This is a genomic window from Sphingosinicella sp. SM1-17, assembly GCF_056821765.1.
Map to the genome: position 1 here is coordinate 438446 of NZ_JBPDIO010000001.1, position 222656 is coordinate 661101.

Consider the following 222656-nt stretch of genomic DNA (forward strand, 5'->3'; position numbering starts at 1 on the left):
GCCGCGGCGGGCCTGTTCCTTTCCGTCCCGGCCTCGGCCGAACTGCGCGTTGGCGCGACCGTTACCGATCCGCAGGGCGGGCAGGTCGGCACCATCACCGCGATCCAGGGCGAACATCTCGTTCTGCGTACCGACAAGCACGAGGTCCGGCTGCCCGTGTCTTCCTTCACCGCCACTGACAGCGCCATTCTGTTTGCGCTTACCCGCGATCAGCTCAACGCTCAGGTCGATCAGGCCCTCGCCCAGGCACAGCAAGCGATTGCGGTCGGCGTCGTTCTTCACGATCGCAATGGCGCCGTCGTTGGGCCGGTCGAAGCCGCTGACGCCGAGACGATCACGGTCCGCCTCGGCGAACAGCAGATCCGGCTGCCGCGTACCGCCGTCGCCCCCGCTCCGAACGGTATCGTCGTTGGCGCGACCCTGGCCGAGCTCCAGGCCAGTCTCAACACTGCCGAAGGCAGCGGCAACTAAGGCTAGGATCCGAAGAAGGAGGCACGGGCATCGCTCGCGCCTCCTTCTTCACCATCCCGTCCGCCTGCCGAATCGCAACGGTCGAGCGCGATCAGACCTGTTCTGGGCCATTGACGGCCGCTCTTCAGTCAGCCCATCGGCACCAGCCAAATTGCTCCGATCAGCGCGAGAGTGCCGGCTGCCATGGCGGCGGTGATCAGCTTGAGGTTCATCGCCCGAGCGCTTTCCACGACATGAGGACTCAGCCGGTCGCGGACTGTGCAGGCGCGCCGCTCGGCGGCGACGACGACCGCAAGCCCGATGACGAGGAACAAGGTTGCGATGGCCTTCGGCACCCACGAAGGCTCCATTCGCAGAAACAGAGCATGAAAGCCGACCCCGATCCCGACCGTCGCCAGACCCGTCCGCATCCATCCGGCAAAGGTCCGCTCGTTGGCGAGCAGGGTCCGATCCTCGGCAAGCTCGACCCGACTGTTTCCGCTCTCGCCGTCCACATCCGACACCTTCGCCTCCTGACCGCGGCGGCTCAACCGGCCTGCTCCGATCCGGGATAAGGCCGCTCCTTGAGAAGCCGTGCCAGGTGCGCCGCATTGCTGGCAGCCATGGCAACCGTCTGCTCGATCGTGTCAGGCACCTTTGCCAGCGCCTTGAAATCGGTCTTCTGCATCGCCTTGCCAACCCAATAGCAAGCCGGGGAGGCAGGCAGGGTCCAACCGGGTGTCGAGCAGAGCCTGGGCAAGGTGGGCGGTGACTCCGTGCGCCCCATCCTCATTGCCGACGATTGCCAGCAGGGCCACCTTGCCGAAACTCGGCATCCGACCTGCTGAGTCGATTTCCGAGAGAAAGCCATCCATTCGCTCGACCACTCGCTTTGCGACGCTCGACATCTGCCCCAGCCATATCGGTGTCCCGAAGACGAGAAGGTCGCAGGCGAGGATTCGGCGGCGAAGATCGGGCCAAGCGTCGGTCTCTCCTTCATCGGAGGTAACCCCCGGACGGACATCATGATCCGCGACCCGAATCGTCCCGGCGAAAGCGACTCCATGCCGGTCGAGCGCGGCTGCGATCATGCTGATCATTCTGTCGGTGGAGCTGTCCTCCTCGACGCTTCGCCTGAGGCTGCAATTGAGCGCGATCGCGGTCAGCGCCATCCGTCTCTCCCGCACCGATAGGTCCAGGTTCAGGACTCCTCACCGCACCTCATGTTCCAGCGCCCGGCGGTTCCCGCAGGCCGGCAACGCGTCCAGCCCGAATTCGGCCGGAGTCGCTTGGTCGCGGCTAGCCGATCACCGACTGCTTTGCCCGCTCGATCGATTCCCGAACGACCCGCCGGGCGTCGTCGGCACCGCCCCAATGGCCGACCCGGACCCACTTCTGAGCTTCCAAGTCCTTGTAATGGGTGAAGAAGTGCTCAATCTGCTGCATGACGATCGATGGCAGGTCGGCCCGTTCGGAAACATCGGAATAATAAGGAAAGGTGGTGTCGACCGGCACCGTCAGCAGCTTTTCGTCGCCGCCCGCTTCGTCTTCAAGAAACAATACCCCAATCGGGCGCGCGCGAACGACCGATCCCGGAATGAAAGGTGAACGGGAGATCACGAGCGCGTCCAGCGGATCGCCATCCGGCGAAAGCGTGTGCGGAATGAAGCCGTAATTGGCGGGATAACGCATAGGCGTGTGGAGGATCCGGTCCACGAACAAGGCGCCCGACTTCTTGTCGAACTCATATTTGACGGGTTCCCCGCCCACCGGCACTTCGATGATGACGTTGAGGCTTTCGGGCGGATTGTCGCCGACGGAGATCAGGTCGATATTCATGGAAAAGACTACACCGCTTGAAGTTGGATAGGTGACGAACGGGCCGAGGCTGAGGCCGTTGCGCCTCCCTTAGCGAGAGCATGGCACAGGGCAAGGCGGATCGAAGCGCCTATCAAGAGGGCTCTGAATAGGATAGTCTCGGCGACCTGACATTCCGATGGGGGGGCAGTCCGGAATGAGTGCAGCGACCGAGGCTCAACCGCGCATCGTCACTCTCGACGTGGTCCGAGGCATCGCGGTGATGGGCATCCTGGCGATGAACATCATCGCCTTCACCATGCCGTTCCAGGCCTATATGAACCCTGCGGTCTACGGGCTGGAAACGAGCGCAGACTTCGTTTCCTGGCTTTTCAGCTTCGTCTTCATCGACGGACGGATGCGCGGCCTTTTCTCCTTCCTTTTCGGCGCAAGCATGCTTCTGGTGATCCAGCGCGCCCAGGCAAAAGGGGAACCAGCGGGCAAGGTTCATTTCAGCCGGATGTTCTGGCTGCTGCTGTTCGGACTGTTCCACCTTTACTTCATCTGGTTCGGCGACATCCTCAGCCTCTATGCCCCGATCGGGATGATCGCCTGGTTCTATCGCGACCAGGGACCGCGCACTCTGATCAGGTGGGGAATCGGGCTGGTCATCTTTCAGACGCTCCTCTTCGGACTGATGACGGCGGGCTTTTTTGCGGTGGCCGCTCAGGCAAGCCAGCCGAATGCCGATCCGGCCGCAATCCAGCAGTGGCAGGAAATGGCCGCCGAATTCGCCGCTACGCCGCAACAGGTCGCGGCCGATATCGCCATCTTCCGGGGCGACTATGGGGGGATCGTTTCCCATCGGCTGAACGAGATGGCCTTCGCGCCGATCTTCAACCTGTTCATGTTCGGCTGGGAGACGCTCGGCTACATGCTGTTCGGAATGGCGGCCCTGAAAACCGGTTTCCTGACCGGCGAATGGGACGATCGGCGTTATCGTCGGGCCTTGCTGATCGGCTTTGGCATCGGCGTTCCTCTCTATCTCCTGCTGGCGTGGGTGCTGGTCCGCGACGACTATTCGGTGCCGATGGTGCTGGCGGCGATGACTGGGACCACTCTTGTTCGACCGTTGATGATCCTTGCCACCGCGGCCCTGATCATCCTGCTGACCCGATCCGGCGGTGCACTGGTGGCCCGGATCGCTGCGGCAGGTCGGGCCGCGTTCACCAACTATCTCGGAACCAGCCTGATCATGACCACCTTGTTCTACGGCTATGGCGGCGGTCTCTACGGTTCCATGGGACGGGCCGAAGTGTGGCTTCCAGTCGTGGCGATGTGGGTTCTGATGCTGCTCTGGTCCAAGCCCTGGCTTGATCGCTTCCTTTATGGCCCCTTCGAGTGGCTGTGGCGCAGTCTCTCCCGCGGGAAGCTCCAGCCGATGCGTCGCCCCTCGGGTCCGACGGCCGCAGTCGCCGCGGAATAGGCTCAGCCTGACGGCGGCTCCGGTCTGTCGACCGGCGGCGGCACCAGCAGTCGATCCAGCGGAGCGGCCGGAACGATCAGGGTGATCCCCTCATCATTGAGTTCCGGAAGCTCCGTTCCGTCGGGCAGGAAGAGGCGACTGCGATAGCCGCTCGTGCCGTCCCCTTCCGAACGTACACAAATTTCCTGTCCCTCCATGGCCAGGTTGATCAGCCGGAACATCACCGGGATGGTTTCGTCATTCGGGCTCGCTGGGGCGTCGGGCACTTCGTAGAGCAAGGCGCTGCTGGTGCCAGACGTGCAATCGACATCCGACCGACGCGTGAACTGCGTTCGAGTCGCGATCACGTATCGCGCCGACACCGCAATGAAGTCGAGCTGCGGGCTGGGCAATTCTTCGCGCGACGAGCCATAACTGTCGACGATCCGCCAGTGTCGAGGCGCAAAATCGGAGAAAGGCCGGTCGGTGATGATGCCGACGCTGGTGCCTCCCTCGCTTTGGTTCAGGAAGTAGAAGCGGTCGGCTCCGCGGGCGCGAAGCTCGGCGTCAGGGTCGTCGCCGCCGCGATCCCAGTCCGGAACGCGTTCGCCCGGACGCAAGAGATTGGCCCGAATCTCGGCTACTGCGCGCCGAAGAACGTCGACATCTGCAATCTGCAGATCCTGCTCGACGCCCGGCTGCGCGTTCAGAGCCGCTGGGACCGCCGCCAGGATCAGGCCTGCAGCCAGGAGCTTCAGTTGCTTCATTGCCGTGCCTCCATGTCCGGAAGCTAGGCCTGCCAGCTTGATCGGCGCAAACGAAATCAGGGGCTGTTCAGAGCCGCCCGAACTCTTGGTTGCTTGGCGCTCGATCGTTCTGCCGGCGGGAAACGAGCGGATTGGCTTCGCGTTCGAGCAGATCGATGGTTTTGGCGTAGAGCGGCCGCAGTCGAGCCACTTCGGGGATCATGTGATCCGGGAAGATGCGCGACTCGACCGCTCGTCGACCCGCCGTTTCGATCTCCTCGGCCAAGTCGGCGAGGACGAACGCACCGAACTGGCGCGCCTCCGACTTCATCGTGTGCGCGGGAATGACGAGATCTGCGGAGACTCGACGGTGCATGGCGTCCTCGATCCTGGCAACGGCTTTCTCTCCATCCTCGCGGAAATAGCCAAGGATTCGGACGAAGCTCGCGCCAAGCTGGGCGCGCATATCCGAGAATAGCGCCCAATCAACCAGATTGTCGGAGTTGCCGTCCATGACCTCCTCTCGCCGCACCTCTCATTCCGCAAGGTATCCGTTCTGGGTAAACGGCAAGTTGACGATCGATTTGGGGTGCGACTTAAGCGCCTTTATTGTCGAAGGGATTGCCGCGTCCACGAAGCGCAAGCCGCACCGGAACCGCACCGAAGCCGAGCTCGCGGCGAAGCCCGTTCACCAGATAGCGCCGATAGCTCTCCGGAAGCATCTCCGTCCGATTGCCGAATACGACGAAGCTTGGCGGTCGAGCGCCGACCTGAGTGATATAGCGCAGCTTGATCCTCTTGCCGCCCGGCGCCGGCGGCGGATTCTTCTCGATCGCTTCCTCGAACCAGCGGTTGAGCTGACCTGTCGGCACCCGGCGCGACCAATCCTCGCGAAGCTCGAAGGCAGCCGCAAGCAAGGTATCGATGCCCTTCCCTGTCCTTCCGGAGACGGTCAGCAAGGGAAGTCCCCGCACCTGTGAGAGCCCTTCATCAAGCGCGGCCTTGATGCCGTTGAACAATTGACTCTGGTTTTCGGCCACGTCCCATTTGTTGATCGCGGCAATCAGCGCCCGTCCCTCCTCCAGGACGTTGTCGGCAATGCGCAGGTCCTGCGCCTCCAATCCCCGCGTTCCGTCGAGCAGAAGAACGACCACTTCCGCAAAATCGACGGCCCTGCGCGCATCGGCAACGGACAGCCTCTCGAGCTTGTCCTCCACCTTCGCCTTTTTGCGCATTCCGGCCGTGTCGATCAGCCGCACCGGCCGCCCATTCCAGGTCCAGTCGATGGCAATGGAGTCGCGCGTTATTCCGGCTTCGGGCCCGGTGATCAGTCGCTCCTGCTCGATTATCCGGTTGATCAAGGTCGACTTGCCGGCATTGGGACGGCCTACGATTGCCAGTTTGAGCGGGGCTTCGGCGTCGGGATCGCCTTCTTCCTCCTCGCCCTGGCCGCCTTCGATGATCGGTCGAAGATGCTCGAACAGATCCACGATCCCCTCGGCATGTTCGGCGCTCATCGCGATCGGCTCCCCCAGCCCGAGACCGAAGGCTTCCAGGATTCCTGCTTCGCCGGCTCGACCCTCGGCCTTGTTGGCGGCGAGGATCACCGGAGTGCTTTCCGATCTGAGCCAGCGGGCGATTTCCTCATCGAGCGGAGTGACGCCCGCCCTTGCGTCGATCAGGAACAGGGCCGCGTCGGCTTCCCGAACGGCCGCCATGGTCTGAGCCCGCATTCGCCCGGGCAGCGTTTCGGGATCCTCATCCTCGTAGCCGGCCGTGTCGATCACTCGGAAGTCGAGCCCGAGCAGGCTCGCATCACCCTCGCGGCGATCTCGAGTGACTCCGGGACGATCATCGACCAGCGCCAGCTTCTTGCCAACCAAGCGGTTGAACAGAGTAGACTTGCCGACGTTCGGGCGGCCGACGATTGCGACGGTAGGCAGGTTCGGCATGGCGCCGCTGCCCTGCCCTCTTACCTCCAGGCGGTCAACCGGCCCTCGTCCGTCAGGACATAGAGGGTGTTGTTTGCGACGACCGGCGGAAGCGAGATCGGCGTTCGCGTCTGGATCGTCGAAAGGACACTGCCGTCAGTCGGCGAAACGAAGACGATGTCACCCCTGGAACTGGTCAGGACGAGCCGGTTGCCGGCCAGGACCGGACCGCGCCAGAACACCTGTCCCTTCCGATCCTCCTCGTCCCGATAGCGGGCGAGCTGGGAAATCCAGCGGATTCGGCCCGAAGCGCGGGCGATCGCCAGCAGCTGGGCCCGATCCGTCACCACGAACAGCCAGTCCCCAGCCACCCAAGGAGTAGAAATGCCGGCGATGTTGACTTCCCAGGCCCGCTGGCCGGTGATGAGTTCGACCGCGACCATTCGCCCGCCCTGACCCACGGCGAAGACTCGGCCGTTGTCGATGACCGGATCGGCATCGATATCCGAGATATTGCCGACGACTGTGCTGATCCCGGTGCGGGTCAGAGCATCCTGCCAGACCACCTGGCCGTTCTCGTAGCGATAGGCGGTGAGTTCGCCCGACGAAAAGCCGGCAACGACTGTGCTCTGGGCGAAAGCCGGCGAAGCCGTCCCGAAAACGCCCGCCAGTTCGAAAGTGCCCGCGCCGGTCCAGCGTGTTTCGCCATTGGCCTGGTTCAGGGCGTAAAGCTGATTGTCCTGGCTGACCACATAGACATTTTCGTTGCCGATGGTCGGGGCTCCGCGGAGCGGCCCGCCCGGCTTGACCTGCCAGACGATGGCACCCGTCGCGGCGTCCAGCGCAGCGGCGTCTCCGGCGCCATTCGTGGCATAGACACGACCAGCGTCGAAGCTGACGCCGCCGCCGAACAGAGTCGCACTGGGCGAGTTCTCGCCGCGCAGCTGGGTCGACCAGATCTGGGCGCCCGTATTGGCGTCGAACGCCCGCACATTGGCCCGGGTGTCGATCGTATAGACGCGCCCGGCGGCGACGACCGGCTCCGACGCCAATCGCGCTCTCGTGCTGCTTCCGGTTCCGATGCTGACGCTCCAGGCCTGCGCCGGAGCGTCGCCAAGAGCGACATGCCCCATGGACTTGGAGGCATTGCCGCCCGACTGTGCCCACTCGGTGTTCACGAAGGGAGCCGGCACAGTGACCGGAATGTCGGCAAGCGCCGGGTCCACCTCGACCTGAGTCTCGCGCCCCAGCACCGGGATCCGTTCGCCGACTGTGGGCGTAGTCGGACGGCTCGAGCCGCGAAGCATGTCGCAGCCGCCTAGCAGGGTGACGATCGCGATCGCTACGACAACACGCTTCATTCGGCTTTTTCCCTCGCTTCTGCCGGCGCGGCCGAGTTGGTGGCTGCAGCACCGCCGCCCTCCGGCTCATCCATGGCATTGACTCCTAGAGAGCCTGCCATCTGAATGGCCCTTGTACGGATGGACGGCGGAACGTTTTCATCGCGACCGATCTGACCAAAAAGTGGCCCGGCGAGGTCGGGCCGGCGCATCTTCAGATGGGCAACGCCGACCATCTCGCCAGCTGTCCCGAACCAAGGTTGGCCGGGACGGGCGAGCGGCGCAAGCCGCTGGATCACCTGCTGGGGTTGAAGCCGGTCGAACTCCAATGCCGTCTGCCGCACCAGAGCGGCATGACGATAGGGCTCCGCCACCTCTTCGTTGGCAGCGATTTCCCGGAGCGTCGTGATCGCCGCGGCTTCGTCGCCGGCGGCAATCTGCGCATTGGCCCGTGAGAACAGAGCCGCCAGCCGATAACCCTCGATTTCGCTGCCCGCAAGTTCATCGATTTTCGGCATTGCGGCGTTCCGATTGCCGCTTTCGAGATTCTCCAGCGCCTCGAGGAGCTGCTCGCCCTGCGCAGCCGCCTTCTCCTGCTGGCGATTTTGCCACCAGATGAAGCCGCCAATGGCGCCGAGGACGAGCACGATGGCGGCGATGATCGCCCAGCCGTAGCGTTTGACGAACCGGTCAAGGCGCTCCTTGCGCAGCTCCTCGTCTACTTCCCGAAGGAAAGTCTCGCCGTCATTCGGCTTGATCGCCACTTAACTCTCCACGTTCAGGGGAACTGCGCCCGCGCCGCCCCACAATGACATTGTCGGCGCCGGCCTGACGCGCTCGAGCGAGGCACGCCTCACGCGCTCCTTAACCGGCCACCTGCGCAAGGGAAAGACCCTCACGTCTTGGCGTGGTAGGTCTGGTCCGGAGTGGGAAACTTCCGGCTCTTCACATCGGCCGCATATGTCTCGGCGGCGGCGGCGATCTCTCCGGCAAGATTGCCGAAGCGCTTCACGAAGCGCGGAGTTCGCTCGAACAGGCCCATCATGTCCTCGGTCACGAGTATCTGGCCGTCACATTGTGCCGAAGCGCCAATGCCGATCGTCGGACAGGGAACGAGACGCGTCGCTTCGATGGCGATCTCCTCCATCACGCCTTCCAGCACCAGGGCGAAACAGCCAGCCTGGGCCACAGCCTTCGAATCGGCCAGGATCTTGCCGGCTTCGGCGTCGTCGCGGCCGCGGGCGCGATAGCCGCCGAGCGCGTTGACGGCCTGGGGGGTGAGGCCGACATGACCAATCACCGGAATGCCGCGCCCGACGAGAAACGCCACGGTCTCGGCCATCGCTTCGCCGCCTTCCAGTTTGACCGCCGCGGCGCCCGTCTCCTTGAGAACGCGCGCAGCGTTGCGAAACGCCTGCTGCGGACTCTCCTCATAGGATCCGAACGGCATGTCGACGGCGACCAGCGCATGCCAGGAGCCACGAACGACGGCTGCGCCATGAGCGCACATCATGTCCAGGCTGACCGGGATGGTGGAAGGGAGCCCGTAGATGACCTGGCCGAGGCTGTCGCCCACCAGCAGCAGGTCGCAATGCGGATCGAGGAGCTGCGCCATCCGCATTGTGTAGGCAGTCAGGGCGACGATCGGTTCGCCGCCCTTCCGAGCCATGACGGCGGGTGCCGTCAGCCTCTTCATCGGAGCGGGCGTTGGAGTCGCGCGGCTCGTCGCGGTGTCGATCGTGTAGGTGGACATGCCGAATGCTTAATCGAACACGTCGCGGTGGCAAAGCCCGGTCCCGGCTCCAAGCCGCTGAAGCCGCTTCGCCGGCGCGGGGGCGGGTTGATCGTCCGCGTGCTAGCGATGCCTCGGTTCCGCGACCTCGCTCGCCATCGTTGCCTCCTTCATGCGGCTCACGAACCGGGCCACTTCCTGGGCGTCTCCAGTCGCCGCGAGCGACACGATCGCCGATCCGCAAATCACACCCGACGCACCTGCCGAAATCGCCGCCGCCACATGATCCGGTCGCGAAATGCCGAAGCCGAAGACGGGCGGCGGAGCACCGGCTGCGGCGAGAGCCTCGATCATGGCCGAATGGTCGAAGCGGACTTGATCCCCCGCTCCGGTTACTCCGGCCCTGGTAACGCAATAAGTATATCCCGAGCCCAGCTCCGCAATGCGGCGCAGACGATGAGCCGGCGTGTTGGCGGCGGCGATGAGCACTGCGGCGACTCCGCTTTTCCGCGCGGACTGCAGGAACGGTTCGGATTCGATGACCGGAACATCGGCCACCAGCACGCTGTCGACACCGGCGAGCGCGGCGGTCCGATAGAATTCGTCCCGTCCGCGGGCGACGACGAGGTTCGCATAAGTGAGGATTCCGAGCGGCACTTCCGGGTGCCGCGAGCGAAACTCCGCCAGCAGGTCGAAACAGTCGGACGATTGAACGCCAGCGGCAAGCGCGCGCGACGCTGAAGCCTGGATCACCGGGCCGTCGGCCACCGGGTCGGAAAACGGGATGCCGACTTCCAGCATGTCGGCGCCGCTCGTTGCAATCAGGTCGAGAAGCCGCGCACTCGTCGCGAGATCCGGATCTCCGAGAGTGAGAAAGGCACCAAATGCCCCTTCGCGGCGAGCCGAGAGCCGCTCGAACATGTCCCGATAGCGATCCATCAGACGAGCTCCAGTAGGTCGCGCGCCTGCGCCATGTCCTTGTCGCCGCGCCCGGAGATGTTGACGACGATCACGCTCTCCCGATCGAGGGTCTCAGCAAGCTTCAAGGCCTCTGCAAGTGCGTGCGCCGATTCGAACGCGCAGACGATCCCCTCCGATCGCGCCAGAGCGGCAAAGGCGGAAAGTGCCTCCGAATCCGTCACCCCGACATATTCCGCCCGACCCGTTTCCTTGAGATGGGCATGCTCCGGACCAACCGCGGGATAATCCAGGCCGGCCGAGACCGACCAACTGTTGCTGACCTGCCCGTCTTCGTCCTGAAGCACATAGGTCTCGGCTCCGTGAAGAATCCCGGGACGTCCGCGAAGCAGCGTGGCTCCATGTTCGCGCCCGTCTAGCCCCTTGCCCGCCGGTTCGACACCGATCAGCCTGACTTCGGAATCGTCGAGAAAATCGGCAAAGATCCCGATGGCGTTGGAGCCGCCGCCGACGCAGGCGACCACCGCATCGGGCAGCCGTCCCTCCTCCTCCAGAATCTGGGCGCGCGCTTCGCGTCCGATCACCCGCTGGAATTCGCGAACCATCGTCGGGAAGGGGTGAGGTCCGGCCGCGGTTCCGAGCAGATAATGGGTGTCTTCGAAGCTCGCCGACCAGTCGCGCAGCGCTTCGTTGATCGCATCCTTGAGGCCGCGCCCGCCGCTTTCCACCGGCACGACCTCGGCTCCCATCAATTGCATCCTGAAGACGTTGAGCTGTTGCCGCTCGACATCGTGCGCGCCCATGTAGATTCGGGTCTGAAGGCCGAACAGCGCCCCCGCCATCGCGGTGGCGACTCCGTGCTGGCCGGCACCGGTCTCGGCGATCAGCCGGGTCTTGCCCATTCGCCGCGCGAGCAGCCCCTGCCCCAGCACCTGATTGGTCTTGTGGGCGCCGCCATGGAGGAGGTCCTCGCGTTTGAGATAGATTCTTGGTCCGTCCGGCGCGAGATTCCGGCATCGGGTCAGTGGCGTCGGCCTCCCGGCATATCGGGTCAGCAAGCTCGCGAGCTCGGAATTGAAGCCTTCATCCTCGGTTGCCCTCAGGAACGCCGCTTCGAGTTGTTCGAGCGCGGGAACGAGGATTTCCGGCACATAGCAGCCACCGAAGGCGCCGAAGCGTCCAGGGCTCAGCATGAGGAAATCTCGGCGCGAACCGGCGTTCGCAATGCTTCGAAGAAATTCCTCATCTTCTCCCGATCCTTGACTCCCGGCGCCGCCTCCACGCCGGAGCCGACGTCCAGTGCCCAGGCTCCGACTGCTGCGGCGGCGCGCGCATTTCCCGGACCAAGGCCGCCCGCGAGCAGGCCCTGGAGGAGGTCGCCGCGCCCGCGCAGACGGCTCCAGTCGAACGCCTGGCCGGTGCCGCCGGATCGGCCCGCGACCTTGCTGTCGAACAAGGTACGATCGACGCCCGGACGAGGCGCCGGCACTTCCACGTCGACCGCGGCGGCGGCCCAGATTTCGACCTCTTCGGGCAGAGAGCGGCGGAGTGCGTGAATATAATCCGCTCCTTCCTCGCCATGCAGTTGAACCGCATCGAGGCCAAGACGTCGCGCCCTCAGCGCCACCTGCGCCAGTTCCTCGTTGCGAAAAACGCCGACCAGACCCATTCCGCTCCGCCGCGCTTCCTCCGCAACTGCCGCTGCGATGGGCGGCGAGGCGGCACGGGGCGTGTTCGGCACCATCACCACACCGGCATAGCTGGCCCCGATCCCGCCGGCGGTGGCGGCATCCGACGGCCGGGTGAGGCCGCAGACCTTGACTCGGCCGAACGCCAGCGCGCGCGCTGCCCGGGCAGGCTGGGACGATCGCATCAAGGCGGAACCGATCAGGAAAGCGTCGGCATGAGGCGCAAGCCGCTCCACGTCGCCGCGCCCCGCCAAACCCGACTCGGAAACGACGAGCCGGTCCGGCGGAACGAGAGGTGAAAGCCTCTCGGTCGTTGCAAGATCGACGGCGAGGGTTCGAAGGTCGCGATTGTTGATCCCGATGATTTCGGCGCCAAGCGCCACCGCGCGGCGCACTTCTTCGGGATCGTGCGTTTCGACGAGCACGTCCATGCCGAACCGGTCAGCCTCGCGGATCACCTCGGCGGCCTCGCTATCGTCGAGCAGGGCAAGGATGACGAGCACGGCGTCGGCGCCCGCCAGGCGCGCTTCGATCACCTGTCGAACGTCGACAATGAAATCCTTCGCCAGGATCGGCACATCGGTGACCGCTCTGACCTGCCTCAGATCCTCCAGCGAGCCGCCGAAGAAGGGCTGGTCGGTCAGGACGCTGATCGCCGAAGCGGCACCGGCATAAGCCCGTGCCTGCGAAACCGGATCCGCGTCCGCCCGGATCACTCCGCCGGAAGGAGACGCCTTCTTCACCTCCAGGATGAAGCGGGCCCCGGGCTGGCGCAGGACGGCGAGTAGGCTGCGCCGGGTCGACCTCGCCCGGTTTCGAAGATCGGACAGGCTGGTCCCCTCCAGTCGCGCGGCAACGTCCACGCGCTTGCGCTTGGCGATTTCGCCGAGAATGCCGCCCGCTTCACGCATGGCTGATCTCGACCAGAGCCTGAAGAAGGCGATAGGACCGGCCCGACGCCAGCGTGTCGAGCGCCAGGTCAGCACCTTCCTTGAGGCTGGTCGCCTTACCGGCGGTGAGAAGCAGCGCTGCGGCGTTCAGCGCGACGGCGTTGCGCTCCGCACTCGTGCCGTGACCGAGCAGCAGCGCCTTGAGCCGCTCGGCATTCTCTTCCGGGCCGCCGCCCCGCAACACGGCGAGGGGCGCCCGCTCCAGACCCGCATCTTCGGGAGTCAGAACCAGCTGCTGGAAGCTAGCCCCTTCGATGCGCACTGCAATGGTCTCTCCGTGAAGCGCGACCTCGTCGAGACCGCCGCCGTGAACGACCATGGCTCGCCGGACCCCGAGTGCCGCCAGTGTCCGGGCGATCGGCTCGACCAGACGCGGCTCGGCTACGCCAAGCAGCTGGACCGGAGGCTCAGCCGGATTGAGGCAAGGTCCAAGCAAGTTCATGATCGTTCGAACCTTGAGTGCCCGACGAACCGGGCCGGCATGTCGAAGACCGGGATGGTAAGCGGGCGCAAACAGGAAACAGAGCCCGATCTCATCCAGCGCGCGGCGCGCGAGAGCCGCGGGAACTTCGATCCGGACGCCGAGCTGCTCGAGAACGTCCGCCGAGCCGCAACGAGAGGTGACCGAGCGGTTGCCGTGCTTGGCGACCGGAAGGCCCGCCGCCGCCGCAACAAAGGCAACCGCCGTCGAGAGGTTGATGGTCCCCGAAGCATCGCCACCCGTGCCGCAGCTGTCGGCGAACAGATAATCGGGCCGCTCGAACGGCAAGTCGGCCGCTCGCAACGCCTGAGCGGCGCCCGTCAGCTCGTCGACCGTCTCGCCCTTGATCTTCAGAGCGATCAGAATGGCGGCAAGGGTCGGTTCGTCGAGGCGCCCGTCGACGAGGTCGCCGAACAACTCCCGTGCTTCGAGTCGCGAAAGCGAGCGACCGGCGAACAGCTGGGTCAGTGCGCCTTCATGCTGCGGAGCGGACAGCCGGTCGCGAGTCGTCGAGTGGTCGAACTGTGAGGTCATGTACATGATGAGGTCCTGGAAGGTGCGGCAAAGAAAAAGCCCGCCGAAATCGGCGGGCTTGCGATCGTCGGATTTGGGCTATTCTGCCGTCACCATCGATGCTCGCGCGCCGCATCCTGCGGGTTCACCCACCACCAATGCCAGGCCGGCGCAGCGACGCACGCCACCCGATCCGTCGAAAGGACGGCCAGGTCACAGGTCGGGGCTGCGCTCGGAATCATTGCGATCCAAGTGTCAGATCTGTTGCCCGCCCGTCAAGCCCGTGTTTTCCCTCGCGCCGCTCAACTGATCGAGGCTCTCGTCGCGCCGACGGCGCGTTGGATCGCCGCAATGTCGATCTTGCGCATTCCGAGCATGGCTTCCATCGCGCGTTTCGCCGACTGCCGGTCGGCGCCGTTCACCGCAGCGAGCAGCGCGCGCGGCGTGATCTGCCAGGAAAAGCCCCAACGATCCCTGCACCAACCGCATTGACTTTCACTGCCACCATTGCCGACGATCGCCTCCCAATAGCGGTCCGCTTCGACCTGGTCCTCGGTAAGGACCTGGAAGCTCACCGATTCGTTCGGTTTGAAATCAGGTCCTCCGTTCAGGCCCAGGAAGGAACGGCCGAGAACCGTGAATTCGACCGTCAGTTCCTGGCCTTGGCTTCCCCCGGGGAAATCCGCGGCAGCTTCTTGGACTGCGCCGACATGACTGTCGGGAAAGGTGGCGGCGTAGAATTCCGCCGCCGCACGGGCCTGCCCATGGTCGAACCACAAGCAGGTGACGAGCTTGTTTCCGGTCATCCGCTTGCTCCTCAGCGCCGTTGCGACACGAGCGCGAAATGGGCGCCCTGAGGATCCTTTGCCTGCACGATCCAGCTGCCTCCCGGCACTTCGATCGGACCCATCAGCACCTCGCCGTCATTCGCCTTGATTCGAACGATCGCAGAGTCGATCCCATCGACGGTAAAGTAGAAGGCCCAGGCCGACACCGGCATCTGTTCAGGCCGGTCCATCATTCCCCCGATGGCGCGGCCATCCTTGCTGAACAGCCGGTACTTGCCCATCGCGCCCATGTCCATTTCGCCATCGGTCGCCCAGCCGAACTGGTCGGAGTAGAAGGCAAAGGCCGAATCCTGCCCCTGGCCGGCATAGAGCTCGTGCCAGCCGATGCCGCCTGGCGCCTGCGGGTCAAGCGGTGTTGGCTCATCGCCCCTCGGCGCCGGGGTCATCAGTTCGAAAACGGCCCCGCCGGGATCGGCAACGATGGCAAACCGGCCGACATTGGGAACATCATCGGGCGCCCTGAGCTGGGTCCCACCCGCGGCCACCAGGCGATTTACCGCTTCGTCCGTGTCCGCGACGCCGATGATTCCGAGCCAGCCGGCTTGAGCACCCAACTGGCACATTTCCGGCGTGAGCTGCATAAGCCCAGCCACCGGCCGTCCGGCGATCGACAGAAGCGTATAGCGAAAGTCGCCGAGGTCGGCGATCGTCTGATCCGCGGCCTCCCAGCCAACCACCGCTTTGTAGAAGTCGATTGCGGCGTCCTGGTCGCTGGTCATCAGTTCGTACCAGATGAAGCTGCCGTGCCAGGATGGCAGGGGCCTGGGCCCGGCGGTCGTCACAGTGGAGGAAAGTTCGGACATCGGAGAACTCCTGTTCAGGGGCGATGGGTTCGTGACTGCCGGGATCAGGCGGGCACCCTCTGCAGGTTCGCGGGGCCCGTCTCGGCAGTGTCCACGATCGGCGCAAATCCGCCCCAGAACATGCGCATGCCGTCGAACGGCATGTTGGCATGGTCGGGCTGCATTTCCGGATCCTTCATCATCTTCTCCCAGGCGGCATCCCGGACCGCCTTGTCCGGCCATTCGATCCAGGAAAAGACGATCGCCTCCCCCGGCTCCGCCTTCACCGCCCGGCGGTAATCGGTGACCTTGCCCTCCCGGACATCGTCACCCCAGGCTTCCACGACGCGCAGCGCTCCATATTGTCGAAACTTGGCCGCCGCCTTGGACGCCATGTCGTGATAAGCCTGCCGGTTGGCTTCGGGCACCGGAAGGATGAAGCCGTCGATATAGCCGGAGCGGCCATCGGCACGTTCGTCGACGAAACTTTCGAAGCCGCTGAAGATCATCCGCATTCCGTCGAACGGCATCTGGCCGCCCATCTCCTCCATGCGCGGATCGTTCATCATCTTCTCGTTGGCGGAGTCCCGGGTGGCCCGGTCCGGATATTCGAACCAGGAAAAGACGACCGTCTCGTCTTCCTTGGCGTGAACTGCGCCATAAAAGTCCGTCACCTTTCCACGCTGAACGTCGTCGCCCCAGGCTTCCACCATCCGAAGAGCGCCATATTCCCGGAACAGGGGTGCGGCATCGGCCGCATGGCGCCGATAGGCCTCCTTGTTGGCGGTCGGAACGGGTACCACGAATCCTTCAACATAGGTCATTTCGTCTCTCCCTTTTGAAGTCGGCGCGGCCGTTTCAGGCCGCCTGTTTCTCCCGAAAATCTGCAAGCTGGGCACTGAGGGCACGCTCGAAGGCCGGCCGGGCCTCGCAGCGGGCGACATAGGCTGCGAGCCCTGCCTGCTCCGCGACAAGATCGGTGTGCCGGAGGATTCGGAGCACCGTCGTCATCATCAGGTCGCCGGCGGTGAACCGCCCTTCCAGATACTCCCGATCGCCGAGACGGGCGGCGAGCTGCGCCAGACGCTGGCGTACCGCTTGTTCCACCTGGGGCCGGCGCTGCTCCGTCCAGTCCTCACCCGCATGGAAGAGGTCGATGGCCGCGAGCTCCTGAACAGCAGGCTCGATGCTGTTGAGTGCAGCAATCAGCCAGCTGATGGCCCGAGCACGGGAAGCCCCGTCGCTCGGAAGCAGGTTCTCGCAGCCCTCGCCGATGTGGAGCACGATCGCGCCCGTTTCGAACAGGGAGAGGGCCCCTTCGGTGTACACCGGCACCTGGCCGAATGGCTGCTCGAAGAAGTAGCTCTCGGGCCGGGGCATCCTCCCGTCGAGGAGGCGCACGCGGTAGTCAAACCCCGCCTCCTCGAGCGCCCAGCGAACACGCAGGTCGCGGACTAGGCCCCTGGCAAAATCGGGTACCCAGTTGAAGGCCGTGATCTCGACTTCGGCTGCAGATGGTGAAGCCATGGTCCCGCTCCTTGCCGTCAGCCGTTCAGGAAGGGTTGATTGCCGCCTGGGCGCACATCCCCGATCGAGCGGCCTGGCGAAGCTCGTCCTCTCCCATCACGGCATCGCTTAGACGGTGGGCGATGGACCATGAATGGCCGAACGGGTCGCGTATCTGGCCGTAGCGATCGCCCCAGAAGGCGTCGTGAGCCGCCAGGGTGACGGTTGCGCCGGCCGCGGCGGCGCGTTCGATCGCGGCATCGGCATCGGCAACGTTCAGGTGCAGGGTCACCGGCGATCCGCCAAGGGTCTCGGGCGAAAGAGCGCCATGTTCCTTCATCTCGTCGACGAGCATCAGCATGTTGCCGTCGATCGCGATCGCCGCATGCATCAGCCGCCCATCGCGTCCGGGAAGACGAACCAGTTCCTCCGCGCCGAATGCCTTTTTGTAGAACTCGATGGCATCGGCGGCGCCAGCGCAGACGAGGTGGGGAACGAGGGTTCGGGCGGAAGTCGATTGTTCGGTCATCGTCTATCTCCTCGAAGGCGGCAATTCAGGCGGAGAGGGTTTCGGTCCGGGCTTCCGGGCCCGCAGCCAGCGCCGCCTGTGGATCCATCCAGAACGGTTCCCAGATATGACCGTCCAGGTCCTCGAAGCTCCGCGAGTACATGAAGCCATGATCCTGCTTCTCCCGAGGCTCCCGGCCTCCCGCCGCGAGGGCTCTTCGGGTCATGTCGTCGACGGCTTCCCTGCTTTGCTCGGAGATAGCGATCAGGATCTCGCTCGTTTGGCGAGCATCGGCAATTCGCTTCGGAGTGAATTGAGCGAACTTGTCGTGAGTCAGCAGCATCACGTGGATGGTGTCGGAAAAGACCATGCAGGCCGCGGTGTCGTCGGTGAACTGCGGATTGTTGACCGCTCCGATCGCCTCGTAGAAGGCCTTGGCAGTGGCGAGGTTGGCCACCGGCAAATTCACGAAAATGAGCTTCGACATCTTCCCCTCCTCGATCTGGATCAGCGAATCGACGTTTGACCGTGATGCGCCCATAAGTTAGAAAATGCAACTGTGACGTTAGAAAAAGTAACTACGAAAGAACACGGCTCGTCGCGGCGGCGCTACGACGATGCCTGCGCAGCCACCCACGGAATGGACATCATCGGCGAACGATGGGCGCTTCCCGTCATGCGCGAGCTGATGCTCGGGCCGCGCCGCTTCGGCGAACTCAGGGCGAGCCTGCCCGGGATCAGCGCCAACGTTCTGACGCAGCGGCTCGAAGGTCTCGAGGCGGCAGGCGTTCTGAAGCGGACGCGATTGCCCCCGCCGGCATCGGTGCAAGTGTACGAGCTTACTCGCTGGGGCTATGAGGCGGGACCGATCTTCCAGGCGATAGGTCGATGGGCCGTGAAATCCCCTGCCCATGATCCCACTCGCCCTTTCAGTGCCGTTTCGCTGATGCTGTCCTTCCGGACCATGATGGACATGAGCAGGGCACAGGGAATCGAGGCCCGCATCGGGTTCCGGATCGGCGAGGATCGTTTCGTTCTTGGGCTTTCCGGCGGACAGGTCGACCTGGGGCGCGGAGACCCGGAAGGATGCGACCTGCTCTTTTCCGGAACGACTTCCGCGCTCGCCGCAGCGACTTATGGTGGAGTCCCGCTCGAAAGCCTGGAAGCGGAAGGCAGGCTTTCGATCGTCGGTGACCGGGAACTCGCCCGCCGGTTCACAACGCTCTTCCCGCTCCCGCCGAAGGCCAACCAGGTCTAGGCCGCCGAGGGGTGCAACTCTCCCATCCTGCGGCTAAGAGGATGCGAACTCGCCTCGGCAGGAAAGGTCCGGAATGATTCGTCTCGCTTTGCCCCTCGCTTTGGTCTTGCTCGCCGGTTGCGCCCGTTCCGAGGATGCGAGCAATGCGCCGGTCGACACCAATGCGCTGGCGGTGGAGCGGGTGCGCTCGCTGGACCAGAATGACGAAGAGGTGGCAATCGGCGAATGGCGGGATTCGCTTCAGGACGAATTCGCTGCGCTTGAATTCGGGCCGGCCGGTGCCCCACCCATTTTCAGCCTTCGCTGCGACGAACGGCGCGGAGTGCTTCTCCAGCGTCACGGCACGGCCCCGGTCGGCGACCTGCCGATGATGCTGGTCACGATCGGAAGCGAAACCCGCCGACTGGCCGTCGCCAGCACTGGCGGGACCATCCCAATGCTGCGTGCGTCGCTGCCGCCGCAGGATCCGATGCTCGAGCGTCTCGCGGACATCGCCACTCCGATGATCATCCGGATCGGCGACGCCCCGCCTCTGGTGCTTCCGCCCAGCCCGGCAATCGGCACCTTCATCGGCCGTTGCGCCTCCGCCGAGCGGCGGCGATCCCAGGCTGAAGCCGACAATGTCGTCGAAGCCAATGCAACCGAGCCGGTCACCAACGGTTCGGCCAACGAATAGAACAGCCGGGACGAGTATATGCGCGTGCGGACTTTCATAGCGACCGGAGCGGCCTTGTCGCTGATGGCGCTGGCAGGCTGTGTACCTCGGCCGACCACGCCCCCGCCGACACCGCCACCGGCGCCCGCCGCCCCGGCTCCAACGCCCGCTCCGCCTCCACCGCCAGCGGCGGTTGCCTGGGAAGATGCACCAGTCACACCCGGCGACTGGTCCTATCGCGACGATGGCCGTGGAAGCGTCGCCAGCTACGGCAATGTCTTCACCATCCGCTGCGAACCGAGCCGTCAGCTGTCGCTGGCCCATCAGGGCGGCAGCGGCAACGCCTTGATCGTCCGGACGACGTTCGGTGACCGGAGCTTGCCGGCAGGCCGCTCGCAAAACGCTCTTGTCGCCAGCCTCGCCCCGTCCGACCCGCTGCTCGACCAGATCGCGTTCAGTCGCGGTCGGTTCGCCGTCGAGGCACCAGGCGCAGCGCGCCTGATCCTCCCGGCCTGGCCGGAGGTCGCGCGCGTCGTCGAGGATTGCCGCGGATAAGAAAGGCGGCCGGGAGGGCCGCCGCGCGAAGCATGGAATCCTATCCAGAAAAAAGTTCAGTTCAAGTCTTGATCGCGGATTCTCGCCGACTCATACAGGTGTCAACTTCAACAAGCGAAAGGAGGTGATCCGATGTCTCATGGTTCAGCAGAGAGGTCGGTCAAGTCCGTTCGGGAGCTGAAAGCCTAGGCTTTCCAAAGGCTTCCGGGCTGGAGACTTCCGGCCGCTGACCATGTCGAAGAGGCCGTCGGGCAGGTCCCGGCGGCCTTTCGCCTGTTCGGGCCAAGGAACGGCCCGCCACCCCGGTTCGTTGGCTCGGACAGCAGCGAAAGGGAAGGCGATGGACCGCCAGCAAGGCAATGAAGAAGACACCGAACGCGGCAAGCCGGCCAGTTTCGATCCGCGCACCGGTGAAGTTCATGGCAGTGGCTCTGGAGCGGGCGGATCGGGCAATCCCGACGAGGATTACGACTCCGATCCGATGGGCGGCGGCGGCGCCGAGCCGATGACAGGCCCGCGCCCGTTTGAGGAGGCCGAGCAAGGGCCGCGGGACCGGCTCGACGGAATCCACTCATGAACGGCGAAGGACACCCGCTTCCCGGCAGCGAGGAAGCTCGTCACAACGAGATCCCCGAACGCACCGAAAAGGCCAAAGGACATGGCGACGATCCGCCGGCCGTCCTTCAGCCGGACGGCGCCGTCGCGCCGGATGGCGGGTCCTATCGCTACGATGATCTGGGGCGCGGCCCCGTTTCCGAAGAGGAGAGTTCGAGATGACCGACGGAATTGGGCGGGACGAGCTGAACAAGGATGCCAATGATCAGCAGCGGGTCGAAGGTGGCCGCCAGCTCGGCGGTGGTCCAAACTCCAGCGACATGGCTCCACCCGGTGGCAGCAGCGGCACGGGCGGCTATGGCAACGCCCAGAACCAGCAATTCCACCAAGGTCAACAGCGTGACGGAGCGACCGTCCGCCACGAGGAAGGACAATCCCGGGGCGAACGCTTCGACGAGGCTCAGGGCGGGGGGCGGGACTTCGGCTCGGTCAGCCTGACCGCGGAGGATCTGCGCGACGACCAGGAAGCGCACCAGGATCGCGGTCAGAGCGTCGCAGCGGAAGAATCGGACCGCGACTGAAGCTGGCGCGCCTCAGTCCCAAGCCCCGTTGGGAACTGTTCGCCTCCTCATGTGTCTGTTACGCAGGAGATACGAACAGCAGGAGCCTGGTTTATGCCGAGCAAGGGATCTTCGGACGGCAACGGCAATGCGAAGCGGCAAGGCCGCACCGAGAGCGACGCACTTCCCGACGCGCTCAAGGAAGCGGGGCGACGAGCCGCAGAGCTTGCCCAGAATCCGGTCGCGCGCAGTCTGCTTGCAGCCGGACTGGTAACAGCGGCAGCCGCGCTCGCGGCCAACAAGTCGGTTCGCGACAGCGCCCGGCGCGGAGCGCGTGAGGCGCAACAGGCTGCGGAAGCCGCCGCCGACGCTGCTGCCGAAAGCGCGAGCAAGATTGGCGCGGCGATGATCAATGCCGCGACCGACGCGGTACGCCGGATGATGTCGATTGGCGAAATGTCCGGTGACGCATCGAGCGCAAGCGGCAGCGATGACGCCGCAAAGCCCAGCGGCCAACCCTCGAGCAGCGGGCGCAAGGCGCGGTCGGGGTCGACTTCGGCTTCCAGCCGCTCCTCCGGATCGGGGAAAGGCGCTGCGCGCAGCAAATCCTCGGCGAGCGGCAAAGCAAGCGCGACGAAGTCGAGCGGCACTACTTCCCGTTCCAGCCGGTCGGGGTCGGGAACCGGTGGGTCGAAGAGTGGCAACAGCCGAAAGTCCGGGTCTGGGGCCAAGTCGTCGGCTTCGACCGGCGGCGGTCGCGGCCGCAAGGGGACCGGTTCGTCGACCAGCTCCGCCTCGACGGACGGAAACTCCACTGGTGGTAACGAAGGCGCCGGCAGCTGACGGGCGATCAGGCTGACCCAACCGGATATCGTCATTGCTTCAACGGAAAGGGCGTCGCGAAGCGACGCCCTTTCTTTTGATCGATGATTGACTGCGCTGATCAGCGGCAGCGTCGGCGGCTGCCCCGGTCTATTTCACGGCCAATCAGCGCACCCGCGGCAGCGCCGATGATCGTCCCGGCAGTGCGATCGCGACCGCCGTCTATCTCGCGGCCGATCAGCGCGCCCGCCGCGCCGCCGATGAGCAATCCGGTCGTGCCGTTCGGACGGCGGCAATAGGTACGACCATCGCGCCCACGCCAGGTCGGTCCGTAATAATAGCCGTCGCGATAGTAGCGACTTTGCGCCTCCGCCGATTCAACCGGCAGCGCCATCGACACGGGGACGGCCATCGCCGTCGCCGAGACCGCCAGAATGAGCTTACGCATGACTTCTCCCTCCTTTGCGAGACTTGGCCTACCAACGCCGACCTTGTCGGATCAGTTTCATTAACCCTGCACAACGAACTGGCCGATCAGCCTTGTGCCGTGCCTGACGCACGGTCGGTCGCATAAGGGGAACTCCGGACGGACGTCTGCACAACTCGGCCGCCATTGCGGGCGTGGCGCTCACGTCCTAGAGCCGGCTCCTCTCAATCGGGGAAAAAGCGTGGCAAACGTCACCGTCATCGGCGGTCAGTGGGGGGATGAAGGCAAGGGCAAGATCGTCGACTGGCTGGCAAGCCGGGCGAACCTCGTCGTGCGCTTCCAGGGCGGGCACAATGCGGGCCATACGCTCGTTATCGGTGATCAGACCTACAAGCTTTCACTGCTTCCGTCGGGAATCGTTCGAGGCACCCTTTCGGTCATCGGCAATGGCGTTGTCCTGGACCCGTGGGCGCTCAAGGCCGAAGTGGAGAAGCTGATCGCCCAGGGAGTGGCGGTCACTCCGGAAACGCTTCGGATCGCCGATACCTGCCCGCTGATCCTTCCCTTTCACCGCGACCTCGATGCGCTGCGCGAAGATGCCAGCGGTCAGGGCAAGATTGGAACGACCCGGCGCGGCATCGGTCCGGCCTATGAGGACAAGGTGGGGCGCCGGGCGATCCGGGTGTGCGACCTCGCCCATCTGGGCGAACTTGGCCCCCTGCTCGATCGGCTTTGCGCCCATCATGACGCGCTCCGGGCCGGCTTCAACGAGCCGCCGATCGATCGGGCGCGGCTCGAGCGAGATCTTGGTGAGATCGCCGAATTCGTCCTTCAATTCGCTGGGCCGGTCTGGAAGACGCTCAATGAAGCTCGGCTGCGCGGCGATCGCATCCTTTTCGAGGGCGCTCAGGGCGTCCTTCTCGACGTCGATCATGGCACCTATCCGTTCGTGACATCTTCCAACACCGTCGCCGGCACGGCCGCAGGTGGTACCGGGCTCGGCCCTTCTGCCGCCGGTTTCGTCCTCGGCATCGTCAAGGCTTATACGACCCGGGTCGGGTCGGGCCCGTTTCCGACCGAACTCGACGATGAAATCGGTCAGCGTCTCGGCGAGCGCGGTCGGGAGTTCGGAACCGTAACCGGCCGGAAGCGCCGCTGCGGCTGGTTCGACGCCGTCCTGGTGCGCCAATCCATGGCGGTTTCGGGCGTCACCGGAATTGCCCTGACCAAGCTCGACGTGCTCGACGGGCTGGACCAAATACGCATCTGCACCGCCTACCGGCTCGATGGCGAGCTCCTCGATCATCTCCCTGCCCATGCCCGGGATCAGGCACGAGTCGAACCCGTCTACGAGACGATCGACGGCTGGCCGGAATCGACTGCCGGCGCGCGCAGCTGGGCACAGCTCCCCGCCCAGGCCATCAAGTACATCCGCCGGATAGAGGAACTGATCGCCTGTCCCGTCGCTTTGGTGTCGACGAGCCCGGAACGGGAGGACACCATCCTGGTTCGCGACCCGTTTGCAGATTGACCCATTGGTAGCGTACGAGAGGGCCATGACAACGCGCGAAGCTACCAGTCTCCTGCCCCGGTCCGGCGACGACGCGGCGATCATCGGCGATTACGCGCGATCCGCTTCCGACCGGCTGGCGGTGATGATTTTCGGCGCGATCCAGTGGCCCTGGCTGCTGCGGAGCCTTCACGGCGGCCGTTTGAAGGACAAGCACGCGCTGCTCGACAAGCTGGGGCTTCCCTATGATGCGCTTCCCTATCTGGGCAGCTGGAAGGCGGATACCGGGCTACTCACGCTGCTCGTCGATCATATTCTGGAGCGCAAGCCACAGCTCGTGGTCGAATTCGGCACGGGGGCCTCGACGCTGGTGCTGGCCCGGGCCCTCCGGCTGGCGGGGGGCGGAGCCCTGATCAGCTTCGATCAGCATGGCGACTTCGTTGACGCGACTCGCCAATGGTTGGCCGATTATGGTCTGGAAGCGGATCTTCGTTCGGCGCCGCTGAAGCCCTCGCCTGACGGATGGCCGGGCCTGTGGTACGACCATGGCCCGCTGCCGCACGGGATCGACCTCATGCTGATCGATGGCCCCCCCTGGTCCGTTCATCCGCTGACCCGCGGCGCCGCGGCGTCCCTGTTCGACCACATCTCGCCGGGCGGTACGGTGATGCTCGACGACGCCGCCCGCCCTGGGGAGCGGCTGGTCGCCCGGCGCTGGCGCAAGATGCACCCGGAGTTCAGCTTCCGTCTGGACAAGAGTGGCACCAAGGGGACCCTGATCGGCCGGAAGCGGGACTAGACGGTAGGCCGCGTTTCGAATCCCGCCGGGGCTTCCTCCTCCGTCGCTTCGATATCGATCCTGTCCACCCGGGCGGCGGGCGGGCCCTGACGACAAGACTCGACCATGTTCTGAACAGAGACGGGCGCACCGCGCAGGAGCATCTCGACACTGCCGTCCGCCCGGTTGCGAACCCACCCCTTCAATCCGAGCGACTGCGCCGTCTCGACGCACCAGGCACGATAGAACACGCCCTGTACCCGGCCGTGGATCCGGAGCTTGTTGGAAATCTCGCTCATCTCATTCCGCACTGCGCTCGATGGAGCAGCTTGTGGTCGGCAAGGAGGAGGGCCACCATTGTCTCGACGACGGACGCGCCGCGGATCCCGACGCACGGATCGTGACGACCGGTCACGCCGGAGCTGGCAAGGGCTGCGGTCGGAACCGCGCGATGGCTTTCGCTCAAAGGGGTGCACGGAAAAAGGAAACCGAAGCTGGTGAGGCTCATGGTTCAATCCAGTCCGGCAAAGGCTGGCGCATATTCGGCGCGCCCTTCCTGAGGCAGTTCGAGGCTGCCGAGCGCCCGGGCCATGAGGTGCGGTCCGGCATAAGGCGAGACGAAGGGCGCCGCGGCCTCCGCGGAGAAGCCGAACCGGCGATAATATTCGGGGTCGCCAAGGACGAAGACCAGTTCCTCGCCCCGCTGGCGCGCCGCCGACAGCGCATGGTCGATGAGCGCACTGCCGATCCCCTGTCGCTGCCGGCTGGGGACCACGGCCACCGGACCCAGTCCAAGAGCTCGATAGATGCGGTCCGCACCTTCGACCGCCATCCGGCTCATCATCAGGTGACCGAGGACTTCGCCATCCTGGTCGGCCACAAGCGAGATTTCGGCGTCGGAGTCCAGACGCAGGCGCTCGACCAGGCTGGCCTCCACCTCCGATGGAAAGGCGGCGAGCAGGACCTGCCGGATCGCGCTCCGATCCTCAGCCCGCTCCGCCCTGATCAGCAAACTCATACGACGCTGATGTCGGGCGCGTCCTCCGCCTTCATGCCGATCACGTTGTAGCCCGCGTCGACGTGGTGGATCTCTCCGGTCACGCCGGACGCCAGATCCGAAAGCAGATAAAGGGCGGCACCGCCGACATCCTCGATCGTCACGTTGCGACGAAGCGGCGAATTATACTCGTTCCACTTCATGATGTAGCGAAAGTCGCCGATGCCGCTGGCCGCCAGCGTCTTGATCGGTCCGGCCGAGACCGCATTGACGCGGATTTTCTCCGGACCAAGATCCATCGCCAGATATTTCACGCTGGTCTCCAGCGCGGCCTTGGCGACGCCCATCACATTGTAATGGGGAATGACCTTCTCGGCGCCATAATAAGATAGAGTCAGAAGCGATCCGCCGTGCGGCATCATCGCCCGGGCGCGTTGGGCCACCGCGACGAAGCTGTAGGCCGAGATGTTCATGGTGAGCAGGAAATTGTCGAGGCTGGTGTCGACAAACTTGCCGCGAAGCTCGTTCTTGTCGGAGAAGCCGATGGCGTGAACGAGGAAGTCGATCGTTTCCCACCGTTCCCTGAGAGCGGCAAAGGTGCGGTCGAGATTGGCCATGTCGGCGACGTCGCACTCAACCAGGAAATCCGAGCCGAGCTGGCCGGCGAGCGGCCGGACCCGCCGCTCCAGGGCCTCGCCCTGGTAGGAGAAAGCCAGCTCCGCCCCGTGGGCGGCAAGCGCCTGCGAGATCCCCCAGGCGAGCGAGCGGTCGTTGGCGAGGCCCATGATCAGCCCGCGCTTTCCTTCCATCAAGCCCGTCATCATTCCTCCTGTCCGGCCTTCTGAACCGCCTTTTCGACCGACTGCTGCTCGGCCTCTTCGGCGGCCTCCTCATGCAGCACGGCCTCGACGTCCTCTTGGCTGGGCGCCGGCGTCTCCGCAAGGGCGGCGTTGAGTTCGGCGCCGATCACCAGGCCCAGGCCAATGATGAAAAAGAAGATCAGGGCAATGATCACTCCGGCCAGGCTGCCATAGGTCAGGTCGTAACCGCCCAGGGTGGACAAGGCGACGGGCAGAAGCGCCGTCGTCAGCACCCACCAAGCCGCGACAAAAGCGGCGCCGGGCCATTTCGGACAGTCGCTCGACCGATACCGCTTCGGCGTCAGCATGTAGAAAAGGAGATAGAGGGCGGCGAACAGCATCAGGCCCGGCGCCGCACGGAGCAGCGTCAGAAGCCCGACCAGTTCGTCCGCTCCGGGAATGAGGTCGACCAGGAATGCCTGGAGGCTCGACAGAAAGATGGACAGGCCGAAAGCGATCATCGCCAGGAGCACGGCGCCGATGATCATCCCTGCCGAGCCGAGCCGATATTCCCAAAAGGGGCGGCTGAACGTGACTCCATAAGCGCGACGGATGATGTCGCGGATCGTCTCGATGAAGCTGCCCGTAGTCCAGAGGCCGACGATCGCTCCGAGCCAGAGCAAGCTCCCCGACCTCGCCTCGATCACGTCCTGGATCGGACGTCGAAGCACGGATGCGACGTCGGGCGGCATGGTCTGGAGGAGCCCGCTGACGGCCGCCATTCCCTCTTCGGTTTGGCCGAACAATCGGGCGATCGCCGCCGCGACAATGACGAAGGGGAAGATCGACAGAAGCGCCAGATAAGCGAGGTTGCCGGCGTGGATGAACCCATCCGAATAGACCCCGATCGCCACTCGCTTGGTCACTTCCCAGGTCCGAGCGCCCTTGCCGAAATTTCCCCGGACGTGGCCGAAGCGAGCCTTGACCCGGGCGAGCCGCTTGCGCCTGGCCTCGGGGGACTCGGGGGAAATGTCACGCACGGAAGTTCAGACGCCCAACGAGGTCCTCGGGTTTCCTTGGCCCCTGCGGCTCCAGCCTTCGAGGAAGCGAACCAGGTCGGGATCGTCGGGAACGTCGACCTGCAAAGTAACCAGCTGATCGCCCCGGACGCCGTTCCGACCCGTGAAGCCCTTGCCCTTGAGGCGCAATGTCTTGCCCGAGCTCGAACCCTTCGGGATGTTCAGCATGACGGGTCCATCGACCGTTGGCACCCGGACCTTGCCGCCGAGCACGGCTTCGTCGAGGGTAACCGGAAGATCGAGCCGAATATTGTCGCCATCGCGGCGATAGAAGCGATGGGGCATCACACAGATGGTGACGATCGCATCGCCATTCCCGCCCGGCCCCTTCTGACCCTGGCCGGCCAGCCGGATCTTGGCTCCGTCCTCCACTCCGGCCGGAAGTTTGATGTCGATCGTCTTGCCGCTGCCGAGCGTCACCCGCTGGTCCTTCAGAGTTGCCGCATCCTCGAAGGGAACCTCCAATCGGTAGGAGACATCGGCGCCGCGCTGCGGCGGAGCGCTCCGACGGCCGAATCCCGAAAAGGGACCGCCCCCGCGCCGGGTGGAACCGCCGAACAGACCCTCGAACAAGTCGGACAGGTCGGCCGCTTCCCCCCCGAACTCAAATTCCTGGCCATTGCCGCCGCGCCGGAATCCGCCTCTGCCCATGTCCGGGCCGCCACCGCCAAAACCGAAAGGCGCTCGGGGATTGCCATCCTCGTCTATCTCGCCCCGGTCATACTGGGCGCGCTTGTCCTTGTCCGTCAGGATGTCATAGGCCTGAGTGACCTTCGAGAAACGCTCTGCGGCTGCGGGATTGTCCTTGTTGCGATCCGGGTGGAGCTCCTTGGCAAGCTTGCGATAGGCCTTCTTGATATCGGCTTCGCTCGCTCCTCGAGCCACTCCCAGGGTCGAATAGAGATCGGCCATTCCGCTTTGATCCTGTCCCCTGTCGCACTGAACACGTTGCAACCCTGCAACAGGTGGAGAAATGGGCCGCTTCGGCGGCAGGCGCAAGGGGCTCGTCCCCCTCTTGTCCCATCCGGGCGACGCGGCGTAGAGCCCAGCATGATGGAAGCCGCCCCGACAGACCCGCACGCCTTGTTCGAGCAATGGTTGGCAGAAGCGCGCATCAGCGAGCCGAACGATCCGGAAGCGATGGTCTTGGCGACGGCCGATGCCCAGGGCAGGCCCTCGGCCCGCATGGTATTGCTGAAAGGCCATGACGAACGCGGGTTCGTCTTCTACACCAACAGCCGAAGCCGCAAAGGCAGCGAACTCTCGGCCAATCCAAGCGCGGCCTTGCTCTTCCACTGGAAGTCGCTTCGCCGACAGGTTCGAGCCGAGGGGGCGGTGGAGGCTGTGACCGAGGCCGAAGCGGACGTCTATTTCGCAACTCGAGCGCGCGAATCCCAGCTCGGAGCCTGGGCGTCGGATCAGTCGCAGCCGCTCGCAAGCCGCGCCGGGTTCGAGAGCCGATTTCGGGCTCTGAGCGCCGAATATGCGGGGCGCGACGTGCCGCGGCCGCCACATTGGCGCGGTTTCCGGATCCTGGCGCAGCGGATCGAGTTCTGGAGCGATCGCCCCTATCGACTCCATGATCGGCGCCTCTTCGAACGGTGCGGCGACCGCTGGTCGGAAACCCTGCTCTATCCATGAGCGCGATCGCTACCGATCAGCGCGGATCGCTGACGAAGAAGGCGGCCGTTGCGAGCCTCGCAACAGCGCTTCTGCTGTTGGCCTTGAAGACCTATGCGGCGGCACAAACCGGATCGGTGGCGATGCTCGCGTCGCTGGCGGATACAGCGCTGGACGCCATTGCCTCGCTGGTCACGTTGGTAGGAGTTCGGCTTGCGGCAATGCCGGCCGACTATGACCATCGCTTCGGCCACGGCAAGGCTGAGTCGCTTGCAGCCCTGATCCAGGTTGGGATCATCGGCGTTTCGGCACTCGGGATCGGTTGGCGCGCGGTCGAACGGCTGATTGAAGGCGAAAGCACCGCCCGGGCTGAATATGGAATTGCGGTCTCGGCGATTGCGATCGCCGCCACCTTTGCCCTTCTCTCCTACCAGCGTTTCGTCATTCGCCGGACCGGATCGGTAGCCATCCGCACCGACAGCGTTCACTACCAGAGCGACCTGCTGCTCAACCTATCGGTCATCCTCGCGCTCGCGCTCGATCAATATGCCGGATTGACCGGTGCCGATCCCCTGTTCGGGATCGCCATCGCCGGCTGGCTGCTCTACGGTGCCTGGCGCGCGTCGGGCCAGGCCGTCGACCAGTTGATGGACAAGGAGTGGCCGCAGGAGCGGCGCAGGCACTTTCTTGCCGTGACCGCCCGCCATCCGGCAAATCGCGGCACCCACGATCTCCGGACCCGGAGCAGCGGCACGCAGGATTTCGCCCAGTTCCACATCTGGGTTGATCCCACGATGACGGTAGCCGCTGCTCATCAGGTGGTGGAAGAGATCGAAGCCGAGATCGCCGGCGAATTCCCGGAGGTCCAGGTGCTGATCCATGTCGATCCGGAGGGTCAGGTCGACGAGCCAGACAACCCGCTCGCCGAGACCGACGAAATGAAGGAGCTGAAATGACCGAGTTGCGCCTCGTCCAGGTAGACGCTTTCGCTGACCGCCCCTTCAGCGGAAACCCTGCCGCCGTGATCCCACTGAAGGAATGGCTTCCCGACGAGCTGCTCCAGGCGATCGCCATGGAGAACAACCTCAGCGAAACCGCCTTCACCGTGGAGGATCCGACCGGCGAGGCCGACTTCGAACTTCGCTGGTTCACTCCAACGACGGAGGTGGTGCTTTGCGGTCACGCCACGCTCGCCAGCGGTCATGTTCTCATGAGCGGCGATCGGGTCCGCTTCCGTACCCGCCGAGCAGGAGTTCTGGAGGTCTCTCGAGCGGACAGCGGTTACGCCATGTCGCTCCCGGCGTGGAAGCCCGAACCCAAGGGGCTGCCGCGAATCGTCGAGGCGCTCGGCTGCATTGCGGCCGAGACGTTGTGGCACCCGCAGCGTTATGCCGTCGTCGTCGTCGAGAGCGAGGAGGAAGTCCGGTCTGTCCGACCGGACTTCCGCAAGCTCGCCGAAGAAGGCGACGTGCTCACCATCGTCACGGCTCCCGGAAATTCGACCGACATCGTCAGCCGGGTTTTTGCGACCGGCGCCGGGATTGACGAGGATCCGGTGACGGGCTCCGCCCATGCGGTGCTCGTGCCCTATTGGACCGAGCGGCTGTCCCGGGACACGATCACGGCCTATCAGGCCAGCCGGCGCGGCGGGCATCTCGCCGGCCGTCAGCAGGGCGATCGGGTCATCCTTCAGGGTGAATGCGTGACGGTCATCGAAGGCGTGATGCGGATCTGATCGTTTCGCCGCTGCCACGGAATCGCTGGTCGCAAATTTCGCGGCCGGGGCTTTTCTTCTCGCTTGTTTCGGCAAAGACTTCGCCGGTTCGGAGGGGTCGATGTTCAACATCCTCATCGTCGAGGACGAGCCGCTGTTCGCGCAGACGCTGCGGCACCTGATCGAACTCAATCCCTGCTATCTCGTCACCGACATCGCCGACGATTGCGCCAGTGCCGTTTCGACGGTCGCGCGTCGAAGGCCGGATCTCGCACTGGTGGACCTGCAGCTGGCGCGCGGCTCGACCGGCTTTTCGGTCGCAGCGAAATTCACCGAAATGCGCGTCCCCTGCTTGTTCGTGAGCGGAAAGGCTCCAGCCTTCCCGATCGCCGATCTGGCGCTGGGCTGCCTGATCAAGCCTTTCACCGAGGAGGATCTGGTGCGAGCGCTGAAAACCGCGGAGGACATCGTCCGGGGCCGAGAACGGCTTCGGCCGAGCCGGCCGGATAATCTTCGGCTTTATGCCGAAGAGGAGATGAACGGCTCCGAGCCAAAGCGAGCGCGCGGAAGGCAGGTGCCGGTCGACGGCCCGCTGGTCAGGTGGCTGAGCTCCAGATGGGGCAACAGCTTCGGCTGAGCGATCTCAGTCGCCTCGCCGGCTGCCGCTGCGCTCCTGCTCCCACTCGGCTCGTGTCTTGCAGGTTCTGATCGTCCGGTGGCGTTGACCGATGCGTTCGGACGGCACGATTCGCCGACGGCAGATAAGCTCTTCCTGCGGATCCTCGGCCTGAGCTTCCTGGTTCTCCGCCGGCGGTTCGGCGGGCGCGGCCACAAGCATCAGGGCAAGCACAGAAGCGATCATCGACAATCTCCGGTACCGTGAAAACCGCAGGAAAGCGCAATGCCGACAAGAGCGCAAGTGCGAAGAATTCACGCTGGTGTCGAGAACCACGCGCGCTGGTCGGCCGGCAAGCCCTCAAGATCTTCGCTGCTCGGACCTCGGCAAAGCGAGTGGAACGGGACCCCGCAATTGCCGTTCCTTAGGCAAGGAGGAGCGGATGAGCGACAATATCTACAAGGTCGTCGAAGTCGTCGGCAGTTCGGCAAGCAGCGTCGAGGATGCCATCCAGGGCGCGATCGGTCGCGCGGCTCAGACCCTGAGGGAAATACGCTGGTTCGAGGTGGTCAGCACCCGCGGGCACGTCGAGGACGGCCGAATTGCTCACTATCAAGTGACGCTTCGGATCGGCTTCACCCTGGAATAGTTCCGGTCGGTCAGCGAGTTGCTGGGGCCTGCTGGATCAGCGGGCGTCGTGGAAAATGAGTCCGAGCGTGAACCTGTGTCCGGACCGGACTCGGCTGACTCCGTGACGAACCGCCCTGCGATGCCAGCCGCGACTCCCTCGAACCGGTCGTTCGACAACCGGAAAGATCACCGCGTCGCCACGGCGAAGGGGCACGACTTGCGCTCGCGACTGCATGCGCGGGCGCTGCTCGGTGAGGATGAACTCGCCGCCGGTGAAGGCGCGTTCCGGCTCCGTGAGAAGAATTGCCACCTGCAGCGGGAAGACCTGGTCGCCGTACCGGTCCTGATGGAGGGCGTTCCAATCGCCTGTCCCGTAGCGGAGGAGCAGAGGCGTCGGCCGCGTCTGCCCAGCTCTGTGGCAACGCTCGAGGAACTCGTCATGATCGGCGGGGTAGCGGAGACCGGTTCCAAGCGCGTCCGCCCAGCGATTGGCGATGCCGGCTAGGGGAGCGTAGAATCGCGTCCTCAGATCCTGGACCAGAGTCGGCAGCGGATAGGCGAAGTAGCGGTAAGCGCCCGCCCCATAGCCATGCCTTGCCATGACCACTTCGGAACGGAATGTTCCGGCTTCCGACCAGCTTCCCATCAGGGTCTCGCAGGCAAGTGGATCGACGAGCCGAGGCAGCAGCGCGTAGCCAAGTTCATCGAGTTCGGTTTCGGCGGCAGTCCAGTCGATTGACATCATCAGCCGTTCTTAGCCGAACCAGGCTCGAGGCCTTCCCGCGGCTTGCGCTTGAACCTCTATCGCCCTCTTGCCCGGCGTCCCATTCGAATCGACTGCTGCTTGCCAAAACGGGTCTTGCGAGTGCCAGGCTTGCCTTCGGTGGAATTTCCCAGCAGCGGCGCCTTCCTTTGCGCGTCCGGAAGGCCGAGTTCGTCATTCTCCAATCGTCGGATCTCGTCGCGCAAGCGAGCGGCTTCCTCGAACTCGAGATCGGCTGCAGCCTTCCGCATCCGCGCTTCCAGATCCTCGACATAGGCCCGAAGGTTGTGGCCGACGAGGTGCGGCGCCTCTTCGTCGCCTGTATCGACGAGCACCGCATCGCGCTGGGACACGTCGGCAAGGATGTCAGAGATGTTCCGCTTGATCGTGGTCGGTGTGATGCCGTGCTGAGCATTGTAGGCCAGCTGCTTTTCGCGGCGGCGATCGGTTTCGTTGAGTGCGCGCTCGATCGATCCGGTGATCGTGTCGGCATAGAGAATCACCTTGCCCTCGACGTTGCGCGCGGCACGGCCGATCGTCTGGATCAGTGAAGTCTCGGAGCGCAGGAACCCTTCCTTGTCGGCGTCGAGAATGGCGACCAGGCCGCACTCGGGAATATCCAGGCCCTCGCGCAGCAGGTTGATCCCGACCAGCACGTCGTAGACTCCAAGCCGGAGGTCGCGGATCAGTTCAATCCGCTCCAGAGTCTCCACGTCGGAATGCATGTAGCGGACCCTGAGGCCGGCCTCGTGCAGGAATTCGGTGAGATCCTCCGCCATTCGCTTGGTGAGGGTGGTGACGAGAGTCCGATAGCCCTTGCGTGCCGTCTCCTTGGCCTCCGCAATCAGATCGTCCACCTGGTCTTCGACCGGCTTGATCTCGACCGGCGGGTCGATCAGTCCTGTTGGCCGGATCACCTGCTCGACGAACACTCCGCCGGACTGTTCCATCTCCCACGACCCCGGTGTCGCCGAGACGCAGACCGTCTGCGGACGCATCGCGTCCCACTCGTTGAAGCGAAGCGGCCGGTTGTCGATGCAGCTCGGAAGCCGGAAGCCATATTCGGCAAGAGTGATCTTCCGACGATGATCGCCCCGCGCCATGGCGCCGATCTGGGGCACCGTCTGATGGCTCTCGTCGACGAACAACAAGGCGTTTTCGGGGAGGAACTCGAACAAGGTGGGGGGCGGCTCGCCGGGAAGCCGGCCGGTCAGAAAGCGACTGTAATTCTCGATCCCAGCGCACGAGCCGGTGGCTGCGATCATCTCCAGATCGAAATTGGTCCGCTGCTCAAGCCGCTGGGCTTCGAGCAGCTTGCCCTCGGCCTGAAGCTCCTTCAGCCGTTCATCCAGCTCGTGGCGGATCGCCTCCATCGCCTGCTTCAGAGTCGGCCCCGGAGTCACGTAGTGCGAATTGGGATAGACCTTCACATAGTCGAGACTCGCAATCTTCTTGCCGGTCAGCGGGTCGAACTCGACGATCTCCTCAATCTCGTCTCCGAAAAAGCCGATCCGCCAGGCCATGTCCTCATAGTGGGACGGGAAGATTTCGAGATTGTCGCCCCGGACCCGGAAATTGCCGCGGGCGAACGCCTGGTCGTTGCGCTTGTACTGGAGCGCGACGAGCTTGCGCACGATCTCCCGCTGGTCGACCGACTGTCCCTTCTTGAGGCTGAAGGTCATGGCCGAGTAGGTCTCGACCGAGCCAATGCCGTAAAGGCACGAAACGGAAGCGACGATGATGACATCGTCCCGTTCAAGCAGCGACCGGGTGGCCGAATGGCGCATCCTATCGATCGCCTCGTTCACGCTCGACTCCTTCTCGATATAGGTGTCGGAGCGCGGCACATAGGCCTCGGGCTGGTAATAATCGTAATAGCTGACGAAATATTCCACGGCATTGTCGGGGAAGAAGCTCTTGAACTCCCCGTAAAGCTGGGCGGCAAGGATCTTGTTCGGGGCAAGCACCAGAGCCGGGCGCTGAAGCGCTTCGATGACCTTCGCCATGGTGAAGGTTTTGCCCGAGCCGGTGACTCCGAGCAGGACCTGGGTGCGCTCGTCCTGTCGGATCTGCTCGACCAGTTCGGCGATCGCCTGAGGCTGGTCGCCCGCCGGTTCATAGTCGGACTCGATCCTTAACCTCTTGCCCCCTTCGGCCTTTTCCGGGCGCTGCGGGCGGTGAGGGACGAAAAGCTCGCCGCCGTCGGGTTCTGCGAGGCTGGTGCGGATGGCGATACCCATGGTTTGCATATGGTCATTGGCGCGGCGGAACGCTAGCGTTGGATGGGCGGGTGCCGGTTGCCGCCGTCGCGGTGCGCCTTCCATTGCCACGCAGAAAGGGAGGAATGGGATGAGGCAAGCAATAGCTGCGACAGCGGCTCTGCTGCTGGCCGCCTGCGGTAGCCAGAATGGCAACGAACAAGCTGGCGGCGGAGGAGGAGGAGGCTCGGTCGCGCTCCAGCCGGGCCAGTGGGAAACGACGATCCAGTTCAGCGAGATCGACGTTCCCGGAATGCCACCGGAAGTCGCCAATCAGATGCAGCAGATGATGGGGCAGCCGCAGACAAACCGTTCGTGCATGACGCCGGAGGACGCCGCCAATCCCGCCCGGGACATGGTCAGCGGCGAAGGCAATCAGAATTGCGAGTTCAGCGAGAACACCTTCTCCGGCGGAACCATCCGCTTGAGGGGCACCTGCAGCGGACCCGGTGGAGCGACCTCTCAGATGACGATGGAAGGAAGCTACACGTCGAATTCGATGCAGGCCCGGATCAGCACGGAGCAGCAGGGTGGTCCCGGAGCCGCTGGAAATCAGGCAATGCGGATGACCGGCAACCTGACCGCTCGCCGGGTGGGGGACTGCCCCGCCGGCGGTTGATCGTTCCCGCCTGAAGAAAGAGGCGTCGGGGCGGTCCCGGCGCCTTTTCTTTGCTGTAGAGATTCCCGACCGGCCGAGTTACGCTCGCTGGATAACAGCAGAGGGGGTGTCGATATGCGAATTCTTGGCTTGATCCCGTTGCTCCTTGTGACAGCCTGCGGTGGGGCAGGCGGCGGCGAGAAGAACGAGGCGATGACGAGCACTGCCGCTCCGGAACCGGGCCAGTGGGATCTTGCCACCGAGGTGACTGCATTCCGATCAGTCGACGAGGGCGAGCCCAGGATCAGCGCCGCGGTCGGAGACCGAGCCACCGAGAGCCTTTGCGTCGGCCCGGGCGACCGGCTCCCGCCGGCCTTTTTCGCAGGCGAAGGCTATGACTGCGACTATGGCACCTATTATGTGCGAAATGGGCGAGTGAACGTCACTCTCGACTGCAGGCGCGAGGGGCTGGACGGAATGATCGCCATCGCCACCGAAGGTCAGTCGCAAGGTTCGACGGCAGAGTTCACTCGAAACGTTCGAACGGCCCTGTCAGCCGATGGAGATGTGGAGATTGCTTCCCGCGTAACGGCAAGGCGCACGGGCGAATGTTCGCCCGCAGGCGAAGGCGCCAACCAGAGCGAAACACCGGTCGGCTAGTGCGCCTGGTCGGTGCCTTCGCTGCCGCCGCAGCCTTGGTCTCGGGTTGTGGCGGCGGCGAGGAGCCGCGCAACATGTCCGTCGAAGAAGTGGCCGCCGAACTCGGCGGACTGCAGATCGAGCCAGGCCTCTGGGAGGTGAGGAGCGAAGTTCTGGACGTGAGCGCGCCAAACCTGCCGATCGAGGTCAGGAATCGAATGGTCGGGCCCCGAACCTCGATGCGCCACTGCATTTCACCCGAGCAAGCGGAGCGGCCGAGCGCCAACTTCCTGGCCGCACAGCAGAGCAGCGAATGCCAGTATCGCGATTTCCAGATGCTCGAGGGCCGGCTGACCGGGACGATGATCTGCCCGAACGCCACCGCAAACATGATCGGCCGCTACGGCCCGGCCAGCTACGAGATGCGCATGAACATGCGCAGCCCCATGCCCGACGGGGCTACGATGACGCTCCAGCTCCGCTCGAGCGGCCGCAAGGTGGGCGAATGTGAGGGAGGGGAAGAATGATCGGCTATGCGACTCTGGGCACCAACGACATCGAGAAGGCGCGCGAATATTATGATGCCCTGCTCGGCTCGATCGGGGCTCGGCGGCTGATGGAATTCGGCGAGGAAGCCGGAGGCTTCACCTTGTGGGGCACGGATTGGGGCCGTCCCGGTCTGGCGCTCACTCGCCCCTATGATCGCGAGCCTGCCGTCGCCGGCAATGGCAACATGATCGCCCTCGTCATGGACAGCCGCGAAAAGGTCGATGCCCTTCACGCCAGGGCGCTGGAGCTGGGCGGAACCGACGAAGGGGCGCCGGGTCTCCGCTCGCCGGAGGGGCCGCGGGCCTTTTACGGCGCCTATTTCCGCGACCTTGAAGGCAACAAGATCTGCGCCTTTCGGGTCGGGCCGGCCTAGCGGCCGAGCGGCGGAACCGCGAAGGTCTGCCCGGCCTCCGTGGCGATGAAGCGGTCGGGCGCGATCCCGCGCTCGAGTCGGAGCGCGGCCAGTCTCTGGCGCGGCTCGTCGATCGGCTCGAAGGTCAGCTGAAACGTGCCCCAATGCATTCCAAGCGCGCGCACGGGATCGAGGATCCGGAAGACTTCGACGGCTTCCTCAGGGTTGATATGGTGGCTGCGCATGAAGTCCCGCGGCTCGTAGGCGCCGATCGGAATGATCGCGAGCCGGAACGGACCATTGCGCGCCGCCTCATGGACCCAGGAGCCGTCGCCCCAGCCGGTGTCCCCGGCGAAAAAGATGTTGCCGCCGGACAGACGCACGGTGAAGGCCGACCACAGCGCTCGGTTGCGATCGGTGAACCAGCGTGAGCCCCAATGGTGGTTGCGCTCGACGATCACTTCGGTACGCGCGCCGCAATCGGCTGTCCCGGATCGAGGATCGCAGGGTCGCGGGACGGCAACGGTTTCGCCCCAGTCGGCTGCCCGGGCTTCGATCCCGGCGTTGCGCAGGATAGTGTCGTTGCCGAGGCTGGTGACGACCAGCGGCCGATCGCGTTCCCAGAGCCGGCGGAGGGTCGGCAGGTCCAGATGGTCGTAATGGTTGTGACTGACCAGGACGAGGTCGATCTTCGGGAGGTCGTCGAAGCGAACGCCCGGCGCTCGAACCCGGTTCGGGCCGATCGGCGGAAAGGGGGAAGCGATCTCGCTCCAGATCGGGTCGGTAAGGATGTTGAGACCGGCCGTCTGCACCAGCACGGTCGCGTGGCCGATCCAGGTGACGCGCATCTCCTCGCCCTCGACCCGCCGGGGCGGGACGCTGGGCGTGACCGGCACATGATCCGGCCAGACGGCACGTTCCTGCGACGTGGACCAGCGGCTGAAGAAGTTGCGGCGGCCCCGGCTCGTCGGCGGCGCCGGGCCGTCCGGATTGAAGAAGCGCTCGCCATCGAAATGGTCGCTCGCCGGGCCTTCATAATAGATTCGGTCGAGGAAAGGCGGAACCACGGTCGGCGCGAAGCAGAGCGCTGCCGCGAGGAACAACATGCCTGTACCAAGCCATCGCAGCGCCGCCCACATCGGGCCTGTCATAGCGGCGGGCCGAAGCGGGACAAGCGCTCAGCGCACGACGGTGAAACCCGCAGGCGCTCGAGTCTCGACATATTCTTCCTGGTACATGTCGAAGACGATCCGGCCCGACCGGCCGGCGCAGGCGACCTCATAGGCAGCGACCACCGAACCGAAAGCCCCGATTCCGGCCGAGCTTCGCGTCCCGATCCGGACGGGCGAGCCGTCGGCGCAACGCAGCCGCGCGAGATAGGCGCGTTCGCCTTCGGGGCCGGCGACCCGGACGGGATTCTCGGTGGTTCCGAGCGGATGCGCTTCCGCTGCGGCGATCAGCTGCCGCATTTCCTCCTCCGGCGAGCTGTTGCGCATCTGCGCCGCCATGTCGGCTGGGGATGTCGTGCGCTCGCCCAGACGCTGGGCGCCAGCGGGAGCGGCGAGGGCGACGATGATCAGGAACAGGACGGGGGAACGCATTTCACTCTCCAGGATCTTCGGGGCGACACTGCCCGCTTATCAATGAACGGATTCGCCGTCAGATGGAAGCTCTTGGGGTATCAATGAAAATCACGGGATTTCAGGCGCATGCCGCCATCCCGACTCGGCAGGGCCGGGGGCGCAGGACTATTCCGATGGCGCGGGTCGAAGCCGTTGCGAGCTCCGTCGCCGCGGCCGGTGCGGTGCGGAAATGGACGCTCGCCGACCTGGCGAAGAAGCCCGGATAGATCCTCGATCCTGTCGGCGACGATATGCGTCACCTGTCCCTCGCGCTGCAAGGTGCCGAACACCGCGATCATCGGCGAGGCCAGGATGATCCGGCGGTGGCGCTCGAAAATGCGCTGCCAGACGATCGCATTGGCAATTCCCGATTCGTCCTCGATCGTCAGGAAAGTAACGTTGCCTTCGCCCGGCCGCTGGCGAATCAGCACGATCCCGGCAACGGCGACTTTCGCCCCGTCCTTCAGTTCCTGGAACCGGGCGGCCGGGACGACGCCCTGCCGCTCCAGTTCGACACGAACGAAAGCGACCGGGTGATTGCGCAGCGAGAGCTGTACGGCGCGATAGTCCTCGATCACCTCGCGTCCCTCGGTCAGGGGATTGAGAGCCACCGCCGGTTCGTTGTCCCGCGCCTCGGCCGCCGCGAACAGAGGCAGCGGCGCCTGTCCCAATCCCCGCACCCGCCATAGCGCCTGGCGTCGATCGAGTCCGAGCGAATGAAAGGCATCGGCGTCGGCCAGCTTCTCGAGCGCCGCCACCGGCACGCCAGATCGACGCCACACGTCCTCGACCGACTGGAAAGGCGAGTCCATGGCGGCGGCGGCAATCCTCGCACCATGATCGTTGGACAGTCCCCTGACCATTCGGAGACCGAGGCGAAGCGGAAGATATTTTCCTTCGCCTCGTTCGAGCGTGCAGTCCCAGCGGCTGGAACTCACGCAGACCGGACGCACCTCGACGCCATGATCGAGGGCGTCGCGGACGAGCTGGGCCGGGGCGTAAAAGCCCATTGGCTGGGCATTGAGCAGTGCGGCACAGAAGATTTCCGGATGGTAATGCTTCATCCAGGACGAAGCGTAGGCGATCTTGGCGAAGCTGGCGGCATGGCTTTCCGGGAAACCGTAGCTGCCGAAGCCTTCGATCTGCTTGAACGTTCGCTCGGCGAAGTCTCGGTCATAGCCGTTCCGGACCATTCCTTCGACCATCTCGTCGTGAAAATGACTGACTCCGCCGGTCGTCTTGAACGTGGCCATCGAGCGGCGCAGCGCGTCGGCCTTGGCCGGTGAAAAGCCGGCTCCGACGATCGCCACCTTCATCGCCTGCTCCTGAAAAAGCGGCACGCCTTTGGTCCTGTGGAGGACCTCGTACAATTGCCTTGAAGGATATTCCTCGGCCTCCTTTCCCTCCCGGCGGCGGAGATAGGGATGAACCATGTTGCCCTGGATCGGCCCGGGCCGGACGATCGCCACCTGAATGACGATGTCGTAAAATTCCTTGGGCCTGAGGCGCGGCAGCATCGCTATCTGCGCCCGGCTCTCGATCTGGAAGACGCCGATCGTGTCGGCGTTGGAGATCATTTCGAAGACAGCCGGATCGTCCTTCTGCATCTCGGGCGAAGCGAGGGTCAGGCGCTGCCCCTTATGCTCGGCGAGCAGATCGAAGGCGCGCCGCATGCAGCCGAGCATGCCCAATCCAAGAACGTCGAGCTTCATGATCTTCAATTCTTCGAGATCGTCCTTCTCCCATTCGACGACCTGGCGGTCTTCCATCGCCGCCGGTTCGATCGGGACGAGCTCGTCGAGCCGGTCGCGAGTCAGAACGAATCCCCCGGGATGCTGGGAAAGATGCCTGGGCGTGCCGATCAGCTGCCGACTGAGTTCGAGCGTCAAGGCGAGCCGCGGATCGTCCCTGTCGAGGCCAAGTTCGGCGACATGCCGTTCAGCGATCCCTTCATTGGACCAGCCCCAGACCTGCCCCGACAATGAAGCCGTCAGATCTTCGGACAGGCCCAGGACCTTGCCGACCTCGCGAACCGCGCCGCGGGTGCGGTAGCGGCTCACCACCGCGGCCAGGGCGGCATGATTGTGGCCGTAGGTTTCGTAGATCCACTGGATCACTTCCTCGCGTCGTTCATGCTCGAAATCGACGTCGATGTCCGGCGGCTCGTCGCGGTCGTCGGACAGGAAGCGCTCGAACAACAGCTTGTGATCGACGGGGTCGATCGAGGTGATTCCGAGGACGTAGCAGATGACCGAGTTGGCGGCCGAACCCCGGCCCTGGCAAAGTATCTTCTGGCTGCGCGCATATTGAACGACCGAATGAACGGTCAGGAAGTAAGGCGCATAGCGCCAGCGCTCGACCAGCTTCAGCTCATGGGTCAGGAGCTTGCGATAGGCTTGCGGCGGCCTGCCTTCGAACAGGCCGTTCAGCGCCATCCAGGACAGCCGTTCGAGCGCCTTCTGCGGCGAGCGGTGAGTCATCACGATCTCGTCGGGATATTGGTAGCTCAACTCCCTCAGCGAGAAGGTGCACCGTTCGGCGATCTCGGCGGTGGCCCGGATCGCGTCGGGAAAGTCTCTGAACCGGCGCTCCATCTCCTTCGGGCTCTTGAGATGGCGGTCGGCGAAGCGTTCGCGTCGGAAGCCGAGCTCGTCGATCGTGACATGCTCCCGGATTGCGGTGACGACGTCCTGGAGCATGCGCTTGGCGGGACTGTCGTAAAGGACGTCACCGGTTGCGAGGCCGCGCAGTCCGTAGCGACGGGCGAGCCGGTCCAGCGCGTGCAGGCGCTTCACCTCACCCGGGCGGCGCCGATGGGTGAGTGCGAGATGGCCGCGAGGTCCGAAAATGTCGGCCATCTGGGCGAGCGCCGTTTCGGTGACCTGGTCGGCTTCGTCGGGAACGAGCGCGGCGATCAGCCCCTCGCTCCAGGCGGCGACATCCTCCCAGTGGAGGAAGCATTGCCCCTTTTCACCCTTTTTCCGGTCCACCCGATTCTTGCCGGTGGTAAGCAGCCGGGTAAGGCGCGACCAGGCGCCGCGGTCCTCCGGCCAGACCAGAAGCGAGTTGCCGTCCATCAGGTCGAGGCGGCATCCGGCAACGAGCCTCACTCCGGTGGCATCGGATGCCCTAAGCGCCTTGACGAGTCCGCCGACCGTGTTGCGATCGACGATTCCGAGCGCCGGATAACCGAGCAGAGCCGCAGCCGAGAACAGTTCCTCCGCGCTGGAAACCCCGCGCAAGAAGCTGAAATGCGTTGCAGCCTGGAGCTCGACATAGGTCATGCGAACACTCCGTGCATGTGCCAGCTCATCGCTCCGGTCACGGGATTCTCGCCATCGCCCTTGCGGAAGAGCCAGAAGCGAGCGCCCTCTTCGGCCTCGACCTGAAAATAGTCCCGCACGGAATCCCGCTCGGTCGGGCTTCGCCACCATTCGCCGTAAAGGCGCTCGGGCCCGTCAGCGGCAGTGACCCGATAGGCCTTGCCGCGCCACCGGAAGCGCAAGGGAGCGCCGTCGGGGAGAACGGACAGGACCTGATCGACCGGCTCCGGCGGCGAAATGAGGCGAATGGGACGAGGCCAGTCGGGCCAGCTTGCCGTCTCCGCCAGCGGGCCGGCGCGGGTGACGCTTCGCTCCGGAAGGTCGCTTTCGAGCGCGGTCAGTCGAAACAGGCGATTCTGACCGAGGCGAACGACGAGGCGATCGACCAGCAGACTGAGGTCCGGCGGCTGGTCCTCGCCGGCGAGCGCGCTTTCGATCGCCTGCGGCGCCAGCGGCTCGACTCGCTCAGCCAGCAGCCGAAGACGCTCGATCCCGAAGCCGGGTTCGATCTTCTCGATCCTGGCACACAAAAGCCGGTGCAGGTGATCGCCGTCCCGGCTTGCGCGGGCGAGACTGACGGTCTGGTGCTGTTCGCTATTGTCGAGCCGCTGGCAGGCGAAGGCCAGGCGCCGGACACCGAGCCCTGCTTCTGAAAGCAGGGGAACGAGGCGGCGGACGGCTTCGCCGAGCGCCTCGGCAATGGCTTCGGCGGTGGCGATCGGCTCCATGAAGCGCAACAGGACCGAGGGAGGCTCTTCCGGAACGATTGGATCGAACGGCTCCGGCGCTCGGCCGAGAGCCTGATCGAGGCGCCGAAGAAGCGTTGCGCCGAAGCGGCGCTGCAACGGCGCTCGAGGCATCGAAAGCAGCTCGCTCACTCTTTCCAGACCGAGCCGATGAGCGGCGTTGAGCACCGACTCGTCGAGACGAAGCGCCGCCAGCGGCATGGACGCGATCGCCTCGGCTTCGCGTCCCGAAGGGCAGAGGATGAGCGGATCGCCGCCGAAACGGGCGAGCGCGTGCGCAGCGGCGGGCGTACCGGCGACGGCGATCCGGGCGGTGAACCCGAGCCGATTCACGAAAGCGAGGATGCGTTCGGACATGCGCCGTTCGCCGCCGAACAAATGGGTGACCCCGGTCAGGTCGAGCCAGAGCCCGTCGGCGCCCGACAGAGCCGCGCGAGGAGTCCAGCGGCGCGCCGCGAACAGTCCGAGCCGAGCGAGCCAGGCGGCGTCACCCTCGGGGTCGGCCGGCCGAACGTCGAGGCCGGGAACCAGGATTCGGGCCTTGCTTAGCGGCATGGCCGGAGCGAGGCCCAGTGAACGAGGGTGCGGCGATACCGCGGCGAGCACGTCCTGATTTCCCTGCCGATGCGCTGTCACGAGCGCTCCGGCACCATCTGCCCGCGGCAGGAGAGCCTCGCTCTCCTTTTCCCTTGCCCAGCGCGCCCCCGGCCGCCAGCCGCCGCCGCGGGGGCAGGAACAATCGGCGATCCGGTCACCCGACGGCAGATCCTGAATGGCGAAGAGCCGTGCGGCCTTGGCTGGCTTGGGTTCAGGCGGCGATGGCGGCCGCTCCATCCGCCTGATCCGGTCGATTGCCAGATCGGGCAGGAAGAGCGAGGCGAGCCTCGGCATCGGGAGCCTCCAATATCCATTCATGACCCGGCCCGCCGCGCTGACGGGCGAGAGTGACGCGCCATCGGGCACGGCCGAACTCGACGTCCGCCGCCCCGCCCGCCTGGTCGAAGACGGGATGGTCCTCGCCTTCCGACATCTTCGACGCAAGCGGCCGGCTCGGAGCGAAACCGATCCGCCAGCGGGTCATGGCGTTCGACGGAGCAGCGAGCGGATCGCCTCCTGCCTTGCGCCAGTGGCGGAGCAGCAAGGCAGTGGTGCCCCCCTCCTCCGCGGCGAGCTGGAGCCTGCGCGCGCACGCCATGGCGGCGCGCGAGACTTCGCCGACGACCGCGCAGAGACTGCCGTGGCGAAGCGATTCCTCCATCACGTTCAGAACCTCCGAATCGTCGCGGCACTCGGCATAAAGCACGCGGTCGGGAGTCAGCCCGGCCTGGGCCAGCGCCGGCGCGAACAGACCGCGCCGCGAAAGTACCCAGAGCACCTGTCCCTTTCCTTCCGCCCGCGACAGGCGCGCGGCAAGGCCGGCGAGGAACAGGGTTGCCGCTGCCTCGTCGCCGAGCACGGGGGCCGCCGGCGCCGCCTCGTGAAGGGCATTCAATGGCAGCCCACCCTGGGCAAGTCGGCTGTCCACCGCCTCCAGACCGAAGGGCAGGTTCGGCCGATCCGACTTGCGGCCAGCATTTTCGATGGCGTGAATCTGAGCCCGCAAGCGGGCGAGACGATCGTCGGTGACAGGTGAAGCGGACATGCGACTCGGACTCATTTGTTCGCAATATGTTCCGCTTCCATTCAGCCCGAGTCAAGGCTGGCGCGGCTTATTCCCCGTCCAATTCGCCGCCGCCGGACCGGCGGCCTTCGGCCGCTAAAAATCCCCTGCCTCACCTCCGAGGTTGAACGCCTCAGACGAACAGGCTCTAGAAGGTGCAATGATCCTGCTGCTGCGTTCGCTCCTGCTCGCCTTCGCCCTGCTCCTCACCGCTCCCGCTTTCGCCCAGAGCGGAGGCGAGGACTGGCTTTACCGCGACAGCGATATCGCCCGCGATCCGGCCTGGCGGTTCGGCACCCTGCCGAACGGCTTGCGCTATGCGGTCCGCCGCAATCCCCTGCCCGCCGGCCAGGTCTCGATCCGGATCCGGATCGACGCCGGTGCGCTTCACGAGCAGGACCATGAACGAGGCTGGGCTCACTTCGTCGAACATATGCTGTTCCGCGGAACCGAGAATTATCCCGACAGCCGAGCGCGCCAGATCTGGCAGGAACTCGGTGCCAATTTCGGCAGCGACAGCAATGCCCGGACCACGCCGACCGAGACGGTCTACATCCTCAACCTGCCCCAGTCGGCGCGCGAACCGCTCGACACCAGCCTCGGGATCCTCGCAGAGATGATGTCGAGCGCCCGGTTCGATCCCGCCGCAGTGGCGGCCGAGCGTCCTGTGGTGCTCGCCGAAAAGGCGCGCCGGCCCGAACTCAGCCAGCGCATCTTCGACTTGAGCCGAACGCTCTTCTATTCGGGCCTGCGGTTCGCCGATCGCGATACGATCGGCACCGAAGAGACACTCCGTGCAGCGACGGCCGACGGCCTGAAAGCCTTCTACCATCGCTGGTACCGCCCCGATCGAGCCACCATCGTCATGGTCGGCGATGCCGATCCCGACCTGATGGAAGCGCTGATCCGCGCCCGCTTCGGAAACTGGCAATCGCGAGCACCGGAGCCGGAGGAGCCAGATTATGGGCGGATCGCCGAAGCCTCCAGGCCTGTCGCCAACCTGGCTTATCCCGGAACTCCGGCGACGGCGTCCATCCTGTGGCTTCGCCCATATCGCCACGAACCGCATACGACCGAGCGCGAGCGCCGATCGCTCGAGCAATTGCTCGCGTCGCGAATCATCAACCGACGCCTGGAGGCCCATGCGCGAGGTGAATCGGCGTTCATCAACGCCTCAGTCGGATCGAGCCGGTCGCGCAACATCGCGGACACCACCCAGCTCTCGGTCGTGGCTCGAAACGGCAGCTGGCGCCCGGCGCTAGAACAAAGCTTCGCCATCATCAGCGACGCCTTGCGCGCCCCGCCAAGTCCGGCCGAGATCGAGCGCGAGCTCCGCAACCTGCGCACCGCCGCAACCGCCGCCGTTCAGGGCGAAGCCACCGTTCAGTCACAGGTGCATGCCGACCGGCTGATCAATGCCGTCGACGATCTCAACGTGGTCGCCACCGCGGAGACGGTGCTCGCCAATTTCGAGCGCAATGTTCCCCTGATGACTCCGGAACGGGTCCAGGCGGCCATGCGGGCGCTGTTCGAGGGCTCCGGCCCGCGCATGCTGCTGATAACTCCGCAGCCGGTGGAGGGCGGCGAGGAGGCGATGATTGAGGCATTGGCCGCGGCTCAGTCGGCCGCCCCCGCCACTCGCCGAATCGAACGAAGCGTCAGCTTCGACGACCTGCCGCCTTTGGGCTCTCCGGGACGGGAAGTTTCGCGCCAGCGGATCGAGGATCTCGACGTCACCATCGTCCGCTTCGCGAACGGGTCGACGCTTACGTTCAAACGGACCGAGTTTGACCGGGGGTCGGTGCTGGTTCGACTTCGCTTCGGCAGCGGCCTGAGCGGAGTCGCTCCGGATCAGCCCTCGCTGACCTGGCTTGCCGGCCTGGTCGGTCCGTCCGGACTGGCGGATCTCAATCTCGATGCCATGGAGCGACTCCTGACCGGCCGCCGTATGGGGCTGGCCTTCGGGGTGGACGAAGACGCTTTCGTTCTCAGCGGCCAGACCAACCCGGCAGACCTGTCCGACCAGTTGCGCCTGCTCGTCACCAAGCTCACTCACCCGCGCTGGGATGCCGCCTTGTTCGAGCGGTTCCGAACCGCCGCCGTGGAGAGCTTCGACCTCCATTTCACGTCCGCCTCGGCGCGCGCCCAGCGGGAAATGGGCGGAGTGATCCGGCCCAATGACGAGCGCTGGCGTCCTATCGGGCGGGAGGAGATGGCGAGCGTCTCGGTCGATCAGTTCCGCGATTTCTTCGCTCCGCGGCTTGCCGCCGGCCCCGTTCACGCGATCATCGTCGGCGACATCCAGCTGGATTCAGCCGTCGCCGCTATGCTCCCCACCGTGGCCGCCCTGCCGACTCGTCCGGAAGCGGCCGCAGCCGCTGACCCCGCGGCGCTCCGACCTCCGGCCGCCGATTCCGAGCCGCGCCGGTTCACGCACGAGGGCGATCCGAACCAGGCCTTCGCGATGATCGGCTGGTCCACTCTCGGCGGCCTTGATCGCATCCGGGAAAGGCGGGCGCTCGCCTTGGCAGGCAATCTGTTCCAAGCGCGGCTGTTCGATCGCCTGCGAGAGGCCGAAGGCGCCACTTACTCGCCGAGCGCTGCGCATCTGAGCTCCGAGACCTTTTCGAACTGGGGCATCTTTTACGCGTCGGCCGAAGTGCGGCCGGAAAACGTCCCTGCTTTTTTCCGGGCGGCTCGCGAGATCGTCGCCGATCTTGGCGCCCGGCCCGTCTCGCAGGAGGAGTTCATCCGCTCACAAGCGCCCGTGATCCGTGGCATCGAACGCCGATTGGCGACAAACGCCTACTGGATCGAGGCGCTGGAAAACTGGATCGACAGCCCGCAGGAGATCGAGTCCGTGCGCTCCTATCTTGCCGACTACCGGTCCCTTGCTCCGGCCGATGTGCAGCGGGCGATCGCCACCTATGTAACCGACGAGGGCGACTGGTCGATGGTCGTCCTTCCGGCTAGAGAGAGCGTGGCAAGAGAAGGAAATGGTGCCCGATAGCGCGATACAGGTGGCCGCGCCCGCTCCGCGCCAGGCCTCGGGAAAGTGGAACCCCTTGGGGCTTCGCGGCCGCCCCTTCTTCGAGGACAAGAACCGGGCCTTCTGGACGCTACAGTCGGTCGGCTGGGCAGGCTATTTCGTGCTTCGCACCCTGTCCGGCATCGGCAACGCGATGGGCTGGGCCTATCTGCTCCACACCTTGCTGCTTACCGCCACCGGCTATTCGATCACTCTCCTGATGGCAGCCGCCTATCGCCGGCTGATCCGAATGAGGCCGCTCTACACCTGGGTCGGAACCATCCTGATCGTGATCGTCGCCGCCGCCGCCTTTTCGATGATCGAGACGTGGAGCGTGGCCACGTTCGTCGATCCGGAAATCAAGATCGGCGGCCTCCGATTCCTTGGCGCCATCCTGTTCACCGTCTCGCTGCTCGTCGCCTGGTCGGCACTCTACTACAGCATCAACTTCTACCTGCTTCTCGAGGAACAATCGGACCGGCTGCTCCGGCTGGAAAGCCAGGCCTCGAACGCCCAGCTCGCCATGCTGCGCTACCAGCTCAACCCCCACTTCCTCTTCAACACGCTCAACTCCATCTCGACGCTGGTCCTCCTGAAGCAGACCGAGCGGGCCAATGCGATGCTGTCCCGCCTTTCCTCCTTCCTGCGCTATACCTTGGTCAACGAATCGACCGGGCTGGTCACGATCGAACAGGAGATCGAGACCCTGAAGCTCTACCTCGAGATCGAGAAGATGCGATTCGAGGATCGCCTTCGGCCGCATTTCCACATCGACCCGAGCTGCAACCGGGCGCTGCTGCCGTCGTTGTTGCTCCAGCCGCTGATCGAAAATGCCATCAAATATGCGGTGACTCCCCAGGAGGAGGGGGCGGACATATCGATCGAAGTGCACCGAAGGGTGGATCGGGTGATGATCAGCGTCTCCGACACGGGTCCTGGCGCCGATGCGCAGTACAGGAAGCGGGCCGCGGAATCGACCGGCGTCGGCCTGGCGAACATAAGGGACCGCCTGGCTCAGGCCTATGGCGAGAACCACCGCTTCGAGACACAGTCAGAGATCACAGGGGGCTTCCGCGTTTTCATCGAGATACCGTTTCAAGTACAAGAGTTCGAGGAGCCGAAATGACCATTCGCACTATCCTGGTCGATGACGAACCGCTTGCCATCCAGGGTCTTCAGCTGCGCCTGCAGGCACATGAGGATGTCGAGATCGTCGACACCTGCTCGAACGGGCGCGAGGCGATCCGAAGCATCAAGACTCACAAGCCGGACCTCGCCTTTCTCGATATCCAGATGCCCGGATTCGACGGCTTTTCCGTGATCCAGGGGCTGATGGAGATCGAACCGCCCTTGTTCGTCTTCGTCACCGCTTATTCCGACCATGCGCTTCGCGCCTTCGAGGCTCAGGCCGTCGACTATCTGATGAAGCCGGTGGAGGAATCGCGGCTTGCGGACACGCTCGACCGGGTTCGGCAGCGCCTCACCGAGAAACGCGGAGTCGAGGAGGTCGATCGACTGAAGGAAGTGCTCGCCGAGGTGGCGCCCGAGGCGATGGAGAATGTCGAGGCGGGCGAAGATGCCCTTTCGTCGAACCGCTACGAGAAGATGATCAACATCAAGGATCGCGGTCAGATCTTCCGGGTGGATGTCGATTCGATCGAACAGGTGGAAGCCGCGGGCGACTATATGTGCATCAAGACCGCGGACAATACGCTGATCCTTCGCGAGACGATGAAGGACCTGGAGAAGCGCCTTGATCCGCGAAGATTCCAGCGGGTTCACCGCTCCACCATCGTCAATCTGGATCAGGTGAAGCAGGTGAAGCCGCACACCAATGGCGAATGCTTCCTCGTGCTCGACAGCGGAGCCCAGGTGAAGGTCAGCCGTTCCTATCGCGACGTTGTCGCTCGGTTCGTTCACTAAGGGAGGTCCAATGTTCCTGTCGATCCTGATCCTGGCCGTCGGTCAAGCAGCGGCGCCTGACATTCAGCTCAACGCTCGAGTCAGCGCTCGGGACGTCAGGATCGAACGGAGCGGCGAGGCTTCGCTGGAGGTGCGCGGCGGACCGGGAAGCGAGGTCCGGGTGGACAAGCCCGCGGGCAATGCGCGGCAGCGCTATCGGAACGTCGACCTCCGGGTTGTGGCCGAGGCGCGAGTTGCGGATCCCCGCCAAAATCCGCAACCGCCGGAAACCGCCGACCCGCAACGACGTTGAGGCTCCGAAACAGGGAGGAGTCCATGCTTATGAAACAGGTTGCCGTGGCAGCGGCCGCCGCCGCTTTGTTGATCGCCACGCCCGCCGCCGCCCAGCGCAATCAGCAGCGCGACGCTCAGCAGCCTTCGCCCCCCTCGCCGCTCGCGCAGCAGGCGATGAGTTCGGGCGATCAGCCGGACGTGCTGCTCGACGTTCCCAACCTGTCCGTCGAGCAGCTCACGATCGAGGTCAACAACCTCCAGGTCGACCTGGCGCTCGACGCCAGGCTCGCCAATCTCCTTCAGCTCACCGCCGGAGCCAATGCCCGGATCGACAATGTGAAGATCGACATTCGCGGCGTCCGAGCTCAGGCGACGTTGATCGTCCGCCTCGACAATGTGCGGGCGATCATCGAGCGCACTCTGCAGACACTCGACAACAATCCGCAGATCGTCACCCAGCTGCTCTCCACTGTCGACAACACGGTGAACACCGTGGGCGGAGTGGCCAACAACACCGTCAGCACGGTCGGCGGAGTGGCCAGCAACCTGCTTCAGAACGGCCAGGTGCTCGACCTCGCCCGGGCCGGATTGACCGAGGTTTCGCGAACGGTGAACAGCGCCGGTCAGACGGTTCGTCGAGTAACCGATCGAAGCGGAAACCTGCTCGAGGTGGTGACCGACGCCGCCAACCGGATCGTCTCCTCGCGTCGGATCGCTCAGCAATAGGCGAATGTTGATCGCAAGGAACGGGAGGACGACGGCGACCGAGCGCGCTAGAAAGCACCATGCCTACGCGATCCGACAAAGCCGCCGCCTTCGCTTCGCTCCACCGCAAAGGGGAACCCGTCATCCTCTACAATGCCTGGGATCCAGGCAGCGCGAAGGTCGTGGCCGAGGCAGGCGCGAAAGCGATCGCCAGCGGAAGTGCTTCGGTCGCCGCCGCCTTTGGCTTTGACGATTCCGAGGCGCTTCCGATCGAACTCGCTTTGGCAAACGCTGCCCGGATCGCCGCAGCGGTGGATTTGCCCGTCAGCGTCGACTTCGAGGGCGGCTATGCGGCCGAGCCAGAAGAGCTTGCCGCCAACATGATGCGGCTTGCCCAATCCGGGGCGATCGGCTGCAATTTCGAGGACCAGATTGTCGGCGGCGAAGGACTGTACCCGATCGAGCGGCAGCAGGCGCGCCTTCGCGCTGCCCGGTCTGCCGTCGGACCTGACTTCTTCATCAACGCGCGCACCGACATCTTCCTGAAGTCCAGGGCCGACACCCATGACGAAGCCAAGGTGAACGAAGCACTCGAGCGGGCGCAAGCCTATGCCGAAGCGGGGGCAAGCGGCTTCTTCGTGCCCGGCCTGGCGGATCTTACCCTTCTCGAGCGGATCTGCTCCCTTTCGACTCTGCCCGTCAATTTCATGGCCTTCCCTGGCGCTCCGTCCACAGCCCAGGTGGCGGCAGTGGGTGTTGCCCGTATCAGTCACGGCCCCTTCCCCTACAGGCTCGCAATGAAGGCGCTCGATGAAGCGGCGCGGCAGATCTACTCCACCTGACCCCTCCCCTTCGGCGCTCCCATTTCGCGACTCCTATGATGGGCTCCGCCGACATCGACCATTGGACTGAGCGCTAAGGCAGGTTTAAGAGTCGAACAGGAGCGCGAACGTGCGCCCGCGACGTGAGGAGGCGCTTCATGGCGAAGGTCACCGGTCTCGGAGGAATCTTCTACAAGGTCGCGGACCCTGATCGTACCCAGAGATGGTACGAGGACATGCTCGGCATCGGCAGCGACTATGGCGCGGTGTTTCCCTGGAGCCTCGAGGCTGGCAACGATGCCTACAGCCTTCTGAGCCCCTTTGCTGCGACGACCGAATACATGCAGCCTTCGACGGCCGAGTTCATGATCAACCTGCGCGTCGACGATCTCGACGCGATGATCAGCAAGCTTCGGGAAAAGGGAATCGAGATCCTGGGACGGCAGGACGAGGACTATGGCAGGTTCGCCTGGATACTCGACTGCGACGGGATCAAGATCGAACTGTGGCAGCAGATCGGCCCGGTTCCACCCGAGCCCTGATCATTCGGCAGCGGCGCTGCGGCGTTCCTGCTTCTTCTTGAGACCGAAAAAGGCTCCGCCCGAAGAGGATTTCAGGACCGTCCGACGAAACAGGCGTGACGATATGCGGATGATCAGGACAACCCAAAGCGCCTGCCACGCGAGCGCGAGCAGGTGTGGCCAGAGCATCTCATACTGGGCTGCATAGGCGATCATCGTCATCGGTGAGCTGAACGGGAACAGGTGGCCGAACCAGACGAGCAGGTCATTCTCCGAGCCCGCGGCCGTCATCGCGAGCAGGAACACGCCGACCTGCAGCAGGGTGACCGGCATCGACACGGTCTGGATCTCGCGAATGTTGCTTGCCTGGCCGCCAATACCCAGGAAGAGCGAGCCCAGGAGCATGAAATTGGTGCCGTAATAAAGCAGGATCAGGAGGATGAAGACAGGCCAGCCTACGGCCGGAGAGACATCGGGGACGAGCATCCAATCCTGGATCACCTGAACGAAGAGATAGGCAAGAGCCAGCATTCCGCCCCACAGCAGCAATCCCACGCTCGAGACTCCGAGCATGGCGATCAGCTTGCCGAGAAAGACCGAATCGAGCGGTATCGATGCCGCGAGCACCTCGATCACCTTGTTGGACTTCTCCTCCACGAGGTTCGACAGAAGCAGCGTCGCGAGCATCAATGTGACCGCGAAGATCAGGCCCTGGCCGAGAGCGGCGAGCTGGCGCCGAAGCATCTGCAGGCTGCCTGCGGCTTGGTGGGTCACGACCCGCTCAGCCGGCGCGGCGGCAACGCTCAGCCCGGCACCTTCAAGCGCCTGCGTTCGCCGGGCCTCGTCGATGATGAGCTGCAGGCGCCGACCGAGCCCGTTGTCCACACGTGACGGGCCGGTGATCACCGGCCGCTCGATCGTGCCGCTCAGAACAGCCGAATAGCCTGCGCTTTCCTCGGCAAGCAGATGGCCCGCCTGAACAGGGACATTCTCGGCTGGCTGAACCGGCCGGAGCCTCGGGAGCGCCTGAGGCGAGAGACTTGCAGTCAGCCGCTGCCGAGCCTCTTCGAGCCGCTCCACCGTTTCGCTATCGCCGACGACGGCCACCACCGGTTGGGACGCGCTTCGCTCCGCATCCTCGACCATCTGCCCGAAGCCGAAGACGAAGACCAGCATCACCACCGGTGCCAGCAGGAAGAGGAGAAAGCTGCGCGAGTAGACGCTCGCGACGAAGTCCCGGCGGGCAATCACCCAGGCGGCTTCGAACACGCTCATCATGCCGCCTCTCCCCATTCGAGCTGACTTTCCTGCATCTGGCGAGCGGCGGCCTCGCCCGCAATCGAGACGAACGCGTCGTGGAGACCGCGACGTTCGATCGACAATTCCTCGATTCCGGCGCCGCCTTCGATCAGCGCTTTCAACAAGGGTTCGATACCCTCTTTCGGCAGCTCGAATTCCCAGAAGCCTTGAAGGAGCTGCGAGTCGGCCGGAAGCGCCGAGCGCCATGGACCATCGACGCTGCGCGTTCGCAGCCGGACCTGCGGCCGGAGCCGGTCGCGGGCCTCGGCGACCGAGCCTTCGAACCGAATCTGTCCCCCGGCGATGATCGCGACTCGCTCGCACAGCCGCTCGGCATGGTGAATGACGTGCGTGGAGAAGATGATGGTCGTTCCGGCCGCTGCTTCCTCCCGGATCAGCTGCTCGAGCCGCCCCTGATTGATGGCATCGAGTCCGGAAAAAGGCTCGTCGAGGACGACCAGCTTCGGCCGGTGGACGATCGTTCCGAACAGCTGGATCGTCTGAGCCATCCCCTTGGACAGGCTCCTGATCGGCTTCTCGACATAATCGCCCAGGCCGTTGTCCCGGAGCAGGATTTCGGCTCGCTTGCGGCCAATGTCGAGCGGAAGGCCGCGCAGTGCGCCCATGAAGGCGATCGCCTCTCTCGTCGTCATGGCCGGGTAAAGCCCTCGCTCCTCGGGCAGGTAGCCGACGATCTTCGCCGCCTCGAGCGGCCGCTCATGTCCGAGGAGAGTTCGGCTTCCCTCGTCCGGCTCGATGATCCCGAGCAGCATCCTGAGGGTGGTCGTCTTGCCAGCGCCGTTGGGGCCGAGAATTCCGTAAATGCTGCCTTCGGGAACGGCGACGTCGATGCCGCGGACAGCCGGCTTGCCGTCGAACGCCTTGAAAAGGCCCTTGGCCTCTATAGCTAGCTGCACTCGGCCCTCCCCCATGGACGGCTGAGGTGGTAGAGCGAGAAAGTGTTGAAAGGCAAGCCAAACCTGCGGGAACTACTGGAGGAGAAAGCCGTCGAACTGGGCTTTTCCAGTGTCGGTGTGGCGCCCGCCGACGCAGCTCCGCTTGCCGGTGAGCGACTTCGGGAATGGCTGGACTCGGGGGCTCATGGCGACATGCTGTGGATGGAGGAAACAGCGGTTCGCCGGAGCTCTCCGGCTTCGCTTTGGCCCGAGGTGAAGAGCGTCATCTCCCTCGGAATGAGCTATGCACCCGCCGGCGATCCGCTGGCGCTCGCAGGCAGTCCGGAGCACGGCCGAATCTCCGTCTATGCGAAGGGCGCCGATTATCACGACGTCGTCAAAAAGGCCCTGAAGGCGCTTGCTCGCTGGCTCGTCGACGCGGCGAAGTGCGAGCTCAAGGTCTTCGTGGATACGGCCCCGGTCATGGAAAAACCGCTGGCGGCCGCTGCGGGCCTCGGCTGGCAAGGCAAGCACACCAATCTAGTCAGCCGGCAACATGGCAGCTGGCTCTTCCTCGGAGCGATCTACACGACCCTGGAGCTCGAGCCGGACGAGGTCCACGACAGTCATTGCGGAAATTGCCGCCGCTGCCTGAACGCCTGCCCGACAGACGCTTTCCCGGCACCTTTCCGGCTCGATGCCCGACGTTGCATCTCCTACCTCACGATCGAGCATAAGGGGCGGATCCCGGAGGAATTCCGATCGGCGATAGGCAATCGCATCTATGGCTGCGACGACTGCCTTGCAGTTTGTCCCTGGAACCGCTTCGCCGATGCCGCCAAAGCGAACAAGGCCTTCCTGCCGCGCGCCGAACTGGCCGCTCCGGAACTTGGAGACCTGCTACGCTTGGACGATGCCGCCTTTCGAAGGGTTTTTGCCGGCTCACCTATCAAGCGGATCGGCCGCAACCGGATGGTCCGCAACGCGGCCATCGCTGCCGGCAATAGCGGCCTGCCCGACCTGATCCCGCCGCTTCAAGCTCTGGTCCACGATCCCGATCCCGTCGTCGCCGAAGCGGCGCAATGGGCTCTTAATCGGATCAGCGCGACCGACGCCCCGCATTGAGCGCGGCCACGCACGAGGCCCGGTCCATCGCCCGGCCGTCCGGCAATCGGGCGTCGACATGGGTCACCACCGGCTCGGCGCTGCCGCGGGGATAGAGATAGGCATCGAGAACGCAGACCGGGGCCAGGAACTGGAGCTTGCGTGCGCTGCCTTCCCTCACGTCCAGATCCGGCGTGCCGAACTGCGCGATCAGGGCGCGCGCGGTGCTGCCCATGACCGTTTCGAGGCCCACCGTGGTATAGCTGGGCGGGGGTGCGGCCGGCCCGGTCGGAGACGGTCCCTGGGTCGTGCGCGGTACGCAGCCGGAAACCAGTGCTCCGCACAGGACAATGATCGCGACGATCCTCGACTGACTGCGCCCCGCTTCCATCCCCATGCCTCCAGGAATCACCAATTCGCCGCAACCTCAAGCCCGAGCGCCGCAGAGCGGCCACGGCTGGCCGCAAGCTTGGGCTCCCTTCCGGCCTCGCGGAGCGCTATGGAGGGCCCATGTCGCTGCCGCCCTTTCACCTCGCCTTTCCGGTTCACGATCTCGAAGCCGCGCGTCATTTCTACGGCACCCTGCTTGGTTGTCCGGAAGGACGGAGCGCCGACGAGTGGATCGACTTCGATTTCTTCGGTCACCAGATCGTGGCTCATCTGGCTCCCGGCATGGAGCCGCGCCGGCACTCCAACCCTGTCGACGGCCACGATGTTCCGGTTCCCCATTTTGGTGCCGTCCTGCCGATGGCGGAATGGGAAAGCCTCGCCGGGCGCCTGAAGAGCGCCGGCGTGGATTTCGTGATCGAGCCGAACATCCGCTTCCGAGGTCAGCCCGGCGAGCAGGCGACCATGTTCTTCCTTGATCCCTCCGGCAACGCGCTCGAAATCAAGGCGATGAGCGATCCCGGCAAGCTGTTCGCCAAGTAGGTTCATCCGTTCGCGCCGCAATAGCGGCCGTCAAGGTAGATGAGCGGGTCGATACCGTCCCGAGCGGTTGCCTCCTCGACGAGGCCGATGAAGATGCTGTGAGTTCCGAAGCTGTGGCTGTCGATCCGGCGACACAGGATCGTCGCCTGAGCCTCCGTCAGAAGCGGCGCTCCCGGCGCGTCGATGTCCCATCCCGAAAGGAACCGAAGCGCGTGTCGGCTCCGGTCGGCGAAGAGCTGCGCCACATCCTCCTGCTCGCGGTGAAGCACATTGACCCGGAAGTGAGTCACGCCCTCCATCGAGCCATGGACCGAGGCGGCCCGATTGATGCAGACGAGAAGGCTCGCCGGATCCATCGAAATCGGGGAAACCGCGGTTGCGGTGATCCCCATCGGCTGACCTTCGACGCAGATGCTGATGACGTTGACGGTCGACGCCACCCGACGCATCGCCTTTCGAAAGGCGTGAGTAAGCCCGTCGGCCTGAATCATGGGCGTGCAAATGAAGCAGCCGTTCGGCCGTGGCAATCCCGGATCATTGCAGAAGAGCTGGTAACGGGGCCAACGGTCCGATCCGACTAGGTAATTTCGCGTAATTTGAGTAGAGTGCGATTCGTCGGAGGGGGCGTGCTCGATTTCTTCTTCTTGCCGGAGAATCTGCCTTTCTCCGTCGCATTGATTCTCATGCTGATGATCGGCGGTGCCGAAGCGATCGGTCTTGGCGCCGGCGCGGTTCACCTCGACGGCGCTGGAGACATCCAGGCTGAAGGAGGCGATCTCCTCACCTGGCTCGGTATCGGGACCGTTCCGCTCCTGATCCTGCTCGTCGTTCTTCTCGCCCTGTTCGGGCTCACCGGACTCGCGATTCAGCAGCTGGCGGAGGCTCTCGCTGGCGCGCCGCTCTCACCCTGGCTGGCAGCGGCGGGTGCCCTCGCGGGATCGCTGCCGCTGACCGGGATCTGCGCTCGAGGGCTCGCGCAGGTTCTTCCCAGAGACGAGACCACCGCCGTCAGCCTCGACAATCTGCTGGGAAAGCGTGCCGAAATCGTCGTCGGGCTGGCTCGGCGCGGATCGCCCGCGCGAGGGCGGGTCCGCGACGTTCATGGCCAGGTTCACTACGTGATGATCGAGCCGACCAACGATGACGAATCGATCGCCGCCGGCGCGACGGCACTACTCGTCCGGCGTGAGGGAGAGACGTTCTTCGGTCTTCCCGACGTCAATCCGCTGCTTGCCCCGGCCGAGGATCGACCGGCGCTGAGCCGCTAGAAGGAGAAGTTCGGATGATGGAGATCGGGATCTACGCAGGCATCATCTTTGCCGCACTGCTGACCATCGGATTGATATTCACCCGGCTCTACAGACGGGCAACCAAGGAAATCGGTTTCGTTCGAACCGGCTTCGGCGGCGAGAAGGTCGTGATCAACGGCGGCGCTCTCGTTCTTCCCGTCCTTCACGAGACCATGCCCGTCAATCTCAACACCGTTCGGCTCGCGGTGGAGCGAAAGAATAATGATGCCCTGATCACCTCCGACAGGATGCGGATCGACGTGAAGGCCGAATTCTATGTTCGGGTCCGGCCGGATCGCGACAGCATCGCCATTGCGGCCCAGACGCTCGGCCTTCGCACTATGCAGCCGGAGAGTTTGAAGGAATTGATCGAGGGCAAGTTCGTCGACGCGCTTCGCTCGGTCGCGGCCGGGATGACGATGAGCCAGTTGCACGAGCAGCGATCCGAGTTCGTTCAGAAGGTTCAGCAGGTCTCGTCAGCCGACCTGGCGATGAACGGCCTCGAGCTCGAGTCGGTATCGCTGACCGGCCTCGACCAGACTTCGATCGAGCATTTCAATGCCAACAACGCCTTCGACGCGGAAGGATTGACGAAACTCACCGAGCAGATCGAGCTCCGCAAGAAGACGCGCAACGACATCGAACAGGAAACTCGGGTTCAGATCGAAGCCAAGAACCTGGACGCTGAGCGGCGCAGCCTGGAGATTGCCCGCGAGGTTGAGTTCGCCCGACTGGAACAGGAGCGCGAGGTCGAAGTCCGCCGCGCCGCCCAGGTGGCGGAAGTTGCTCAGGAGCAGGCGGCGAGGCAGCGTGAAGCCGAAGAGGCCCGAATCTCAGCCAAGCAGAAGATCGATTCCGCCCAGATCGAGGCCAGCCGACTCGTCGAGCAGGCGAAGATTGCGCAGGCGCAAGCCGTCGAGATTGCCCGCCAGGAGCAGCAGATCGCCGTCCAGAACAAGAGCCGCGAGGAAAGCCAGGCCAAGGCCGAAGCCGACAAGGCGCGGGCGGAGGCGGTTGCGGCGGAGGAACGCGTCGCCACCGCCCGTGAAACCGAAATCGCCGATCGCGCGAAGCGGATCGAGCTGATCGAAGCCGCCAAGGAGGCCGAGCGCCAGGCGATCGCCCTTCGAGTGCAGGCCGAGGCGGAAAAGCAGGCCGCGGCGGACCGGGCCGAAGCCGCGCGCGAGGAGGCCCGCGGACAGTCGGAAGCCGAAAAGCTGCGTGCGGAGGCCGCTCGGGTCCGGTTCGAAGTCGAAGCGGCTGGCCAGCGGGCAATCAACGAGGCCGCCAACCTGCTCTCGTCCGAGCAGATTTCGCTTCAGACCAAGCTCGCTCTGCTCAAGGTGCTCCCCGAAGTGGTTCGGGAGGCCGCCAAGCCGCTGGAGGCCATCGACAGCATCAAGATCGTTCAGGTGGACGGCCTCACCGGGGGTGGGGGTGCAAGCGGCGGTGGGGACGAAGCGGCGAACGGCAATCTCGCATCCAGCGCGGTGGCCGCCGCTCTGCGCTACCGGGCGCAGGCGCCGATCGTGGATGGTCTGATGAAGGAGTTGGGTTTCGATGGCTCAACGCTCGAGAGCCTCGTCGCTGGAGCGGCGCCGGCGGCCGCGGGGTCGAAGTCCAAAGCGACGGCCAGTGACAAGGCGCCGACCGTAACGGTCGTGACGGCCGAGCCGATCGAGCCGGAGAATCCGGCCTAACGCACTCGGGACGCGTAGCCGGCCAGGATTTCGCAGACCCAGCGGCCGGCCGTCAGCGCCGTGATGTCGCTGAGGTCGAGGCTGGGATCGAATTCGGTCAGGTCGACCAGCTTCACCTGCGGACGGGACGCAAGCCGGCGCGCCGCTTCGAAGAACATGTCGACCGGCATTCCCCCTGGGCGGGCCCCCGGGGCGCCGGGGCATTGGGAACGGTCGATCACGTCGATGTCGAAGTCGACCATCACGGCGTCGACATGGGCGAGCCGCCCGAGCGCCTGATCGAGGACGGGAGCAATCCCCTGCTTCCGACAGTCGGCGATGGTCCAGACGCCGATTCCGGCCGCCATCGCATCGGCGTGCATCTTGGCGGTATTCGCATAAGGCGCCAGGCCGACCTGGCAGATGTTCGCTCCGGGCAGGCCGTCTTCCAGAAGCGCCCGAACCGGATTGCCGTTGAGCAATCCGCCATCGGTCTCGCGCAGGTCGAAATGAGCATCCAGGGTGATCAGGCCGACCTTGTCCAGCGGCACACCCAGAGCGTGGGCCGCCGGCCGGGTGACGGCGTTGTTGCCGCCCAGCAGCAGGGTGAGCGGGTGATCGGTCGTGCAGCGCGCCACGGCGTTCATGATCGCCCCGAAGCCTTCGGCCGGCATGACCCCGCGAACATCCGCATCGCCCGCGTCGAGGAGTCGAAGGTCGAGTTCACGGCCGGTCTCGACGTCATAAGTGCTGAAGCGCCGCAAAGTCCGGCGGATCGTCTTGGGGGCGAGGTCGCAGCGGCCGGGAGTCACCGACCCCGCCTCCATCGGCGCCCCCACCAGCGCCAGGTCGGCGCTGCCCTCCGCGATTAGATCGGCGATGGATTTCCAGCTCATGCTTTGCCCTTACACCGGCATCGCCCTAGAAGGCGAGCCATGTGGGACCGGCTTCTGATCGACTGCCATGTCGCGACCATGGACCCTTCCGTTCCGGCGCCGTTCGGAGCGATCGAGAATGGCGCCATCGGCATCCAGGACGGCAAGGTCGTCCGGGTCGGACGCCGAACCGAGCTTGCCGGTTATCAGGCGCGGCAGATCGAGAAGCTGGACGGCGCCTGGGTGACCCCCGGTCTCGTCGACTGCCACACCCACCTGGTGTTCGGAGGCAATCGCGCGGGCGAGTTCGAGCAGCGGCTGCAAGGCGTGACCTATGAGGAGATTGCCCGGGCCGGGGGTGGAATCGTGTCAACCGTGAAGGCGACGCGCGAGGCCTCGCTCGATGGCCTCGTCGAAGCCTCGCGCCCGCGGCTGAAGGCGCTGATGAGCGGCGGAGTCACGACCGTCGAAATCAAGTCCGGCTACGGTCTCGACGTCGAATCCGAGCTAAAGATGCTTCGGGCGGCAAGGGCGCTCGGCGAGACCGAGTCGGTGCGGGTCGAAAGGACCCTCCTCGCCCTCCATGCGCTGCCTCCCGAGTTTCGCGAGCGTCGGGCGGCGTTCGTCCGGCTGGCGGTGGAGGAGTTGCTCCCGGCGGTCGCTCGCGAGAGTCTGGCGAGCGCCGTCGACGCCTTCTGCGAAGGGATCGGATTCACCCGCGAAGAGGTGCGATCGCTGTTCGAGGCGGCGGCAGCGCTGGACCTGAAGATCAAGCTCCATGCCGAGCAGCTCAGCAATCTGAGCGGAGCGGCGCTCGCCGCCGAATATAGCGCTTTGTCGGCCGATCATCTCGAACATGTCGACGAGGCCGGCATCCAGGCGATGGCCAGCGCCGGAATGGTTGCCGTGCTTCTTCCCGGCGCCTTCTACGCGCTCAAGGAGACCCGAAGGCCTCCGGTCGAGCGGCTTCGCCGCCATGGCGTGCCGATGGCAGTGGCGACCGACTGCAATCCGGGCACGTCGCCGGTCCTTTCGCCGACCTTGATGATGAGCATGGCCTGCACCTTGTTCGGGCTTACTCCGGAGGAAGCGCTGGCCGGAATGACGCGCAACGCCGCCATGGCGCTGGGCTTGGCAAACCAGGTCGGCACGATTAGCGCCGGCATGGCCGCCGACCTTTGCGTCTGGCGCGTGAATCGGCCGGCCGAGCTCTGCTACTGGATCGGCCTGCCCGGTCCGGATCGCCGGATCTTCGCCGGAATCGACACCTGACGGGGGGAAGCCTTGCCTTCAAGACTCGACAATAGCCGCCACATCCAGGCGCCTATCGGCGCCGAGATCAGCTGCCGGAGCTGGACGAGCGAGGCGGCAATGCGGATGCTGATGAACAATCTCGATCCGCGCGTTGCCGAGGCGCCCGAGGAACTCGTCGTTTATGGCGGAATCGGACGAGCGGCGCGCGACTGGGAGAGCTTCGATGCGATCGTCGCGACCCTCCGGCGGCTTGAGGAGGACCAGACGCTCCTGGTCCAGTCGGGGAAGCCGGTTGGAGTCTTCCGCACCCACGCCGATGCGCCGCGGGTCCTGATCGCCAATTCCAACCTCGTTCCGAAATGGGCGTCCTGGGAGCATTTCAACGAGCTCGATCGCAAGGGGCTCATGATGTACGGCCAGATGACGGCCGGCTCCTGGATCTACATCGGCACCCAGGGAATCGTTCAGGGCACGTACGAGACATTCGCCGAAATGGGACGCCAGCATTATGGCGGCGACCTGAAGGGGCGGTGGATCCTCACCGCCGGGCTTGGCGGGATGGGCGGAGCCCAGCCGCTCGCCGCGGTGATGGCCGGGGCGCACTGCATCGCGATCGAGTGCCAGGAAAGCCGGATCGAAAAGCGGCTCGAGACCCGCTATCTCGATCGCCGCGCCACCAGCATCGACGAAGCGCTGGAGATCATCAGCAAGGCGGACGCGCCGCTCTCCGTCGGCTTGCTCGGGAACGCCGCCGAGATCCTGCCGGAAATGGTCGAGCGCGGGATCCGTCCCGACGCGCTGACCGATCAAACCTCCGCTCACGATCCCGTCAACGGCTATTTGCCGATCGGCTGGAGCGTCGAGCAGTGGCGCGAAATGCGCGAGCGCGATCCAAGCGCCGTGGAACGTGCCGCCCGGGCTTCGATGGCGGTCCATGTGGAAGCGATGCTCGCTTATCGCGAGATGGGCGTTCCGACCTTCGACTATGGCAACAACATCCGCCAGGTCGCGAAGGACGAGGGAGTCGCCCGGGCCTTCGACTTTCCGGGCTTCGTGCCCGCTTATGTCCGGCCGCTCTTCTGCCGGGGGATCGGCCCGTTTCGCTGGTGCGCCCTGTCCGGCGATCCGGAGGACATCTACCGCACCGATGCCAAGGTGAAGGAGCTCATCCCCGACGATCCGCACCTCCATCGCTGGCTCGACATGGCCGCTGAGCGGATCGCCTTCCAGGGACTGCCGGCCCGGATCTGCTGGGTTGGCCTGGGCCAGCGCCATCGGCTCGGCCTGGCCTTCAACGAAATGGTGGCGAGCGGCGAACTCAAGGCGCCGGTCGTGATCGGCCGCGACCATCTCGATTCAGGCTCGGTCGCCAGTCCGAACCGGGAAACGGAAGCGATGAAGGACGGCTCCGATGCGGTTTCCGACTGGCCCCTCCTCAACGCGCTGCTCAACACCGCTTCCGGAGCGACCTGGGTTTCGCTCCACCATGGCGGCGGAGTGGGCATGGGCTATTCGCAGCATGCCGGAATGGTGATCGTCGCCGACGGAACGCCCGAGGCCGCCCGACGGCTCGAACGGGTGCTCTGGAACGACCCCGGGAGCGGAGTGATGCGCCACGCCGATGCCGGCTACGAAATCGCGATCGACTGCGCGCGCGAGCAGGGCCTCGACCTGCCAATGGTGGGCCGATGATCGAGCTCAAGCCGGGAAGCATCGGCCTGGCCGAGCTTCGCCAGATCTGGAGCGGTGCGCTCTTCGGCCTCGACCAGGGATCATGGGAAGCGATCGAGGCCTCGGCGGCGAGCGTCGACCGGATCGTCGAAGGTGGCCGAACCGTCTACGGGGTCAATACCGGCTTCGGTCTGCTGGCCCAGACCCGGATTCCGGGAAACCGGCTCGAGGAGCTTCAGCGCAACCTGATCCTGTCGCACAGCGCCGGCCTCGGCGAGCCGCTTGCGGCGCGCATCGTCCGGCTGATGATCGCGCTGAAGGTGATCGGCCTGGCCCGCGGGCATAGCGGCGTTCGGCGCCGGGTGGTCGAGCAGTTGCTTGCGCTCATCGAACGCGACGCCCTTCCGGTGATCCCGAGCCAGGGATCGGTGGGTGCCTCGGGCGACCTGGCCCCGCTCGCCCATTTGAGCGCGGCTTTGATCGGCGAGGGCAGCCTTTCCGTCGCGGGCGAGACTCTGCCCTCGGCGGATGCCCTGGCGCGGCTCGGGCTAGAGCCGCTGGTGCTTGGTCCCAAGGAAGGACTGGCGCTGATCAACGGCACCCAGGCATCGACGGCGATCGCTCTGGATGTCCTGTTCACGGCCGAACGCCTGTTCGGGACGGCGCTGGTCAGCGGCGCTTTGTCGACCGACGCCCTCAAGGGGACCGACATCGCCTTCGATGCGCGGATCCATGAAGCCCGAGGACAGCCGGGGCAGATTGCCGTGGCAGGCGTTCTGCGGCAGCTGCTGAGCGGGAGCGAGATCCGCCAGTCCCATGTCGGGTGCGAACGAGTCCAGGATCCCTACAGCTTCCGCTGCCAGCCGCAGGTGATGGGGGCCGCGCTCGACCTGATCCGCAATTCCGCGCGGACGCTCGAGATCGAAGCCAATGCCGTCAGCGACAATCCTCTCCTGTTCGGCGAGGAGGCGCTTTCGGGCGGCAACTTCCATGCCCAGCCGGTCGCCTTTGCCGCCGACATCCTCGCCCTCGCGCTTTGCGAGATCGGCTCGATCGCCGAGCGTCGCGTCGCCGTTCTGATCGATCCGAAGATGAGCGGCCTTCCGCCCTTCCTGATCGAGGACAGCGGGGTCAATTCGGGCTTCATGATCGCCCAGGTCACCGCCGCCGCTTTGGTTTCGGAGAATAAGAGCCTGGCTCACCCGGCAAGCGTCGACACCATCCCGACCTCCGCCGGACAGGAAGATCATGTATCGATGGCCACGCATGGCGCGCTCAAGGCCCGGCGCATCGCCGCCAATGCGGCCGGGGTGATCGGCGTCGAATTGCTGGCAGCGGCGCAAGGCGTGGATTTTCACGCGCCGCTGAAGACATCGCCGGGACTTCGGCCGGCTCATGAGGCGATCAGGGCCGCCATACCCTTCTACGACCGGGACCGGTACCTGGCGGACGATCTCGCCTGGCTCAGGAAGGCGGTCCTGGACGGCGTCCTTTCAGACGCCGTCCAGGCTCAGCTCTTTCAGTAGGTGACAGTCGGGGCGCCGGTCATGGCGCCAAGCCCGAAGAAGCTCGCCACCAGGGCGGCAACGATCATGCTGATGACGAAGTAGAGCACGATCTGAACGACGATCACGACGACGGTATAGCCGACCGCCTTGTCTTCCGGCACGCGCATCAGGCGCGGAAGACCGAGATAGAGCAGATACAAGCTGTAGATCACGCCGATCAGCCCGAGAATCCCGAGCATCGGAATGATCCCGAAGATTCCGGCAACCCATGCTGCGGTCATCGAATAGGCCGCAACCTGGAAGGCCTTCACCATATTCTTGGTGCCGTTGAAGCTCGGGGCGAGGGCGTCGATGATCAGGGCCGCGACATAGACGCTGACGAGGGACAGGATGTAGCTGAAAATCGCGGTGCCGAGCGAATAGCCGATCGACGGCTTCCAGGTGATCCCGAAGGCGCCGATTCCGAACACCTGCTGGCCGATCAGGCTGGCGATCGGACCGATCGCGGCGAGGATCATCACATAGCCGGTATAGAGACCCGCGATCGTTGCCGGCTCGGCATCGATGCGCGCCCATTCCGTCTTCGGAGTGGTCAGGATGTTCTTCACTCGCTCGACCAGCGAAGCCGGAGTGCCTGGCACGCCCCCCGGCGTGGGGTTGGTTGGCCCGTCTGTCATTGAATTGCCCTCCCTGTTGGATCGGCCGACTGAAGCATGTCCGGGCGTGAATCTCAAGGCGGAGCGGGCAAGCCTCGCCACATTCGCCGTCCATTGACCTCAACCTAAGTTGAGGAACTAGGCTGCGGCGAATCGAACCTGCGTGAAAGGAAGCGCGATGAGCAAAGGCCTGTTGGAGCATGTGAACGTCACCGTCAGCGATCCGAACGGGACCGCCGACCTGTTGTGCCGACTGTTCGGCTGGCACGTTCGTTGGGAAGGTCCGGCCAAGCTGAACGGCCGGACCGTCCATGTCGGCACCGATGACGGCTATGTCGCCTTGTGGTCGCCGCCGCCGGGAGTGCGGTTCGGCGAGGAGGACAGCCGGCTCAACCATATCGGTGTGGTTGTTGACGATCTCGACGCCGCCGAGCGACGGGTGATCGAAGCGGGCTACAAGCCCCATTCGCATGCCGACTACGAACCCGGCCGCCGCTTCTATTTCGATCATGAGGACGGGATCGAATTCGAGGTTGTCAGCTACGCCTGAGCGACGGGAGACCGGAGGCTCTGCGCCGCGACCCGTGAGCGAATTCGAAAGACTCGATCGAAATCCAAGTTGGCAAACCGGGGCGATCCGAAAGGACAGGCGCCGCTCGGCGGCGGCTACTGTTTCCGAAAAGCCAGCCGGCCAAGCGCGAGCTGCGCCTCTGGCAGGCATCCTGTCTCGAGCGCAGATCGCGATGCGGATCGAAAAGCGACAATCGAATGGGCACCTGCTTCCCGCTGATGACCGCCGAGGGAGACTGAAGGTTGGCTCTTTGTCCGAGCGGCCAACCTTCGCTAGCCGAAGAATCCCTCGCCGTCCGACAAGGACTCGGCCAGCGCTCGCGCGATCGTGAGGGCCTCATTCGGCTCGATGTTCGAGATGGACAGGCGGACTCCGGGAGGTGCCGAGAGTCGGAAGGGTTCGCCTGCCTGTACCGCCATCCCCCGCGCCGCCATGGCCTGCACCGTTCGAGATTCTCGTCGTACCGGGAGCCACAGGTGGATCCCGGATCCTCCATGGGCGACCAGCCCTTCTCCCGCGAGGGCAGCGCTGAGAGCCTCTCTCCGGTCGCGATAGGCTTCTCGAGCCTTGGCGAGCAGCGCCTCGGTTTCGCGGGACGTCCACAGGGCGTGCACGATGCGCTGCAGCAGCCGGCTGACCCAGCGCGGGCCGAGCGACTGCTGACGACGGATCCGACCGATCGTCACCGGATCGCCTAGCGTTACTCCCAGCCGATAGTCGGGTCCCAGGAACTTCGACACCGATCGCACAAACAGCCAGCGGCTCGTGCCGCCCGGTTTCAGCTCCAGGTCGCCCTCGGCCAGCGGACCCCAGTGATCGTCGAGAGCGAGCATCGTGTCCGGATGGCGCTTGAGAATGGAATCGATCTCGCCGGCTCGCCCCGCCTTTATGTCGCAGCCGAACGGGTTCTGAGCCCGCGGGGTCAGGACCACGGCCGCGGCACCGGCCTCGAGCCCGCGCGCGAGCGCCTCCGGGTCGGGACCCGAATCGTCCAGAGGCAAAGGCCGAAGCTTGAATCCCATTGACCTGAGAAGGTCCAGCAGCGGCGGGAATCCAGGGTCTTCGACCAGGACGCTCGATCCGGGACGCAGCTGAGCCCGCATCCCTCTTTCGATGGCGTCCAGGGCACCCGACATGAAGCATATGTGCCGTGGGTCCAGACCCTCTGCCGCCAGGCGTTCCTGGGCGAGGGCGACAAGGGCGGGCTCGTCGCCTTCCGAATCATAGCCAGTCGGCGTCAGGTCCACCCGATCGATGGCCCGCCGGAGGTCCGGGAGGAAGCGGACATCGACATTGCCGCTGGCAAGATCGCGCAGGCCCGGTGGCAAGGCGGTACCTCGGCCCTCGAAGACGTCCAGGCTCGCCACCCGCATTCCGCTCCGCCCGCCGTCGGTGGTCAGCACGCCGCTGTCCCGCAACCTCGCATAGGCAGCGGCCACCGTGTTTCGGTTGAGGCCCAGTTGCGCGGCGGCATCGCGGATACTGGGCAGGCGGTCGCCGGAACGAAGCAATCCCTCGCGGATCGCAGCTTCGACCGACTCCGCGACCTTGACGGCCGTATGTCCGCTCAGGTAGTTATGTCTCATGCATAACTATTTATGTCATAGGACACAAGAAAACAAGGGGATTTCTGCTGATGTTCCGAGCGCACTCGATCACTCATTCACGAGATGGATCAGCGATGACCGGCCCGCCCGGAGGATCTTCAAGCTGGCGCAGGAACCATGATCTTGATTGCCGAGCCTGAAGCTCCACCGGAAGAGCTGAGCGGCAAAGCCATGGAGAGCGGCCCATGCTGAAGACGGCCGTCGCGATCCGTCATGTCGACTTCGAGGATCTGGGCGCATTCGAGCGACCGCTCGTCCGCGCCGGCTACAAGATCCATTATTATCAGATCGGCGAAGACGAGCTGTGGACGCTGGACCCGCTCCGCACCCCGCTGCTCATCGTGCTCGGCGGCCCGATGGGCGCCTACGAGGAGGATCGCTTTCCGTTTCTTGCCGAAGAACTGGCAATCCTGGAGGATCGGATCGCTGCCGAGAAGCCGACTTTGGGTGTCTGTCTCGGCGCTCAGCTGATCGCCCGGGCGAGCGGCGCGAAAGTTTATCCCGGCGGTTCGGCGGAGATCGGTTTCGCTCCAGTCCGTCTGACCGATGCCGGACGCGCTTCACCGCTCGGCGCCCTGCCGGAGGGTCGGCCGGTGCTTCATTGGCACAGCGACACTTTCGACCTTCCCCTCCGAGCCGAGCGCTTGGCGGAGACGGACACCTGCCCCAACCAGGCCTTTGCCCTTGGACCCAATCTCCTCGCGCTGCAGTTCCACCTCGAAGCGGGCGGATCAGGCCTGGACCGGTGGCTGGCGGGCCATTCCCGTGAGCTCGTTCAGGCGGGGATCGACCCCGGGGAGCTCAGCCGACAGGCGGCCGTTCACGGGCCGGGCCTGCCCGACGTGGCGGATGCGGTACTCACCCGCTGGCTGGCGGGCCTGCGGGAATGATCGACCAGCCCGGAGGGACGCAGCTGCTCCGGAAGCGGCTTGAAGCGGTAAGGCTTCGGATCAGGGAGGCGTGCCGCCGCGCCGGCCGAGACGAAGCTTCCGTTCGCCTCCTCCCGGTGTCGAAGACGGTTCCGGCGGAGCGTCTCCGACGGGCCGTGGAGGCCGGCATCGTCGAATTCGGCGAGAACAAGGTGCAGGAGGCGCGCGAGAAGGCGGCCGCGCTTTCCGACCTCCCGGTGCGCTGGAGCATCATCGGTAACCTGCAGACGAACAAGGCGAAGTACGTCGCCCGCTTCGCGCATGAATTCCAGGCCCTGGACAGCCTGAAAGTGGCCGAAGCGCTCGACCGGCGCCTGCAGATCGAAGGGCGCGGGCTGGACGTCTTCATCCAGGTCAACAGCTCCGGGGAGCCGAGCAAGTTCGGCCTGCCCCCCGATCGGATCTTGGAATTTGCGCGCGCATTGCCGGCCTTCACGGCCCTGCGTGTCCGTGGCCTGATGACCCTTGCCGTCTTTTCCTTCGATCCGGCGCGGGTGCGGCCCTGCTTTCGATGCATGCGCGCCCTGCGCGACCGGCTCCGACAGGATGGCCCTGATGGATGTACGTTCGACGAACTGTCGATGGGCATGTCGGGCGACTTCGAGCTGGCGATCGAGGAGGGGGCGACGGTGGTTCGGGTCGGCCAGGCGATCTTCGGCCCCCGCCCGCTCCCCGACAGCCACTACTGGCCCGCAGTACCCTCGATCGGAGCGGCGACATGACCGTGATCACCATCCAGAGCCACGTCGTCCACGGCAAGGTCGGCAACAGCGCCGCCGTGCCCGTTCTGCAGGCTTACGGTCTGACGGCCGTGCCGGTGCCGACGACCTTGCTCTCCAACCACCCCCACTATCCCACAATGCGCGGCCAGGTGCTCGCTGCGGACCTCGTGGCCGACCTGCTTCGCGGCGTCGAGGAACGCAGCATTCTCGACAGCGCCTCGGCCGTGATCACCGGATATCTCGGCTCGATCGACATCGGCCAGGTGGTAGCCGATTTCATCGAGCGCGCAAAACGGCGGAGACCGGAACTCCTCTACGTCTGCGATCCCGTGTGCGGCGACGAAGATCTGGACCTGTTCGTCGATCCCTCCCTCCAGCACCTGTTCACGGAACGGCTGCTCCCGGTCGCGGACGTGGCCACGCCAAACGCCTGGGAGCTTCGCACGCTTGCCGGCGAGGCGGACATCATGGCTGCCGCTCGCGCCCTTCAGCGACTCGGAACACGGGAACTGGTGGTGACCGGAGGAGATATCCGGGCCGCCGAGCTGAACATTCTGGTCTTCGACGAAGCCGGCGTTGCCCGGATCCAAACGCCGCGACTGCCGGCCCGCCCGGCTGGAACCGGCGACCTGTTCACGGCGACGCTTGCCGCCGAGCTTGTCAACGGGCGCCGATTGCGCGCGGCAACAGCGCATGCGGTCGCGGCCGCTTATACAGTGCTGGCGCAAACGCCGCCCGAGCCCTGGTCCGAAATGCCCATTGAAGCCTGCCTGCCGAGCATCCTCGCTCCGCCGCAACTCTTCGCCATCGAGCCAATCGATGCCTGACACCAGGCGCTACAGGGTGGAAGTGATGCGATGAGGACGTTGGTGGATGGAGGTGATCCTCGACGGACCGGAAAAAGAGGCGGCGCTGTCAGACCTGCTCGCGCGGCTGCCCCATCATGACGGCTTTTCCTGCAATGTCGTCGAGGAGCAGGAGGTTTCGCGCATTGTCGAAATTGGCGACAACACACGCGTGCTGAGCCGGCAGTTCGATCCCAGATAAGCTACGACCTTGTCTCCAAGCCATCACCCTCGGGCTAGGATTTGTTGAGTCGAGTTCGATGTCCTTGGCGCCAGCTCGCGTTGCGGACTCGAGGATCCTCGGCGCAGATGGGAGGAGCTGCGGCCAACCTGTTTCGATATGGCCGACAAGAGAGTGGTCGGAGCGAGCAGCCGAAGACCCAATTCAGGTCGAGCTGACGATCGAACTCGAGGGGAAATCATCCAGCGGAAGGGATGCCTGAATCTCGCCATCCTTGAGCAACACCGTCTCGACGCCCAGCAGACCCGATCGCACCGCCTGCATCACCATGTGCGGTCGATTGCGGGCCCGCATCTTCATCCGGACATTCTCCGTATGCCGTTCCACGGTCCTCGGTGCGATCCCCAGGGCGCTTGCCACCTCCTTTGCGGAATAGCCGTTGGCGACGAGCGCCAATATCTCGGCTTCGCGCGGAGTCAGCTTCAGTTGAGCTTCCCGTTCTTTCATGTTCGCCCCCCCAGTTGCGAACTTCAGGGCTTCAGTACGCGAGTCCCGATATGATACACGAGAAGGGGCGCAAAGTCCCTTGGTAATTCTACCTACATCCGGGTTCGGGGGATCTTGGATCGAAGCTCAAGATAACAGGGGAAAAAGACCAGATATATTCTGCAAGGAATAAGCACTAGCGAACTTTTCCTCCGTTTTCGCATCAATAGCGACTCGCATCCTTTGTCTGGGATAGTCCTGTCCATCACACAGATTGGGGGGCTCAGGTGATTACGCTCTATCCCGCTGATCCATCCTCTGACGGCAGACGCGCTGGACAGAATATCCGCTACGGGAAGGGCGATTGCATCTATCTCGAAGGTGATCCGGCGCGCTTCTGGTTTGAAGTGGAAACGGGGATCGTTCGCACCTGCCGGTTCCACTCGGACGGTCAGCGCCAGCTCACCGGTTTCTTCTATTCGGGCGACGTATTCGGCGTGGAGGACGGCTGCCGCTTGGAATCGGCCGAAGCCGTGACCGACACCATCGTTCGGAGGCACAGAAGGATCGAGGATCCGCAAGGCTCCGCCGGCGGCACAAGCCGGGACACGGGCTTCCTGCTGCGCCAAGCGCTGGAGCACGCTCATGGATGCATCTTCCTGCTGGGTCGCAAAACGGCGACGCAGCGGCTGGCGGCCTTTCTGCTGGCCGTGGCAAGGCGTGCGAACGGCCGGCGCGAGTTCGACCTACTGATGTCGCGAAGCGACATCGCCGATCATCTGGGACTCACGATTCATACCGTCAGCCGCACCATTTCCAGCCTGGCGCGCGACGGCCTCATCGAACTCCGCGGCCGGCAGCACGTCCGGATCAGGAATTTCGACGGTCTGGAGCGGATCGCCGGCGACGGGCCGGAGCGTTTCACGACCCCGACCGCCACCGACCTGGCCGTACAGGCCGCTGAGTGAGTCGCGCCGGGCGAGCCAAGACCAAGACAGCCGCACTTGAAGCAAGGGGGTCAACGCCATGCACCATTGGAGGATCCATCGCGTACTGATTGCCGGCTCGGCATCCGGCCTGCTCATGCTCTGGCCGGCCGCTGCTGCGGCACAGACGAGGCCGCAGCTCGCCTACGAGATTCAGGCGCTTCGGGACGAGCTGGTGGCCCAGCGCGGCCTGATCCAGCAGCAGCAAGCGTTGATCGAGGAACAGCAGCGCAGGATTGACGACCTCGAGCGGCAGATCTCGGACGAGTCGCGCTTGTACGACCTTCGCGGCACCGGCCTGGCACTCGCCCAATCTCCCGGCGCCGTTCAGACGCCGGCAACGGATCTGCCGGATCAGCCGGTCGGGGAAGCGCCGCCCGAGCCTGATCTGGGCCGGCGCACGGAGGTGCAGGCCGTGCCGGAAGGCCAGGGCGTGCTGACTCCGCGCGGCCATCTCGTCTTCGACCCGCAGATCGAATATGTGAACTCTTCCGCCAATCGCCTGGTGTTCCGCGGTATCGAGCTGGTGCCCGGTATCCAGATCGGGCTTATCGAAGCAAGCGATGCCGACCGTCATACATTCGTCGCGACCGCCGCCCTCAGGTACGGCATCACCAACCGGTTGGAGGCGGAGGTACGTATCCCCTATCTCAGCCGCAGCGACCGGATCGAAGTGGTACAGCTGCGCGACGAAGGGATCGTCCGAGCGATCGAGCTGGAGGAAAGCAATATCGGCGATATCGAGTTCGGCCTGCGCTACCAGTTCAACCAGCCGCGCCCGCTTCGGCCGATCCTGGTCGGGCAGTTGCGGGTGAAATCGGATACAGGCCTTGGGCCGTTCGATGTCGATTACGATGAGTTCGGAGTTGCGACCAACCTCGCCACCGGCTCCGGCTTCTGGGGCATCCAGCCCGGCCTCAGCTTTCTGCTGCCGTCCGATCCGGTGGTGATCTATGGCGGCCTGAGCTATTTGTACCACATCCCGCGCAACATCGACCGAGTCATTGGGGAGGCGCCGATCGGAAGAGTCGATCCGGGCGATGCGATCACCGCGAATCTGGGCTTCGGCTTCGCCCTCAACCCGCGCTTCTCCTATTCGCTGGGCTACCGACACAATTACATCCTTCCGACCGAAACGGAGATTGGATCGGTAGTGGAAAGATCGAACCGGCTTCACGTCGGCAGCCTTACCCTGGGCCTGTCGTACCGGCTAACCGAGCGGCAGACGATAAATATCGGGTTCAACTTCGGCGTGACGGAGGACGCACCGGACCTCAACGTTTCTCTAAGGATGCCTTTCGAGATCGTCTCAGCCCGGCGGCGCTGACGGTTCAGCGGCCGAGACCGCCGGACAGGGCGCTGTGGATCACGCCTTCGACCTGCGACAGGATCCGGGCGTTCAGGGCATCGGCCCGGAACGTCTCATAGCTGTCGAGCTCGAGCGTCGCCTCCAGTTCCTGGCGCGCCGAGACATTGCTGGCCGTGTTGACGAGCACGTTCTGGATGCCGCCTTCGGTACGGTGGATGAGCGCCGTCTGGCCCTCATTCGCGAGAAACACGCTTGCCTCGCCGACGCTGATCGTCATCTGCCCACTGCTCAGGACTCCGGCACGAAGCTGCTCGGCTGACGCTTCCGTGAGCGCACCAAGCACAATCTGATGTGTTTCGTAGTCCTTGCCGTTCCAGCTGATATTCGTCTGCAGCGCCAACTCATCGTTCAGGTAAGTGCGGACTTCTGCGCCGAAACTGATGGTCATCCCACCAAAAGTGAAGCCGGCTCGCTCCTCAGACAGTTCCTGCTCGGGAACAGTGGCCGCTTGGGCGAAGTCGAACTCCTGCGCATCCAGGGGCAGGCGGTTGCCGAGAATCAGGACGCTGAGAATCGTCAATGTGCGAAGTCGGAAGGTCGCATTCATAGCGTCACCTCACGGTCCCGACGCGCACGTCGAGATGGATCAGGGGATAGACCTGATAAGTCGGCGGCAGGTGCGTCGTCAGGTCGCCGGTCGCGACCCGAAGAGCGCCTTCGTTTTCCAGCGGCGCCTGCGACCAAGGGCCCCAGTCGCTCGCCAGATTATAGGCTGGTCGCAGCGGCCGCCCGGGTTGATGGATCGCAAGTGCGATTCCGTTCCACATGCGACCGAAGTCGGCCCGACTGTAGGTGCTAAGGCCCAGCATCGGGTCGCCGACCAGCACACGGTCGCCCCGAACGCCCTTCACGACGACGAAATGCTTGAATCCGTTCAAGTCGAGCAGAACGATGGAGGGACGGCGCACCTGGGCGAGTTGCTCGACGGTCAGCCGGAAACCTTCCGCCGGAAACCCGATGCCGTGGAGGAAATTGCGCATTTCCAGCATCGAAAAGCCAACCTGCCGGATCGCCACTTGGTCGCCGTTCCGCCACATCCAGGTGAACGCTTCGCGTTCCGAGGTCGGCCGCCCGTAATGATAGGTGAGCAGGGTCGCCACGGCCGCTGAGCCGCAGCTGAAATCATGCTGCTGGCGCAGCACCGAACGGAAGGGTATCTCCCACCAGCTCATGACGTTGACTCGGTAGTCGCCGTCGGCCTCGCGGCTGAGGCGTACCTGGGCGGGAGCCGGCGCCGGGGCGAACGCCTGAAAGCCCGTTGCAAGAGCCAAGGCTGCTCCCAGCAAGGCGCGTCGGCGCCTTCGATGCTGCCCGCCGCCCATCGGTGGATCCCCTATTCCTTGAACACGATGGTGAGGCTCATGCCCGTCTGCAGGCTGACCTGCGCACCCGTGTTGATGAGAAGATTGCCGATGCCATTGAAGCTCGACAGCGCGTTGTCGCTCAAGGACACCGCCCCTGCGACAAAATCGCCGTTAAGGACGTTGCCGGATGTGATCGCCGTCAGCGTCTGGTTGGTAACCGCGATGGTCTGGCCGCCGCGCTCGTCCGCCAGCATGTTTTCTTGCAGCAGCGCTTCGTCCTCCACCGGTTCGGCGGCCGTGACGCTCAGCGCGGGCGGCTGCGGTTCCGGCGTGGATTGCTGCGGCGGTGGCAAGGCGGGATCCGCCGCGGCAAATGCGATAAGGGCAATCAGCGGAGTCATCTGTCCAGCTCCTTCACGAGAAAGGAGAGCTGGACCGCAAAACGCGGTCCAGCTCCGGAGGAGTCGATCAATCGCCTCCGCCGCCTCCGCCATTGCCATCGCCGGCACCGTTGGCGCCGAAATTGACGGTACCCTGCGCAGCGATGTTGGTGGCTGCCTGCGCGTTGGAGTTGATGCCGGTGTTCCAGGCCTGGTTCAGGATTCCGGCATAGGCCGCGAAGGCGTTGCCGCGAACATATTGTTCGCCGCTATTGTAGCCGACCGCGGTGTCGGTGTTGTCCTCGCCGTCGAGATCGACGACTTCGTCCAGCTGCTGGTTGACGTTGATGGCCGCCAGGGTCTGGTTGGCGGTGATGAAGTTGCTGCTGAAGATGCTGCCGATGTTGGAACCGCTGACATTTTCGCGGTTGTCGCCATTGGCATTGTTGGACAGCAGGTCGAGGAAGTCGTTGGCGGTATCGTCGACAATCACGTTTCCGTCAGCGGAACCGGGGCCGTCCTCGTCGACGCTGGAGGTTTGCGCCAGCGCGGGCGAAGCAATGCCGAGAATTGCAGCAGTCGTAGCGGTGAGAAGCAAGCTCTTGAAGCGCATGAGTCATCTCCTGTCTTTCGCCCCCGAAAGTCGCCTCGAAGGCTTTGTCGTTCGACAAATCGAACAGGACGATGCTTAAGCGCGTGTCGATCAGCTTGTTTTGCGATTGCGCAAAGATTTCGCCGGAACCGCTTTTTTTTGCCAAGGTCAGCTAGGCATCCTAGCTGCCGAACGCGTCCTTCAGCGGCGGGAAACGATCAGCGGAGCGAATTCCCGGCTCCCGGCCCGGTTTGCTCCGCTTGCGCGAGCGTCCGGTACGCTCCTTCGATGTATACAAGAAGGCTTCGGCGACGGCGGCCGGTGCGGCAGCGAAGCTCGATCAGGGCTGCGCAATTAGGTACTGTGTCCCCGGATTTCTCAAGCTGTCGCTCGGTTCTGCAGTTTTCTGTGATCAGGTGGTAATCACGGAAGAGGTACGAACTCTCATAGCAGAGTTGGACATAAAGCCTCGGCCCCTCAGAAGCGCGGGCCGAAGCCGAAGATAAGGGCGATTTAGTGAACTGCCACCGTGATTCCTTCAGCGACTCGGGACACAGGAACTGGTGGTGACTGGAGGAGATGTTAGGGCTCGCGAGCTGAACATTCTGGTCTTCGACGAAGGCGGCGTTGCCGAATCCAAACGCCGCGACTGCCCGCGGCTGGGTTGGATATCAGGCGGCTTGGTTTGCCGGCGCGCTCGTGATCTGGAATCGCCTACTCTGCCGGCTTCGCCGACCCGGCGGGCCGCTGCCGGGAACAGCTGAGATTGTTTCGATAGCGCCGGCTGCCGCCGATTCGCGTTCCGCTTGCGAGGATGAGCTCGAAATCCCCGCTGGGGCGGGTCTCGATCTCGATCACTGCGGCCCTCCGGACGGCGCGCGAGCGTTGAACCCGAATGAAGCCGTGGGGCGCCAAGGCCTGCTGCAGGGCCGCGAGAGACTGGCGGTGCAGCACCGAACCGAAGGCGCCGTTGAGTTCCACATAATTGCCAGCGGCTTGCACCCATTCGATGTCGTCCGGCTTCAGCCATAGAATACGGTTGCCGTCGCGAACTTCGATCGGTGCAGGTTCGGGTTTACCAGGGTCGATGGACGCCGGCCCGGGGCGGATGACCCGTTCGAAAAGCATGAAGAACAGGACCACGAGGACGTACGTTACGAGGTCCTTGCGATACTCGTAGACGAAGGTACCGACGATCGTCTCGCCATATTCGTCTCCGGCAAGCCAATAGACGAGCTTTCGCTGCGCCTGCATCAAGGCAACGTGACAGATCGACACGGCGAAGCTTGCGGCCAGATGCGCGGCAACGACCTGAAACACATTGAAGCGGGGCGCACGCAGCCGCAGCGCGGCGAGGAACATAGCGGGCGCGATCACCATCCAGGCTGCAATGCTGGTGAGCTCCCAGGTCCAAGGTTCCCAGGAGGCGACTGGCCGGCCAGCCAGCTCTCGCTCCTCGAGTTCAGTGAGAGCATTGACGACCGCCTGGAGCAGGGCGATCCCCGCGAACACCGACCAGGCTACGACCAAGCGGCCGCGGGCCCTGCTTCGCCAACCGCCTGTCAGCCTAGCCCAACCGTTTGTCACAAGCGCGTCCCAATCCGTCCCTCCTGCCCCGCCCTCTGTCACCGCAGGATGGCGCGCGGGCAACTGGCTCGGCAGGTGTTGGCGGACATGACAGCAATGGACGAAAGCATGCAAGCAACGGCTTATGTGAGTGGTCGGCGGTACGGACTGGACTGGCTCAGGATCGCGGCGTTCGGCCTCCTCATCATCTATCATATCGGCATGTTCTTCGTGCCCTGGGACTGGCACGTGAAAACTGGCGAACCGGTGGACTGGGTCGCCGTGCCGATGCTCGCGATCAGTCCCTGGCGCCTAGCGCTGCTTTTCCTGATCTCGGGCGTCGCCTCGCGCGTCCTGCTTTCCAAGCTTCAGGATCGAGGCCGCTTTGCGCGCCAGCGTTCGATCCGGCTGCTAATCCCGCTGGCCGCCGGGATGGCGCTGTTCGTGGCACCGCAGGCCTGGGTCGAGCTGCGTGAGACGAGCGGCTACCCGGCCAGCTTCTGGACATTCTGGACGACCGATTATTTCGAGTTGGGTGCAAGTCGCGGGCTCACCCTACCGACCTGGAACCATCTATGGTTCGTCGCCTATCTCTGGGCCTATACGATGATCCTGGGAATTGGTGCACTCGCGCGGCCGGAATGGCGCAAGGTTGCCCAGCGCTGCTTCGAGCGCCTGTTCGGCGGCTGGCGGCTGCTTGCGCTCCCGGTCCTCTGGCTGTTCATCGCGCGGACGCTGCTCTACCCCATCTTCGGCGAGACTCACGCCCTGGTCGACGATCTTTACGCCCATAGCGTCTATGCCTTCGCCTTCTTCTTCGGAGTGGGGCTCGCCCGGTCCGAGGTGCTCTGGACACAGATTGTGAAATGGTGGAAGGTCGCAGCGGTCGCGGCAGTCTTCGCTTATCTGTGGTTCGCGCTTTCCTACATCATCTACGATATCATGATCGATGCGGCGAGGCCGACGCCGACCTCCCTGGTGCTCGCGCGCCTGGCACGCTGCGTTCAGGCCTGGAGTGCGATCCTCGCTCTGCTTGGCGGAGCGCAGCTCTTTCTCCACCATGACGGGCCGGTGCGCCGCTACCTGACCGACGCGATCTTTCCTTATTACATCGCGCACCAGACGATCATCGTACTTGTCGGTCACTGGCTGAAGCCGCTCGAGCTCGGACCAGGCGCGGAGTTCGGCATTCTGCTTGTTGCAACCCTTGCTGGCTGCGCGCTCGCTTACGAACTCGCGCGACGCTCCTCCTGGGCCCGGCCGTTGTTCGGCCTCAAAGTGGGTCGCCAAGCCGCGACAGGGTGGCTGGGACAATTGAACCTGGCATGGCAACCCCACACCCCGAGCAATGCGCCGCAGCGCCGCGGTTAGCCGAAGAATGACAGGGCAAGGCACTCTGACCCCGGCTGGACAGGTCGCCCCCTGCCGTTTGGGGCTATCGTTCAGGCTGAACGACTACCCCTTCCTTCACGCGCCGCGACCCTGCAGCGCGGCGATGCGGGTGCTTGGCCTGTCCGGATGGGGGTCTGCTTCCTGAGGGCTAGGGCGGATCGTTCGAGATTCGCCCGGTGCTTCACAGCATGAGATGCTATTGCCCCGATTTCTCGCGTACCCCGGTCCTTCGCCTTGGCGGTCGGGACGCGCCGGCCCCGAACTGCGGCCGCGGACCTCACAAACACATCAGACGAGATGCCCAGAAGCCAAGGCTTCTAAGCTTGGGGTCGCAGGTCAGAATCCTGCCAAGCGCCAGTTTTCCGCCGTTTTCTGTTACCTGGATCGGGGTCAGGAAACGCATAGGTAGCGTGCGAGCGGCATAGGACGACATCTAACGATACCCTTTATCACGCTGCCGCCGATCGAGCGGATGGTCCACCGACCGTTGCCCCTCGGTTCCAGCGACTCAACAGGGATCGTGTGAACGCATCGGCTGGGTACCAAAGTTCGATCCGGTGCGAGGCGGCATTCACGTCCTGCGGCAAGCCGGGCACGAGCTGAACTGCGTAGAAGCCGACAACGCCGACTGGCGTATCAAAGCACAGGCTCAAACCGGGCGTGCCGGGATCCCTTCCAGGCGGGAGCAACGGTCCGTAGCGGGCCTCAAGCGCTTCGCTGCATTTGACAACGCGCGAGCAAAGGGAGGGACGCACCCAGACCTCCGTCCAGAATTGAGCAAGCAGACTGGAGGCCGCGCGCTCCGGGTTTCGGGCCAAAGACAGCAGACCGGCGGGATCCGCGACGGCGCCTATCATGTCGAACGAGCCGTCCGGCGACCTTGCCGGACCAGCTTCGGGCAGGAGCAGGGAGCAGAGCCGCCGGGCACTGCGGTTCAATCGCCGGCAGATCCAGTCCGGGTCGAAGAGAAGCGCGGGAAGCGGCTCATGCGCCTCAAGCAATGCCGAAAGCGCCTCGAACGTCTCCGGGCCCAGTCGTGCCGGAGCGGGGAGATCAGGCGAAAAGCCTGCGGCCAGCAACGTGGCGTTCCTGACCGATCGTGGAGCGGCGAGAGCGTCGAGGATAGACAGCAACATGCCACGACTGGGACGTGCCCGACCGGTCTCGAGAAAGCCGAGATGGCGCTGCGATACGCCCAGGCGAAGTGCCAACTCAAGCTGGGAAAGGCCACGGGCCGCTCGTGCTGACTTGAGCAGGCCCCCGAGATTTCCGGTTGGCATCGCTTCAGGCGATTCCCCAGGGTCGCCCGAATGCGCAATCACGCGCCCGATATGGGCTTCAAAAGCTGCAAGATCGTGGCGTGGGGAACGCGTCTCCTCATCCATGGGCGCACCGACTCCCGACGACAGGGCTTGACCTGGCGGCTCGCAACGAGCCGCTCGGTGCGATCGTCGCCCCGCGGCGGATGGGCTTGATGCGGCGCGGACATCCGTCCTGCCCGTTCCAGCCAAGTCTCCCTTGCAAGGGGTACCCCGCCCGAACGCTGTTCATCCCGCCAGATCGCCCGTGAACGAACGGTGCCAGTCCCATCACTCCGCCCCATGGTTGTACGCCAGCACCAATCCATTAATATCCGGGTCGCCGTTAGCCTCCCTGCGACGAATGGCGGCTGGGAGCGACAAACGTCGGGTCCATCACCGCGCTTTGCGGTCAGTTGGAAGGCCTATGGAGAAACAGGGAGAGGTCGATCCGCGGACGGCGCTCACGGTGCTGGTGGGCTACTGGACCGCTTTCACCGTCTTGTTTCTGGTCCGGAGCTATACCGAGGATTGGGGGAGCCGGCTGGCGTCGCTCACGCGGCGCGTGCCACTGGCCGTGCTCGGGATCCTGCTCTGCTGGCTGATGGCCCGGCTGCTGGAGCGAGCAAGGCCGACCAGCACTCTGGCACGGCTCGCCTGGGTGCTCGGTCTCAGCATTCCGGCTGCCTGCATTTTCTCCATTGTGAACGCCGCAGCCCTTTACTGGCTTGCGCCGGTGGCCGGGGAGGGCTGCGGCTTCGGTGCTCCTTGCACAGCCACTTTCGCCATCGCGCTGGCGGTGGAATATGCGGTCAACTTCATCTTCGTCTTCGCGGCTTGGGGCCTGCTCTATCTCGGGATGCGCGACGCGGCCACGGCCATAGCCTCCGAACGCCGGGCAAGTCAGGCTCGAGAGGCGGCTCGGCAGGCCGAGCTGCGAGCGCTCCGCTACCAGGTCAATCCACATTTCCTCTTCAACTCGCTCAACGCCCTGTCTGCACTGGTCGATCGAGGCGATTCTGCCGCGGCGCGCGACATGATTGGCGAGATGAGCGCTTTCCTGCGCTATGGGCTCGCGGCCGATCCGGTGGCGGACGTCGAGCTTGCCGACGAGATCGAGATGGAGCGCCGCTATCTGGCGCTGGAGCGCCGGCGTTTCGGCCACAGGCTGTCGGTTCGCATCGACGTCGCTGACGAGGTACGCCGTGCCCGGGTTCCGGCGCTGATCTTGCAGCCGCTGGTCGAGAACGCCATCAAGCATGGCGTCTCGGTGACCTCGGAGCCGGTCAGCGTGGAGATCACGGCCCAGCTATCACCGGCAGGCGAACTGGAGCTGACGGTCGCAGACGACGCCCCGCCACAATCTCGACGCGAAAAGGCCGGTGCCGGCATCGGCCTTCGCAATGTCTCGGAGCGGCTCCAGTCACGGTTCGGCGGCGCTGCCCGTCTTGAGGCGGGCTCCAGCGACCGCGGCTTCAAGGCCGAGCTCTCGATGCCCTTCGAGACCGCGTGACATGGGACTGACCGCGATCATCGTCGACGACGAGCCGCTCGCGGCAGACAATATGAAGCGAATGTGCGGCCGCTCGGGCCGGATCGAGGTTCTCGGCATCGCAGCCAATGCCGCTGCTGCGCTGCGCTTGATCGAGGTCGAGCACCCCCAGGCGGCTTTCATCGACATCGCCATGCCTGGACTGTCCGGCCTCGACATGGTGGCCGCCCTGTCTCAGATCCCCGGTGCACCTCGGGTGGTCCTCGTCACGGCGCATGACAATTTCGCGACCGAGGCCTTCGATCTGTCGGTGGTGGACTATGTCCTCAAACCGGTAGACCCAGAGCGTCTCGGGCGGGCGATCGACAGGCTTGAGTCGGCGATAGGACTTGAAGCAGTCGATCGCAGTCTCCACCGGGACCTATGGGTGCCTCATCGCGGCACGATGAAGCGCCTCCCGGTAGCCGACATTGAACGGATCGAGGCCGAGCAAGACTATGTGCGCTTGCACGTCGCCGACCATTCCTATCTCCTCAGATCCACGTTCGCGGGGCTTCTGGACCGCCTCGGCCCCGACTTTGCCCGCGTCCATCGTTCGCTCGCACTGCCCCTGAATCGGATAAGCGGACTGCGGCATGTCGGAAATGGCGCCTGGGCGGTGATCGATACGGACGGCCGTCCAAGCCCGGTGGGCAGACGCTATCTGGACACGCTGCGGGCGCGAACGGGCTTCCGTTGAAGCGGCGAGTCGCTGCTTCTGAATTGCGGTGCCAGCTTACTAGATAGCTCAAATTCGCTCACGCTGCCGGAATGGTTGCCTGCCTCGGCTCGTGCTTCCAGGCCACCCCTATCACGTGACGCAGCGGCAACCGTCGGCAGCAGACCTTCTTCGAGTATGGCGCCGAGATCTGGTGCTATTGCCTGATGCCGAATCACGTTCACGTTATCGTGGTCCCATCGTGCGCACTCTGGTCAAACGGGCGGGCGAGCTCGGGCTCGCCGTTCTCATCGACAATGCCAAGATCCTTGCAAGCGAGAGCGAAACGCTCTTCAATCTCGCGCTGGCCGAGCCCGGCACGACGTTCATTTTCGCGCATATGGGCGGGATGAACTTTCGCTTCTGGAACGTGCTCAAGGCGGCGCGTACCGCCGAGAACCTGGTCGGCAACAACATCTATTTCGACATTTCTGCGATCGTGACGCTGGCTGCAGACTCCCCGATCGAGGATGAGTTCGTCTGGACGATCCGCAATGTCGGCATCGAGAATGTCCTGCTCGGCTCGGATTATCCCCGATATTCGCTCGAGCAGAACCTGACGCCTTGGACAGGCTTTCCCTTACCGAAACCGAGATGACGAAGATGCGCTATGAGAATGCGCGGCGGCTCTTCGGTCTTTCTCAGGCGCGAGACTAGTAAATCGTCGAAGCCGCCTTCCTTACCTGTCCCTGCGGCAAGACCTGGCTTGAGTTGCGCGTGAGCCTGAGTCCTCGTCACCAAGTGCCTTTGCAACGGTTGCCGGGCAGCGGATAGGCGGCCTCGAGCAACGCGCAGTGGCAGGCCAGCCGCGAGAACTTCACCGCCAGCTGCGCGCCCAAGCAGGCGTCGTGCCGAAGTCCCGTGCTCAGTCGACCGAGCCGCTTGCGATGTGTTAGGGCACGCTCCCGGTGCCATCGCCACGGGTCGAAGCAAGCGCCCGCGCCACGCTCTCGCGCAGCCAAGCGGTGCGCGCAAATCCGCGGTTTGACAGCACGATCAGGATCGCATTGAATTCGGGGAACCGCTGGAAATCGCTGATGAAGCCATTCGTCCCGCCGGTATGTCCGTGGAGTATGACGCCCCCGATATCGGTCACCATCACGCCCAAACCAAAGTGCCTGTTCGCTGGCTGCCGGTCACCGGAAGGGGGCACGACCGGATCGGCGATCATCACGGTCCAGGTTTCCGGGCGGACCAGGCGACCGGTGGAAAGAGACTCATCCAGACGGATGAAATCGTCTGCGGCAGCATGGATCGCTCCTGCCCCAAGCTGGACGAAGGCGTAGTTGATCGCCTGTTCGAGCTGGCCAGGCGCACCATTATATCCGTAGGCCAGTCCGGCCTCGGCAACGAGGTGGGGATGACCAGCAACTATTCGGGGTGCCTCGACACGGGCTGCCGTCATTCCGGCGGGCTTGAAGACCAGTTCTTCGATCAGGACGCCGAAGGGCTTCCCGGCGGCATTGGCGGCGCTGCTTGCAAGCAGCTCGTATCCGAAATTGTTGTAGGCGAACGTGCGGCCGGGCTCGGATGTCAGCCTGCGTTGCGATGGCGTCATCGCGCGCAACGTTGCACGAAGAGCCGTGGGATGATCGAGCGTGAAATTGGCGAAGAGCTGCTCCGTCAGATCGGGAATGCCGGATGTGTGGTTAAGCAGCTGTCGCAGCGTGACGGTGCGCCATTCGCTTGGCAAGCCGGCGATATAAGTGGCGACGGTCGCATCCAGTTGCAGCCTGCCCTGCTCAACTAGGCGCATCACCGTGAGTGCAGTGATCAGCTTGCTTGTGGAATAGATTTTGAACCGAGTATCACGCGTCATCGGCACCGCGTTGATGATGTCCGCCTCGCCGCACACATGCTGCAGCAGGTCGGAACCGGAGCGTCGAACCAGAACTACGCCCGAAAACTGACCCGACGCGCATTGCCGCTCCAATTCCTGCCGCACCGGTTCAAGATCGAGTGCCGCCGAACCTGGTGCAGCAGTCGACACCGCTCCCGCGACCAACAGGCCGTAAACGCTCGCGATCCGCATGACATTCCAGCACATGCCCATGTTCCGCCCGTTCCCCTTTGCTTCGCTTGTGCCCGCCAGGGCCCGGTCGGATAAGGTTGCAGCGTCAAGCACCACAATTACCGGGCAGGTAGTTGCGGCGGATGCGACTACCGCCTCCATGAGCCCGGAGGGACGGCGCGCTGGCCGTGACCAGGAGACCAGTTCGTCGGTCAGGCTCAACTGGAAGGCAATTCACGGCTCAAGACAGGCTGACGATCGACGAGCGCGTCAAATGCGGAGACTGACACGATGCTGCCTACGGCCTGCAATCTTCCCAACTTTTTCGGAGTTACGGCGCCAGTTCACTAATAGTATAAATTCGTTACGCTGCCGGAATGATTCCGCCTTCCTCGCCTGGTGCTCCCGGGCCATCCGTACCATGTGACGCAGCGGGGCAGTCGCCGGCAGCAGACGTTCTTCGAGCAGGCTGACTACGCGCTCTACCGCGATCTCTTGAGCGAGGCGGCCGCCAGGGCCGGCGCCGAGGTCTGGTGCTATTGCCTGATGCCCATCCATGTGCACGTGATCTCGGTTCCATCGGATGAGGAGGCCTTCGGCGGAATTTCGCCGACGCGCATCGGCGCTACACGGGTTTCATCAACGCCCGGCATCGCTGGATCGGTCACCTATGGCAGGGGCGCTTCGGCGCTTCCGTGATGGACGAACTCCATCTTGGTCACGCCATGCGTTACGTCTCACTGGATCCCGTGCGGGCGTGGCTGGTCGAGCGGGCGCAGGACTTTGTCCCGGCAAGTTCAGGGTTGGAGAGAACGATCACTCCGCGCATGGGCCGACGTGCGATCCATGGCGCACCTCGAAGGTTCGAATCGACCACAGCCAGTTGCCCCGTGTGAATTCGACCCACGAGCGGCGGGATTCAGAGCGCGTCAGGTAGATCCGACAGAGTTTACACAACACAGCTAAGTTACTGATCCACAAGGGCGCGAATTTGAGTTAGTTTACAGCGCTTGATGCGGATTTCTGCGGTTTCTACTAGCTTCGGGAGTTCCGGGGACACATCACCTAACTTCTTTGCATCTTCGTTCGGGCTCAGCTCGCCGCCCGCTCCTGCGGCCGGACAGCTTCAACCACAATCTGGCGGACAGCTCGGCCGACCAGAGTATTTGGCTGGCCTATAATCCGGCCTCGCAGGTCCCAGGAGATTCCGGCGCCAGTTTCTAGATACCGAGAAATCGCTACGCTTGCGGAATGGTTCGCCTGCCTCGGCTTGTGCTTCCACGCCAACCTATCACGTGACGCAGCGCGGCAATCGCCGGCAGCACAGGTTCTTCGAGCATGCTGACTAGAACTCTACGGCGATCTGCGGAGCGCGCGCCGGAATTCCCGCGAAGGAACCCGCGGCTGGAGCGCCGCGTCGGAAAAGCTGGATGCCCCGCGTGGATTCGAACCACGATTGACGGAGTCAGAGTCAGTCCCTTCGCCGCAGAATTCCACAGATTTCGCCTAGCATGTTGCATCCATGATGCATCTAGCAAGGGCGCCGGTGCACCGAATTGTGGGTGGAAAGCGGACGTTGGTAGCCTGAGCCACCGAGCCGCGCCGCTCAGGTGGCCATTGCCAAAGTGAGTTTTCGATGCAGCTCTTCGGCAAACTGATTGGCATTCGGGTAAAGGCCGCGGTCCATCCAGGCAGTCGTTTCGTGCTCCTGTCGTGCGTTCTTTAGGACCGGTCCTGTTTCCCCGGCCCAAGCGAATGACGTGAGAAGAATGCGGCTATCCCTTCCCTCTGGATGCTCTAACAGCTTGTTGCGAACGTTGCGGACACCGACAGCCTCGAAGCTCTTCATCCCCGGCAACTCGCGAATGACTGATCTGGTCCTCCCCGCGATCCAGTAAAATGCTTCCGTAAGAGTCTCCATGGGCTCAGAAACGGCTGCGATATATTGGAACATCGCCCCTATTTCCGGCTGCATGTGTTCGCGCCAGCCTTCGGTCGGGATACCGGACCCTAAGAGCGAGCTAGCTTTCGTCAGCACAGCGTCCAATGCGTCGCCATCACTGAGTTTGTCGATCTCTGAGAGTAACCAGATCATTTGTTTTAGTCGTTTACGCGCTTCGACTCCCCACTCGCTGAAGGCGCCGTTGTGAGCTCGGTCGAGCTTGCTACAATATTCGTCGAGCGCCGTGTGGGCACGGTCGAGCGCGCTGATGCAATCTGCTGGTTTCATCTGATGAAGTTGCTCCACTCAGTCAATGTCCGCAAAGGGTCGAAAGCGGACATTCGCTCTAGGGGTAAGTTTCGAGCTGCGCTTCTAGCCCCTCGCTGAGAAGATCGCCTTCGACAGCCGCCGCAACCGCTGCGTCGCGGCTCGCATCGTTGAATAAGTGTCCGTAGGTATCGAACGTCACTTGGATCGAACTATGGCCCATCCAATGCTGGATGCGCTTGGGGCTCACATGTTGCTCGATCCAGAGCGAAGCTGCGGCGTGGCGAAAGTCATGCAGCGTGTATCGTCCGCGCTCTAAAGGCCCTGAACAGTCAGCCACCAGGCCGGCCGCCCGCTGCACCGGATCCAAGAGGTTTAGCGTCATATACCTGTGGCTCATGACTGCGCCGGAGAGCGACGGGAAAACCAGATCGAGGCCCGTCGGCGGGCAGGCAAGCTTCCACTCTCTCAGCAACCGCACCACCAGCGACGCTAGTGGCACTGTGCGATAACCTGACTCGCTCTTAGGCGGGCCAATGGTGTTTCGTTGATCCGCGCGTTGGCGAACGGTGACGGTTGCTTTGCGCAAATCGACGTCGCGCCACGTTAGCCCTCGCAGCTCGGATGCGCGCAGCCCACTGAACATGACCAACGCCACGAGGCTCGCACATGATTTATCCGGGAAGCTCATCGTAGCCCGCGCAAGCCGACGAAGCTCGCGCTTCGTTGGGATAATCACCTTGGCTTCGCGCTTGGATCGTTTCACACGAACGCCAGCACAGACGTTTTGCGCAACCATACCTTTCCGTTGAGCTTCGCCCACAATCGCGGTGAGCGCGCGCATTGCACGGCCGGCCATTGCGCGTGACCGAGTAGCCACAAGCCTATCTCTCAGAGTTTCCGCCAAGGGCTTCGTCAGCTGACTGAGCTTGAGCTTTCCGCACATAGGGACAATGTGAAGCCGAACCTGTTGCTCGTAAGCAGCGATGGTCGTTGGTTCGAGGTCTTCCGCTCGGCAACGGTCGAGCCAAAGCTGAGCGGCTTCCGCAATGGTGACGGATTTTGAGTCAGGGGTGTGGATGCCCTGTTTGACCTCCCATGATGCACCGACGAGCCACGCATCGGCATCTTTCTTGCGCTGGAACTGCTTCGAGCGACGTTCGCCCGCGCCGTCGCGATAATCCACCAACCACGCCATCTTCTTCTCACCAGACGGCGTTTTCCACTCTCGTTTGCGCACCTTTGCCATCGTTAGCTCGCCTCGTCCTCATTGGCCCATTCACCGAACCAGCCAATGAGACTGGCCGCCGTCTGAAGCGGTTCAAGCCCTGCCCTTCGACCAACGAGCTGCGCGATCAGCATCAATCGGGACCCCAGGTCGATGTATGCGCCCGCCGGCTCAAATGCGGGGTCCTCTGTCATTCTTTGGAGGAACTCCGGGCCAGCCCACGTCACGACATAGACACGGTCATCGCTCCATTGAGGGAAGGTAAGGGCAGCCGCTGAAGCGACGACAATCTGGGTTTTCGAGAATGGACAACGCGCCTTCTTAAGCGCCTTCGCGAGGGCCGCTGGCGTTTCAAACTCGAGAAGGATTTTCTGTGCCGCACCCAGGATCCGGCCGGTGCCGTGCTTCACGCCCTTGGCTGCAACTTCCGGTGTAAGTCCGAGGTCGAGCAGATCGAGCGCAACCATCACCTGAATGATTTGCTTCCAGCCATAGGCGGCTTTCTTCCCGCGCCCCGTCCTTGAGCCCTCAGGAAGCTCCATGCGCTGTAGGTGCTGTAAGCGCCCTCTAAACGCCACAGCGCGGTCAGGCGGGATACCGAACCTTTCCGAAAACACGGCCTCCAGCTGGCTAAACGTGAGATCCACAGCACCCTCCCTAGGACAATAACGTTATTGTTCTATTGACAGGCCAGGAAACGGGCGTCAATAGGCCAGCGTCACGAGAACGGTAACATTATTATTTGTTGAAGGAGCAACCATGCATACCCATCGAAGGCGCATCCAGCGCTGCTGCATTCACCGGACTGACACGGCGCAAGATCTATCGAATGGCCGAGCAGGGCCACGTCCCCGTGATTCGCAAGGGCCGACGCCTCTACTTCCGCAAGTCGGAACTGGAGCGTGCCTTCCAAGCTGAGGGACAGCCGAGGTGAACAGACCAGATAGCTGGGCTGCGATTGCGGCGTTCGAAGCCATGTCACACGAGGCGAAGTCCTTCCATTGGGCGAAGGACAAGCCGTGGATGTTTAGGGGCCAGGTAGTCAGGCTACCACGATGCCCAGAAATCGATCCCCAGAAAGTTCTGGTAGATCGATCCACGGGCGACATCTGGCGAATGCCCGAGCTTGGCGGTCGACCGTGCTTCGGACAGGTTACCGCGTTTGTGCGCCATGGAGAGTGGAAGCACCTCATAATCCGAGGCCATCCTCGAACGACCCGTTGTATGCGATGCAATGCTCGTGAGGCGTGTAAGAAAGTAGTTCGCGCGCGGATCAGGTCTTCCAAGGTGGTCTTTGATGCTCACGGCGCTTTCATGGGCCATGGCGGTGTCCATGGTCTCGAAAACCCGCGCGAGTTCGGCCGCGCGCGGAGCTATTGGACTCGCTTCGTCCAGGCAGTCGTCGACCATGGGCCATGGGCGAGCTGCAACGACGGCTATGCACGCTCATGGGTAGAATTCCAGATCGTCGAACAACGACGCAAGGATCGGGAGCGCAAAGCGGCCCAGAGGAGAAAGAAGATTCAGGCAGGAGAACTGGACCCCGAATTCATCGCCGGCATGAAAGCGCAAGCGATGCACAGGGCAAATCTCTTGAAGCAGGCACTCGGCAGACCCGACGCTCCGCGGTGTATCAGGCAGATGCCCGCTTCAAAGGTTAGGATCACCGCCGACGTGTGGATGGCGGATCGCCTCCTTCGTATTCGGGGAGACAATCCGAACGCCTCGAGCATTGCGACCTTGATGATCGACCTTGGCTGCCATCATGGGAAAGCTCACAACCCGCTACGTCAGCGGGTCGCAACCGATCTCCGCCGAATCCGTGTGCTGGAAGCCTTTGGACCAGACGGTTCCCCCCCAATCTGGCCAGTGTTTAAGCTTGAAGACGCGCTGCCGTATGACATCTGACCCCCTACACAACTTGGCTGTCGCAGCGCGATGTCGAGGCACCTGATCGGCACCTTCCTCCCTACATGTGGAGCCTCGCCCGTCACTGACGTACGATCAACGCCGGGGAGATAATTGTTTCAATCCAAAGGTTAAACCCCCTACCGATGGCGTCCATGAAGACCGCAAGTTTCTCTTAGAAGAAACTTACCCGACCTCGCTCGAGAGCGAGGATCGGGGTGGAGGGTGAATACTATTTTCCTCTCGGCGTGCACCTGCGGCGTGCTGGATCAAGTGGTACCGGCGTCATCCCATCACCAAGCTAGCGAATGCCACCCGCGGTGCTCGCTACAGAATCACGGTCGTAAAACATCGATGAGGGAGTTTTGCATCGGCTGTATCGTCTCATCAGCGATGCACCTTGCTTTGTCCTCGATAGGAAAGCATGACGAAGCGTCCAGCTCCCTGATCCTGTACCACTCTGAACGAATGCTTCCCAGTTTCGGATCTGAGGGATTACGATGTCCAACCTGACGCGCATGATTGGCTGACCGGGAGCTCACAGGCGTGCATCGCCAGGGCTCACGCAGCTGAAGCAGCGGGCCCTGTCTCGAAGCGCTCAACAGCGCCCACCGTCAGCCTGCCGACACGGTTTACAGGTTGTTGTCGATTCGTTGACGGGATCAAACCTTTTTAGCGCCTAACGGTAGATCTTCAGAAGAAGCGCCGATCTCGGACTTGTTCAGGAAACTAGCCGTTCGTTCGGGTTATCGCGTCGGCGGCGAAAACCTCCGCAGAAAATTCTCTGCCCTACATGTGCGGAACGCAAAGGCCGGCGATCGCAAGGCTTTACGGTATCAAACGAAGATCAATGCGGTTGACCACGTCAACTATCAGCGTGCGCATCGACCGTTGAACCATCCTGGTTGAGCCGGACATGGGAAGGGCTCCCGGCTGCTATCAACTATTGGTCGGGGCGACCGAGCTGTGCACGGCTAGGCTCCCACGGATCAGGCGATGTATGGTTCTTAGTGCCGTCATAGGCCGGGAGGGCTTTCCCGCGCTGAGACGTGATAAGCCTTCCTCATGTGTCGAACGCCCCGGATACGGCTGAGCCCCGACCTAAGGGGCTAGGCGCCCGGCCAACAGGCACCTAGCCCCCGTACCTCGCTTTCGCTCGGCGGCCCGAACCTGCCGCAACGCGGCGGACCACTCAACTCGTCTCAAGTATTTCAGCCGACCTTCACGATGCCACCCGCATGCCATCACAGTGCATGCAACAGCTGACCTCATCGTCAACGAGCAAATGAGGTCACACAATGAAACTGTTCAATGCCCAGATAGCCCTCACCGGAGAGGAGCTCTGCGTCGTCGCCCAAACCCCAACTCATGCAGCAGAAGTGCTAGTCACCTTTTGGATAGCCAGGACCGGCGATGCGCCCGGTGAGTTCAGCATCGGGATCGGCGCACCATCAGTCTTCAAAAACCATCCACTCGTGCAGGACATTGCCGAGGGCTTAGTCTCCGGCGTCATCGTGCGCCAGCTGGACGGTTCGATGGTCTTCGAGCCGGCGTTTGGATAAACGCGATGCCTCCGAACAAGTCCAAGCCTTCGCGCCGGCGGGCTATTTACAAGGCGTACCGCGTCACCAGTCCCGATCACCGCTCGAAGATCGTCTTTGCCGAAGACATAGAGAGCGCTGTCCGTGTGATCCTGGACTGGCGAACTGTGAACGGAATCCCTGAGGATGTGCCACTCACGATCGATCCCAGCTGGGCCAAGAGCCTGACCGGCGTCGCCCGCGAGCATATCAACGCGGCATGCGGCTGGTGTAGCTGGCCTGGCATCGGTGCGTACTACAGGGCTGATGCCGGATGGGGAATTGAGCGTCCCTGCGACGAGCGGAACCGGTCACCCTGAAAGTGCGAAAAACCTCGCTCCCGCTGCTGTGGTTGCGCTTAGGCGCAGGGCGATAATGCGGAGCATTCGGCACAAGGATTGGGCAGACGCGGACAGCTTAGGTTGAAAGCTGCCTGAAATAGCTACGGCACTGGTGGAACACTACCGTCCAGATGTGGCGACTTGCCATCGATTGTGTCGAGGTTGGGGGTCGCATCGTGCAGGTGGCAAATCAGCGTCGCTTCCGCTCGCACCAGTAGCGCGGCGCGTTGGCCCGCTGGTGCATCAGCATGTCGGCAACCGCATGGCAGCTTTCTCGGTTGAACTCGCCCGCTGCGGTGCCGTCAAACGTGGCTGTCTGCACGTTACTCGGTCCGTCCGCGCGATAGAGGATCCACGGCTCAGACCGCGAAACGGAGGCAAGCCCATCGCTCGGCGCGGCTTGATTCCGCAGCACACCATTCAGTGCGGCACCCGATCCGGTGATAAACAGCGCAAGTGCAGCGACTACTAACAAAATGCCGGCCAACTCGAATCCAACTGCCAAGTTTTGCCTGCCGGCATATGAGCCAGATTGGCTGAAATAGCCGCTAATCGTGGCGGCTAACGTCGCTGCCAAGCCGCCCGCAAACGAAGCGAAGGCCCACCACAGCAATGTGGTATCGAACTCGGATCCGGTGTTGCCAATGAACGTGAACAGCGCGACGATTGCGCCGCCGTTGGCGATGGTAAGACCTCGCAGAATAGCGAATGCGTAGTCGTTGGCGAGTTTCAGATGCTGATCTTCGACGTCCAACTGTCAACTCACTTTCACAAGTGCCGCCCGGCCATCGGCCCCGCGCGCGAACCGAGCCGGTGTCGGGAGAACGGAACGGCTGGCCGGACTATTCGCCTCTGACATACTAGTGGCGGATGTGCTGCGCCTTGTCGATCCGTTCGGATGGCTGGCGGGGAAGGTAGACGTCCTCAGAAGGGGATACCTTATCCGGCCCGTGCCTGCCCCCGTGCCAGCGCCGACGCGCTATAAGTGCACTTCGCATCTCATTAGCCGACGGAGGACCCCCCGCTCCGCACAAGAGAACTTCGCCAGAGTTCGGTGCCGTCCCCCGCCAAGCCAAGTCGGCTCAATTCCTGGACCACCTCAAGCGCACAATCTATGGCTGCCGCGCTCGCGTCATCGCGCAACCCGCGCCGTTGCTTGTTGATGAGGGGAGCGCCCGCAAAGGCGGCGCTCGAGATGAGCAGGCACTCAACCTCTTCGATCAGCGTGCTCGCCGCCTCCGTTGCAACAAGGAGAAGGTGGCTCGTCTTTCGGAGGAGCCGCGCAACCTGCAAATGGCTGTCGACATAGTTTGAACCGGTCCCCGGCAGCGCCGTCACGAGCCGCGCTTCGATGACGCGGCGTTGCTCGTCTTCTGGCAAGCCATCGAGCTGAATGTCCAAGCAATTGTCGTCCTTAAACCTATCCGCAATCCTCCTGGCTATAGGTCGCCGAGAGGTTTTCGCGATGCCGATGTATCTAAGGCCATTCAGGTCATCCGTGACACTCAGATCCGCGAAAACATACCAGCCGGCGAAGCCACCGACCGGCTGTGGCACATGCTTCAACGCGAGCGCCTGCATCAGCCGGCGTGCACGCTTCGCTCCCTGCTGATCTCGCTGGGCGACGCTCTCATCCCACAACCTGAAGCCCGATCGAAACTGCTCTCGCATTTGGCGGATGCCAATGGCTCCGCTGGCGGTGATACCCATCTGATATGAACCTCTGGGCGCCGCTTTCATGCGGCCGCGGTCAATCCAAGCGACAGCTTGCGATGCAGCACACGGTGGCAGCTCGCGCAGAGGCATTTCAAATCCTCGGTAACGGTAATGTGGCCTGCTTCCATGTTTGCGACGTGCACCCGGTGATGGTGAACCTCAATGCACGCGGGGCCGGCCTCCGCGCCGTATCTCTCGACGGGGTCTAACTTGCAGTCTTCGCAGAAGAGCCGACCGTGTTTCTCGATGAACTCTGCCCGCTTTTGCTTGGCAAGGCCCGGCTGTCGCTCGCGCTTTAGGTGAGAGGCGATCTTCGGGTTCCCCTCAATCCACGATCGCTCTTCCTCGGTCGGGGTGAGGCCTGCCGTTTCTGAGTCGATCTTCGACGGTGAAGGCTTCGGTCGAGGGTCGGCCCCGGTTTTCGGTACGATCCACAGCCCGGCAGCTTCGAGCAGGTCGAAACAAACCTGGCTCCAGCCCGCGCTGAAATGACCTGGATAGGTCTCGATTCCCAGTGCCTCTTCGAGAGCGAGCCCAAACACCTTCTTGGGCGCTAGCGATGTGCCGTCATCGGTCAGCGCATCGTATTCACGCGATTCGGCAAAGTTCGGAGCGTCCTCGCCTGCTAGCAAACGAGCGACGGCTCTGTGAATGTGGGCGCTAGTCACCTGCCGCAGCCGTGAGGCCGGGAGTCGCTTTACGGAGGTGCCCCGAGCATCACCCTTCAGAACGCTGAGGACATGCGTGGAGCTTGTGCCTGGGGTGGTGATGAGCAAGCGCCGCCACGCTCCATGACTGGAGCTGCCAGCGTTCATGGCTTGGACGAGTTGACCGAAGCGCTGCGAAACCGGAGCGCGATGATCAAACGCTAGGCGGCGTTGCGCTAGCGGGCGGTGTTGGACTGGACGGCTATCGAGATAGATCTCGTAGCAAATGTGCGATTGATCCAGGCGCTCCATGATGAGCTCCAGCGCCTGGCGGTAATCGCGATTGCGATCGAGGCCGCTTCTGCTGTGCACATTGATCCCGCCGGATCCCACCTCCACGGTCTGGTTCAGCGGGGAGCCTTCGGAGGTGAAGAGAGTTACACGGGTGCTCATTCGGCAAGATGATCACTTGGCGGTTTCATTGTCCAGACCACCTGAGCGCATCCCGATTCCAGCTTGCTCTCTGATGCGCGATTTGTTCACTTCAGGGTGTCGCTCTCAGCGCATCTCGCAGCGGAGCATCGCTCACTCAGGACGTTGTCCCTACTCTCTTTGATTTCTACATCTCTGCACCTTGGCTTCCCATGATGCTGGGTTCGACGTTTTTTGAAACGCAAGCACCGGGCGGGGGTTGTCTGATGCTGGTCCTCAGAGGGTATACCCCCGCGAGGTCGCGGAGTTCGAGACTGACATCCGACGCGAGCGTCACCGCGAAGGCATCGACGAGGCAAGGCGGCCGGTTTCAACAACTGCCGTAAACCGTCTGTAGACGCCGCTGCGGTGCGTTCTCTGCGGGATCAGGGACTCGGGGGCATCGAGATCGCCAAAATCCTCGGGATCGGCCGTGCGAGCGTTTATCGGGCGCTGAGCGGGTGGGCGCGAGCTCCACGCCGATTCAGCGAATTGGAAGGAGAGAAGTCCTAGGATTTTCTGCGTTTAATCATCCCGGATCGAGCCTAACAGGCGCTCATCCGACAAGCTGTCCCATCCACCAGCGGAATGTCCGCAACGGGTGGAAGCGAACGTTCTAGACGTGTCATCCGGTCCCGTTGAACCAGGGGTTTGGCTACAATGCGATGCTCCGCAGGCAAAATGGCCTATCAGCCCACCTTCATGGCGTGCCACGAACCTCGTCTCCTCGGCCCATTCACTTTCGAGGAGATACGCCTTCACGTTTGAAGACTCGGGGGCCTCGGCCGAACGTTTGCCGTCCTTTGCTATAGAGGGTCCAGGTCACCCGCTATTCCCTTCCGGCAAGGGTCGCGAATGGGCTCATGGAAGAGAAATCCCTAGCTTACCCGCTAACGAGCCAGCAAAACGCTTTGCAGCCGAACGCTTTCCAGGTCCTTTGAGCCAGTGCGCAAACGAGGTTCGTGCAAGCGTATCATTGGAAACTCCCAATGCAGCTGAAAGCTGGTGAAACCGGTCGTGAGACTCGACGCCATGGCTCAAATTCAGTTGCTCGTGAACCTGATCAGGCGACCGGTTGATTGCCTGGGCGAACGTGTTCGTCCGCGATATGATAGCTTCAATAAACTCGCTCTCCATTGTGTTCGCGAACGGCAGGAACACAAGTCGCTCTTCCAGTTCCCACGCTGCGGCAGCGGCACGCATGTCGCCATCAAGCACACCGAGAAATACGAAAGACGCGATGCCGTCGGGAAGACCCTGTAAAGCATTCCTGATGCCTCCCGCGCCGTTACTGACCACAATTTCAATGGAGGTGGAGACAGCGAATTCATATATCCCTAAGCATTCCTCAAGGACTGTCTTTGCGAGTTCGTCCTCAACGAAGAGAACAGAGGCTTTCTGAGGGCCAAGGCCAAGTCGCGACAGCACTCGCTGCTTCGACTCCGCCGTCACGGGTATGAGGGACTGACCACCCTGTGTTTTTATGGAGATTAGATTTCCTTGTGGGATATGCGATGCTATTTCGGCCGAATGGGTGGTGATAATCAATCCTAGTCGCCTCTTGACCGTCGCCGCGCAGATCATCCCAAAAGCCGCAGCGTGACTAGACGGCGGCAAGTACGCCTCAGGTTCCTCAATAAGGACTATTGAAAGTGGCTGCAAACGATTCATCGTCCATGCAAGGAAAAGAACTGACAGTTCCCCGCTTGCCATTGTTCGGCTATCGTACGTTGATGATGACGTCTCTACCTCAAAGAAGGGTGCTATAACGTCGTTCTCGGCTTCTATTTCGAAGACATTGACTCGAGAGAAGTCTTTCCGGCAGATCATCGAGACCAGTGCCCGGACCTCCTCATTTAGCTCCCCGCTGGCAGCTCCTTCTTTCGCCACCGACATGTCTTGGGACCAGAACAGCGCCTGGAGGTCAGAGGTCCTATCGCCCAGACCCACAATCTGGACTTCCGGGCCGTACCCTTCCCACTCATCTTCAAGATTAGCTAGGTCGAGATTTCGCTGGTAGTTCCCCCCGGGGAAGGTGACAGTTAGCTGGACCTGTGCGGTGCCCAAACGCGGTGCGGGTCGCGAGGGGGCAGTCTCGGGCAGCGAGGCGAGGGCGCTGTAAAATAGTTCCAGTACGGCTGTTTTGCCGACGCCTGTGCCGCCGCAAATTGCCAAGAAGCTAGCGTTGGGCTGGATGGCTGCGTCGACGAACCCCGGAAGGCTACTGAAAGCGAATGACTTGACGCAGGGAACTGTGCTGAGATTGCGAGTCTCAAGCGCCCTGCGCAGGTCATTTAGCTTGGCGAGCTTCACGGTGCATCTGCCAAGCGTTCACAAGATCAATTTCCAACCCAGCTCGTGCGGCGACATCGTCGATCGGAGAACGGAGATAGGCTGACAACGTCTGGACAACGCTCCATCGCCCTCGAGCAATCTCGAGCTGCCGAATGTTGGCAGGCGCAGACTCATACGCGGTGACATTCAGACAAAGATCACGCAGTATCACTGAGCTAACATCGTTGACTCGCGACGAGGCCCGGTCATTGAAAATGTTAACAGCTTCACGCACGACTGCTGTGTGGAAATGCTTCAGCATGACACTCGCTCCGTCTGGCGTGACATAGTCTAATTTCACCGCCTCACCTGAACGGTAGCTCTCAAAGACGTTAATGAGCCGATTGAAGAACGAACGATGTTCCTCGGACCCTGTCCATCGATTGTCTGTGATGAAAAACAGCCAAGAGAACAATGTTGCCTTATTGTGTTTCCAAGGCACTTCCTCTGTTGCGGCGTTCGCAAGCACACGGATCGCGGATGAAATTTGGTCAATGCTCTGACGAGAAAAACCACGACCGTCACGATAGCGCCGCTCCAGTGATGCAGCAGTGATTTTCGCTCGGAGACTTCCTTCCTCAAGTGTAACGGCAAGCCTCGCAAGAACATCGTCGTAGTTCATCCGCGCATTGGAAAAACCAAGCGTCTTCTTCGCGAAAGCACGCTCTAGGTCTTCCCCAAGACGGCGTATCTGGTTTCGTGGTTCACCGATAAGAGCGTTACGATGCTCCGCTGCGGTGAGAGCAGTCAGAGTATTGAGCCTAAAGAACAATTCTCCGGGCTCTTCTGGAAGGTACTCGCGCAGCCTAACTGTACCGATCGGGTATCTTCTGAAGCGGGAGCGCACCGCATCGGGCAAATTAGAATAAGTGAGATCATGCAAGGCTTCGATCTTCTCATCACGCGGCTCTATTCTACCGTCCACCGCAAATCGATCATCCATGAAATCCAGAATAGCTCTAAGTCGCTGCTGTCCATCCAGGACCTCTTCTCTGTCTAGATCGTCATTGACGACAATGTGAACGGCAGGAACATACCATTGTCTCAGTATTGTATCGATTAACTTCTTCTTCTTAGGCTCTGCCCACACCTGACCGCGTTGGAAGTCTGGTTGCAGATCAAGCTCGTTGTTCTTGACCTTCTCAGCAAGTGTCGAGATATCCATTGAAGACTGGTCGAGCCGCATCGTGACACCCATATTTCGGAACGGGGCCACTTGCAACGCGAAGCGGGATTCGAAGACTAAGGGAGAATTACCCGGCGCATTCAGAACCCGCTTCTGATGCACTGCCTCGTCGCCCTCGTCGTGCAAACCTGACAAACCTGAATCTCATGGAGTGAAACTTCGGGTTGCCTCCGCGAAGGCGAGGCTGAGGCGCAAGAGTTGCGGCTCTGAACGTCCGCAATGGGTCGAAAGCGGACACTCGAACGAACGCTAATTGATCTTGTCCGCCGCGGTAGGTGCGCGGCTCAGCTCGTTGATGCGCTCGAGGATCAGCAACCAAGTCTCCGCGCCGGTCGTATCCCCTTGTTGGCGAAACTCGCGCTGACGTTGCACGGCATGAGCAACTGCGCCGCTGCCCTTTTGGCGGATCAGCTCATTGGCGCAGGCCCAGAGTTCCCAATGGCTAATCGACACTCCTCGCGATCCTTTCCGGCGGGTCAATGCCGTGGCATGTCGTCGCATCGACGGCTCCGTCAGTAGCGCTTCCAACTCCTGCGTGTGGTTGCCCCCCTGAGGCTTCATCCCTGACTACTGCGCAGCCAACACTTGACGCTCATCGCGCCGGCACAGATGCCCCCGCATAGGGGTCCCACGGCTCAGCCGGCGGGGGCGGGGGACTTGGCTCTGGTGGAGGAGGAAGATCGTAAGCGACAGGTTCGCCAACCTCGACCGCACCTGAGAACGTGCCCTGAATACCCGCGGCGATGGCCGAGGCGCCGAACAGAATGAAGCTTCCCAGGATCATCCTGATCCCGCGACGAAGGTCCAGGTGCCCGGCGAGCATCATCAGACCGATGGAGGCGACAGCAATGGTGGCCACCGTCGTCGCAACAGTACCCAGAAGCACGCCTTGGACCCAAGACAGCGCTGCAACGACCGAGCTTGCGCCATTCGGGTCAGACAATGACGCGCTTTGCATTGCTGTCATTCCCGAAAGACGATTTCGGAGACAGCGCGGCGGCCGGCGACGCGGTTCAGCTGCACGAAGATGTCAACCGTGCTCTGGACATAATAGCGCACGTCCTCGCGCCCAAGCTGAGTACCCGACTGGAGCACCAGCAGCACGATCTGCTCAATGGCGCGCGCGGCGCTGTCGGCATGGACGGTGGTCATCGAGCCGGGATGCCCTGTGTTTATGGCACGAAGGAACGCGAACGCCTCCGGCCCCCGAAGCTCGCCGAGGATGATCCGGTCCGGCCGCATGCGCAGCGAAGCCGCGACGAGGTCATTGGCGCTGACCTGCGCCTCGCCCAGCGCGCTTCGAGCCGCGAGCAGCCCCACGACATTTTCGTGCCGGACTTGGAGTTCAGGCGTGTCCTCGATCAGGATCAGCCGCTCCTCGGCTGGGACTTCGCGAAGCAGCGCATTCAGTAAAGTGGTCTTGCCGGTCGACGTTCCGCCCGAAACGAGGATATTCTTCCGCGCTCGAACCGCCGCGGCCAGCATGCCCGCCACGTCCCCGGAGTCCCGTTGCGCGACAAGGGCGCGATCCCCATCGGAAGATCCAAAGCCCTCCTTGCGCGCCACGCCTTCAAAGGCTCCGGAGTCGAGATAATCCTGAAGCGAGAGATCCTGAGCGATGTGCTTTCGGATCGCCAAGGCGAGCGGTCCTCGGGTTGCTGGCGGAGCGACGATCTGCACTCGGGCGCCGTCCGGCAGGGTCGCCGACAGGAGCGGGTGCTCGCGGCTGATACCCTGGTGCGAGATGGCCGCAATCTGCCGGGCGAGTCGGGCCAAGGTCGCCTGGTCGAGCTCCGGCGCATCGTGCCGCTCAACCATGCCGGCCTGGGTTTCAGCCCATATCTCCCCCGGCCGATTGACATAGATGTCCGTGACGTCTGGCCGGGCAAGCACCCCCGCCAGCGGCGCAAGATAAGCGTGAAGATAGACGGGCCCGGACGATTCGGCCGCAGCGTTCATCTCGCGTTGACGCCGGTAAAATCGAGGTCGCGGGCGACGAAGATGCTGATGCTCGTGCCCTGGCGCACCGTGAGGGTCGGAGTCACCTGCCTCGGCTGGGCGCCTTGGCGCATCTGTCCCTGCACGGCTCCGGGCAACAGGATCACCGCCCCGCTCCCGGCCTCAGCCGCGGCGAGGTTGACGCCCACATCAAGCGCCGTCTGGAGGATGGCGTCGGCGAAACGCTCCCAGAAGTGGGTGTTGACCCGCGCCCGAATCCCGCCGCGGCCGAGCGGGTCGCCGGCAGGCGATCCGATCGCGATCGTCGCTCCGTCGGGTCGGATCAGTCGGAACCAGTTTACCAACGCTCTTTTCTGCCCCGGCTGAGCCTCCGAACGATACTCGCCGATCAGGCGGCTTCCGCGGGGGATCAGGATCTGGCTGCCGTCGAAGCCGCGAACGTCACGCGACACGATTGCGCGCGCGAGACCCGGCCGAGTGGAATCGAGCGCCGTTTCAAGCACCGCTGGAATCAACGTACCCTGCGGGACAGTGGTCGAACGGTTGGCGAGTGCCCCGGCACGGGCCCGCGGACCCGCCACCGTCGAGCCAGCGGATCCAGGAGGCGCAGCGACCTCGGCTTCTCCTCCCGCCTGACCCGTCGCCGGAGAGGTCCGGGGAGCGCCGGTGTCGAGGACCAGCGCCGGTCCGGCCGAAACGCGAGACGGCTGCGCCGACGGCTCGGCCTGCGGAGCGGTCGGCACCGGTTGAGGAACATAGACGGTCTGCACCGGTGCAGACGCGGGCGCAGCGGTTGGCGCCGGGTTTGGCTGTCGCAATGGCGATGGCGCCGCCGGCTGCGGGGGCGCCACGACCCGCGGCTCCGGCGGAATGAAGAGCGGCGGCGGAGGCGTCGCTGGGAGGGCGTCCGCCGCCCGCGGAACGACCGAAGGCGCGGTGGCCGCGCGCCGACGCGCATCAAGAATGCTGAACAGAAGCACGCCGGCGAGCAGCACCAAGGCGAGCAGCATCCACACCGGAATCCCACCTTTCGGAAGCGCGACGACTGGCCGGATATCCTCGATTGTCTCGACGGCAAGCGAGGCGCGCGGATCAGAGTTCGGCTTGCGCGCCATCAGGGTAGATCCTCCGGCATGATTCGATCGGCCCGAGCCACCCGCCGATCGATCCGGAAGACGAGCCGCGGCAGGACGCTGTCGATGACATAGAGACCCTCGCGCATGTAACCGTTGACAAGCGCTTCGCGGCCCTGGCCGTCGGGCGTATAGACAGCTGGAAGGGCGCGATCCTCCGGCCATTCGATATAGGTGCGAACACCGTCATCCCCAATCCGGCTCGGTCTCAGCGCCCGTGCGCCGCTGAGCCGATAGCGGGCTTCCGATAGGGCGGCGGGCTCAGCGTCGGCGGCTGCCTCCGGCGCCGGCGTCGGGTAGCGGAACCGGACCATGAAAGGCGGGCTGGAAGAGCCGCCATAGGCCGACGACAATTCGAACGCGTAGAGGCGTGCGTCCGTAGCGACGGTGAGGTTGGTGGAGACTCCGTCCTGGACCGGCTTCACGAACAGCAAATCGCCCCGTTGATTGGCGCTGACCTGCCAGGCGGCGCTGTCGCCCACCGCGACATTCTCGATCCGCTCGTCCGAACCGAACTGGAGTGTCACCTGGTAGCCTTGTGCCGCCTGGATCAGGATGACCCGATCGGGATCGTAGTCGACGATCTGGATGCGAGGATCTGTGCCGACGGGTTGCGGCTGCACCTGCGCCGCGATCGGTACCGCCGCGACAAGCAGGATCATGGCCGCAATGCTTCTCATTGCGCGGGCCCCTCGCGCACCGGGGCGGCCGGAGCGACGGACGCGCGGACCTGAGCCGGAACAGGCCCCGGCACGGCGGGCGCAGGGGCGGCAGCGACAATCGGATCGGCGGTCTCGACCGGCATCGCCTCCTGGTCGCGGCGATAGCGAAGCACCTGGAAACCGAGCGGATTGACGAACCGGTCCTCGAGCCGCATCGGCTCGCCCGAATAGCGGTAGCGGATCATTGCTACCCACGCCTGGGGCGGATGCGCCTGGCCGCCGAGGTCGCGGCGCTGCGTGTCGAAGCGGACCATCGCCACATTGCGCCCAAGCGACGAGACGCTCTTCACCCGGACATCGACGGTGGAGGAACGCGGGTAGCGAACCAGCGGGCTTTGCGGATTGGTCACCTGCATCCCGGCGACATAGGAAGAGCGCGCCGTCTCCGCGGACCAGAGGCCGACCTTGCGATAGTTGGACTGGAGCGAGGCGATGTCGAAGCCCTCGCGGGCGATGACATATTGGACGAGGAAGCTCTGGGTAAGGGCGGTGTCGCCGCTGACTCTCGCCGGATCGAGCGGCTCGAGCGCCTGGACGAAGCCGGTATGGCGATCAACCAGCAGTGTATAGGGCTCGACCGTCTTCAGCGGCAGAAGAACGATCAGGGCGATCGCCAGAAGCACCGCAACGAAGGTCGCCGCGGCGGCGATGATCCAGGCGACACGGCGTGACTGGCGGAGCGAGTCCTCGCGGTCCCGGCCCCAGCTTGCCGCCTCCCGATAATAAGCGTCGAGCGTTTCGCGTGAGGGCTTGTTCATGCGCCCCGGTCCCTGCGCGTGGCACTGGCGGAGATCCGGCCGCGGGTGCGCCGCCGCTGGCTCTGCCCGAGCGGCTGACGGGAGGACGGAGATACCGCTTCCCGCCCGGCACCGTGCGGTTCGGCGCGCCGGGAGGCCGATTCATAGCCGGTGCCGCCCGCCGCCATCGACTCGCGTCGCTGGGTCGCGGCCACTGCCTCGGAAACCGCGGCTGCCCGTGAGCGGTCAGCCGGCGCCGCCGAGCTTGCGTCCCTCGACACTGCTGCAAACTGCGGCTCCTGTCTGCGCATCGCCTCGACCAGACGCGCCGGAGCCGATCTCCAAGCGGCGGGGAGTCCGAAGCCGACGGTCAGTCGCCAGGCGGCAATCAAGGTGGCGAGGATGACGAGCGAGAAGACGAGGCTGACGACGAACAGCTCGGTCGGAGCTCCGGGAACGGAATAGCCGGCGCTTCGCCAGGCGATCAGCTCGGCGAGCCAAGGCTCGATCAAGGCGAGCTCGACCCCGAGTATGACAGATGTCCCGAGGGCGCCGAGCGCTGCCCCGGCAAGCACTCGGATCCAGCCTTCGAACAGGCCCCGCATCCCCTCGAACAGAAGGAAGGCGATGAAGAAGGGGCCGAGCGCGAGCATGAGCCCCGCAATCAGCCGCATCGCGGCGAGCGCGCCGACGGCACTGACAAGATAGAATATCCGCGCACCGCCGAGCGCGATCGGGTCGAAGGCGGAGCCGGACTGCTGCGGCTGGCCGGCGACCTGTGCTCCGGCCGCCGCCGCCGTCGGCCCAAAGCCGGTGCCGAGCTGGCCGAGCTGGACGAAGGCGCGGTCCGCATAGTCCAGGCGCTGGACCAACCCTCCCGCAGAGCCGGGCAAGGCGGCCGGTCGACCGACCTCCGCAGCAAGCTCGGCGGGACCCTTGAGCGCGACATCATAGATGAGTGTTCGATAGGCGGGCCAGCTGAACGCCAGTGCCAGAACGATCCCGACCTTGGCGGCGGCGAGCACCCCGTCACGAAGTCCGGGAGTTTCGCCGAGGAGCATTCGGTAGCCGAACAGGGCAACGAAAAGCGTGAGCAAGGCCGTCATCGCCAGCGACAGCGTCGACCCCGGCGCGCCGAGCGCCTGATAGGCGCCGGCACCAATCGCCTGTGCCTGGCAGTCGGCATAATCGAGCAGGCCGCTGGCGAAACCCGCGCCGGGATTGCCCTGGCAGGCCATAGCGATCATGCCACCTCCAGCAGGCGGGGGATCCAATCCGCCGGATCGTCGCCCTTTTCGGCGCGAATTTCGTCAAGCAGCCGCACCGTCCGCTCGCGTCCCGACAGAATGGTGAGGAGATCGCGCTCGCCAGAAAGGTCGAGCCGCGCGACGACGCTCTCGCCGCCATGTTTGACCAGGAAGCAGCGGGCATTGTCGGGAAGCGTCCGGACCAGCTCATATTCGTGTGGCGTGAGGCCGAAGCCCTCGACATAGTCGGAGGCGCGCGCCTTGGGATTGGCCATGAAAATTTGGGTCGCGGCCTGCTCGATGATGGCGCTCGCGATCCGGCTTTCGAGCGCATCCTGGGCGCTCTGGGTGGCAAAGCCGACGATGCCGTTGCGCTTTCGGATCGTCTTCTCCCAATCCTTGATCCGGCGGACGAACACTTCGTCGTCGAGCGCCTTCCACCCTTCGTCGACGACGATGATCGCCGGCGATCCGTCGAGCCGCTCCTCGACCCGGTGGAACAGGTACATCATCGCCGGCGTGCGAAGTGCCGGCGCATCAAGGGTCTGGGTCATGTCGAACCCGACCGCCTCGGCGGAAAGGTCGGTTCGGTCCTCCCCATTGTCGAACAGCCAGGCGCGCTCGCCCTCGCCCCACCAGGGGCGGAGCCGCGCCCAGAGATCCGCGGCGTGCGGGCGGTGCCCGCCTCGGAACAGCTCGACGAGATGACGAAGTCGGCGGTGGCGCCTGGGCTGCTGGAAGCTGGCGTCGACCGCGTCCTTGATCCGGGCGACCTCGTCGATGTCGGCGCCCCCGGCGAGGATGGCGAGCCAGTCGATCAGGAATTCGCGGTTGGCGGCCGTGTCGGGCAGTTGAAGCGGGTTCAACCCGGAGGCCGAGCCGGCCCGCAACTGATCGTAGCGGCCGCCGATCGCCCGGATGAACAGCTCGGCGCCGCGATCCTTGTCGAAAAAGATGATTCTCGGCCGGTATTTGCGGGCCTGGGCAAGCAGGAAGTTGAGAACGACCGTCTTGCCCGATCCCGACGGGCCGATGATCGTGAAATTGCCGAGATCGCCCTGATGGAAGTTGAAATGATAGGGTCCCGCGGCGGTGGTCTCCAGCAAAGTGACCGCCTCGCCCCAATGATTGCCCTCCGCCTGTCCTTGCGGAAAATTGTGACCGCTGGCGAGGCTCGCAAAATTGCTCGTCGACACCAAACCGCGCCGCGCAATATATTTGAAATTTCCGGGAAACTGCGCCCAGAAGGCGGGCTCGAGTGCGATCTCCTCGCGCACCGAGATGATTCCGAGATCGGCGAGCGTCGCCTGCGCCTCGGCCACACCTTCGTCGACTTCGGCCGGCGTATCGGCGCGAATGGCGATGGTCATGTGATGCTCGCCGAAGCCGGCGCGACCAGCCGCGACATCGTCCTTGGCGGTCGCAAGATCGGCGCGAAGGCTGACCGCCTCGTCCTCGGCCGAACGCATCCGCCGAAGCGCCAGGTTCATCCGCGACAAGGCCGTCTGCCGATCGACGAAGGCGAAGCTTTGCGACACGACGAGCTCGAACGGGAGGCGAAGCAGCTCGTCGAGCATTCCAGGGGCGGTCTGTCCGGGATAGTCCTTGATCGAGACGAGGCCGAGGAAGGAACGCGGCGCCGGCCCCGTCGGACCGAGCTCGACCGTCTCCTGTCCGAAGCTGATCCGGCGATAGGGCAGGTAGGTGCCGAGATCCTGGGTCGGCAGAAGCACTGGCCGAAGCTCGGCATTGAAGAGGGTCGACAGGAATTCGAGCGGCTCGGAACAGGGCCCTTGGCGCGTACGATAGACGCCGAGAAGGCGCGGCGAGTAATTGCCCAAGGCGGCGATGAGGGCGTCGCGTGCGGCGTCGAGCTGGCGCAGATCCTGAGCGACGGCGGCTTCCCCTTCTGCCGCCGACCTGCCGAGAAAGGCCCGAAGCCGCTCCAGACCGCCGATGCGGCCCTGCAAGGGCCTGCGCACCAGGGTGAGGAAGAGGTCATTGACGTAGAGCTGCTTGGTCGCGAGTCGCCTCCGCCATGCCGCATCGAGGCGGCGCGAGAAGTCGTCAGAAAAGTCGGCGGACAGTTCGGCGTCGATCCGCCGCCTGACGATGTGGTGATAGACGGCGAAGCGCGGCGATCCGATCGCCTGAAGCATCGCGTCGCGAAGCCGCTTGCGATAGTTGATCTCGTCACTGTCGGCGGTCTCGAACAGGAAGCCGCGCAGGTGGATCACCTGCATCAGCATGCCGTCGCGAGTCGCGATCGTATGATCGTCGACATGGCGGGCATAGGGCAGATGATGCCCGGCCGGCCGCTCGCGTGCGATCGTCTTCGGATCGCGGGTCAGGGCCGGTAGGAGTTGCACCGCCAGATCGCATGGTTGCGCACCCGCGGGCAGCGGCCGACGCGGGTAAGCCAAAGGTCGAAGAATCGCGGCTCGCGAAGGCAGAGCAGGACGCCGGCAAAATGAACCAGGAGCGCCGCCGCCAGAACCCAGGCCGACCGAAAGATCAGGAAGCCTTCGGTGGCAAGAACGAGATTGGCGATGAAATAGCTGTAGGTGACTCCGGCGAACATTTGTGGGCGGGTCAAGGCCACGAAAAGGGGATCACGCTCGAGCCCGTTCACTTCTTACTGGCCGAATGTCGCAGTGGACTGGATACCAGCAACGATGCTCGCCGCACCGAAGAGGATGAAGCAGCCGAGGATTACCGTCGCGCCGTAGCGCCAGTTGATCCGTCCGGTGAGCATCAATAGGCCGACGGCGGCTACAGCAATTACCGCCACCACGGTGGCGATGGTGCCAAGCAGAGTCCCCTCGAGCCAGCGCACCGCGGCAACGATTACTCCGGAACCCTGAGGATCCGCGAGCGCCACATCCGCCGCGGCCCCACCCGACCAGAGGAGAAGGGCAAATGTGCCAACCGCAATTCTGGTGAATTTCATGTTCGGCACGCCTCCCCCACAACAGCGATTCGCCATCAGGAAGATAGTGTCGCCTATTGACTGTCTTGCCAAGCCCTTAAGCTGAATGAATGCCCTCTCGCCCCGATACCGTAGCTATACGGCATCGATCGGCAAAATAGACTGATTCTGTTGGATTAACATGTGCGGGATTGCGGTGGAGAAGTTGCGCGTTCTAGACCCTGCTTGCCAGGCTGAAAACCTAGAGTTACGAATAGCGACTCGAAGCACCTGTAGATTTCGAGTCAAGCCGAAGATTTATTCGGAAGCATGATGTGTCTGCGTACAAGCCGGATGGCTGAACTACGGCCTACATCCGGTAGCCATGGTATTTTGTCTTCGGGGGGCAAGTAATGAATCGCAAGGCCGCTTACCTGCTCGGGGCCTCGGCTGGAGCACTGGTGCTGAGCGGGACCAGTCTCGCCAGCGAGACTCAGACCTATACCTATGACGCGCTCGGGCGGCTGGTGTCGGTGCAATATTCGGGCACGGTGAATAACGGGCAGGCGCATTCCCTGTGTTACGATCCGGCTGGCAACCGCACGCTGTACAAGTCGAACTCAACCGGAGCACTGGCGACCTGCGGCGGTGGCGGCGGCACTCCGCCTCCACCGCCACCACCAGGCAACCAGCCGCCGGTGGCAAATCCCGATTCACTGACCTCGCCCAAGTGCGTTCAGCGGTCGGTGAACGTTATCTCGAACGACACCGACCCGGAGGGGCACTATCCGCTTGCTCTGACAGCCGTGAACGAATCTTGGGTGTGGGTCGAAAGCAGCACCAATGTCGGCATGCAAACCCCCGACGCGAATGGCACCTACGTCATCACCTACACGGTGCAGGATACTTTGGGTGCGACGGCGAACGGCACACTGACCGTCACCGTGAGCGGGACTCAGCAATGCTACTGAGGGCAATGAGACGGGCGCATCAGGACCGAAGGCCGCTGTCCGGGATGATGGCGCTTGGTGGCCAATTCGGAGGAGCGCTTTTCAGACAATCGAACCAGCATGTCGGGGGCATAAGCATGCGCTTCAAAACCTTCGTTGTGAGTATCCTCTTGGTCATTGCCGCGGCTTCGGCGGGAACCGCAAACTCGCAGGTGATCAAGCCCTTGGATGTGGAGCGCGATCCGAACGGAGTCGACCTGCTTTCCGGGCAGGTGGCGACTCGCCTGCCGGTGCTCTCGGTTCCCGGATCGGGCAATCTGCGCTTCCAGATGCTCAGCGAGCTGGTGCCGTTTCTCAGCGGCATGCTGATTCCCAACACCTTCGGCGAGGCGACTTACGACGTCAATGTCGGCGCGACCTCCGAGCATTTCGATTGCGACGAGCAGGGCGACTGCCGCCCGAAGAGGCGCGGGGGCGCGGTGATGATCCCACAGCCCTGGTCCCACCAGTTCGAATATTATGAGGGCGGCACTGGCAAGCTGATCTTCTTCAGCCTTCAGAACGGGCCACAGGGAACGATCACGTCGGGCCAGGGCTTCAGCTTCTATCCCTCTTACATTCGCTATCCCAATGGCGAGCAGCTAAGCTTCGCCTACCAGGCGTTCACCACCAGCACTGGCCAAGTGTGGCGGCGGCCGGTCACGGTAACAAGCAACCTCGGCTATACGCTTACGATCGCCTATAAGGGGGATACCTATGGTCAGCCCGGTTGGTCGGAGGTGGCCCAGGCGACGATCTACCGCACGGCCGACATGGCGACACCGCTCGCCCGGCTCACTTATTCCGGCAACACCATCACCGATCTCGCAGGCCGGGTGTGGACCTGCAACTGGTGCCAGAACGCGCTGGCGACGCCCTCGACGACGACCACCACCTCTCTTCGGCTGCCTGGGGAGTCGGTGGACACCTTCCAAGCTCAGAGTTCGTCCTGCCCCTATGGGGGGACGCCACGAATCTCCAGCGTCACGACCGACGGAGTAACGTACAGCTACAATTTCGTGCCGACCTCGACCACCTGCCAATATGTCCAGCAGGTGCAGATCACGGCGCCGCTCGGCTTCTCCCGAACTGTCAACATCCAGTCGGGATACAATGTCCGGCCGCGAATCACCTCGATCAGCGGCTCCGGCGGAACGACCCAGTACCAGTACGACAATGACGTGCGGGTGACCCGCATCACCCATCCGGAAGGCAATGCCGAGGCGGTGGTCTACGACATGCTCGGCAACATCATTGAGCGGCGGCGCATCGCCAAACCCGGCAGCGGCCTGCCCGATCTGGTTGAAACCGCTGGCTTCACCGGCAGCGGCTATCTCTGCTCGCAACCGACCTGCTTCCTGCCTGTCTGGACCCGCGACGCCAGAGGCAACCAAACCGACTATACCTGGAGCTCGAGCCATGGCGGCCTGCTGACCAGGCTCGAGCCGGTCGACAATAACGGCCAGCGGCGCAAGACGATCAACGAATATTCAGGCGGCCGCCTGGTCCGCGAGCGCGTCTGCCTGACCAATTCGGCCGGCGTCGAGCTCACCTGCGGCACCGCTGCCGAGCAGGTCCGCGAGATCACCTATTGGGGCAGCACGTTCCTGCCACTGACGGAGACGCTCACCGACGGGGCGGGCAGCCAGGCGCTGACCACGACCTACAGTTACGACGCCGCCGGGCGCGTGCTTTCTGTCGATGGTCCGCTCCCCGGCACCGACGACGCTACCTATCATCGCTACGACATCGCCGGGCGCCGAACCTGGGAAATCGGGCCGCTCGGCACCAACGGGGTAAGGAGCACGCGGCGTATCACTTACCGCGGCGACGACCAGGTGCAGTTCGTTGAAGAAGGTACGTTGCCGGATCCCAACAGCACCAATCTGACGGTCCTCACACGCACCGATTACACCCATGACGGCCGACGGCTTGTCACTCGGGAGGCGGTCTCCGCCGGCGGCACGACCTACACTTTGCTTCAGCGCTCCTACGATGCCCGCAACCGAGTGGAGTGCGAGGCACGGCGGATGAACCCGGCGGCCTTCGCCTCGCTGCCCTCGAGCGCCTGCAGCTTGGGCACCCAGGGAAGCCACGGGCCGGATCGCATCACGTTCAATGTCTACGATGCGGAAAGCCGGGTCACGCAGGTGCAACGCGCCTACGGCACGAACCTTCAGCAGAATTACGCGAGCTACAGCTACAGCGGAAACGGTCAGCGCACGAGCGTCACCGACGCCAACGGCAACCGGGCGGACCTACGCTATGACGGGCACGATCGGCAAGTGCGTTGGGTGTTCCCGCACCCGACCAGCACCGGCGCGGTCAACGAAGGCGATTACGAGGCCTATGGCTACGACGCCAACGGCAACCGGACGAGCCTGAGGAAGCGCGACGGCTCGACGCTGACATTCCAGTACGACAATCTCAACCGGATGATCGTCAAGGTGGTGCCGGAACGCTCCGGCCTATCCTCCACCCACACGCGCGACGTCTATTACGGCTATGACATCGGCAATCGTCAGCTCTACGCCCGATTCGACGGCCATGGAGGCGAAGGCGTCACGAACAGCTACGACAGCCTTGGCCGACCACTGAACGCAACGCTGACGATGGACGGCGTGGCGAGGACGATCTCCTACCAGCATGATCCGGGTGGTCGCCGCACGCGCATCACCCACCCAGATGGAGGGAATGCCTACTTCAACTACTACTATGACGCCGCAAGTCGGCTGACTGCGGTCCGCGAATGGGATAACGATACCTTGGCAGCGATTGGCTACCAAACACACGGTGGCCGTGCTTCGCTGACTCGATTCGGCTACAGCTCGAACCAGTCCAACTACGGCTACGACGCGATATTGCGGCCCGACAGCTTCAACCACGATCTCGCCGGCACCGGCTACGACCACAGTATCTGGATGGCCTTCAATCCAGCATCACAGATCTACCAACGTCAGAACTCGAACGATGTCTATGCCTGGACCGGGCACGCGAATGTCGACCGCGCCTACACGATCAATGGCCTCAATCAATATACCGCGGCCGGCCCGGCGTCGTTCACCTACGATCCGAACGGCAACCTGACTTCGGACGGCTCGACGACGTTCACCTACGACGTCGAGAACCGGCTGGTCGTGGCGAGCGGGGCGCGCAACGCGACTCTGCGTTACGATCCGCTGGGGCGGCTCTACGAGGTTAGCGGCAACTCTGGTACAACCCGCTTCCTCTATGACGGCGATGCGCTTGTGCTGGAGTATGGCAGCGGCGGTAACGTCCTGCGCCGGTACGTCCACGGCTCCGGTGTCGACGAACCGCTGGTCTCGTACGAAGGTGGGATCCGCCGCTATCATCTGGCGGACCATCAAGGCTCGATCATCGCACTCACCGGCGACAGTGGGAACATCCTCGCGATTAACAGCTATGACGAATATGGCATCCCCGGCGCCAACAATCAGGGGCGGTTCCAGTATACCGGCCAGGCATGGATCCCCGAGCTCGGCATGTATCACTACAAAGCGAGGGTCTATTCGCCGACGCTTGGGCGGTTCCTGCAAACGGATCCGATTGGGTACGATGATCAGATCAATCTGTACGCTTATGTGGCGAATGATCCAATCAACCACACTGATCCAGACGGCCTTGAGTCCGCGCATTTCGCGAATGGTCGGGTACCGGAGATGGGGCAGCCGAACACCGAGAATTTCATGCGGGGCATGTTCTCCTATCCACGGGATCTGTATGCTGAGGCTCGGCACGCGGTTCGGCAGAGTGGCGCAGTCGGCAGGGAGGCTCAGAATCGGGCGTTACTCCTCAATCGCATGGCCGAGCGTGGTTTGCATTGGATGAATCAGAACCCAGGACGAACTTGGGAGCACGCCAGGAATTTCCTATCTAACAACAAAGCTTTCATAGCTGGAAGGTTTGTTGCAGGTGGAGTCGTCGGCTCGCGCACTGGGCCAATGGCGGGAGGTGCTCTTACCGTAGCTGCCTTAACCGGCGGAGCCATGAGAGCATTAGAGGGTCTGGGAAGAGCGCTTGAGTCGAATCGCATCAGCCCTGATACACTCTCTGATCGCACCCTTGGGGCCGTCTACATGGCGGGGGCGATGGGAGCGCAAGTCGGTTTTGATGCGCGTACCGGAAACATAACCGCAACGACAAAAGTGCCGGAAACTGGGTCAAGGATTGACCGAAATGTGACGAGAGTAATTTGCAACGTTCGAACAACTTGTGGGGAGTAGCGTGCGACGCAAAGCCAAAAAAGCAAGCAATTGGTTAAGAAACCTGGCTATCACACTCATCATTTTGCCGCCGATCATGCTACCTTTCTTGGTTTACCCGGTTTTCTACAACCCCCGGCTCGTGTTGGAGGGATGGGACGTATATCTGGTGTTCTTTGGCATCCCGTGGATTACGTCGATCGTGATACTCACATATCTAAGGCGAACCCGGACAAACGATGAGTGAAGCGATTGCTAGGAGGAAGAATCAAATTAGGGGATTTCCGCGACATGGCGTCCTCGAGGTAGGCCCATCCTCCTGCTGATACGAAGTTGGTGTTGCAACCGCTTCAAGGATCACGGTGCCAGTTGACCAAATATGCGACTCCTCTGCTGGCGGAATGGCTCGACTGCCTCAGCTTGTGCTTCCAGGCCATATTCATCACGTGAAGCAGCGCGGCGCCGGTAGCAGACCTTCTTTCAAGACGGCGACTATGAACTCTTCCGCGATCTGCTGAGCGAGGCGGCCGCCAAGGGCGCGCCGAGATCCGCTGCAACTTCTGGATTGCCGCCCTCGAGGCGAGAACCGGCGAATTCAGGGAAACGATAGTTGATTCCTCAGCGCCTTCGGCCACCCTCCCGGCTCGCGCCGCCTGGATGTGCGGCCGGTATGCTCCTCCACCGCTTCTTATGGAGACCTCCTCGCCGAGCGAACGGTCGATGCGGATGCGTAACTCCTCGTCCCTGCTTCGACTTCGCCCGGATCTCCAGCTTAGGCGAAGCATCGCGCGCGGCTATTCTGCGTATTCGTCTGCATAGACCTGAATGCGTTAGATACGGTGAATAAACAGTTTTTCATCCAAGCAAAGCAACGGCATTTACGCACGGGCTTAGTTTATTCGCCAAGAGAATGCAGATGTCTTGAACGAAATAGTCTTCGATGTTACGCCTTGCGAATCAACAAGCATAGACGGGTTTCAGTAGACTGGTTCTATGTGCAAGTTGACATCGGGACCGTTCGGCCTAGGAGACTGCAAGATGACAGTTGTCGCAAGGTAGTGTGTCTTTGTATTCGAGGGGGATAGGCTTGATGAAGCGGATAATCGGGACAGCTGCGGCCGTATTGGGCGTGGCGGCAGCGGCGACGGCTGCGGCCTGGGCCACTGAGACCATCACCTACACCTACGACGCCCGCGGCCGGCTGGTGAAGGTGGAGCGAACTGGAACGGTCAACAACAACGTCAAGGCCGAGTACAAGTATGACAAGGCCGACAACCGAACGAACGTTACGGTAACTTCGCCCAACCCGTCGCCATAGGTCAAGCGAGGGGCAACCGCCTCAGGCGCGCTGCACAGTCATAACGTTCCAGTCCATCACTCAAAATCGGGGGTTCACGATGAAGACGTCCGCATTGCGGGCGGGCGCGCTCGGCTGCGCCCTGCTTGCCACCACCTTTCTCACCGCGCCCGCTTTCGCTCAGACCGCACCCCCGCCCCGCTTCAACCAGGTCGACGAGAATGGCGTGGATCTCGTCACAGGGGACTTCTTCTTCTCGCTGGTGGAAGGATCGATCGGCTCGGGCGAAGGCGCGGTGAGCCTGGTGCGGCACTGGGCCGGCCCACGAGGTTGGACCGACAACTGGAGCGGCGCGCTCTACCGCCGCAACTCGCAGATGGTGGTCGAGTTCGGATCCTATTCGGACACCTTCACCATCTCCGGCTCGAGTTACACATCGACGAAGGCGGACGGTGCCACGTTGGTGAGCCTGGGCGGCGGTGCTCTCCGCTATACCGCGGCCGACGGCACCCGGATCGACTTCGCCACTCATCTCGAGGATCCGTTTTCGTTCGAGACTTATCCGGTGAGCGGACCGCAGTGCCAACTCGCCGATGCCGGCACCTGCGCCATTCCGCTCTCGATGCGTCGTCCGAACGGAATGACGTTCACTATCAACTGGGACCTAGTTGGACGCTGCAACCAGTATGACTGGCAATTCAACTGCATCGAAGGCTATACCTTCTTCCGCTTTGACGGTGTCATCAGCAGCGGGAACTACAGCTTCACGGTCAACTATCTCACCGATGATCCCGGCAACTTCTCGGTTCCGCAGAGCAACTGGTACAAGAAGACTTCGGTTCAGTTCACCAATCTGGCCGGGGCGCCATCCCCCCTGCCGACCGTAACCTATTCCGAAGTCTCCTCAACCGTGCTCGATGTGACTGACACGGGCGGACGAACCTGGCGGTTGACCAACGGCTCGGCGGGTCGGTTGACGGGAATCCGTAGGCCCGGCGCTTCGTCGGACACGACGACCGTCAGCTACGGCACCGGCGGCGTTTCGTCCGTGGCCAGAGATGGCGCCACGACGAGCTATTCCCGGAGCGATAACGCCTCGACTCGCACCACGACCATCACCAATGCCCTGAGCCAGCAGACCGTGGTGGTTTCTAACCTCACCACTGGCCGACCCACCGCGGTCACCGATCCCCTGAATCGCACAACCAGCTTCCAATATGACAGCAACGGTCGTCTCACCCGGACAACTTGGCCCGAGGGCAACTATACCCAGCTCACCTACGACGCGCGCGGCAACGTCACAGAGACCCGCAACGTGGCGAAGTCAGGAACCGGTTTGCCGGACATCGTCGCAACCGCGAGCTTCGACTCGTCGTGCAGCAATATCATCACCTGCAACCGGCCGAACAGCACGACCGATCCGCGCGGGAACATCACAAACTATACCTATGACAGCAGCCATGGCGGCGTACTGACCGTGACCGCACCGGCGGCAACAGCCAATGCGACGCGTCCGCAAACGCGCTACACCTACAACCAGGTAACGGCGGTAAGCGGTCAGCCTGTCTGGCTCCCGACCGCTATTTCCGCCTGCCAGACTCAATCAAGCTGCTCGGACCTAGCGGACGAGGTGAAAACCACGATCAGCTACGCCAACAACAGCAATCTGCTTCCGACCAGCGTCTCGAACGGCAACGGCAACGGCACGCTGACCGCGACGAACGCAATGACTTACGACGCCGTCGGCAACCTCCTTACTGTCGACGGGCCGCTCGCCGGTATCGCGGACACGACCCGCTACCGATACAATTCGGCTCGGCAGGTCATCGGTGTCATTGGAGCTGATCCCGACGCGCTGCCCGGGCAACCGAACGGGCCCCTCAAGCATCGCGCCCAGCGGCGCACCTACACCAACGGGCTTCTCACCAGGATCGAGCGAGGCACTGTCAACAGCCAGTCCGACGCCGACTGGAATAACTTCGCCAGCCTCGAAGAGGTGCAGACCGAATATGATGCCAACGCGCGCCCCTTCGTTCAGCGGCTGGTGTCCGGCGGTGCTACCCACGCCCTCATGCAGACGAGCTATGACGCGCTCGGCCGAGTGCAATGCGTGGCGCAGCGGATGAACCCGAGCGAGTTTGCGACGAGCTCATTGCCTTCCAGCGCCTGCACGGTCGACACACAAGGCAGCTTCGGCCCGGATCGGATCACCCACGCGAGCTACACCTCCGCGGGGCAAGTGAGTGTGGTGCAGACCGGCTACGGCACGGCAGCGCAAGCCAGTGAAGTAGCAACGACCTACACTGCTAACGGACAGGTGGAGACCGTCACCGATGGCGAGAACAACCGAACGACCTACGTCTACGACGGTCACGATCGCCTGAGCCAGACCCGCTTCCCCAACCCGGCACAAGGCGCCGGCAGCAGCAATGCGGGTGACTATGAGCAGCTCAGCTACGATGCGGCGGGAAATGTCACATCTCGACGGCTTCGTGACGGGCAGGTCATCGGCTACACGTACGACGCGCTCAACCGTCTCACCTCCAAGGACGTGCCGAATGTCGCGCTATGGGATTTCGACGCAAGCTATACCTATGACCTGCTCGGCAGACTGACGTCAGCGGTGGACACGAACACCCATGCGGTCCGGTTCACGTACGATGCTCTGGGTCGCGTGCTGAGCGAAGGTAGTGACCATTATGGGGCCAAGACCTTCCAGTATGATCTTGCCGGACGGCGGACGCGGCTCACCTGGCGAGACGGGTTCTACGTGACCTACGATTATCTTCTAACGGGTGAAGTGAGCCACATCCGGGAGAACGGAGCCGCCTCGGGTGTAGGCGTTCTCGCCGCGTATACCTACGACAACTTGGGACTTCGCACCAATCTTACTCGCGGCAATGGAACATTCACCGCCTACGGCTATGATCCGGTAAGCCGCCTCAATGCGTTTTCGCATGATCTGGCCGGCACCAGCAATGACATAGCCTTCTCGCTGTCATACAATCCGGCAAACCAGATCACGATCAACAGCCGGTCGAACGATGCTTATGCTTGGACGGGGCACTACGAGGTCAACCGCAACTACACGGCGAACGGGCTGAACCAGTATACGGCATCGGGCAATATATCGCCTACCTATGATGGTCGCGGCAATCTCACCTCCGCCGGCACTACGATCTATGGCTACACGGCCGAGAACCGCCTCGCGACGGGAGCGGGCTCAGGCTTGGCCTACGACCCACTCGGCCGACTCTACTACCGCAGCAGCGTGAATGCCTGGGAGGACTATGCGGGACACATGCTGGTCGCGGAGATCTATCACCCCACCAACACTATCACCCGCCGCTATGTCCCCGGCCCAAACATCGACGAGCCGATCGTCTGGTACGAGGGCGCGGGCACGAGCGACCGGCGCTGGTTCCATGCAGACGAGCGCGGCAGCATCATCGCGGTTAGCGACAACTCGGGGAACCTGATTGGGGGAGCGCCCAACCGCTACGACGAATATGGCGTGCCCCAGACACCGCTGACCGGCAGGTTCGGCTATACGGGGCAGCTCTGGCTGCCTGAGATCGGGCTCTATTATTACCGGGCGCGCATGTACTCTCCGACACTAGGCAGGTTCATGCAGACGGATCCGATCGAATACGGTGACGGCATGAACCTCTATGCTTATGTACGGAACGATCCACTGAACTTCACTGATCCATCTGGACTCACCGGATGCGATGCGGACGCCTGCCTAACTGGGAGCCGGCGCCGTGCGGATGGGCCGGGCGGGGGAGCCTTTTCAACCCATGGGGGCATCCCTACTCCTCAGGGGCAGGGCGGCTATGGTGATGAACAAGTGATACTCGTCGAAGGAAGGGTCCGAAGAAGAAGGAACCCCAACCCTAGCGGCAGCGGAAGCAACGGGTCAAGAGAGGGGCGGCAGAACGATCCCTGTGCGGCTCCCGGCCCCCGGAATGTCTTGAATAGAGCTATTCGGGAGGCGGAAGCGAGGCGCGCCAGCGATGTTAGAAGGATAAATAACGCTATCCGTCAGTTCGGAACTAGAGAGGCATACCCAATCGTGATGGGTATTCAGGCTCAAACGAGGAACTGGTTTATATCGAGGGTTCGTGATAACGGAGTGTGGGATTTCAAGAACCAGCCAGGCACTCTAGGCAATCGGGACTTTGGCAACTTTGCATTCGGAGCAACGGCTGGAGCGCTGGGTTATGGCGATTTTGCACACATAGGTGCTGATCTCTATTCCCTTGGGAGAAACGGCACCTTCGAGGACCAGGATGCCCGTATCGATGATGGTCAAGCTTATTACAATAATAATTGCCACGGACGGTGACTATGAGAGCGATGCTAGCAGTTCTGGCGTTTGTCGCGCTATCTGGATGCGAAAAACGAGATGATCCGACCAGAATCATTGTGTCACCGGAGGGAGATTATCGTGTCTCGCTGTTCGGCAGCGACTTGGGCGCATGTTGTTCATCAACTATATCAGCTCGGCTGACCTCTAGCGACAGAGGGTTTGGTGAACTGGACGAGGAATTGTTTGAGGTACGTGGAGCAAGCGATGTTAAACTCTCATGGCGGAAGCCGTACGAGATAGAAATCCGCGTCTGCAACGCCAGCAGAGTGTCATATCGGTCTGACTTCCCGAGTGCTGACTTCACGAAGCACATCCACGTCAATCTGGTTAACATCTTACCAGAACGCTCGGGGGGGCGGGTAATTTGCCCCGAGATGAGCACGAGATAGATAGCAAGCACCAGTTGCGCGATTGCTGCGCCAGTTCTTAGGGAGCTACTGTGCCAGTTTACTTATCCATTTGAACTCGCTACGCTCGCGAAATGGTTCGCCAGCGTCGGCACATGCTTCCGGGCTATGCCACCCACGTGACGCAACGCGGCAACGGCCGGCAGCAGACCTTCTATGAAATCGTCGACTATGATCTCTACCGCGATCTGCTGAGCGAGGCGGCCGCTAAAGGTCGGGGCCACGTTGTCGTAGGAACCTTTCCTCCCACCGATCAGTGCTTCTGGCACTGCAATAAGCGTGGGGATCGCCTGCATTTGTTCCCACATCGCTCCGCACCCGCATCGCGGCCCGTCAAGGAAGAAGCCCTAGGATCTGACGCCGATCTTGACCCGGATGGTGCCGAACAGTCGGCCTCCGAAATGGTGTTCCCATCCACCCCCAGTGCACACAAAGGGGAATGCAGGGGCGGCGCTCTCCTGCGCACTAACACCGATTGAAGCCGGAACCGGTCCGGTGGAAAGGCCGCCGCATCATGGCGAAGACTGTTCACCACTATCACCAGTGGGGCCCGTCACCGGGAGGGAAGCTTCTAAAGATGCTGTTGCTGGGGGGGGTGGCGCGCTGTTCATACTGGGTAAGCTGCTGGAGTTCGCCATCACGTTCGCGGTTGTGCTCGGTGCGGCTGCCCTGGTGGGCGCTATTGCGTGGATCGTCTTGAAGAGCGTGCTCGCGATTTTCGAAGCGATTGGATTGACCCTGCTTCGACCCCGCAAGGTTGATAGCGGTTCGGCGCTCCGCATTACATGGGAGTGACGGACCAAGAACTCGCGGCAAGATTATCGCCACTGGCGCGGGCGGTGGACGATCCGGCGCTCAGCCATCCAACGCGAGCCGAGGCGGAGAAGGTCTTGCGCAACCTGAAAGCGCTGCAACGGATGCGTCAGCACCGCGCTAATTGATCTTGTCCGCCGCGGTCGGTGCGCGGCTCAGTTCGTTGATGCGCTCGAGGATGAGCAGCCAGGTCTCCGCGCCGACCGTGTCTCCTTGCTGGCGAAGCTCGCGCTGACGCTGCACCGCATGAGCAACCGCGCCGCTGCCCTTTTGGCGGATCAGCTCATTGGCGCAGGCCCAGAGCTCCCACTTCGAGACGGGGTCACCTCGGCCCGTCGCGATCCAACAGCAGGTCTGACCGCAGGTGCTGTCCGCGGACGATGGCCTTTTCTAAAGCAGCTCGGAGTTCCTGAATGTCAGCTTCCTCCACGGTCTTGTGCGCCTGAACCTCAGAACTGGAGGTCATGAGGAACAGTCGGTGCACCGCCGAAGGTTGGCTACCACGATATAGCAGGAAGGCTATGCCGCCGAGGATGCCTGAACCGATCAGCACCTCTATCGTACTTGAAACGTCTCGTGCGTTCGCGATACCTAGCATCAGGAGCAACACCGCCGCTGAGCCCACAAACAGCCATGCAATCGAGGCGGGTCTGTGCTCAGTCCGAACCTCAACCGAGTTTATTTGATTGATAGCAAACGCCTTTGCTCCGAAGCGCGCGAAATGCTCGTCCACTCGGACTCCGCCCTTGTCATACAGCAACGCCTAACCCTTTTCCTCGGCAGAAGAACTAACACTTATGGCTGCCCCAATAGCGAGGCCAGCGCAAAGCATACCCACTCGCGACCATCGCGCATGAAAGGTCCGTCCCGTCAGCACGAATGCACCAAGCGGCCGTCCTCGAGCCTCCTCCCGAACCATCCGACCTACAACGCATCGGGGCGCCTCGAACTAGGACGTGTCCTTGAGGACTGCGCCCTATCGGCTGGCCTACGAGGCGCACCAGGTGGTCTCGGGCTTGTGCTGCGGTGGCTTGGGGGCACGGCTGGTTCAGACGGCAACTTCCATCAGCTTCGCGCGCTGCGATACCGGCAAGCCTGATCCTCGGGCCTTCGGCGCACCAGATTGGCCCATCACCGTCCCAGACGCGGGTAGGTGTGCAAGTGAATGTCTCGCCAGCGGCGACCACCTGGAGCGCGAGTAGCAGGTGCATTGAGGAAGTCTATTTCGGAAAAGGAGATGCCCGCAACGGTGAACACGGCTTCCAAAGCTGTTGCCGCAGCAGCATCGGTCGTTGCCGGTGACGTTACAGCTTACGCAGCAGTGCCAAGGGTGGGAATCTGCCCCGTGAAAGACACAAATCGCTCCGCGCCTGCTGCACGGCCGGTCAAGCAGGAAGTCTTAGGACGCCTGCACCAGACTGACCCGGATACTGCCAATCAGGCGCGGTCGTGGAGGTGCGTGCCATCCACTGGCAGGCCGGACGGCGCTTTGTTGACCAATTTTCGTTACAGTAATAGCCATACGCGACCGGCCGGTGTCGGCGCTCTGCATTGAGGCTCCGATGGAACCCACCGTCTATATTTTTCGCATCGACGCCTTCACGCCAGACAGCATGCCAATGGCGCGCCTAGCCGAATATATGGCCACGCTGGCGAAGCTCATCGGCTACCCTGAGCACACCCATTTCGTGAGGTTGGACGAAGGCAGCGCAAAGCTTGTCCACAAGGTCGACCCGGTTGACGCGCCAAAAGTAGCAGAGCGCGTTCGGGGAGCGGCCCGTGGCGAAGGCCCTCTCGATGTGCTCGCGGCGAAGGAAAAGCTCGACCAATTACTGGCAAACGACAACGCCGTGGGAGAGCTGACGCAAGAGGACGGCCAAGTCATCATCCCCTTCCCCGGTAGAACACGACCAAAACCGCTCACCTTCCCGGCCTTTCGCCAGGACGGTTCGATTGAGGGCCAGGTCGTCAGTATCGGCGGCAGGGACGCGACTGCACACGCGATCCTTCAGGACGGAGCAATTACCTACACTGGCCTCACTATGGCACGCGACATAGCGAGGGACCTCGCTCACCACCTTTACGGTCAAAAGCTACGCCTCGTAGGAAATGGCCGGTGGGAACGTCGACCGGACGGTGCTTGGAAGCTGTTGGAGTTCAGGGTCGACCGATTTGTGCTTCTCGATGAGAGCCCAATTGACGACGTGCTGCGCGACATACGGGGCATTCCCGGCAATCACCTTATGCAGAAATCGGCTTATCCCGATGTCCTCGACTTCGGCTCGGACGATGAGGCCCTGCATTGATCGTCGCCGTTGACGCGAGCACGCTAACGCTTCTGGTGAACCCAGAGTCGGATCCACCCTTGGATCCAAGCACGGGTCAACCGCTAACGCACGCGGCAGACAGACTCGCCAAGCTCGTTGGCGAGGTTGAGCGGGTCAAAGGAACCATCCTCATCCCCACGCCCGCACTCGCGGAGGTGCTGGTCAGGGCCGAGGATGCCGGGCCGGCCATCTTGGAGCAATTGAACGCCTCGGCGCGCTTCAAAATCGCGGACTTCGATCAACGCGCAGCTGTCGAGGTAGCTGCGATGATGCGCGACGCGGTCCGCGCCGGTGACAAGTTCGGCGGGGTCTCAGAGCCTTGGCAGAAGGTGAAATATGACCGTCAGATTGTCGCGATCGCGCGCGTGAATGGCGCTTCGGCGATCTACGCCGACGACAATGGGGTAGCCACGTTCGGCGAGGCCATTGGCCTAAAGGTGATACGGACCTGGGAGCTGCCTCTGCCGGAGACTGAAGAGAACCTATTTACGCTCGCAGGGCTGGATCCTACCGGCGCAGCACCAGAGACAGCACAGACTTCCAACTTGGACACCCTAGAGTAGCTTGCGAATGCAAACGAGCCTGGTGCGGGTTCCTAGGCGTGCTGCATCCTTGTCGCATGGAGCTGCCGAGCTACCGCGAGAAATCGCAGAAATCTGCGGAAATCAACGAAAATGCCGCGAACGTGACGCTAAGCGACCCGCTTGGCGCTAAACTCCTCTAACTTCAGGAAAAAAATGGATGCCCCGCGTGGATTCGAACCACGATTGACGGAGTCAGAGTCCGTAGTCTTACCATTAGACGACGGGGCAAGAGGCGGGCGAGATAAGAAGACCCGCCTCTCCTGTCAACGCTGCCGGTCGACGGCGGCCGGCCCTCGCCTTGCCGCAACACCCGCCTTTGTGTAGAACGGAGTCAAGTCAATGGGCGGCTCGATCGCCCGCAACGAAAACAGAATGAGAAGTCGGGTCATGCCGCAGCAAGCCGCCTCGGCGGAGCAAATGCCGGCCTCGGAGCCGCCCGCCGCAATATCCCCCCTTTCCGTACCGTCGCGCCGGTTCGCCCGAAACACTTATGGGGCGATCGACCTGGGCACGAACAATTGCCGGCTGCTCGTCGCCCGCCCCACCGAGGACGGATTCACGGTCATTGACGCCTTTTCCCGAGTCGTCAGGCTCGGCGAGGGCATGGCGACCAGCGGCAAGATCAGCGAGGCGGCCATGGACCGGGCGATCGCCGCCCTCTCCGTCTGCGCCGAAAAGCTTCGCCGCCGCCGCGTCGGCCTCGCCCGATCGGTGGCCACGGAAGCGTGCCGGCGCGCCGTCAACGGCCGCCAGTTCGTCGAGCGGGTCCGGCGCGAGACCGGCATCTGCCTGGAGATCATCTCCCCGGAGGAGGAGGCGCGGCTCGCCATGCTCGGCTGCCACCGGCTGCTGGAGCCGGGCGACGGGCCGGCGCTGATCTTCGACATTGGCGGCGGATCGACCGAACTGGTCCTGATCGACACGGACGACGAGACCCCAAGGATCAAGTGCTGGTGGAGCGCGCCCTGGGGCGTCTATTCGCTGACCGAGAGCGAAGGCCGGGCCTTCGCCACAGCCGACGAGCGGCTGGCCGCCTATGGCCGGATGCGCGAGCGGGTCCGGCACGCCTTCCGCCGCTTCCTCGATCTGCTTCCCGCCGACAAGGAGAATATCCGGCTGATGGGAACGAGCGGCACGGTCACGACGCTCGCCAGCGTCCACCTTGCTTTGCCGAGCTACGACCGGCGCGCCGTTGACGGCCTTCGGATGCCGACGGCGGCGATGCGCGACATCAGCCGGATGCTGTCCCGGATGAGCCATGAGGAACGCGCCCAGCTTCCCTGCATCGGCCATGAGCGGGCCGATCTGGTGGTCGCCGGCTGCGCGATCCTGGAAGCGATCATGGACATCTGGCCGGCAGAAACCCTCGGAGTCGCCGATCGCGGAATCCGGGAAGGCATATTGCGTTCGCTGATGGCCCGCGACGGCTGGCCGATATGATCCGGGGCGCAAGCCCGGCCCGGGCGGACCGGAGCCGTTCCCGGAGGATGGCGGCGCTGCGATGAGAGGCGCGGGTGGCGGCAAGACCCGAGTCCGAACCGCGAAGGGCCGAAAGATCGGTTCGACCCGCTGGCTCGAGCGGCAGCTCAACGATCCTTATGTCAAACGGGCGAAGGCCGAGGGCTATCGCTCCCGGGCCGCCTACAAGCTGATCGAACTCGACGAGCGGTTCGGCTTCCTCAAGGGCGTGAAGCGGGTCGTCGATCTCGGAATCGCGCCGGGCGGCTGGACCCAGGTGGTTCGGCAGAAGGCGCCGCAGGCGAGCGTGGTCGGGATCGATCTCCTCCCCACCGACCCGATCGACGGCGTCGAGATCCTGCAGATGGATTTCATGGACGAAGCGGCGCCGGAGCGGCTGAAGGAGGCGCTTGGCGGCCCGGCCGACCTCGTCCTGTCCGACATGGCCGCCAATACGGTCGGCCATCCGCAGACCGACCATCTTCGGACCATGGCCCTGGTCGAAACCGCGCTTCACTTCGCAGCCGAAGTGCTTCGGCCCGGCGGCGCCTTCGTCGCCAAGGTGCTCGCTGGCGGCGCCGACGCCAATCTCGTCGCCGAGCTCAAGCGGCGCTTCGCCAACGTGAAGCATGCCAAGCCGCCGGCCAGCCGCAAGGGGTCGTCCGAATGGTATGTCGTCGCGCAGGGATTCAAGTCGGCGGATTGACCTTCGCCCGACGGAGGATCCGGCGCGTTGCTAGCGACGGCCCCCGGCAGCCCTTGCCTCGGCGATGGCGTCGCGAAGGGCCTCGTAGCCGACCGCCCCCTGCAGGACCCGGTTGCCGACCACGAAGGTCGGAGTCCCGCTCGCGCCGATGGCACGGCCCACCTCGAAATTGCGCTCGAGCTCGGCCCGGAACTCCGGCGTAAGCTCCGGCTCCCCGACCCCGAGCGTGGAGCGCGCCTGAGCGACCGCAGCCTCGGTCGGGCGGGCGGTGGCGAAGAGGCGGTCATGGAAGGCCCGGAACCGACCGGCTTTGGCCGCCGCAAGGCTGGCGATGGCGGCGCGCTCGCTGTCGGGACCGAGCACCGGATATTCGCGCCACACCACCTTCAGCCTCGGATCTTCGCGCAGCAGCCGCTCGACGTCGGGATTGGCGGCACGGCAGAAGCCGCAGGCATAATCGAAGAATTCGACGAGAACGACATCCCCGTCCTCGGCGCCCGCCCAGGCGCTGTGGAACGGCGTTTCAAGGATGGTTCGATGCCGCTCCACCGCGATCGCCGCCTCGCGATCGCGAAGCCGCTCCATCGCCTCCGGAATGACTTCCGGATGCTCGAGCAGATAGGAGCGGATGAAATAGCCATTGGCCGCCAGCATGGCGCCGGCACCGAGCACGGCGCCGAGCAGCGCCGCAACCAGGGTGGTCTTCCAGCCGCCCGCGGCCGGGCGCGACATTTCGGGCATCAGCGGTTCCGCCGTCGTTCGAGGGCGCTTCGCGAAACCATGGCGATGTCCTGGGCCCTGAGCCAGTCCGGCGTGTTGGCCGGGATGCCCATCATCGCCTGTTCGGCACTGACGAGAGCGAGCTGCGGCTGGCCGGTGAGATTGTAGCGTTCTGCCGTGGCGAGAGCGGCGCGCGCCTGATCGCCTTCGCGATCATAGACGATGCCGAGCTGGTACCAGGCAAAGGGATTGCTGTTGTCGCGCTGGACGGCCAGTCGAAGAACGCGCTTGGCCTCCTCAAAATTTTCCGGATTCTCGGTGGCGATCAGCGCATGGCCGAGCATGGCGCTGATCAGCGGCTGGTCCGGTGCCTGTTCCACGGCCTCGCGGAGCGAACCGAGGGCCTCCTGCGGCCGCCCCGATTCGAGCAGGATCTGGCCCTTGAGCTCGAGGAAATAGGGATCGTTCGGCCGCTCGCGAAGGAGGCTGTCCGCCTCGGCGAGAGCACGCTCCGGATGAGCGCCACGATGATAGGCATAGGCCCGGGCGTAACGCGCCGGAACCGAGCGGTCGCTCTCCGGATAGCGGGTCATCACCTGCCGCGGATCCTCGACATAGCCGATCAGCTTGGCCCGGACCCGCTGGAAGCGTTCCTCGACCCCGGGATCGGTTGGCCGATCCCAGGCCGGATCGTTCTGGTAGATATTCTCGAGCCTCGAGATGCGTTCGGAGGTGAGCGGGTGGGTCCGGGCGTAGCCATTGTCCTGGGGTATGTTGAGCCGGAATTCCAGATTCTGCAGCCGCCGGAAGAAAGCGAGCGAACCACGGCCGCTGATTCCGGCACGGGTCAGGTAACTGGCGCCGGCCTGGTCGGCGCTGTTTTCCTGGACCCGCGAAAAAGCGAGGAACTGGCCCAGCGCCGCCTGCTGCCCGGCCGCCAATATGCCCATTCCGGCTTCGCCTGCGCCCGCCGCCATCGCCGCCGCTCCGAGGATGAGCGACAGGATGGCGATGCTGCTCGCCTGGCGCGCCCCATCCTGGAGGCGGATGATGTGGCCGCCGGTGATATGGCCGAGCTCGTGAGCGATCACGCCCTGGACTTCATTGGCATTGTCGGCCGAAGTGATCAGGCCGGAATGGATGTAGACGATCTGTCCGCCGGCGACGAACGCGTTGATTTCGGGATTGTTGATCAGGACGATCTGCACGTCCTGCGGCCGGAGCCCCGCTGCCTCGATCAGCGGCCGGGAGATTTCCCGGAACATCGCCTCTGTTTCCGCGTCACGAAGCACCGTCTGGGCCGCCGCCGGCTGAACCCAAAGGGCGAAGCTCAGCGCAACAAGCATCAACAGTCGGGCAACGAACGCGCTCGGATGAATGCTTCTCGAAACCGCGTCAGCCATCGCCGCCTATTCCTTCCGAGCGCCTGAACCAAGGATGAGCGGCCCCTTGCGGGGCCGCTCCAGGTCAGGCGCCAAAGGTCCGCTGCCACCAGCCGCGCCGGGGCGGTCCGGACGGCTGGGCTTCCGCTTCGGCCGGAACGGCGGGCTCCGCCGGCTCGGCCGGCTCGGGACCGCTGTCGTTGGCCGGTTCGCGCGCCGGCTCGGGCGCAACAGCCTCGGCCGGTTCGACGGCCGTTTCGGCCTCGGCCGGCTCGGGCGTCGGCTCGACGGCGGCTGCGGCCTTCTTGCGGCGAGTGCGCTTCGGCTTGGCCGGCGACTCTTCAGCCGGGGGCGCCTGCTCGACGACGGGGGCCTCCTCGGCTTGGGGAGCGGCAGCCAGGGCCGGCTCGGGCTCGGCCTCGGGCTGCGAAAGGGATTCCGCCTGAGCTTCGGCTGCCGGCGGGCTCGTCTCCTCGCCCCGCTTGCGGGCCCGCGGCCGGCGGCGGCTCTTGCGCGGCTCGGCGGCTTCCTCGGCCGCGGGTTCGGCGGCCTCCTCGATCAGGGGTTCGGCCGGCGCCGATTCGACCGTGGCTTCGGTTTCTGCGGCTAAAGGCTGGTCTGCCGGTTCCTCGCCGCCCGCTTCGCCGGCGACCTCGCCCTCGCGCTCGCGACGACGGCCGCCGCGACGTCCGCGACGGCGACGACGGCGACGCCCTTCCGCCCGCTCCTCGCGAGTCTCACGCTCCTCGCGCGGCTGGCGAGGATCCTCGGCTTCCTCGGCCTCTTCCTCTTCGGATTCTTCCTCGAAGGGCTCGTCCTCTTCCACCGGCACCGGTGCGGGCGGCGCGAGGCGAGGCCGATCGGCCGGCGGCGGTCCGACCGACTCGACCGCCATCTTGGCGCCCTCGAAACTCTCTTCGATCAGCACTTCGACGGCGACTCCGTAACGCTGCTCGACGTCGACAATCTCGTCCCGCTTGCGATTGAGCAGGTAGATGGCGGCGTCGCGCCCGGCGCGCAGGATGATACGGGAGCCGCGGCCCCGAGCCGCTTCGTCTTCGATCATTCGAAGGGCCGACAGTCCCGCCGAGGCGGCGGTCCGCATCAGGCCGGTTCCCTCGCAATGGGGGCACGGCTTGGTCGAGGCCTCGAGAACGCCGGTTCGCAACCGCTGGCGGCTCATCTCCATCAGTCCGAACGAGGAAATCCGGCCGACCTGGATCCGGGCGCGGTCGTTCTTCAGCGCCTCTTTCATCGCCTTTTCGACTTTGCGGATGTGGCTGTTCGACTCCATGTCGATGAAGTCGATGACCACCAGGCCCGCCATGTCGCGCAGCCGAAGCTGCCGGGCGATCTCGTGCGCCGCTTCGATGTTCGTGCTGTAGGCGGTCTGCTCGATATTGTGCTCGCGCGTCGAACGCCCGGAATTGATGTCGATCGAGACCAGCGCCTCGGTCGGATTGATAACGATATAGCCGCCCGACTTCAGCTGCACGACCGGCTGGTACATGGCCGAAAGCTGATCCTCGGCGCCATAGCGCTGGAACAGCGGAACCGGATCGACATATTGCTTCACCCGCCGGACATGGCTGGGCATCAGCAGCTTCATGAAGTTGCGGGCGTCGCGATAGCCTTCCTCGCCCTCGACGATCACTTCGTCGATTTCGCGATTGTAGATGTCGCGGATGGCGCGCTTGATGAGATCGCTGTCCTGGTAGATGAGCGCCGGAGCCGACGACCCTAACGTCTTCTCCCGTATCTCGTCCCAGAGGCGGGCGAGATAGTCGAAGTCGCGCTTGATTTCGGTCTTGGTCCGGGACAGCCCGGCCGTCCGGACGATCAGGCCCATGCTCGACGGCAGGCTCAGCTCCGCCATGATCTGCTTGAGCCGCTTGCGGTCCGAGCCGTTGGAAATCTTGCGGCTGATCCCGCCGCCGTGCGACGTGTTCGGCATCAGGACGCAATAACGTCCCGCAAGGCTCAGATAGGTGGTGAGAGCGGCGCCCTTGTTGCCGCGTTCCTCCTTGACGACCTGGACCAGCAGCACCTGCCGCCGCCGGATCACGTCCTGGATCTTGTAGCGGCGACGAAGCGCCTGGCGCTTGCGCCGCAAGGTCTCGGCCGCGCTCTCCTCCGAACCGTTCTCGGCCTCCTCCGGCGCCGGCGGCGGCACGTCGTCGCCGCCTTCCTCGTCGGCATCGGCAGACATCGGCTCGTCGTCGACCTCGACGACGCCACCGTCGGTTCCGTCCTCGCGATCGAACTCGGCGGCACGGAGCCGCGCCTCCTCCTCCGCATGCTCGGCTTCCTCGCGAAGCAGGGCCTCGCGATCCTCCTTCGGGATCTGGTAATAATCCGGATGGATTTCCGAGAAAGCGAGGAAACCGTGGCGGTTGCCGCCATAATCGACGAACGCCGCCTGAAGCGACGGCTCGACCCGCGTAACCTTGGCTAGATAGATATTTCCCTTGAGCTGCTTGTGCTCGGCGGATTCGAAATCAAACTCCTCGATCCGATTTCCCTTGAGCACGGCCACCCGGGTCTCCTCCTGGTGGCGCGCGTCGATCAACATGCGCATTGTCATCAAAATCACTCCACGCGCGCGGCACTAGGCTGTCGAGCAGCGGCCGGGCGCGATCGAAAATGGACGGCCGCGCGGACGGGCTTCGCCGCCGCGCGTCATATGTCCGGGTTGAAAGTAAATTCGTTGCGTCTGCTGCCCCAGGCAGGCCGGTCACCAGAGCCGGCCGAAAACTCCGTCGACGCAAGCCGTCACCGACGAGGTGCCGGGTCAGCCTGACGGAAAATTGCCACATGCAGCGTCAACCTAGAAGGCCGGCGATCAATGCCGGCGAAAGCCCCCGCGCCGGAGGGAACAAGGTCCCCGAAGGCTCGGCGCGAATATAAGGCTGCTAGCACCCCCTGTCACCAGCGGCAACCACCCGGCTCGAAAAAGCGCATTTTGCTGGACCGTTACGCGCAATGCGGGCCAGGTTGGCGGCATGGAATGGTTGCTGTTGCTGTTGCTGGCGCTGCTGGCTCCCGGACCCGGGCCCTTGCCTGCGGGCCGGGAAGAGGCCCCGGCCGGCGGAGGCGGAGTGACGATCCCGCTCGCCCCGGCGAAAGGCGAGACGGTTCGGGAACTGCCCGCGGTGACGCCCGCCCGAGGCACCAATCCGCCATTGGTCGTGATCGATCCCGGCCATGGCGGCCAGGACCCGGGCGCCCTTTCCCCCTTTGACGGGACTCGGGAGAAGAATGTGACGCTCGCGCTTGCCCGAGCGGTGCGCGACGAGCTTGCCCGGTCCGGGCGAGTTCGGGCAGCGCTGACTCGCGACGAGGACCGCTACCTTCCGCTCGACGAACGCTATGCGATCGCGCGCCGGCTTGGAGCGGACCTGTTCATTTCCATCCACGCCGATGCCGCGCCCTCCAACGACCAGGCGCATGGCGCCACCATCTACACCCTCTCGGAAGTGGCCTCGGACCGGGAGGCGGCGCAGCTCGCCGCCCGGGAGAATGCTTCCGACCTCCTCGGCGGAGCGCGACTCAGCAACGATCCCGCCGTCAACCTCATCCTGATCGACCTTGCCCAGCGGGAAAGCATGGAGATTTCCGCCAACTTCGCGCAATTGCTCTACCGCGAGGCGGCGCCGATCTTTCCGTTCCGGCCGCAATGGCACCGATTTGCCGCTTTCGTCGTCCTGAAGGCCCCGGACATTCCCTCCGTCCTGTTCGAATCCGGCTATCTGACCAACGAGCGGGACGCCGCCTACATCCAGTCCACCGAGGGCCGCGCCCAGATTGCGAGCGGCATGCGCCGGGCGATCGAGGCCCATTTTGCCCGGCGCTTCCTCCCGCCGCAAAGTTGAGGCGGAACGCTTCACCCCCATCGCCGCTTGGGCTAGACGGCAGGTCAATGAGTACGGAACAAGCCGCCGAGCGTATCACCCTTCGCCGCGACCAGAACGGACTTTCCCGCTTCGCCGGCGCGGCGCGGCAGGCGTGGCGAAAAAGGTGGGTCAAGGTCGTGGCGGCGCTTCTGGCGCTGCCGATCCTGGCTTATTTCATCCTCTGGCTGCTGTTCGCCCGGGGGCTCCCTTCGGCCGAATCGCTGCTGACCTACGAGCCGGTGCTTCCTACCCATGTGCGCGACATCAACGGCGAGCCGGTTCAGACCTATGCGCGCGAGCGACGGGTACAGCTCACCTACGACGAATTCCCGACCCAGCTGATCAATGCCTTTCTTGCCGCCGAGGACCGGACCTTCTTCGAACATGGAGGACTGGACTATCCCGGACTCGTCGGGGCGGTGTTCGACTATATTTCCAAGACCGGGACGGGCGAGAGGGCCCGGGGAGGATCGACGATCACTCAGCAGGTGGCGAAGATCTTCTTCACCGGCGACGAATATTCCATCACCCGAAAGATACGCGAGGCCTTTCTCGCCCGGCGGATCGAGTCGGTGCTCACCAAGGAGCAGATCCTCGAACTCTATCTCAACCAGATCTTCCTCGGCCGGAACGCTTATGGCGTCCAGGCCGCGGCTCGGGCCTATTTCGGCAAGGACGTGGACGAGCTGACTCTGGCGGAAACGGCCTATCTCGCCGTGCTTCCCAAGGCGCCGTCCAATTACGACCCGGTCCGTCGCCGGGAGCGCGCCCTGGAACGGCGCAACTGGGTGCTGAGCGAGATGGCCCGGAACCGCTTCATCACCGAGGCGCAGCGCGCCGAAGCCGCCGCTCAGCCCCTGGCGGTGGTGCGCGGCGGAAGCAGCGACATCAGCCGCAGCGTCGGCGGCTATTTCATGGAAGAAGTTCGGCGCCAGCTGATCGAACGTTATGGCGACAATGCCGAAAGCGGGCCGAACAGCGTCTATGCCGGCGGGCTCTGGGTTCGAAGCTCCTACGATCCGGTGATGCAGCGCGCGGCCGAAACGGCGCTTCGCGACGGCCTGACCCGCTATGAGCGGGGCCGCGGCTGGCGCGACCCCGGCCTCAGCGTCGACATGTCCGGGGACTGGCGCTCGCAATTGGCCCTCGCGCCGTTCGGCGCAGGCTATCCGGAGTGGCGCGAAGCGGTCGTGCTTTCCAAGGAAGGCGGAAGCGCGACGATCGGGTTTGTCGACGGAAGCACCGGCACCCTGTCCGCTTCGCTCGCCGCCATGCCTCGGCGAGGCACGGGCGGGCGGGCGTTCGATTCGCTTCGGCCAGGGATGATCATCGCCGTCGAGCAGGAGGGCGGCGCCTGGGCTCTTCGGAGCGTTCCGGAGATCTCGGGAGCGATTGTCGCCGAGGAAGTGGCGACCGGCCGAGTGCGGGCGATGCAGGGCGGGTTCGACGTGCGTCTGTCGGATTTCAACCGCGCCACCCAGGCGCTCCGCCAGCCCGGTTCGGCCTTCAAGCCGATCGTCTATGCCGCCGCGCTCGACAACGGAATGACGCCCGCCTCGATCATCATCGACGGTCCCTTCTGCGTGAACCAGGGCACGCCGACGGCGAAGTGCTTCCGGAACTTCTCCGGCGGCTATGCGGGACCGCAGACGATGCGGTGGGGGCTTGAACAGTCCCGCAACCTGATGACGATCCGGGCGGCGAACCAGGTTGGGATGGACCAGGTCGTCCGACTGGCGCTTCGCACCGGAGTCGGCGACTATCGCGAGATTCCCTATCTGCCGATTTCCCTCGGCGCCGGCGACACGACGGCGCTTCGCCTGACCAACGCCTTCGCGATCATGGCCAATCAGGGGCGGGCCGTCACTCCGACCCTGATCGATTATGTCCAGGACCGGCGCGGCCGGGTGATCTGGCGAGCCGACAGCCGCTGCGAGGTCATGGACGGCTGCAATGCGCCGGACTGGAACGGACGGCCGATGCCGCGTCCGCCGCTGCGCACGCGCCAGGTGATGGATCCGATGACCGCCTATCAGGTCGTCCACATGCTCGAAGGCGTCGTCCAGCGCGGCACCGCGACGATCCTTCGCGATCTCGGGCGGCCGCTGTTCGGAAAGACGGGCACGTCGACCGGTCCGACCAATGTCTGGTTCGTCGGCGGATCGGCCGACATCGTCGCCGGAGTCTATATGGGTTTCGACCGGCCGCGGCCGATGGGCGGCTATGCCCAGGGTGGAACGCTGGCCGCTCCGATCTTCCGTCAGTTCGCCCGCGCCGCATTCGAGGGCATGCCGGTGGTGCCGTTCCGGGCGCCCCAGGGCATCAGAATGGTCCGGATCGACCGCCGCTCCGGTCGGCGGGTGTTCGGCGAGTGGCCGAGCGGCGATCCGCGCGCGGCGGTGATCTGGGAAGCGTTCAAGCCGGAAAGCGAGCCTCGCCGCACCGTCGCTCGCGACCAGATCGACTATTCCGCCCAGGCGCGCCGTCCGCGTCGATCCGCGACGACCAACAGCCAGCAGCCGCGCGACAGCGAATTCTTGCAAAGAGAGGGCGGGATTTACTAGGCCTGCACGCAAATGAAGGCCGCGTCCAAGCCCAGGCAGCCGGCAAGTCGTTTTCGACGGCCGGCCCACGGCAAGGACCGGCCGACCCAGAAATGTTCTGACCGGGCCCAGCCCGGGCCCAGAGATTGGAGACCAAGTCCATGCGCGCCGAAGCGCAATCATCTATCGACCAGATCCGGTCGGCCCTCGACCTGCTGCGCCGGTTCCTGGATTGGGATCGCGCCCTGAAGCGGCTCGATGAACTCAATGCCCGAGTCGAGGATCCGAAGCTCTGGGACGATCCCAAGGCCGCCCAGGACGTGATGCGCGAGCGCCGCCGGCTCGAGGAAGCGATCGGCGCCACCCGAGCCATTGAAAAGGAGCTGGGGGACACGGTCGAGCTGATGGAAATGGCCGAAGCCGAAGGCGACGAATCGCTCGTCGACGACGCCGTGCGCTCCCTCGCCGAGCTCGCCGAACGGGCCGAGCGCGACAAGGTGGCCGCCTTGCTTGCCGGCGAGGCCGACGCCAACGACACCTATATCGAAATCAATGCCGGAGCCGGCGGCACCGAAAGCCAGGACTGGGCCGAAATGCTCCAGCGCATGTATTCGCGCTGGGCCGAACGGCATGGCTACAAGGTGGAGCTGGTCGACCATCATTCCGGCGAGCAGGCCGGGATCAAGTCGGCGACCCTGCTGGTGAAAGGCGAAAATGCCTATGGCTATGCCAAGACCGAAAGCGGCGTTCACCGGCTGGTCCGGATCAGCCCTTATGATTCGAACGCCCGCCGCCACACGAGTTTCTCGAGCGTCTGGGTCTATCCGGTGGTGGATGACGATATCGACATCGAGGTCAACGAAAGCGACCTGAAGATCGACACTTACCGCTCCTCCGGCGCCGGCGGACAGCATGTCAACACGACCGACAGCGCGGTCAGGATCACCCACCTGCCGACCGGGATCATCGTCGCCTGCCAGAACCAGCGCTCCCAGCACAAGAACCGGGCCGAAGCGATGAAGATGCTCAAGGCCCGGCTGTACGAGGCCGAGCTCCAGCGGCGCGAGGCGGAAGCGAGCGCCCAGCACGCCGCCAAGACCGACATCGGCTGGGGCCATCAGATCCGATCCTACGTGCTTCAGCCCTATCAGCTGGTGAAGGATCTTCGAACCGGAGTGACGTCCACTGCTCCAAGCGACGTTCTCGACGGCGACCTCGACCGGTTCATGGCCGCCGCCCTTTCGCAGCGAGTGACGGGCGAGAAGGTCGAAGTGGAAGATGTGGACTAGGGGCGCCTTCGCTCGAGCGGCGCTGATCGGTTTGGCGCTGATCGGCGGCTGCCGACAATCGCCGTCGGAGCAGAGCTCCCGATTTCCGGCGCCGCGCCGGCCGGTGGCGCCGATCGAGTCCCCTCGTTATTCCAACGAGGACGCCCGCGACAGCCTGGGCGAGTTCGAGACGGTCACTCGGCTTGCCGAGATCCGGCCGGGCATGTCGGTTGCCGACATCGGCGCCGGCGAAGGCTATTATACGGTGCGATTGTCGCCGATGGTCGGGGAGGACGGCCGAGTGCTCGCCCAGGACATCGTGCCCCAGACCATCCGGGCGCTCGGCCAGCGAGTCCAGCGCGAGCGGCTCGACAATGTCGCGCTCAAGCTCGGCGAACCCAACAATCCCCAGCTTCCGGACGCTTCCTTCGACCGGGTCCTGATGATCCACATGTATCATGAGATCGCTCAGCCGTTCGAATTCCTGTGGCACCTCCACGACGACCTCAAGAGCGGCGGAAGCGTCGTCGTCGTCGACGCCGATCGGCCCACCAGCCGCCACGGCACTCCGCCGCGCCTGCTCGTCTGCGAGTTCAATGCGGTCGGCTTCGAGCTCACCCGGTTCGAGCGGTTGCCCGACAGCGAATCCTATTTCGCGATGTTCCAGCCGCGCGGCCCCAAGCCGGACCCGGGCCGGATCGAAGTCTGCAATCCCTGATGGGCGGGATCTTCGCGGAACCGAGCGCAGGCAACGGGAGGAATCGGGTGGCGCTTCGAAGGCCGTGGCGCCATAAGCTGGGACCATGCAGCCCTATCTCGATCTCCTGAAAACGATCCTCGAGGAAGGGGTCGAGCAGAAGGATCGGACGGGCGTGGGCACGCTCAGCGTGTTCGGCCACCAGATGCGCTTCGACCTTTCCCAGGGCTTTCCGCTGGTCACGACCAAGAAGCTGCACCTGCGTTCGATCATCATCGAGCTGCTCTGGTTCCTGAAGGGCGATACCAACGTGCGCTGGCTCCAGGAAAACAAGGTCAGCATCTGGGACGAATGGGCGGACGAGCAGGGCGATCTTGGCCCCGTCTACGGCAAGCAATGGCGCCGCTGGCTCGCGCCCGATGGGCGCGAGATCGACCAGATCGCCGAGCTGATCGCGCTGATAAAGCGGGATCCGGCGTCGCGCCGGCAGATCGTCACCGCCTGGAACCCCGCCGAAACCCACCTGATGGCGCTTGCCCCCTGCCATTGCCTGTTCCAGACTCAGGTCGCCGGCGGCAAGCTGAACCTCCAGCTCTATCAGCGAAGCGCTGACGTCTTTCTGGGCGTTCCGTTCAACATCGCCAGCTACGCCCTGCTCACCCACCTGCTCGCCCAGCAATGCGGGCTCGAGCCCGGCACCTTCGTCTGGACCGGCGGCGATTGCCATCTCTACCTCAACCATCTTGACCAGGCGCGCGAGCAGCTGAAGCGCGAGCCGCGCAAGCTGCCCAAGCTGACCATCCTTCGCCGGCCGGAGGCGATCGACCAGTATCGCTACGAGGATTTCGAGATCAGCGGCTACGATCCGCATCCGCACATCAAGGCCGAGGTGGCGGTTTGAACCGACCGATCGTCGAGATCGTCGTCGCCCGGGCCGACAATGGCGTGATCGGCAAGGACGGGGGCTTGCCCTGGCACCTTCCCAGCGATCTCAGGCATTTCAAGATCACGACGATGGGCGCGCCGATGATCATGGGCCGGAAGACGTTCGAAAGCCTTCCGGGGCTTCTGCCCGGCCGGGAACATATCGTCCTGACCCGCGATCCTTCCTGGTCGGCGGACGGGGTGAAGGTCGCTCATTCGCGCGACCAGGCGCTGTCGTTGGCGGCGGGGGACCGCGTTTCGATCATCGGCGGCGCGGAAATCTATCGCGAGTTCCTCCCGATCACCGACCGGATCCACCTGACCGAAGTCCATGTCGACGCCGAAGGCGACACCTGGTTTCCGCAGCTCAACGGCCGCGATTGGTCGACGAGGCGCGGGGACAGGATTCCTTCGAAGGACGGTCACCCGGCTCACACCTTCGTCACCCTCACGCGACGGGAGCCCGGCGCTCGCTGACCTTGGCGACTCGCGATTGTCCCCCTGCTCGGCCTTGCCTATACGCGGCAGGATGGAGCGCCTTGACGGGGGCTCGGCGGTTCCGGCCCACCTTCGCGGCGGCATCGTCGCGCTCGGCAATTTCGACGGGTTTCACAAAGGTCACCAGGCCGTGGTCGGCCGTGCCGTCAGTCGCGCTCATGCCGAAGGCAAGCCGGCGCTGGTCGCCACCTTCGACCCCCACCCGGTCCGCTTCTTCAGGCCCGACATTGCGCCCTTCCGGCTGACGACTCTCGACCAGCGGGAACGGCTGTTCTCCGAGGCGGGTGCGGACGCGATGCTCGTGTTCAATTTCAATGCCGAGCTGGCCTCGGTGACGGCCAGCGAATTCGTCACCGATTTCCTGGTCAACCGGATCGGCGCTTCCGGAGTGGTGACGGGCGAGGATTTCACCTTCGGCAAGGGTCGGGGCGGAAATGTCGACGTTCTGAAGCTCGTCGGCAAGGCCAACCGGATTTCCGTCGATTCCGTAAGCCAGATTCAGGAGGGCGAGGAGCCCGTCTCGTCCAGCCGGATCCGGGAAGCACTGCAGGCCGGAGATTGCGAGACGGCGACCCGGCTGCTGACCCGCCCGTTCGCGATCGAGGGACCGGTCGAGCATGGCGACAAGCGCGGCCGCGAACTCGGCTATCCGACGGCCAATGTCGCCCTCGGCAACTATCTTCGGCCACGCTTCGGCGTCTACGCGGTTCGCGGCCGGCTCGCGGACGGACGGTTGCTCGACGGAGTCGCCAATCTCGGCACCCGGCCGATGTTCGATCCGCCGCGCGAGCTGCTCGAGCCCTGGTTCTTCGATTTTGACGGCGATCTTTACGGGAAGACGATTGAAGTCCAGCTCATCTCCTTCATCCGCGACGAGCGCCTGTTCGACGACGTTGAGGGGCTCAAGGTCCAGATCGCCAGGGACGCGCAAGAGGCTCGGCTTCGGCTGACGGCATGAGGAAGGGTCGGCTCGTCCTGCTCCTGATCGCAGCCGCAGCGGTGGCGCTGTCGCTGATGAACGCGTCCTGGATCGCTCCGGCACCGCAAGGCCGGCTGATCCTGATCGCCCATCGCGGCATCGCCCAGCCGATCGAGGGCGCCGGTCCCGACGAAGCCTGTCCGGCCCGCCGGCTCCGCGCTTCGGGCCACAATTTCATCGAGAACACGCTCTTCTCGCTTCAGAATGCCGTCCGGTTCGGCGCAAGCGGCTTCGCCCTCGACGTCCGACCGACCGCGGACGGGCGAGCCGTCATCTTCCGCGATGAGAGCCTCGAGTGCCGAACCGACGGAAGTGGCGCGGTGCGCGATCGGCCGCTCCAATATCTGAAGAGGCTTGACGTCGGCCATGGCTATAGCCGCGATGGCGGAGTCAGCTTTCCTCTTCGTGGCCGCGGCGTTGGCGGCATGTTGACCGTCGAGGAGGTCGTCCGCGCCTATCCGCGGCAGACGATCCTTTTCCACCTCCACGAGCCGGCCGCTGCGGACGCCCTGGTCGCCGACTTCGGCCGAGCGGGCGCGCCGATCGGCGATCACCACGTCTTCGCCGGGTCGCCGGAAGCGCTGGCGAGGCTTCGACGGCTCACTCCAGCCGGCTGGGTGCTCGATCGGAAATCGAGCCGGTCCTGCCTGGACGATTATCGCCGGACCGGGTGGCTCGGCCTCGTTCCCGACAGCTGCCGAAACATCCTGCTGGCCCTGCCGCGGCAGGGCGGTTGGACGCTCTGGGGCTGGCCCTACCGGTTCCTCGACCGGCTCGGGAAGGCCGGTGCGCGCTTCCTCATCGCCGGCGACGGCGGCGACGATCTGGTCGGGCTCGACACTCCGGAGCAACTCGGCGAGGTTCCGCGCCACTATCGCGGCATGCTCCTGATCGAGGACATGTGGGAGGTCGGCCGCTCGCTTGAACGGTAGCCATTCGTCATCGCGCCCGCTAAGTCCGCCGCCCATGTCCGACAAGAGCGAAGCCCCGAAACAGGATTGGCGCGACACGGTCTTCCTGCCGAGGACCGAATTCCCGATGAAGGCCGGCCTTGCAAGCAAGGAACCGGCGATCCTCGAGCGCTGGGCGGAGGAGAAGCTCTACCAGCGAGTTCGCGAGGCCCGGCAGGGGCGCGAGCGATTCATCCTCCATGATGGCCCGCCCTACGCCAATGGCGATCTCCACATGGGCCATGCGATGAACAAGATCCTGAAGGACATCATCGTCCGGTCGCAGTCGCTGCTCGGCAAGGACGCGCCCTACATTCCGGGCTGGGACTGCCACGGCCTTCCGATCGAATGGAAGGTCGAGGAGGAGTATCGGAAGAAGAAGCTCGACAAGGACGAGGTGCCAAGGCCCCAGTTCCGAGCCGAATGCCGGGCCTATGCCGAGAAGTGGGTCGCGGTTCAGAGCGAGCAGTTCCAGCGCCTTGGAGTGATGGGCGAGTGGGACGATCCCTACCTCACGATGAAATACGAGGCCGAGGCGAAGATCGTCGAGGAGCTTCTGAAGTTCGCCGAAAGCGGCCAGCTTTATCGCGGCGCCAAGCCGGTGATGTGGAGCCCGGTCGAAAAGACCGCGCTGGCCGAGGCCGAGGTCGAATATGAGGAGATCACGTCGACCCAGATCGACGTAGGTTTCGAAATCGTCGACAGTCCGATTCCGGAGCTGGTCGGCGCCCTTGCGGTGATCTGGACGACGACGCCGTGGACGATCCCGGTGAACCAGGCGATCGCTTATGGCGAGCAGATTGAATATGTCCTCGTGCGTGGCAATCGCGGGCAATTTCTGCTGGCGGAGAACCTGATCGATGAATTCGCGCGGCGGGCCGGCGCGGCTTTGTCCGGATCCGTCGAAGAGGCCAGCGCAGGCATAGTCTGGCGAGGAACCGGCGCCGATCTCGCCGGCACCATTGCCCGCCACCCGATGCATCATCTCGGCGGCTTCTTCGCCAGGTCCCGCCCTTTCCTTCCGGGGGAGCATGTCACCACCGACGCCGGTACCGGGCTCGTCCACATGGCGCCGGACCATGGCGAGGAGGATTTCCTCGTCTGCAAGGCGGCGGGAATCGATCCGGTGTTCGCCGTCGACGATGCCGGCTTCTACCGCTCCGACTGGGAATGGCTCGGCGGCCAGGGAAGCGTCATCAACAACAAGTTCAACTCGCCCGAGGGGCCGATCTGTTCGGACCTGCGCGAGGTCGGCGCGCTGCTCGCCGCAAGCCAGGACTTCCGCCACTCCTATCCGCATTCATGGCGATCCAAGGCGAAGATCGTCTATCGCTGCACGCCGCAATGGTTCATCCCGATGGACCGACCGATCGGCGAAGCTGCACCGGCCATCGGGATCGATCCCGAAGAGCGCGAGGTTGGCCATGGCGAGCCCATTCCCAATTCCTTGCGCGAGCAGGCTTTGAACGCGATCGACGACACGCGCTGGGTCCCGGACAAGGCGAAGAACCGGATCCGCGCGATGGTCGAGGGGCGGCCCGACTGGGTGATCAGCCGGCAGCGGGCCTGGGGCGTTCCGATCGCCCTCTACGTCAACCGTCGGACCGGCGAATATCTCAGGGATCCGGCGGTCAACTCGCGAATCATTCACGCCTTCCATGAAGGCGGCGCCGACGCCTGGTTCCAGGCGGACCATCAGCTGCTGCTCGGCAACGGCTACAGCCTCGACGAGTATGAGCCGGTGTTGGACATTCTCGACGTTTGGTTCGACAGCGGATCGACCCATTCCTATGTCGTCGAGGCGCGTTACGGCGAAGGCGTTCGAGCCGACCTTTATGTCGAGGGCTCGGACCAGCATCGCGGCTGGTTCCAGTCCTCCTTGCTCGAAAGCTGCGGGACCCGCGGCCGCGCTCCTTATGAAAGCGTCCTGACCCACGGCTTCGCGCTAGACAGCCAAGGCCGGAAAATGTCCAAGTCGATCGGCAATGTCGTCGATCCGCTCGCGATCATCCGCGACAATGGCGCCGACATCCTTCGCCTGTGGGTCGCGTCCACGGACTATTTCGAGGACGTGCGTATCGGCAAGGAAGTGCTCGCCACCACCACCGACGCCTATCGCAAGCTCAGGAACAGCTTCCGTTACCTGCTCGGCGCGCTTGACGGATTCAGCGCCGACGAGGAAGTGCCGGTCGGCGAAATGCCGGAACTGGAGCGCTGGGTGCTCCACCGCCTCGCAACGATCGACGCCGAGCTTCGAGCGGTGACCGAAGCCTTCGAGTTCAATCGCTACATTCGGCTGATCACCAGCTTCGCCAATGACGACCTGTCGGCCTTCTTCTTCGACATTCGCAAGGATGCGCTCTATTGCGATGTCGGCCCGCAGCTTCCGGAAGGAACTCTGAAGCGACGCGCCTACCGGACGGTGCTCGACCGGATCTTCCATGCGCTGGTGCGCTGGGCGAGCCCGATCCTCTGCTTCACCGCGGAAGAAGTGTGGAGCACTCGCTATCCGCAATCGGGCTCGGTCCACCTGCTCGAATGGCCCGAGATCGACCGGGCGTGGCGCAACGAGGCGCTCGCCGCCAAATGGGACCTGATCCGAGCCACGCGCGAGCGGGTCACCGAAAGCATCGAGCCGCTTCGCAAGGAAAAGGTGATCGGCTCCAGCCTCGAAGCGAAGGTCCTTTATCCCAATCTGGAACTCGACCTTGCCGACTCGGACTTGGCCGAGCTGGCGGAAATCTTCATCGTCTCGGAAGTCGCGCCGGGATTGGGAGAGCAGATCGAAGTGACTCGGACCGAATATGACAAATGCGGCCGTTGCTGGCGCTATTTGCCGGACGTGGCGGAGGACGGAAGCCTGTGCGGACGGTGCGAACAGGTCGTGAATGGCTGAAATGCAAACCCGAAAGGCCGCGCTCTCGCCCGAGCCGAGGCTGAAGCGCAACCGCGCCGTCGCCATGGTTATCTCCCTGCTCGTCTTCATCTTCGACCAGGCGACGAAATGGGTCGTCACCTATCCGCTCAACCTTCAGGGGCAACCGGATCGGACGATCACGATCACCTCCTTCTTCAACCTGCACTGGGTCGAGAATAGAGGCGTTTCGCTGGGTCTGCTGAGCGCCGGCTCGGAAATGGGACGCTGGCTGCTCGTCGCCCTGACTGCCGGAATCGCGCTGTTCGTCGGCGCCTGGATGTGGCGCGAGAAGAGGCGCGACGATTCGGCGGCACTCGCCCTCGTCCTCGGCGGGGCGCTCGGCAACATCGTCGATCGCGTGCGCTACGGCTATGTGGTCGACTTCGCCGACCTTCATTTCGGCGATTGGCGACCTTTTTTGGTCTTCAATGTCGCCGACGCCGCGATTACCATCGGCGTGCTGCTTTTGCTTGTCCGGGCGCTGTTGATGCGCGATGGCAAGGCGCCCAAGAAGGAATCCTGATGATGCGTCTGTCCCACCTCGTCCTCGTCGGCTCTGCCGCCGCCCTGCTCGCCGGCTGCGCCAGCAATCCGTTCGATCGGGACCGTCCGGACGAGTTCGCCGTCGCCCGCAACGCGCCGCTGGTGGTGCCGCCCGACTTCAGCCTGACGCCGCCTCGCCCTGGTGAACCGGACGCCGGACCGGACCCGCGCGCCCAGGCTCTCCAGGCCCTGTTCGGAGGCCCCCAGGAGCGCAGCGCCGTCGAGCGGAGCCTGCTCCAGTCGGCCGGCGCGGACACCGCCGTGCTCGGCGCCCGCTCGGTTGCGGCCGATCCGGAGACGAACGTGGTGAACCGCGGCGCACTGGTCCAGACCATCCTTCAGCTGCCGCAGGGCGATGGGCAGGAAGCCTCGGTCCAGGTCCCGCAATAAGGCTCAGAAGCTGAAACGAAGCGAGGCGACCAGGCCCGCATCCTGGCCGGAAACGGACGGCAGGTCGGTATCCACGTAGCGAAGCCCGACATGGGTGTCGGGCATGCCCCCCATTCGAAGCTGGTGTTCGACTCCCAACGACCAGTTCCAGTAGCTGCCATAGCGTCCCCAATCCTGATGGCCGAACTGAGCGCTGAAGCTCCACGGCCTGAAGGGAATGGCGACGTCCACCTGTCCGAACAGATAGAGCATGTCCTCGTCACCGGTCGCACGCTGATCCGGCGCATATTTGGCGCCCAAAGTCGCATAGACCGGACCGATCAGGTACGACAGCGAAGCATAAGGCTCCACATAGTCGGTCGGCCCGGCACCGCCGACGAAGGCGTAGTAAAGCAGCCCCGTGTCCAGGTCGAAGCCTCGCCCGAGGTCGCTTCGGTAACCGACAAAGAGATCGAGCTCGACATCGCCGAGGTCCCCGAAGGCGGGATCACGGGATCGAAAGCTGTCGAGCCCCTTCAGGGTCGTACCGCGAAATCCCGCGTAGAGGCCGCTATCATGGCCGAGCGTGAGTTGGGCCTGAAGCGCCGGATCCTCGTCGGAGCGCGAAACGCCCCGGAAGCGATAGTCGGAAAGCAGCGATATTTCGCCACTGATGTCCAACCCGGTCGATCCGGTTTCCAGAAGCTCGACCGGCACCTCCGGCAGCGGCTCCTGCTGGGCGAAAGCGGGGGCTGCGCCGAGCAAGGCGGCGGCGAAGACGACGGACTTGATCATCCGGCCGGCCTGCCCCAGCCGCGGCGCCAGCGCAATGCCGTTAGGCTTTCCTTAGGCGCTGGAGGGTAGCGGTTGGCCGCATGACGCACCAGGCGCCCCCTTCTTCGGCCCCGTCGGGCGCAGACCCGGGCCAGCAGATCGCCCAGCTTCGGGAAGCTCTGCGCCTCGTTGAGCAGATCGCCGGGGTTGAGGGTAATGCGGGAGGAAGCGAAGCCCGACTCGACGAGGCCGCCCGGATCAGCATCGCTTATGACAGCGCGCTGCCGGTGGTCCAGCGTCGCTTCGAAGCGCTCGTCGCCGAAACGACCGATTGGGCAGCGGCAGGAGTCGAGGCCCTGCTGGTTGCCGCCGACAAGGCGCCGCCCAAGGCCGCCGCCGCCCGGCTCGCGGTTCAGCTCGAACGCGCGCTCAACGAGATGACGGATCTGATTCGTCCCTGACGGGCGTACCGCCGAAACCCGGCGGCAAGGTTCGTAGATTGACGTCGCGCTGGGGGAACGGGATCTCGATCCCATTCTCCTTGAACAGCAGCCACAGCCGGTTCAGAATCTCGGACTGGATGTTCCCGACCCCGGCCTCGGGATCCGAAATCCAGACCAGGATTTCGTGCTCTACCGAGCTGTCACCGAAAGCACGCAGCCAGACGTTCGGCCTGGGAGATTTGAGCGCACGCGGCGAAGCGCTCGCCGCTTCGATCATTAATCGCTGCGCCAGCGGCAGGTCGCAGTCATAAGCGACGCCGACCGGAATGTGCACCCGGACGTTCGAATTGGAATAGGACCAATTCTCGACTTCGCGGGTCATGAGGTCTTCGTTGGGGATCAGATGCTCCTTGCCGTCACGGGTGACGACGGAAACCGCCCGAACGCCGATCTTGCTGACCGACCCGAAACTGTCGCCGACGACGATCACGTCGCCCGGCTTGATCGACCGGTCCATCAGCAGGATGATCCCGGCGAACAGATTGCCGACAGTCTTCTGAAGGCCGAAGCCGACGGCCAGTCCCAGAGCCCCCGAAAAAACCGCAAGCGCGGTTAGGTCGATCCCGGCCAGGTCGATCCCGACGAAGAAGGCGAGCGCGACGATCGCGATCCCGGCGAGCTTCTGGGCGAGCAGCTGCTGCGTCGGATCCAGTCCCTTGGCCCGCTTGATCGACTGGCTGACGAGTCGGTTGGCGAGCCGGACGAGCAGATAGAGACCCAAGAGAGCGACGCCGATCTGGATCAGAAGAAGCAGCGACAATCGCCGCCGGCCGATCGTGAACGCCAGGCTGTCGAGCGCGTCCCTGATCTTCTCGAGCCCGCCGACCGCGTCGGCGAGCGTGGCGACGAACAGGAAGGCAGCCAGGAACCAGGCGATCCAAGCGGACAGATGAAGACCGAGCACGACATTCCTCGCCAGCGACGCGACGGCGACGGCGGCGACGAGCCCCAGCAGCAGGGAGGCGATCGGGGGCCAGGAATAGACGGCGAGGGCCAGCGTCAGTACCAGCCAAAGGGTGAGATAGCGGACCATCGCGCACATGCGCGGAGCAATGCCTTCCGCCCGGGTGCCGGCCCTGCGCTCCCAGAAACCGGCCAGCCGCGGTCCCAGCCACTTGCCCGCGGCCCAGCCGAGACCAGCCGCGATGAGGATCGCACCGGTGGCGGCCAAAGCAGCGACGAGATCGGGCGTTTCGGGAATGACGATCCCGAAACCGCTCGCCGCCTGCCTCACGCCGCCGCTCCATAGCCGGCCAGCGCCTGCTCCAGATCGGCGATCAGATCGTCCGGATGCTCCAGCCCCACATGAAGCCGGACGAGCGGTCCTTCGAAGTCGAGCCGGGTAGCGGTGCGAACCGGGTCCGCGGGCACGGCGAGGCTTTCGAAGCCGCCCCAGCTATAGCCAATTCCGAACAGTTCCAGAGAGTCGATGAGCCGCGCCCGCGCCGCCTCATCGCCGCCGTTCAGGACGACGGAGAAGAGGCCGGTCGCGCCCCTGAAGTCGCGAAGCCAATGTTCGTGACCAGGACAGTCCGGGAGAGCCGGATGAAGCATCCGCGCGACTTGCGGCTGGGCGCCGAGCCAGCGAGCGACCTTCAGACCGTTTTCCTGGTGGCGCCGAAGCCGAACGTCCAGGGTGCGAAGTCCGCGAAGGGCCAGCCAGCAATCGTCGGGACTCGCGGTCTGGCCGAGGACTCGTCGGCTCTGCTCCAGCCGCTCGGCATAATCGCCGGTGGCGGTGACCGTGCCCAGCATCACGTCGGCGTGACCGCCAATATATTTGGTGCAGGCAAGGATCGACAGATCGACTCCGGCGGCGATGGCCGGGAAGAAGAGCGGCGTTGCCCAGGTATTGTCGAGCAAGGTCGCAATCCCGCGCGCCTTCGCCACCGCACAGATTGCGGGCACGTCCTGCACCTCGAACGTGTGGGTTCCGGGACTCTCCATGAAGATCGCCCGGGTTCGCTCGCCGATCAGCTGCTCGATGCCCGCACCGATGAGCGGATCGTAATAGCGGGTGACGACGCCCAACCGCTTGAGCAGAGTCTGGCAGAAGGCGCGGGTCGGACCATAAACGCTGTCGACCATCAGCAGTTCGTCGCCCGTTTCCAGCACCGACAGCAGGGCCGAGGCGACGGCGGCGGAACCGGACGGGTAGAGACGGGTCAGCGCCGCACCGGGCTCGAGCTCGGTCAGCGCCTCGCACAAGGCCCAGCTCGTCGGCGTCCCGTTGCGCCCGTAATGAAGATGTCCGTCGCGGGGCGGATTGGCCAACTCCATCGCCTCGATGCTGTCGAACAGGATGGTCGAGGCGCGCCAGACGGGAGGGTTGACGATTCCTCCGGTCCATTCCTCGCGGCGACCTGCCGCGACCAGCTTCGTCTCCGGCCGCTTGTCGCTCATCGAGCGGCGGTCGCCTTGGGAGTAGCGGGATCCGCGCCCCATTCCGACCAGCTGCCATCGTAAAGGCGAACGTCTTCCTTGCCGAGCAGGCGCGCTCCAAACAGAATCACGGCCGCCGTGACTCCCGATCCGCAGGTCGTCACCATCGGCCGCCTCAGGTCGATTCCCGCCGCTTCGAAGGCGGAGCGCAATTCCTCGCCCCTCTTCCAACTATTGTCGGGCTTGAAGAGCTGACCTTGCGGGAGGTTGCGCGACCCGGGGATGTGACCGGAGGCCAGGCCGGGCCTCGGCTCCGGGTCGGTTCCGGCGAAACGCGGCGCCGGTCGCGCGTCGACGATCTCGTGAGTGCCCGCCTGGATGATCTCAAGCATGAACTCCTTGTCCGCAACGGCTGTCGGGTCGAGAAATGGTGTGAAATGCCCATGGCGATTCTGGGTTCGGCCATGCTCGACCGGCCGCCCCTCCGCCTTCCATTTCTGAAAGCCGCCATCGAGAATTGCGACATAATGCGCGCCGAAGCTCTTCAGCATCCACCAGAGGCGGGCGGCGGTATGGCTCGGCGAGTTGTCGTAGACGACAATGCGCGCACCGTCGCGCACGCCCAGCGACTGCATCCGGCTGGCAAATCTGTCCTCGGAAGGCATCATATGGGGGAACGGACTGTCGCTGTCGCTGATCTCTTCGATATCCGAAAAGACCGCACCGGGAATGTGCTCGACCTCGAACTCCGAGCGAGCGTCGCGGCCGGAATTGGGTAGGAACGAAGTGGCGTCGACGATCCGGAGGTCTTCAGCGCCGAGCGCATTTTCCAGCCAATCCGTCGAGACCAGCGCTTCCATCACCCCGAACCTCCTGCTGCACGCCCTGGCCTTAACGCCTTTCGGACCGAAAAGGGAATCCACCCTGGACGCAATGCGCGCGCCCGGACGGTCGCGCGTTCGCGGGCCGGCGAGGCGCCGCAGCCATCATCCCGACGCTCAGAGGATCCCGCGAAACGCGCCGCCGTCGATCAGCAGGCTTTGACCGGTGATGTATCCGGCCTGAGCCGAGCAGAGGAAGGCGCAGGCGGCGCCGAACTCGGCTGGGTCGCCGAAGCGTTTCGCCGGGATCGCCTGCTCCCGCTGGCGGCGAAGCTCGTCGGGCTTGCGTCCGGTTTCGAGCGACTGGTTCTGGATGAGGGCGGCGATCCGATCGGTGTCGAACGCGCCCGGTAGCAGATTGTTGATCGTGACGTTGGCGTGAGCGATCGATCGCGCCACGCCCGCAACGAAGCCCGTCAGCCCGGCACGGGCTCCGCTGGACAGATCCAACCCGGCGAGCGGCGCCTTCACCGAGCCGGAGGTGATGTTGACGATCCGTCCGAAGCGGCATTCGACCATCGAGTCGATTACTGCCTGGATCAGCGCGATCGGAGCGATCATGTTCGCTTCCAGGCCGGCAAGCAGCGCTTCGCGGCCAACCTTGCGGAAATCGCGCGGCGGCGGACCGCCATTGTTGTTCACCAGAATGTCGATTCGAGGCACCGCCTTGAGCAGCGCCTCGCGTCCGCTTTCCGTCGAAAGGTCGGCGGGGACCGCGATCAATTCCGACCCCGTTTCTCCGGCAATCTCGTCGCGGGTAAGTGCCAGCCGATCGGGATCCCGACCGTTGATCACCACCGTTGCGCCCGCCTTTGCCAGCGCCTCGGCGCAGGCCCGCCCGAGTCCCCGGCTCGACGCGCAAACGACGGCGTTCCGGCCGGCGATACCGAGGTCCATCCTACCTCCCGCGGATGAACGCGCGAACGTCGCGGCTCAGTTTCACCCGATCCTCGTCGCGCACATACATCATGTGGCCCGATCCATAATATTCATAGTGGATCCGGTCCTGCGGAATGCCGGTGCGCGAAAGGGCATATTCGGCCGCGAAGAAGGGGGTGGCGAAGTCGTAATAGCCCTGGCCAACAAAGACCCTGAGGCCGCTATTTTCGCGCAGCGCCCGGCCGATATAGGGCGTGACATTGACGTAGACGTCATTGTCGCGGCCGCCGCCGAGCCGCCAGTCCCATTGGCCGCCAAGGCCGCCGATCGTGACGTAGGAGCGGCTGGTTCGGAAGCCGAGCGTCTCCCGGACGTGCTGGTTGACGGCGGCGGTGTATCCGGCATCGATTCCGTAGAAGCTGGGATCGTTGTCGGGCGTTTCGCCGGCATTGTCATAGTCCCGCCCGGTATAGCGACTGTCGAGCCGGCCGATGGTGAGCCCGCGGTCGCGAAGAAGCTCCTTGTAGAAGCGCGAGGGCGCGACTCGAAGATCCGCCTGCTCGAGATAGGCTTCCGACAGGCCGGTGAAGCGGGCGAGCTCGCGGCGCACGGACGCCCGCTCCTCAGCGCCCAGCGCGGCGCCCTGAAGCAGGGCATGCGCATAGGGGCCGATGGCGAAGCGGCGCGCCTCCTCGACGAACTGCTCGGTCGAAGCCGCCTGGGCCTTTCCATGATAGAGTGCCGTCGCTGCCATCGACGGCAGGTTGAGGATGTGGGTGATCTCGTTCCCGGGCGTATCGGCACCGGCGCCGAAATCGAGCACGGTGGAAATGAGAATGATGCCGTTCAACGCGACATCGTTATAGGCGCCCTCGAGCTGGTTCAGCACCGCCGCCGTCCGCGTCGTGCCGTAGCTCTCGCCGCCCAAATATTTGGGCGAGTTCCAGCGATCATTCTCGTTGAGCCACAGCCGGATGAACTGGGCAATCGACTGGGCATCCCGAGTGACCCCATAGAAATCGCTCGGATTGGTCTCGCCAAGCGCGTGGCTGAAGCCGGTACCAACCGGATCGATGAAGACGATGTCGGTGACGTCGAGCAGGCTGTCGGGATTGTCGACGATCGGGTAAGGCGGCGCCCCGTCGTCGGTGCCGTCCGAAGGAATGGCGACTCGGCGGGGACCGAATGCGCCCATGTGAAGCCAGACCGAGCCGGAGCCGGGTCCGCCGTTGAACAAAAAGGTCACCGGCCGGTTCGGGTCGCGCGGTTCGCGAACATAGGACACGGAGAAGATCGCGGCGCGCGGTGTCCCGTCTTCGGCGCGGAGGAAGGTTTCGCCAGCCGTCGCGCTGTAGTTGATCCGCTGGCCGCCAAAGACTCCGCTATGGCGAGTGACTGAGACGTTCGGCTCGCGGTCGGCCGGCGGCCCCTTCGGACGTTCGGCCGCAGGACGTTCCTGGGCGGCGACGCTGCCGGCCAGACCGGCGGCGAGAGCGAAAGCGGAGAGGATGGCGAGTTTGCGTACGGACAAGTTTCAGTTCCCCCGGAAAGCTTCAATCGGCAACACCTAACCCGCTGCCCGCTCCCGCGCCAGCGGGCGCTTGAGATAGAATTCACTGTAGAAGGCCGAGAAGAAGGCGGCGGCCGGAGTGGCGACAATCGCTCCCAGGAGACCGAAGGCGAGCGCGAAGGCCAGGGTGAAGAAGATCAGCAGCACCGGATGGAGCTGCATTTGCGAGCCGCGGATCTTCGGAGCGACGATGCTTCCCAGTATTTCGTTGCTGATGAGGTAGAAGAGCAGCACCCAGAGCGCCGTCAGCGGGCTCATGGTCAGCGACAGCACGACCGGCGGAAAGGCCATGACATAGCCGCCGATGCGCGGGATGAAATCGGCGAAGAAGGCCAGCGCCGCCCAAACCAGCGCTCCGGGAATCTCCATGAAGGTAAGGAAGGTGAAGGTTGCAAGCGACTGGATGAGGCCGATCACGAGGCTCGCCTTCGTCCAACCGATCACCGCTCGAGTGGCGCGGCGATAGGCGCGCATCCCCGCGGCTCGGGAACTCCTCGGCAGGCTGCCCAGATAACCGCGAAGGATCGGCCGCGGGTCGAGCAGGATATACGCAATCGTGCTGAAGAAGATGATGGTGAGCGCAATCCCGCCAATCAGCGAAAGGGAAAAGGCGCCGACGCCCGTGAAGATGTTCACGATGTCCTGGCCGTTGCCGCCCGACCCGACGAACTGTTGAAGCTGGGGATGGTCCGCGAGCAGTGCGGCAAGCTGGCTCTGAAGTCCGGCGACAATGTCCGGAAGACTGTTCACCAGCAGCACCACCTGGGCCACCAGCCGCGGTATTACCAGCCAGCCGATCAGGGCGATCGAACCGAAGAAGAGCAGCAGGGTGACGATCGCCGACCAATGGCGCGAAAGGCCCCGGCGGACGAACCAGCCGACCGGCGCCGACAAGGCGATGGCGACCACCATGGCGAAGAAGAGCAGCAGGATCGCGACTGCCACTTCGTAGAGGAACCAGAGGACGATGACCGCCGATCCCACCGCGAGCGCGAGGCTGACCGCAAGCGCCGGTCCGCGGGCAAGCGATATCCGGGTCGGCGGTCGGCTCAGGCTCTCGTTTGCCATGCCGCAGGATTAGCCGAAGCCATGGCCGCCGCCATCCCCTTCCTTGCCGTTCCCTTCCTTGACAGTGCAGGCTCTGGCTTCCACATCACCATCATGGCGACCGAAGGAATGCTTTGCCCGATCGATCGTACCGCTCTGATCATGTCGGAGCGGCAGGGGATCGAGATCGACTATTGTCCCACTTGTCGGGGCGTGTGGCTCGACCGTGGCGAGCTCGACAAGATCATCGAGCGGAGCGCTGCGCCGCCGCCTCCGCCACAGCCGGAGCCGCGCCATCACCGCGAACCACCACGCGGCTATGATGATCGTCGGCATCACTATCCGAAGCGGCGCAAGTCCTTCCTCGAGGAACTCTTCGACTGATCAGCGGTCGGCGAAGCGGTCCGTTGCCCGAATCAGCCGGTCGAGGATCCCAGGCTCGTTGAAAAGATGGCTGGCGTCCGGAACGATGTGCAGTTCGGCTTCGGGCCAGGCCTTGTGAAGGTCCCAGGCGGTAATCGGCGGCGTGCAGCAGTCGTAGCGGCCCTGGACGATAACCCCCGGGATTTGCCGGATCAGGTGCGCGTTGGCGAGAAGCTGCCCCTCCTCGAGCCAGCCCCTGTTGATCATGTAGTGATTTTCGATCCGGGCGATCGCCACCGCGAAATCGTCGCTGGTGAACTCCTCAATGACGTGCGGATTGGGCAGCAGGGTGACGGTCTCCGCCTCCCATTTGCTCCAGGCCTTCGCCGCCCGTAGCTGTTCGGCGCGATCCGACCCGGTCAGGCGGCGATGATAGGCCGCGACGAGGTCGTCGCGTTCGGCCTCCGGGATAGGATCAAGAAATTCTTCCCACTTGTCGGGGAAGATTTCCGAGGCCCCGCTGCGATAAAGCCAGTCGAGCTCGGAGCGGCGAAAGGTGAAGATTCCGCGGAGCACCAGCTCGGTGACTCGCTGGGGATGGGACTGAGCATAGGCCAAAGCGAGCGTCGAGCCCCACGAGCCACCATAGACCATCCAACGGTCCGCTCCGACCAGCGCCCGCAGCCGCTCAATATCTTCGACCAGGTGCCAGGTCGTATTGGCTTCGAGCGACGCGTGGGGAGTCGAGCGCCCGCAGCCGCGCTGGTCGAACAGGAGGATGTTGTAACGCTCCGGATCGAACTGGCGGCGATGATCGGCGCTGCAGCCGGCGCCGGGGCCGCCATGAAGGAAGACCACCGGCTTGCCCGAAGGATTGCCGCACAATTCCCAATAGAGCTCGTGGCCGTCGCCGACGTCGAGCCTTCCCGTGCGATAGGGCTCGATCGGCGGATAAAGGCCTCGGCGCTGTGATGGACCTTCGTCGCGCATGCTTAGAAGCTTTCTTCTTCGTAGACGTGGCGGACGTCACCGTCCCACTCGCCGCGGTAGCGGTCAAGCAGGCGTTCCGCCGGGGTCCGTCCCGATGCGAGGATGTCGCGGAGGGGGTCGAGGAAGCCGGACTCATTGTCCCCGGAAGCGTTGACCTTTTCGCGAGCATTCAGGCCCGCCTCGGCGATCGCAAGGATCCGCCGTCCGAGTTCCAGCAACGGCTCGCCTCTGGGCGTCTCAGCGGCAAGCCCAAGCTTCGGCACGGAGTCGCGCAGTCGCTGCCGCTCCTCGATCGACCAGTCCTTCACCTCGTCCCAGGCGGCGCCCAGAGCGCCCTGATCGTAGAGAAGCCCGACCCAGAGTGCCGGCAGGGCACAGATCCGACTCCAGGGACCGCCGTCGGCGCCGCGCATCTCGAGGAAGCTTTTCAGCCGGACCTCGGGAAAGATGGTCGACAGATGATCGGTGAAGTCGGACACCAGCGGCTTCTCTCCGGGAAGCGCTTCGAGCCGAGCTTCGAGAAAGTCGCGAAAGCATTGCCCGGCGACGTCGATGTAGCGGCCGTCGCGGTAGACGAAGTACATCGGCACATCGAGCGCATAGTCGAGATAGCGTTCGTAGCCGAACCCGTCTTCGAACACGAACGGCAGCATTCCGGTCCGGTCCGCATCGGTATCCGACCAGATGTGGCTTCGGAACGAAAGGAAGCCGTTGGGCTTGCCTTCGGTGAAGGGCGAGTTCGCGAACAGAGCGGTCGCCAGCGGCTGAAGCGCCAGGCCCACCCGGAACTTCATCGCCATGTCGGCTTCGGAGGAATAATCGAGATTGGTCTGGATGGTGCAGGTGCGCAGCATCATGTCGAGGCCGAGGCTGCCAACCTTCGGCATATAGTCCAGCATGATTCGGTAGCGGCCCTTGGGCATGATCGGCAGGTCGGAACGCTTCTTGTCGGGCCACATTCCCAGCCCGAGAAAGCCGATCCCCAATTCTTCGCCAATCTCCTTCACCTGGACGAGATGACGCCCGGCCTCCACGCACGTCTGATGGAGATGTTCGCGCGGCGCTCCGGACAGCTCGAGCTGTCCGGCAGGCTCGAGGCTGATCGCGCCGTCCGGACCGGTAAGGGCGATGACCTGGCCATTCTCCTCGACCGGTTTCCAGCCGAAGCGAGTCATCGCGTTCAGAAGGTCGCGGATCCCCCCGGGCTCGTCATAGGAGGGCGCCTTATGGTCGGCGCGTCGATAGACGAACTTCTCATGCTCGGTGCCGATCCGCCACTCCGAGCGTGGCTTCTCGCCCTTCGCAAACACTTCGAGCAGGTCGCGCCGGCTCTCGATTCTGTGATCACCCTTTGCGGGCCCGGTACGGGTCGTCATGACCGGCCCTTAGCGATGGCCTGCAAACGCCGCCAGCGGGTTTCGCATTGCTACCGAACCGGCGCTTGCGACCAGTCGCCCGCGCCGGCCATCCAGACGCTGATTGCGGCAAGCGCGGCAGTATCGGCGCGCAGGATTCGCGGTCCCAGGGAAACTGCCCGGGCCTGCGGAAGGGCGCGAATCCGCTCGCGCTCCTCCTGAGTGAAGCCGCCCTCCGGGCCGATGAGGATGGCTGCCGGGCCCGGCGAGATGCGGGCGCCGATCGCTTCGCCTCCGGCTTCGTCGGCAAAGTAAAGAGCGCGTTCCTGAGGCCAGTCGAGGAGCAGAGCTTCCAGCCGTTCCGGCTCCGACAGATCGGGCAATGCGGTACGTTCGCACTGCTCCGCGGCTTCGACGCTGTGAGCGCGCAGCCGCTCCAGATTGATCCGGTCGACGATCGTTCGACGAGTCAGGACCGGGACGAGTCGGGCAACCCCCAGTTCGGTCGCCTTTTCGACCAGCCAGTCGATACGGCCGCGTTTGATCGGTGCGAAGAGCAGCCACAGGTCCGGCACCGGCTCGACGGGACGCAGATGAGCTTCGAGTTCGAGGATCGTTCGCTTCTTTCCGGCCTCGACGATCTGCGCGAGCCACTCGCCGGTCCGGTTGTCGAAAAGCTTCACCTTGTCGCCCGGTCCAAGCCGAAGCACGGCGCCGAGATAGGTGCCCTCGACCGTCACACGGGCACCTTCCGACAAGCCGTGATCGACGAAGAGTCGCGGAAGACTGTGCGGCGGCCAGGCGGGGGTTGCAGGCATGAAGTCGAAGTCTCCGGAACGAAGCCTTGATCGGCCACTGGCAATGGCGGCTTCCCGTCGCGGTGACGGAGCCGGCGATCAAAGTGCCTGTGCCTGGCCGCAACGACAAGCTTCACATGGCGATCGGGAGCGGTAAGGGGATGGCCATGCGGCCGGCCGACCAGGACATCGTCCCCGACAGCGAACGGAAGGGCCTGATCGGCGCCTTGCCCGGGGCGTGGCGTCCGCTCGCATCCTTGATCAGGCTGGACCGCCCGATCGGCGCTTGGCTGCTATTCTGGCCCGGGGCATGGAGCGTGGCGCTGGCGGGAATGGCCGGAGGTCCGACGAGCGGGAACGGCTGGGCGCTGATCGCCTGGCTTGGCCTGGGCGCCTGGGCCATGCGCAGCGCCGGCTGCGTCTACAATGACATCGTCGACCGCGACCTCGACCGACAGGTCGAACGCACCCGGCTTCGCCCGCTCGCGAGCGGGCGGGTCTCGCTTCGGGGCGCCTGGGCGCTGCTTGTCGCCCTGAGTCTGATCGGCCTCTTCGTTCTGCTTCAGCTCCGCTTCGCCGCCCAGCTGATTGCGCTCGTCAGTCTCGCCCTGGTTGCCGCCTATCCCTTCATGAAACGGATCACCTGGTGGCCCCAGGCCTGGCTCGGGCTCGTCTTTTCCTGGGCGGCGCTGGTCGGCTGGCCCGCTGCGACGGGCGAAATCGAACTTCCCGCCTTGCTCCTGTACGCCGGCTCGATCTTCTGGGTGATCGGCTATGACACGATCTACGCGCTCCAGGATCGGGAGGACGACGCGCTTGTCGGGGTAAAGTCCTCCGCCAGGGCGCTGGGCCGACATGCGCGATCGGGCGTGGCTATCTGCTATCTGCTGGCGCTGCTGCTGTGGGCCGGCGCGGTCCAGGCTGTCCGGCCGGAAGACCTCGCATTGCTGGGACTGCTGCCGATGGCGCTGCACCTGTTGTGGCAAGTCGCCACACTCAAGCCCGACGAGGGCGCTGATGCGCTGGCGAAGTTCCGCTCGAACCGATTCGCCGGGCTGCTGATGTTCCTCGCCTGCTTCGTGGCTGGAACCGCCTAGGCTTGCTTTTGCCACTCCGGCCTCTAACTGCCGGACATGCTTAGCGTCAGTGATGCCGAAGGGCGGGTTGCCGCCCTGATCGAAGCCGCCCTCCGGGCCGGCGCGGATTGTGCGGACGCACTCTATTTCGGAGATTCGTCGACGAGCATTCAGGTGCGTCTCGGCGAGCTTGAGGACGTCACCCGCTCGGAAGGCGAGGAAATCGGCCTCAGGCTGTTCGTCGGCCGCCGGTCGGCCAGCGTATCCTCGTCCGACCTGTCGAGCGAAGCGCTCGATGCCCTGGTGGAACGGGCTGTCGCGATGGCGCGCGAAGCGCCGGAAGATCCCTATTCGGGGCTCGCACCAGAAGAACGGCTGTTCCGCGGCGAGTTGCCCGATCTCGAGGCGGATGACGGGGCCGATCCCTCGCCCACGGAGCTGAAGGCGAAGGCGCTTGCGGCCGAGGATTCGGCCCGGGCGATCGAGGGCGTCAGCAACAGCGAAGGCGCGGGAATGAGTGCGGGGCGAACCGTCGTGGCCCTGGCCACGAGCCACGGCTTCGTGCGCGGATATACGACGAGCGGCTATGGCGGCTGGGCGAGCGTCATTGCCGGAACGGGTAGCGACATGCAGCGCGACCATGCCAGCCACAGCACCCGGCACTATGCCGACCTCGACGCTCCGGAGGCGATCGGGCGACTCGCCGCCGAACGAACGGTTAGGCGACTCCGGCCGGAGCGTCTGCCGAGCGGAACCATGCCCGTGCTGTTCGATCCGCGGGTCGGCGGAAGCCTTCTGGGGCATCTGCTGGGCGCCATGGCCGGTCCGGCCATCGCGAGGAAGACGAGCTTCCTGCTCGGCCGCGAAAAGGATGCGCTCTTCAATGAGAGCATCAAGGTGATCGACGATCCCCACCGAAAGCGGGGGCTGAAGTCCAAGCCTTTCGACGGCGAAGGCGTGGCGACCCAGCCGCGCACCCTGATCGAAGGCGGAAGACTTACCGGCTGGCTGCTCAACGCGGCCTCGGCGCGGCAGCTGGGGCTGGAGACGACCGGACATGCCACGCGCGGCGGAAGCGGGGCTCCGGGTGCCGGTGCGAGCAATGTCCATCTGGAGCCTGGCTCGATGAGTCGAGCCGAGCTGATGGCCGACATCAAGCGCGGCCTCTACGTTACCGAACTGATCGGCCACGGCGTCAATCCGGTCACCGGCGACTATAGCCGGGGCGCCTCGGGCTTCATCATCGAGAATGGCGAGATTGCCGCTCCGGTGGCCGAGATCACCATCGCCGGCAATCTTCTGGACATGTATCGATCGCTGCTTCCGGCGAACGACCTGGAACATCGCCGCACCGTCAATGTTCCAACCCTGCGGGTCGAAGGAATGACGGTCGCTGGTGCTTGAAGAGGTTTCGCGGATCACTGAAGAAGCCGGTCGGATCGCGGCCGCGCGGTGCGGGACCGATTACCGGCGCTGGGAGAAGTCGCCGGGACATCCGGTCTGCGACGTGGACCTGGAGGTCGATGCCTTTCTGCGCGAGCGGCTTCTCGCGCTCGATCCCCAGGCCGGCTGGCTGTCCGAAGAGACGCTCGATCTGTCCGACCGCTACGAGCGGCGAAGGATCTGGGTAATCGACCCGATCGACGGCACCCGCGACTATCTTCGGAACCGGCCCGGCTGGGCCGTGTCGGTGGCTCTGGTCGAGGACCGGGTCCCGGTTTTCGGAGTCCTGGCCGCTCCTCAGCGCGGCGAATTGTGGTCGGGCGAGCGCGGGCGCGGCAGCTGGCGCAACGGCGAGCGTCTCCAAGTGAGCCGGCGCATCGAACTGGTCGGCGCCCGAGTCCCGGCCGAGCAGCTTCCACCCGACGATCGCGACCTTGTTCCCGTGCCGAAACCCAATTCGATCGCCCTCAGGATCGCGCTGGTGGCGTCCGGGGAAGCCGATCTCGTCGCAACTCTCCGCTGGGGCTTCGAGTGGGACATCGCCGCCGCCGCCCTGATCGCACGCGAGGCAGGAGCGACGGTGACCGGGGCGCTCGGGCAGCCGCTCGCGTTCAACACCGCATCGGGCGAAGCCTTCGGCGTTCTCGTCGCGGCGCCCGGAATCCATGCCGCCGCCGTCGAGCGGTTGCGCGACAGGGCCATGGCGGTGGTCTGATCTTCCGGCTGCCGGGGAGCCAATGATCCTTGCGAGAGCGCCCGCTCCCGGCGGAGCGCTAGGCCACCGGCGGCACGCCGAGACGCGGTATCTCGAGCTTGGGACAGCGATCCATCACGACCTCGAGTCCGGCCGCCTCGGCGCGCTCGGCAGCCTCCTCGTTGACCACGCCGATCTGCAGCCACACCGACTTGGCGCCCGCGGCGATGGCCTCATCGACCGCCTCGCCAGCGGCGGCCGGTCGCCGGAAGATGTCGACCATGTCGATCGGCTCGCCGATCTGGGCGAGCTCGCGCCAGACATATTCGCCATGAACATGCTGGCCGGTGATTTGAGGGTTCACCGGCAGGACCCGATAGCCGCGGCTCTGGAGATAGGCCATCACGCCATAGCTCGGGCGGTCCGGCCGGTCCGACGCGCCGATCATCGCGATGGTCCGGGTTTGCGCCAGGATCCGGTAAATGTCTTCATCGCGGGTCAGCGGCATGGATCGTCTCCTACGGTCCAGAAAACCGTCAGCCGGCCGTCTGGTTCACCCGCTCGAGTAGGCTCGCGGCGAGCTGAAGGAAGATGGCGGCATCCTCGCCTTCACCGGCAGCCGGCGGCAGGCCCGCATCGGAAGCGCGGCGGATCGACAGGGTGAGCGGGATGCGGCCGAGAAAGGCGATGTCCATCACCCGAGCCGCGGCCTCCGCGCCGCCAGAACCGAAGGGATCGCTGATCTCGCCGCAATGCGGACAGGCATAGCCGGCCATGTTCTCGACAAGCCCGAGGATCGGCACGTCCATCTTTCGGAACAGGTCGATGGCCCTGGTGGCGTCGATCAGCGACAGGTCCTGGGGCGTCGAGACGATCACGGCCCCTGCCGGCTTCCACTTCTGGATCAGAGTCATCTGCACGTCGCCAGTGCCAGGGGGAAGATCGACGACCAGCAGTTCGCAATCGCCCCAGTCGCCCTCCATCAGGCTGGACAGGGCGCTGGCCGTCATCGGGCCGCGCCACGCGACGGCGGTTCCGGGCTCGATCAGCTGCCCGATCGAGAGCATTCGCACCCCGTGCGCCGGAACGGGGACAATCTGCTCGTCGACAAGTTCGGGCCGTTCGTGACGGCCCATGATCCGGGTCTGGGACGGACCGTAAATATCGGCATCGACCAGGCCGACCTTCTTCCCGAGCCGCGACAGGGCGACTGCAAGATTGGCGGAGACGGTGGACTTGCCGACTCCGCCTTTGCCACTTCCAACCGCGATGATTTTCCGCTCCGCCTTCTCCGCGGTCATGGCGATCCGCGTTTCGGAGATACCCGGAATTCCGATCGTGGCGGCGCGCACCTGCCGCTCGAGCGTCGCGCGCTGCTCGGCCGAAAGGCCCGTCGCCTCGACCATCACCGTCGCGACGCCGTCCTTGACCTTGCTCATTGCCACTCGCCCGGCGCCGATCAGATCGCCTTTGCCGGCAGGGTCCGCGATCCGGCCCAGCGCTACCTTCAGTTTCTCGATCTCGTCGCTCATTGCTCAGCCGATAGATAAAGCCGACGGGCTTGGCACTGTTTTTCCGCACAGGCGCCTTATATAGGGCAGGCATGAGACGAATTTTTGGGTGGGTCCTGAGCGACAATCGTGGGGGCCCATGGGGCCCCGGCGGGGGCAGTGGTGGAGGATCCGGCGGCGACGATGGCGGCGGGCCGCGCAATCCGTGGGGGCAGCCCGGCAAGCGGCGCAGGCCCGGCACTGGCGAGGTCACCTCGCTCGACGAATTCCTGAAGAAGAGTCGGGCGCGCTTCGGCGGGCGGCTACCGCAGGACGGCCGTCCCTACTGGCTGTACGGCCTTATCGCCTTTCTCCTGCTTTGGGTCGTCTTCACGAGCATTCACCGAATCGGCCCTCAGGAACGGGGCGTCGTCACTACGTTCGGCTGGTATACGGGCACGCTTCAGCCCGGCATCGGCTTTTCCTGGCCGGCCCCGATCGGTCGGGTCCAGAAGGTGGACGTGGAGAATATCCGAACCATCACCATTCCCGACAATAGCGGCACCGAGAATCTGATCCTCACCGGCGATCAGAACGTCATCGACCTGGCCTATTCCGTGCGCTGGAACATCAAGGAGCCGAGCCTCTACGTATTCCAGATCGCCGAGCCCGAAGCGACCATCCGCGAAGTCGCGGAAAGCGCGATGCGGGCGATCGTCGCCCGAGTTTCGCTCGACGATGCGATCGGCGCCGGACGCTCGCAGATCGAGCAGAGCGTCGAGCAGGCGATGCAGCAGATCCTCGACGATTATGGGGCCGGCGTGCGAATCCAGGGCATCGCCATCAACCAGTCGGTACCTCCGGCGGCGGTCAACGAAGCCTTCCTCCAGGTTTCGGCAGCCCAGCAGCAGGCGCAAAGCTATATGAACGACGCTCGCGCTTATGCCCTTCAGATCACCGCCAAAGCGCAGGGCGACGCGGCCGCCTTCGAGAAGGTCTATGCCGAATATCGTGCAGCTCCGGAGGTTACCCGCCGGCGCATGTATTATGAGACGATGGAGCGGATCCTGTCGCGGGTCGATACGACCATCGTCGAGGCGCCCGGCGTGACGCCCTATCTGCCACTGCCGGAAATCCAGCGGCGCCAGAATGCGCAGCCGCAGGCGCAGGGAGCCGAGTCGAGATGAAGATGATCCTTCGCAATCCGATCGCCTTGCTGGTCCTGGCGATCATCGCCCTGTTCATCGTCGGCAGCACCTTTGCAATCATTCCGGAAACGAAGCAGGCGGTGATCGTCCGGTTTGGCGAACCGCAACGCATTCTCAACCGCTATCAGCGGAACGGAACCTACGGCGTCACCGGCGGGGCCGGCCTTGCCGCACGGATTCCCTTCCTCGAGCAGATCGTCTGGATCGACAAGCGGATCCTCTCCATCGACATGGAGAACCAGCAGGTGCTCTCGACCGACCAGCTCCGGCTTCAGGTCGACGCTTATGCGCGCTATCGGATTGTCGATCCGCTGCGCATGTACATCTCCGCGCGAACCGAGCAGAGGGTGAGCGACCAGCTGCGACCGATCCTCGGATCGGCCCTGCGCAACGAGCTCGGTCGACGTCCCTTCGCCGCCTTGCTCAGTCCCGAGCGCGGCCAGATGATGGACAATATCCAGAACGCGCTCAATCGCGTTGCCACCCAATATGGCGCGCAGATCGTTGACGTCCGGATAAAGCGGGCCGATCTCCCCGACGGCACTCCGCTCGAATCGGCCTATCAGCGGATGCGCACGGCGCGCGAGCAGGAGGCCCGATCGATTCAGGCCCAGGGGCTCAAGCAGGCCCAGATCATCCGCGCCGAGGCCGACGCCGAGGCGGCCGCAACCTATGCTCGGGCCTTCAGCCAGGATCCCGATTTCTACGATTTCTACCGCGCCATGCAGTCCTACGAAGCGAGCTTCATTTCGAACGGAAGCGCCGAAAATCCCCGGGGGCGCACCAACATCATCCTGTCTCCGAACAACGAGTATCTGCAACAATTCCGGGGAGGCCGGTAGGCTGGCAGGAACGGCTCCATTCAATGTCCGTTCAGCCGGTCAACCTAGCGTGACCGTCACCGACGACCCGGCGTTGGAGCGCCCCGCCTTTCCGGCGGCTTCGCCGGGAGAGTTATGAGGAGGATAAGGAACGTGCGTTACGTCTATGGCATCACCGCCGCCATCCTGTTCGGCGGCGCGGCCGCGACCCTCACCCTGAACCCGGTCGGCGCCCAGGTCGCACAGAATGAGCCGGGGGCGATCCAAGTCGCTGCCCCTCGAGCTGGAGCTCCAATGAGCTTCGCGGATCTCGTCGAGCGACTTCAGCCGGCGGTGGTCAACATCTCCACCCGCCAGAGCGTTCAGGTCCAGCAGCGGCGACTGCCACCGGGCTTTGAGGAATTCTTCCGCCGCTTCGGCCAGGAGGTTCCGGGCGGAGACGGCGGCACCGTCACCCAGCGGGGCGGCTCGCTCGGCTCCGGCTTCATCATCTCGCCCGACGGCTATATCGTCACCAACAATCACGTCGTCGCTCCGGCGAGGGCCGATGCAGTGGTCGAGCAGATCACCGTCACCCTCTCCGACCGCACCGAATATGAAGCCGAGGTGGTCGGACGAGACACGGTTTCCGACGTTGCGGTGCTGAAGATCAATCCGCGCGGGCGCCTGCCCTTCGTTCGGTTCGGCGACTCGCGTCAGGTACGGGTCGGCGACTGGATCGTCGCCGTCGGCAATCCTTTCGGGCTCGGCGGCACCGTCACCGCGGGCATCGTGTCCGCGCTCCATCGCAATATCGGCGCGACCAGTTACGATCGCTTCATCCAGACCGACGCTTCGATCAACTCGGGCAATTCGGGCGGACCGATGTTCGACCTCCAGGGCAATGTCATCGGAATCAACACCGCGCTGATCTCACCGACCGGCGGCAATGTCGGTATCGGCTTCGCCATTCCGGCCGAACAGGTCGCGCCGATCGTCGAGACGCTGAGGCGGGGCGAGCGGTTCCGCCGGGGTTATATCGGGGTGAGCCTGCAGTCGATCGATGCCAGTCTCGCGGCGGCGCTTCGGATCGAGCGAAATCGCGGCGAACTGATCAACAGCGTCACCCCGGGTGGTCCGGCGGATCGGGCCGGAGTGGAGCAAGGCGACGTCGTGATCAGCGTCGCGGGCCAGCCCGTCACTCCCGACCAGACGCTTGCCTATCTGGTTTCGCAGCAGCCCGTCGGCTCGCGCGTTCCGCTCGAGATCATCCGCAACGGCCAGCGGCGAACGGTAACGGTGACGATCGCCGAACGCCCGAGCGAGGAGGAATTGGCACGTCTCAGTGGCGCTGCTCCCGCGGAGCCGGCAGCACCGGGCAAGGAAGAGCCTTCCAGTGGCCAGCGTTCCACCCGCAGTGGGCTCGGCCTTTCGGTCCGCGCGCTGACCCCTGACGAGGCTCGTCAGTTGCAGCAAATCGGCGGCAATGCACGCGGCGTAGTGGTCACCGACGTGGAAGGCAGCAGCGATGCCGGATTCAAGGGGATCCGGCCGGGCGACATCATCCTGTCGATCGATCGCGCTCCGACTCCGACCCCCGAAGCAGCCGCTTCGGCGATCGAGGCAGCCCGAAGGGCCGGCCGGGAAACCGTGCTGCTGCTGGTCAGGCGCGGAAGCGGGCCTCCTGCTTATCTTGGCGTCGATCTGATCAGGCCCTGACGGTTGTTCCGCGCCTTGCCGGCAAGGCGCGGGGCTACTCCGCCCCGATAAAGTGCTGGTCATGAGCCCTTCGGGCTTGCTGGAACGACATCGTCCTGATGCCGGGGCGCCATCCTCGCGAGCAATGCCGCGAGGGCATTTCGGGGCCCGTCGACCGATTCAATCCTGCCGGAATCAGTATCCGAAACCCGGCACAGCTCGACCTTCGAGGACGTAGCCGCGAAGGTCCCTGGCGCTCCACTCCAGCTGGACTCCGGCCTCCGCCTGCTTGACCAGCGAAACGATCTTCTCGTTGATCGGCGCCCGCTGCCCGATCGATCGGGCAAGCCTCACCACCTCGCCGTTGAGATGGTCGATCTCGGTGGGGCGGCCTGCAGCGAAATCGTCGGCCATCGAGGAGCGCGCGTCGGCATCGATCTTCTGGACCTTGAGCACGGTGTTGCGGAAAACGAGATCGGGCGCTCCGATCACATGCGGCAGAAGCTTTGGCGGCACAGGACCGATCTGGGCAGGCTGGATCCCTGCGGCTTCCAATATCGCCAATGCCTCGACCTGCGACGCGGCGACGACCCGACGGTAGTCGCGGTCGCTGAGTTGCTCGAGCAGGGTCTTGCCCGACAGAGCGTTGACGGCGTTGTTGAGGTTGATCAGGAGCTTGCCCCAGAGCACGCCCTTCATTTCGGAGGAGAGGCGCAACTTGCCGGGCCGCTCGCCGATCCGCTGGTTGAGCTCGCGCGTGACCTCATGATCGTCGGCCCACAAATCGCCGGACACCCCCTTGTGCCAGCGACCGTTGCCCATTGCCGCGATGTTGAACGGAACCATGCCGCGCAGGATGGTGAAGCCGGGCAGCTTCGCTTCCAGTCGCTCGACGTTCCCCACCCCGTTCTGAAAGCTGATGATCGTCGTGCCCTTTCGACCGTGCCTTCGGATCTCCTCGGCCGCCGAGTCCGTCGAAGGGCTCTTCACGCACAGGACGATGATGTCGGCTTTCGCCAGCGGCCTCGACCCGGTGAAGAAGGGCACTTCGTCCGGTCGAAGCTCGATCCGACGCCTGTCGCTGTCCGTCACCGTCAGTCCGTTGGCGGCGATCTCGTCCTTGATCCTCTGGCGACCCACCAGGGTGACGTCGAGCCCCGCGGCCGACCATACCGCGCCGACATAGCAGCCGATTGATCCGGCGCCGTGGACGACCACTTTCGACATCTCGGGCAGCGTCACCCCCTTCCGCGATAGGTGGCGACACCCTGGTCGGGCACCCACAGGCCGACGGGCGGCTCGCCCGATTGCCAGAAGACGTCGATCGGGATTCCACCTCGCGGATACCAATAGCCACCGATCCTTATCCAGAGCGGCTTCATCTCCTCAGCCAGGCGCTCGGCGATGCCGACGGTGACGGCCTCGTGAAAACCGCAATGATTCCGGAAGGCGCCGAGGAACAGCTTCAGCGACTTCGATTCGACGATCAGTTCGTCCGGCGCATAATCGATGACGAGATGGGCGAAATCGGGTTGCCCCGTGACCGGGCACAAGGAGGTGAATTCGGGGGCGGTGAAGCGCACAAGATAGGGTCGGCCCGGACGCGGGTTCGGCACATAATCGAGCTTCGCTTCCTCCGGAGAAGCGGGAAGACCGCTGTTGCGGCCCAAATGGGTCAGATCCATGCTCCCCCTTTTAGTGAGCGCCGGCTTGCCCGTTAAGTGCACTTGGCTCTTGCCCCGAAACGATACGGCACCGAACCGGTTTGCGCCTGGACCGCCCAGCAGCCATAGAGGATGGCGGGGGCTCGGTCGTCGAGATCTCGTCCCGTGAATCTCCGATCCGCGAACGGAAGGTTCAAGACTGTCGCTTGAGGAGGAAATATATGTCCCGCCGCACCCTGTTGCTCGCTGCTCCGATCGCCCTTCTGCTAATCCCGCCAGCGGCGGCGCAGCCAGAGGAAATGGCGTTCCAGGGCACCGTTGGGGGCTGCGCCAATGGCCATCAGGTCCGCCTCGAAGGCTCCAGACGCTATGTCGTCGGCGCTTCTTCGGAGGCATTCGACACGGTGCTCAGCATCTATCGCGCCGCCGGCGACGGGGAGGCTCTGGCCGAGGATGACGATGGCGGCGAGGGTACCAACTCCCGAATCGAATTCCTGCCGCCGGAAACCGGCGACTATCGAATCTGCGTCGCCAGCTTCCGCGGCAGCGGCGGTGGATCCTACAATGTGTCGGTTCGTCCCGCTGCACCGCTGCCGCCGCCGGTGAGCCGACCGAACCGGACCGAGCAGGCCAGCTGGCAGGTGTTCGAAGGGGCGCTGACAGGAAGCGACCAGCCGGCTGACGCGGCGTTCGACGATTATGAGGTCAGGCTCGGCGCAGGTGAGCGGGCGCTGATCAGCCTGGAAAGTTCGGAATTCGACCCGGTCGTCGAAGTTTATGCCGCTGATCGAAGGGGCGCCGAGCCTCTCGCCAGTGACGATGATGGCGGCGGAGCGCTCAATGCCTTCCTGGTGCTGGCGCCTCAGGAACCTGGCACCTTCGTGATCCGGGTTCGGGCTTTCTCGGCCGGAGAAACGGGGGCCTACCGGCTGCGGGTGTCGACCGGCGCTATTCCGCAGCGACGGGAGTCGTCCGCCACGGCGAGCGAGACGTCAGCCGGCTGAGCAACCGGGTGATCGGACCGTTGCGCTCCATCCACTCGGCATATTCCCGGTAGGCGGGGTCCGCCATGAGGTGCCGTTCTTCGGTTCGAGCGCGCCAGTAATAAACTCCGGTGACGATCGCGAGCAAAGCGGTGTTGCGGATCATGTCGACCGGATTGCCGCTCGTCGCGAGGAAGGGCAGGACAGCGAACCACCAGAAAAGGTTCTTCGAGACATAGGCGGGATGCTTGGTCCAGGAATAGGGCCCGTGGGTGAGGATCCCCCGGTGGGTAAGGTTGGAGAACCGAAACCCGAAGGCGACGGTCGCCCAGGCGTAGACGCCCGTCAGGAAAACCAGCCACGCACCATTGAGCGCGGTCAGCAGCGGATAATCCTGGAGCCAGTGGATCCACCCGTCATGGCCGGCGGTTCCGGGATGGTAGTCGAGCGGCCCGCCAGGGTTCATCAGGATGAAGGGCGGATAGCAGATCAAGGCCGCCGCCCAACCGGCCGCATGCGGATTGGCATTGCGTATGTGCGCGTCGAGCGGCTTCATCGTCAGGACATAACCGACGGTCGCGAAAGTGACGTCGATCATGAACATCACCCAGATCAGCCAAAGCGACAAGTTGATCGGACTTGCGGCAATCCATTCGGACTCGGCTCGAATGGTATCGGCCCAATTGCCTGGGACGATTGAGATCATGAAGGCGAGGAAGAAGCCCTTCACGGTCCAAACGCGAAGGAACTCGAAGACCTGCTCGCGATCGGCAAGATCGGCCCGGCCGATCAGCAGCTGACCGAAATGCCAGGCGCCGTCTTTCGGCTCGCGAAGTCGCCGGTCCAGCCAGATGACATAGGGGATCGACAGGACCAGCATCGGCACCGATGCCGCGCCGAGGACATACATTGAGAAGAGATAGGGGCCGTCCCAATAATAGCGGGCGATGCAGTAGACCGAAGCGATCGCCGCCCAGATTCCCCAAAGCCCGGCGATCTTGGCAAGGCTGATGTCGAGGACCGCCTTCAGTGGACGCGGCGGCGAGTCCCAATCGATACCCGTACTGGCGTTGCGATGCACCTTGTCGACGAAGATCGACCAAAGCACCATCGGCAGGCCGCAAGCGAGCGTCGCCACAAGCGCGGCAAGCGGCCCCTCCATTCCATAAGCTCGGGAAAGGACGGTCCAGGAAAGCAGCCCAACCAGTCCCACCAGACCGACGGCGGTGCTGACGGCCGATCGGGGGCGCGGATCCCTCGTTTCCGATTCAGGCATTGCGCTGCTTTCCATGCGCCGGCGGCGTAACGCAGAGTGGTAAGCAAGCCATGAAGATCGGCCGGCAATGTGGAAATACCGGTGTCTCGCGTAAGCACTTCTTAAGGCGATTTGCGCGAATATTTCGGTGGTGGGATAGGTGGGGGTTCAGCAACTTGTTCGAAGGGCACACCGAAGAAACCAGCTTTTCCTTCTCGAGGACCGTTCCTCAGCCGCGCGATCGTCGCGAAGGTGAGCGGCACCTCAAGATCCTGCGGGTTGGAGTGCTCATCATCGAGGGCAGGCGCGAACTGTGCCTGATCCGCAACATCTCCGCGGGCGGGCTCATGGTCCATGTTTACAGCAGCGTTCAGCCGGGGCTGCGAGTGACGATCGAGCTCAAGTCGAACCAGCAGGTGTCTGGTCGCATCGTCTGGACCCGTGAGCCCAATGCGGGGATCGCCTTCGATTCACCGGTGGACATTGCTGAACTGCTCGCCAATCCGCCTGTCCTGGACAATGGCTGGCGCGCCCGAGCGCCACGGGTGGAAGTCGATCGTCCCGCAACCTTGCGCGCCGGCGCACAGACCCATCGCGCCCGTACGATCGACATTTCTCAGCGAGGAGCGAAGCTTGCCGTCGAGCAGACGCTCGAGGTTGGAAGCGAAGTCGTGGTCCGCCTCGAAGACTTTCCGCCGCTTCCCGGAGTCGTTCGCTGGCAAGGCGGAGGAAATTGCGGCATCGCCTTCAACGAGATGATCCCGTTCGGCGACCTGGTCCACTGGCTGAAGCAGAAGAGCTGACACCGAGGCCCATTTTCAGGCGTTCATCGGAAACGGCGCAAGAACGGCTCCCTACCGGCCGAGAATCCAGGCTTGGAACTCGGAAGTCGACTTATGCCCCGATGCAGTCGCGCTGCCCGCAATCGCCCACCCGCCATGTCCGGCATTGGCTTCGGTGAAGCCGGATCCCGAGTCGTCGAGTCTCGCCCAAGTCTCATCCGTAGAGTTCCGAAGTTGCGGTGGCGAAGCGAGCCATTCTAAGGTACGCGGCTGTTATATCTCAAATTTCACAGACGACTTTCACCGTGGACCGAAGACGATGGCGAGTGCGGTTCTACCGACCCGTGACGATTTTGAGCATTACCGCTTCGCCTTCGAAGCAAGCCCGCAAGTCCCTTGGACAGCCGACCCTGGAGGAGGAATCCTCGAAGTAGGGCCGCAATGGGAGGAGCTGACGGGCCTTCCTTTGGAAAACGCCCTCGACGGCGGCTGGGCGGAAATCCTCCATCCGGATGATCTTCAGCCGACCCTCGACCACTGGCAGCATTGCCTGGAGTCGGGTCAGCCCGTCGACATACGTTACCGGATCAAGGGCCGTGAAGGGGGATGGCGGTGGATGCGAGCGCGCGCTGCGGCTCGGCGCCAGGACGATGGAACAATCCTGCGCTGGTACGGAGTGCTCGAGGATATAGACGAGCAGGTCAGAACGGAAATCGCTCTGCAGGAAGCCAGTGAGCGACTGCGCTTCGCGTTCAAGGCGACTCGGGAGGTGATCTGGGACTGGGATCTCGCGACGGACGGGACCTTGTGGAGCGAAAACGCCGTCGATCTTTTTGGGGTTGAACCGGAACCCACCGAAGCCTGGTGGGCAGCACGCGTGCACAAGGAGGATCTCGACCGAGTCAAGCGCGGCGTCAGTCAGTTCCTGAACGGTGATGTCGAGCATTGGGAGGACGAGTATCGCCTGGTTCGCGCCGACGGCTCGATCGCCTGGGTGCTCGATCGCGCTTATTTGATTCGCTCCGCGGATGGAAAGCCGACGAGGGTGATCGGAGCGACCGTCGACCGGACCGAGCAGCACGAATCCGAGGCAAGGATCCGGAGGATGCAGGCCGAGCTCATCCAGGTGGCCCGGGCGAGCGCAATGGGTGCAATGGGAACGACCATCGCCCACGAGATCAATCAGCCGCTCGCGGCCGCTTCCAACTGGCTCGGAACCGCGATCCGCCTGATCGACAATGGAGCTCCGCCGGATTCAGTCAAGGAAACGCTGACGAGTTGCGAAGAGGCCGTTCACCTGGCGGGGGATATCATCCGGAAGCTGCGCCGGCTGCTCGCTCAGGGAAGCGTCCTGACCGACACCGTGGACCTCCGGTCGCTTGTCAAGGAAGCTGTGACCATGGCTCTGACCGGCTTTCCGAACCGGAGCATCGACGTTCAGATCGATATTCCGGATTTCAAGGTCTTCGCCGAGCGCATCCAGATCCAGCAGGTCGTCATCAACCTCGTGCGGAATGCCGCCGAAGCGATGATGGGAATGGCAAAGCGCGAGCTTGTAGTAAGCGCGGAAGCGATCGACGGTTATGCACGGATCTCGGTCAAGGACACGGGTCCCGGGCTCCAGGGGATCGATCCTGCAAAACTGTTCATGCCCTTCACCACCACCAAGCCCGGTGGCCTTGGAGTGGGGCTTTCGATCTGCCGCTCGATCATCGAGGCCCATGGCGGGAGGATCGAGGCTTGCTCGGCGGAGGACGGCGGAGCGATCATGAGCTTCACCGTTCCGCTCGCACGAGCCTCGGAGCGCCCGTCATCGAGTCGATGAGCCCGAAGGCGGAAAGCTTCGGCGGCTTCGACGGCTTCGGCCTAATCTCCTGAATCTTCGCTGTCGGACCTGGTTTCCGGCTGAAGACCGGCAAGCGTGCCGATCCGAACGGCCTCGGCCGTGTTCGTCGCCCCGATTCGAAGGAGCATGTTGGCGCGGTGCATCTCCACCGTTCGTGGGCTGAGGCCCAGTTGCGAGGCAATTTCCTTGCCGCTGCTTCCGCTCATGATGTGCTGAAGAATCAGCTTTTCGCGGGGCCGGAGCGACTCCACCCGCTGAAGCGCTTCGCGCCGCTCGCGATTGGTGCCTTCCCTGACTTCGAGCAACCGGACGGCCGCCGTCAAGGCTGTGAGCAGATCCTCGCTGCGGAAAGGCTTCTCGACGAAGTCCACCGCGCCCAGTCTCATCGTTCGGACCGCGGCCGGAACGTCGCCGTGCGCTGTAACGATGATCACGGGCCAGTCCGGACAACGCGCAGACAATTGCTCGAGCACGGCGAACCCGTCCACATCGGGCATTCTGAGGTCGAGCAGGATCGGCCCAGGATGGAGCGAATCGAGCGCCGCCAGGAAATCGGTTCCGGAAGAGAATGGACGGCTCTGGATCCCGGCGGACGCGAGCAGCGCGCTGACCGAGACGCGAACCTGCCTGTCATCGTCGACGACATAAACAGGAATCGCTGAGCTCCGCCCGGACGGCGGCGCCGCGGCCCGATCTTGCGGCTGCATGGACATCCCCTAACTCACCAAATCATTCAATAAGCAGCACTTTTCATATCTGCGAGACAGTATAAACACCGTCGAAATATTCCTGTAACCAAAGCGGTGTTCATGCAAGTTTGTTCCGCCACAAGGCGGCTCCTGCAGGATCGTTACCGATGGAACGGATCAAGGCGCACTATCGATCCCGGGCGGACAAGTGGCGGGCCGTGGCGATGGACATGCCGGAAGCGAAGCGCAGGGCCTGTCTCGAACTGGCCGAAATTTTCGAGGAGCGGGCGCGCGGGCTGGAGCTTCAGCCCTCGCCTTCCAACCCATCGCAGCCCTGATCGGCCGTTCCACGGCTTGGCGAAGCGGATCTGCGACTGCCTAGTCGCCATCATCACGGCTCGGGCTGCTCTCGCCGCCGGATCGCTGGAGCGGGTAGCGGGAATCGAACCCGCATCACAAGCTTGGAAGGCTAGTGCTCTACCATTGAGCTATACCCGCCCGATCGATGACCTAGCTGATCATTCCCGACCGGTTTTGCAACCCCGGTTCGGTCCGCAAAGTCGCGGCTGCGCTTGGCATAGCAACGGCCGTCCGGTCAACAGGCTGGAACGATCGAGCCGCTGACCGGCCTCTTTGCAGGCAAGGCGATCCCGTCAGAGAAACAGGAGTGCCAGCAGATAGGCGACGCCGCCTGCGCCGGCGATCGCTGCTGCCCAGAGAAGAATGTCGTGAAGGGTGACGTCGCAGAATCCCGAGTCGAATTGCAGATCTTCGCCGATGGCCATGATGACGCCGCCCAGGGCGGCATAGAAAAGGAGACCGAGCGGCGGGATGTGGACGAAGCCCATGTAGAGCGGGATCAACAGGACGGCGGCCAGAAAGGCAGCTGACTCGATCCAGAGTTCGATCCAGCCCATGTTCGACCCGAAGCGGCGGCCGGTCTTCGTCGTCATTCCGTCCACCAGCCGCTGTCCTGGTTGGCAAGCCACTCCGGCCCGCCTTCATAGAAGGCTCCCGCCAACCACAGGATGGTCGCGCCGGCAGCGAGCAGCAGCAACAGGGAAGCCAGGATCGCGGTAATGACGGCCGCGTCCCTTCCGCTTCGGCTTTGCAATCGATTGTTCATTCCGCTCCTGCTCGTCATCAACGGTTCCATTCGCGTCGGTTACGGCTCTGGAGAGCCTTGAAACTGCGCCAGGCGGTTCGCGCAGCCTCGATCAGGCTCGAGTCGACGCCTCGTCCGACCAGATAGGCGTGGAGTTCGCGCCACGAGCGCGCATTCGGAAATTCGGGATCGCCCCTGGCAAAGGCGATGAACGTCCAGGCGGACGCGGTTCCACGGCCGAAATCATATCTCCGAGTCAGAACATAGTCCCGAAACGTTCCCGACGCCGTCCGCCCGGGGAATATGCGCAACTCCGCGGTGGCACTGATCGGGCTGACGCGAACCGCGGAATCAGACATCGAGCCGGTATCCAACGCCTGGCTCGGTGACGATCAGCCGAGGTTCGGAAGGATCCTCTTCCAGCTTCTGGCGGAGCAGGGCGATGTAGGTCCGAAGATATTGCGGGTCCGCGCCCGGATCGCCCCAGCCCGCCAGCAACAGCCGTTTCTGAGTGACGACCTGTCCCGCACGTTCGGCGAGGAGCCGGAGAAGATCGAACTCTTTCGGCGAAAGCCTGATCTCCTCGTTCAGCAGCGCGACCTTGCGACGCTGAACCTCCACGGCGAGCGGACCGGCCTCGATCGTTCCGGCAGCGGCGGTACCGACTGCGCGGCGCTGGGCAGCCCGCACCCGAGCCATCAGCTCGTCAATCCCGAACGGCTTGTCGACATAATCGTCTGCACCGGCATCCAGAGCGGCGACCTTTTCCGCCTCCTGATGCCGTGCCGAGATGACGATGATCGAGGCACCGCTTCGGCTTCTGATCTCCGGGATGAGATCCTTCCCGTCGGCATCGGGCAGACCGAGATCGAGCAGCACCAGGTCCACCGCTTGCTGGTGGGCGATCCGGACGCCCTCTGCGCCACGAAGGGCCGCAAATACATGCCACCCCTGCGAGGTGAGCACCGGTTCGAGCGCTCGGGCGATAGCCGCTTCGTCATCGACGATCAGGATTCTTGGCCTCACGACCGCGACTTCCCCGAAGCGACGAGCGCCAGTTCGACGGTGACGATGGTTCCCGCACCGCCGTCACTCGGCACGCCCGCCCAGATGCGTCCCCCGAAGGCCTCGGTGAATCCCTTGGCGATTGCGAGGCCCAGGCCGCTACCCTCCTGCCCCTTCGTAGCCCGCGCGCGATAGAAACGTTCGAAGATCCGGCCGAACTCCGAGGGTGGTATCCCGCATCCGAAGTCGCGGATCGACACCAGGACGCAGCCCTTGCGAATCCGGGCGAGAACATGAATGGGCGAACCGGGGTCGCTGTAGCGGACGCTATTCTCGAGCAGGTTGTAGAAGACCTGCTCGAGCATCACCGGATCGGCCCGAACCAGGGCTTCGGCGGGTTCGATCTCCTTGTGGATCGGATGATCTCCACCGAGCGTCCTCGTCTGGACGATTGCGGATCCAAGGACCTCGATCGCATCGCACGGCATGAACCGATCGCGGTCGAGACCCGCCTGAAGGCGGCCGAGACTCAGCAGCTTGGTGGTATAGGTATTCAGACGGCCGCATTGTTCCTGGATCGTGTTCAGCAGATCGGCCCGGGAACTCTCGGGAAGCAAGGCGCCATAGCTCGCGAGACTGGTCGCGGACGCGGAGATGGCGCTCAGCGGAGTGCGCATGTCGTGGGAAACGGACGAGAGCAGGGCCGTCTTGAACTCCTCCGACTTGCGGATCAGCTCTGCCTCGGAAAGGCGCTGCAGCAACAGACATCGCTCCATCGCGATGCTTGTCAGATTGATCATGGCCGCCAATCCGTCGCCCTCAGAAGCTTCTTCGTCAGGGAGGCTCCACTCGAAGACGACAACGCCCAAAGGCCTGGAGGCGCTGGAAAGGAGAAAGCCCGAACATCGGCCCTCCCGCAAATGGGGCACTGAAGCGGCGACCAGCTTGGCGGCGAAACCTGAATGCCGGGTCGACCGGCCTATCGGATCGAGGCCCGAATCGGCGACGACATAAAGCTCGACCAGAAGAGCGCTTTCGCCGACGCAGGCGCTGACCGCATCGAGCACGTCCGTCAGATCCACCGCAGACTGCAGGCGCTCGCTCAGGGCGAGCATCGCCGAGGCCTTTCGGCTCGCCCGTTCGGCGGCCATGGCCCGGTCCTTGAGCCGGCCGGTCAGCATCCCCGCGGCGACCGCTCCGGCGTTGAATGCAAGGATCGGGACATAGTCCTCGAGGCTTGCGAGACTGAATCGGAAGGCGGGCTCGATCAGGAACACGTTGTAGATCACCGACGCGGCGAGGGCCGCCAGGATCCCGCCCCAGACACCCTCGACCGCGCCGGCGAGAATGACGCCGATCAGGAAGATGATCGCTGCCGTGATCGGTCGACCAGCCGATTGGGCCAGCGCCGAAGCCGCGGCCGATGCGACGAAGGCGGCAACCGCCGCGGCATGGATGGCCGGACTTCGGGAAGGCAGGCGCCAAACCTGACCCAGGTGCGGGCTTCGAACGCTGCCGGCCCGGGGGAGCCAACGGGTCAAATTTGCAGGCAAGTCCAAGGGCCACGGCCTTTTCGCATCGCTCACGCCCATCATAGCAGACTCGTTCCGCCCTGACCCTCGTGGCAGCGGCGGAAGGGTCCGCCGGGAAGGCCATTCAGGGCGGCCCGGTCTTCATCGTGGACGAAAGTCGCTCCGCTTGACGCGAACTTGCGGCCGATCGAGGAAGACTGGGCGTGAAGGTACCACCGCCCAGTTTCGGTCGTCACGAGCACTCGTCCATCCTCGTAGCGAACCATGAAGGACCGGCCCTGGTCGCAGACGAAAGCAACCGTTCGCTCGGTTGTCCGCGACGCGCACGCATTGGCTCCACAAAGGAGAATGGTTGTCGCCAGCGCTTGGATGCCGGACATTGGTCGCATGTCGTCCAGCTAGAGGCCTGCCGGCGCGGACGTTACCATGACTTTTATATGAGTGGCTCTGCGGACTTCCCATTCGTGGAGCGCCGGAGGGCTGACCGGTTTCAAGTCAGGGTCGAATCGGCCGACATCGACCGCTCCGGACCAGCGCCGCCGCGGTCATGGCGGCTTCGCCCATCGGGTGAGGGAGATAGGATCTTGGAAAATGCGGTCGGAAGAGGCTAGTCGGGGCGCCTCGACCAGTCCGATCCGGTGCCCGCCGGAACATCCACGACTATCCTGGACCCTTCTGTCAGCGAGAGGAGCTGGAATGACGTCCCGACCATCTGCACTTCGGCATTTTCTGAAGAGCGAGGCGGCGGGCGGAGTCCTCTTGATGGCTGCTGCAGCGCTTGCGCTGATCGTCGCCAATAGCGGCTTTGCCGACGCCTACCATCACTTCATCCATGCCGAAACCGGTCCGGTGCTGGCGCCGAAGCTCGGCCCGATGACCGTGCATCTCTGGATCAACGATGCCTTGATGGCGCTGTTCTTCCTGCTGGTCGGACTCGAGATCAAGCGCGAGTTCGTCGACGGCCGCCTGGCGACCTGGCAACAGCGCCGGCTGCCGGTGATCGCGGCGGCAGCGGGCATGGTCGTTCCCGCCCTCATCTACCTTTTCGTCGTCGCTGACGAGCCCGGCCTCGCCGACGGCTGGGCGATCCCGGCCGCGACCGATATCGCCTTTGCGATCGGAGTCCTCGCTCTGCTGGGCAAGCGCGCGCCGACCTCGCTGAAGCTCTTCCTCACGACCGTCGCCATTGTCGACGACATGGGCGCGGTCGCGATCATCGCGCTTGCCTATACTGCCGAGATCAACACCCTGGCGATCGGTGCGGCGGCCGCGATCCTGTTCGTCATGTACGTAATGGGTAAGAGCGGCGTCACTCGCCTGTCGATCTACATGATCGCTGCCGCCGCTTTATGGTATGCGGTCCTGCTTTCGGGCGTCCATGCGACGATCGCCGGGGTTCTTGCCGCGATGACGATCCCGGTCGTCAAGTCGCCCGGAGCGCCCGATTCGGAAAGCTCGCCACTGCACCGGCTCGAGCATGCGCTCGCCCCCTGGGTGGCTTTCCTGATCGTCCCCCTGTTCGGCTTCGCCAATGCCGGAGTATCGTTCGGAGTCCTCGGCCTGAACGCGATTCTTGCTCCGCTGCCGCTCGGCATCGCCGCCGGCCTCTTCATCGGCAAGCAGCTGGGTATCTTCGCGGCAATCTGGCTGACGGTGAAGGCCGGCCTTGCCAGCCCGCTTCGGGGAGCCACCTGGCTGCAGGTCTATGCCGTTTCGCTGCTGTGCGGCATCGGCTTCACGATGAGCCTGTTCATCGGCGCCCTCGCCTTTCCGGGCGATCCGCTGCTCGTGGAGGAGGCAAAGATCGGCACCTTGCTCGGCTCCTTCCTGTCCGCGATCACCGGCTATCTCATCCTCCGATTCGCCCCTTCGCATGCTCGGCAGGAGGAGGTCGAACAGCGGGTCTGGAGCGAAATTCGCGCCGATGGCGACGTTGAACGGCTCGAATCCGCCTCCGAATGATTACTTTCGGCAAAGCTTAGCCTAGCAATACTAAGCCCCCGAGATTAAACGGGCTTTGGCCTGAGCGGGGATCGTGCGGACTTTATCGGAACTTGTTGCCTGCGCCTTCTGCGTGATGGCTTCCTCGACTGCGCTTGCGCAGACCCCTCTGCCTGCGCCGACCGGCCGGCCGCTCGACATCGACTTCAGCCGCGACCCGGTTCTTCAGCTTCGGCGAGAGCAGGCTTCCTTCACCGAGTTCCGGGCGATCATCGGAGCCGCGGTCGAGCGACATCCCGGGACAGCCGAAATCGCCGCCAACGAGGACGAGGCGCTGGCCGTTCTCGAGGAAGCGCGCTCCGCGCAGCTGCCGACGGTCGACACCACCGTCACCTCCTATCGAGTGATTGCTCGCGACTTTTCGAACGATCAAAGCAACATCATCGAGCGCTCCCGCCCGGAGCAGCGCACCGACGCCATCCTTTCGGTCCAGCAGCTGCTCTTCGATTTTGGCGCCACGAACCGGCGTATCCAGGCGGCGGGAGCGCGACTGCGCGCGGCGGGCGCCGAGCTGGAAAGCGCGGCCGACCGGATTGCGCTCAACGCCGTCGCCGCCTGGTACGACGTGTTCGGCTACCGCTCGCTTCTCGCTCTCACCGACGCCTTCCTCGCCAGTCAGCGCGAGCTACGCGAAGCGGTTCAGCTCAGGATTCGCGAAGGCGTTTCGGCGGAGGGCGACCTTGCGCGTGTGGATTCCTACATCGCCCAGGCCGAGACTCGACTAGCCCGCTTTCGGCGGCTGCTGGCCAATGCCGAGGCGCGTTTCACCGAACTCACCGGTTCACCGCCTCCACTGGATCTCGAGCGCGCCCCTACCCCGCAGCTGATCGTGGCCAGCCGGGACGAAGCGGCAATGTCCGCGCAGGATTCGGCACCGGTGCGGTCGGCTCAGGCGCTGGCGGACGCGGCTCGCCACGAATCGCGCGCAAGCCGCGCCGAGCGCTTGCCGCAGCTCAGCGCCGGAGTCGACGCGGGACGCTATGGCGTGTTCGAGAATGAGCGGGACTACGACATTCGCGGGCGGATCGCCCTTCGATATCGGCTCTTCGGCGGAGCGGATGCGCGCTCGGAACAGGCCGAGGCGCGGGCCCGCGCCGCCGACGCTCGAGCGACCCGAGTGATGGAGGAAGCCGAGAGGGACGCGGCCATCGCCTGGTCGGACGTTCGGGCGCTGGAAGAGCAGCTCGATGCGATCGAGGCGGCCTATATTGCGAGCCGGCGATCGCGAGACGTGATCGCCGAACGTTTCCGGGTCGCTAGAGGAACGCTGTTCGACGTCGTTGCCGCCGAAGATGCCTATTTCGAATCGGCCACGTCCTATATCCAGTCGCTGACGGAATTGGACGCCGCTCGCTACATCCTGCTATCAAGGATCGGTCGTCTCCTCGACGTGCTTCAGATCCAGCCCGACCAGTTGCGAGGTGAAGTTGAACGCTGAACCTCTGGTCAAGATTCCGAAGCCGCGGCTCGCGACCTGGCTGATGGAGCCGATGCGCCGCAATCGCGCGACCTACTGGAAGGTTGCCGTGGCTGCCGTGTTCATCAACATCTTCGGCTTGCTCACGGCGCTGTTCACGATGACGGTCTACGACCGGGTCGTTCCCAACAACGCCATGTCCTCGCTGGTGGCGCTTTCGATCGGGCTCGGCATCGTCATCATCTTCGATTTCATCCTGAAGATGCTGCGCGCCTATTTCGTCGATCATGCGGGAGCACAGATCGACCGCGAAATCGGCGAAAGCGTGTTCGAGCGACTTCTGGCGATCCGGCTGGATCTGAAGAAGGGCTCCACCGGAGCGCTGGCCGGAATGATGCGCGAACTCGAGGCGCTGCGCGACTTTTTCGCTTCGGCGACGCTGACGGCGGTTGTCGACGTGCCGTTCATCCTCCTGACCCTGCTCGTCGTCGGCCTGATCGGCGGCCCGGTGGTGATCGTCCCCGCGCTGATGGTGCCGCTCGTAATCCTGATCGGCTGGCTGACGCATCCGGCGATGGAGCGCCTGTCGGCCCGGGCCATGGGCGAAGGGCTCCTGAAACAATCCGTCCTGGTCGAGGCGATCGGCGGACTCGAGACGGTCAAGACGTCCGGTGCCGCACCGCTTCTCTCCCGGCGCTGGCTGAAGGCGGTGGAGCAGCATTCGGACAGCTCGCTTCGGCAGCGACTGGTGGCGTCGATCGGGGTGACCTTCGCCACTTCGGCGGGAACCATTTCCTATGCGGGCGTCGTGATCGTCGGAGTCAATCTGATTGCCGAGCAGCAATTGACAATGGGCGGACTGATCGCCTGCTCGATCCTCGCCGGCCGAGCGATCGCTCCGCTTGCCCAAATCTCCCAGCTCCTGTCGCGGATCACGTCGACTCGCACGGCCTACCGGCAGATCGACGAAATGATGCAGCTCGCCCCGGAAGGGCCGGAGGGCGAACCGCTTAAGCTCAGCCGGATCGAAGGCCGGATCGAGTTCCGCAACGTCGGGTTTCGCTACCCCGGAGCTCCGGAGCGCGCGCTCGACGGGCTGAGCTTCACGATCGAGCCGGGCGAGCATGTCGCCCTGCTCGGCAGGGTCGGCTCCGGGAAGTCGACCATCGCCCGGCTGGTTCTTGGCCTTTACCCGCCGGAGGAAGGACTGATCCTGGTTGACGGCACCGACCTTCGCCAGCTCGATCCGGCCGACCTGCGGGCAAGCATCGGTGCAGCCATGCAGGAAAGCGTCCTGCTGACTGGCTCGGTGCGCGAGAATATCGTTCTCGACCGACCGGGCGTGGACGATGAAGAGCTGATCCGCGCCGCCACCATCTCCGGAACGCACCAGTTCATGGGGCAGATCGCCAACGGCTACGATCTTCGCCTGGCGGATCGCGGCGAAGGCCTTTCGGGCGGGCAGCGTCAGTCGATCGCCATTGCTCGAGCGATTGCCGGCCGACCCCCGATCCTGATTATGGACGAACCGACGAGCGCGATGGATGCGCAGACCGAAGCGGGGCTGATCCAGCGTCTCCAGAGCGAGCTGAAGGGCCGCACCCTGATCCTGATCACTCACCGACCGCCACTGCTTCAGCTGGTCCAGCGGATCATTCTGCTCGACAAGGGCAAGGTCGTCGCCGATGGACCCCGGGATTCGGTGCTGAAGCAGATCATGCGCCCGAAGGCCGCCTGAACGATGCACGGAACGCCCCTCGAAGATCTCACCACCCGCCTGAAGCCGCGTGCGGCCTCGAACCTCCTGCTCTGGGGCGTGACCGCCTTCGTCCTCGTCTTCTTCGTCTGGGCAGCCCTTACCGAGCTGGAGCGAACCGTCCGCGGCATGGGCCGAGTCATTCCAAGCTCGCAGCTTCAGGTGGTCTCCAACCTTGAGGGGGGAATCGTCGAGGAGATCCTGGTCCGCGCTGGACAGCTGGTCCAGGCCGGCGATCCGCTCGTCCGGCTCGACCAGACCGCGACCTCCGCCGAATTCGGAAGCGGCGAAGCGACCGTTTCCGCGCTGAGGGTGAAGATCGCCCGGCTCCAGGCGGAGGTGGACGGACGCCAGCCCGTCTATCCGGCCGCCACCGACCCCGTCATCGCCGACCAGATCCGGATCGAGCAGGCGCTCCATGCCTCGCGCCTGTCCGATCTCTCGAGTGCGGTCAGCGGGGCGCAGGCGCGGCTGGTTCAGGCACAGCGCGCGGTCGCCGAGGCCGACGCGGCTTATCAGGCGAGGATTTCCGCCCGCGATGCGCGCCAATCGGAAGCGCAGCTCCTTCGACCGCTCGTCGAACGCGGGATCGAACCGCGGCTCAGCCTGGTCCAGGCCGAAAGCGCCGCCGCCGTCGCCGCCAGCGAGGCGCAGGCGGCCGCCGCCGCCGCCGCTCGCGCCCGCTCGGCCGTCGCCGAGGCGAGTGCCGCACTTGCACGGATCCGTCAGGAATGGCGCGCTCTGGCCGCCAACGAGCTTGCCGCAGCCCAGGCCGAGCTCGCCGCCCGCCGCCGCTCTCTTCCCGCCCTCGCCGATCGGGTCGACCGGACCGTGGTTCGCGCGCCGCTGGCGGGCAGGGTCAACCGGGTCCTCGTCACCACTCGGGGCGGATCGGTTGCCCCGGGAGCGCCGCTGGTCGAGATCGTTCCGTCCGAGGAAAGCCTGCTCGTCGAAGCGCGCATCCGGCCGGAAGACATTGCCTTTGTTCGAATGAACCAGGAAGCGAGAGTCGCCATCACGGCTTATGACCGCGCCGTTTACGGCACGCTCGAGGGACGGGTCGTGGCCATCTCGCCCGATGCGGTTCTGGAGGAGCGGACGGGCGAGACCTTCTACGTCGTGCGTGTCCGCACCAGCGAAAATGCCTTGCGCGACCAGAACGGCCGTCGGCTTCCGATCGGCCCTGGAATGGTGGCCGAAGTCGACCTGCTGGGCGACAGCCGGACGGTGCTTCAATATATCCTTTCGCCGATCACCAAGCTGAGCGAGACAGCCCTTCGCGAGCAGTAGCTACTCGGCGGCGATCGAGGCGGGGCTTTGATCCCGGGCCACGGCAAAGAGGAAGTCGTTCAGTGCCTCGTCGAACGGCCGAAGCATCTGGCCGCGCGAACTGGCAAGCACGGTGCTGCGCTGCTCCGATGCCGGCGCTTCCACGACGAGCGAAGGATCATGGCCCGCCCCCTCCGCCAGCCGGCGGGCGAATTCATACCAGCTCACCTCTCCCTGACTGGCGAGATGCCAGACACCCGTCTCTCCGTCCACGAGCAGATCGAGGGTCGCGTGGCAGAGATCAGGCACGTAAGTCGGGCTGACGATCGTGCGCGGACAGGCTTCGACGGCCTCCCCTTCCGCGAGCCGCCGAAGAACGTGCCAGGCGAAATTATGCTCGTCCCAAGGGCCGAAGAAGGCCGAGGTCCGGACGACGAGCGCTCGCCCTCCGGCGCGTCGAACGAGCCGTTCCGCTTCCGCCTTGCTTTGCCCGTAGAGGCCTTCAGGGCATGTTTCGTCCTGCTCGACATAGGCTCGGCGGGCGCGGCCGTCGAACACCAGATCCGATGAGAAGGTAACCAGCGGGATGTCCGCCTGAGCGCAGACGCGAGCGAGATTGCCGGCCCCGGTCGCATTCCAGGCCAGGCACGCTTCCGCTTCCCGCTCGGCGTCGGCAACCCGAACGAAGCCGGCCGTGTTGATCACGGCCCAGGGCCGGTGAGTCGCCATGGCGCGGGCAATCGAGGCCTCGTCGCAAATGTCGAGTTCGGCTCGGGCCGTGAGGCAGAAAGGCAGCGCCCTTTCCTCGCAGATCCGCGCAAAGGCCCGACCGAGAGTACCCGAAGCGCCGGTGATGAGCAGCTTGCGCCCTTCCCAGGCCAGCGGTCTGCAACTGCCGCTCCAGGGATAAAGCCGGGGCGGGCGGCGCCACCAACCAGGAGAATCGAGCACCGGGTGATCGAAGGCCTCTCCCTTCGCGAAGGCGCAGGCCGCCCGGGCGACGATGGTCCGGCGCGGTTCCGGGCCACGCACGTCGAACGCACCCGTGTCGTAGAATCCGTTGCGCTGGGTGAGCAGGAACCGCCAGTCGACATTGCCGAATAGCGACCACAGCGTGACGGCCCGAAGATCCATGCCTTCGGAGCGAAGCGAACGGGCGGTTTCCCAGACCTCCACGAACCAGCGCAGTTGCTCGTCGCGATGGCAGCCATGATGGACCTCGGTGATCGCCACCGGCAGCCCATAACGGCGCCAGGCCTCGCGAAGCTGGGGACCTATTCCGGTATCGTCCTCGAGTCGTTTCACCCGCACCGCCTCGGCATCGACATAGGTATCGCGGCCGTTTCCGCCCGGTTCGTGTTCCGGATAGAGATGGAGGCGATGGTCGAGGAAGCGTTCGCTGGTGAGATAGTGATTGATCCCGATCAGGTCGGGGGTCCCCTCGCCGGATTCGAACCGTTCCACCTCGTCCCAGCCGATTCCCGCACCGAGCAGGATGTTTCGCCAGGGATGTTTCGCGGTCACTCGACCACAGAGCAGGTCAAGGCTGAGCCATCGCCGCTCATTTTCATGCGCGGCCTGATATCTCAGCGGCGCCGTCGAGAAAGTCTTGCCGAGATCTTCCGTCTGGACGAGCCGAGCTCCCGGGACGACATTCCGGATGGCGGCCATAGCCTCGACCACGCCCCGACACTGATTGACCAGTGCTCGAAGGAAGGTGGGATAGTCGCGGCCATGCGGGTACCAATGGCCATAAAGACCTGAGAAGCGGGCCGTCGTCAGCGGCTCGTTGACCGGAGTCCACAACTCGATCCACGGATAGCGCTCGGCCACGACGGCAGCATAGTCGGCAAGTTTTCGCGGGAAATCGCGGTCGAGCAGGCTGGTATAATGCGGCCCGGAACCGTGGTGGAGCAAACCGCCGATGACCCTTATGCCGCGCTCGCGGAGCATGGCGAGCCGTTCGTCCGTCCAGGAAAAATCGAACCGGTCAGGCGATTCCGGCGCAACGGCCTCCCACAGGATCGGGTAGCGAAGGGTGCGTATACCCAGCTGCTCGATAAGGTCGATATCCCCGGGGCGGTCGTGGTGCCCCGTTTCGACCGTCTGGTTGCGCCAGTCCTCCCCAACCCTGGCAATAGTGCATTCCACGCCCCCCCACAGCTCGAGCGGGAATGTATCCACCGTCCTGACTTCCCTGTTACGCCCCACGGGCCGAGTAGGAGGCAAACATTGTGGGGGTGCAACGGTTCCGGAGAAATGCCCTAAAGCAGATCAACGCAGCCGCCCCCGACCGCCTCAATCGATCGGGAGCACAGCAATCCGCATGTCGAGCGCCATCGACTCCCCCGGTTGAAGAACGCGCAGTCCAAGCTCCGCCCACGCCTCTTCAGGTTCGTTCAGCGCCGCATTGGCATGGCTGACCGGCTCCGCTGCAATGTACTCGCCCGACGCCGGGGAATAGATCTGGAAGAAGTGTGCGGTCGAAGAGGCCATTTCCGTGAGAAAGGGGATTCCGGGAGTCGAGAGCCGCGCAACGCCCTTCCAGCCGCCAAAGCCGTTGTCGAGACCCTGGCCGCAGATCAGGCGATCCTTGAGATCATAGCGCCCCTCGGCGGCGACCCGCTCGACCGGAAGAACCTTCTCGTCGACGGTCCAGACGCAATCGACTCCCGTTTCGAGTCGCGTTTCCCCCGAGCAAGGGAAATAGGGATGTTGGCCGAGGCCGCAGGGCATCGGCGCGTCGGAAAGATTGCGGCAGCTGAGGTTCAGGGAGAGCCCGTCAGGATCAAGCCGGAAATGCTGGCGCGATTCGTAGCGCCACGGCCACTCGCCAGGCTCGTGGCCATGCACCAGTTCGGCCTCGTCCCGGCTTGCCCGCTCCACCTGCCACTGTGCGAGCCAGCCTTGCCCGTGAAGCGGGCTGGGATCGCCGGCCATGTTCGGTGCAAGGCGCACTTCGATTCCGCGGAACTGGAAAACTCCGCCGCGGATCCGGTTGCAATAAGGGACGAGTGGGAAGCAGCCCGTCGCCAGAACGCTTTCCGGCACTCCGGAACAGCCCCGCAGTACCGGGAAACTCCTGAGTGGCGTTTGCCGGTCGAAGCGGACAATGCTTCCCCCCACTCGCGGTGCCAGCACCAGCTGGAGCGAGTCGGCTTCGAGGACGAGGAGGTCCGAATGATCCATAGGCTGAACCAGCCCATACGGATCCATTCAGAGCTTTGAAACCCGGCTGTGGGTAAATGGAGATTAAGCGCTTGCGTCGAGATTCGGGCGCAAGTTATGTCGCCCGTGGGGAATACCGGGAGGGGTGGTGATGAGCAGGATGGTTAAGGACTATGTCGAGATCGGCGACCACACGTCGCTCGACACTTTGATTGCGCGGCTGACCGAGCTTCGCGACAGCTTGCCGCAAGGCACGGAAGCAGAGATCAGGATGCGGGGCGACGACGTGTTCGGCCGGCATCTGTCGATCGCTTTTCTTCGCCCGCAGACCGCGGAGGAAGCGGAATGCGAGGCGCGCTATGCCCATGCCTATGAGGAATCGCGCCAGCGCGTGAAGGCCGAATTGCAGGACGAGATCGGCGATCTCGCGGCGTCGAACCGCGGGAAATTGCGGGCGGTCGCCTGAATCGCTGACGGAGCGCCTTCCCGAACGGGAGGCGTTGAGACCCTGATGATCCGCCCCTGGAGGCCCAACGGCCCCCGGGGCGATCGTCACTGGCGGCGCACTTGCCTTTTCACCACTCGGCGAAACTGCCGTCCCGCTGGCGCCAGATCGGGTTGCGCCAGCGATGGCCTTCGCCGTGCGCCTCGCGAACAGCCTCTTCGTTGATCACCACTCCAAGACCCGGGCCGGTCGGAATCGGCAGGAAGCCGTCGACCGGAGTCAGCGGTGCGGGGTCGCTGCAATAGCTGTAAAGGTCGGCGCCGACATTGTAATGGATGCCGAGCGACATCTCCTGGAGCGCGACGTTCGGCGCACAGGCGGCTAGCTGGAGGCAGGAGGCCAGCGCCAGCGGTCCAAGCGGACAATGAGGCGCCACCGCAACGTCATAGGCCTCCGCCATGGCCGCAATCCTTCGGCATTCGGAAATGCCGCCGGCATGGCTGAGGTCCGGCTGGATGATGTCGACCGCATCCCGTTCGAAGAAGGGCTTGAAGTCCCAGCGCGAATAGAGCCGTTCGCCGAGCGCGATGGGAGTCGAGACGAGCTGGGCGATCTGCGCCAGCCCTTCCGGATTTTCGGACAGCAACGGTTCCTCGATGAACAGCAGTCCGAGCGGCTCGACCACCTTGGCAAGCTGCTTCGCCATCGGCCGGTGAACCCGGCCGTGAAAGTCGAGTCCGACCTCCACCCCTTCCGCCTGAGCGGCCTCGACCCGAGCGACGACGTCGTCGAACAGCCTGGGAGTCCCGATCCAGTCCGTTTCCGGCGTGGCGTTCATCTTGACCGCCGAGAAACCCTGGGCCCGGCGTGCTTTCGCCGCCTCCCCGATGTCGTTCGGCCGGTCGCCGCCGATCCAGGCATAAGCGCGCACCCGGTCGCGCACCCTGCCGCCCAGCAATTCCCAGACCGGAAGGCCGAGAGCCTTGCCCTTGAGATCCCAAAGCGCCTGATCGAGCCCCGACAGCGCCGACATCAGGACGGGACCGCCGCGATAGAAGCCGCCGCGATAGGCGACCTGCCAGATGTCCTCGATCCGCCACGGATCGTGACCGACGAAGCGATCGCGAATCACTTCAAAGGCCCCGACCACTGCCTCGGCATGGCCTTCGAGGCTCGCTTCCCCCCAGCCGACAGCCCCCTCGTCCGACTCGACCCTGACGAAGAGCCAGCGCGGGGGCACGAGGAAAGTCTCGATCCGGGCAATCTTCATGAGCCGACTTCCGATTCCGCGCTTTCGGTCGGAACCGCTCTCAGCCGGCGGGCGGCCTCCTCCTTCTGCTCGCGGGCATGCATTCCGCCCGAATGGGATGGCGAAACGACCGGGACGACAAGGCACAGACTCGAGGCCGGGAGGATTTCGCGCCAGTCGGCGATCAGCTTCTTGTAGGCCCGGCCGACGTTACGGATGTTGCGATCGAGATCGTACAGGCCGACCGGGTGGACCCGGTTGTTCTGCTCGCGGAGCGCCGTGTCCCAGTCGATCTGGTCGGTGAGCGAGTACCAGGTGAAACCGACGGTCGGGATTCCGACATTGCGGATTCGGAGGACATTGGCCCATTCCTTCCAGAGCCAATGGACCGCCTCCTGACCGGTGGCCCCTTCGCGCATGTTGGTTTCGGTGTGCATGATCGGCAGACCGTAGCGCTCGAAATACTGGCGCGTGATCTCCGAATAGCCGAACACCTCACCCGACGCTTCGGTGTGGCCGTCGGCGAAGACCCGATGCTCGTTGGTCAGATAATAATCGTTGCCGAGGATGCAGTGCTGCTTGAGGCGGTGCTTCAGGAACCAGTGATACTCCTCCTTGGTCATGCCATTGTCGAGGAGATATTCGTACATGTCGCTGTTGACCCGATTGCCGTAGTTCAGATCGAGCGACAGGAAGCGCCAGCGGTTGCGAACCTCCGCCGGCCCGATCGCGGCCGGGCTGTCCGCGTGGAAATATTCCGAGGATTCGGACTGGATGAAGATGGCATCCGGACGCCGCTTCAAGATCTCCGTCATCGCCATGACGTTCGCCTTGACGATGTTCTTGAGCGCGGTGACGAAGCCGAGGTCGGTCGTCAGCTGCTCGTTCCACCAGCCATATTTGGCCGAGAAAACGGCGCAGATGAACATCTCGTTCACCGGCGTGTAGAGCTGGACCCAGGGATAGCGCTCGGCGAATTCGGCCGCATAGCGGGCGAAGAGCAGCGGAAAATCGGGATTCTGGAAATTGCCGATCCAGTCGGGGACCCCGAAATGGCACAGGTCCACGATCGGCGTGATATCGCGCCGCCTCAGATCCTCGAGCGTGAGATCGGCGAATTCCCAGTCGAAGCGATCGGGCGCAAGAAAGGTTCGATGGAGCGGCGGCCCGAAGCGCAGATAGTGGATCCCCAGCTCTTCGACGCAGTCGAAGTCGGTTCGCCAATGCTTGTAGTGACCGCAGGATTCCATCTGGTCGATCCGGGTACGGCCGCCATTGATGGTGGGGATGCTGTTCTCGATCCCCGTTGCGAACATGAAGTGGGCGATGCTGTCCTCCCTCGCTCGGCCGAAGCGCTTGCGGTTTAACCCCGAAAGGGTACTTCCGGCACCCCTTTGACTCCAGGTACCGTCATAAACAGCCCGCCCGCATTAGGTTGCAGTTTCAGTTCATCGGCGGTCAGGTCGCGGCTTGCCGAGGTGATGAAAAGCCGGTCCATTTCCGCGCCTCCAAACGCGCAGCTGGTCGGCCTCTGGACCGGAAGCTCCAGCTCCTCCACCACCTCCCCCTGCGGCGAAAGCCGGCGCAGGCACCAGCCGTCCCAAAAAGCGATCCAAAGGCAATCTTCCGAATCGACCGTCATCCCGTCGGGATAGCCTTCGCCCGCTCCGAATTGTCGGAACAGGCGCCGGTTGGTGGCCGAACCCTCCGAGTCGAGATCGAAGGCATAAACCCGCTGAAGTGCCGAATCGGTATGATACAAGGTCCGACCGTCGAGGCTGAAGGCGGGCCCGTTGGTCACTCGATAGCCGCTGTCGATCCGGCTCCAGCCCAGACCGAAATCGAGCCGGTACAGCGAACCCGAGGCTTCCCGCTCGTGCCGGTCCATCGTCCCGGCCCAGAACCGTCCCTGGCGGTCGGTCTTGCCATCGTTGAACCGGTTGGACGAGAGCTCCGGCTCGGGATCCCCGATCACTCGAAAGTGGCCGCCGTCAGGATCGACTTCGAGAAATCCATCATAGCCGCCGCCGATGAAGCCGCCGCCTTCGCGCGGGACCAGCGAGCAGACGTGCATCGGAGGCTCGATCCTCTTCAGCCCGCTCTGTTCGCACCAGCGGAAGATTCGCTTTTCGGGTATGTCCACCCAATAGACCGCCTGCTCGCGTTCGACCCAGACCGGGCCCTCTCCGAGCACGGCCTTCACGTCTGCGACGCAGCTGATTTCGCGGCTCATGATCTGGCGATAGCCGGAAAGGTCTTGCGCGCAAGAGCCTAGCGACCCAAGGGCCGACCGGACGTTTGAAGCTGCGGAAGGAGCGGGATGCACTGGCCGGAGGGTTTCATCGCCGTCGACTGGGGAACGACCAACCGCCGCGCCTATCGCCTTGGTAGCGACGGCGCCTTGGCCGACGAGTTCGAAGACGGGCGCGGTATCCTGTCGGTCCCGCCGTCCGGTTTCGCCGAGGCGGTGGCGGAGATCCGCTCCAAACTCGGTGACCTGCCGATGCTGATGGGCGGGATGATCGGCTCGAATCGCGGCTGGGTCGAAGCTCCCTACGCCTCCTGCCCTGCAGGGCTGGCCGAGCTGGCGACGAAGCTTTGCTGGGTGGAGCCCGGCCGACTCGCCATCATTCCGGGAGTCGCCTTCGACGAGGGCGATGGTGCCGACGTGATGCGCGGCGAGGAAGTCCAGATCCTCGGCGCCGCGGCGAGCGGGCTCGTCCCTCAGGATGCCCTGGTCTGTCATCCGGGCACGCACAACAAATGGGTTCGGGTGGAGGGCGGCCGGATCGTCGCCTTCCGGACGGTGATGACCGGCGAATTGTTCAACCTGCTCGGGGAACATAGCATCCTTGCCGACCTGCTCCAGGAGCCAGTCGAACCGGACGAAAGGTTCGCTGCCGGAGTTCGGCGCGGGCTCGACCATGACGATCTCACCGCGGAGCTCTTTTCCGTTCGAGCCCGCGTCCTGCTCGGCAAGGCCGATCCCGGCGACGCCGCGAACTATACAAGCGGATTGCTGATTGGCAGCGATCTCCGGATCGGGCTTCGCACGGCCGGGGTCGGCGAAGTCATCGTGATGGCCCGGCCGGAACTGACGCGCCTCTATGCGGCGGCGCTTGCCGAAGCAGGGGTGGCGAGTAGGCAGGTGGATGGCGAAGAGGCGTTCCTGGCTGGAGCTCGGCAACTGGCGGAGATTGCGCAATGAAGGCGGGCGAGGAACTGAAACGGCGGCTCGGCGAGTGCCCGCTGGTCGCCATCATTCGCGGGGTAACGCCCGACGAGGTGGAGGCGATCGGCGAGGCACTGGTCGAGGCCGGAATCCGGATCATCGAAGTCCCGCTCAATTCGCCCCAGCCGCTGGAAAGCATCGCCCGCCTCGCCCGCTCGCTGAGCGACAAGGCACTGATCGGAGCAGGAACCGTCCTCGATCCCACGCAGGTCAGCCAGATCAAGGAGGCGGGGGGCCGGATCATTGTTTCGCCGAACACGAATCCAGAAGTCATCGCGGCGAGCGCGGCCGCCGGGCTGGTCTCGGCTCCCGGCTATTTCACCCCCTCCGAAGCCTTCCAGGCGCTCGAGGCCGGAGCCCACGCTCTCAAATTCTTCCCGGCAGAAGCGGCGACTCCGGCGGTGGTGAAGGCCCAGAAGGCCGTCCTTCCCGCCGAAGTGCCGCTGCTCGTCGTCGGCGGAGTGAAGCCGGAGACGATGCAGTCCTGGCAGGAAGCCGGCGCGGACGGCTTCGGGCTTGGGAGCGGCGTCTACCGGCCCGGGCAAAGCCCGGCCGAAACGCTCGCCAGGGCCCGCGCCTATGTCGAGGCACTGGGCGGCTGACATGACGCTCAGCATCGGCATCGTCGGCTACGGCAATATCGCCCGCCACCAGCACGAACCCGCAATCGCAGGCGAGCCGGCTTTCAGGCTTTGCGCCGTCGTCAGCCCCAGTCACCGCGGCCCGGAGGAAGTGCCGAGCTTCGCCACGCATCAGGAGATGCTGGCAGCGCTCCCGCAACTCGATGCGGTGGCGATCTGCACGCCACCGGCGGTTCGCTACGAAGTCGCGCGCGACTGCATCGCCGCCGGCTGTCACGCCTTGCTCGAAAAGCCCCCAGGCATCTCGCTCGGCGAAGTAGGGGAGCTCGAGCGGCTCGCCGAGGAGCAGGGAACAACCCTCTTCACAACCTGGCATGCGCAGGAAAATCCTGCCGTCGCCGAAGCAAAGGCGCGCCTTCGGGGCCGTCGGATCGGGGGGATGCGGGTTCGCTGGGAGGAGGACGTGCGCAAGTGGCACCCAGGCCAGCAATGGATCTGGGAGGCCGGCGGGTTCGGAGTGTTCGACACGGGAATCAACGCCCTTTCGGTCGCGACCCGGATCTTCCCCGGAACCCTGATCCTTCGGTCTGCCGAACTGCTGTTCCCGGCGAACCGCCAGACTCCGATCGCGGCGAACCTGGAGCTCGCCAGTCCGGCCGCCTCGGGTGGCCTCCATTGCCGATTCGATTGGCGCCACAGCGGGGAAGAATGCTGGTCCATCGAAGTGGACGTGGAGGAGGGCGAGCGACTGTGCCTCAGCGAGGGTGGCAGCCACCTGACGGTGAACGGCGAAAAGGTCGTCACCGAGGGGCGCAACGAATATCCCGAGCTCTACCGCCGATTCGCCGAGCTGATCGCGGAGAGGCGCTCGCACGTGGACCTGGAGCCGCTTCGGCTGACCGCCGACGCCTTCATGCTCGGCCACCGAACCGAGGTCGAGCCGTTCGAGGATTGAACCGGTCGAACAAGAGGCTTGAACGAGCCGCCAGGCTGGTCTTTGCTGGCCGCAACCAGGGAAGGACATCCATGAAGCTCAGCCGTCTCATCGCCGCCGCGGCGGTCCTCGCACTCGCCGCTCCGGCTTGGGCCCAGCCGCAGGCCGCCACCGCCCAGACCCAGCAGGAGCCGGTGACCGTGATCCACGCCGGAACCCTGCTCGCCGTTCCGGGCGAAGCGCCTCGGCGGGAACAGAGCGTCATCATCCGCGGCCGGCGAATCGCCGAGGTTCGGCCCGGCTATGTCGAGCTTCCGGGCGCACGCGTGGTCGACCTTCGCGACAGCTTCGTTCTTCCCGGGCTGATCGACATGCACGTCCATCTCGAAGGCCTCGACGATCGCCTGCAGGCACGGCTGCAGGCGCCGTTCCGCGACTATGAGGACGAGGCCTATACCGCCCTGCTCAATGCCCGGCGGACCCTGCTCGCCGGCTTCACCACGGTCCGCGATCTCGGCGCCGACCCGCGAACGATCATGTCGCTTCGCGATGCCATCAATGCCGACCAGTTTGCCGGGCCGACGATCGTGCCGGCAGGCACGATGATTTCGGTTTCCGGCGGCCATGGCGACGCCAACGGGCTCAACCGCGATCTCACCGGGATTTACGAGCCGCAGATGATCAACGTGTGCAACGGACCGGACGATTGTCGCCGAGCCGTTCGCGAGCAGATTTCGCGAGGCGCCGAGGTGATCAAGTTCGCAGCGACGGGCGGGGTCCTCAGCAATGTCCCTGGCGGCCTCGCCCAGCAGATGCTGTCGGACGAGATGCGCGCTGTGGTCGAGACCGCCCGCAGCTTCGGCCGGCGGGTTGCCGCGCACGCACACGGCGTCGACGGAATCAACGCCGCACTCGAAGCCGGCGTGAATTCGATCGAGCATGGCACCTTCACCAACGAGCGCACATTCGAACTTTATCGTCGAACGGGCGCTTATTATGTCCCGACCCTGCTCGCCCCCGCCGCCGCTCTGGCCGACGGCGAGCGCGGCGCGCTTACCCCGGCACAGCTCCAGAAGGCGCGTGAAGCGGCAGGCAATGCCGAGCGAAGCTTCGCCCAGGCGGTCAGGGAGCGCGTGAACATTGCCTTCGGTACCGATACCGGAGTCAGCCGGCACGGCGACAATGCCCAGGAATTCGCGCTGATGGTTCGCAACGGAATGACGCCGATGGCGGCGATCCGCTCAGCGACGGTGAATGCGGCAACCCTGCTCGGGCGTGAGGATAGGCTCGGCACGATCGAAGCCGGCAAGGACGCGGACATCGTCGCGGTTCGCGGCGATCCGACGGAGAATGTCAGACTGCTCGAAAATGTCGGGTTCGTGATGCGCCACGGCCGGGTCCACAAGCTCAATGGCGAACGGCAGCTGACCGAAGTCGACTGAGACGATCGGGTCGCTTCTAGCCGTCGCTGACCCGCTCGATATCGGCGCCCACGCCCTGGAGCTTCTCCTCCAGCCGTTCATAGCCCCGGTCGAGATGGTAGACGCGGTGGACCTGGGTTTCGCCCTCGGCGGCGAGTCCAGCGAGAACGAGGCTCATCGAGGCACGCAGATCGGTCGCCATGACCGGCGCCCCGATCAGCCGCTCGACTCCGCGCACCACCGCCGAGCGGCCGCGAACCTCGATCTCGGCGCCCATGCGATTGAGCTCGGGAACGTGCATGTAGCGGTTTTCGAAGATGGTCTCGGTCAGCAGGCTGGTTCCCTGGGCGAGAGTCAGCATCGCCATGAACTGCGCCTGCATGTCGGTCGGGAATGCCGGAAAGGGCGCCGTCGAGATCGACAGCGGGCGGATCCCGCCGTCGGCGCTCACCTTGAGCCCGCCCCTGACGTCCTCGAGGATTGCACCGGCATCCTGAAGCCCGGAAAGGATTGACGGCATCGTTTCGCGCCGAGCGCCGACGAGCTCGAGCGAACCGCCGGTGATCATCGCCGCACAGGCATAGCTGCCCGCCTCGATCCGGTCCGGCATCACCGCATAAGTGGCGCCGTGAAGCCGATCCTGTCCCTCGATCGTCAGCGTATCGGTGCGAAGTCCGCTAATTTTTGCGCCCATCGCGTTCAGGCATTGCGCCAGATCGGTGATCTCCGGTTCGCGGGCCGCATTCTCGATGACCGTCGTGCCCTTGGCGAGCACCGCCGCCATCAGCGCATTTTCGGTCGCCCCGACCGAAACGATCGGGAAGCTGATCCGGCCACCGGTCAGCCCCCCCTTCGGTGCGATCGCCTTCACATAGCCGGCCGCGAGCTCGATCTCGGCCCCGAGCGCCTGAAGCGCCCGAAGATGAAGGTCGATCGGTCGATTGCCGATCGCGCAGCCGCCTGGCAGCGACACCGTCGCCTCGCCGGCGCGGGCAAGCATCGGCCCAAGCACGAGGATCGAGGCGCGCATCTTGCGAACGATGTCGTAGGGCGCGACTGTCGACGTGACATTGGCCGCTCGAAGAGTCATCACCCGCCCGAACTCGTCCGGCTTGGCGCCTTCCACCGTGGTGGAGACTCCGAGCTGGTTGAGCAGGTGCATGAAGCTGTCGACGTCGGCGAGCCTTGGAAGGTTTCGCAAAGTCAGCGGCTCGTCGGTGAGCAGGGCGCATGGCATCAGCGTCAACGCCGCATTCTTCGCGCCGGAGATCGCGATCCTGCCCTGGAGGGCCTTGCCGCCCCTGATGATGATCCTGTCCATTGGAGCGCCGCATTAAGCCATATCCGATCCGGCGCAAGCACCGGCGCCGCCTCGGCAAAAATGAAACTCGGCCGCTATCCGCTTGATTTCGATCAGAGCGTTCCGCGCAAATCCCACATAAGGTCCGCCAAGAAGTACGAAAGCGTACCGGGGGAGCATAGAAGTTGGGGGGATCGTGTCTAGCTGAGCGCCTCAGCCATTACGTGCGCCTGTCCTCGGCGGAACAGGCCGCGCTCGAGCGACTGGAAGAACAGCATCGACATTATCGACGCGGAACCGTCGTCATCAGCGAGAATGACAGTTCGCGCGAGCTGTTCATCGTTCGGGAGGGCTGGCTTCACAGCAGCGTCGTGCTCGGCAACGGCAGCCGTCAGATCATGCGCTTCCATTTTCAGGGAGACATTCTGGGCCTGCCCTTGCTCGCCTTCCCGGACTCGCCCGAGACTCTCACCGCCGTCACCGAGGCGACCCTGTGCCCGTTCAGCCGGGAGCGGCTGGCGGCCCTCGTGACCGATCATCCGCGCCTGGCGGCGCTCATCCTCTCGCTGACCGTCGCCGAGCGGGTGTCGTTGGCCGACCGGCTTGCCTCGATCGGTCGAACCTCGGCCCGGGCGCGCGTGTCCTCGCTGCTTTGCGACATCTACCGGCGCCTGAGAATTCTCGGCCTGGCGGAGAATGGATCGCTCCAGCTCCCCCTCACCCAGGAGGATATCGGCGACGCCACCGGCCTTACCGCCGTCCACGTCAACCGAATGATGCGCGGTCTCGTCGAGATGGGAATCATCGAGCGGAGCGGCAGTCATCTGCGCGTGCTCGACGAGGAACGCCTCTGCGTCGAAGCCAATTTCGTCGACAGGACCGGCCTGGAAACAAGCTGGCTTCCGCCGGCCAGCTGATCAGTATTCGAGCCGCGTGCTCAGGCCTTTTCCAGGGTGCACTGAAGCGGGTGCTGGTTCTGCCGAGCGAAGTCGATCACCTGCGCCACCTTCGTTTCCGCCACCTCGTAAGGAAAGATCCCGCACACGCCGACACCGCGCTGGTGGACGTGCAGCATCACCCGAGTCGCGTCCTCGATCCCCATCTTGAAGAAGCGTTGCAGCACATGAACGACGAACTCCATCGGGGTATAATCGTCGTTCAGCATCAGCACCTTGTAGGGCGACGGCGTCTTCGTCCGCGTGCGCGTACGGGTGGCGAGGCCGAGGCCGGGACCTTCATCGTCCCCGCGGTCGGCATCGGAAGCAAGAATCACTCGATCGGACATGTCCATATCAACGCCCTAAATATGGCATGGTGCCCGGCTTCGACAAGAGTGTCGCGGCCCATCCTGCCGATCCGCCCGCGCCGGCCGCCGCAGATACGGGCAGATACAAAAAGGGCGGCCGCTCCGAGGAGGGCCGCCCTTTTCCACGGTCGGCGGTGCCGACCCTCGAAAGCTTACGCAGCGAGGGTCTTCACGCGCTCGGCCGCGACGGTGTAGCGGCTGGTGATCGGCTCGGCGACATCGCCGGCGATCTTCAGAACGGTCTCGCTGAGACGGGCGCTCTCGGCCACGGCATTGTCGAACGCAGCGCGGGCATAGTCGCTCTGAAGCTTGAAGAAGTCGGTGGCCGACTTGACTTCGGCAAGGCTCTTGAGGGCCTGAGAAGCTTCCTCGAACGACTTGCGGCTATACTCGGCGGCTTCCTGGCTCAGAGTCTCGACGCCCTTGGCGGCGATCTTCGAGGAAGCGACAAACGCCTCGACATTGCCGCGGGTCAGCTCGGCGAGCTCCTCGGCAACCTTGGCCGAACGCTCGGCCGCGACCTTGGCGCGCTCGTTGACGTCACCGAAAACGTTGCGGAACTGGTCGGCGGCGAACAGGCCGCTGTCGACCGCTTCACGGGTCTGCTTGTTCATGGATTCTGCTCCTTTGATTTTCTTGATGCCGGCGCTGACCGGCTTCGCGGCCGCCGCGGCGATCGCCGCCGTCACAGCCAGTTTCTTTACGCTCTTCACTTTGCGGGCCGTCTTCGGCGCGGGCGCCGCGACAGCCTTCTCGATCTTCTGTTCCGCGGCCGCACGGACGGACCGCTTCGCCTTGGTTGCGGCCGGCTTGGCCGCGGCCGGCGCAGGCTTCGCCTCGGCGGGTTCCGCTTTCACTTCAGCGGGGGCCACCTTCGGCTGAGCGGGCGCCTCGACGGTCGCCGCCTGCACCTTGTCCGCTGCTTCGGGAGTGTCCGATTGGGCGGTCTGGTCAGCCATTTGCTACGCTCCTGCTAATGTTGCAGTGCAGCAAATAGGCCAAGGGCAACCGATTTTCAAGGGAATTTTGTGCGGTGCAACAAAACGTTCAACGCGCTTTCACATAGCTGCCGGGCGCGTCCTCGATCGCCTTCAGCCTGCCCCTCCCGGGGACTCGCGATCCTTTGGCCGGCACGCGCTTTCCGGACAGGCCTTCGATCCAGCGGATCCAGTCCGGCCACCAGCTGCCCTTATGCTCCGTGGCTCCGGCAATGAACCGGTCGAGGGAATCGACCTTCTCCTCGTTGGTCCAATACTGATATTTCTGGGCTTCCGGTGGATTGACCACGCCGGCGATATGGCCTGATCCGGCAAGAACGAAGCGCAGCGGCCCCTGGAAGTGGTGGGTGATCTTCCACACGCTTTGCGGCGGCGCGATATGATCCTCGCGTCCCGCCTGGACATAAGCGGGGACGGTCACCTTGCGAAGGTCGATGGGCGTGCCGTCCACCTGGATCGCGCCGGGCTGGACGAGCCTGTTCTCGCGGTAGAGCTGCTGGAGATAGGCCTGGTGCCAGCCGGCCGGCAGGTTGGTGGTGTCCGAATTCCAGTGGAGCAGGTCGAACTGCGGATAATCCTCGCCCAGCAGATAGTTGTTGGTGACATAGTTCCAGATCAGGTCGCGGCCGCGAAGCAGGTTGAAGGTCGCGGCCATGTAGCGGCCGTCGAGATAGCCTTTCTCGGCGGCAAGCTGGCGGATCAGCTCCATCTGCTCGTCGCCGAGGAAGAATTTGAGATCGCCGGCTTCCGAGAAATCCACCTGGGCGGTGAAGAAGGTGGCGCTGGCGACCCTGTCCTGCTGCCCCCGCGCCGCAAGCAGCGCCAGGGTGGCGGCGAGGTAGGTGCCGGCGACACAATAGCCGATCGCATGCACCTGCTCGACGCCAAGCGTGTCGCGGACCGAGTCCAACGCCTCGATCTGGGCCTGGACATAGTCCTCGAAGTCGACATCGGCGAGGCTCTCGTCCGCGGACTTCCAGGAAACGACGAACACGGTCAGGCCCTGATCGACGGCCCAGCGGATGAAGCTCTTCTTCGGATTGAGATCGAGGATGTAGAATCGGTTTATCCAGGGCGGGAAGATGATCAGCGGAGTCTCGAACACCGTGTCGGTCGTGGGGCTGTACTGGATGAGCTGGTAGAGGCGAGTCTGCTTGACCACCTTTCCGGGCGTGGTCGCGATGTTCCGGCCGAGCTCGAAAGCCTGCGGATCGGTATGGGTGAGCTGTCCCTTGGCAAGGTCCTTGAGCATGTGCTCGAGGCCCTTGAGCAGGCTCTCCCCCCTGGTTTCGATCGCCCGCTCGATCACCTGGGGATTGGTGAGCGCGAAGTTGGACGGCGACATGGCGTCGACGAAACTACGGGTCATGAAACGGATCCGCTCGCGCGCCGCGTCGTCCACCCCCTCGATCGCGTCGACCGAACCGAGCAGCCGCTCCGAAACGAGCAGATAGGTCTGGCGGATCATGTCGAACAGCGGATGTTCCCGCCATTCGGGAGCGGCAAAGCGCTTGTCCCGGTCCGCTTTCTCCTCAAGCGCGCTTCGCTCGCTGCGATGGCCCAGCGCGCGCTGCCAGATGGCGAGCCCTTCGCTCCACAGCTCGGCCTGCTGCCGGGCCACCTTTGCCGGATCGGCGAACCAGTTCATTGCCGGCCACTGGGCCGCGGCCCGCGCCGGATCGGCCGGGCCCGATGCCGCAGCGCCGCTCCACTGGGCGGCAAGATGCTCCATCATCAGCTGCTGGGCGCGCCCCATGACCCAGGTCCAATGCTGCATTTCTTCAAGCGACGGCAAAGTCAGGCCTGGAACCGTTTCCGGCTTCTGCTCGCTGCTGTGCTGGTCGGCCATGGCTTCCTCGATCGTCCCCGTTTCCTATCGAACGCTCGGCCGCTGCGAAAGATCGCCGTTCAGCGGCGAAGCGCCCGAAGCAGGATCCAGGCAAGGCCCCAGGCGATCACGGCCGCAAGCAGTGACAGGCCGATGGCGAACAAGACGATCAGGGCCTTCCCGCCAGGCGTCGGTCCCTCGACCTCCGGGGAGGAACCCAGAAGCGCAACGGCGATCGCCACCGGTCCGACCAGGAGCAAGGCGGCGAGGCCGGCGACGGCGCCAAGGATCAGCGGCAGGCGGCGGAGCATTTCGCCCCATTAGAGGATGCCGGTTGCCCGCGCGACCTGCAGAGTGTCGGTATATTGCTGGAACTGGACGGCCGTGCCGTCGTGGACTCGCCATAGGTGAACGAACTGAGCCCCGATCTCTTTGCCCGTGGCCTTGAAAGTGCCTCGGTAACGGCCAAGCACCACCACCGTGTCGCCCGCGTCGAGATATTCTTCGGGCAAAGCGGCGAAACCCTCCCAGTCCGTCGCCAGCCGGCCGAAGATTCCGGTCAGAACCGCTTCGGGCCCGCGATAGGGATTGTTGTCGGCATAAGGGAAGTTCTCGGCCTCGTTCCACTCGATGTCCGGACTCATGCGGTCCAGCACGGCCTCGATGTCGCCCTCGGCAAACGCGTCGTAAATGCTTCGGATCAAGTCGACATTCTGCTCTGACATGGCGAATCGTCTCCCTTTCCAGACTAGATGCGCCAAGTAGCGGCCGAGAGCGAGTCCGAACAGATTGGGATTCTGGACTGGTACTTTCCTGTATGGACACGTCATGGGCGGAGATGAAGCCAGTTATCACCTTCTACTTGCCGAACCAAGGCATATCGAAAGCAGTGCGGGCGGCTTAACTTTGTTCGGTCATCGTGGCAGAAGAGCGGCTTCGGAAGGAGCGGCCATGTCCCTCGTCCTGTTTCTTGCCGCCCAGGCGGCCGCGCCGGCGCTTCCTCGGGAGGTGATTGCGAGCGATTTCGACCTCGGACGGGTCCGCCCGACGGAAGGCAACGACCGCAACTGCCGCGGCGAAGGCGATACGGAGATCGTGGTCTGCGGCATCCGGAGGCGCGGCGGCGACTATCCCTATGACCGGGTCGCCCGGGACTATGCGGAGCGGCCGATTCGGGCCGAGGTCGATCTTGGCGGCGATGCCGTCGGCAGCCTCTTTCTCCAGCAGCAGGAATTTCCCCGCGGAGAGGTCAGCAACCGGATCATGTTTGGAATCCGATGGCCATTCTGAGCGCAAGCCGCCTGACCCCCTCGCCCTGGCTGCGAACCGGAGTAGAAGTGACCGATCGACGGGAGATGAGGGGGCGAGTGATGAAGCTGCTGTTCGCATTGGTTCTGGCGCTGGCACCGGCCGCCGCTGCGGCCCAGGAAACACGAGTCGCTGCACCGGGGCAGACGTCGCCGACAGCTCGGCTGGCGGAGCTTTCCTGGCTCGCCGGAGCCTGGGAAGGCGACGGGATCGCCGGTCCGGCGCGCGAAGTTTATTCGCCGCCCATGGGTGGGCAGATTGTCGGCCACTTCGCCCAGACCCGCAATGGCGCCATCTGGTTCTACGAGATCCTGTCCATCGCCCAGGTGGGCGACAGCCTCGAATACCGGCTGAAGCATTTCAACGCCGACCTTACCGGATGGGAGGAGAAGGACGAGGTGAAGCGGTTCCCGCTGGTCGCCGTTGAACGGGACGCCTGGTATTTCGACGGGCTCACCATCCGGCGGGACGGCCCGGACGGAATGATCGCTGCCGTCAGGATCGGCAATCAGGACGGCACCAGCCGCGAGGCGGTGTTTCGCTATCGGCGCGTTCCCTAGGAACGTCTGCCGCAAAGGCAGCGCCGGCAGGGGAATGCCGACGGGTTGCTGAGCGAGTCTTGATCTGGCGGCGCCCTCGACCGCCAAGCGGCGGATCGAGGCTATCCCCCGTGCTCGTCCGCCGGTCTAGGCGGCCGCGTCCAGAATCAAGGCCAGCGCCTCTTCCGGCGAGTCCCAGACGGAATAATGGCCCGCCTGCTCGAACCAGTGAAGTCGAGCCTGCGGAAAGGCGGCAAGTGCCCGCCCCGCCTGGACGGGCAGGCAGAGGCGGTCGTGCCGCCCCCAGCCAATCGTCACCGGCCCGCTTTCCGACGCCTCGGGACCGCCCTGCATCGGCGCAAGGGCCAGATTCTGGATGAGCGCGTCGATGGTCGTCGTTCCGGCGAAGGAGTCGAGCTCCTTGGCGACGAGTTCGCCGTCCAGCAGCCACGGATTGGCAGAAAGTTGGGCCAGGATCATCGCCCGGCTCCCCGGAAGGCGGGCGAGCATCGGCAAGGCTGGGCGGAGACCCCGGAGCATCCAGACCGAGGCTTCGAGGCTCGACTTGATGTAGCCGCGCTCCCAGCCCGCCCAGAAGCCGCCGGGAGAGAGCGCCACGGCCGCGCCGGCCCTGCCCCGTCGGGCCATTTCGAGCACCAATTGCCCGCCGAGCGAGGTCCCGGCCATGTCGACTCCGGCGAGGTCTTCCCAATCCAGCAGCTCCTCAAGGCTGCGGACCAGCCCTGCGAAGGTGCCGCTGTCGGCTTCGGCCGGAGTGCCGTTATGGCCCGGCAGGTCGACGGCGATCACTTCGCGGCGGGCGGCGAGTCCGTCCAGGATCGGGTTCCACGCCGCCCGGCTGTTACCCAGGCCATGGATGAGGAGGAGCGGCCGGCCGCGGCCGGTGCGGGTGATCTGCATGTTTCGCCCTGGCTTTGAAAACCCACAACGCCGCCGCGGCGCAGGGGTTCAGACCGGACGCGGTCCCGGGGCAATGGTGGCGGTCCGAGCCTCCTCGCAGAGCGCACGCAGCTGCCGATTGATGGACGATCCGGCAAGATGCGCCTCGACCTGGTCGTATCGTTCACGCTTCAGCTGCTGGCGGATGTCGTTGACGGAGGCGCAAGTACCGGAGCGGGCGAGCTCGAAGGCGCGTTCGAGCGTGGTTAAGGCTGTCATGCCTCCAATATGGGGATTGCGGCGTGAAATTCCATTCACAAGTGCCTGACATGGATCAGGCCGATCTTGCAGCGGACGGATTGGCGCGGGTCGAGGCGCAGGAGACGTCTTGAACTCGTCTCTCGAGAAGCTAGTTTTTCGAGTGCCAGGTCGGTGCGCCGATCCGGCCGGGCCGGAGGAGCAAGCTCTCCCGGCGCCCCTCCAGCCCATCTGTCGTGCAACTTGAGCGGAGGAGAAACCATGCGACTGACCCGAAAGGCCGCTTTGGCCGCTCTCGCGTCGATCGCCTTGACGGGCGCGGCATCGGCCGCCGAGGCGTCACGCCTCAACGTCGTCAACGTGAACCTTCCGGACGGATCCGTGGCTCGGATCCACTATGCCGGCAATACGCCGCCACGAATCGTGGTGGCGCCCACGCCCGGTACCCGATTGTCCTGGCCCGGCTGGAGCTTTCATCGGATGCAGAGGATGCCCGCGCCTTTCGAGCGGCTGTTCGCCGAGATGGAGCGCCGCTTCGCACTCGCCATGCGGCAGCTCGAAATGGCGGCTCCGAACGCGCTGGTCACGGGACCGCGCTTCGCCTCGGCCGGGAATTCGTCGCTTCCGCCGGGAACGATCGGCTACAGCCTCGTCTCGCAGGTGAATGCCGACGGCTCCAGCTGCACTCGAAGCGTGGAGGTGACCCGCGATGCGCCGAATCTCAAACCGAAGGTGGTGACTCGCGTTTCCGGCGATTGCGCCGCCGACCGAAGCGGCGAGTCCGGACAAGCGTCGGCGCGAAGTTCCGCTCCAGCCGCCGGCAAGGGGGCGAGCAAGGAAGCGCCGGTGCCGCCGAGCCTTGCCATCTGAACCGAACCGGGAAGTTCGGGCGCGGCGGCCAGGGCGCCGCCGCGCCGTCTCCGGTCGCATGAACGATCGAGAGCGCCGTGAAACAATAGACACAAAGCCGTTCCCGAGGCGGCATCAAGCGGACACAGGGGCTTGCCATTTGCCGCATCCGAGGCGGTGGGCGCCGGTGCCCTGATCGACAGGCGCTTCGTCACCGCCGCAACATTGCAAACCAAAGGAACGAAGCGAAATGGCGACACTCCAAGCTCAGCTCAAACCGGCTCCCGCTGCTTCTTCTTCCGTGGCCAACGACAAGGCGGCCCCAGGCTCGCTGCACGAGGCAGCCCTGATCGAGATCAGCCGCCCCTCGCCAGCGTCCATTCTCCAGGTCGGCTTCGGCTTCTGGCCGTCGAAGGTGCTTCTGAGCGCGGTCGAGCTTGGCCTGTTCACCTTTCTCTCGGCGGGCCCGAAGACGGGTGCCGAGATCGAGCAAGCGCTCGGGCTCCATCCACGCGGCACCTGGGATTTCCTGGACACTCTGGTTGCCACCGGGCTGCTCGCCCGCGACGGCGACGGCGAGGCGGCGCTGTATTCGAACACGGCGGAGACCGGCCTTTATCTCGACCGCGCCAAGCCGACCTATGTCGGCGGAATCCTCGAAATGGCCAATGCCCGACTGTACCGCTTCTGGGGCGACCTCACCGAGGCGCTCCGAACCGGCCGACCCCAGAACGAGATCAAGCATTCGGGCAAGCCGATGTTCGACGAGCTTTATGCCGACGAAGGCCGGCTCGAACAGTTCATGGAAGCGATGGCCGGCGTCTCGCTGGCCAATTTCGAGGCATTCGCCCAGAAGTTCGATTTCTCGCCTTATCAGAGCATGGCGGATCTCGGCGGAGCGACGGGACAGCTCGCCTCGATCGTCGCTCGCGATCATCCGCACCTCGCCTGCGCCACCTACGACCTGCCGGTGGTGAAGCCGATCGCCGAGCGGAAGATCCGGGCCGCAGGCCTCGAGGGCCGAGTGGCGGTTGGCGAGATTGACTTCCACCTCGACGAGTTCCCCAAGGCGGATCTCATCACCATGGGAATGATCCTCCACGACTGGAATCTCGAGAACAAGAAGAGGCTGATCGCCAAGGCCTATCGGGCGCTTCCGCCGGGCGGCGCCCTGGTCGCGATCGAGAATATCATCGACGATGCCCGCCGCGAGAATGCGTTCGGACTGATGATGTCGCTGAACATGCTGATCGAGTTCGGCGACGCCTTCGACTTCACCGGCGCGCAATATCGCGAATGGTGCCTGGCCGCCGGCTTCAAGCGGGTCGAAATCCTTCCGCTCCAGGGCCCGGCAAGCGCGGCGATCGCCTATAAATAAGCATCCCGAATGTCACGCGACTGCCCTCTCCCCGCGGGGAGAGGGCGTTTTTTCGGGCGCCTTGCTGAAAGGGCGCATCCCGGCTCCAGGATTGGCAGATGCCGGATGGGAAAAAGCTGAGGGTTCGAAGAGGGGTGAGGCTCGGCCGAAACACCGACTTGACGAGGTCATAAGGTGCCGCTCCCTTCCTACACACGATTGGAGCTGGGGGATTCCATGGCACCAGCAAGGCAAGCAGGTTCCGCCAAGTGACGCGCTTCGCGAACAGACTCGCCTCGCTCTGGGTTGCGGGCGTGGTCCTGTTCATTCTGCTCGCACCCTGGCGGATCGGGCCTGTGGCCTGGCTGGAATCCTGGATAGCGGTCCGCACCGGATATCTGTTGCTGGGCGCTACGACCGTTCAAGCCCTCTTTTTCCTGTCGCTGCCCGGCGTCATGATTCTGTTCCACAACGCCAACCGGCCGGAGCAGATGGCGGCCGGGACACGCGACAGCATTGGCCGGCTACGGCGAAGCGGCCTCGCACTGCTGGCCCTCTCCACCGGCTTCTTCGCCATGGCGGCTGTCGCCTGGACTTTGGCAGAGCGTACGCCCGATCGAAGCGAGCCGGCCGCGGCGCTTACGGAAGCCGACTTGGCGCAGGCGGCATCGTCGGGTCGGCGGGTTGCGCTGACCGGCGCTCCGATCGAGCGCGCGGAGGCTCAGTTCGCAGAACTGACGCGATATGGCTCGACCGTCTGGACCTACAGAGGCTTCTGGACCGGGCCGTCCCACACTCGCCCGATGGCGGAAGCTGGCAACGTTCCGATCGCGCTATTCACCGAACGGGTCGGGAGTCGCAATGCCGCCGCTCTCGTCAGGGATCTGTCGCAAGACACCGTGGAGGGCCATCTGGTCAAGAATGGCCTGCCGGATCATGCTCGGGTGGTGCTGAGACGAGAAGGGATAGAGATTGCCGCTCCACATTATGTGCTGCGAGCCCTCAGCCCAGCCAAAGCGTATGAAACGCCGCTGGTCCTAGGCCTGCTCGTCGGCTTCGTCCTGGCTTTGTCCGGTGCCACCCACATGTGGAGGGCGCGGGTAAGTGCACGATTAGAAGCCATCCGTCGGCAGGACCAACCGCTTGCGCCCAAGCCGAATCGCCGAGGCAATGGTCGGCGGCGATCCTGATCGCTTCGGCGTGAGCGGTCTATCTTTTCGCGTTCCCGTCTTCTTCGAACGCCGCCTGCGTACCGGCGGAGGGCCTGACGAGGTCGTGATCACTGTGACTTGCAGTGCCGCGGCCGGATTGCACGCCGCCCCCGCCCGAAATTCGGGCCATGAACGATCCCCGATTCAGCTTTCGGCTCGGCTTCATCTCGACTCCCCTCCCGCGCCACGATGAAAGAATCGATCCGGCGCGGCAAGCCGGGGAGCGGCCAGCCCAGGATCGATGGTGTAGGTCGAGGGAGCCGACAGGGTCCGGGAAATGGTGGGATTGCGAGCATCCCACTCCGGCCTATGGCCGGAGGAAGGCCAGCAGATAGGCGCCGACCGCCGCCAGTCCGAGCAGGCTGCGCACGGAGTGAAGCCCGCCCCAGCGCCGGAGCAGGAGACGAGTTTCAGGACCGGCTGCAGCCGGTTCGACCGACTCCAGCCGGCGGTTGGTGGGGAAGATCACGAACAGGGTGAAGGGCACCACCGCCCCGATCAGCAGCGCCCCGCCGAGGAGCCACGGATCGCCGGTCTTCCACCACGCCCACAGGCCGAAAAGCAGGGACAGGAGCGCCAGCCCCGCCTGTATCGGAGTCGCGCGCTTGTAGCTCGGTTGCCACTGGGCCAGCGCGGCGCGATCCTCGAGCCGCTGCCGCGCGGGATGCTCGGCAATATTGATGTAGAGCGCGGCCCCGGCGAACAAAGCCGCGGCGACCAGGGCGAGGAGAGCGGCGAACATGGCGCATTCTTGCCTGTGGAAGACATGCGCACAAGGACGAAGGGGCCTGAACGGCCCACGTGAAAATCTTCTCGCCGTCGCGAGGGCACTTCCGTCATGTGACAATCAAGTCGAACTTGAAATCCTGAGCAGGGTCAACGCTTCGATATTTCTCGCTTTTTCCGGCAAACTTGAAAAATCGCCGAATTCAAGAACAAGGCAGCGGGAACGCGCAGGTCGGCGCTTCGGGCGGCAATAAGGCGCCGCCGCCTTCGCCGCTTTCATGCGCTGGCTCTCGTCCAGCGTCTCGTCGCGCATCGCCCGCAGGAGATATTCCAGCGGCGCAAGGCCGTCGCCAAGCGCCGCGACGACGCCCTGGCTTCGCCAGCCGGGCTTGCGCCCGCCCCTCGGCCTAGCGCCGCCGTGCGCCATCGGCCCCACCCGGGTGAAGAATGGGCATGAAGCTTCGCTTTCCATCTGGCCCGGACTGGGCTGCGTTTGTCGTGCTGGATTTCGTGCGCTTGTCTGACTCGGGGCCGACTTTTCAGATTGGAGGGCGAAATTCGCGGGCCAGGCCGATCGCCGGAATCAAAAGAGCCGCCCCATTGGGCGGCCCTGCTACAAAGCCGGCAATCGCGGCGGATGTGGTTCGCTCGACTGTGGCAGGATTACAACAGGCTCTGTTACGTGTCAAGATGGCGTGGCGACGCGGAAGCCATCGCCCACTTTCCTAGCGCCATTCGCTGGCCATCGCCGCCTTCGAGGCGGGCTTTCAATCTAGGGCGATCGGCGCGGATGCGACCTCGATCAGACGAGTTTCGCCCTGGCAATCATGGCAAAGGCTTAATCGAAGGCGGCGCCCAGCACCCATTGCTGCTCATCCACGTCCCACTCCGCCCATGCGTCTCGGGTCACCGTGTTTCCGCCGCACAGATTCCAGATGTACGTCACGCGCTTGCGGCGGTCTCCGATTGGGCTAGGTTACTACTGGGCGGGAGGAGATCCAAGAGTGCCGGGCAAGAGTTGGTCCGAAGCCGTCGCGAACGCGGCCCGCCGGCATGTCGCCAAGACCGGCTCTGCCGTCTTCACCCGTCAGGCTCTCATCGATGCCGAGCTTGATGCGATTGTCGCCGATACGGGTTCGGCGGGTGGGACGCCGCAACAGACGCTCAGCCGTGAGTTGCAGCAGCTGCGGGACGCGGGAATCATCGAGTTCGTCGACCACGGCACCTATCGCTGGATCGGGTTTCCATTCGAGACGCAGCGGCAAGGCACGAGCAAAGGCGTCTTTGTGGTCGGATCGCACTCCATCTACGAAGACGAACCCGAGCGCTTCTATCGGTTTCCGCCGCGCTGGCTGGCGAACGCCTCCAAGGTCGTCGGCAACTGGATCATTTATCAGGAGCCTCGGCGGGCCGGACGGCGGGGCTATTACGCGGTCGCCAAGGTCGAGAAGATCGTTCCCGATCCGGCCCATGGTGCCATGTATCTCGCCCTGATCGAGCCCGGCAGCTATCTGGAGTTCGGTCGCGACGTGCCGTTTCAGCTCGACGGCAAGGCGGTCGAGCGCGGACTTTTGAATGCGGACGGCCGCCTGAACAATGGTCGAGCCATCCAGTCAATCCGACCCATCTCGAACGAGGATTTCAACCGCATCGTGGACCTCGGGCTGGTCGAGGAGGATGAAATCCTGCCACGGATCGACCAGCACGAGCCGGCCCAGCCGCGGTTTCAGGAAGAGCAGCCCGATTGGGCGGGCGCCGTCGATCGGGCGACCATGCTGGTCAGCCGCACCGTTCGCAATCGACAGTTCCGGAAGCGTGTGCTGGACGCTTATGAGTCCCGCTGCGCTCTCACCGGGATGAAGCTTATCAACGGCCGGGGCCGAGCCGAGACCCAGGCGGCGCACATCATGAGCGTGGAAGCGGGCGGGCCCGACGTCGTGGCCAACGGCATCGCGCTTTCCGGCACTGTCCACTGGATGTTCGATCGGGGCCTGATTTCCCTCAGCGACGAGGGCGACATCCTGCTCTCGACCAAGATCAACGATATCGAAGGCGTTCAAAAGCTCATCTACGGCGATCGCAAAGCCCGGCTTCCGGCTTCAGCTGCCCACCGACCGCATACTCGCTACCTTCACTGGCATCGAACAGTGTGCTTCCACTAACCAAGTCGGCGGAAAGGCGGGGAAGCGCCGCTGCCTAGTTCAGGAGCCAACTGGCGCCGCGGCAATCTTCGGTTCGAATCGAGCCTAGTGTCCCCGGAATTTCAAGCCGGCACGCGACGACGCTCTCCCAGACCTCGCCGCAGTTCGCTCACTCAGCTGCCACGCCTGCCCGAGTGAACATGTCGTCACCGTCGCCCGGCGCGGCGGTGACAGGGTCGTTCGCCGCCTTGGCCGCCTTGCGCCGATCGAAATTATCCCAGACCTCGCCCCAATTCCCGCGGGTGGCGGCCTTGGAATATTCCGTTGCCCGGGTCTCGAAGAAGTTGGCGTGCTCGACGCCGTTGAGCAGAGGCGCCAGCCAGGGGAGCGGGTGCTCGTCGATCATGTAGATCGGCTGGAAGCCGAGCTGCCCCAGGCGCCAGTCGGCGATGTAGCGGATATATTTCTTGATCTCCTTGGGCGTCATTCCGGGCACCGGTCCCATCTCGAACGCCAGGTCGATGAAGGCGTCCTCGAGCCGGACCGTCTTCTGGCAGACGTCGAGAATGTCCTCGCGAACGCTCTTGGTCAGGCAGTCGCGCTCCTTGACGAAAGCGTGGAACAGGCGGGTAATGCCCTCGCAATGGAGGCTTTCGTCGCGGACGCTCCAGCTGACGATCTGGCCCATGCCCTTCATCTTGTTGAAGCGCGGGAAGTTCATCAGCATCGCGAAGCTGGCGAACAGCTGAAGCCCCTCGGTGAAGCCGCCGAACATGGCCAGCGTCTTGGCGATGTCCTCGTCGCTGTCGACGCCGAAGGTGGCGAGATAGTCGTGCTTGTCCTTCATCTCCTTGTACTGGAGGAAGGCGCTATATTCGCTTTCCGGCATGCCGATCGTGTCGAGCAGGTGCGAATAAGCGGCGATGTGGACCGTCTCCATGTTGGAGAAGGCGGTCAGCATCATCTTCACTTCGGTCGGCTTGAACACCCGGCCATATTTGTCGTGGTAGCAATCCTGAACCTCGACGTCCGCCTGGGTGAAGAAGCGGAAGATCTGGGTCAGCAAGTTGCGCTCGTGATCGGTCAGCTTCTGCGCCCAGTCGCGGCAATCCTCGCCGAGCGGCACCTCCTCCGGCATCCAGTGGATCTGCTGCTGGCGCTTCCAATAGTCGAACGCCCAGGGATATTCGAACGGCTTGTACTGACGTGAGGCTTCGAGAAGGGGCATCAGACTGACTCCAACCGGAGGTTGACCGACCCTCCCTCTCCCTGTGTGGGAGAGGGCCGGGGTGAGGGGCTGCCGGCTTCTCCCCTTGAGGGGAGAGGGCCGGCGACGAGGGGTGAGCGGCCGAGACCGCTCGATTGGGGGTCGGGCGCTGCAGGAGCGAGACTCTGCTCGGCCGCGGACGCGGCCGGCCCCTCACCCAACCCTCTCCCACAAGGGGAGAGGGCCCTGGCTATGATTTCAACGACGCCATCGATGTTCGACAGAATTTCATTGTTCCAGAAGCGGAGCACCCGATAGCCTTCGCCATTGAGAAAGCGGGTGCGGGCGGCGTCATGATCCGCCGCCTCGATATGGTGACTGCCATCCACTTCGACAACGAGCTTGGCCGAGTGCGACGCGAAGTCGGCCGTATAGGGGCCGAGAGGCACTTGCCGCCGAAATTTCGCCCCCGGAAGCCGAACGCGCAAAGCCTTCCAGAGGCGCTGTTCGCAGTCCGTGGCATTCTGCCGCAAATGTCGGGCGCGAGCCACGGCTCCAGCTGGAAGATATTCGCGCCGCATCATTCGCGAACCTTTCGCTCGACGACCCGGTCGCGATAGACGACATGACTTTTCCTCGCGCCGACGCCGAAGACGACGATCCCGAGGAAATAGCCGAAATCGTACCAGCCGCCATTGTTGGGCACGGCATAGATGGCGACGTCGGGCATGAAGAGGCTCAGGATCCAGGCGATCGGAAAGATGAAGCCATGCCAAAGCCCGAACAGGAAACCGGGTGCCTGCGGCTCGACGGCCGTCGCAGCCTGGTTCGCGCAGGCGGCGAGCCCGGCGAGAAGGAGGGCGGCGACGATCGGGCGAGCCGGGTTCATGCCGCGGCGCCTCCGGTGAAGGCGAGATCCGACAGCGGCGTGAAGGCGCCGACGACGAACAGAAGCGCTGCAGCGAGAAGGGCATAGGCCGCCGCTCGGCGGGCATCGCGGGCGCGCGCATATTGCGGCGTGCCACGGCCATAGCCGCGATGACGCGCCATGGTGAGGAGCGAAACGAGCGCCCACAGCAAAGCGAGCAGCCCTGCCGCCATCAGCGCATGTCCGATCGTGAAGGAATCCGGCACCTTCCCCTCCCCTACAGGTCCACCAGGCCGAGCCCGATCGCGACGAACAGGACCGCCGCGACCAGGAACAAGGCGCCGGCCTGCTTGCGCTGGCCGAAACCGCGCGAGCCGCGCGCGGTCCACAACAGGCCCGAGCCGACGACCGCAAAGACGATGCCGATCGCGAACTTGGCCGAATCGACGATTTCCATCAGATCCTCTCCCGCAACCGGCGGAGCGGTGCGCGCCTCGCGCCACGCCGCTCCGCCGGTCCCCCCGCCAGCCCGTTGCTCACAGAAGGACTATCCCGATCATCACGAGGCCCGCGCCCAGAAAGAAGGGCGCGGCCCTGCGCAAGAACTGGCCATGCTCCGATCCATATTCGACCTTTTCGGGACGATATTCGGCCGGATCCTCGTCCATCATGAACAGGCGCCTCGGCCTGGCCATGACATAGGCCCCGACCACCGCCAGCGACACGCCGAGGGCGAGGAGGAAACCCGTCCTGTCGATCACTGGCACGCCAGACATTCGTCATAATCGGTCGTCTGGACTTCGATCTTCTTGAGCTCGGGCGTGTTGTCGGCCTCGACCCCGCCGGCGAAGCCGGCGCGCTGGACGCTCTTGGAGCGCAGATAATAAAGCGATTTGATGCCGAGCTCCCAGGCGCGATAGTGGAGCATCAGCAGGTCCCATTTGTCGACGTCGGCCGGAATGAACAGGTTCAGCGACTGGGCCTGGTCGATATAGGGCGTGCGATCGGCGGCGAGCTCGAGCAGCCAGCGCTGGTCAATCTCGAAGCTGGTCTTGAACACGTCCTTCTCCTCGGGGGTGAGGAAGTCGAGATGCTGGACCGAGCCGCCCCGCTCGAGGATCGAGGACCACACCCCTTCGCTGTTCTTGGACTTTTCGATCAACAGCTTCTCGAGATGCGGATTGCGGATCGAGAAGGAGCCGGACAGCGTTTTGTGGGTGTAGATGTTGGCCGGGATCGGCTCGATGCAGGCCGAAGTGCCGCCGGCGATGATGCTGATCGACGCGGTCGGAGCGATCGCCATCTTGCAGGAAAAGCGCTCCATCACTCCCATGTCGGCCGCGTCCGGGCAGGGGCCGCGCTCGTTGGCGAGAAGCATCGAGGCTTCATCGACCTGCGCCCGGATATGCTTGAAGATGCGAAGGTTCCACGACTTGGCCATCGCCCCTTCGAACGGGATTCCGCGGGCCTGAAGGAAGGAGTGGAAACCCATCACGCCGAGACCGACGCTGCGCTCGCGGCTGGCGCTATATTTGGCGCGCGCCATTTCGTCCGGCGCCCGCTCGATATAGTCGGTCAGCACATTGTCGAGGAAGCGCATCACGTCCTCGATGAACATCTTGTCGCCGTTCCACTCGTCCCACGTTTCGAGATTGAGGGAGGAAAGGCAGCAGACCGCCGTCCGGTCCTGGCCCAGATGATCGGTGCCGGTCGGAAGCGTGATCTCCGAACACAGGTTGGAGGTCGTGACCTTGAGCCCCAGGTCGCGATGATGCTTGGGCATCGACCGGTTCACCTGGTCGATGAAGATGATGTAGGGCTCGCCGGTCGCGAGCCGGGTTTCGACCAGCTTCTGGAAGAGCGACCGGGCATCGACGGTGCTGCGCTCGGAGCCGTCCTTGGGCGAGCGAAGAGTCCATTCGGTGCCGTCCCGAACCGCTTCCATGAACGCGTCAGTGACGAGGACGCCATGGTGGAGGTTGAGCGCCTTGCGGTTGAAATCGCCGGACGGCTTGCGGATTTCGAGAAACTCCTCGATCTCCGGATGGCTGATGTCGAGATAGCAGGCGGCCGAGCCGCGCCGGAGCGAACCCTGACTGATCGCCAGAGTCAGCGAATCCATCACCCGAACGAAGGGAATGATGCCGCTGGTCTTGCCGTTGAGCCCGACCGCTTCGCCGATTCCGCGGACATTGCCCCAATAGGTGCCGATCCCGCCGCCGCGCGCGGCGAGCCAGACATTCTCGTTCCAGGTGTTGACGATGCCTTCGAGGCTGTCGGAAACGCTGTTGAGATAGCAGGAAATGGGCAGTCCGCGGCCCGTTCCGCCGTTCGACAGGACCGGCGTGGCCGGCATGAACCAGAGCCGGGAAATATAGTCGTAGAGCCGCTGGGCGTGTTCGGCATCGTCGGCATAGGCCGAGGCGACTCGGACGAACAGGTCCTGATAGGATTCGCCCGGAAGCAGATAGCGATCGCGCAGAGTCTCCTTGCCGAATTCGGTCAGCAGCGAATCGCGGCTGTGATCGACCTGGACCGGATAGGCGATCGGATTCACCGACTTCGAATCCGCCTTGGCCGGCTTTGCCGAGCCGGCCTGGGCCGAAGGCTTCTTCGGCGCGTCGGTGGTGGCCAGGGTCACGTCGCTCGCGCTCACTTCGCTGCTGCCAGACAGGTCCATAACTCTACCTCATGTTCTCAAAACGTTCCAGCGGGCTTAAACCCAGTCTAGGCCTTTCGGAAGGGGAGCGGTGGGTTATTCGCGGCTTGTCCCCGATATCCACAAAGGACGAGTCCACCGGTTCGGCGGCACAGCCTGCCGAGCCACGATCCCACAACCTCTAGTGCTCCCCCTGAGAAGCGCCACTATTGATAGTGTTTGAATCGGGATTCGCGCGCAAGAGGGTAAATTCGACTTAACCCCAGATTTTCGCCGGATCCGCAGTTTCGCAGACATCGTTACGGAGGTGAAAAGTTGGGGATGCCGGAAACGCGGAAAGAGGCGTGCGCCGACGCTTCGGCCTTCGAACAGGCGTGACTTCGGAGCGACTCGGGCCGTCGGCGCGGCCGCGGGTGCGACGTTCGGCAGGAGGTCGATCCGGTGGAGCGCCGAAGCGCCGCGGCCGGAACCAAGCGGCGGCCTAGGCGGCGCGCTCCATCACGTCCTCGGACATTTCGTAATTGCCCCAGACGGTCTGGACGTCGTCATCATCCTCGAGCGCCTCGACCAGCTTGATCAGCTGCTCGGCCTCGTCGCCGCCGATCTCGACCGACGTCTGCGGCCGCCAGGCAAGGCCGATGCTCTCCGGAGACTTGCCGAGCGCCTGTTCGAGCGCCCGGGCCACTTCGTGGAGGCCGTCCAGGCTGGTCCAGATCTCGTGGATCTCCTCGCCCGATTCCACGTCCTCGGCGCCCGCCTCGATCGCCGCTTCGAGAAGGGCATCGGCCGAACCGGCCGACGCCGAATAAGTGATCAGGCCGAGCCGATCGAAGCCGTGGGTGACCGATCCGGAGGCGCCAAGATTGCCGCCATTCTTGGAGAAGATGGTCCGCACGTTGGTGGCGGTGCGATTGCGATTGTCGGTCAGCGCCTCGACCACGAGCGACACTCCGCCCGGTCCGAAGCCTTCATAGCGGATTTCCTCGTAATTCTCGCCTTCGCCGCCGGCGGCCTTGTCGATCGCCCGCTGGATATTGTCCTTGGGCATCGACTGGGCCCGAGCCGCGAGCACCGCCGCCCGAAGCCGCGGATTGGCATCCGGGTCAGGCAGGCCCATCTTGGCCGCGACGGTGATTTCGCGGCTCAGCTTGGAAAACATCGCCGAGCGCTTTTTGTCCTGAGCGCCCTTGCGATGCATGATGTTCTTGAACTTGCTGTGGCCGGCCATCGTCGCTCGATTTCATGGGTGATTGGGATCGAGGCTTCCTAGCGCGCTCCGCCGCCAGGGCGCAACCGGAGCCTCGGCGGCGCCGTCAGCCGCCGAGGAACGAACCGGTCATCCCAAATTGTCAGGCGAGGCCGAGCGCGGCCTTGTAGGTTTCCAGAAGCGCTTCCGCCTCGTCGCGCGCATTCTTCTCCATCTTGCGAAGTCGAACGATGGTGCGCATCGTCTTGGGGTCGTAGCCCCGGGCCTTGGCTTCGGCGTAGACGTCCTTGACGTCGTCGGCGATTCCCTTCTTCTCCTCTTCGAGTCGTTCGATCCGCTCGATCAGCAGCCGCAATTCGTCGGCCGCGACGCTTCCCTCCGCCACTTCATGCTCCATCAATTGGGGGTACGAGCGCTGCCTCTAGGCCGCCCCATTCGCGCGCTCAAGCGGGTTGAACTGTCATCACGAGTGATTATGGGCCGAAGACATGTCGAGCGAAGAGACGCAGCAGAGCCGGTTCGTTCCCCGAAGCCGCAAGGTCCGGATCCTGGCGACGCTCGGCCCTGCCAGCGCCGATCAGGACATGATCCGCCAACTGGCCGAGTCAGGAGCCGATGCCTTCCGGATCAACATGAGCCATGGCAGCCATGCCGATCACAAGAAGCTGATCGAGGCCATTCGCGGTCTCGAAACGCTGCTCGAGCGGCCGACGACGATCCTTGCCGACCTGCAGGGGCCGAAGCTCAGGGTCGGTCGCTTCGAAGGCGACCGGGTCAAGGTCAGCAACGGCCAGAGCTTCGTCTTCGATCGCGACTCCAAACTGGGCGACTCGACCCGGGTGAACCTTCCGCACCGCGAGATTTTCGAGGCGGTGGAGCCCGGCGCCCGACTGCTCGTCGACGACGGCAAGCTGGTCTTCCGGATCACCGATGCCCAGCCCGACCGGATCGAGACGGTGGTCGAGGTCGGCGGAATGATCTCCAACAACAAGGGCCTCAACCTTCCCGACGTGCTCCTTCCGCTCGCCGCGCTGACGGAAAAGGACCGGTCGGACCTTGCCTTCGCGCTCGAGAACGGAGTCGACTGGATCGCCCTTTCCTTCGTCCAAAGGCCGGAGGACGTGGCCGAGGCGCGCCGGCTGATCGGCGGCAAGGCGGCGCTTCTCGCCAAGATCGAGAAGCCGGCGGCGATCGATCGGCTGGAAGGCATATTGGAGCTGGCCGACGCCGTCATGGTCGCCCGCGGCGACCTCGGCGTCGAGCTTCCGCCCGAACAGGTGCCGCCGCTCCAGAAACGGATCGTCGAGGCGGCTCGGAGGCTCGGCCGTCCGGTGGTCGTGGCGACGCAAATGCTCGAATCGATGATCACCGGCCCCTCGCCGACCCGGGCCGAAGTTTCCGACGTCGCGACCGCGGTCTATGACGGCGCCGACGCGATCATGCTTTCGGCGGAAAGCGCTTCCGGCCAGTTCCCGCGCGAGGCCGTGGCGATGATGAACCGGATCGCCACCAGCGTCGAGAACGATCCCACCCATTATGCCCGGGTCCATTTCACCGAAACGCTGCCGGACGCGACCACCAACGACGCGATCGCGCGGGCGGCGGGCGACATGACCCGGACCGTCGGCGCCTCGGCGATCGTCTGCTTCACCAGCTCCGGATCGACCGCTCGGCGAGTCGCCCGCGAACGGCCGACCGTTCCGCTGCTGGTGCTCACCCCGTCGCTCAAGACGGCCCGCCGAATGGGCCTGCTCTGGGGCGCCCATGCGGTCCGCACCCGCGACGTCCACAGCTTCGAGGAAATGGTCGGCAAGTCCAAGCGGATGGCGCTCCGCCACTGCCTTGCCAAGGGCGGCGACCGCATCATCGTCACTGCCGGGGTGCCGTTCGGGACTCCGGGTTCGACCAACGTCATCCACGTCGCCCGGCTGATCGGCGACGAACTGGAGCGCCACCGGCCGAGCTGAGTCTAGAGGGCCGGGGCGCCGGAGCGGCGCTCGCCAGCGGCCCGGATCAATTGTCCGGCAGAAGCGCAGGGACCAGATCGGGCAGTTCGCGCGCCAGGAAGCCGATCCTGCCGATCCTCCGGGTCAGGATTCGCCCCGCCTCGCCGTGCAGCCAGACTCCCCAAAGCAAGGCGGTGAGCGGATCGGCGCCTCGGGCACAAAGGCCGCCGACGATCCCGGAAAGCACGTCGCCGCTTCCGGAGGTGGCAAGCCCGACGCCGCCGCCGCGGAAAGCGAAGGCCCGACCGTCGGGTGCCGCGATGAAGCTGCAGGCGCCCTTGACCAGAGCGAAGGCGTTGAAGCGTTCCGAGGCTTCGCGGACGGCGGCCAGCGGATCGGCCTCGATCTCCTCACGCTCGCGCCCAAGCAGCCTGGCCATCTCGCCCGCATGGGGAAGGAGGATCGTTCCTCCTCCCCAGGCGCGAAGCTCGTCCTTCAGCGGCGCCAGGCAATCGAGCACGGCCGCGTCGAGGACCAGGGGAAAGCAGGCGCCGCAGGCGAGCAGTTCGGCCAGGAGCTTCTCGAGCGGCGGACCTTGCTGCATCCCGCAGCCGACCGAGACGGCCTGAGCGGCCTTGGCCCAGCGCACCAGCGGCGCGATCCCCTCCTCGTCGATGCAGCCATTCGCGTTCTCCGGATAGCCGATCACCCGCGCCTCCGGAACCGCCACCGCGAGCGCCGTCGAGATGCTCCTGGCGGTGCCGATCTGAAGCTTGCCCGCGCCGGCGCGGAGAGCGGCGATTCCGGCCAGAAGGGCGGCGCCCGCAAGCTCGCGGCTGCCGGCAATGACGAGCAGCCGGCCCCGGTCCTCCTTGCTCGAATCCTCGGCCACTTTCGGAAGCGGGAAGTCGCCGAGAAGCTTGGAATCGAGGCACGAGGTGTCGCTCATCGCGCCCCGGTAATCTGCTCGGGTTCGGCGGTGACCGCGGCCTGCTCCTCGACCAGGGGTGCGGCGAAATTGTAGCGCACGAGCCGGGGTGCACAGAGCCGCTCGTCATCGGGCTCGAACCCATATTCGCACACGCCGCAATTGAGGACGTTGCTTTCGCGCCCGATCGCCAGCACGCCCGCTTCGTCAAGCTCCTCCAATATGTAGCGGAAACAGAGCACGACCACCTGGTGGCAGACGATCAGCACCCGCCGGTCGGCATGATGGAGGCTGATCGTGTCGAGGGCGCTGCGAAGACGGAGGATCACATCGGCCCAGCTCTCGCCGCCGGGAGCGCGATGGTAGAATTTGCCGAGCAATGCGCGATGTTCGGCCAGTTCCGGATATTTCTCGCGGACCCCGATCGTCGTCAGCCTGTCGAAAATCCCGAACTCGCGCTCGCGAAGGCGCTCGTCGACGATCAGCCGCTCGACCGTGGCGGCCACTCCGCCCGACCGGCAGATCGCCTCCGCCGTCTGCCGCGCCCGGACGTAAGGCGAGGAGATCACAACCTCCGGACGCTCCTCTTCGGGCATCCGGGCGAACCAATGGCCGAGCGCCTGCGCCTGGCGCTGCCCAAGCTCGCTGAGAGGCACGTCCATGTCCCGCACCGGCAGGTCGATCACCCGATGCCCGGCCGCATCCGCCACCTCGCGAGCGACATTGCCGGCGCTCTGGCCGTGGCGGACCAGCCAGAGCCGGGAGGGCCATCTTTGTCTCACGGGCGAAACAAAGCCTGAAGCGGCGCGGGGTTTCCCGCGGGCGGGAAGAAAGCCTCGATTCGCCCGAAATCACCTGCCGCCGAAGGCAAGCGGAACGCGCCGGAGGCTGAACTAAAGGAGCCCTTCGCCTTGCAGGCGCTCGCGCAGATCCTCGGCGCTCGTGAAGAGGTGTGCCCGGATCCCCACCGCCTCGGCGCCCTCGACGTTGATCGCCCGGTCGTCGATGAACAGGGCGTCCTGGGGCTTCAGGCCGAACCGGTCGAGGGCGAGATAATAGATGGCCGGATCGGGCTTCAGCAGCTTCACCTCGCCGGACACGACGATGTCCCGGAACCGGCTGAAGAAGGCGCGTTCCCGGTCATGAAAGGGCGGCCAGAAATCGGCCGAAAAGTTGGTGATCGCGAACAGCGGAACGCCGCGCGAGTCGAGGGCCTCGACAATTTCGGGCATTCCCGGAACCGGATCGCTGATCGTCTCGCCGAACCGCTCGCCCCAGGCGGCGATCAGGTGTGCATATTCCGGAAACTTCTGGCTGAGATCGGCCGCGGCCTCGGCATAAGGACGGCCGCCGTCGAGCCGCTCGTGCCAGTCCCAGAGGCCGACATCCTCGATGAACTTCAGACGCTCGGAATCGTCCGCAACCTGGCGGGCGAGAAAGGATTCGGGATCCCAGCCGTAAAGGACGTTGCCGACGTCGAAAATGACGGCGGCCGGAGCGCTGTCCAGCTTGGGGTCCAGAGCCTTAGCCCTGGCGCGCCTTGAACCGGCGGTTCGTCTTGTTGATGACGTAGGTGCGGCCCCGACGACGGATCACGCGACAGTCGCGGTGGCGCGACTTGAGGGACTTCAGAGAGTTGCGGATCTTCATGGCCTGGGACGCCCTGCCTGTTTCTAATCGATGCTGTTGCTGAAAACGAGGCGCTCACCTAGTGGGCGGCCGCATTCAAGTCAAGCGCCGCGCAGTGCGCCGGCGGTCGGGCGAGGCCTGGCCAGCCTCAGGAAAAATCCTGCTCTTGCCCGGCTTCGATTTGCCCATAAAGAGAAGAAAATTCTCTCTGGAAAGCATCGGCCATGGACCGCACCGACCTCAAGATCCTCGCCATCCTTCAGGAGGACGCCTCCCTGCCGGTGGCCGAGGTCGCCGCTCGGGTGAACCTCTCCCAGACCCCCTGCTGGCGGCGGATCCAGCGGCTCGAAGCCCAGGGCGTCATCCAGCGGCGGGTGGCGATCCTCGACCCGGAAGCGATCGGCTTTGCCATCTCCGTGTTCGTCGAGATCGAGGCGGCCGATCATTCGCCGGACTGGCTTTCCGGTTTCGCGACCGCCGTGTCGGAGATGCCCGAAGTGATGGAGGTCTACCGGATGGCCGGCGACGTCGATTATCTGCTCCGGGTCGCGGTCGGCAGCATGGCCGAATATGATGATTTCTACCGGGGCCTCATCGACCGGGTCCCGCTCAAGAACGTCACGTCGCGATTCGCCATGGAACGGGTGAAGAGCACCACCGCCTATCCCCTGCAGCGCGACCTCAGAGCAAGCCAGCCATAAAAATGCCCCCGGCCGCTGGCCGGGGGCAGTTGACCGCTTCAACCTAGGGAGACCTCAGCGGTAATCGGGTTCGCCTTATTGCGCGTTCGTGCCGGAATCGGCCGAATTGGATTCCGAGCCGAGATCGGTGGCCGAGCCGTTGTCGGCTCCGACTTCGTTGCCGAACGTGTCGTTTCCGAACGCCTCGTTGCCGAGCAGATTCTCGGCGCCGAGATCATCCGGAGCGACGTTGTACAGGTCCTCGGTGCCGGTGTTGGTGACCGCGCTATTCTCTTCGGCGCCGCCGCCGCAGGCGCTGAGCGCCACCAGGCCGGCCGCGAGAAAGGCTTTGGACAGAAGTTTCATTGAGCATTCCCCCTGTTGTTCGAATCGTGGGCGCGGCGAAAAGACCATCACCGAACGCAGGCCGCAATGTACGAACGTCGCCGCAAGCAAATTCGCACGATCCGTCTCCGCCAGGCCGGCACCGCGAAACGCTGCTGCCAAGCCCGGCCGGACTTTTGGAGGATTTTGCCGCCTGTCCTAGCCCCGTTCGGCGAGCTTTCGCTCCCACGCCAGCGCATCGGCGACGATCGTGTCGAGATCGTCGCGGCGCGGACGCCAGGGGAGAGTTGCGAGGATCCTGGCATTGTCGGCGGTGAGTGCGGGAGGATCGCCGGCGCGTCGAGGCGACATCCGCCGCTCGATCTTCATGTTGGTGACCCGGTCGACGGCGTCGAGCACCTCCAGCACCGAGAAGCCCCGTCCATAACCGCAATTCAGGATGTAGCTCGACTGCGGTTCGGCGATCAGCTTCTCCAGGGCATCGACATGGGCCGCGGCAAGGTCGCTGACATGGATATAGTCGCGGATCCCGGTGCCATCCGGAGTGTCATAGTCGGTGCCGTAGACCGCGACATGGTCGCGCTTCCCGGTCGCGGCCTCAACCGCCACCTTGATCAAGTGGGTCGCTCCGGCGGTCGACTGGCCGGACCGCCCCGCCGGGTCGGCCCCGGCGACGTTGAAGTAGCGAAGCGCGCAAAAGTTGAGCGGGTAGGCGGCCGCCGTGTCGACGAGCATCCGCTCCGTCATCAGCTTCGACCAGCCATAGGGGTTGATCGGCTCGGTTCGAGCCTCCTCGCGGATCGGAACCTGGTCGGGAATTCCGTAGGTCGCCGCGGTCGAGGAGAAGATGAAGTGGCGAACGCCGCCTTCGACGGCGCTCTCGATCAGGGCCCGGCTCTTGGCCGTATTGTTCAGATAATATTTGAGCGGCTTTTCCACCGACTCCGGAACGACGATCGATCCGGCGAAATGCATGATCGCGCCAATGCCATGTTCGGCGATCAGCCCGGCCACAAGCGCCTGGTCCGCAATGTCGCCGCGCACGAAGACGGCCTCCTTCGGCACCGCCCATTCGAAGCCGGTGGACAGATTGTCGATGACGACCACCGACCAGCCGGAGTCGAGCAGCGCCAGTACGGCGTGGCTCCCGATATAGCCCGCGCCACCGGTGACCAGCACCGGCAGTTTCTTGCCTTGTTGGTTCATTCTCTCGCTCTCATGATCGGATGCAGCAAATCGCCGCGGTTTTCGTTACAGCCCCTATACGGATTCCTTGCTCGGGACGAGGTGGTGATGAACAAATACGCATTTCGCGGCGGAGCGCTCCTTCTGGCCGTGCTTCTCGCCGGATGTCAGACAGGTCCGCAGGGTTCGGGAGTCCAGCCCGGCGCCAGCGTCACCCGATTCCACCTCGGCCAACCGATCGCGCGGGGCGAGATCCGGGTCGAGCCGGCCGACCCCGCGGAGGCGAACAGCCTTTCCTTCGCCCAGATTTCCGCACCGATCGAACGGGAACTCGCAAGGCTCGGCTGGAGAGTGGCTCAAGGCAATGCCCGCTCCGAGCAGGTGGCGCTGGTGCGTGTCGAGCAGGGAAGCCGGGAAGCGATGCGGCGCGGCCCGGCGATCAGCGTCGGAGTCGGCGGTGGCACCGGCGGCTGGCGAAGCGGAGTCGGCGGCGGCGTGAGTGCAAGCGTCCCGATCGGCGGCGGCTCGGGCGAGATCGTCGTGACGGAGCTTGGAGTGCGAATCCAGCGCCGCTCCGACGCGACCGTTGCCTGGGAGGGCCGGGCGGAGCTCGAAGCCCGCGCCAATTCGGAACTGGCGGATCGTCGCGCGGCCGTGGATAGGCTTGCGACAGCGCTCTTTCAAGACTTTCCCGGGGAGTCGGGCCGGACTATCAGGGTTCGGTAATCTCCTTTCGAATTGGGTTCGATGACACTTTCAGTTTCAAGCGCCTTCGACGGCGGCAATATTCGTCTGGTCGCCGCCGAAGGCGACCGCCTCGACCTTGAAATCGTCAAGGATCATCAGTCCGACTTCTACCAATGGTTCTACTTCCGGGTGAGCGGCGCGGCCGGTCGCGCGATCGAGATCAACATCCTCAATTGCGCCGGCTCCGCCTATCCGCACGGATGGGAGAATTACCGCACCTGCATGTCCTACGATCGCGAGGAATGGGAGCGGATCGACACAGCCTATGAGAATGGCGTCCTGAAAATGCGGGTCACCCCCGCCTCGGATACCGTCTGGTTCGCCTATTTCGCGCCTTATTCGATGGAGCGCCATCTCGATCTCGTCGCTTCGGTCGCGGCTCAGCCTGGCGTCGAATATCGCTCGCTCGGCCAGACTCTGGACGGGCAGGAGATCGACTATTTTCGGCTTCCCGGCGGGCCGCTGCAGGTCTGGCTCTATGCCCGCCAGCATCCGGGCGAGACGATGGCCGAATGGTGGATGGAAGGCGCTCTCGAAAAGCTTCTCGACGAGGCCGATCCGATTTCCCGCCGGCTTCGGCAGAAGGCGACCTTTCACATCGTCCCGAACATGAACCCGGACGGGTCGCGGCGCGGCCATCTGCGCACCAATGCCGTCGGAGTGAATCTCAACCGGGAATGGCACGCGCCGAGCCTCGAGCGGAGCCCGGAAGTCCTTTATGTGCTCGAGGAAATGAAGAAGACGGGCGTCGACTTCGCCATGGACATTCACGGCGATGAGGCGATCGCCGCCAACTTCCTCGCCGGGTTCGAGGGCATTCCGGGATGGCGCAAGGAGCAGCAGGCGCTGTTCGACGCCTTCAGCGAGGCGCTGGTGCGGATCTCGCCCGATTTCCAGACGGAGAAAGGGTATGAGATCCCTTCGCCGGGGATGGCCAACCTTTCCATGTCGACGGCCCAGCTTGCGGAGCGGTTCGGGGCGGTGTCGATGACGCTGGAAATGCCCTTCAAGGACAATGACGACCTGCCCGACCCGGTCTATGGCTGGTCGCCCGATCGCTGCCAGCTGCTCGCCCGATCCTGCCTGGACGCAATCCATGCCGTGATCGACCGCGTCGCGGAATATCGCGGCCGCTGAGTTCGAGTGCAGATCCGGAAGGACGATCTTTCGGGCCCCGAAATCCAGGCGCTGCTTCGGCTGCATCTGGACGGCATGCACGCCGTTTCACCGGCCGAAAGCGTTCATGCCCTCGATCTCGATGCGCTCCGGGCGCCCGAAATCACCTTCTGGAGCGTCTGGGACGAACAGGCGCTGCTTGGCTGCGGAGCCCTGAAGGCGCTCGGTCCCCAGGAGGGGGAGATCAAGTCGATGCGTACGGCGCCCGAGCATCTGCGAAAGGGCGTCGCGGCGAACCTTCTGACCCATATCATCGCCGTGGCGCGCGAGCGTGGCTATCGCCGTCTCCTGCTGGAAACCGGTTCGGGGCCGAACTTTGCTCCGGCACACCGGCTCTATGGCGGGTTCGGCTTCGCGTTCTGCGGACCCTTCGGCACGTATCGCGCGGACGACCCGTTCAGCCGCTTCATGTCGCTCGACCTTTAGTCTAGGCGCCGCAAGACCCTTCCCGAAAGGAGGTAGAAGTGCCGCAACTTGTCCTTATTCGTCACGGCCAGTCGGCCTGGAACCTGGAGAACCGATTCACCGGCTGGTGGGACGTCGATCTCACCGACCAGGGTGAACGCGAGGCGCGCGAGGCCGGCGAAATGCTTGCCGCCCGCGGCTTCGACTTCGACCTCTGCTTCACCAGCCTCCAGACCCGCGCCATCCGGACCTTGCACATCGCTCTTGCCGCGATGGGGCGCCTGTGGCTGCCAGAGGAGAAGCATTGGCGGCTCAACGAACGTCATTATGGCGGGCTGACGGGGCTCAACAAGGCCGAAACGGCGGCCAAGCATGGCGACGAGCAGGTCCATGTCTGGCGGCGTTCCTTCGACATCCCGCCGCCGGCGATGGAGCCGGGAGGAGAATTCGATCTCACCAACGACCGCCGCTATGCCGGGGTGACGGTGCCGCGGACCGAAAGCCTGAAGGACACGATCGGGCGGGTTCTGCCCTATTGGGAAGAGCGGATCGCGCCCGCGCTGCAGTCCGGTCAGAGGGTACTCATCTCCGCCCACGGCAATTCGCTGCGGGCGCTGGTCAAGCACCTGTCGAAGATCGCCGACGACGAGATTACCGGACTCGAAATCCCGACCGGCCAGCCGATCGTCTACAGCCTCGACGACAGTCTCGCCGCCATCGAGCGCTACTATCTTCGCGACCGGGCCTAGAACTCCTTCACTCGCGCAAGATTGCGGCGAACCCGGGCCAGGATCCCGTCCGGGTCGTCACCCGGGAAGATCGAGGCGATTCCGATCGTCGCCTCGAGCCGGACCTGGCCGCGCCCGAGTTCGAGCGGCTGCTCGGCAACGAACCGGACGATCCGCTCGCCCGTTTCGATGGCCGACGCGGAATCGAGATGGTCGAGGATCAGCGCGAAGCCGCCGTCCAGTCGAGCGACGACGTCGCTGCTTCGGACGAGGCCGCGCAACAGCCGTCCGACATGAATCAAAGCGGCGTCGCCCGCCACCTGGCCATGTCGTTCGTTGATCTGCCGGAGGCCGCGAATGTCGATGGACAGCAGGGCCGCCGGCGTTCCGTACCGTTCTGCCTGGCCGACCACCCGATCGAGCTGGCGTCGGACCTCGCGCTCGTTGGGAAGGCCGGTGAGCGGGTCGCTGTCGGCGCTGTCTTCAAGCAAGCCGATCCGTTCGCGCATTTCGGCCAGTGCCGCTCGGAGCAGGGCATTTTCATCCGCCAGCCGAGCCAAGGCATGGTCGGGAGCGTCCCCGAAATGCTCGGTCGGGATGCTTCGTGCGAAGCCGGGCTGTGCCGTCACCGTTCCACCTTCACCAGTCGCGCCAGAGGGACATTGTACAGCGCCACTGGTTAACAAGCCGCGAAGCACCTCCCCCGGATCGACCAGACCCGTGCCCCCTTCTGCCCCGAAGCCACCGGATGCCCGCCCTTGGGCACATCTCGGCCATTGCCGGTTCGAAGTCGGAACCGTAAGGAGTGGCGCTTCGCCGGTCCAAGCAGATCAGGAACGAAATGGCAGACGAAGCGCCGCGCATCGGCATCATCATGGGCAGTCGCTCCGATTGGGAGACGATGCGCCATGCCGCGGAGATCCTGAGCGTGCTGGAAGTGCCGCACGAGACTCGGATCGTCTCCGCCCATCGAACCCCGGAACGGCTCTTCGAATATGCCCGAAGCGCTGCCGGGCGAGGCCTCAAGGCGATCATTGCCGGTGCCGGCGGGGCGGCGCACCTGCCGGGAATGGCGGCGTCGATGACCCGGCTTCCAGTGCTCGGCGTGCCCGTCGAATCCAAGGCGCTGGGCGGGCTCGACAGCCTTCTTTCGATCGTTCAGATGCCTGCCGGCGTGCCGGTCGGAACGCTCGCCATCGGCCCGGCCGGAGCGACCAATGCCGGGCTGCTTGCCGCCGCCATCCTTGCAGGCAGCGACGAGGCCCTCGCGGCGCGGCTCGAGGCCTGGCGGGCGCGGCAGACCGAAAGCGTGGCTCAGCAGCCGGAATGACGATCCCGCCCGGCTCCACCATCGGCATCGTCGGCGGCGGCCAGCTGGGGCGGATGCTGGCCATGGCCGCCGCGCAGCTCGGCTACAAATGCCATATCTACGCGCCGGACGAGTTTCCGCCGGCGGCGGAAGTGGCCGCTCATTTCACCCGCGGAGCCTATGATGACGAGGAAGCGCTCAGGCGCTTCGGCGAACAGGTGGACGTGGCGACCTACGAGTTCGAAAATATCGCTGCCGGTCCGCTCAGCGCGCTGACCGGCAAGGCGCCGCTCTACCCGCCACGACAGGCGCTGGAGATCGCGCAGGACCGGCTGAGCGAGAAGAACTTCGTTCTGAACCATGGTGGGCGCCCGGCACCGTTCGCCCGGGTGGACAGCCTTTCGGATCTCGAGGCGGCTCTCGACGCGATCGGCACGCCCGCCATCCTGAAGACCCGCCGCTTCGGCTATGACGGAAAGGGGCAGGTCCGGATCGCGGATGGCGGCAGCGCCGCCGAGGCCTGGGAGGCGGTGCAAGGCGCGCCCAGTGTCCTGGAGGGCTTCGTTGCGTTTGAAGCGGAATTCTCGATCCTGCTGTGCCGCTCGGCCAGCGGTGAGATGGTTCTCTGGGACTCGCCGAGAAACGTTCACCGGCGAGGCATTCTCGACCGATCCATCGCACCGGCCGAGGCAAGTCTCGCACCGGCGATCCGAGCTGCGGAGGATCTGGCACGACGGCTCGCCCAGGCTCTCGACTATGTCGGGACATTGGCGCTGGAATTCTTCGCACTGGGCGAGGACGCCCTGTTCAACGAGATGGCACCACGGGTGCACAATAGCGGCCACTGGACGATCGAAGGCGCACTGACCTCCCAGTTCGAAAACCATATCCGGGCGATCTGCGGGCTTCCGCTGGGCGCCACCGACCGGACGGCGAGGAGCGTCGAAATGCGCAACCTGATCGGCGACGAGGCCGGCCAGTGGCCGACTCTGCTCACCGACCGGACGGCGCATCTCCACCTCTACGGCAAGAGCGAGGCCCGGCCTGGCCGCAAGATGGGTCATGTCACCCGGCTGATCGGCCGGATGGAGGACTAGCCTCGATCCGGCCGCCGCAACATCAGCGCGGCTGCATCACCTCGATCGGAAGTCCGAGGCTCTCAAGCTGGGGCCGAATGCGCTGAGCGTCGCCGACCACCACCCAGACGAAATTGTCGGGATCGATCGTCGCCCGGGCACGCTGGTCCAGTTCCTGGGCCGTCATCCGCCGGTAACGGTCCGCCACCGTCTCCCAATAATTGTCGGGGCGGCGGAACAGCGCGTTGCTGCGAAGAGCGCCGAGAACGGCCGGCGAAGTCTCGAACTGTCCCGGCAGCTGACCGGTATTGCCCGCAATGGTTCGAGCGAGTTCGGCCGCGGTGACTCCGTTGGTGGTGAGGAACCCGCGAACCTGCTCCTGAATCGCCCGGATCGAGTCACCGGTACGGTCGGCCTGCACCGGCGCCTGGATGATATAGGGCACCTGATGTTCGCGTAGCGAGGTCGATCCGAAGGCTCCGTAAGACCAGCCACGCCGCTCGCGCAGATCCATGTTGATTCGGGCCAGGAAGTTCCCGCCGAGCACTTCGTTGGCGGTCGTGAGCGTCAGCAGATCCTGAGTGCCCTGAACCGGAAGCAGCTGGCCCGCCAGGATGAAGCTTTGCGGCGACTGCGGGCGATCGATCAGGACGATGCGCGGCCGGTCGGTTTGCGCCGGGGCGCCGAACTGCTTCGTTCCGCGAGGCACC

At 64.2% G+C, this 222656-nt stretch carries 233 protein-coding genes, 2 tRNA genes and 2 pseudogenes (2 of these 237 running past the window's edge); 107 read left to right on the forward strand and 130 right to left on the reverse strand.

The window, feature by feature from the left end; all coding sequences use genetic code 11:
• Nucleotides 1–471 carry the 3' portion of a hypothetical protein gene (locus tag ACRYLT_RS02300; protein ID WP_482662496.1) on the forward strand. It extends 33 nt beyond the left edge of the window, so the window shows 471 of its 504 coding nt (coding positions 34–504); its start codon lies beyond the left edge, outside the window; it ends in the stop codon at nt 469–471.
• Nucleotides 472–599: 128 nt separating this feature from the next.
• Here ACRYLT_RS02300 and ACRYLT_RS02305 read toward each other — a convergent pair whose 3' ends face one another.
• The 3 genes from ACRYLT_RS02305 to ppa all read right to left on the reverse strand — a co-directional run bounded on the left by ACRYLT_RS02305 (nt 600) and on the right by ppa (nt 2289).
• Complete coding sequence (locus ACRYLT_RS02305; protein ID WP_482662497.1) at nt 600–974, reverse strand: YidH family protein; 375 nt, start codon at nt 972–974, stop codon at nt 600–602.
• Nucleotides 975–1097: 123 nt separating this feature from the next.
• The gene (locus ACRYLT_RS02310; RefSeq protein ID WP_482662498.1) at nt 1098–1622 is read right to left on the reverse strand and encodes a flavodoxin family protein; all 525 of its coding nucleotides are present in this window, start codon (nt 1620–1622) and stop codon (nt 1098–1100) included.
• Nucleotides 1623–1749: 127 nt separating this feature from the next.
• Entirely contained in the window at nt 1750–2289 is a 540-nt protein-coding gene (gene ppa / locus ACRYLT_RS02315) for an inorganic diphosphatase (RefSeq protein WP_482662499.1), read from the reverse strand.
• A 175-nt stretch (nt 2290–2464) separates the two neighbouring features.
• On the opposite strand from ppa, the gene ACRYLT_RS02320 reads away from it, so the two are divergent.
• The gene (locus ACRYLT_RS02320) at nt 2465–3733 is read left to right on the forward strand and encodes a DUF418 domain-containing protein (RefSeq protein WP_482662500.1); all 1269 of its coding nucleotides are present in this window, start codon (nt 2465–2467) and stop codon (nt 3731–3733) included.
• 2 nt (nt 3734–3735) lie between these two features.
• Here the strand turns inward: ACRYLT_RS02320 and ACRYLT_RS02325 are convergent, their stop codons facing one another.
• The 17 genes and pseudogenes from ACRYLT_RS02325 to ACRYLT_RS02405 form a co-directional block, all read right to left on the reverse strand.
• Nucleotides 3736–4479 carry a hypothetical protein gene (locus ACRYLT_RS02325; RefSeq protein ID WP_482662501.1) on the reverse strand — a complete coding sequence of 248 codons (744 nt, stop codon included), beginning with the start codon at nt 4477–4479 and terminating at the stop codon, nt 3736–3738.
• Between the two features lie 67 nt (nt 4480–4546).
• Nucleotides 4547–4972, reverse strand: coding sequence for an Hpt domain-containing protein (locus tag ACRYLT_RS02330; RefSeq protein WP_482662502.1), 426 nt, complete (start codon nt 4970–4972; stop codon nt 4547–4549).
• Nucleotides 4973–5054: 82 nt separating this feature from the next.
• The gene (gene der, locus ACRYLT_RS02335; RefSeq protein ID WP_482662503.1) at nt 5055–6410 is read right to left on the reverse strand and encodes a ribosome biogenesis GTPase Der; all 1356 of its coding nucleotides are present in this window, start codon (nt 6408–6410) and stop codon (nt 5055–5057) included.
• A 20-nt stretch (nt 6411–6430) separates the two neighbouring features.
• On the reverse strand, nt 6431–7750 hold the full coding sequence (locus tag ACRYLT_RS02340) for an outer membrane protein assembly factor BamB family protein (protein ID WP_482662504.1): 1320 nt from the start codon (nt 7748–7750) through the stop codon (nt 6431–6433).
• Nucleotides 7747–8493 carry a tetratricopeptide repeat protein gene (locus tag ACRYLT_RS02345; RefSeq protein WP_482662505.1) on the reverse strand — a complete coding sequence of 249 codons (747 nt, stop codon included), beginning with the start codon at nt 8491–8493 and terminating at the stop codon, nt 7747–7749. The genes ACRYLT_RS02340 and ACRYLT_RS02345 overlap by 4 nt, the downstream gene beginning before the upstream one ends.
• Before the next feature lie 131 nt (nt 8494–8624).
• Nucleotides 8625–9482: a 3-methyl-2-oxobutanoate hydroxymethyltransferase gene (gene panB, locus ACRYLT_RS02350; RefSeq protein WP_482662506.1), complete on the reverse strand. Its 858-nt coding sequence runs from the start codon at nt 9480–9482 to the stop codon at nt 8625–8627.
• A 102-nt stretch (nt 9483–9584) separates the two neighbouring features.
• Nucleotides 9585–10400 carry a tryptophan synthase subunit alpha gene (trpA, locus tag ACRYLT_RS02355; RefSeq protein WP_482662507.1) on the reverse strand — a complete coding sequence of 272 codons (816 nt, stop codon included), beginning with the start codon at nt 10398–10400 and terminating at the stop codon, nt 9585–9587.
• Nucleotides 10400–11572, reverse strand: coding sequence for a tryptophan synthase subunit beta (trpB, locus tag ACRYLT_RS02360; RefSeq protein WP_482662508.1), 1173 nt, complete (start codon nt 11570–11572; stop codon nt 10400–10402). The genes trpA and trpB overlap by 1 nt, the downstream gene beginning before the upstream one ends.
• A complete protein-coding gene (trpCF, locus tag ACRYLT_RS02365; RefSeq protein ID WP_482662509.1) occupies nt 11566–12978 on the reverse strand; it encodes a bifunctional indole-3-glycerol-phosphate synthase TrpC/phosphoribosylanthranilate isomerase TrpF in 1413 nt (470 codons plus the stop codon). Before trpCF ends, trpB begins: the two co-directional genes overlap by 7 nt.
• Nucleotides 12971–14038, reverse strand: a complete 1068-nt coding sequence (gene trpD, locus ACRYLT_RS02370) for an anthranilate phosphoribosyltransferase (protein WP_482662510.1) — start codon at nt 14036–14038, stop codon at nt 12971–12973. The genes trpCF and trpD overlap by 8 nt, the downstream gene beginning before the upstream one ends.
• 275 nt (nt 14039–14313) lie before the next feature.
• Nucleotides 14314–14817 carry a VOC family protein gene (locus tag ACRYLT_RS02375; protein WP_482662511.1) on the reverse strand — a complete coding sequence of 168 codons (504 nt, stop codon included), beginning with the start codon at nt 14815–14817 and terminating at the stop codon, nt 14314–14316.
• 11 nt (nt 14818–14828) lie between these two features.
• Nucleotides 14829–15662 carry a VOC family protein gene (locus ACRYLT_RS02380; protein ID WP_482662512.1) on the reverse strand — a complete coding sequence of 278 codons (834 nt, stop codon included), beginning with the start codon at nt 15660–15662 and terminating at the stop codon, nt 14829–14831.
• A 44-nt stretch (nt 15663–15706) separates the two neighbouring features.
• On the reverse strand, nt 15707–16150 hold the full coding sequence (locus ACRYLT_RS02385) for a DUF1428 domain-containing protein (protein ID WP_482665377.1): 444 nt from the start codon (nt 16148–16150) through the stop codon (nt 15707–15709).
• An 18-nt stretch (nt 16151–16168) separates the two neighbouring features.
• Nucleotides 16169–16585 (reverse strand): annotated as a pseudogene (locus ACRYLT_RS02390) (DUF1428 domain-containing protein); the annotation flags it as partial.
• Nucleotides 16500–17168: a glutathione S-transferase family protein gene (locus ACRYLT_RS02395; RefSeq protein ID WP_482662513.1), complete on the reverse strand. Its 669-nt coding sequence runs from the start codon at nt 17166–17168 to the stop codon at nt 16500–16502. The gene ACRYLT_RS02395 and the pseudogene ACRYLT_RS02390, both read right to left, overlap by 86 nt.
• Nucleotides 17169–17193: 25 nt before the next feature.
• Nucleotides 17194–17676: a VOC family protein gene (locus ACRYLT_RS02400; protein ID WP_482662514.1), complete on the reverse strand. Its 483-nt coding sequence runs from the start codon at nt 17674–17676 to the stop codon at nt 17194–17196.
• Between the two features lie 25 nt (nt 17677–17701).
• Nucleotides 17702–18142 (reverse strand): VOC family protein, encoded by a 441-nt coding sequence (locus ACRYLT_RS02405; RefSeq protein ID WP_482662515.1) that lies wholly within the window; start codon nt 18140–18142, stop codon nt 17702–17704.
• Between the two features lie 153 nt (nt 18143–18295).
• On the opposite strand from ACRYLT_RS02405, the gene ACRYLT_RS02410 reads away from it, so the two are divergent.
• The 7 genes from ACRYLT_RS02410 (at nt 18296) to ACRYLT_RS02440 (ending at nt 22081) form a co-directional block, all read left to right on the forward strand.
• A complete protein-coding gene (locus tag ACRYLT_RS02410; RefSeq protein WP_482662516.1) occupies nt 18296–18913 on the forward strand; it encodes a winged helix-turn-helix transcriptional regulator in 618 nt (205 codons plus the stop codon).
• Between the two features lie 73 nt (nt 18914–18986).
• Nucleotides 18987–19589 (forward strand): hypothetical protein, encoded by a 603-nt coding sequence (locus ACRYLT_RS02415; RefSeq protein WP_482662517.1) that lies wholly within the window; start codon nt 18987–18989, stop codon nt 19587–19589.
• An 18-nt stretch (nt 19590–19607) separates the two neighbouring features.
• Nucleotides 19608–20123 (forward strand): hypothetical protein, encoded by a 516-nt coding sequence (locus ACRYLT_RS02420; RefSeq protein WP_482662518.1) that lies wholly within the window; start codon nt 19608–19610, stop codon nt 20121–20123.
• 340 nt (nt 20124–20463) lie between these two features.
• On the forward strand, nt 20464–20700 hold the full coding sequence (locus tag ACRYLT_RS02425; RefSeq protein ID WP_482662519.1) for a hypothetical protein: 237 nt from the start codon (nt 20464–20466) through the stop codon (nt 20698–20700).
• Complete coding sequence (locus ACRYLT_RS02430; protein WP_482662520.1) at nt 20697–20900, forward strand: hypothetical protein; 204 nt, start codon at nt 20697–20699, stop codon at nt 20898–20900. Before ACRYLT_RS02425 ends, ACRYLT_RS02430 begins: the two co-directional genes overlap by 4 nt.
• Nucleotides 20897–21259: a hypothetical protein gene (locus ACRYLT_RS02435; RefSeq protein ID WP_482662521.1), complete on the forward strand. Its 363-nt coding sequence runs from the start codon at nt 20897–20899 to the stop codon at nt 21257–21259. The genes ACRYLT_RS02430 and ACRYLT_RS02435 overlap by 4 nt, the downstream gene beginning before the upstream one ends.
• A gap of 93 nt (nt 21260–21352) precedes the next feature.
• Nucleotides 21353–22081, forward strand: coding sequence for a hypothetical protein (locus tag ACRYLT_RS02440; RefSeq protein ID WP_482662522.1), 729 nt, complete (start codon nt 21353–21355; stop codon nt 22079–22081).
• A 100-nt stretch (nt 22082–22181) separates the two neighbouring features.
• On the opposite strand, the gene ACRYLT_RS02445 is transcribed toward ACRYLT_RS02440, so the two are convergent.
• Nucleotides 22182–22508: a glycine zipper 2TM domain-containing protein gene (locus ACRYLT_RS02445; protein ID WP_482662523.1), complete on the reverse strand. Its 327-nt coding sequence runs from the start codon at nt 22506–22508 to the stop codon at nt 22182–22184.
• A 220-nt stretch (nt 22509–22728) separates the two neighbouring features.
• Here ACRYLT_RS02445 and ACRYLT_RS02450 point away from each other — a divergent pair, with 220 nt between their 5' ends.
• Both ACRYLT_RS02450 and ACRYLT_RS02455 read left to right on the forward strand, forming a co-directional pair.
• Nucleotides 22729–24018 carry an adenylosuccinate synthase gene (locus ACRYLT_RS02450; protein WP_482662524.1) on the forward strand — a complete coding sequence of 430 codons (1290 nt, stop codon included), beginning with the start codon at nt 22729–22731 and terminating at the stop codon, nt 24016–24018.
• Nucleotides 24019–24043: 25 nt separating this feature from the next.
• Nucleotides 24044–24796: a class I SAM-dependent methyltransferase gene (locus tag ACRYLT_RS02455; RefSeq protein WP_482662525.1), complete on the forward strand. Its 753-nt coding sequence runs from the start codon at nt 24044–24046 to the stop codon at nt 24794–24796.
• Here the strand turns inward: ACRYLT_RS02455 and ACRYLT_RS02460 are convergent.
• The 6 genes and pseudogenes from ACRYLT_RS02460 to ACRYLT_RS02485 form a co-directional block, all read right to left on the reverse strand.
• Entirely contained in the window at nt 24793–25074 is a 282-nt protein-coding gene (locus ACRYLT_RS02460) for an acylphosphatase (protein ID WP_482662526.1), read from the reverse strand. The genes ACRYLT_RS02455 and ACRYLT_RS02460 overlap by 4 nt on opposite strands.
• Nucleotides 25071–25196 (reverse strand): annotated as a pseudogene (locus ACRYLT_RS02465) (chorismate synthase); the annotation flags it as partial. The gene ACRYLT_RS02460 and the pseudogene ACRYLT_RS02465, both read right to left, overlap by 4 nt.
• A 90-nt stretch (nt 25197–25286) precedes the next feature.
• Nucleotides 25287–25793 carry a GNAT family N-acetyltransferase gene (locus ACRYLT_RS02470; protein ID WP_482662527.1) on the reverse strand — a complete coding sequence of 169 codons (507 nt, stop codon included), beginning with the start codon at nt 25791–25793 and terminating at the stop codon, nt 25287–25289.
• Nucleotides 25790–26593, reverse strand: a complete 804-nt coding sequence (gene fabI / locus ACRYLT_RS02475; RefSeq protein WP_482662528.1) for an enoyl-ACP reductase FabI — start codon at nt 26591–26593, stop codon at nt 25790–25792. Before fabI ends, ACRYLT_RS02470 begins: the two co-directional genes overlap by 4 nt.
• On the reverse strand, nt 26593–27612 hold the full coding sequence (locus ACRYLT_RS02480) for a YihY/virulence factor BrkB family protein (protein ID WP_482662529.1): 1020 nt from the start codon (nt 27610–27612) through the stop codon (nt 26593–26595). The genes fabI and ACRYLT_RS02480 overlap by 1 nt, the downstream gene beginning before the upstream one ends.
• Before the next feature lie 6 nt (nt 27613–27618).
• Complete coding sequence (locus ACRYLT_RS02485; RefSeq protein WP_482662530.1) at nt 27619–28563, reverse strand: DnaJ C-terminal domain-containing protein; 945 nt, start codon at nt 28561–28563, stop codon at nt 27619–27621.
• Between the two features lie 138 nt (nt 28564–28701).
• Here ACRYLT_RS02485 and pdxH point away from each other — a divergent pair, with 138 nt between their 5' ends.
• The 4 genes from pdxH (at nt 28702) to ACRYLT_RS02505 (ending at nt 31622) form a co-directional block, all read left to right on the forward strand.
• Nucleotides 28702–29292: a pyridoxamine 5'-phosphate oxidase gene (gene pdxH / locus ACRYLT_RS02490; RefSeq protein WP_482662531.1), complete on the forward strand. Its 591-nt coding sequence runs from the start codon at nt 28702–28704 to the stop codon at nt 29290–29292.
• Entirely contained in the window at nt 29289–30227 is a 939-nt protein-coding gene (locus ACRYLT_RS02495; protein WP_482662532.1) for a cation diffusion facilitator family transporter, read from the forward strand. Before pdxH ends, ACRYLT_RS02495 begins: the two co-directional genes overlap by 4 nt.
• The gene (locus ACRYLT_RS02500; RefSeq protein WP_482662533.1) at nt 30224–31006 is read left to right on the forward strand and encodes a PhzF family phenazine biosynthesis protein; all 783 of its coding nucleotides are present in this window, start codon (nt 30224–30226) and stop codon (nt 31004–31006) included. The genes ACRYLT_RS02495 and ACRYLT_RS02500 overlap by 4 nt, the downstream gene beginning before the upstream one ends.
• A 100-nt stretch (nt 31007–31106) precedes the next feature.
• Entirely contained in the window at nt 31107–31622 is a 516-nt protein-coding gene (locus ACRYLT_RS02505; RefSeq protein ID WP_482662534.1) for a response regulator, read from the forward strand.
• Nucleotides 31623–31628: 6 nt separating this feature from the next.
• Here ACRYLT_RS02505 and ACRYLT_RS02510 read toward each other — a convergent pair whose 3' ends face one another.
• Entirely contained in the window at nt 31629–31847 is a 219-nt protein-coding gene (locus ACRYLT_RS02510; RefSeq protein WP_482662535.1) for a hypothetical protein, read from the reverse strand.
• A 196-nt stretch (nt 31848–32043) separates the two neighbouring features.
• Between ACRYLT_RS02510 and ACRYLT_RS02515 the strand changes: the two genes are divergently transcribed.
• Nucleotides 32044–32250, forward strand: coding sequence for a dodecin (locus ACRYLT_RS02515; protein ID WP_482662536.1), 207 nt, complete (start codon nt 32044–32046; stop codon nt 32248–32250).
• A 36-nt stretch (nt 32251–32286) separates the two neighbouring features.
• On the opposite strand, the gene ACRYLT_RS02520 is transcribed toward ACRYLT_RS02515, so the two are convergent.
• The gene (locus tag ACRYLT_RS02520; protein ID WP_482662537.1) at nt 32287–32976 is read right to left on the reverse strand and encodes a 2OG-Fe(II) oxygenase; all 690 of its coding nucleotides are present in this window, start codon (nt 32974–32976) and stop codon (nt 32287–32289) included.
• A gap of 56 nt (nt 32977–33032) precedes the next feature.
• On the reverse strand, nt 33033–35234 hold the full coding sequence (uvrB, locus tag ACRYLT_RS02525) for an excinuclease ABC subunit UvrB (RefSeq protein WP_482662538.1): 2202 nt from the start codon (nt 35232–35234) through the stop codon (nt 33033–33035).
• Between the two features lie 109 nt (nt 35235–35343).
• On the opposite strand from uvrB, the gene ACRYLT_RS02530 reads away from it, so the two are divergent.
• From ACRYLT_RS02530 to ACRYLT_RS02545, 4 genes are all read left to right on the forward strand, one after another.
• The gene (locus tag ACRYLT_RS02530) at nt 35344–35871 is read left to right on the forward strand and encodes a DUF3617 domain-containing protein (RefSeq protein WP_482662539.1); all 528 of its coding nucleotides are present in this window, start codon (nt 35344–35346) and stop codon (nt 35869–35871) included.
• 192 nt (nt 35872–36063) lie between these two features.
• Nucleotides 36064–36510 (forward strand): DUF3617 domain-containing protein, encoded by a 447-nt coding sequence (locus tag ACRYLT_RS02535; protein WP_482662540.1) that lies wholly within the window; start codon nt 36064–36066, stop codon nt 36508–36510.
• A 74-nt stretch (nt 36511–36584) separates the two neighbouring features.
• Nucleotides 36585–37016, forward strand: coding sequence for a DUF3617 domain-containing protein (locus ACRYLT_RS02540; protein ID WP_482662541.1), 432 nt, complete (start codon nt 36585–36587; stop codon nt 37014–37016).
• Nucleotides 37013–37411 carry a VOC family protein gene (locus tag ACRYLT_RS02545; RefSeq protein ID WP_482662542.1) on the forward strand — a complete coding sequence of 133 codons (399 nt, stop codon included), beginning with the start codon at nt 37013–37015 and terminating at the stop codon, nt 37409–37411. Before ACRYLT_RS02540 ends, ACRYLT_RS02545 begins: the two co-directional genes overlap by 4 nt.
• On the opposite strand, the gene ACRYLT_RS02550 is transcribed toward ACRYLT_RS02545, so the two are convergent.
• The 5 genes from ACRYLT_RS02550 to ACRYLT_RS02570 form a co-directional block, all read right to left on the reverse strand.
• The gene (locus ACRYLT_RS02550; RefSeq protein WP_482662543.1) at nt 37408–38496 is read right to left on the reverse strand and encodes an MBL fold metallo-hydrolase; all 1089 of its coding nucleotides are present in this window, start codon (nt 38494–38496) and stop codon (nt 37408–37410) included. The genes ACRYLT_RS02545 and ACRYLT_RS02550 overlap by 4 nt on opposite strands.
• Before the next feature lie 72 nt (nt 38497–38568).
• Nucleotides 38569–38991, reverse strand: a complete 423-nt coding sequence (locus tag ACRYLT_RS02555) for a hypothetical protein (protein ID WP_482662544.1) — start codon at nt 38989–38991, stop codon at nt 38569–38571.
• An 80-nt stretch (nt 38992–39071) separates the two neighbouring features.
• Nucleotides 39072–42296, reverse strand: a complete 3225-nt coding sequence (locus ACRYLT_RS02560; RefSeq protein WP_482662545.1) for an error-prone DNA polymerase — start codon at nt 42294–42296, stop codon at nt 39072–39074.
• A complete protein-coding gene (locus tag ACRYLT_RS02565) occupies nt 42293–43972 on the reverse strand; it encodes a DUF6504 family protein (RefSeq protein WP_482662546.1) in 1680 nt (559 codons plus the stop codon). The genes ACRYLT_RS02560 and ACRYLT_RS02565 overlap by 4 nt, the downstream gene beginning before the upstream one ends.
• Nucleotides 43890–44723 carry an ImuA family protein gene (locus ACRYLT_RS02570; protein WP_482662547.1) on the reverse strand — a complete coding sequence of 278 codons (834 nt, stop codon included), beginning with the start codon at nt 44721–44723 and terminating at the stop codon, nt 43890–43892. Before ACRYLT_RS02570 ends, ACRYLT_RS02565 begins: the two co-directional genes overlap by 83 nt.
• Nucleotides 44724–44901: 178 nt before the next feature.
• On the opposite strand from ACRYLT_RS02570, the gene ACRYLT_RS02575 reads away from it, so the two are divergent.
• The 7 genes from ACRYLT_RS02575 to ACRYLT_RS02605 all read left to right on the forward strand — a co-directional run bounded on the left by ACRYLT_RS02575 (nt 44902) and on the right by ACRYLT_RS02605 (nt 52033).
• Nucleotides 44902–47751 (forward strand): M16 family metallopeptidase, encoded by a 2850-nt coding sequence (locus ACRYLT_RS02575; RefSeq protein WP_482662548.1) that lies wholly within the window; start codon nt 44902–44904, stop codon nt 47749–47751.
• A complete protein-coding gene (locus tag ACRYLT_RS02580; RefSeq protein ID WP_482662549.1) occupies nt 47738–48895 on the forward strand; it encodes a sensor histidine kinase in 1158 nt (385 codons plus the stop codon). Before ACRYLT_RS02575 ends, ACRYLT_RS02580 begins: the two co-directional genes overlap by 14 nt.
• Nucleotides 48892–49692, forward strand: a complete 801-nt coding sequence (locus ACRYLT_RS02585; RefSeq protein WP_482662550.1) for a LytR/AlgR family response regulator transcription factor — start codon at nt 48892–48894, stop codon at nt 49690–49692. Before ACRYLT_RS02580 ends, ACRYLT_RS02585 begins: the two co-directional genes overlap by 4 nt.
• A gap of 10 nt (nt 49693–49702) precedes the next feature.
• Complete coding sequence (locus tag ACRYLT_RS02590) at nt 49703–49984, forward strand: hypothetical protein (RefSeq protein WP_482662551.1); 282 nt, start codon at nt 49703–49705, stop codon at nt 49982–49984.
• A 23-nt stretch (nt 49985–50007) separates the two neighbouring features.
• On the forward strand, nt 50008–50691 hold the full coding sequence (locus ACRYLT_RS02595; protein ID WP_482662552.1) for a hypothetical protein: 684 nt from the start codon (nt 50008–50010) through the stop codon (nt 50689–50691).
• Between the two features lie 59 nt (nt 50692–50750).
• A complete protein-coding gene (locus tag ACRYLT_RS02600; protein ID WP_482662553.1) occupies nt 50751–51512 on the forward strand; it encodes an isocitrate lyase/PEP mutase family protein in 762 nt (253 codons plus the stop codon).
• Between the two features lie 137 nt (nt 51513–51649).
• Nucleotides 51650–52033, forward strand: a complete 384-nt coding sequence (locus ACRYLT_RS02605; protein ID WP_482662554.1) for a VOC family protein — start codon at nt 51650–51652, stop codon at nt 52031–52033.
• On the opposite strand, the gene ACRYLT_RS02610 is transcribed toward ACRYLT_RS02605, so the two are convergent.
• The gene (locus tag ACRYLT_RS02610; protein ID WP_482662555.1) at nt 52034–53290 is read right to left on the reverse strand and encodes an ABC transporter permease; all 1257 of its coding nucleotides are present in this window, start codon (nt 53288–53290) and stop codon (nt 52034–52036) included.
• Nucleotides 53287–54243 (reverse strand): ABC transporter ATP-binding protein, encoded by a 957-nt coding sequence (locus tag ACRYLT_RS02615; protein ID WP_482662556.1) that lies wholly within the window; start codon nt 54241–54243, stop codon nt 53287–53289. Before ACRYLT_RS02615 ends, ACRYLT_RS02610 begins: the two co-directional genes overlap by 4 nt.
• Before the next feature lie 48 nt (nt 54244–54291).
• Between ACRYLT_RS02615 and queG the strand changes: the two genes are divergently transcribed.
• Entirely contained in the window at nt 54292–55332 is a 1041-nt protein-coding gene (gene queG, locus ACRYLT_RS02620; protein WP_482665378.1) for a tRNA epoxyqueuosine(34) reductase QueG, read from the forward strand.
• Here the strand turns inward: queG and ACRYLT_RS02625 are convergent.
• On the reverse strand, nt 55307–55708 hold the full coding sequence (locus ACRYLT_RS02625) for a hypothetical protein (RefSeq protein WP_482662557.1): 402 nt from the start codon (nt 55706–55708) through the stop codon (nt 55307–55309). The two genes, queG and ACRYLT_RS02625, sit on opposite strands and share 26 nt — an antisense overlap.
• Nucleotides 55709–55821: 113 nt before the next feature.
• On the opposite strand from ACRYLT_RS02625, the gene ACRYLT_RS02630 reads away from it, so the two are divergent.
• Nucleotides 55822–56241: a VOC family protein gene (locus ACRYLT_RS02630; RefSeq protein ID WP_482662558.1), complete on the forward strand. Its 420-nt coding sequence runs from the start codon at nt 55822–55824 to the stop codon at nt 56239–56241.
• A 2-nt stretch (nt 56242–56243) separates the two neighbouring features.
• Here ACRYLT_RS02630 and ACRYLT_RS02635 read toward each other — a convergent pair whose 3' ends face one another.
• Complete coding sequence (locus tag ACRYLT_RS02635) at nt 56244–56732, reverse strand: flavin reductase family protein (protein ID WP_482662559.1); 489 nt, start codon at nt 56730–56732, stop codon at nt 56244–56246.
• Between the two features lie 135 nt (nt 56733–56867).
• Here ACRYLT_RS02635 and ACRYLT_RS02640 point away from each other — a divergent pair, with 135 nt between their 5' ends.
• Together ACRYLT_RS02640 and ACRYLT_RS02645 are read left to right on the forward strand one after the other, a co-directional pair.
• On the forward strand, nt 56868–57509 hold the full coding sequence (locus tag ACRYLT_RS02640) for an OB-fold-containig protein (RefSeq protein ID WP_482662560.1): 642 nt from the start codon (nt 56868–56870) through the stop codon (nt 57507–57509).
• A 17-nt stretch (nt 57510–57526) separates the two neighbouring features.
• Entirely contained in the window at nt 57527–59230 is a 1704-nt protein-coding gene (locus ACRYLT_RS02645) for a flotillin family protein (protein WP_482665379.1), read from the forward strand.
• Here ACRYLT_RS02645 and ACRYLT_RS02650 read toward each other — a convergent pair.
• The gene (locus ACRYLT_RS02650; RefSeq protein ID WP_482662561.1) at nt 59227–60105 is read right to left on the reverse strand and encodes an arginase family protein; all 879 of its coding nucleotides are present in this window, start codon (nt 60103–60105) and stop codon (nt 59227–59229) included. The genes ACRYLT_RS02645 and ACRYLT_RS02650 overlap by 4 nt on opposite strands.
• A gap of 39 nt (nt 60106–60144) precedes the next feature.
• Between ACRYLT_RS02650 and hutI the strand changes: the two genes are divergently transcribed.
• Genes hutI through hutH form a run of 3 tightly spaced genes read left to right on the forward strand, consistent with a single transcriptional unit; the run spans nt 60145 to nt 64535 of the window.
• A complete protein-coding gene (gene hutI / locus ACRYLT_RS02655; RefSeq protein ID WP_482662562.1) occupies nt 60145–61356 on the forward strand; it encodes an imidazolonepropionase in 1212 nt (403 codons plus the stop codon).
• A 12-nt stretch (nt 61357–61368) separates the two neighbouring features.
• Nucleotides 61369–63030, forward strand: a complete 1662-nt coding sequence (gene hutU, locus ACRYLT_RS02660) for a urocanate hydratase (protein ID WP_482662563.1) — start codon at nt 61369–61371, stop codon at nt 63028–63030.
• A complete protein-coding gene (gene hutH / locus ACRYLT_RS02665; protein WP_482662564.1) occupies nt 63027–64535 on the forward strand; it encodes a histidine ammonia-lyase in 1509 nt (502 codons plus the stop codon). Before hutU ends, hutH begins: the two co-directional genes overlap by 4 nt.
• Here the strand turns inward: hutH and ACRYLT_RS02670 are convergent.
• A complete protein-coding gene (locus tag ACRYLT_RS02670) occupies nt 64529–65194 on the reverse strand; it encodes a Yip1 family protein (protein ID WP_482662565.1) in 666 nt (221 codons plus the stop codon). The two genes, hutH and ACRYLT_RS02670, sit on opposite strands and share 7 nt — an antisense overlap.
• Before the next feature lie 157 nt (nt 65195–65351).
• Here ACRYLT_RS02670 and ACRYLT_RS02675 point away from each other — a divergent pair, with 157 nt between their 5' ends.
• On the forward strand, nt 65352–65723 hold the full coding sequence (locus tag ACRYLT_RS02675) for a VOC family protein (protein WP_482662566.1): 372 nt from the start codon (nt 65352–65354) through the stop codon (nt 65721–65723).
• Between the two features lie 293 nt (nt 65724–66016).
• On the opposite strand, the gene ACRYLT_RS02680 is transcribed toward ACRYLT_RS02675, so the two are convergent.
• Nucleotides 66017–67330 (reverse strand): aminotransferase class I/II-fold pyridoxal phosphate-dependent enzyme, encoded by a 1314-nt coding sequence (locus ACRYLT_RS02680; RefSeq protein ID WP_482662567.1) that lies wholly within the window; start codon nt 67328–67330, stop codon nt 66017–66019.
• Nucleotides 67331–67536: 206 nt separating this feature from the next.
• On the opposite strand from ACRYLT_RS02680, the gene ACRYLT_RS02685 reads away from it, so the two are divergent.
• Genes ACRYLT_RS02685 through ACRYLT_RS02700 form a run of 4 tightly spaced genes read left to right on the forward strand, consistent with a single transcriptional unit; the run spans nt 67537 to nt 70049 of the window.
• Entirely contained in the window at nt 67537–68241 is a 705-nt protein-coding gene (locus tag ACRYLT_RS02685; RefSeq protein ID WP_482662568.1) for a glutamine amidotransferase, read from the forward strand.
• Nucleotides 68238–69002, forward strand: a complete 765-nt coding sequence (locus ACRYLT_RS02690) for a YggS family pyridoxal phosphate-dependent enzyme (protein WP_482662569.1) — start codon at nt 68238–68240, stop codon at nt 69000–69002. Before ACRYLT_RS02685 ends, ACRYLT_RS02690 begins: the two co-directional genes overlap by 4 nt.
• Entirely contained in the window at nt 68999–69829 is an 831-nt protein-coding gene (gene pdxY, locus ACRYLT_RS02695; RefSeq protein ID WP_482662570.1) for a pyridoxal kinase, read from the forward strand. The genes ACRYLT_RS02690 and pdxY overlap by 4 nt, the downstream gene beginning before the upstream one ends.
• 46 nt (nt 69830–69875) lie before the next feature.
• The gene (locus tag ACRYLT_RS02700; RefSeq protein WP_482662571.1) at nt 69876–70049 is read left to right on the forward strand and encodes a hypothetical protein; all 174 of its coding nucleotides are present in this window, start codon (nt 69876–69878) and stop codon (nt 70047–70049) included.
• A gap of 183 nt (nt 70050–70232) precedes the next feature.
• Here the strand turns inward: ACRYLT_RS02700 and ACRYLT_RS02705 are convergent, their stop codons facing one another.
• A complete protein-coding gene (locus tag ACRYLT_RS02705; RefSeq protein WP_482662572.1) occupies nt 70233–70535 on the reverse strand; it encodes a response regulator transcription factor in 303 nt (100 codons plus the stop codon).
• 266 nt (nt 70536–70801) lie between these two features.
• Here ACRYLT_RS02705 and ACRYLT_RS02710 point away from each other — a divergent pair, with 266 nt between their 5' ends.
• The gene (locus ACRYLT_RS02710) at nt 70802–71482 is read left to right on the forward strand and encodes a helix-turn-helix domain-containing protein (protein ID WP_482662573.1); all 681 of its coding nucleotides are present in this window, start codon (nt 70802–70804) and stop codon (nt 71480–71482) included.
• Nucleotides 71483–71540: 58 nt separating this feature from the next.
• Entirely contained in the window at nt 71541–72827 is a 1287-nt protein-coding gene (locus tag ACRYLT_RS02715; RefSeq protein WP_482662574.1) for a transporter family protein, read from the forward strand.
• Nucleotides 72828–72831: 4 nt separating this feature from the next.
• On the opposite strand, the gene ACRYLT_RS02720 is transcribed toward ACRYLT_RS02715, so the two are convergent.
• The 5 genes from ACRYLT_RS02720 to ACRYLT_RS02740 all read right to left on the reverse strand — a co-directional run bounded on the left by ACRYLT_RS02720 (nt 72832) and on the right by ACRYLT_RS02740 (nt 76657).
• Nucleotides 72832–73416, reverse strand: a complete 585-nt coding sequence (locus tag ACRYLT_RS02720; RefSeq protein WP_482662575.1) for a hypothetical protein — start codon at nt 73414–73416, stop codon at nt 72832–72834.
• Nucleotides 73417–73420: 4 nt separating this feature from the next.
• Nucleotides 73421–74140 (reverse strand): C39 family peptidase, encoded by a 720-nt coding sequence (locus ACRYLT_RS02725; RefSeq protein ID WP_482662576.1) that lies wholly within the window; start codon nt 74138–74140, stop codon nt 73421–73423.
• 62 nt (nt 74141–74202) lie between these two features.
• A complete protein-coding gene (locus ACRYLT_RS02730; RefSeq protein WP_482662577.1) occupies nt 74203–74574 on the reverse strand; it encodes a hypothetical protein in 372 nt (123 codons plus the stop codon).
• A 67-nt stretch (nt 74575–74641) separates the two neighbouring features.
• Nucleotides 74642–75166 carry a hypothetical protein gene (locus tag ACRYLT_RS02735; RefSeq protein WP_482662578.1) on the reverse strand — a complete coding sequence of 175 codons (525 nt, stop codon included), beginning with the start codon at nt 75164–75166 and terminating at the stop codon, nt 74642–74644.
• Nucleotides 75167–75859: 693 nt separating this feature from the next.
• Nucleotides 75860–76657, reverse strand: a complete 798-nt coding sequence (locus ACRYLT_RS02740) for a LytTR family DNA-binding domain-containing protein (RefSeq protein WP_482662579.1) — start codon at nt 76655–76657, stop codon at nt 75860–75862.
• 183 nt (nt 76658–76840) lie between these two features.
• On the opposite strand from ACRYLT_RS02740, the gene ACRYLT_RS02745 reads away from it, so the two are divergent.
• On the forward strand, nt 76841–78082 hold the full coding sequence (locus tag ACRYLT_RS02745; protein WP_482662580.1) for an acyltransferase family protein: 1242 nt from the start codon (nt 76841–76843) through the stop codon (nt 78080–78082).
• Nucleotides 78083–78552: 470 nt separating this feature from the next.
• On the opposite strand, the gene ACRYLT_RS02750 is transcribed toward ACRYLT_RS02745, so the two are convergent.
• Nucleotides 78553–79488 carry a helix-turn-helix domain-containing protein gene (locus ACRYLT_RS02750; RefSeq protein ID WP_482662581.1) on the reverse strand — a complete coding sequence of 312 codons (936 nt, stop codon included), beginning with the start codon at nt 79486–79488 and terminating at the stop codon, nt 78553–78555.
• Between the two features lie 340 nt (nt 79489–79828).
• Here ACRYLT_RS02750 and ACRYLT_RS02755 point away from each other — a divergent pair, with 340 nt between their 5' ends.
• The 3 genes from ACRYLT_RS02755 to ACRYLT_RS02765 all read left to right on the forward strand — a co-directional run bounded on the left by ACRYLT_RS02755 (nt 79829) and on the right by ACRYLT_RS02765 (nt 82248).
• Nucleotides 79829–80914 (forward strand): sensor histidine kinase, encoded by a 1086-nt coding sequence (locus tag ACRYLT_RS02755; protein ID WP_482662582.1) that lies wholly within the window; start codon nt 79829–79831, stop codon nt 80912–80914.
• Nucleotide 80915: 1 nt separating this feature from the next.
• Entirely contained in the window at nt 80916–81632 is a 717-nt protein-coding gene (locus ACRYLT_RS02760) for a LytR/AlgR family response regulator transcription factor (RefSeq protein WP_482662583.1), read from the forward strand.
• Nucleotides 81633–81804: 172 nt separating this feature from the next.
• Nucleotides 81805–82248, forward strand: coding sequence for an amidohydrolase family protein (locus ACRYLT_RS02765; RefSeq protein WP_482662584.1), 444 nt, complete (start codon nt 81805–81807; stop codon nt 82246–82248).
• A gap of 294 nt (nt 82249–82542) precedes the next feature.
• On the opposite strand, the gene ACRYLT_RS02770 is transcribed toward ACRYLT_RS02765, so the two are convergent.
• The gene (locus ACRYLT_RS02770; RefSeq protein WP_482662585.1) at nt 82543–83883 is read right to left on the reverse strand and encodes a serine hydrolase domain-containing protein; all 1341 of its coding nucleotides are present in this window, start codon (nt 83881–83883) and stop codon (nt 82543–82545) included.
• A gap of 201 nt (nt 83884–84084) precedes the next feature.
• Between ACRYLT_RS02770 and ACRYLT_RS02775 the strand changes: the two genes are divergently transcribed.
• Nucleotides 84085–84360 (forward strand): hypothetical protein, encoded by a 276-nt coding sequence (locus tag ACRYLT_RS02775; protein ID WP_482662586.1) that lies wholly within the window; start codon nt 84085–84087, stop codon nt 84358–84360.
• A 907-nt stretch (nt 84361–85267) separates the two neighbouring features.
• On the opposite strand, the gene ACRYLT_RS02780 is transcribed toward ACRYLT_RS02775, so the two are convergent.
• The 3 genes from ACRYLT_RS02780 to ACRYLT_RS02790 are packed head-to-tail and all read right to left on the reverse strand — an operon-like array spanning nt 85268 to nt 87745.
• Entirely contained in the window at nt 85268–85891 is a 624-nt protein-coding gene (locus ACRYLT_RS02780; protein WP_482662587.1) for a hypothetical protein, read from the reverse strand.
• 58 nt (nt 85892–85949) lie between these two features.
• Nucleotides 85950–87119 carry a tyrosine-type recombinase/integrase gene (locus ACRYLT_RS02785; RefSeq protein WP_482662588.1) on the reverse strand — a complete coding sequence of 390 codons (1170 nt, stop codon included), beginning with the start codon at nt 87117–87119 and terminating at the stop codon, nt 85950–85952.
• Nucleotides 87120–87121: 2 nt separating this feature from the next.
• Nucleotides 87122–87745, reverse strand: coding sequence for a hypothetical protein (locus ACRYLT_RS02790; RefSeq protein ID WP_482662589.1), 624 nt, complete (start codon nt 87743–87745; stop codon nt 87122–87124).
• A 98-nt stretch (nt 87746–87843) separates the two neighbouring features.
• Here ACRYLT_RS02790 and ACRYLT_RS02795 point away from each other — a divergent pair, with 98 nt between their 5' ends.
• The 4 genes from ACRYLT_RS02795 to ACRYLT_RS02810 all read left to right on the forward strand — a co-directional run bounded on the left by ACRYLT_RS02795 (nt 87844) and on the right by ACRYLT_RS02810 (nt 90906).
• On the forward strand, nt 87844–88032 hold the full coding sequence (locus ACRYLT_RS02795; RefSeq protein WP_482662590.1) for a helix-turn-helix domain-containing protein: 189 nt from the start codon (nt 87844–87846) through the stop codon (nt 88030–88032).
• Between the two features lie 353 nt (nt 88033–88385).
• Nucleotides 88386–89006 carry a hypothetical protein gene (locus ACRYLT_RS02800; protein ID WP_482662591.1) on the forward strand — a complete coding sequence of 207 codons (621 nt, stop codon included), beginning with the start codon at nt 88386–88388 and terminating at the stop codon, nt 89004–89006.
• A 1298-nt stretch (nt 89007–90304) separates the two neighbouring features.
• Nucleotides 90305–90568 carry a hypothetical protein gene (locus ACRYLT_RS02805; protein ID WP_482662592.1) on the forward strand — a complete coding sequence of 88 codons (264 nt, stop codon included), beginning with the start codon at nt 90305–90307 and terminating at the stop codon, nt 90566–90568.
• Between the two features lie 5 nt (nt 90569–90573).
• Complete coding sequence (locus tag ACRYLT_RS02810; RefSeq protein ID WP_482662593.1) at nt 90574–90906, forward strand: hypothetical protein; 333 nt, start codon at nt 90574–90576, stop codon at nt 90904–90906.
• Nucleotides 90907–91117: 211 nt separating this feature from the next.
• Here ACRYLT_RS02810 and ACRYLT_RS02815 read toward each other — a convergent pair whose 3' ends face one another.
• The 3 genes from ACRYLT_RS02815 to ACRYLT_RS02825 form a co-directional block, all read right to left on the reverse strand.
• The gene (locus ACRYLT_RS02815; RefSeq protein ID WP_482662594.1) at nt 91118–91681 is read right to left on the reverse strand and encodes a hypothetical protein; all 564 of its coding nucleotides are present in this window, start codon (nt 91679–91681) and stop codon (nt 91118–91120) included.
• 248 nt (nt 91682–91929) lie between these two features.
• Nucleotides 91930–92637 (reverse strand): hypothetical protein, encoded by a 708-nt coding sequence (locus ACRYLT_RS02820; protein ID WP_482662595.1) that lies wholly within the window; start codon nt 92635–92637, stop codon nt 91930–91932.
• A gap of 26 nt (nt 92638–92663) precedes the next feature.
• On the reverse strand, nt 92664–93743 hold the full coding sequence (locus tag ACRYLT_RS02825; protein ID WP_482662596.1) for an HNH endonuclease: 1080 nt from the start codon (nt 93741–93743) through the stop codon (nt 92664–92666).
• 387 nt (nt 93744–94130) lie between these two features.
• Here ACRYLT_RS02825 and ACRYLT_RS02830 point away from each other — a divergent pair, with 387 nt between their 5' ends.
• Nucleotides 94131–94274 carry a helix-turn-helix domain-containing protein gene (locus ACRYLT_RS02830; RefSeq protein ID WP_482662597.1) on the forward strand — a complete coding sequence of 48 codons (144 nt, stop codon included), beginning with the start codon at nt 94131–94133 and terminating at the stop codon, nt 94272–94274.
• A gap of 348 nt (nt 94275–94622) precedes the next feature.
• On the opposite strand, the gene ACRYLT_RS02835 is transcribed toward ACRYLT_RS02830, so the two are convergent.
• The 12 genes from ACRYLT_RS02835 to ACRYLT_RS02890 form a co-directional block, all read right to left on the reverse strand.
• Nucleotides 94623–96074, reverse strand: coding sequence for an OLD family protein (locus ACRYLT_RS02835; protein WP_482662598.1), 1452 nt, complete (start codon nt 96072–96074; stop codon nt 94623–94625).
• Nucleotides 96052–97281: a GmrSD restriction endonuclease domain-containing protein gene (locus tag ACRYLT_RS02840; protein ID WP_482662599.1), complete on the reverse strand. Its 1230-nt coding sequence runs from the start codon at nt 97279–97281 to the stop codon at nt 96052–96054. Before ACRYLT_RS02840 ends, ACRYLT_RS02835 begins: the two co-directional genes overlap by 23 nt.
• A 249-nt stretch (nt 97282–97530) precedes the next feature.
• Nucleotides 97531–97842 carry a hypothetical protein gene (locus ACRYLT_RS02845; protein ID WP_482662600.1) on the reverse strand — a complete coding sequence of 104 codons (312 nt, stop codon included), beginning with the start codon at nt 97840–97842 and terminating at the stop codon, nt 97531–97533.
• Between the two features lie 31 nt (nt 97843–97873).
• Nucleotides 97874–98248 carry a TrbC/VirB2 family protein gene (locus ACRYLT_RS02850; protein ID WP_482662601.1) on the reverse strand — a complete coding sequence of 125 codons (375 nt, stop codon included), beginning with the start codon at nt 98246–98248 and terminating at the stop codon, nt 97874–97876.
• Nucleotides 98245–99240 carry a P-type DNA transfer ATPase VirB11 gene (gene virB11, locus ACRYLT_RS02855; RefSeq protein WP_482662602.1) on the reverse strand — a complete coding sequence of 332 codons (996 nt, stop codon included), beginning with the start codon at nt 99238–99240 and terminating at the stop codon, nt 98245–98247. Before virB11 ends, ACRYLT_RS02850 begins: the two co-directional genes overlap by 4 nt.
• Nucleotides 99237–100355, reverse strand: coding sequence for a TrbI/VirB10 family protein (locus tag ACRYLT_RS02860; RefSeq protein ID WP_482662603.1), 1119 nt, complete (start codon nt 100353–100355; stop codon nt 99237–99239). The genes virB11 and ACRYLT_RS02860 overlap by 4 nt, the downstream gene beginning before the upstream one ends.
• Nucleotides 100355–101053, reverse strand: a complete 699-nt coding sequence (locus ACRYLT_RS02865; RefSeq protein ID WP_482662604.1) for a TrbG/VirB9 family P-type conjugative transfer protein — start codon at nt 101051–101053, stop codon at nt 100355–100357. Before ACRYLT_RS02865 ends, ACRYLT_RS02860 begins: the two co-directional genes overlap by 1 nt.
• Entirely contained in the window at nt 101050–101853 is an 804-nt protein-coding gene (locus ACRYLT_RS02870; protein ID WP_482662605.1) for a VirB8 family type IV secretion system protein, read from the reverse strand. Before ACRYLT_RS02870 ends, ACRYLT_RS02865 begins: the two co-directional genes overlap by 4 nt.
• Nucleotides 101850–103079, reverse strand: a complete 1230-nt coding sequence (locus tag ACRYLT_RS02875) for a TrbL/VirB6 family protein (RefSeq protein WP_482662606.1) — start codon at nt 103077–103079, stop codon at nt 101850–101852. The genes ACRYLT_RS02870 and ACRYLT_RS02875 overlap by 4 nt, the downstream gene beginning before the upstream one ends.
• A complete protein-coding gene (locus tag ACRYLT_RS02880) occupies nt 103076–105448 on the reverse strand; it encodes a VirB4 family type IV secretion/conjugal transfer ATPase (RefSeq protein WP_482662607.1) in 2373 nt (790 codons plus the stop codon). Before ACRYLT_RS02880 ends, ACRYLT_RS02875 begins: the two co-directional genes overlap by 4 nt.
• Nucleotides 105427–105711, reverse strand: coding sequence for a VirB3 family type IV secretion system protein (locus tag ACRYLT_RS02885; protein ID WP_482662608.1), 285 nt, complete (start codon nt 105709–105711; stop codon nt 105427–105429). The genes ACRYLT_RS02880 and ACRYLT_RS02885 overlap by 22 nt, the downstream gene beginning before the upstream one ends.
• Nucleotides 105712–105714: 3 nt before the next feature.
• Nucleotides 105715–106029: a TrbC/VirB2 family protein gene (locus ACRYLT_RS02890; RefSeq protein ID WP_482662609.1), complete on the reverse strand. Its 315-nt coding sequence runs from the start codon at nt 106027–106029 to the stop codon at nt 105715–105717.
• A gap of 371 nt (nt 106030–106400) precedes the next feature.
• Here ACRYLT_RS02890 and ACRYLT_RS02895 point away from each other — a divergent pair, with 371 nt between their 5' ends.
• The 5 genes from ACRYLT_RS02895 to ACRYLT_RS02915 all read left to right on the forward strand — a co-directional run bounded on the left by ACRYLT_RS02895 (nt 106401) and on the right by ACRYLT_RS02915 (nt 117754).
• Nucleotides 106401–106958, forward strand: coding sequence for an Ig-like domain-containing protein (locus ACRYLT_RS02895; RefSeq protein WP_482662610.1), 558 nt, complete (start codon nt 106401–106403; stop codon nt 106956–106958).
• A 116-nt stretch (nt 106959–107074) separates the two neighbouring features.
• Nucleotides 107075–111220, forward strand: coding sequence for an RHS repeat domain-containing protein (locus ACRYLT_RS02900; protein WP_482662611.1), 4146 nt, complete (start codon nt 107075–107077; stop codon nt 111218–111220).
• Between the two features lie 1069 nt (nt 111221–112289).
• Nucleotides 112290–112517 carry a hypothetical protein gene (locus tag ACRYLT_RS02905; RefSeq protein WP_482662612.1) on the forward strand — a complete coding sequence of 76 codons (228 nt, stop codon included), beginning with the start codon at nt 112290–112292 and terminating at the stop codon, nt 112515–112517.
• A 79-nt stretch (nt 112518–112596) separates the two neighbouring features.
• On the forward strand, nt 112597–116844 hold the full coding sequence (locus tag ACRYLT_RS02910) for an RHS repeat-associated core domain-containing protein (RefSeq protein WP_482662613.1): 4248 nt from the start codon (nt 112597–112599) through the stop codon (nt 116842–116844).
• A 526-nt stretch (nt 116845–117370) separates the two neighbouring features.
• On the forward strand, nt 117371–117754 hold the full coding sequence (locus tag ACRYLT_RS02915) for a hypothetical protein (RefSeq protein ID WP_482662614.1): 384 nt from the start codon (nt 117371–117373) through the stop codon (nt 117752–117754).
• 454 nt (nt 117755–118208) lie between these two features.
• Here the strand turns inward: ACRYLT_RS02915 and ACRYLT_RS02920 are convergent, their stop codons facing one another.
• The 3 genes from ACRYLT_RS02920 to ACRYLT_RS02930 form a co-directional block, all read right to left on the reverse strand.
• A complete protein-coding gene (locus ACRYLT_RS02920) occupies nt 118209–118331 on the reverse strand; it encodes a hypothetical protein (protein WP_482662615.1) in 123 nt (40 codons plus the stop codon).
• A 79-nt stretch (nt 118332–118410) separates the two neighbouring features.
• Complete coding sequence (locus tag ACRYLT_RS02925; RefSeq protein WP_482662616.1) at nt 118411–118821, reverse strand: DUF6232 family protein; 411 nt, start codon at nt 118819–118821, stop codon at nt 118411–118413.
• Between the two features lie 55 nt (nt 118822–118876).
• Nucleotides 118877–119299 carry a thermonuclease family protein gene (locus tag ACRYLT_RS02930; protein WP_482662617.1) on the reverse strand — a complete coding sequence of 141 codons (423 nt, stop codon included), beginning with the start codon at nt 119297–119299 and terminating at the stop codon, nt 118877–118879.
• Between the two features lie 351 nt (nt 119300–119650).
• Here ACRYLT_RS02930 and ACRYLT_RS02935 point away from each other — a divergent pair, with 351 nt between their 5' ends.
• Entirely contained in the window at nt 119651–120394 is a 744-nt protein-coding gene (locus tag ACRYLT_RS02935) for a hypothetical protein (protein ID WP_482662618.1), read from the forward strand.
• On the forward strand, nt 120391–120978 hold the full coding sequence (locus ACRYLT_RS02940) for a hypothetical protein (RefSeq protein ID WP_482662619.1): 588 nt from the start codon (nt 120391–120393) through the stop codon (nt 120976–120978). Before ACRYLT_RS02935 ends, ACRYLT_RS02940 begins: the two co-directional genes overlap by 4 nt.
• Nucleotides 120979–121153: 175 nt before the next feature.
• Here the strand turns inward: ACRYLT_RS02940 and ACRYLT_RS02945 are convergent.
• Nucleotides 121154–121227 (reverse strand) — tRNA-Gln (locus tag ACRYLT_RS02945).
• Nucleotides 121228–121416: 189 nt separating this feature from the next.
• Between ACRYLT_RS02945 and ACRYLT_RS02950 the strand changes: the two genes are divergently transcribed.
• Together ACRYLT_RS02950 and ACRYLT_RS02955 are read left to right on the forward strand one after the other, a co-directional pair.
• Complete coding sequence (locus ACRYLT_RS02950) at nt 121417–122439, forward strand: Ppx/GppA phosphatase family protein (protein ID WP_482665380.1); 1023 nt, start codon at nt 121417–121419, stop codon at nt 122437–122439.
• Nucleotides 122440–122500: 61 nt separating this feature from the next.
• A complete protein-coding gene (locus ACRYLT_RS02955) occupies nt 122501–123163 on the forward strand; it encodes an RlmE family RNA methyltransferase (RefSeq protein ID WP_482662620.1) in 663 nt (220 codons plus the stop codon).
• Nucleotides 123164–123193: 30 nt separating this feature from the next.
• Here the strand turns inward: ACRYLT_RS02955 and ACRYLT_RS02960 are convergent, their stop codons facing one another.
• The 3 genes from ACRYLT_RS02960 to ACRYLT_RS02970 all read right to left on the reverse strand — a co-directional run bounded on the left by ACRYLT_RS02960 (nt 123194) and on the right by ACRYLT_RS02970 (nt 127849).
• Nucleotides 123194–123904, reverse strand: coding sequence for a DsbA family protein (locus ACRYLT_RS02960; RefSeq protein WP_482662621.1), 711 nt, complete (start codon nt 123902–123904; stop codon nt 123194–123196).
• A complete protein-coding gene (locus ACRYLT_RS02965) occupies nt 123904–125286 on the reverse strand; it encodes a M48 family metalloprotease (protein WP_482662622.1) in 1383 nt (460 codons plus the stop codon). The genes ACRYLT_RS02960 and ACRYLT_RS02965 overlap by 1 nt, the downstream gene beginning before the upstream one ends.
• A 64-nt stretch (nt 125287–125350) precedes the next feature.
• Entirely contained in the window at nt 125351–127849 is a 2499-nt protein-coding gene (locus ACRYLT_RS02970) for an Rne/Rng family ribonuclease (protein ID WP_482662623.1), read from the reverse strand.
• Between the two features lie 418 nt (nt 127850–128267).
• Between ACRYLT_RS02970 and ACRYLT_RS02975 the strand changes: the two genes are divergently transcribed.
• The 11 genes from ACRYLT_RS02975 (at nt 128268) to ACRYLT_RS03025 (ending at nt 140867) form a co-directional block, all read left to right on the forward strand.
• On the forward strand, nt 128268–129137 hold the full coding sequence (locus ACRYLT_RS02975) for an N-acetylmuramoyl-L-alanine amidase family protein (protein WP_482662624.1): 870 nt from the start codon (nt 128268–128270) through the stop codon (nt 129135–129137).
• A gap of 47 nt (nt 129138–129184) precedes the next feature.
• On the forward strand, nt 129185–131722 hold the full coding sequence (locus ACRYLT_RS02980; protein WP_482662625.1) for a penicillin-binding protein 1A: 2538 nt from the start codon (nt 129185–129187) through the stop codon (nt 131720–131722).
• Between the two features lie 140 nt (nt 131723–131862).
• A complete protein-coding gene (prfB, locus tag ACRYLT_RS02985) occupies nt 131863–132990 on the forward strand; it encodes a peptide chain release factor 2 (RefSeq protein ID WP_482662626.1) in 1128 nt (375 codons plus the stop codon).
• Nucleotides 132980–133687 carry a class I SAM-dependent methyltransferase gene (locus tag ACRYLT_RS02990; RefSeq protein ID WP_482662627.1) on the forward strand — a complete coding sequence of 236 codons (708 nt, stop codon included), beginning with the start codon at nt 132980–132982 and terminating at the stop codon, nt 133685–133687. Before prfB ends, ACRYLT_RS02990 begins: the two co-directional genes overlap by 11 nt.
• An 85-nt stretch (nt 133688–133772) precedes the next feature.
• Complete coding sequence (locus tag ACRYLT_RS02995) at nt 133773–134567, forward strand: thymidylate synthase (protein WP_482662628.1); 795 nt, start codon at nt 133773–133775, stop codon at nt 134565–134567.
• A complete protein-coding gene (locus ACRYLT_RS03000) occupies nt 134564–135067 on the forward strand; it encodes a dihydrofolate reductase (RefSeq protein ID WP_482662629.1) in 504 nt (167 codons plus the stop codon). The genes ACRYLT_RS02995 and ACRYLT_RS03000 overlap by 4 nt, the downstream gene beginning before the upstream one ends.
• A 52-nt stretch (nt 135068–135119) precedes the next feature.
• Nucleotides 135120–136046 carry a bifunctional riboflavin kinase/FAD synthetase gene (locus tag ACRYLT_RS03005; RefSeq protein ID WP_482662630.1) on the forward strand — a complete coding sequence of 309 codons (927 nt, stop codon included), beginning with the start codon at nt 135120–135122 and terminating at the stop codon, nt 136044–136046.
• A complete protein-coding gene (locus ACRYLT_RS03010) occupies nt 136043–136999 on the forward strand; it encodes a glycerophosphodiester phosphodiesterase family protein (protein WP_482662631.1) in 957 nt (318 codons plus the stop codon). The genes ACRYLT_RS03005 and ACRYLT_RS03010 overlap by 4 nt, the downstream gene beginning before the upstream one ends.
• 34 nt (nt 137000–137033) lie before the next feature.
• Nucleotides 137034–139913 (forward strand): isoleucine--tRNA ligase, encoded by a 2880-nt coding sequence (gene ileS / locus ACRYLT_RS03015; RefSeq protein WP_482662632.1) that lies wholly within the window; start codon nt 137034–137036, stop codon nt 139911–139913.
• Nucleotides 139906–140457, forward strand: a complete 552-nt coding sequence (gene lspA / locus ACRYLT_RS03020; protein ID WP_482662633.1) for a signal peptidase II — start codon at nt 139906–139908, stop codon at nt 140455–140457. The genes ileS and lspA overlap by 8 nt, the downstream gene beginning before the upstream one ends.
• Entirely contained in the window at nt 140457–140867 is a 411-nt protein-coding gene (locus ACRYLT_RS03025; RefSeq protein WP_482662634.1) for a DUF3035 domain-containing protein, read from the forward strand. The genes lspA and ACRYLT_RS03025 overlap by 1 nt, the downstream gene beginning before the upstream one ends.
• Nucleotides 140868–140870: 3 nt before the next feature.
• Here ACRYLT_RS03025 and ACRYLT_RS03030 read toward each other — a convergent pair whose 3' ends face one another.
• On the reverse strand, nt 140871–141641 hold the full coding sequence (locus ACRYLT_RS03030) for a TorF family putative porin (protein ID WP_482662635.1): 771 nt from the start codon (nt 141639–141641) through the stop codon (nt 140871–140873).
• 80 nt (nt 141642–141721) lie between these two features.
• Here ACRYLT_RS03030 and ACRYLT_RS03035 point away from each other — a divergent pair, with 80 nt between their 5' ends.
• Entirely contained in the window at nt 141722–142081 is a 360-nt protein-coding gene (locus ACRYLT_RS03035) for a hypothetical protein (protein WP_482662636.1), read from the forward strand.
• Here the strand turns inward: ACRYLT_RS03035 and ACRYLT_RS03040 are convergent.
• From ACRYLT_RS03040 to ACRYLT_RS03065, 6 genes are all read right to left on the reverse strand, one after another.
• On the reverse strand, nt 142050–143357 hold the full coding sequence (locus ACRYLT_RS03040; protein ID WP_482662637.1) for a mechanosensitive ion channel family protein: 1308 nt from the start codon (nt 143355–143357) through the stop codon (nt 142050–142052). The genes ACRYLT_RS03035 and ACRYLT_RS03040 overlap by 32 nt on opposite strands.
• Nucleotides 143354–144526: a cystathionine beta-lyase gene (gene metC, locus ACRYLT_RS03045; RefSeq protein ID WP_482662638.1), complete on the reverse strand. Its 1173-nt coding sequence runs from the start codon at nt 144524–144526 to the stop codon at nt 143354–143356. Before metC ends, ACRYLT_RS03040 begins: the two co-directional genes overlap by 4 nt.
• The gene (gene sseA, locus ACRYLT_RS03050; protein ID WP_482665381.1) at nt 144523–145365 is read right to left on the reverse strand and encodes a 3-mercaptopyruvate sulfurtransferase; all 843 of its coding nucleotides are present in this window, start codon (nt 145363–145365) and stop codon (nt 144523–144525) included. The genes metC and sseA overlap by 4 nt, the downstream gene beginning before the upstream one ends.
• Before the next feature lie 138 nt (nt 145366–145503).
• Nucleotides 145504–146283 carry an SDR family oxidoreductase gene (locus tag ACRYLT_RS03055; protein ID WP_482662639.1) on the reverse strand — a complete coding sequence of 260 codons (780 nt, stop codon included), beginning with the start codon at nt 146281–146283 and terminating at the stop codon, nt 145504–145506.
• Between the two features lies 1 nt (nt 146284).
• On the reverse strand, nt 146285–147796 hold the full coding sequence (locus tag ACRYLT_RS03060; protein WP_482662640.1) for a S10 family peptidase: 1512 nt from the start codon (nt 147794–147796) through the stop codon (nt 146285–146287).
• 36 nt (nt 147797–147832) lie between these two features.
• Nucleotides 147833–148903 (reverse strand): AI-2E family transporter, encoded by a 1071-nt coding sequence (locus ACRYLT_RS03065; RefSeq protein WP_482662641.1) that lies wholly within the window; start codon nt 148901–148903, stop codon nt 147833–147835.
• Between the two features lie 108 nt (nt 148904–149011).
• Here ACRYLT_RS03065 and ACRYLT_RS03070 point away from each other — a divergent pair, with 108 nt between their 5' ends.
• Nucleotides 149012–149266 carry a TFIIB-type zinc ribbon-containing protein gene (locus ACRYLT_RS03070; protein WP_482665382.1) on the forward strand — a complete coding sequence of 85 codons (255 nt, stop codon included), beginning with the start codon at nt 149012–149014 and terminating at the stop codon, nt 149264–149266.
• Here ACRYLT_RS03070 and pip read toward each other — a convergent pair whose 3' ends face one another.
• Genes pip through ACRYLT_RS03085 form a run of 3 tightly spaced genes read right to left on the reverse strand, consistent with a single transcriptional unit; the run spans nt 149267 to nt 152408 of the window.
• On the reverse strand, nt 149267–150235 hold the full coding sequence (gene pip, locus ACRYLT_RS03075) for a prolyl aminopeptidase (RefSeq protein ID WP_482662642.1): 969 nt from the start codon (nt 150233–150235) through the stop codon (nt 149267–149269).
• A gap of 2 nt (nt 150236–150237) precedes the next feature.
• Nucleotides 150238–151611, reverse strand: a complete 1374-nt coding sequence (locus ACRYLT_RS03080; RefSeq protein WP_482662643.1) for a glutamate--cysteine ligase — start codon at nt 151609–151611, stop codon at nt 150238–150240.
• 50 nt (nt 151612–151661) lie between these two features.
• Nucleotides 151662–152408, reverse strand: a complete 747-nt coding sequence (locus ACRYLT_RS03085) for a 16S rRNA (uracil(1498)-N(3))-methyltransferase (protein WP_482662644.1) — start codon at nt 152406–152408, stop codon at nt 151662–151664.
• A gap of 146 nt (nt 152409–152554) precedes the next feature.
• Between ACRYLT_RS03085 and ubiA the strand changes: the two genes are divergently transcribed.
• From ubiA to ACRYLT_RS03100, 3 genes are read left to right on the forward strand one after another with little or no spacing between them, the layout of a single operon-like run.
• On the forward strand, nt 152555–153484 hold the full coding sequence (ubiA, locus tag ACRYLT_RS03090) for a 4-hydroxybenzoate octaprenyltransferase (RefSeq protein ID WP_482665383.1): 930 nt from the start codon (nt 152555–152557) through the stop codon (nt 153482–153484).
• 36 nt (nt 153485–153520) lie between these two features.
• Nucleotides 153521–154867: a TldD/PmbA family protein gene (locus ACRYLT_RS03095; protein ID WP_482662645.1), complete on the forward strand. Its 1347-nt coding sequence runs from the start codon at nt 153521–153523 to the stop codon at nt 154865–154867.
• A complete protein-coding gene (locus ACRYLT_RS03100; protein ID WP_482662646.1) occupies nt 154860–155621 on the forward strand; it encodes a 3'(2'),5'-bisphosphate nucleotidase CysQ in 762 nt (253 codons plus the stop codon). Before ACRYLT_RS03095 ends, ACRYLT_RS03100 begins: the two co-directional genes overlap by 8 nt.
• A gap of 58 nt (nt 155622–155679) precedes the next feature.
• Here ACRYLT_RS03100 and ACRYLT_RS03105 read toward each other — a convergent pair whose 3' ends face one another.
• Nucleotides 155680–156108, reverse strand: coding sequence for a CoA-binding protein (locus ACRYLT_RS03105; protein WP_482662647.1), 429 nt, complete (start codon nt 156106–156108; stop codon nt 155680–155682).
• A gap of 28 nt (nt 156109–156136) precedes the next feature.
• The gene (locus ACRYLT_RS03110) at nt 156137–156901 is read right to left on the reverse strand and encodes an Mrp/NBP35 family ATP-binding protein (RefSeq protein WP_482665384.1); all 765 of its coding nucleotides are present in this window, start codon (nt 156899–156901) and stop codon (nt 156137–156139) included.
• A 302-nt stretch (nt 156902–157203) separates the two neighbouring features.
• Between ACRYLT_RS03110 and hflK the strand changes: the two genes are divergently transcribed.
• The 3 genes from hflK (at nt 157204) to ACRYLT_RS03125 (ending at nt 160817) form a co-directional block, all read left to right on the forward strand.
• Nucleotides 157204–158277, forward strand: coding sequence for an FtsH protease activity modulator HflK (gene hflK, locus ACRYLT_RS03115; protein WP_482662648.1), 1074 nt, complete (start codon nt 157204–157206; stop codon nt 158275–158277).
• Nucleotides 158274–159140 (forward strand): protease modulator HflC, encoded by an 867-nt coding sequence (hflC, locus tag ACRYLT_RS03120; protein WP_482662649.1) that lies wholly within the window; start codon nt 158274–158276, stop codon nt 159138–159140. The genes hflK and hflC overlap by 4 nt, the downstream gene beginning before the upstream one ends.
• A gap of 132 nt (nt 159141–159272) precedes the next feature.
• A complete protein-coding gene (locus ACRYLT_RS03125) occupies nt 159273–160817 on the forward strand; it encodes a Do family serine endopeptidase (protein WP_482662650.1) in 1545 nt (514 codons plus the stop codon).
• Between the two features lie 174 nt (nt 160818–160991).
• Here the strand turns inward: ACRYLT_RS03125 and ACRYLT_RS03130 are convergent, their stop codons facing one another.
• Together ACRYLT_RS03130 and queF are read right to left on the reverse strand one after the other, a co-directional pair.
• A complete protein-coding gene (locus ACRYLT_RS03130; RefSeq protein WP_482662651.1) occupies nt 160992–162038 on the reverse strand; it encodes a 2-dehydropantoate 2-reductase in 1047 nt (348 codons plus the stop codon).
• Nucleotides 162035–162481 carry a preQ(1) synthase gene (queF, locus tag ACRYLT_RS03135; RefSeq protein WP_482662652.1) on the reverse strand — a complete coding sequence of 149 codons (447 nt, stop codon included), beginning with the start codon at nt 162479–162481 and terminating at the stop codon, nt 162035–162037. The genes ACRYLT_RS03130 and queF overlap by 4 nt, the downstream gene beginning before the upstream one ends.
• Nucleotides 162482–162681: 200 nt before the next feature.
• Between queF and ACRYLT_RS03140 the strand changes: the two genes are divergently transcribed.
• Nucleotides 162682–163464, forward strand: coding sequence for a hypothetical protein (locus tag ACRYLT_RS03140; RefSeq protein WP_482662653.1), 783 nt, complete (start codon nt 162682–162684; stop codon nt 163462–163464).
• Here the strand turns inward: ACRYLT_RS03140 and ACRYLT_RS03145 are convergent.
• Nucleotides 163409–164719: a methyltransferase family protein gene (locus tag ACRYLT_RS03145; RefSeq protein WP_482662654.1), complete on the reverse strand. Its 1311-nt coding sequence runs from the start codon at nt 164717–164719 to the stop codon at nt 163409–163411. The two genes, ACRYLT_RS03140 and ACRYLT_RS03145, sit on opposite strands and share 56 nt — an antisense overlap.
• 155 nt (nt 164720–164874) lie before the next feature.
• Between ACRYLT_RS03145 and ACRYLT_RS03150 the strand changes: the two genes are divergently transcribed.
• Nucleotides 164875–165501 (forward strand): PilZ domain-containing protein, encoded by a 627-nt coding sequence (locus ACRYLT_RS03150; RefSeq protein ID WP_482662655.1) that lies wholly within the window; start codon nt 164875–164877, stop codon nt 165499–165501.
• A 298-nt stretch (nt 165502–165799) separates the two neighbouring features.
• Nucleotides 165800–167305 (forward strand): PAS domain-containing protein, encoded by a 1506-nt coding sequence (locus ACRYLT_RS03155; RefSeq protein ID WP_482662656.1) that lies wholly within the window; start codon nt 165800–165802, stop codon nt 167303–167305.
• Between the two features lie 41 nt (nt 167306–167346).
• Here ACRYLT_RS03155 and ACRYLT_RS03160 read toward each other — a convergent pair whose 3' ends face one another.
• A complete protein-coding gene (locus ACRYLT_RS03160) occupies nt 167347–168033 on the reverse strand; it encodes a response regulator transcription factor (protein WP_482662657.1) in 687 nt (228 codons plus the stop codon).
• A gap of 149 nt (nt 168034–168182) precedes the next feature.
• Here ACRYLT_RS03160 and ACRYLT_RS03165 point away from each other — a divergent pair, with 149 nt between their 5' ends.
• Nucleotides 168183–168353 (forward strand): hypothetical protein, encoded by a 171-nt coding sequence (locus tag ACRYLT_RS03165; protein ID WP_482662658.1) that lies wholly within the window; start codon nt 168183–168185, stop codon nt 168351–168353.
• A gap of 86 nt (nt 168354–168439) precedes the next feature.
• Here the strand turns inward: ACRYLT_RS03165 and ACRYLT_RS03170 are convergent.
• From ACRYLT_RS03170 to ACRYLT_RS03200, 7 genes are all read right to left on the reverse strand, one after another.
• Nucleotides 168440–168513 (reverse strand) — tRNA-Gly (locus ACRYLT_RS03170).
• Between the two features lie 155 nt (nt 168514–168668).
• The gene (locus tag ACRYLT_RS03175; protein WP_482662659.1) at nt 168669–168968 is read right to left on the reverse strand and encodes a hypothetical protein; all 300 of its coding nucleotides are present in this window, start codon (nt 168966–168968) and stop codon (nt 168669–168671) included.
• On the reverse strand, nt 168965–169159 hold the full coding sequence (locus tag ACRYLT_RS03180; protein ID WP_482662660.1) for a hypothetical protein: 195 nt from the start codon (nt 169157–169159) through the stop codon (nt 168965–168967). The genes ACRYLT_RS03175 and ACRYLT_RS03180 overlap by 4 nt, the downstream gene beginning before the upstream one ends.
• Nucleotides 169159–169479 carry a hypothetical protein gene (locus ACRYLT_RS03185; protein WP_482662661.1) on the reverse strand — a complete coding sequence of 107 codons (321 nt, stop codon included), beginning with the start codon at nt 169477–169479 and terminating at the stop codon, nt 169159–169161. Before ACRYLT_RS03185 ends, ACRYLT_RS03180 begins: the two co-directional genes overlap by 1 nt.
• Nucleotides 169472–170146, reverse strand: a complete 675-nt coding sequence (locus ACRYLT_RS03190) for a response regulator (RefSeq protein WP_482662662.1) — start codon at nt 170144–170146, stop codon at nt 169472–169474. Before ACRYLT_RS03190 ends, ACRYLT_RS03185 begins: the two co-directional genes overlap by 8 nt.
• A complete protein-coding gene (locus tag ACRYLT_RS03195; RefSeq protein WP_482662663.1) occupies nt 170143–171684 on the reverse strand; it encodes a sensor histidine kinase in 1542 nt (513 codons plus the stop codon). The genes ACRYLT_RS03190 and ACRYLT_RS03195 overlap by 4 nt, the downstream gene beginning before the upstream one ends.
• A 32-nt stretch (nt 171685–171716) precedes the next feature.
• A complete protein-coding gene (locus ACRYLT_RS03200; RefSeq protein WP_482662664.1) occupies nt 171717–172037 on the reverse strand; it encodes a hypothetical protein in 321 nt (106 codons plus the stop codon).
• A 316-nt stretch (nt 172038–172353) separates the two neighbouring features.
• Here ACRYLT_RS03200 and nhaA point away from each other — a divergent pair, with 316 nt between their 5' ends.
• From nhaA to ACRYLT_RS03220, 4 genes are all read left to right on the forward strand, one after another.
• Entirely contained in the window at nt 172354–173619 is a 1266-nt protein-coding gene (nhaA, locus tag ACRYLT_RS03205; RefSeq protein WP_482662665.1) for a Na+/H+ antiporter NhaA, read from the forward strand.
• 73 nt (nt 173620–173692) lie between these two features.
• Nucleotides 173693–175096 carry a TolC family protein gene (locus tag ACRYLT_RS03210; RefSeq protein WP_482662666.1) on the forward strand — a complete coding sequence of 468 codons (1404 nt, stop codon included), beginning with the start codon at nt 173693–173695 and terminating at the stop codon, nt 175094–175096.
• Nucleotides 175086–176813 carry a type I secretion system permease/ATPase gene (locus tag ACRYLT_RS03215; protein WP_482662667.1) on the forward strand — a complete coding sequence of 576 codons (1728 nt, stop codon included), beginning with the start codon at nt 175086–175088 and terminating at the stop codon, nt 176811–176813. The genes ACRYLT_RS03210 and ACRYLT_RS03215 overlap by 11 nt, the downstream gene beginning before the upstream one ends.
• Nucleotides 176814–176816: 3 nt before the next feature.
• Nucleotides 176817–178121: an HlyD family type I secretion periplasmic adaptor subunit gene (locus ACRYLT_RS03220; RefSeq protein WP_482662668.1), complete on the forward strand. Its 1305-nt coding sequence runs from the start codon at nt 176817–176819 to the stop codon at nt 178119–178121.
• Here the strand turns inward: ACRYLT_RS03220 and ACRYLT_RS03225 are convergent, their stop codons facing one another.
• Nucleotides 178122–180284 (reverse strand): family 1 glycosylhydrolase, encoded by a 2163-nt coding sequence (locus ACRYLT_RS03225; RefSeq protein ID WP_482662669.1) that lies wholly within the window; start codon nt 180282–180284, stop codon nt 178122–178124.
• 114 nt (nt 180285–180398) lie between these two features.
• Entirely contained in the window at nt 180399–181316 is a 918-nt protein-coding gene (locus ACRYLT_RS03230; RefSeq protein ID WP_482662670.1) for an aldose 1-epimerase, read from the reverse strand.
• A 103-nt stretch (nt 181317–181419) separates the two neighbouring features.
• Between ACRYLT_RS03230 and ACRYLT_RS03235 the strand changes: the two genes are divergently transcribed.
• Complete coding sequence (locus tag ACRYLT_RS03235; RefSeq protein ID WP_482662671.1) at nt 181420–181734, forward strand: hypothetical protein; 315 nt, start codon at nt 181420–181422, stop codon at nt 181732–181734.
• Nucleotides 181735–181843: 109 nt separating this feature from the next.
• Here ACRYLT_RS03235 and dgoD read toward each other — a convergent pair whose 3' ends face one another.
• The 3 genes from dgoD to ACRYLT_RS03250 are packed head-to-tail and all read right to left on the reverse strand — an operon-like array spanning nt 181844 to nt 185195.
• Complete coding sequence (gene dgoD, locus ACRYLT_RS03240) at nt 181844–182983, reverse strand: galactonate dehydratase (protein WP_482662672.1); 1140 nt, start codon at nt 182981–182983, stop codon at nt 181844–181846.
• Nucleotides 182980–184278, reverse strand: a complete 1299-nt coding sequence (locus ACRYLT_RS03245; RefSeq protein WP_482662673.1) for a family 1 glycosylhydrolase — start codon at nt 184276–184278, stop codon at nt 182980–182982. The genes dgoD and ACRYLT_RS03245 overlap by 4 nt, the downstream gene beginning before the upstream one ends.
• A gap of 47 nt (nt 184279–184325) precedes the next feature.
• Nucleotides 184326–185195: an SMP-30/gluconolactonase/LRE family protein gene (locus ACRYLT_RS03250; protein ID WP_482662674.1), complete on the reverse strand. Its 870-nt coding sequence runs from the start codon at nt 185193–185195 to the stop codon at nt 184326–184328.
• Between the two features lie 87 nt (nt 185196–185282).
• Between ACRYLT_RS03250 and ACRYLT_RS03255 the strand changes: the two genes are divergently transcribed.
• The 4 genes from ACRYLT_RS03255 (at nt 185283) to ACRYLT_RS03270 (ending at nt 189151) form a co-directional block, all read left to right on the forward strand.
• The gene (locus ACRYLT_RS03255; RefSeq protein WP_482662675.1) at nt 185283–186170 is read left to right on the forward strand and encodes a 2-dehydro-3-deoxygalactonokinase; all 888 of its coding nucleotides are present in this window, start codon (nt 185283–185285) and stop codon (nt 186168–186170) included.
• Nucleotides 186167–186796, forward strand: coding sequence for a 2-dehydro-3-deoxy-6-phosphogalactonate aldolase (locus ACRYLT_RS03260; RefSeq protein WP_482662676.1), 630 nt, complete (start codon nt 186167–186169; stop codon nt 186794–186796). Before ACRYLT_RS03255 ends, ACRYLT_RS03260 begins: the two co-directional genes overlap by 4 nt.
• A gap of 1 nt (nt 186797) precedes the next feature.
• Nucleotides 186798–187730: a Gfo/Idh/MocA family protein gene (locus ACRYLT_RS03265; protein WP_482662677.1), complete on the forward strand. Its 933-nt coding sequence runs from the start codon at nt 186798–186800 to the stop codon at nt 187728–187730.
• 71 nt (nt 187731–187801) lie between these two features.
• Nucleotides 187802–189151 (forward strand): metal-dependent hydrolase family protein, encoded by a 1350-nt coding sequence (locus ACRYLT_RS03270; protein WP_482662678.1) that lies wholly within the window; start codon nt 187802–187804, stop codon nt 189149–189151.
• 16 nt (nt 189152–189167) lie between these two features.
• Here ACRYLT_RS03270 and murA read toward each other — a convergent pair whose 3' ends face one another.
• A complete protein-coding gene (murA, locus tag ACRYLT_RS03275) occupies nt 189168–190451 on the reverse strand; it encodes a UDP-N-acetylglucosamine 1-carboxyvinyltransferase (RefSeq protein WP_482662679.1) in 1284 nt (427 codons plus the stop codon).
• A gap of 203 nt (nt 190452–190654) precedes the next feature.
• Here murA and ACRYLT_RS03280 point away from each other — a divergent pair, with 203 nt between their 5' ends.
• Entirely contained in the window at nt 190655–191347 is a 693-nt protein-coding gene (locus ACRYLT_RS03280) for a Crp/Fnr family transcriptional regulator (RefSeq protein WP_482662680.1), read from the forward strand.
• Nucleotides 191348–191367: 20 nt separating this feature from the next.
• Here ACRYLT_RS03280 and clpS read toward each other — a convergent pair whose 3' ends face one another.
• The 5 genes from clpS to ACRYLT_RS03305 form a co-directional block, all read right to left on the reverse strand.
• Nucleotides 191368–191715 carry an ATP-dependent Clp protease adapter ClpS gene (gene clpS, locus ACRYLT_RS03285; protein ID WP_482665385.1) on the reverse strand — a complete coding sequence of 116 codons (348 nt, stop codon included), beginning with the start codon at nt 191713–191715 and terminating at the stop codon, nt 191368–191370.
• Between the two features lie 173 nt (nt 191716–191888).
• Complete coding sequence (locus ACRYLT_RS03290; protein WP_482662681.1) at nt 191889–192695, reverse strand: phasin family protein; 807 nt, start codon at nt 192693–192695, stop codon at nt 191889–191891.
• 88 nt (nt 192696–192783) lie between these two features.
• Nucleotides 192784–194583, reverse strand: coding sequence for a PHA/PHB synthase family protein (locus ACRYLT_RS03295; protein WP_482662682.1), 1800 nt, complete (start codon nt 194581–194583; stop codon nt 192784–192786).
• A 59-nt stretch (nt 194584–194642) separates the two neighbouring features.
• Nucleotides 194643–194873 (reverse strand): hypothetical protein, encoded by a 231-nt coding sequence (locus ACRYLT_RS03300; RefSeq protein ID WP_482662683.1) that lies wholly within the window; start codon nt 194871–194873, stop codon nt 194643–194645.
• A gap of 9 nt (nt 194874–194882) precedes the next feature.
• Nucleotides 194883–195287, reverse strand: coding sequence for a nuclear transport factor 2 family protein (locus ACRYLT_RS03305; RefSeq protein WP_482662684.1), 405 nt, complete (start codon nt 195285–195287; stop codon nt 194883–194885).
• Nucleotides 195288–195513: 226 nt separating this feature from the next.
• Here ACRYLT_RS03305 and ACRYLT_RS03310 point away from each other — a divergent pair, with 226 nt between their 5' ends.
• Nucleotides 195514–195852 carry a hypothetical protein gene (locus ACRYLT_RS03310; RefSeq protein WP_482662685.1) on the forward strand — a complete coding sequence of 113 codons (339 nt, stop codon included), beginning with the start codon at nt 195514–195516 and terminating at the stop codon, nt 195850–195852.
• A complete protein-coding gene (locus tag ACRYLT_RS03315) occupies nt 195840–196430 on the forward strand; it encodes a DUF6265 family protein (protein WP_482662686.1) in 591 nt (196 codons plus the stop codon). The genes ACRYLT_RS03310 and ACRYLT_RS03315 overlap by 13 nt, the downstream gene beginning before the upstream one ends.
• A gap of 126 nt (nt 196431–196556) precedes the next feature.
• Here the strand turns inward: ACRYLT_RS03315 and ACRYLT_RS03320 are convergent, their stop codons facing one another.
• Nucleotides 196557–197330 (reverse strand): alpha/beta fold hydrolase, encoded by a 774-nt coding sequence (locus ACRYLT_RS03320; RefSeq protein ID WP_482662687.1) that lies wholly within the window; start codon nt 197328–197330, stop codon nt 196557–196559.
• A gap of 48 nt (nt 197331–197378) precedes the next feature.
• Nucleotides 197379–197588, reverse strand: a complete 210-nt coding sequence (locus tag ACRYLT_RS03325; RefSeq protein WP_482662688.1) for a hypothetical protein — start codon at nt 197586–197588, stop codon at nt 197379–197381.
• A 240-nt stretch (nt 197589–197828) separates the two neighbouring features.
• On the opposite strand from ACRYLT_RS03325, the gene ACRYLT_RS03330 reads away from it, so the two are divergent.
• The 3 genes from ACRYLT_RS03330 to ACRYLT_RS03340 all read left to right on the forward strand — a co-directional run bounded on the left by ACRYLT_RS03330 (nt 197829) and on the right by ACRYLT_RS03340 (nt 200963).
• Complete coding sequence (locus tag ACRYLT_RS03330; RefSeq protein ID WP_482662689.1) at nt 197829–198437, forward strand: hypothetical protein; 609 nt, start codon at nt 197829–197831, stop codon at nt 198435–198437.
• A 229-nt stretch (nt 198438–198666) separates the two neighbouring features.
• Nucleotides 198667–199794 (forward strand): methyltransferase, encoded by a 1128-nt coding sequence (locus ACRYLT_RS03335; protein ID WP_482662690.1) that lies wholly within the window; start codon nt 198667–198669, stop codon nt 199792–199794.
• 248 nt (nt 199795–200042) lie between these two features.
• Nucleotides 200043–200963, forward strand: coding sequence for a hypothetical protein (locus ACRYLT_RS03340; protein WP_482662691.1), 921 nt, complete (start codon nt 200043–200045; stop codon nt 200961–200963).
• Nucleotides 200964–201291: 328 nt separating this feature from the next.
• Here ACRYLT_RS03340 and ACRYLT_RS03345 read toward each other — a convergent pair whose 3' ends face one another.
• Both ACRYLT_RS03345 and ACRYLT_RS03350 read right to left on the reverse strand, forming a co-directional pair.
• Entirely contained in the window at nt 201292–201726 is a 435-nt protein-coding gene (locus tag ACRYLT_RS03345; protein WP_482662692.1) for an anthrone oxygenase family protein, read from the reverse strand.
• Between the two features lie 105 nt (nt 201727–201831).
• Nucleotides 201832–202023, reverse strand: a complete 192-nt coding sequence (locus ACRYLT_RS03350) for a hypothetical protein (RefSeq protein ID WP_482662693.1) — start codon at nt 202021–202023, stop codon at nt 201832–201834.
• Between the two features lie 691 nt (nt 202024–202714).
• Here ACRYLT_RS03350 and ACRYLT_RS03355 point away from each other — a divergent pair.
• The gene (locus ACRYLT_RS03355) at nt 202715–203872 is read left to right on the forward strand and encodes an HNH endonuclease (protein ID WP_482662694.1); all 1158 of its coding nucleotides are present in this window, start codon (nt 202715–202717) and stop codon (nt 203870–203872) included.
• A gap of 148 nt (nt 203873–204020) precedes the next feature.
• On the opposite strand, the gene ACRYLT_RS03360 is transcribed toward ACRYLT_RS03355, so the two are convergent.
• The 9 genes from ACRYLT_RS03360 to ACRYLT_RS03400 form a co-directional block, all read right to left on the reverse strand.
• On the reverse strand, nt 204021–205079 hold the full coding sequence (locus tag ACRYLT_RS03360; protein ID WP_482662695.1) for a ribonucleotide-diphosphate reductase subunit beta: 1059 nt from the start codon (nt 205077–205079) through the stop codon (nt 204021–204023).
• Nucleotides 205079–205642: an endonuclease domain-containing protein gene (locus ACRYLT_RS03365; RefSeq protein WP_482662696.1), complete on the reverse strand. Its 564-nt coding sequence runs from the start codon at nt 205640–205642 to the stop codon at nt 205079–205081. Before ACRYLT_RS03365 ends, ACRYLT_RS03360 begins: the two co-directional genes overlap by 1 nt.
• Nucleotides 205639–205947 (reverse strand): hypothetical protein, encoded by a 309-nt coding sequence (locus ACRYLT_RS03370; RefSeq protein WP_482662697.1) that lies wholly within the window; start codon nt 205945–205947, stop codon nt 205639–205641. The genes ACRYLT_RS03365 and ACRYLT_RS03370 overlap by 4 nt, the downstream gene beginning before the upstream one ends.
• Nucleotides 205944–206192, reverse strand: coding sequence for a hypothetical protein (locus tag ACRYLT_RS03375; protein ID WP_482662698.1), 249 nt, complete (start codon nt 206190–206192; stop codon nt 205944–205946). Before ACRYLT_RS03375 ends, ACRYLT_RS03370 begins: the two co-directional genes overlap by 4 nt.
• Nucleotides 206193–206203: 11 nt before the next feature.
• Nucleotides 206204–206383 carry a hypothetical protein gene (locus ACRYLT_RS03380; RefSeq protein WP_482662699.1) on the reverse strand — a complete coding sequence of 60 codons (180 nt, stop codon included), beginning with the start codon at nt 206381–206383 and terminating at the stop codon, nt 206204–206206.
• A gap of 79 nt (nt 206384–206462) precedes the next feature.
• Nucleotides 206463–206687: a hypothetical protein gene (locus ACRYLT_RS03385; RefSeq protein ID WP_482662700.1), complete on the reverse strand. Its 225-nt coding sequence runs from the start codon at nt 206685–206687 to the stop codon at nt 206463–206465.
• Nucleotides 206684–208606, reverse strand: coding sequence for a ribonucleoside-diphosphate reductase subunit alpha (locus ACRYLT_RS03390; protein WP_482662701.1), 1923 nt, complete (start codon nt 208604–208606; stop codon nt 206684–206686). The genes ACRYLT_RS03385 and ACRYLT_RS03390 overlap by 4 nt, the downstream gene beginning before the upstream one ends.
• Before the next feature lie 460 nt (nt 208607–209066).
• Complete coding sequence (locus ACRYLT_RS03395) at nt 209067–209813, reverse strand: YebC/PmpR family DNA-binding transcriptional regulator (protein WP_482662702.1); 747 nt, start codon at nt 209811–209813, stop codon at nt 209067–209069.
• Nucleotides 209814–209934: 121 nt separating this feature from the next.
• Nucleotides 209935–210177, reverse strand: coding sequence for a DUF2312 domain-containing protein (locus tag ACRYLT_RS03400; RefSeq protein ID WP_482662703.1), 243 nt, complete (start codon nt 210175–210177; stop codon nt 209935–209937).
• 103 nt (nt 210178–210280) lie between these two features.
• Between ACRYLT_RS03400 and pyk the strand changes: the two genes are divergently transcribed.
• Nucleotides 210281–211759, forward strand: coding sequence for a pyruvate kinase (pyk, locus tag ACRYLT_RS03405; RefSeq protein WP_482662704.1), 1479 nt, complete (start codon nt 210281–210283; stop codon nt 211757–211759).
• 46 nt (nt 211760–211805) lie between these two features.
• On the opposite strand, the gene ACRYLT_RS03410 is transcribed toward pyk, so the two are convergent.
• The 4 genes from ACRYLT_RS03410 to ykgO form a co-directional block, all read right to left on the reverse strand.
• Nucleotides 211806–212687 carry an NAD(P)H-hydrate dehydratase gene (locus tag ACRYLT_RS03410; RefSeq protein WP_482662705.1) on the reverse strand — a complete coding sequence of 294 codons (882 nt, stop codon included), beginning with the start codon at nt 212685–212687 and terminating at the stop codon, nt 211806–211808.
• Entirely contained in the window at nt 212684–213448 is a 765-nt protein-coding gene (locus ACRYLT_RS03415; RefSeq protein WP_482662706.1) for a histidine phosphatase family protein, read from the reverse strand. The genes ACRYLT_RS03410 and ACRYLT_RS03415 overlap by 4 nt, the downstream gene beginning before the upstream one ends.
• 111 nt (nt 213449–213559) lie before the next feature.
• Entirely contained in the window at nt 213560–214186 is a 627-nt protein-coding gene (locus ACRYLT_RS03420) for an HAD family hydrolase (RefSeq protein WP_482665386.1), read from the reverse strand.
• A gap of 4 nt (nt 214187–214190) precedes the next feature.
• Nucleotides 214191–214316, reverse strand: a complete 126-nt coding sequence (ykgO, locus tag ACRYLT_RS03425) for a type B 50S ribosomal protein L36 (protein ID WP_006833921.1) — start codon at nt 214314–214316, stop codon at nt 214191–214193.
• 203 nt (nt 214317–214519) lie between these two features.
• Between ykgO and ACRYLT_RS03430 the strand changes: the two genes are divergently transcribed.
• A complete protein-coding gene (locus ACRYLT_RS03430; protein WP_482662707.1) occupies nt 214520–214996 on the forward strand; it encodes an Lrp/AsnC family transcriptional regulator in 477 nt (158 codons plus the stop codon).
• Nucleotides 214997–215071: 75 nt separating this feature from the next.
• On the opposite strand, the gene ACRYLT_RS03435 is transcribed toward ACRYLT_RS03430, so the two are convergent.
• Together ACRYLT_RS03435 and galE are read right to left on the reverse strand one after the other, a co-directional pair.
• A complete protein-coding gene (locus tag ACRYLT_RS03435; RefSeq protein WP_482662708.1) occupies nt 215072–215341 on the reverse strand; it encodes a hypothetical protein in 270 nt (89 codons plus the stop codon).
• Between the two features lie 177 nt (nt 215342–215518).
• On the reverse strand, nt 215519–216526 hold the full coding sequence (gene galE / locus ACRYLT_RS03440) for a UDP-glucose 4-epimerase GalE (protein ID WP_482662709.1): 1008 nt from the start codon (nt 216524–216526) through the stop codon (nt 215519–215521).
• An 87-nt stretch (nt 216527–216613) separates the two neighbouring features.
• On the opposite strand from galE, the gene ACRYLT_RS03445 reads away from it, so the two are divergent.
• Genes ACRYLT_RS03445 through gpmA form a run of 4 tightly spaced genes read left to right on the forward strand, consistent with a single transcriptional unit; the run spans nt 216614 to nt 219582 of the window.
• Nucleotides 216614–217231 carry a DUF4136 domain-containing protein gene (locus ACRYLT_RS03445; protein WP_482662710.1) on the forward strand — a complete coding sequence of 206 codons (618 nt, stop codon included), beginning with the start codon at nt 216614–216616 and terminating at the stop codon, nt 217229–217231.
• A 21-nt stretch (nt 217232–217252) separates the two neighbouring features.
• Nucleotides 217253–218389, forward strand: a complete 1137-nt coding sequence (locus ACRYLT_RS03450) for a M14 family metallopeptidase (RefSeq protein WP_482662711.1) — start codon at nt 217253–217255, stop codon at nt 218387–218389.
• Between the two features lie 6 nt (nt 218390–218395).
• Entirely contained in the window at nt 218396–218854 is a 459-nt protein-coding gene (locus ACRYLT_RS03455; RefSeq protein ID WP_482662712.1) for a GNAT family N-acetyltransferase, read from the forward strand.
• A 38-nt stretch (nt 218855–218892) separates the two neighbouring features.
• Nucleotides 218893–219582, forward strand: coding sequence for a 2,3-diphosphoglycerate-dependent phosphoglycerate mutase (gpmA, locus tag ACRYLT_RS03460; protein ID WP_482662713.1), 690 nt, complete (start codon nt 218893–218895; stop codon nt 219580–219582).
• On the opposite strand, the gene ACRYLT_RS03465 is transcribed toward gpmA, so the two are convergent.
• Nucleotides 219579–220190 (reverse strand): GGDEF domain-containing protein, encoded by a 612-nt coding sequence (locus ACRYLT_RS03465; protein WP_482662714.1) that lies wholly within the window; start codon nt 220188–220190, stop codon nt 219579–219581. The two genes, gpmA and ACRYLT_RS03465, sit on opposite strands and share 4 nt — an antisense overlap.
• A gap of 212 nt (nt 220191–220402) precedes the next feature.
• Between ACRYLT_RS03465 and purE the strand changes: the two genes are divergently transcribed.
• Both purE and ACRYLT_RS03475 read left to right on the forward strand, forming a co-directional pair.
• Nucleotides 220403–220891, forward strand: coding sequence for a 5-(carboxyamino)imidazole ribonucleotide mutase (gene purE, locus ACRYLT_RS03470; RefSeq protein WP_482662715.1), 489 nt, complete (start codon nt 220403–220405; stop codon nt 220889–220891).
• The gene (locus ACRYLT_RS03475) at nt 220888–221967 is read left to right on the forward strand and encodes a 5-(carboxyamino)imidazole ribonucleotide synthase (RefSeq protein ID WP_482662716.1); all 1080 of its coding nucleotides are present in this window, start codon (nt 220888–220890) and stop codon (nt 221965–221967) included. The genes purE and ACRYLT_RS03475 overlap by 4 nt, the downstream gene beginning before the upstream one ends.
• A 22-nt stretch (nt 221968–221989) precedes the next feature.
• Here ACRYLT_RS03475 and ACRYLT_RS03480 read toward each other — a convergent pair whose 3' ends face one another.
• Nucleotides 221990–222656: the end of an insulinase family protein gene (locus ACRYLT_RS03480; RefSeq protein WP_482662717.1), read on the reverse strand. It continues 2267 nt past the right edge of the window; the window shows 667 of its 2934 coding nt (coding positions 2268–2934); its start codon lies beyond the right edge, outside the window; the stop codon is at nt 221990–221992.

Coding starts and splice junctions, on each gene's coding strand:
- ACRYLT_RS02890 (WP_482662609.1), bottom strand. CDS start 106,029: ATGAAATTCACCAGAATTGCGGTTGGCACATTTGCCCTTCTCCTCTGG.
- ACRYLT_RS03005 (WP_482662630.1), top strand. CDS start 135,120: ATGGAGCGCCTTGACGGGGGCTCGGCGGTTCCGGCCCACCTTCGCGGC.
- ACRYLT_RS03035 (WP_482662636.1), top strand. CDS start 141,722: ATGACGCACCAGGCGCCCCCTTCTTCGGCCCCGTCGGGCGCAGACCCG.
- ACRYLT_RS03330 (WP_482662689.1), top strand. CDS start 197,829: ATGCGACTGACCCGAAAGGCCGCTTTGGCCGCTCTCGCGTCGATCGCC.
- ACRYLT_RS03230 (WP_482662670.1), bottom strand. CDS start 181,316: ATGGATCCGTATGGGCTGGTTCAGCCTATGGATCATTCGGACCTCCTC.
- pip (WP_482662642.1), bottom strand. CDS start 150,235: ATGCGCGACGAAGGTCCATCACAGCGCCGAGGCCTTTATCCGCCGATC.
- ACRYLT_RS02560 (WP_482662545.1), bottom strand. CDS start 42,296: ATGACCTATGTCGAGCTCCAGGCTGCAACGCATTTCAGCTTCTTGCGC.
- ACRYLT_RS02495 (WP_482662532.1), top strand. CDS start 29,289: ATGAGCGCGATCGCTACCGATCAGCGCGGATCGCTGACGAAGAAGGCG.
- ACRYLT_RS03335 (WP_482662690.1), top strand. CDS start 198,667: ATGGCGACACTCCAAGCTCAGCTCAAACCGGCTCCCGCTGCTTCTTCT.
- hutH (WP_482662564.1), top strand. CDS start 63,027: ATGATCGAGCTCAAGCCGGGAAGCATCGGCCTGGCCGAGCTTCGCCAG.
- ACRYLT_RS02395 (WP_482662513.1), bottom strand. CDS start 17,168: ATGGCTTCACCATCTGCAGCCGAAGTCGAGATCACGGCCTTCAACTGG.
- ACRYLT_RS02805 (WP_482662592.1), top strand. CDS start 90,305: ATGAAACTGTTCAATGCCCAGATAGCCCTCACCGGAGAGGAGCTCTGC.
- ACRYLT_RS02690 (WP_482662569.1), top strand. CDS start 68,238: ATGATCGACCAGCCCGGAGGGACGCAGCTGCTCCGGAAGCGGCTTGAA.
- ACRYLT_RS02375 (WP_482662511.1), bottom strand. CDS start 14,817: ATGACCGGAAACAAGCTCGTCACCTGCTTGTGGTTCGACCATGGGCAG.
- ACRYLT_RS02735 (WP_482662578.1), bottom strand. CDS start 75,166: ATGCGCTTCAAGAGCTTGCTTCTCACCGCTACGACTGCTGCAATTCTC.
- ACRYLT_RS02470 (WP_482662527.1), bottom strand. CDS start 25,793: ATGAGTTTGCTGATCAGGGCGGAGCGGGCTGAGGATCGGAGCGCGATC.
- ACRYLT_RS02320 (WP_482662500.1), top strand. CDS start 2,465: ATGAGTGCAGCGACCGAGGCTCAACCGCGCATCGTCACTCTCGACGTG.
- ACRYLT_RS02590 (WP_482662551.1), top strand. CDS start 49,703: ATGTTCCTGTCGATCCTGATCCTGGCCGTCGGTCAAGCAGCGGCGCCT.
- ACRYLT_RS02440 (WP_482662522.1), top strand. CDS start 21,353: ATGCCGAGCAAGGGATCTTCGGACGGCAACGGCAATGCGAAGCGGCAA.
- ACRYLT_RS03360 (WP_482662695.1), bottom strand. CDS start 205,079: ATGCCCCTTCTCGAAGCCTCACGTCAGTACAAGCCGTTCGAATATCCC.
- ACRYLT_RS02720 (WP_482662575.1), bottom strand. CDS start 73,416: ATGAATGCGACCTTCCGACTTCGCACATTGACGATTCTCAGCGTCCTG.
- ACRYLT_RS03165 (WP_482662658.1), top strand. CDS start 168,183: ATGGAACGGATCAAGGCGCACTATCGATCCCGGGCGGACAAGTGGCGG.
- ACRYLT_RS03255 (WP_482662675.1), top strand. CDS start 185,283: ATGCACTGGCCGGAGGGTTTCATCGCCGTCGACTGGGGAACGACCAAC.
- nhaA (WP_482662665.1), top strand. CDS start 172,354: ATGACGTCCCGACCATCTGCACTTCGGCATTTTCTGAAGAGCGAGGCG.
- pyk (WP_482662704.1), top strand. CDS start 210,281: ATGTCGAGCGAAGAGACGCAGCAGAGCCGGTTCGTTCCCCGAAGCCGC.
- ACRYLT_RS03325 (WP_482662688.1), bottom strand. CDS start 197,588: ATGACAGCCTTAACCACGCTCGAACGCGCCTTCGAGCTCGCCCGCTCC.
- ACRYLT_RS02550 (WP_482662543.1), bottom strand. CDS start 38,496: ATGTTGTTCCTCGCGGCAGCGCTCTGCTTCGCGCCGACCGTGGTTCCG.
- ACRYLT_RS02670 (WP_482662565.1), bottom strand. CDS start 65,194: ATGACAGACGGGCCAACCAACCCCACGCCGGGGGGCGTGCCAGGCACT.
- trpD (WP_482662510.1), bottom strand. CDS start 14,038: ATGTACATGACCTCACAGTTCGACCACTCGACGACTCGCGACCGGCTG.
- ACRYLT_RS02645 (WP_482665379.1), top strand. CDS start 57,527: ATGGAGATCGGGATCTACGCAGGCATCATCTTTGCCGCACTGCTGACC.
- ACRYLT_RS03110 (WP_482665384.1), bottom strand. CDS start 156,901: ATGACCGCGGAGAAGGCGGAGCGGAAAATCATCGCGGTTGGAAGTGGC.
- ACRYLT_RS02500 (WP_482662533.1), top strand. CDS start 30,224: ATGACCGAGTTGCGCCTCGTCCAGGTAGACGCTTTCGCTGACCGCCCC.
- ACRYLT_RS03315 (WP_482662686.1), top strand. CDS start 195,840: ATGGCCATTCTGAGCGCAAGCCGCCTGACCCCCTCGCCCTGGCTGCGA.
- ACRYLT_RS03390 (WP_482662701.1), bottom strand. CDS start 208,606: ATGGACCTGTCTGGCAGCAGCGAAGTGAGCGCGAGCGACGTGACCCTG.
- ACRYLT_RS03140 (WP_482662653.1), top strand. CDS start 162,682: ATGTCCCGCCGCACCCTGTTGCTCGCTGCTCCGATCGCCCTTCTGCTA.
- ACRYLT_RS02995 (WP_482662628.1), top strand. CDS start 133,773: ATGCAGCCCTATCTCGATCTCCTGAAAACGATCCTCGAGGAAGGGGTC.
- ACRYLT_RS02430 (WP_482662520.1), top strand. CDS start 20,697: ATGAACGGCGAAGGACACCCGCTTCCCGGCAGCGAGGAAGCTCGTCAC.
- trpCF (WP_482662509.1), bottom strand. CDS start 12,978: ATGCGTGAAGCGGGCGGCATTCTCGGCGAAATCGCCAAGCGCAAGCGC.
- ileS (WP_482662632.1), top strand. CDS start 137,034: ATGTCCGACAAGAGCGAAGCCCCGAAACAGGATTGGCGCGACACGGTC.
- ACRYLT_RS02955 (WP_482662620.1), top strand. CDS start 122,501: ATGAGAGGCGCGGGTGGCGGCAAGACCCGAGTCCGAACCGCGAAGGGC.
- ACRYLT_RS02875 (WP_482662606.1), bottom strand. CDS start 103,079: ATGATCGCTATGGCCTGCCAGGGCAATCCCGGCGCGGGTTTCGCCAGC.
- panB (WP_482662506.1), bottom strand. CDS start 9,482: ATGTCCACCTACACGATCGACACCGCGACGAGCCGCGCGACTCCAACG.
- ACRYLT_RS03175 (WP_482662659.1), bottom strand. CDS start 168,968: ATGACGACGAAGACCGGCCGCCGCTTCGGGTCGAACATGGGCTGGATC.
- ACRYLT_RS02415 (WP_482662517.1), top strand. CDS start 18,987: ATGATTCGTCTCGCTTTGCCCCTCGCTTTGGTCTTGCTCGCCGGTTGC.
- ACRYLT_RS02650 (WP_482662561.1), bottom strand. CDS start 60,105: ATGAGCTGGAAATCCATCGCCGATCTAATCGCGGAGGGCAGCGCCGAC.
- ACRYLT_RS02505 (WP_482662534.1), top strand. CDS start 31,107: ATGTTCAACATCCTCATCGTCGAGGACGAGCCGCTGTTCGCGCAGACG.
- ACRYLT_RS03300 (WP_482662683.1), bottom strand. CDS start 194,873: ATGCTCCGCCGCCTGCCGCTGATCCTTGGCGCCGTCGCCGGCCTCGCC.
- ACRYLT_RS02635 (WP_482662559.1), bottom strand. CDS start 56,732: ATGATTCAGGCCGACGGGCTTACTCACGCCTTTCGAAAGGCGATGCGT.
- ACRYLT_RS02595 (WP_482662552.1), top strand. CDS start 50,008: ATGCTTATGAAACAGGTTGCCGTGGCAGCGGCCGCCGCCGCTTTGTTG.
- ACRYLT_RS03030 (WP_482662635.1), bottom strand. CDS start 141,641: ATGATCAAGTCCGTCGTCTTCGCCGCCGCCTTGCTCGGCGCAGCCCCC.
- ppa (WP_482662499.1), bottom strand. CDS start 2,289: ATGAATATCGACCTGATCTCCGTCGGCGACAATCCGCCCGAAAGCCTC.
- ACRYLT_RS02870 (WP_482662605.1), bottom strand. CDS start 101,853: ATGAACAAGCCCTCACGCGAAACGCTCGACGCTTATTATCGGGAGGCG.
- sseA (WP_482665381.1), bottom strand. CDS start 145,365: ATGGAAGCGCTGGTCTCGACGGATTGGCTGGAAAATGCGCTCGGCGCT.
- ACRYLT_RS03235 (WP_482662671.1), top strand. CDS start 181,420: ATGAGCAGGATGGTTAAGGACTATGTCGAGATCGGCGACCACACGTCG.
- ACRYLT_RS02580 (WP_482662549.1), top strand. CDS start 47,738: ATGGTGCCCGATAGCGCGATACAGGTGGCCGCGCCCGCTCCGCGCCAG.
- ACRYLT_RS03395 (WP_482662702.1), bottom strand. CDS start 209,813: ATGGCCGGCCACAGCAAGTTCAAGAACATCATGCATCGCAAGGGCGCT.
- ACRYLT_RS02530 (WP_482662539.1), top strand. CDS start 35,344: ATGAGGCAAGCAATAGCTGCGACAGCGGCTCTGCTGCTGGCCGCCTGC.
- ACRYLT_RS02730 (WP_482662577.1), bottom strand. CDS start 74,574: ATGACTCCGCTGATTGCCCTTATCGCATTTGCCGCGGCGGATCCCGCC.
- ACRYLT_RS03435 (WP_482662708.1), bottom strand. CDS start 215,341: ATGAAACTTCTGTCCAAAGCCTTTCTCGCGGCCGGCCTGGTGGCGCTC.
- ACRYLT_RS02675 (WP_482662566.1), top strand. CDS start 65,352: ATGAGCAAAGGCCTGTTGGAGCATGTGAACGTCACCGTCAGCGATCCG.
- ACRYLT_RS02545 (WP_482662542.1), top strand. CDS start 37,013: ATGATCGGCTATGCGACTCTGGGCACCAACGACATCGAGAAGGCGCGC.
- hutI (WP_482662562.1), top strand. CDS start 60,145: ATGTGGGACCGGCTTCTGATCGACTGCCATGTCGCGACCATGGACCCT.
- der (WP_482662503.1), bottom strand. CDS start 6,410: ATGCCGAACCTGCCTACCGTCGCAATCGTCGGCCGCCCGAACGTCGGC.
- ACRYLT_RS03010 (WP_482662631.1), top strand. CDS start 136,043: ATGAGGAAGGGTCGGCTCGTCCTGCTCCTGATCGCAGCCGCAGCGGTG.
- ACRYLT_RS02785 (WP_482662588.1), bottom strand. CDS start 87,119: ATGGCAAAGGTGCGCAAACGAGAGTGGAAAACGCCGTCTGGTGAGAAG.
- ACRYLT_RS02825 (WP_482662596.1), bottom strand. CDS start 93,743: ATGAGCACCCGTGTAACTCTCTTCACCTCCGAAGGCTCCCCGCTGAAC.
- ACRYLT_RS02745 (WP_482662580.1), top strand. CDS start 76,841: ATGCAAGCAACGGCTTATGTGAGTGGTCGGCGGTACGGACTGGACTGG.
- ACRYLT_RS02485 (WP_482662530.1), bottom strand. CDS start 28,563: ATGGCCGATCTCTATTCGACCCTGGGAGTGGCTCGAGGAGCGAGCGAA.
- ACRYLT_RS02515 (WP_482662536.1), top strand. CDS start 32,044: ATGAGCGACAATATCTACAAGGTCGTCGAAGTCGTCGGCAGTTCGGCA.
- ACRYLT_RS02385 (WP_482665377.1), bottom strand. CDS start 16,150: ATGATCTTCAGCGGCTTCGAAAGTTTCGTCGACGAACGTGCCGATGGC.
- queF (WP_482662652.1), bottom strand. CDS start 162,481: ATGGATCTGACCCATTTGGGCCGCAACAGCGGTCTTCCCGCTTCTCCG.
- lspA (WP_482662633.1), top strand. CDS start 139,906: ATGGCTGAAATGCAAACCCGAAAGGCCGCGCTCTCGCCCGAGCCGAGG.
- ACRYLT_RS02750 (WP_482662581.1), bottom strand. CDS start 79,488: ATGGATGAGGAGACGCGTTCCCCACGCCACGATCTTGCAGCTTTTGAA.
- ACRYLT_RS02510 (WP_482662535.1), bottom strand. CDS start 31,847: ATGATCGCTTCTGTGCTTGCCCTGATGCTTGTGGCCGCGCCCGCCGAA.
- ACRYLT_RS02310 (WP_482662498.1), bottom strand. CDS start 1,622: ATGGCGCTGACCGCGATCGCGCTCAATTGCAGCCTCAGGCGAAGCGTC.
- ACRYLT_RS02340 (WP_482662504.1), bottom strand. CDS start 7,750: ATGAAGCGTGTTGTCGTAGCGATCGCGATCGTCACCCTGCTAGGCGGC.
- ACRYLT_RS03220 (WP_482662668.1), top strand. CDS start 176,817: ATGCACGGAACGCCCCTCGAAGATCTCACCACCCGCCTGAAGCCGCGT.
- ACRYLT_RS02400 (WP_482662514.1), bottom strand. CDS start 17,676: ATGACCGAACAATCGACTTCCGCCCGAACCCTCGTTCCCCACCTCGTC.
- ACRYLT_RS02455 (WP_482662525.1), top strand. CDS start 24,044: ATGACAACGCGCGAAGCTACCAGTCTCCTGCCCCGGTCCGGCGACGAC.
- ACRYLT_RS03305 (WP_482662684.1), bottom strand. CDS start 195,287: ATGTCAGAGCAGAATGTCGACTTGATCCGAAGCATTTACGACGCGTTT.
- metC (WP_482662638.1), bottom strand. CDS start 144,526: ATGAGCGACAAGCGGCCGGAGACGAAGCTGGTCGCGGCAGGTCGCCGC.
- ACRYLT_RS03345 (WP_482662692.1), bottom strand. CDS start 201,726: ATGTTCGCCGCTCTCCTCGCCCTGGTCGCCGCGGCTTTGTTCGCCGGG.
- ACRYLT_RS03085 (WP_482662644.1), bottom strand. CDS start 152,408: ATGCCTGCAACCCCCGCCTGGCCGCCGCACAGTCTTCCGCGACTCTTC.
- ACRYLT_RS02410 (WP_482662516.1), top strand. CDS start 18,296: ATGGACATCATCGGCGAACGATGGGCGCTTCCCGTCATGCGCGAGCTG.
- ACRYLT_RS02980 (WP_482662625.1), top strand. CDS start 129,185: ATGAGTACGGAACAAGCCGCCGAGCGTATCACCCTTCGCCGCGACCAG.
- ACRYLT_RS02570 (WP_482662547.1), bottom strand. CDS start 44,723: ATGTCCGCTTCACCTGTCACCGACGATCGTCTCGCCCGCTTGCGGGCT.
- ACRYLT_RS03145 (WP_482662654.1), bottom strand. CDS start 164,719: ATGCCTGAATCGGAAACGAGGGATCCGCGCCCCCGATCGGCCGTCAGC.
- ACRYLT_RS02540 (WP_482662541.1), top strand. CDS start 36,585: ATGTCCGTCGAAGAAGTGGCCGCCGAACTCGGCGGACTGCAGATCGAG.
- ACRYLT_RS02555 (WP_482662544.1), bottom strand. CDS start 38,991: ATGCGTTCCCCCGTCCTGTTCCTGATCATCGTCGCCCTCGCCGCTCCC.
- ubiA (WP_482665383.1), top strand. CDS start 152,555: ATGCGGCCGGCCGACCAGGACATCGTCCCCGACAGCGAACGGAAGGGC.
- ACRYLT_RS02990 (WP_482662627.1), top strand. CDS start 132,980: ATGTGGACTAGGGGCGCCTTCGCTCGAGCGGCGCTGATCGGTTTGGCG.
- ACRYLT_RS02435 (WP_482662521.1), top strand. CDS start 20,897: ATGACCGACGGAATTGGGCGGGACGAGCTGAACAAGGATGCCAATGAT.
- ACRYLT_RS03475 (WP_482662716.1), top strand. CDS start 220,888: ATGACGATCCCGCCCGGCTCCACCATCGGCATCGTCGGCGGCGGCCAG.
- ACRYLT_RS02380 (WP_482662512.1), bottom strand. CDS start 15,662: ATGTCCGAACTTTCCTCCACTGTGACGACCGCCGGGCCCAGGCCCCTG.
- ACRYLT_RS02425 (WP_482662519.1), top strand. CDS start 20,464: ATGGACCGCCAGCAAGGCAATGAAGAAGACACCGAACGCGGCAAGCCG.
- ACRYLT_RS03160 (WP_482662657.1), bottom strand. CDS start 168,033: ATGCAGCCGCAAGATCGGGCCGCGGCGCCGCCGTCCGGGCGGAGCTCA.
- ACRYLT_RS03365 (WP_482662696.1), bottom strand. CDS start 205,642: ATGATGCGGCGCGAATATCTTCCAGCTGGAGCCGTGGCTCGCGCCCGA.
- ACRYLT_RS03290 (WP_482662681.1), bottom strand. CDS start 192,695: ATGGCTGACCAGACCGCCCAATCGGACACTCCCGAAGCAGCGGACAAG.
- ACRYLT_RS02820 (WP_482662595.1), bottom strand. CDS start 92,637: ATGGGTATCACCGCCAGCGGAGCCATTGGCATCCGCCAAATGCGAGAG.
- trpA (WP_482662507.1), bottom strand. CDS start 10,400: ATGGATCGCTATCGGGACATGTTCGAGCGGCTCTCGGCTCGCCGCGAA.
- ACRYLT_RS02405 (WP_482662515.1), bottom strand. CDS start 18,142: ATGTCGAAGCTCATTTTCGTGAATTTGCCGGTGGCCAACCTCGCCACT.
- ACRYLT_RS03155 (WP_482662656.1), top strand. CDS start 165,800: ATGGCGAGTGCGGTTCTACCGACCCGTGACGATTTTGAGCATTACCGC.
- hflK (WP_482662648.1), top strand. CDS start 157,204: ATGAGACGAATTTTTGGGTGGGTCCTGAGCGACAATCGTGGGGGCCCA.
- ACRYLT_RS03080 (WP_482662643.1), bottom strand. CDS start 151,611: ATGACGACCCGTACCGGGCCCGCAAAGGGTGATCACAGAATCGAGAGC.
- ACRYLT_RS02760 (WP_482662583.1), top strand. CDS start 80,916: ATGGGACTGACCGCGATCATCGTCGACGACGAGCCGCTCGCGGCAGAC.
- purE (WP_482662715.1), top strand. CDS start 220,403: ATGGCAGACGAAGCGCCGCGCATCGGCATCATCATGGGCAGTCGCTCC.
- ACRYLT_RS02960 (WP_482662621.1), bottom strand. CDS start 123,904: ATGCCCGAAATGTCGCGCCCGGCCGCGGGCGGCTGGAAGACCACCCTG.
- ACRYLT_RS03185 (WP_482662661.1), bottom strand. CDS start 169,479: ATGTCTGATTCCGCGGTTCGCGTCAGCCCGATCAGTGCCACCGCGGAG.
- ACRYLT_RS03200 (WP_482662664.1), bottom strand. CDS start 172,037: ATGTCCGGCATCCAAGCGCTGGCGACAACCATTCTCCTTTGTGGAGCC.
- ACRYLT_RS02460 (WP_482662526.1), bottom strand. CDS start 25,074: ATGAGCGAGATTTCCAACAAGCTCCGGATCCACGGCCGGGTACAGGGC.
- ACRYLT_RS02610 (WP_482662555.1), bottom strand. CDS start 53,290: ATGATGAGCGTGTTCGAAGCCGCCTGGGTGATTGCCCGCCGGGACTTC.
- ACRYLT_RS02585 (WP_482662550.1), top strand. CDS start 48,892: ATGACCATTCGCACTATCCTGGTCGATGACGAACCGCTTGCCATCCAG.
- ACRYLT_RS02330 (WP_482662502.1), bottom strand. CDS start 4,972: ATGGACGGCAACTCCGACAATCTGGTTGATTGGGCGCTATTCTCGGAT.
- ACRYLT_RS02865 (WP_482662604.1), bottom strand. CDS start 101,053: ATGAGAAGCATTGCGGCCATGATCCTGCTTGTCGCGGCGGTACCGATC.
- prfB (WP_482662626.1), top strand. CDS start 131,863: ATGCGCGCCGAAGCGCAATCATCTATCGACCAGATCCGGTCGGCCCTC.
- ACRYLT_RS02810 (WP_482662593.1), top strand. CDS start 90,574: ATGCCTCCGAACAAGTCCAAGCCTTCGCGCCGGCGGGCTATTTACAAG.
- trpB (WP_482662508.1), bottom strand. CDS start 11,572: ATGCTGAGCCCTGGACGCTTCGGCGCCTTCGGTGGCTGCTATGTGCCG.
- ACRYLT_RS02860 (WP_482662603.1), bottom strand. CDS start 100,355: ATGGCGCGCAAGCCGAACTCTGATCCGCGCGCCTCGCTTGCCGTCGAG.
- ACRYLT_RS03350 (WP_482662693.1), bottom strand. CDS start 202,023: ATGCGCGACGAGACGCTGGACGAGAGCCAGCGCATGAAAGCGGCGAAG.
- ACRYLT_RS02950 (WP_482665380.1), top strand. CDS start 121,417: ATGCCGGCCTCGGAGCCGCCCGCCGCAATATCCCCCCTTTCCGTACCG.
- fabI (WP_482662528.1), bottom strand. CDS start 26,593: ATGACGGGCTTGATGGAAGGAAAGCGCGGGCTGATCATGGGCCTCGCC.
- ACRYLT_RS03025 (WP_482662634.1), top strand. CDS start 140,457: ATGATGCGTCTGTCCCACCTCGTCCTCGTCGGCTCTGCCGCCGCCCTG.
- ACRYLT_RS03065 (WP_482662641.1), bottom strand. CDS start 148,903: ATGGCAAACGAGAGCCTGAGCCGACCGCCGACCCGGATATCGCTTGCC.
- ACRYLT_RS02565 (WP_482662546.1), bottom strand. CDS start 43,972: ATGCCGAGGCTCGCCTCGCTCTTCCTGCCCGATCTGGCAATCGACCGG.
- ACRYLT_RS03450 (WP_482662711.1), top strand. CDS start 217,253: ATGACACTTTCAGTTTCAAGCGCCTTCGACGGCGGCAATATTCGTCTG.
- ACRYLT_RS03310 (WP_482662685.1), top strand. CDS start 195,514: ATGTCCCTCGTCCTGTTTCTTGCCGCCCAGGCGGCCGCGCCGGCGCTT.
- ACRYLT_RS02915 (WP_482662614.1), top strand. CDS start 117,371: ATGCTTCCGGGCTATGCCACCCACGTGACGCAACGCGGCAACGGCCGG.
- ACRYLT_RS02600 (WP_482662553.1), top strand. CDS start 50,751: ATGCCTACGCGATCCGACAAAGCCGCCGCCTTCGCTTCGCTCCACCGC.
- ACRYLT_RS02575 (WP_482662548.1), top strand. CDS start 44,902: ATGATCCTGCTGCTGCGTTCGCTCCTGCTCGCCTTCGCCCTGCTCCTC.
- ACRYLT_RS02975 (WP_482662624.1), top strand. CDS start 128,268: ATGGAATGGTTGCTGTTGCTGTTGCTGGCGCTGCTGGCTCCCGGACCC.
- ACRYLT_RS03245 (WP_482662673.1), bottom strand. CDS start 184,278: ATGTTCGCAACGGGGATCGAGAACAGCATCCCCACCATCAATGGCGGC.
- dgoD (WP_482662672.1), bottom strand. CDS start 182,983: ATGAAGATTGCCCGGATCGAGACTTTCCTCGTGCCCCCGCGCTGGCTC.
- ACRYLT_RS03295 (WP_482662682.1), bottom strand. CDS start 194,583: ATGGCCGACCAGCACAGCAGCGAGCAGAAGCCGGAAACGGTTCCAGGC.
- ACRYLT_RS02845 (WP_482662600.1), bottom strand. CDS start 97,842: ATGAAGCCTCAGGGGGGCAACCACACGCAGGAGTTGGAAGCGCTACTG.
- uvrB (WP_482662538.1), bottom strand. CDS start 35,234: ATGGGTATCGCCATCCGCACCAGCCTCGCAGAACCCGACGGCGGCGAG.
- ACRYLT_RS02850 (WP_482662601.1), bottom strand. CDS start 98,248: ATGACAGCAATGCAAAGCGCGTCATTGTCTGACCCGAATGGCGCAAGC.
- ACRYLT_RS02930 (WP_482662617.1), bottom strand. CDS start 119,299: ATGCACCTGCTACTCGCGCTCCAGGTGGTCGCCGCTGGCGAGACATTC.
- ACRYLT_RS02605 (WP_482662554.1), top strand. CDS start 51,650: ATGGCGAAGGTCACCGGTCTCGGAGGAATCTTCTACAAGGTCGCGGAC.
- hflC (WP_482662649.1), top strand. CDS start 158,274: ATGAAGATGATCCTTCGCAATCCGATCGCCTTGCTGGTCCTGGCGATC.
- ACRYLT_RS03095 (WP_482662645.1), top strand. CDS start 153,521: ATGCTTAGCGTCAGTGATGCCGAAGGGCGGGTTGCCGCCCTGATCGAA.
- ACRYLT_RS02700 (WP_482662571.1), top strand. CDS start 69,876: ATGGAGGTGATCCTCGACGGACCGGAAAAAGAGGCGGCGCTGTCAGAC.
- ACRYLT_RS02445 (WP_482662523.1), bottom strand. CDS start 22,508: ATGCGTAAGCTCATTCTGGCGGTCTCGGCGACGGCGATGGCCGTCCCC.
- galE (WP_482662709.1), bottom strand. CDS start 216,526: ATGAACCAACAAGGCAAGAAACTGCCGGTGCTGGTCACCGGTGGCGCG.
- ACRYLT_RS02900 (WP_482662611.1), top strand. CDS start 107,075: ATGCGCTTCAAAACCTTCGTTGTGAGTATCCTCTTGGTCATTGCCGCG.
- ACRYLT_RS02715 (WP_482662574.1), top strand. CDS start 71,541: ATGCACCATTGGAGGATCCATCGCGTACTGATTGCCGGCTCGGCATCC.
- ACRYLT_RS03055 (WP_482662639.1), bottom strand. CDS start 146,283: ATGGACCTCGGTATCGCCGGCCGGAACGCCGTCGTTTGCGCGTCGAGC.
- ACRYLT_RS03105 (WP_482662647.1), bottom strand. CDS start 156,108: ATGCCGCTGACCCGCGATGAAGACATTTACCGGATCCTGGCGCAAACC.
- murA (WP_482662679.1), bottom strand. CDS start 190,451: ATGGACAGGATCATCATCAGGGGCGGCAAGGCCCTCCAGGGCAGGATC.
- ACRYLT_RS02630 (WP_482662558.1), top strand. CDS start 55,822: ATGTCGCTGCCGCCCTTTCACCTCGCCTTTCCGGTTCACGATCTCGAA.
- ACRYLT_RS03270 (WP_482662678.1), top strand. CDS start 187,802: ATGAAGCTCAGCCGTCTCATCGCCGCCGCGGCGGTCCTCGCACTCGCC.
- ACRYLT_RS03445 (WP_482662710.1), top strand. CDS start 216,614: ATGAACAAATACGCATTTCGCGGCGGAGCGCTCCTTCTGGCCGTGCTT.
- ACRYLT_RS03380 (WP_482662699.1), bottom strand. CDS start 206,383: ATGGAAATCGTCGATTCGGCCAAGTTCGCGATCGGCATCGTCTTTGCG.
- ACRYLT_RS03265 (WP_482662677.1), top strand. CDS start 186,798: ATGACGCTCAGCATCGGCATCGTCGGCTACGGCAATATCGCCCGCCAC.
- ACRYLT_RS02935 (WP_482662618.1), top strand. CDS start 119,651: ATGGAACCCACCGTCTATATTTTTCGCATCGACGCCTTCACGCCAGAC.
- ACRYLT_RS03430 (WP_482662707.1), top strand. CDS start 214,520: ATGGACCGCACCGACCTCAAGATCCTCGCCATCCTTCAGGAGGACGCC.
- ACRYLT_RS02615 (WP_482662556.1), bottom strand. CDS start 54,243: ATGGGGGAGGGCCGAGTGCAGCTAGCTATAGAGGCCAAGGGCCTTTTC.
- ACRYLT_RS02840 (WP_482662599.1), bottom strand. CDS start 97,281: ATGCGGCTCGACCAGTCTTCAATGGATATCTCGACACTTGCTGAGAAG.
- ACRYLT_RS02755 (WP_482662582.1), top strand. CDS start 79,829: ATGGAGAAACAGGGAGAGGTCGATCCGCGGACGGCGCTCACGGTGCTG.
- ACRYLT_RS02325 (WP_482662501.1), bottom strand. CDS start 4,479: ATGAAGCAACTGAAGCTCCTGGCTGCAGGCCTGATCCTGGCGGCGGTC.
- ACRYLT_RS03180 (WP_482662660.1), bottom strand. CDS start 169,159: ATGACGAGCAGGAGCGGAATGAACAATCGATTGCAAAGCCGAAGCGGA.
- ACRYLT_RS03260 (WP_482662676.1), top strand. CDS start 186,167: ATGAAGGCGGGCGAGGAACTGAAACGGCGGCTCGGCGAGTGCCCGCTG.
- ACRYLT_RS03370 (WP_482662697.1), bottom strand. CDS start 205,947: ATGAACCCGGCTCGCCCGATCGTCGCCGCCCTCCTTCTCGCCGGGCTC.
- ykgO (WP_006833921.1), bottom strand. CDS start 214,316: ATGAAGATCCGCAACTCTCTGAAGTCCCTCAAGTCGCGCCACCGCGAC.
- ACRYLT_RS02680 (WP_482662567.1), bottom strand. CDS start 67,330: ATGAGACATAACTACCTGAGCGGACATACGGCCGTCAAGGTCGCGGAG.
- ACRYLT_RS02905 (WP_482662612.1), top strand. CDS start 112,290: ATGAAGCGGATAATCGGGACAGCTGCGGCCGTATTGGGCGTGGCGGCA.
- clpS (WP_482665385.1), bottom strand. CDS start 191,715: ATGTCCGATCGAGTGATTCTTGCTTCCGATGCCGACCGCGGGGACGAT.
- ACRYLT_RS03410 (WP_482662705.1), bottom strand. CDS start 212,687: ATGAGCGACACCTCGTGCCTCGATTCCAAGCTTCTCGGCGACTTCCCG.
- pdxH (WP_482662531.1), top strand. CDS start 28,702: ATGATGGAAGCCGCCCCGACAGACCCGCACGCCTTGTTCGAGCAATGG.
- ACRYLT_RS02910 (WP_482662613.1), top strand. CDS start 112,597: ATGAAGACGTCCGCATTGCGGGCGGGCGCGCTCGGCTGCGCCCTGCTT.
- ACRYLT_RS02965 (WP_482662622.1), bottom strand. CDS start 125,286: ATGGCTGACGCGGTTTCGAGAAGCATTCATCCGAGCGCGTTCGTTGCC.
- ACRYLT_RS02705 (WP_482662572.1), bottom strand. CDS start 70,535: ATGAAAGAACGGGAAGCTCAACTGAAGCTGACTCCGCGCGAAGCCGAG.
- virB11 (WP_482662602.1), bottom strand. CDS start 99,240: ATGAACGCTGCGGCCGAATCGTCCGGGCCCGTCTATCTTCACGCTTAT.
- ACRYLT_RS02895 (WP_482662610.1), top strand. CDS start 106,401: ATGAATCGCAAGGCCGCTTACCTGCTCGGGGCCTCGGCTGGAGCACTG.
- ACRYLT_RS02420 (WP_482662518.1), top strand. CDS start 19,608: ATGCGCGTGCGGACTTTCATAGCGACCGGAGCGGCCTTGTCGCTGATG.
- pdxY (WP_482662570.1), top strand. CDS start 68,999: ATGACCGTGATCACCATCCAGAGCCACGTCGTCCACGGCAAGGTCGGC.
- ACRYLT_RS02970 (WP_482662623.1), bottom strand. CDS start 127,849: ATGACAATGCGCATGTTGATCGACGCGCGCCACCAGGAGGAGACCCGG.
- ACRYLT_RS02780 (WP_482662587.1), bottom strand. CDS start 85,891: ATGAAACCAGCAGATTGCATCAGCGCGCTCGACCGTGCCCACACGGCG.
- ACRYLT_RS02685 (WP_482662568.1), top strand. CDS start 67,537: ATGCTGAAGACGGCCGTCGCGATCCGTCATGTCGACTTCGAGGATCTG.
- ACRYLT_RS03250 (WP_482662674.1), bottom strand. CDS start 185,195: ATGAGCCGCGAAATCAGCTGCGTCGCAGACGTGAAGGCCGTGCTCGGA.
- ACRYLT_RS02520 (WP_482662537.1), bottom strand. CDS start 32,976: ATGATGTCAATCGACTGGACTGCCGCCGAAACCGAACTCGATGAACTT.
- ACRYLT_RS03070 (WP_482665382.1), top strand. CDS start 149,012: ATGCTTTGCCCGATCGATCGTACCGCTCTGATCATGTCGGAGCGGCAG.
- ACRYLT_RS02625 (WP_482662557.1), bottom strand. CDS start 55,708: ATGGGGATGGAAGCGGGGCGCAGTCAGTCGAGGATCGTCGCGATCATT.
- ACRYLT_RS03320 (WP_482662687.1), bottom strand. CDS start 197,330: ATGCAGATCACCCGCACCGGCCGCGGCCGGCCGCTCCTCCTCATCCAT.
- ACRYLT_RS02535 (WP_482662540.1), top strand. CDS start 36,064: ATGACGAGCACTGCCGCTCCGGAACCGGGCCAGTGGGATCTTGCCACC.